The 229,256-nt window shown below is 71.7% G+C and carries 208 protein-coding genes and 3 pseudogenes (2 of these 211 cut by a window edge); 126 read left to right on the top strand and 85 right to left on the bottom strand.

All coding sequences use genetic code 11. From position 1 onward, the window contains the following. The 3 genes from J3486_RS08555 to J3486_RS08545 form a co-directional block, all read right to left on the bottom strand. On the bottom strand, positions 1–1,113 hold the 5' portion of the coding sequence (locus J3486_RS08555; RefSeq protein WP_207819543.1) for an alpha-N-acetylglucosaminidase. The gene continues 1,089 nt to the left of window position 1, outside the view; only the first 1,113 of its 2,202 coding nucleotides appear in the window; the start codon lies at positions 1,111–1,113; its stop codon lies off the left edge, out of view. A gap of 63 nt (positions 1,114–1,176) precedes the next feature. Beyond that, the gene (locus tag J3486_RS08550) at positions 1,177–1,677 is read right to left on the bottom strand and encodes a GNAT family N-acetyltransferase (protein ID WP_207819542.1); all 501 of its coding nucleotides are present in this window, start codon (positions 1,675–1,677) and stop codon (positions 1,177–1,179) included. 22 nt (positions 1,678–1,699) lie between these two features. Continuing rightward, a complete protein-coding gene (locus tag J3486_RS08545; protein ID WP_307804733.1) occupies positions 1,700–2,623 on the bottom strand; it encodes an AraC family transcriptional regulator in 924 nt (307 codons plus the stop codon). 96 nt (positions 2,624–2,719) lie between these two features. On the opposite strand from J3486_RS08545, the gene J3486_RS08540 reads away from it, so the two are divergent. After that, positions 2,720–3,571, top strand: a complete 852-nt coding sequence (locus J3486_RS08540; RefSeq protein WP_207819541.1) for an NAD(P)H-binding protein — start codon at positions 2,720–2,722, stop codon at positions 3,569–3,571. A 19-nt stretch (positions 3,572–3,590) separates the two neighbouring features. Here the strand turns inward: J3486_RS08540 and J3486_RS08535 are convergent, their stop codons facing one another. The 3 genes from J3486_RS08535 to J3486_RS08525 all read right to left on the bottom strand — a co-directional run bounded on the left by J3486_RS08535 (position 3,591) and on the right by J3486_RS08525 (position 5,444). Beyond that, positions 3,591–4,013, bottom strand: a complete 423-nt coding sequence (locus J3486_RS08535) for a thioesterase family protein (protein ID WP_207819540.1) — start codon at positions 4,011–4,013, stop codon at positions 3,591–3,593. Positions 4,014–4,130: 117 nt separating this feature from the next. Further along, positions 4,131–4,760, bottom strand: a complete 630-nt coding sequence (locus J3486_RS08530; protein ID WP_207819539.1) for a hypothetical protein — start codon at positions 4,758–4,760, stop codon at positions 4,131–4,133. A gap of 81 nt (positions 4,761–4,841) precedes the next feature. Beyond that, on the bottom strand, positions 4,842–5,444 hold the full coding sequence (locus J3486_RS08525) for a histidine phosphatase family protein (protein ID WP_207819538.1): 603 nt from the start codon (positions 5,442–5,444) through the stop codon (positions 4,842–4,844). A 270-nt stretch (positions 5,445–5,714) separates the two neighbouring features. Between J3486_RS08525 and J3486_RS08520 the strand changes: the two genes are divergently transcribed. Then, positions 5,715–8,579, top strand: coding sequence for a DEAD/DEAH box helicase (locus J3486_RS08520; RefSeq protein ID WP_207819537.1), 2,865 nt, complete (start codon positions 5,715–5,717; stop codon positions 8,577–8,579). A 217-nt stretch (positions 8,580–8,796) separates the two neighbouring features. Further along, a complete protein-coding gene (locus tag J3486_RS08515; protein ID WP_207819536.1) occupies positions 8,797–10,071 on the top strand; it encodes an SWIM zinc finger family protein in 1,275 nt (424 codons plus the stop codon). Between the two features lie 14 nt (positions 10,072–10,085). Here J3486_RS08515 and J3486_RS08510 read toward each other — a convergent pair whose 3' ends face one another. From J3486_RS08510 to J3486_RS08485, 6 genes are all read right to left on the bottom strand, one after another. Continuing rightward, a complete protein-coding gene (locus J3486_RS08510; protein ID WP_207819535.1) occupies positions 10,086–10,499 on the bottom strand; it encodes a cytidine deaminase in 414 nt (137 codons plus the stop codon). A 97-nt stretch (positions 10,500–10,596) separates the two neighbouring features. Next, positions 10,597–11,139 carry a hypothetical protein gene (locus J3486_RS08505; RefSeq protein ID WP_207819534.1) on the bottom strand — a complete coding sequence of 181 codons (543 nt, stop codon included), beginning with the start codon at positions 11,137–11,139 and terminating at the stop codon, positions 10,597–10,599. 43 nt (positions 11,140–11,182) lie between these two features. Further along, entirely contained in the window at positions 11,183–11,641 is a 459-nt protein-coding gene (locus J3486_RS08500) for a hypothetical protein (protein WP_207819533.1), read from the bottom strand. A gap of 79 nt (positions 11,642–11,720) precedes the next feature. Next, positions 11,721–12,287, bottom strand: coding sequence for a hypothetical protein (locus tag J3486_RS08495; protein WP_207819532.1), 567 nt, complete (start codon positions 12,285–12,287; stop codon positions 11,721–11,723). A gap of 93 nt (positions 12,288–12,380) precedes the next feature. Continuing rightward, entirely contained in the window at positions 12,381–13,025 is a 645-nt protein-coding gene (locus J3486_RS08490; protein WP_207819531.1) for a peptidase, read from the bottom strand. Further along, a complete protein-coding gene (locus tag J3486_RS08485; protein WP_207819530.1) occupies positions 13,022–14,230 on the bottom strand; it encodes a pyridoxal phosphate-dependent aminotransferase in 1,209 nt (402 codons plus the stop codon). Before J3486_RS08485 ends, J3486_RS08490 begins: the two co-directional genes overlap by 4 nt. An 81-nt stretch (positions 14,231–14,311) precedes the next feature. Here J3486_RS08485 and J3486_RS08480 point away from each other — a divergent pair, with 81 nt between their 5' ends. Then, positions 14,312–14,950 carry a winged helix-turn-helix transcriptional regulator gene (locus J3486_RS08480; RefSeq protein WP_207819529.1) on the top strand — a complete coding sequence of 213 codons (639 nt, stop codon included), beginning with the start codon at positions 14,312–14,314 and terminating at the stop codon, positions 14,948–14,950. Positions 14,951–15,132: 182 nt separating this feature from the next. Here J3486_RS08480 and J3486_RS08475 read toward each other — a convergent pair whose 3' ends face one another. The 3 genes from J3486_RS08475 to J3486_RS08465 form a co-directional block, all read right to left on the bottom strand. Beyond that, entirely contained in the window at positions 15,133–15,894 is a 762-nt protein-coding gene (locus J3486_RS08475; RefSeq protein WP_207819528.1) for a hypothetical protein, read from the bottom strand. Continuing rightward, on the bottom strand, positions 15,894–17,159 hold the full coding sequence (locus J3486_RS08470) for a VWA domain-containing protein (RefSeq protein WP_207819527.1): 1,266 nt from the start codon (positions 17,157–17,159) through the stop codon (positions 15,894–15,896). The genes J3486_RS08475 and J3486_RS08470 overlap by 1 nt, the downstream gene beginning before the upstream one ends. Positions 17,160–17,254: 95 nt before the next feature. Continuing rightward, positions 17,255–17,875 carry an FxLYD domain-containing protein gene (locus J3486_RS08465; RefSeq protein WP_207819526.1) on the bottom strand — a complete coding sequence of 207 codons (621 nt, stop codon included), beginning with the start codon at positions 17,873–17,875 and terminating at the stop codon, positions 17,255–17,257. Positions 17,876–18,026: 151 nt separating this feature from the next. Between J3486_RS08465 and J3486_RS08460 the strand changes: the two genes are divergently transcribed. Further along, the gene (locus J3486_RS08460) at positions 18,027–19,466 is read left to right on the top strand and encodes a basic amino acid/polyamine antiporter (RefSeq protein WP_207819525.1); all 1,440 of its coding nucleotides are present in this window, start codon (positions 18,027–18,029) and stop codon (positions 19,464–19,466) included. Between the two features lie 19 nt (positions 19,467–19,485). Continuing rightward, complete coding sequence (locus J3486_RS08455) at positions 19,486–20,751, top strand: arginine deiminase (protein ID WP_207819524.1); 1,266 nt, start codon at positions 19,486–19,488, stop codon at positions 20,749–20,751. Positions 20,752–20,990: 239 nt separating this feature from the next. Here the strand turns inward: J3486_RS08455 and J3486_RS44650 are convergent, their stop codons facing one another. The 4 genes from J3486_RS44650 to J3486_RS08445 all read right to left on the bottom strand — a co-directional run bounded on the left by J3486_RS44650 (position 20,991) and on the right by J3486_RS08445 (position 23,641). Then, the gene (locus tag J3486_RS44650; RefSeq protein ID WP_267878168.1) at positions 20,991–21,122 is read right to left on the bottom strand and encodes a hypothetical protein; all 132 of its coding nucleotides are present in this window, start codon (positions 21,120–21,122) and stop codon (positions 20,991–20,993) included. A gap of 833 nt (positions 21,123–21,955) precedes the next feature. Next, positions 21,956–22,087: a hypothetical protein gene (locus tag J3486_RS44645; protein ID WP_267878167.1), complete on the bottom strand. Its 132-nt coding sequence runs from the start codon at positions 22,085–22,087 to the stop codon at positions 21,956–21,958. A 387-nt stretch (positions 22,088–22,474) separates the two neighbouring features. Further along, positions 22,475–22,687 (bottom strand): hypothetical protein, encoded by a 213-nt coding sequence (locus J3486_RS08450; protein WP_207819523.1) that lies wholly within the window; start codon positions 22,685–22,687, stop codon positions 22,475–22,477. A gap of 6 nt (positions 22,688–22,693) precedes the next feature. After that, the gene (locus tag J3486_RS08445) at positions 22,694–23,641 is read right to left on the bottom strand and encodes a LysR substrate-binding domain-containing protein (RefSeq protein ID WP_207819522.1); all 948 of its coding nucleotides are present in this window, start codon (positions 23,639–23,641) and stop codon (positions 22,694–22,696) included. A gap of 257 nt (positions 23,642–23,898) precedes the next feature. On the opposite strand from J3486_RS08445, the gene J3486_RS08440 reads away from it, so the two are divergent. From J3486_RS08440 to J3486_RS08385, 12 genes are all read left to right on the top strand, one after another. Then, positions 23,899–25,326, top strand: coding sequence for a 2-hydroxymuconic semialdehyde dehydrogenase (locus J3486_RS08440; RefSeq protein WP_207819521.1), 1,428 nt, complete (start codon positions 23,899–23,901; stop codon positions 25,324–25,326). Beyond that, positions 25,323–26,180 carry a 2-keto-4-pentenoate hydratase gene (locus J3486_RS08435; RefSeq protein WP_374194701.1) on the top strand — a complete coding sequence of 286 codons (858 nt, stop codon included), beginning with the start codon at positions 25,323–25,325 and terminating at the stop codon, positions 26,178–26,180. Before J3486_RS08440 ends, J3486_RS08435 begins: the two co-directional genes overlap by 4 nt. Then, on the top strand, positions 26,177–26,956 hold the full coding sequence (locus J3486_RS08430) for a 2-keto-4-pentenoate hydratase (RefSeq protein WP_207819520.1): 780 nt from the start codon (positions 26,177–26,179) through the stop codon (positions 26,954–26,956). The genes J3486_RS08435 and J3486_RS08430 overlap by 4 nt, the downstream gene beginning before the upstream one ends. Continuing rightward, a complete protein-coding gene (locus J3486_RS08425) occupies positions 26,953–27,381 on the top strand; it encodes a RidA family protein (RefSeq protein ID WP_207819519.1) in 429 nt (142 codons plus the stop codon). Before J3486_RS08430 ends, J3486_RS08425 begins: the two co-directional genes overlap by 4 nt. Next, positions 27,378–27,947, top strand: a complete 570-nt coding sequence (locus tag J3486_RS08420) for a 3-hydroxyanthranilate 3,4-dioxygenase (protein ID WP_207819518.1) — start codon at positions 27,378–27,380, stop codon at positions 27,945–27,947. Before J3486_RS08425 ends, J3486_RS08420 begins: the two co-directional genes overlap by 4 nt. Further along, positions 27,944–28,966, top strand: coding sequence for an amidohydrolase family protein (locus J3486_RS08415; protein ID WP_207819517.1), 1,023 nt, complete (start codon positions 27,944–27,946; stop codon positions 28,964–28,966). The genes J3486_RS08420 and J3486_RS08415 overlap by 4 nt, the downstream gene beginning before the upstream one ends. Then, positions 28,963–29,436: a hypothetical protein gene (locus J3486_RS08410; protein ID WP_207819516.1), complete on the top strand. Its 474-nt coding sequence runs from the start codon at positions 28,963–28,965 to the stop codon at positions 29,434–29,436. The genes J3486_RS08415 and J3486_RS08410 overlap by 4 nt, the downstream gene beginning before the upstream one ends. Then, positions 29,430–30,665: a kynureninase gene (gene kynU / locus J3486_RS08405; protein ID WP_207819515.1), complete on the top strand. Its 1,236-nt coding sequence runs from the start codon at positions 29,430–29,432 to the stop codon at positions 30,663–30,665. Before J3486_RS08410 ends, kynU begins: the two co-directional genes overlap by 7 nt. Before the next feature lie 203 nt (positions 30,666–30,868). Continuing rightward, positions 30,869–32,641, top strand: coding sequence for a hypothetical protein (locus tag J3486_RS44640; protein WP_207819514.1), 1,773 nt, complete (start codon positions 30,869–30,871; stop codon positions 32,639–32,641). 145 nt (positions 32,642–32,786) lie between these two features. After that, on the top strand, positions 32,787–34,223 hold the full coding sequence (locus J3486_RS08395; protein ID WP_207819513.1) for an amino acid permease: 1,437 nt from the start codon (positions 32,787–32,789) through the stop codon (positions 34,221–34,223). Positions 34,224–35,256: 1,033 nt separating this feature from the next. Beyond that, entirely contained in the window at positions 35,257–36,174 is a 918-nt protein-coding gene (locus J3486_RS08390; RefSeq protein ID WP_207819512.1) for a helix-turn-helix transcriptional regulator, read from the top strand. Between the two features lie 677 nt (positions 36,175–36,851). After that, positions 36,852–37,658 carry a hypothetical protein gene (locus tag J3486_RS08385; protein ID WP_207819741.1) on the top strand — a complete coding sequence of 269 codons (807 nt, stop codon included), beginning with the start codon at positions 36,852–36,854 and terminating at the stop codon, positions 37,656–37,658. On the opposite strand, the pseudogene J3486_RS08380 reads toward J3486_RS08385, so the two are convergent. After that, positions 37,630–37,943 (bottom strand): annotated as a pseudogene (locus J3486_RS08380) (transposase); the annotation flags it as partial. The gene J3486_RS08385 and the pseudogene J3486_RS08380 sit on opposite strands and share 29 nt — an antisense overlap. A 355-nt stretch (positions 37,944–38,298) precedes the next feature. Between J3486_RS08380 and J3486_RS08375 the strand changes: the two are divergent. Continuing rightward, positions 38,299–39,207: a HipA family kinase gene (locus J3486_RS08375; protein ID WP_207819511.1), complete on the top strand. Its 909-nt coding sequence runs from the start codon at positions 38,299–38,301 to the stop codon at positions 39,205–39,207. 211 nt (positions 39,208–39,418) lie between these two features. Here the strand turns inward: J3486_RS08375 and aceB are convergent, their stop codons facing one another. Beyond that, positions 39,419–41,041, bottom strand: coding sequence for a malate synthase A (gene aceB / locus J3486_RS08370; RefSeq protein ID WP_207819510.1), 1,623 nt, complete (start codon positions 41,039–41,041; stop codon positions 39,419–39,421). Between the two features lie 222 nt (positions 41,042–41,263). After that, entirely contained in the window at positions 41,264–41,875 is a 612-nt protein-coding gene (locus tag J3486_RS08365) for an NTP transferase domain-containing protein (RefSeq protein ID WP_207819509.1), read from the bottom strand. Between the two features lie 195 nt (positions 41,876–42,070). On the opposite strand from J3486_RS08365, the gene J3486_RS08360 reads away from it, so the two are divergent. Continuing rightward, positions 42,071–42,385, top strand: a complete 315-nt coding sequence (locus J3486_RS08360; protein ID WP_207819508.1) for a DUF5955 family protein — start codon at positions 42,071–42,073, stop codon at positions 42,383–42,385. 6 nt (positions 42,386–42,391) lie between these two features. On the opposite strand, the gene J3486_RS08355 is transcribed toward J3486_RS08360, so the two are convergent. Beyond that, a complete protein-coding gene (locus J3486_RS08355; protein ID WP_207819507.1) occupies positions 42,392–43,870 on the bottom strand; it encodes a PLP-dependent aminotransferase family protein in 1,479 nt (492 codons plus the stop codon). Positions 43,871–43,971: 101 nt separating this feature from the next. On the opposite strand from J3486_RS08355, the gene J3486_RS08350 reads away from it, so the two are divergent. Then, positions 43,972–44,451 (top strand): universal stress protein, encoded by a 480-nt coding sequence (locus J3486_RS08350; RefSeq protein ID WP_207819506.1) that lies wholly within the window; start codon positions 43,972–43,974, stop codon positions 44,449–44,451. Positions 44,452–44,536: 85 nt separating this feature from the next. Here J3486_RS08350 and J3486_RS08345 read toward each other — a convergent pair whose 3' ends face one another. Together J3486_RS08345 and J3486_RS08340 are read right to left on the bottom strand one after the other, a co-directional pair. Next, a complete protein-coding gene (locus tag J3486_RS08345) occupies positions 44,537–45,163 on the bottom strand; it encodes a response regulator transcription factor (RefSeq protein ID WP_207819505.1) in 627 nt (208 codons plus the stop codon). Continuing rightward, positions 45,160–46,338, bottom strand: coding sequence for a sensor histidine kinase (locus tag J3486_RS08340; protein WP_207819504.1), 1,179 nt, complete (start codon positions 46,336–46,338; stop codon positions 45,160–45,162). Before J3486_RS08340 ends, J3486_RS08345 begins: the two co-directional genes overlap by 4 nt. A gap of 136 nt (positions 46,339–46,474) precedes the next feature. Here J3486_RS08340 and J3486_RS08335 point away from each other — a divergent pair, with 136 nt between their 5' ends. Together J3486_RS08335 and J3486_RS08330 are read left to right on the top strand one after the other, a co-directional pair. After that, positions 46,475–47,536, top strand: a complete 1,062-nt coding sequence (locus J3486_RS08335; protein WP_207819503.1) for an ABC transporter permease — start codon at positions 46,475–46,477, stop codon at positions 47,534–47,536. Then, positions 47,533–48,213 carry an ABC transporter ATP-binding protein gene (locus J3486_RS08330; RefSeq protein ID WP_207819502.1) on the top strand — a complete coding sequence of 227 codons (681 nt, stop codon included), beginning with the start codon at positions 47,533–47,535 and terminating at the stop codon, positions 48,211–48,213. The genes J3486_RS08335 and J3486_RS08330 overlap by 4 nt, the downstream gene beginning before the upstream one ends. 57 nt (positions 48,214–48,270) lie before the next feature. Here J3486_RS08330 and J3486_RS08325 read toward each other — a convergent pair whose 3' ends face one another. Continuing rightward, positions 48,271–49,065, bottom strand: coding sequence for an IclR family transcriptional regulator (locus tag J3486_RS08325; protein ID WP_207819501.1), 795 nt, complete (start codon positions 49,063–49,065; stop codon positions 48,271–48,273). 217 nt (positions 49,066–49,282) lie between these two features. Here J3486_RS08325 and allB point away from each other — a divergent pair, with 217 nt between their 5' ends. Both allB and alc read left to right on the top strand, forming a co-directional pair. After that, entirely contained in the window at positions 49,283–50,629 is a 1,347-nt protein-coding gene (allB, locus tag J3486_RS08320; protein WP_207819500.1) for an allantoinase AllB, read from the top strand. A gap of 5 nt (positions 50,630–50,634) precedes the next feature. Further along, a complete protein-coding gene (gene alc, locus J3486_RS08315) occupies positions 50,635–51,759 on the top strand; it encodes an allantoicase (RefSeq protein WP_207819499.1) in 1,125 nt (374 codons plus the stop codon). Between the two features lie 57 nt (positions 51,760–51,816). On the opposite strand, the gene J3486_RS08310 is transcribed toward alc, so the two are convergent. Further along, positions 51,817–52,548, bottom strand: a complete 732-nt coding sequence (locus tag J3486_RS08310) for an SDR family oxidoreductase (RefSeq protein WP_207819498.1) — start codon at positions 52,546–52,548, stop codon at positions 51,817–51,819. Positions 52,549–52,690: 142 nt separating this feature from the next. Here J3486_RS08310 and J3486_RS08305 point away from each other — a divergent pair, with 142 nt between their 5' ends. The 4 genes from J3486_RS08305 (at position 52,691) to J3486_RS08290 (ending at position 55,718) form a co-directional block, all read left to right on the top strand. Next, positions 52,691–53,506: an AIM24 family protein gene (locus tag J3486_RS08305; RefSeq protein WP_207819497.1), complete on the top strand. Its 816-nt coding sequence runs from the start codon at positions 52,691–52,693 to the stop codon at positions 53,504–53,506. 89 nt (positions 53,507–53,595) lie between these two features. Further along, the gene (locus J3486_RS08300) at positions 53,596–54,207 is read left to right on the top strand and encodes a dihydrofolate reductase family protein (protein WP_207819496.1); all 612 of its coding nucleotides are present in this window, start codon (positions 53,596–53,598) and stop codon (positions 54,205–54,207) included. Between the two features lie 101 nt (positions 54,208–54,308). Next, positions 54,309–55,214: a DMT family transporter gene (locus J3486_RS08295; RefSeq protein WP_207819495.1), complete on the top strand. Its 906-nt coding sequence runs from the start codon at positions 54,309–54,311 to the stop codon at positions 55,212–55,214. Positions 55,215–55,268: 54 nt separating this feature from the next. Next, complete coding sequence (locus J3486_RS08290; protein ID WP_207819494.1) at positions 55,269–55,718, top strand: ribonuclease; 450 nt, start codon at positions 55,269–55,271, stop codon at positions 55,716–55,718. A 52-nt stretch (positions 55,719–55,770) separates the two neighbouring features. Here the strand turns inward: J3486_RS08290 and J3486_RS08285 are convergent, their stop codons facing one another. Further along, a complete protein-coding gene (locus J3486_RS08285) occupies positions 55,771–55,989 on the bottom strand; it encodes a hypothetical protein (RefSeq protein ID WP_207819493.1) in 219 nt (72 codons plus the stop codon). 210 nt (positions 55,990–56,199) lie between these two features. Between J3486_RS08285 and J3486_RS08280 the strand changes: the two genes are divergently transcribed. The 5 genes from J3486_RS08280 (at position 56,200) to J3486_RS08260 (ending at position 61,173) form a co-directional block, all read left to right on the top strand. Continuing rightward, positions 56,200–57,465 (top strand): histidine kinase, encoded by a 1,266-nt coding sequence (locus J3486_RS08280; RefSeq protein WP_207819720.1) that lies wholly within the window; start codon positions 56,200–56,202, stop codon positions 57,463–57,465. A gap of 35 nt (positions 57,466–57,500) precedes the next feature. Continuing rightward, positions 57,501–58,166 (top strand): response regulator transcription factor, encoded by a 666-nt coding sequence (locus J3486_RS08275; protein ID WP_207819492.1) that lies wholly within the window; start codon positions 57,501–57,503, stop codon positions 58,164–58,166. Between the two features lie 76 nt (positions 58,167–58,242). After that, positions 58,243–59,475: an ROK family transcriptional regulator gene (locus J3486_RS08270; protein ID WP_207819491.1), complete on the top strand. Its 1,233-nt coding sequence runs from the start codon at positions 58,243–58,245 to the stop codon at positions 59,473–59,475. A 65-nt stretch (positions 59,476–59,540) separates the two neighbouring features. Beyond that, positions 59,541–60,722, top strand: a complete 1,182-nt coding sequence (locus tag J3486_RS08265; protein WP_207819490.1) for a cytochrome P450 — start codon at positions 59,541–59,543, stop codon at positions 60,720–60,722. Between the two features lie 19 nt (positions 60,723–60,741). Next, entirely contained in the window at positions 60,742–61,173 is a 432-nt protein-coding gene (locus tag J3486_RS08260) for a PaaI family thioesterase (protein ID WP_207819489.1), read from the top strand. Here the strand turns inward: J3486_RS08260 and J3486_RS08255 are convergent. The 4 genes from J3486_RS08255 to J3486_RS08240 all read right to left on the bottom strand — a co-directional run bounded on the left by J3486_RS08255 (position 61,163) and on the right by J3486_RS08240 (position 66,637). Then, complete coding sequence (locus J3486_RS08255; RefSeq protein ID WP_207819488.1) at positions 61,163–62,212, bottom strand: hypothetical protein; 1,050 nt, start codon at positions 62,210–62,212, stop codon at positions 61,163–61,165. The genes J3486_RS08260 and J3486_RS08255 overlap by 11 nt on opposite strands. A gap of 210 nt (positions 62,213–62,422) precedes the next feature. Further along, entirely contained in the window at positions 62,423–63,430 is a 1,008-nt protein-coding gene (locus J3486_RS08250) for a Gfo/Idh/MocA family oxidoreductase (RefSeq protein WP_207819487.1), read from the bottom strand. Between the two features lie 83 nt (positions 63,431–63,513). Further along, a complete protein-coding gene (locus tag J3486_RS08245) occupies positions 63,514–65,460 on the bottom strand; it encodes a cellulase family glycosylhydrolase (protein ID WP_207819486.1) in 1,947 nt (648 codons plus the stop codon). Positions 65,461–65,617: 157 nt separating this feature from the next. Beyond that, positions 65,618–66,637 carry a LacI family DNA-binding transcriptional regulator gene (locus tag J3486_RS08240; protein ID WP_307804730.1) on the bottom strand — a complete coding sequence of 340 codons (1,020 nt, stop codon included), beginning with the start codon at positions 66,635–66,637 and terminating at the stop codon, positions 65,618–65,620. 282 nt (positions 66,638–66,919) lie between these two features. On the opposite strand from J3486_RS08240, the gene J3486_RS08235 reads away from it, so the two are divergent. The 12 genes from J3486_RS08235 (at position 66,920) to J3486_RS08180 (ending at position 79,602) form a co-directional block, all read left to right on the top strand. Next, the gene (locus tag J3486_RS08235; RefSeq protein WP_207819484.1) at positions 66,920–68,623 is read left to right on the top strand and encodes an ABC transporter substrate-binding protein; all 1,704 of its coding nucleotides are present in this window, start codon (positions 66,920–66,922) and stop codon (positions 68,621–68,623) included. Between the two features lie 12 nt (positions 68,624–68,635). Next, a complete protein-coding gene (locus tag J3486_RS08230) occupies positions 68,636–69,622 on the top strand; it encodes an ABC transporter permease (RefSeq protein ID WP_207819483.1) in 987 nt (328 codons plus the stop codon). After that, the gene (locus J3486_RS08225; RefSeq protein ID WP_207819482.1) at positions 69,619–70,509 is read left to right on the top strand and encodes an ABC transporter permease; all 891 of its coding nucleotides are present in this window, start codon (positions 69,619–69,621) and stop codon (positions 70,507–70,509) included. The genes J3486_RS08230 and J3486_RS08225 overlap by 4 nt, the downstream gene beginning before the upstream one ends. Further along, positions 70,506–71,552, top strand: coding sequence for an ABC transporter ATP-binding protein (locus J3486_RS08220; protein ID WP_207819481.1), 1,047 nt, complete (start codon positions 70,506–70,508; stop codon positions 71,550–71,552). The genes J3486_RS08225 and J3486_RS08220 overlap by 4 nt, the downstream gene beginning before the upstream one ends. Then, on the top strand, positions 71,549–72,559 hold the full coding sequence (locus J3486_RS08215) for an ABC transporter ATP-binding protein (protein WP_207819480.1): 1,011 nt from the start codon (positions 71,549–71,551) through the stop codon (positions 72,557–72,559). Before J3486_RS08220 ends, J3486_RS08215 begins: the two co-directional genes overlap by 4 nt. Before the next feature lie 67 nt (positions 72,560–72,626). Continuing rightward, a complete protein-coding gene (locus J3486_RS08210; protein ID WP_207819479.1) occupies positions 72,627–73,391 on the top strand; it encodes a GntR family transcriptional regulator in 765 nt (254 codons plus the stop codon). A 132-nt stretch (positions 73,392–73,523) separates the two neighbouring features. Then, positions 73,524–74,528 carry a sugar ABC transporter substrate-binding protein gene (locus J3486_RS08205; protein ID WP_207819478.1) on the top strand — a complete coding sequence of 335 codons (1,005 nt, stop codon included), beginning with the start codon at positions 73,524–73,526 and terminating at the stop codon, positions 74,526–74,528. A gap of 149 nt (positions 74,529–74,677) precedes the next feature. Continuing rightward, positions 74,678–75,691, top strand: coding sequence for a sugar ABC transporter substrate-binding protein (locus J3486_RS08200; RefSeq protein WP_207819477.1), 1,014 nt, complete (start codon positions 74,678–74,680; stop codon positions 75,689–75,691). Continuing rightward, on the top strand, positions 75,688–76,731 hold the full coding sequence (locus J3486_RS08195; RefSeq protein ID WP_207819476.1) for an ABC transporter permease: 1,044 nt from the start codon (positions 75,688–75,690) through the stop codon (positions 76,729–76,731). Before J3486_RS08200 ends, J3486_RS08195 begins: the two co-directional genes overlap by 4 nt. Continuing rightward, the gene (locus tag J3486_RS08190; protein WP_207819475.1) at positions 76,728–77,570 is read left to right on the top strand and encodes an ATP-binding cassette domain-containing protein; all 843 of its coding nucleotides are present in this window, start codon (positions 76,728–76,730) and stop codon (positions 77,568–77,570) included. Before J3486_RS08195 ends, J3486_RS08190 begins: the two co-directional genes overlap by 4 nt. A gap of 255 nt (positions 77,571–77,825) precedes the next feature. Then, positions 77,826–78,977, top strand: a complete 1,152-nt coding sequence (locus J3486_RS08185) for an ROK family glucokinase (RefSeq protein WP_207819474.1) — start codon at positions 77,826–77,828, stop codon at positions 78,975–78,977. 40 nt (positions 78,978–79,017) lie between these two features. Next, positions 79,018–79,602, top strand: a complete 585-nt coding sequence (locus J3486_RS08180; RefSeq protein ID WP_207819473.1) for a sugar kinase — start codon at positions 79,018–79,020, stop codon at positions 79,600–79,602. A 15-nt stretch (positions 79,603–79,617) separates the two neighbouring features. Here the strand turns inward: J3486_RS08180 and J3486_RS08175 are convergent, their stop codons facing one another. Beyond that, positions 79,618–80,442, bottom strand: coding sequence for a hypothetical protein (locus J3486_RS08175; protein WP_207819472.1), 825 nt, complete (start codon positions 80,440–80,442; stop codon positions 79,618–79,620). A gap of 77 nt (positions 80,443–80,519) precedes the next feature. Continuing rightward, the gene (locus tag J3486_RS08170; protein WP_207819471.1) at positions 80,520–81,170 is read right to left on the bottom strand and encodes an RNA polymerase sigma factor; all 651 of its coding nucleotides are present in this window, start codon (positions 81,168–81,170) and stop codon (positions 80,520–80,522) included. Between the two features lie 368 nt (positions 81,171–81,538). On the opposite strand from J3486_RS08170, the gene J3486_RS08165 reads away from it, so the two are divergent. Next, positions 81,539–82,570, top strand: a complete 1,032-nt coding sequence (locus J3486_RS08165; RefSeq protein WP_207819470.1) for an NlpC/P60 family protein — start codon at positions 81,539–81,541, stop codon at positions 82,568–82,570. Between the two features lie 310 nt (positions 82,571–82,880). Beyond that, positions 82,881–85,679: a LuxR family transcriptional regulator gene (locus J3486_RS08160; protein WP_207819469.1), complete on the top strand. Its 2,799-nt coding sequence runs from the start codon at positions 82,881–82,883 to the stop codon at positions 85,677–85,679. 65 nt (positions 85,680–85,744) lie between these two features. Here the strand turns inward: J3486_RS08160 and J3486_RS08155 are convergent, their stop codons facing one another. Then, positions 85,745–86,767 carry an LLM class flavin-dependent oxidoreductase gene (locus J3486_RS08155; RefSeq protein WP_207819468.1) on the bottom strand — a complete coding sequence of 341 codons (1,023 nt, stop codon included), beginning with the start codon at positions 86,765–86,767 and terminating at the stop codon, positions 85,745–85,747. A gap of 274 nt (positions 86,768–87,041) precedes the next feature. On the opposite strand from J3486_RS08155, the gene J3486_RS08150 reads away from it, so the two are divergent. Then, positions 87,042–87,863, top strand: a complete 822-nt coding sequence (locus J3486_RS08150; RefSeq protein ID WP_207819467.1) for a LysR family transcriptional regulator — start codon at positions 87,042–87,044, stop codon at positions 87,861–87,863. Positions 87,864–88,016: 153 nt separating this feature from the next. Here J3486_RS08150 and J3486_RS08145 read toward each other — a convergent pair whose 3' ends face one another. The 12 genes from J3486_RS08145 to J3486_RS08090 all read right to left on the bottom strand — a co-directional run bounded on the left by J3486_RS08145 (position 88,017) and on the right by J3486_RS08090 (position 103,011). Beyond that, positions 88,017–88,475, bottom strand: coding sequence for a MarR family winged helix-turn-helix transcriptional regulator (locus tag J3486_RS08145; RefSeq protein WP_207819466.1), 459 nt, complete (start codon positions 88,473–88,475; stop codon positions 88,017–88,019). Positions 88,476–88,545: 70 nt separating this feature from the next. Further along, the gene (locus tag J3486_RS08140; RefSeq protein ID WP_207819465.1) at positions 88,546–89,406 is read right to left on the bottom strand and encodes a TIGR03620 family F420-dependent LLM class oxidoreductase; all 861 of its coding nucleotides are present in this window, start codon (positions 89,404–89,406) and stop codon (positions 88,546–88,548) included. A 194-nt stretch (positions 89,407–89,600) separates the two neighbouring features. After that, complete coding sequence (locus J3486_RS08135; protein ID WP_207819464.1) at positions 89,601–90,047, bottom strand: nuclear transport factor 2 family protein; 447 nt, start codon at positions 90,045–90,047, stop codon at positions 89,601–89,603. 179 nt (positions 90,048–90,226) lie between these two features. Beyond that, a complete protein-coding gene (locus tag J3486_RS08130; RefSeq protein WP_207819463.1) occupies positions 90,227–90,481 on the bottom strand; it encodes an SsgA family sporulation/cell division regulator in 255 nt (84 codons plus the stop codon). A gap of 73 nt (positions 90,482–90,554) precedes the next feature. Continuing rightward, a complete protein-coding gene (locus tag J3486_RS08125) occupies positions 90,555–90,992 on the bottom strand; it encodes a universal stress protein (RefSeq protein ID WP_207819462.1) in 438 nt (145 codons plus the stop codon). A gap of 119 nt (positions 90,993–91,111) precedes the next feature. Beyond that, positions 91,112–93,883: an AAA family ATPase gene (locus J3486_RS08120; protein WP_207819461.1), complete on the bottom strand. Its 2,772-nt coding sequence runs from the start codon at positions 93,881–93,883 to the stop codon at positions 91,112–91,114. Between the two features lie 300 nt (positions 93,884–94,183). After that, positions 94,184–94,594 carry a MarR family winged helix-turn-helix transcriptional regulator gene (locus J3486_RS08115; RefSeq protein ID WP_374194707.1) on the bottom strand — a complete coding sequence of 137 codons (411 nt, stop codon included), beginning with the start codon at positions 94,592–94,594 and terminating at the stop codon, positions 94,184–94,186. A gap of 144 nt (positions 94,595–94,738) precedes the next feature. Further along, positions 94,739–95,947 (bottom strand): MFS transporter, encoded by a 1,209-nt coding sequence (locus tag J3486_RS08110; protein ID WP_229377678.1) that lies wholly within the window; start codon positions 95,945–95,947, stop codon positions 94,739–94,741. A gap of 134 nt (positions 95,948–96,081) precedes the next feature. After that, the gene (locus tag J3486_RS08105) at positions 96,082–96,831 is read right to left on the bottom strand and encodes an SDR family NAD(P)-dependent oxidoreductase (protein ID WP_207819460.1); all 750 of its coding nucleotides are present in this window, start codon (positions 96,829–96,831) and stop codon (positions 96,082–96,084) included. A 232-nt stretch (positions 96,832–97,063) separates the two neighbouring features. After that, positions 97,064–99,883: a LuxR family transcriptional regulator gene (locus tag J3486_RS08100; protein WP_207819459.1), complete on the bottom strand. Its 2,820-nt coding sequence runs from the start codon at positions 99,881–99,883 to the stop codon at positions 97,064–97,066. 629 nt (positions 99,884–100,512) lie between these two features. Further along, on the bottom strand, positions 100,513–101,835 hold the full coding sequence (locus tag J3486_RS08095; protein ID WP_207819458.1) for an epoxide hydrolase family protein: 1,323 nt from the start codon (positions 101,833–101,835) through the stop codon (positions 100,513–100,515). A 207-nt stretch (positions 101,836–102,042) separates the two neighbouring features. After that, entirely contained in the window at positions 102,043–103,011 is a 969-nt protein-coding gene (locus tag J3486_RS08090) for an alpha/beta hydrolase (RefSeq protein WP_207819457.1), read from the bottom strand. Between the two features lie 409 nt (positions 103,012–103,420). On the opposite strand from J3486_RS08090, the gene J3486_RS08085 reads away from it, so the two are divergent. Continuing rightward, on the top strand, positions 103,421–104,638 hold the full coding sequence (locus J3486_RS08085; RefSeq protein ID WP_229377756.1) for an epoxide hydrolase: 1,218 nt from the start codon (positions 103,421–103,423) through the stop codon (positions 104,636–104,638). A 132-nt stretch (positions 104,639–104,770) separates the two neighbouring features. Here J3486_RS08085 and J3486_RS08080 read toward each other — a convergent pair whose 3' ends face one another. Further along, positions 104,771–105,229 carry an SsgA family sporulation/cell division regulator gene (locus tag J3486_RS08080; protein ID WP_207819455.1) on the bottom strand — a complete coding sequence of 153 codons (459 nt, stop codon included), beginning with the start codon at positions 105,227–105,229 and terminating at the stop codon, positions 104,771–104,773. A 184-nt stretch (positions 105,230–105,413) separates the two neighbouring features. On the opposite strand from J3486_RS08080, the gene J3486_RS08075 reads away from it, so the two are divergent. The 4 genes and pseudogenes from J3486_RS08075 to J3486_RS08060 all read left to right on the top strand — a co-directional run bounded on the left by J3486_RS08075 (position 105,414) and on the right by J3486_RS08060 (position 109,214). Continuing rightward, positions 105,414–106,316, top strand: a complete 903-nt coding sequence (locus tag J3486_RS08075; protein WP_207819454.1) for an NADP-dependent oxidoreductase — start codon at positions 105,414–105,416, stop codon at positions 106,314–106,316. Positions 106,317–106,383: 67 nt separating this feature from the next. Next, positions 106,384–106,650, top strand: a pseudogene (locus J3486_RS43945) (GNAT family N-acetyltransferase); the annotation flags it as partial. Between the two features lie 553 nt (positions 106,651–107,203). Then, positions 107,204–108,496, top strand: coding sequence for an alpha/beta fold hydrolase (locus J3486_RS08065; protein ID WP_207819452.1), 1,293 nt, complete (start codon positions 107,204–107,206; stop codon positions 108,494–108,496). An 82-nt stretch (positions 108,497–108,578) separates the two neighbouring features. After that, the gene (locus J3486_RS08060) at positions 108,579–109,214 is read left to right on the top strand and encodes an MBL fold metallo-hydrolase (protein ID WP_207819451.1); all 636 of its coding nucleotides are present in this window, start codon (positions 108,579–108,581) and stop codon (positions 109,212–109,214) included. A 16-nt stretch (positions 109,215–109,230) separates the two neighbouring features. Here the strand turns inward: J3486_RS08060 and J3486_RS08055 are convergent, their stop codons facing one another. Then, the gene (locus J3486_RS08055; RefSeq protein WP_207819450.1) at positions 109,231–109,827 is read right to left on the bottom strand and encodes an isochorismatase family protein; all 597 of its coding nucleotides are present in this window, start codon (positions 109,825–109,827) and stop codon (positions 109,231–109,233) included. A gap of 103 nt (positions 109,828–109,930) precedes the next feature. Between J3486_RS08055 and J3486_RS08050 the strand changes: the two genes are divergently transcribed. Further along, on the top strand, positions 109,931–110,710 hold the full coding sequence (locus J3486_RS08050) for an exodeoxyribonuclease III (protein ID WP_207819449.1): 780 nt from the start codon (positions 109,931–109,933) through the stop codon (positions 110,708–110,710). A 53-nt stretch (positions 110,711–110,763) separates the two neighbouring features. After that, a complete protein-coding gene (locus J3486_RS08045) occupies positions 110,764–111,462 on the top strand; it encodes a class I SAM-dependent methyltransferase (RefSeq protein WP_207819448.1) in 699 nt (232 codons plus the stop codon). Positions 111,463–111,649: 187 nt separating this feature from the next. On the opposite strand, the gene J3486_RS08040 is transcribed toward J3486_RS08045, so the two are convergent. After that, on the bottom strand, positions 111,650–113,473 hold the full coding sequence (locus tag J3486_RS08040) for an SGNH/GDSL hydrolase family protein (protein WP_207819447.1): 1,824 nt from the start codon (positions 113,471–113,473) through the stop codon (positions 111,650–111,652). Between the two features lie 136 nt (positions 113,474–113,609). Between J3486_RS08040 and J3486_RS08035 the strand changes: the two genes are divergently transcribed. The 5 genes from J3486_RS08035 to J3486_RS08015 all read left to right on the top strand — a co-directional run bounded on the left by J3486_RS08035 (position 113,610) and on the right by J3486_RS08015 (position 117,361). Then, the gene (locus J3486_RS08035; protein ID WP_207819446.1) at positions 113,610–114,047 is read left to right on the top strand and encodes a DUF6278 family protein; all 438 of its coding nucleotides are present in this window, start codon (positions 113,610–113,612) and stop codon (positions 114,045–114,047) included. Positions 114,048–114,164: 117 nt separating this feature from the next. After that, on the top strand, positions 114,165–114,908 hold the full coding sequence (locus tag J3486_RS08030; protein ID WP_207819445.1) for an amino acid ABC transporter ATP-binding protein: 744 nt from the start codon (positions 114,165–114,167) through the stop codon (positions 114,906–114,908). Between the two features lie 20 nt (positions 114,909–114,928). Next, entirely contained in the window at positions 114,929–115,840 is a 912-nt protein-coding gene (locus tag J3486_RS08025; protein WP_207819444.1) for a glutamate ABC transporter substrate-binding protein, read from the top strand. Between the two features lie 10 nt (positions 115,841–115,850). Beyond that, positions 115,851–116,495: an amino acid ABC transporter permease gene (locus J3486_RS08020; RefSeq protein WP_207819443.1), complete on the top strand. Its 645-nt coding sequence runs from the start codon at positions 115,851–115,853 to the stop codon at positions 116,493–116,495. Further along, positions 116,492–117,361 (top strand): amino acid ABC transporter permease, encoded by an 870-nt coding sequence (locus tag J3486_RS08015; RefSeq protein WP_207819442.1) that lies wholly within the window; start codon positions 116,492–116,494, stop codon positions 117,359–117,361. The genes J3486_RS08020 and J3486_RS08015 overlap by 4 nt, the downstream gene beginning before the upstream one ends. A gap of 169 nt (positions 117,362–117,530) precedes the next feature. Here the strand turns inward: J3486_RS08015 and J3486_RS08010 are convergent, their stop codons facing one another. Beyond that, positions 117,531–118,301, bottom strand: a complete 771-nt coding sequence (locus J3486_RS08010; RefSeq protein WP_207819441.1) for a hypothetical protein — start codon at positions 118,299–118,301, stop codon at positions 117,531–117,533. A 103-nt stretch (positions 118,302–118,404) separates the two neighbouring features. On the opposite strand from J3486_RS08010, the gene ggt reads away from it, so the two are divergent. Next, positions 118,405–120,201, top strand: coding sequence for a gamma-glutamyltransferase (gene ggt, locus J3486_RS08005; RefSeq protein WP_207819440.1), 1,797 nt, complete (start codon positions 118,405–118,407; stop codon positions 120,199–120,201). A 28-nt stretch (positions 120,202–120,229) separates the two neighbouring features. On the opposite strand, the gene J3486_RS08000 is transcribed toward ggt, so the two are convergent. Both J3486_RS08000 and J3486_RS07995 read right to left on the bottom strand, forming a co-directional pair. Beyond that, entirely contained in the window at positions 120,230–121,039 is an 810-nt protein-coding gene (locus J3486_RS08000; RefSeq protein ID WP_207819439.1) for an ABC transporter permease, read from the bottom strand. Next, complete coding sequence (locus J3486_RS07995; RefSeq protein WP_207819438.1) at positions 121,036–121,947, bottom strand: ABC transporter ATP-binding protein; 912 nt, start codon at positions 121,945–121,947, stop codon at positions 121,036–121,038. The genes J3486_RS08000 and J3486_RS07995 overlap by 4 nt, the downstream gene beginning before the upstream one ends. A gap of 102 nt (positions 121,948–122,049) precedes the next feature. Between J3486_RS07995 and J3486_RS43940 the strand changes: the two genes are divergently transcribed. Next, the gene (locus J3486_RS43940) at positions 122,050–123,195 is read left to right on the top strand and encodes a histidine kinase (RefSeq protein WP_307804727.1); all 1,146 of its coding nucleotides are present in this window, start codon (positions 122,050–122,052) and stop codon (positions 123,193–123,195) included. Further along, positions 123,192–123,866, top strand: coding sequence for a response regulator transcription factor (locus J3486_RS07985; protein ID WP_207819437.1), 675 nt, complete (start codon positions 123,192–123,194; stop codon positions 123,864–123,866). The genes J3486_RS43940 and J3486_RS07985 overlap by 4 nt, the downstream gene beginning before the upstream one ends. A 52-nt stretch (positions 123,867–123,918) precedes the next feature. Here J3486_RS07985 and map read toward each other — a convergent pair whose 3' ends face one another. After that, entirely contained in the window at positions 123,919–124,686 is a 768-nt protein-coding gene (gene map, locus J3486_RS07980) for a type I methionyl aminopeptidase (protein ID WP_207819436.1), read from the bottom strand. A gap of 62 nt (positions 124,687–124,748) precedes the next feature. Between map and J3486_RS07975 the strand changes: the two genes are divergently transcribed. The 19 genes from J3486_RS07975 to J3486_RS07890 all read left to right on the top strand — a co-directional run bounded on the left by J3486_RS07975 (position 124,749) and on the right by J3486_RS07890 (position 146,902). After that, positions 124,749–125,000: a helix-turn-helix domain-containing protein gene (locus tag J3486_RS07975; protein ID WP_207819435.1), complete on the top strand. Its 252-nt coding sequence runs from the start codon at positions 124,749–124,751 to the stop codon at positions 124,998–125,000. Between the two features lie 87 nt (positions 125,001–125,087). Then, positions 125,088–126,452: a hypothetical protein gene (locus tag J3486_RS07970; protein ID WP_207819434.1), complete on the top strand. Its 1,365-nt coding sequence runs from the start codon at positions 125,088–125,090 to the stop codon at positions 126,450–126,452. A gap of 157 nt (positions 126,453–126,609) precedes the next feature. Continuing rightward, positions 126,610–127,452, top strand: a complete 843-nt coding sequence (locus J3486_RS07965; protein ID WP_207819433.1) for a nitrilase-related carbon-nitrogen hydrolase — start codon at positions 126,610–126,612, stop codon at positions 127,450–127,452. A gap of 91 nt (positions 127,453–127,543) precedes the next feature. After that, positions 127,544–128,818 carry an aspartate aminotransferase family protein gene (locus J3486_RS07960; protein WP_207819431.1) on the top strand — a complete coding sequence of 425 codons (1,275 nt, stop codon included), beginning with the start codon at positions 127,544–127,546 and terminating at the stop codon, positions 128,816–128,818. A gap of 144 nt (positions 128,819–128,962) precedes the next feature. Continuing rightward, positions 128,963–130,528: a PucR family transcriptional regulator gene (locus J3486_RS07955; protein WP_207819429.1), complete on the top strand. Its 1,566-nt coding sequence runs from the start codon at positions 128,963–128,965 to the stop codon at positions 130,526–130,528. A 111-nt stretch (positions 130,529–130,639) separates the two neighbouring features. Continuing rightward, a complete protein-coding gene (locus J3486_RS07950) occupies positions 130,640–131,482 on the top strand; it encodes a nitrilase-related carbon-nitrogen hydrolase (protein WP_207819428.1) in 843 nt (280 codons plus the stop codon). Positions 131,483–131,504: 22 nt separating this feature from the next. Beyond that, the gene (hydA, locus tag J3486_RS07945; RefSeq protein WP_207819426.1) at positions 131,505–132,911 is read left to right on the top strand and encodes a dihydropyrimidinase; all 1,407 of its coding nucleotides are present in this window, start codon (positions 131,505–131,507) and stop codon (positions 132,909–132,911) included. Between the two features lie 41 nt (positions 132,912–132,952). Further along, positions 132,953–133,972, top strand: coding sequence for a TIGR03842 family LLM class F420-dependent oxidoreductase (locus tag J3486_RS07940; protein ID WP_207819425.1), 1,020 nt, complete (start codon positions 132,953–132,955; stop codon positions 133,970–133,972). 102 nt (positions 133,973–134,074) lie between these two features. Continuing rightward, positions 134,075–135,580: an NCS1 family nucleobase:cation symporter-1 gene (locus J3486_RS07935; protein WP_207819424.1), complete on the top strand. Its 1,506-nt coding sequence runs from the start codon at positions 134,075–134,077 to the stop codon at positions 135,578–135,580. A 223-nt stretch (positions 135,581–135,803) separates the two neighbouring features. Further along, complete coding sequence (locus J3486_RS45160) at positions 135,804–135,905, top strand: Ms4533A family Cys-rich leader peptide (RefSeq protein ID WP_374194700.1); 102 nt, start codon at positions 135,804–135,806, stop codon at positions 135,903–135,905. A 135-nt stretch (positions 135,906–136,040) separates the two neighbouring features. Continuing rightward, the gene (locus J3486_RS07930) at positions 136,041–137,759 is read left to right on the top strand and encodes an ABC transporter substrate-binding protein (RefSeq protein ID WP_207819423.1); all 1,719 of its coding nucleotides are present in this window, start codon (positions 136,041–136,043) and stop codon (positions 137,757–137,759) included. A gap of 2 nt (positions 137,760–137,761) precedes the next feature. Further along, entirely contained in the window at positions 137,762–138,754 is a 993-nt protein-coding gene (locus J3486_RS07925; protein ID WP_207819422.1) for an ABC transporter permease, read from the top strand. Continuing rightward, on the top strand, positions 138,751–139,740 hold the full coding sequence (locus J3486_RS07920; protein WP_207819421.1) for an ABC transporter permease: 990 nt from the start codon (positions 138,751–138,753) through the stop codon (positions 139,738–139,740). The genes J3486_RS07925 and J3486_RS07920 overlap by 4 nt, the downstream gene beginning before the upstream one ends. Then, positions 139,737–141,332 carry an ABC transporter ATP-binding protein gene (locus J3486_RS07915; protein WP_207819420.1) on the top strand — a complete coding sequence of 532 codons (1,596 nt, stop codon included), beginning with the start codon at positions 139,737–139,739 and terminating at the stop codon, positions 141,330–141,332. The genes J3486_RS07920 and J3486_RS07915 overlap by 4 nt, the downstream gene beginning before the upstream one ends. A 156-nt stretch (positions 141,333–141,488) precedes the next feature. Further along, positions 141,489–142,763: a branched-chain amino acid ABC transporter substrate-binding protein gene (locus tag J3486_RS07910; RefSeq protein ID WP_207819419.1), complete on the top strand. Its 1,275-nt coding sequence runs from the start codon at positions 141,489–141,491 to the stop codon at positions 142,761–142,763. Continuing rightward, positions 142,760–143,722, top strand: a complete 963-nt coding sequence (locus J3486_RS07905) for a branched-chain amino acid ABC transporter permease (RefSeq protein ID WP_207819417.1) — start codon at positions 142,760–142,762, stop codon at positions 143,720–143,722. The genes J3486_RS07910 and J3486_RS07905 overlap by 4 nt, the downstream gene beginning before the upstream one ends. Next, complete coding sequence (locus J3486_RS07900) at positions 143,719–145,407, top strand: branched-chain amino acid ABC transporter permease (protein ID WP_207819415.1); 1,689 nt, start codon at positions 143,719–143,721, stop codon at positions 145,405–145,407. Before J3486_RS07905 ends, J3486_RS07900 begins: the two co-directional genes overlap by 4 nt. Further along, positions 145,404–146,189: an ABC transporter ATP-binding protein gene (locus J3486_RS07895; RefSeq protein WP_207819413.1), complete on the top strand. Its 786-nt coding sequence runs from the start codon at positions 145,404–145,406 to the stop codon at positions 146,187–146,189. Before J3486_RS07900 ends, J3486_RS07895 begins: the two co-directional genes overlap by 4 nt. Continuing rightward, on the top strand, positions 146,186–146,902 hold the full coding sequence (locus J3486_RS07890) for an ABC transporter ATP-binding protein (RefSeq protein WP_207819411.1): 717 nt from the start codon (positions 146,186–146,188) through the stop codon (positions 146,900–146,902). Before J3486_RS07895 ends, J3486_RS07890 begins: the two co-directional genes overlap by 4 nt. 43 nt (positions 146,903–146,945) lie before the next feature. Here J3486_RS07890 and J3486_RS07885 read toward each other — a convergent pair whose 3' ends face one another. From J3486_RS07885 to J3486_RS07865, 5 genes are all read right to left on the bottom strand, one after another. Continuing rightward, on the bottom strand, positions 146,946–147,770 hold the full coding sequence (locus tag J3486_RS07885) for an SAM-dependent methyltransferase (protein ID WP_207819409.1): 825 nt from the start codon (positions 147,768–147,770) through the stop codon (positions 146,946–146,948). Positions 147,771–147,879: 109 nt separating this feature from the next. Then, the gene (locus tag J3486_RS07880; RefSeq protein ID WP_307804725.1) at positions 147,880–151,953 is read right to left on the bottom strand and encodes a bifunctional nitrate reductase/sulfite reductase flavoprotein subunit alpha; all 4,074 of its coding nucleotides are present in this window, start codon (positions 151,951–151,953) and stop codon (positions 147,880–147,882) included. Positions 151,954–152,117: 164 nt separating this feature from the next. Then, positions 152,118–152,777: a hypothetical protein gene (locus tag J3486_RS07875; protein ID WP_207819407.1), complete on the bottom strand. Its 660-nt coding sequence runs from the start codon at positions 152,775–152,777 to the stop codon at positions 152,118–152,120. A gap of 95 nt (positions 152,778–152,872) precedes the next feature. Continuing rightward, on the bottom strand, positions 152,873–153,751 hold the full coding sequence (locus J3486_RS07870; protein ID WP_207819406.1) for a class I SAM-dependent methyltransferase: 879 nt from the start codon (positions 153,749–153,751) through the stop codon (positions 152,873–152,875). Beyond that, on the bottom strand, positions 153,748–154,767 hold the full coding sequence (locus tag J3486_RS07865) for a carboxymuconolactone decarboxylase family protein (protein WP_207819403.1): 1,020 nt from the start codon (positions 154,765–154,767) through the stop codon (positions 153,748–153,750). The genes J3486_RS07870 and J3486_RS07865 overlap by 4 nt, the downstream gene beginning before the upstream one ends. 224 nt (positions 154,768–154,991) lie before the next feature. Between J3486_RS07865 and J3486_RS07860 the strand changes: the two genes are divergently transcribed. The 10 genes from J3486_RS07860 to J3486_RS07815 all read left to right on the top strand — a co-directional run bounded on the left by J3486_RS07860 (position 154,992) and on the right by J3486_RS07815 (position 166,190). After that, positions 154,992–156,197, top strand: coding sequence for a sensor histidine kinase (locus tag J3486_RS07860; RefSeq protein WP_374194699.1), 1,206 nt, complete (start codon positions 154,992–154,994; stop codon positions 156,195–156,197). 152 nt (positions 156,198–156,349) lie between these two features. After that, positions 156,350–157,045, top strand: coding sequence for a response regulator transcription factor (locus J3486_RS07855; RefSeq protein WP_267878175.1), 696 nt, complete (start codon positions 156,350–156,352; stop codon positions 157,043–157,045). 121 nt (positions 157,046–157,166) lie between these two features. Continuing rightward, positions 157,167–157,574: a cold-shock protein gene (locus J3486_RS07850; RefSeq protein WP_207819400.1), complete on the top strand. Its 408-nt coding sequence runs from the start codon at positions 157,167–157,169 to the stop codon at positions 157,572–157,574. Between the two features lie 299 nt (positions 157,575–157,873). Continuing rightward, positions 157,874–159,445 (top strand): ABC transporter substrate-binding protein, encoded by a 1,572-nt coding sequence (locus J3486_RS07845; protein ID WP_307804724.1) that lies wholly within the window; start codon positions 157,874–157,876, stop codon positions 159,443–159,445. Positions 159,446–159,495: 50 nt separating this feature from the next. Next, on the top strand, positions 159,496–160,449 hold the full coding sequence (locus tag J3486_RS07840) for an ABC transporter permease (protein WP_207819396.1): 954 nt from the start codon (positions 159,496–159,498) through the stop codon (positions 160,447–160,449). A gap of 32 nt (positions 160,450–160,481) precedes the next feature. After that, a complete protein-coding gene (locus tag J3486_RS07835; protein ID WP_374194706.1) occupies positions 160,482–161,321 on the top strand; it encodes an ABC transporter permease in 840 nt (279 codons plus the stop codon). Beyond that, the gene (locus J3486_RS07830; RefSeq protein WP_207819394.1) at positions 161,318–162,334 is read left to right on the top strand and encodes an ABC transporter ATP-binding protein; all 1,017 of its coding nucleotides are present in this window, start codon (positions 161,318–161,320) and stop codon (positions 162,332–162,334) included. The genes J3486_RS07835 and J3486_RS07830 overlap by 4 nt, the downstream gene beginning before the upstream one ends. Next, positions 162,331–163,383, top strand: a complete 1,053-nt coding sequence (locus J3486_RS07825; protein ID WP_207819393.1) for an ABC transporter ATP-binding protein — start codon at positions 162,331–162,333, stop codon at positions 163,381–163,383. The genes J3486_RS07830 and J3486_RS07825 overlap by 4 nt, the downstream gene beginning before the upstream one ends. A gap of 19 nt (positions 163,384–163,402) precedes the next feature. Continuing rightward, positions 163,403–165,217: a gamma-glutamyltransferase family protein gene (locus tag J3486_RS07820; protein ID WP_207819392.1), complete on the top strand. Its 1,815-nt coding sequence runs from the start codon at positions 163,403–163,405 to the stop codon at positions 165,215–165,217. A 103-nt stretch (positions 165,218–165,320) separates the two neighbouring features. Next, positions 165,321–166,190 carry an inositol monophosphatase family protein gene (locus J3486_RS07815; protein WP_207819391.1) on the top strand — a complete coding sequence of 290 codons (870 nt, stop codon included), beginning with the start codon at positions 165,321–165,323 and terminating at the stop codon, positions 166,188–166,190. Here the strand turns inward: J3486_RS07815 and J3486_RS07810 are convergent. Then, the gene (locus J3486_RS07810; RefSeq protein ID WP_207819390.1) at positions 166,120–166,773 is read right to left on the bottom strand and encodes a hypothetical protein; all 654 of its coding nucleotides are present in this window, start codon (positions 166,771–166,773) and stop codon (positions 166,120–166,122) included. The two genes, J3486_RS07815 and J3486_RS07810, sit on opposite strands and share 71 nt — an antisense overlap. 98 nt (positions 166,774–166,871) lie before the next feature. Between J3486_RS07810 and J3486_RS07805 the strand changes: the two genes are divergently transcribed. The 5 genes from J3486_RS07805 (at position 166,872) to J3486_RS07785 (ending at position 171,413) form a co-directional block, all read left to right on the top strand. Next, positions 166,872–168,284, top strand: a complete 1,413-nt coding sequence (locus tag J3486_RS07805; protein WP_207819714.1) for an NAD(P)/FAD-dependent oxidoreductase — start codon at positions 166,872–166,874, stop codon at positions 168,282–168,284. Next, positions 168,281–168,808 carry an O-acetyl-ADP-ribose deacetylase gene (locus tag J3486_RS07800; protein WP_207819389.1) on the top strand — a complete coding sequence of 176 codons (528 nt, stop codon included), beginning with the start codon at positions 168,281–168,283 and terminating at the stop codon, positions 168,806–168,808. Before J3486_RS07805 ends, J3486_RS07800 begins: the two co-directional genes overlap by 4 nt. A gap of 126 nt (positions 168,809–168,934) precedes the next feature. Then, positions 168,935–170,401: an AlkA N-terminal domain-containing protein gene (locus J3486_RS07795; RefSeq protein WP_207819713.1), complete on the top strand. Its 1,467-nt coding sequence runs from the start codon at positions 168,935–168,937 to the stop codon at positions 170,399–170,401. Positions 170,402–170,413: 12 nt separating this feature from the next. Further along, on the top strand, positions 170,414–170,908 hold the full coding sequence (locus tag J3486_RS07790; RefSeq protein ID WP_207819388.1) for a methylated-DNA--[protein]-cysteine S-methyltransferase: 495 nt from the start codon (positions 170,414–170,416) through the stop codon (positions 170,906–170,908). A gap of 13 nt (positions 170,909–170,921) precedes the next feature. Beyond that, the gene (locus J3486_RS07785; protein ID WP_207819712.1) at positions 170,922–171,413 is read left to right on the top strand and encodes a nucleotidyltransferase domain-containing protein; all 492 of its coding nucleotides are present in this window, start codon (positions 170,922–170,924) and stop codon (positions 171,411–171,413) included. Here J3486_RS07785 and J3486_RS07780 read toward each other — a convergent pair. The 5 genes from J3486_RS07780 to J3486_RS07760 all read right to left on the bottom strand — a co-directional run bounded on the left by J3486_RS07780 (position 171,404) and on the right by J3486_RS07760 (position 176,051). Continuing rightward, entirely contained in the window at positions 171,404–172,150 is a 747-nt protein-coding gene (locus J3486_RS07780) for a Sir2 family NAD-dependent protein deacetylase (protein ID WP_207819386.1), read from the bottom strand. The two genes, J3486_RS07785 and J3486_RS07780, sit on opposite strands and share 10 nt — an antisense overlap. A 14-nt stretch (positions 172,151–172,164) precedes the next feature. After that, positions 172,165–173,607 carry an MFS transporter gene (locus tag J3486_RS07775; RefSeq protein WP_207819385.1) on the bottom strand — a complete coding sequence of 481 codons (1,443 nt, stop codon included), beginning with the start codon at positions 173,605–173,607 and terminating at the stop codon, positions 172,165–172,167. Further along, the gene (locus J3486_RS07770; RefSeq protein ID WP_207819383.1) at positions 173,604–174,569 is read right to left on the bottom strand and encodes a nucleoside hydrolase; all 966 of its coding nucleotides are present in this window, start codon (positions 174,567–174,569) and stop codon (positions 173,604–173,606) included. Before J3486_RS07770 ends, J3486_RS07775 begins: the two co-directional genes overlap by 4 nt. A gap of 133 nt (positions 174,570–174,702) precedes the next feature. Next, positions 174,703–175,194: an NUDIX hydrolase gene (locus J3486_RS07765; protein ID WP_207819382.1), complete on the bottom strand. Its 492-nt coding sequence runs from the start codon at positions 175,192–175,194 to the stop codon at positions 174,703–174,705. 26 nt (positions 175,195–175,220) lie between these two features. Beyond that, positions 175,221–176,051, bottom strand: a complete 831-nt coding sequence (locus J3486_RS07760) for a helix-turn-helix transcriptional regulator (RefSeq protein ID WP_267878173.1) — start codon at positions 176,049–176,051, stop codon at positions 175,221–175,223. Positions 176,052–176,181: 130 nt separating this feature from the next. On the opposite strand from J3486_RS07760, the gene J3486_RS07755 reads away from it, so the two are divergent. Beyond that, positions 176,182–177,051 (top strand): SDR family NAD(P)-dependent oxidoreductase, encoded by an 870-nt coding sequence (locus tag J3486_RS07755; protein WP_207819380.1) that lies wholly within the window; start codon positions 176,182–176,184, stop codon positions 177,049–177,051. Positions 177,052–177,089: 38 nt separating this feature from the next. On the opposite strand, the gene J3486_RS07750 is transcribed toward J3486_RS07755, so the two are convergent. Then, complete coding sequence (locus tag J3486_RS07750) at positions 177,090–178,166, bottom strand: ADP-ribosylglycohydrolase family protein (RefSeq protein ID WP_207819379.1); 1,077 nt, start codon at positions 178,164–178,166, stop codon at positions 177,090–177,092. Between the two features lie 26 nt (positions 178,167–178,192). After that, positions 178,193–179,896: a BCCT family transporter gene (locus J3486_RS07745; protein ID WP_207819378.1), complete on the bottom strand. Its 1,704-nt coding sequence runs from the start codon at positions 179,894–179,896 to the stop codon at positions 178,193–178,195. Between the two features lie 157 nt (positions 179,897–180,053). On the opposite strand from J3486_RS07745, the gene J3486_RS07740 reads away from it, so the two are divergent. Continuing rightward, a complete protein-coding gene (locus J3486_RS07740) occupies positions 180,054–181,208 on the top strand; it encodes a glycerate kinase (protein ID WP_207819377.1) in 1,155 nt (384 codons plus the stop codon). A gap of 783 nt (positions 181,209–181,991) precedes the next feature. Beyond that, positions 181,992–182,711, top strand: coding sequence for a class I SAM-dependent methyltransferase (locus tag J3486_RS07735; RefSeq protein WP_207819376.1), 720 nt, complete (start codon positions 181,992–181,994; stop codon positions 182,709–182,711). On the opposite strand, the gene J3486_RS07730 is transcribed toward J3486_RS07735, so the two are convergent. Continuing rightward, positions 182,700–183,902 carry a CdaR family transcriptional regulator gene (locus J3486_RS07730; RefSeq protein ID WP_207819374.1) on the bottom strand — a complete coding sequence of 401 codons (1,203 nt, stop codon included), beginning with the start codon at positions 183,900–183,902 and terminating at the stop codon, positions 182,700–182,702. The two genes, J3486_RS07735 and J3486_RS07730, sit on opposite strands and share 12 nt — an antisense overlap. A gap of 238 nt (positions 183,903–184,140) precedes the next feature. Here J3486_RS07730 and J3486_RS07725 point away from each other — a divergent pair, with 238 nt between their 5' ends. From J3486_RS07725 to J3486_RS07700, 6 genes are all read left to right on the top strand, one after another. Then, positions 184,141–184,971, top strand: coding sequence for an ABC transporter ATP-binding protein (locus tag J3486_RS07725; RefSeq protein WP_207819373.1), 831 nt, complete (start codon positions 184,141–184,143; stop codon positions 184,969–184,971). Further along, positions 184,968–185,780: an ABC transporter ATP-binding protein gene (locus J3486_RS07720; RefSeq protein ID WP_207819372.1), complete on the top strand. Its 813-nt coding sequence runs from the start codon at positions 184,968–184,970 to the stop codon at positions 185,778–185,780. Before J3486_RS07725 ends, J3486_RS07720 begins: the two co-directional genes overlap by 4 nt. After that, the gene (locus J3486_RS07715) at positions 185,777–186,667 is read left to right on the top strand and encodes a branched-chain amino acid ABC transporter permease (protein ID WP_207819371.1); all 891 of its coding nucleotides are present in this window, start codon (positions 185,777–185,779) and stop codon (positions 186,665–186,667) included. The genes J3486_RS07720 and J3486_RS07715 overlap by 4 nt, the downstream gene beginning before the upstream one ends. Beyond that, on the top strand, positions 186,660–187,766 hold the full coding sequence (locus J3486_RS07710) for a branched-chain amino acid ABC transporter permease (protein WP_207819370.1): 1,107 nt from the start codon (positions 186,660–186,662) through the stop codon (positions 187,764–187,766). The genes J3486_RS07715 and J3486_RS07710 overlap by 8 nt, the downstream gene beginning before the upstream one ends. Continuing rightward, a complete protein-coding gene (locus tag J3486_RS07705; protein WP_207819369.1) occupies positions 187,763–189,034 on the top strand; it encodes an ABC transporter substrate-binding protein in 1,272 nt (423 codons plus the stop codon). The genes J3486_RS07710 and J3486_RS07705 overlap by 4 nt, the downstream gene beginning before the upstream one ends. 215 nt (positions 189,035–189,249) lie before the next feature. After that, on the top strand, positions 189,250–191,004 hold the full coding sequence (locus J3486_RS07700) for an ABC transporter ATP-binding protein (protein ID WP_207819711.1): 1,755 nt from the start codon (positions 189,250–189,252) through the stop codon (positions 191,002–191,004). 88 nt (positions 191,005–191,092) lie between these two features. Here J3486_RS07700 and pssA read toward each other — a convergent pair whose 3' ends face one another. The 7 genes from pssA to ccrA all read right to left on the bottom strand — a co-directional run bounded on the left by pssA (position 191,093) and on the right by ccrA (position 198,877). Further along, positions 191,093–191,911 (bottom strand): CDP-diacylglycerol--serine O-phosphatidyltransferase, encoded by an 819-nt coding sequence (pssA, locus tag J3486_RS07695; protein ID WP_207819710.1) that lies wholly within the window; start codon positions 191,909–191,911, stop codon positions 191,093–191,095. 22 nt (positions 191,912–191,933) lie between these two features. Continuing rightward, positions 191,934–192,590: a phosphatidylserine decarboxylase gene (locus tag J3486_RS07690; RefSeq protein ID WP_078506431.1), complete on the bottom strand. Its 657-nt coding sequence runs from the start codon at positions 192,588–192,590 to the stop codon at positions 191,934–191,936. Between the two features lie 195 nt (positions 192,591–192,785). Then, entirely contained in the window at positions 192,786–193,991 is a 1,206-nt protein-coding gene (locus tag J3486_RS07685) for an acyl-CoA dehydrogenase family protein (protein ID WP_207819368.1), read from the bottom strand. Positions 193,992–193,993: 2 nt separating this feature from the next. Next, on the bottom strand, positions 193,994–194,503 hold the full coding sequence (locus J3486_RS07680) for a MaoC family dehydratase (RefSeq protein ID WP_207819367.1): 510 nt from the start codon (positions 194,501–194,503) through the stop codon (positions 193,994–193,996). Positions 194,504–194,506: 3 nt separating this feature from the next. Continuing rightward, positions 194,507–195,472, bottom strand: coding sequence for a CoA ester lyase (locus tag J3486_RS07675; RefSeq protein ID WP_207819365.1), 966 nt, complete (start codon positions 195,470–195,472; stop codon positions 194,507–194,509). Continuing rightward, the gene (locus tag J3486_RS07670; RefSeq protein ID WP_207819363.1) at positions 195,469–197,517 is read right to left on the bottom strand and encodes a protein meaA; all 2,049 of its coding nucleotides are present in this window, start codon (positions 197,515–197,517) and stop codon (positions 195,469–195,471) included. The genes J3486_RS07675 and J3486_RS07670 overlap by 4 nt, the downstream gene beginning before the upstream one ends. Before the next feature lie 22 nt (positions 197,518–197,539). Further along, on the bottom strand, positions 197,540–198,877 hold the full coding sequence (gene ccrA / locus J3486_RS07665; RefSeq protein WP_207819361.1) for a crotonyl-CoA carboxylase/reductase: 1,338 nt from the start codon (positions 198,875–198,877) through the stop codon (positions 197,540–197,542). A 563-nt stretch (positions 198,878–199,440) separates the two neighbouring features. On the opposite strand from ccrA, the gene J3486_RS07660 reads away from it, so the two are divergent. Then, positions 199,441–200,076 carry a GNAT family N-acetyltransferase gene (locus J3486_RS07660; protein ID WP_207819360.1) on the top strand — a complete coding sequence of 212 codons (636 nt, stop codon included), beginning with the start codon at positions 199,441–199,443 and terminating at the stop codon, positions 200,074–200,076. A gap of 158 nt (positions 200,077–200,234) precedes the next feature. Here J3486_RS07660 and J3486_RS07655 read toward each other — a convergent pair whose 3' ends face one another. Both J3486_RS07655 and J3486_RS07650 read right to left on the bottom strand, forming a co-directional pair. Continuing rightward, a complete protein-coding gene (locus tag J3486_RS07655) occupies positions 200,235–201,059 on the bottom strand; it encodes a TetR family transcriptional regulator (RefSeq protein ID WP_374194698.1) in 825 nt (274 codons plus the stop codon). A gap of 103 nt (positions 201,060–201,162) precedes the next feature. After that, complete coding sequence (locus J3486_RS07650) at positions 201,163–202,962, bottom strand: 3-hydroxyacyl-CoA dehydrogenase family protein (protein WP_207819357.1); 1,800 nt, start codon at positions 202,960–202,962, stop codon at positions 201,163–201,165. Positions 202,963–203,304: 342 nt separating this feature from the next. Here J3486_RS07650 and J3486_RS07645 point away from each other — a divergent pair, with 342 nt between their 5' ends. Then, on the top strand, positions 203,305–203,877 hold the full coding sequence (locus tag J3486_RS07645) for an adenylosuccinate lyase (protein WP_207819355.1): 573 nt from the start codon (positions 203,305–203,307) through the stop codon (positions 203,875–203,877). A 112-nt stretch (positions 203,878–203,989) separates the two neighbouring features. Here the strand turns inward: J3486_RS07645 and J3486_RS07640 are convergent, their stop codons facing one another. The 3 genes from J3486_RS07640 to J3486_RS07630 all read right to left on the bottom strand — a co-directional run bounded on the left by J3486_RS07640 (position 203,990) and on the right by J3486_RS07630 (position 207,219). After that, positions 203,990–204,391, bottom strand: a complete 402-nt coding sequence (locus J3486_RS07640; RefSeq protein WP_207819354.1) for a RidA family protein — start codon at positions 204,389–204,391, stop codon at positions 203,990–203,992. A 54-nt stretch (positions 204,392–204,445) separates the two neighbouring features. Beyond that, positions 204,446–206,041, bottom strand: a complete 1,596-nt coding sequence (locus tag J3486_RS07635; RefSeq protein WP_207819352.1) for an alpha/beta hydrolase — start codon at positions 206,039–206,041, stop codon at positions 204,446–204,448. 137 nt (positions 206,042–206,178) lie between these two features. Further along, complete coding sequence (locus J3486_RS07630) at positions 206,179–207,219, bottom strand: Rv2578c family radical SAM protein (protein WP_207819350.1); 1,041 nt, start codon at positions 207,217–207,219, stop codon at positions 206,179–206,181. A gap of 146 nt (positions 207,220–207,365) precedes the next feature. Here J3486_RS07630 and J3486_RS07625 point away from each other — a divergent pair, with 146 nt between their 5' ends. The 13 genes from J3486_RS07625 (at position 207,366) to J3486_RS07565 (ending at position 222,985) form a co-directional block, all read left to right on the top strand. Next, on the top strand, positions 207,366–207,809 hold the full coding sequence (locus J3486_RS07625; RefSeq protein ID WP_207819349.1) for an SRPBCC family protein: 444 nt from the start codon (positions 207,366–207,368) through the stop codon (positions 207,807–207,809). A 259-nt stretch (positions 207,810–208,068) separates the two neighbouring features. Continuing rightward, complete coding sequence (locus J3486_RS07620) at positions 208,069–210,474, top strand: MFS transporter (RefSeq protein WP_207819347.1); 2,406 nt, start codon at positions 208,069–208,071, stop codon at positions 210,472–210,474. 92 nt (positions 210,475–210,566) lie between these two features. Further along, a complete protein-coding gene (locus tag J3486_RS07615; RefSeq protein ID WP_207819346.1) occupies positions 210,567–212,966 on the top strand; it encodes a SpoIIE family protein phosphatase in 2,400 nt (799 codons plus the stop codon). Positions 212,967–213,077: 111 nt separating this feature from the next. Next, on the top strand, positions 213,078–213,833 hold the full coding sequence (locus J3486_RS07610; protein WP_207819345.1) for a class I SAM-dependent methyltransferase: 756 nt from the start codon (positions 213,078–213,080) through the stop codon (positions 213,831–213,833). Between the two features lie 46 nt (positions 213,834–213,879). Beyond that, positions 213,880–214,137, top strand: a complete 258-nt coding sequence (locus J3486_RS07605; RefSeq protein WP_207819344.1) for a hypothetical protein — start codon at positions 213,880–213,882, stop codon at positions 214,135–214,137. Between the two features lie 97 nt (positions 214,138–214,234). Further along, the gene (locus J3486_RS07600) at positions 214,235–215,068 is read left to right on the top strand and encodes a M55 family metallopeptidase (protein ID WP_207819343.1); all 834 of its coding nucleotides are present in this window, start codon (positions 214,235–214,237) and stop codon (positions 215,066–215,068) included. Further along, positions 215,061–216,410 (top strand): M20/M25/M40 family metallo-hydrolase, encoded by a 1,350-nt coding sequence (locus tag J3486_RS07595; RefSeq protein ID WP_207819342.1) that lies wholly within the window; start codon positions 215,061–215,063, stop codon positions 216,408–216,410. The genes J3486_RS07600 and J3486_RS07595 overlap by 8 nt, the downstream gene beginning before the upstream one ends. 51 nt (positions 216,411–216,461) lie before the next feature. Continuing rightward, the gene (locus J3486_RS07590) at positions 216,462–218,618 is read left to right on the top strand and encodes an LpqB family beta-propeller domain-containing protein (protein ID WP_207819341.1); all 2,157 of its coding nucleotides are present in this window, start codon (positions 216,462–216,464) and stop codon (positions 218,616–218,618) included. Continuing rightward, entirely contained in the window at positions 218,615–219,544 is a 930-nt protein-coding gene (locus J3486_RS07585) for an LD-carboxypeptidase (protein WP_207819340.1), read from the top strand. Before J3486_RS07590 ends, J3486_RS07585 begins: the two co-directional genes overlap by 4 nt. 450 nt (positions 219,545–219,994) lie before the next feature. Then, positions 219,995–221,713, top strand: coding sequence for a CocE/NonD family hydrolase (locus J3486_RS07580; protein ID WP_229377738.1), 1,719 nt, complete (start codon positions 219,995–219,997; stop codon positions 221,711–221,713). Positions 221,714–221,843: 130 nt separating this feature from the next. Then, on the top strand, positions 221,844–222,086 hold the full coding sequence (locus tag J3486_RS07575) for a LapA family protein (RefSeq protein WP_207819338.1): 243 nt from the start codon (positions 221,844–221,846) through the stop codon (positions 222,084–222,086). Next, complete coding sequence (locus J3486_RS07570; RefSeq protein ID WP_307804723.1) at positions 222,083–222,415, top strand: hypothetical protein; 333 nt, start codon at positions 222,083–222,085, stop codon at positions 222,413–222,415. Before J3486_RS07575 ends, J3486_RS07570 begins: the two co-directional genes overlap by 4 nt. A 21-nt stretch (positions 222,416–222,436) precedes the next feature. Next, positions 222,437–222,985 carry a GNAT family N-acetyltransferase gene (locus tag J3486_RS07565; RefSeq protein WP_207819336.1) on the top strand — a complete coding sequence of 183 codons (549 nt, stop codon included), beginning with the start codon at positions 222,437–222,439 and terminating at the stop codon, positions 222,983–222,985. Here J3486_RS07565 and J3486_RS07560 read toward each other — a convergent pair. Next, positions 222,963–223,304 (bottom strand): DUF6204 family protein, encoded by a 342-nt coding sequence (locus J3486_RS07560; RefSeq protein WP_207819334.1) that lies wholly within the window; start codon positions 223,302–223,304, stop codon positions 222,963–222,965. The genes J3486_RS07565 and J3486_RS07560 overlap by 23 nt on opposite strands. A gap of 68 nt (positions 223,305–223,372) precedes the next feature. On the opposite strand from J3486_RS07560, the pseudogene J3486_RS43935 reads away from it, so the two are divergent. Together J3486_RS43935 and J3486_RS07555 are read left to right on the top strand one after the other, a co-directional pair. Continuing rightward, positions 223,373–223,816, top strand: a pseudogene (locus J3486_RS43935) (arginase family protein); the annotation flags it as partial. Between the two features lie 173 nt (positions 223,817–223,989). Next, complete coding sequence (locus J3486_RS07555) at positions 223,990–225,984, top strand: DUF5107 domain-containing protein (protein ID WP_207819333.1); 1,995 nt, start codon at positions 223,990–223,992, stop codon at positions 225,982–225,984. Between the two features lie 71 nt (positions 225,985–226,055). Here J3486_RS07555 and J3486_RS07550 read toward each other — a convergent pair whose 3' ends face one another. The 3 genes from J3486_RS07550 to J3486_RS07540 all read right to left on the bottom strand — a co-directional run bounded on the left by J3486_RS07550 (position 226,056) and on the right by J3486_RS07540 (position 227,745). Beyond that, positions 226,056–226,787: a GntR family transcriptional regulator gene (locus J3486_RS07550; RefSeq protein ID WP_307804751.1), complete on the bottom strand. Its 732-nt coding sequence runs from the start codon at positions 226,785–226,787 to the stop codon at positions 226,056–226,058. 51 nt (positions 226,788–226,838) lie between these two features. Next, positions 226,839–227,198, bottom strand: a complete 360-nt coding sequence (locus J3486_RS07545) for a VOC family protein (protein WP_207819331.1) — start codon at positions 227,196–227,198, stop codon at positions 226,839–226,841. A gap of 112 nt (positions 227,199–227,310) precedes the next feature. After that, positions 227,311–227,745, bottom strand: a complete 435-nt coding sequence (locus tag J3486_RS07540; RefSeq protein WP_207819330.1) for a carboxymuconolactone decarboxylase family protein — start codon at positions 227,743–227,745, stop codon at positions 227,311–227,313. A 72-nt stretch (positions 227,746–227,817) separates the two neighbouring features. Here J3486_RS07540 and J3486_RS07535 point away from each other — a divergent pair, with 72 nt between their 5' ends. Beyond that, complete coding sequence (locus J3486_RS07535; RefSeq protein ID WP_207819328.1) at positions 227,818–228,147, top strand: phage holin family protein; 330 nt, start codon at positions 227,818–227,820, stop codon at positions 228,145–228,147. Between the two features lie 2 nt (positions 228,148–228,149). Here J3486_RS07535 and J3486_RS07530 read toward each other — a convergent pair whose 3' ends face one another. Continuing rightward, positions 228,150–228,665 (bottom strand): hypothetical protein, encoded by a 516-nt coding sequence (locus J3486_RS07530; protein ID WP_207819326.1) that lies wholly within the window; start codon positions 228,663–228,665, stop codon positions 228,150–228,152. A 113-nt stretch (positions 228,666–228,778) separates the two neighbouring features. Between J3486_RS07530 and J3486_RS07525 the strand changes: the two genes are divergently transcribed. Then, positions 228,779–229,256 carry the beginning of an NAD(P)/FAD-dependent oxidoreductase gene (locus J3486_RS07525; RefSeq protein ID WP_207819324.1) on the top strand. 902 nt of this gene lie beyond the right edge of the window, so the window shows 478 of its 1,380 coding nt (coding positions 1–478); its start codon is at positions 228,779–228,781; its stop codon lies off the right edge, out of view.

Here is a 229,256-nt window from a genome sequence, read left to right as displayed (position 1 = left end):
GCCGTCGACCACCAGCATCCGCGTCCTGTCGACCGCGTTCACGAGCTCCTTCGGCGGGTTGTGCCGCCAGCCCAGGATCACCCAGGTCGCCTCGGGGTGCGCGGTGCGCAGCGCCTTCTCGACACCGCGCGCGGCGTCGCCGACCGGCACGTCCCCCGGCGTGCCGCCCTCGTGCAGCAGATCCATCTTGAACAGGCGGGCGGTGCCGAACATCTCCCGCTGCGTGCGGTAGTACGCGGCCGCCACCCGCGCGAAGTGCGGGCCGCGCGGATCGAGCCAGTCCGGCCGCCGGTACCCGTACCACTCGCCCTGCGCCACGACGTGCGCCCCCGGCTGCCGTGCGGCGAAGCCCGGCGGCACCGTCCCGTAGTAGCCGGGCAGCACCGGCTCCATCCCCAACTCCCGCACCCGGTCGGCGATCCTGCGGCCCAGGCGTGCGCGGGCGGCGAGCAGACGGCCGGAGACCGGGCCGCCCGCCGGGCCCGCCATGTTCTGCAGCAGCCACCACGGCTGATGCGCGGGCAGCGGGATCCACTCCCGCAACTCGGTGTCCCCGTAGCCGAATCCGCGCAGAACCCGGTGGTACAGGGCGTCCGCTCCCACGTACACGAGTACCTCGTTGAAGCCGTGCAGGGCGAGCACGTCCAGCTCCCGCTCCCAGTACGACCAGTCGTGGTACGCCCCGGTGTAACCGTCGCTGGTGTCGTTGAGGACGAAACGGTGCGGGACGTTCGCCCGGCCGGTCAGCGGATGCGCGGGCGCGGGCAGTTCGCGGGGGAGGTGCAGCTGCTCGCCCGCCCAGGAGAGGTCGGCCCGTACGACCTGTTTCAAGTAGGCGCCGAGACCCGTGAGTTGGACCGCGGGGGAGGAGCCCGTGATCCGGACGGCACCCGGCCGCCCCGCCACCCGGTAGGTGTCGCGCGGGCCGGCCGGGGGAGCGAACTCCACCTGCGCGGCGTGCGCGCGGCCGATGAGCCTGCGCGCGGCGGCGCCGGCCGCGGCGGACGGGACCGGCGGCACGTCGTCCTCCCGGTCGTCGGCCCCGGCGGTGCAGGACACCGCGGCCGCCGATCCGGCGAGCGCGGTCAGGAACGTACGGCGGGCCAGCGGCATGAGAAGTGCTTACCCGCCGCGCCGCCGGGAGCCGCCGTGCCGCGCCGCGAAGTCACCGAGGGTTCACCTCGAAAGTCCCCAAGGCTCGCCCGACCGGAGGGACTTGGCGTAGAAGCGGCTCTCCTCGTACTCCCGGAACGGGCCGAACGGTTCGGTCGGGCGGTATCCGCTGGACTCGTAGAGCGTCATCGCCTCGGGCAGCATGATCCCGGTCTCCAGGACCATACGGGTGCGGCCCGCCGCGCGGGCGCTGTCCTCCAGGGCCGCCAGGTTGCCGCGCGCCAGGCCCCGGCCGCGCGCCCGCTCCACCACGAACATCCGCTTCAGCTCGGCGTCGCCGTCCGCGTACCCCGACGCGTCGGGTTCCTGCGCCCGCCAGCCGCCGGAAGCCACCGGCACCCCGGCGTCGTACGCGACGAGGAACAGGCCGCCGGGCGGGTCGAAGTGCGCGGGGTGCAGGTCCGTGAAGTCGTCGTAGCCGAAACGCCTGCGGTACTCGGCCTGCACCTGGTCGCTCAGCAGCGCCGCGTCGGGATGTCCGTAGGACCTGATCCGGAACTCCATGGGGCCGTCGGCGTACGCGGTGTCAGCCCGCTGCCCGGCGGCCGAGGCAGGGCGTGGCCGCCGGCAGCCGCCCGCTGACGAACGCCGTCGGCGCCACACCGAACAGGGAGCGGAACTCGGCCGCCATATGCGACTGGTCGTAGTAGCCGGTGGCCTGCGCGAGGCCCGCCCACGGCACCGGCGCGTCACCGGCGCCGCGCGCGGCCCCCGCCAGCACCTGCCGGGCGCGGTCGATCCGGGCGAAGTGCTTCGGTGACACGCCCACGTCGTCGGTGAACAACTTGCGCAACTGCCGTTCGCTGACAGCGAGTTCACGGGCCACCGTGGCGACCGACGCGGGCAGCGGGCGTCCGGGGCGGGTCGACAGCGCGGCGACGGCGGTCCGCACCAGCGTCTCCCGGGACACCTCGGCCGGGTCGTGCGGCACGAGGACGGGCGGCAGCAGCTCGGTCACCGCGGCGATCGCCTCCTCCTCGCTCAGATCGCCCCCGATCTCGCCGAGCCGACGGGCCAAGCGTGCCGCTTCCGGCCCCGGCAGCTCGGCCAACGGCACCACGCGGCCCACCAGTTCCCGCGCCGATGTGCCGAGCAGCGGGCGCGCCGCCCCCGGCCTGATCCGCAGATCGAGACAGAGCGGAAGAGTCTTGTCCGCGTGGTACGAGGCCCGGGTGCGCGGCCCGATCGCGAGGACGTCGCTGCCGCCCTCCGGGAAGGTGCGCACCGCCAACCGCACGGCGGCGTCCGGCACATGGGCGATCGCGGCCGGTACACCGGGGGTGTACGAGGTGACGCCGATGTCGCTGATCCAGGGGCGCAGCGACATCGGCGGCGCGACGAGTCGGGACGGGAAGCGCGAGGCGCCCGCCGCCGTCCTGATCGCCGTCTGCCGCGCCAGTGCCGTCCGGGTGTCCGCGTCCGGGGCCGCCGTGTTCGTCGCCGTGGTCACCGCACCACCGTAACCAGTGCGGGCGCCGCGCGGGGCGGCGAAAGCGTGCCGGAATTTCCTATCCGACGGACCGGCGCGGGACACACCGTGGAAGACATGATCCTCATCAGCGGTGCCACGGGCACCATCGGCAGTGAAGTCGTCCGTCTCCTCGCCGGGCGCGGTGTCCCCCACCGGGCCCTGACCCGCGACCCGGCCCGCGCCCGGTCCGGGCCGCACACGGAGGTGGTGCGCGGCGACTACGGCGACCCGGAATCCCTCGCCGCCGCCCTGACCGGCGCCGACGCCGTGTTCATGGTCAACACCCCGGGCGCCGCGGGCCCCGGCGTCCACGACCGGGCCCTGTACGACGCGGCCGTGACGGCGGGCGTGCGGCGCGCGGTCAAGCTCTCCGCCATCGGAACGGGTGACCCGGCGAGCGGCACCTTCAGCCAGTGGCACGTCCCCGGCGAACAGGCTTTGCGCGACGGGCCGTTGGAGTGGACGATCCTGCGGCCCACCATGTTCGCCTCGAACTTCCTGTGGTGGGCCGGCGAGGTCAGGGCGGGTCGGCCCGTGCCCGACCAGTACGACGGCGGCGCCCAGGGCGTCGTCGACCCCGCGGACATCGCGGCCGTCGCCGTCGAGGCGCTGCTCGGCGAGGGCCACCAGGGGCGGACGTACACCCCGACGGGACCCGAGGCGCTCTCGGTCCCGCAGATGGCGGTGGCCCTCGGCCGGGTCCTCGGCCGCGACATCGAGGCGGCCGCGCTCAACGAGGCGGACAAGCGCGCGATGCTGGTGTCCTTCGGGATCCCCGAACAGGGCCTCGACGGCATCCTCGAAGGTCTCGCCTACGTCAGGGACGGGCACAACGCCGTGGTCACCGACGACGTCGAGCGGGTCGTCGGACGCCCGCCGCGGACCTTCGAGGAGTGGGCCCGCGACCACAAGGAGGCGTTCGTCTAGGGCTCGGCCGCAGGACGGGCTACAGGCCGAAGGCCGCCGGGTCCGAGGACAGTTCCTCGAAGATCTCCCTCGGGTCCGGCACCAGCTTGCGCGCCGTGAGGTCCAACATGCCGCCCACCGAGGTCAGTTCGGCCGACAGGGTGCCGTCCGCCCTGGTGAGCGCCTGGCGCACCCGGAACGTCTTGCCCTCGCCCCACTCGAAGACGCACTCCACGTCCACCTCGTCACCGGCGCGCAGCTCGCGCAGATAGCGGATGTTCGTCTCCAGGACGACAGGACCCACGCCGCGCCGGATCAGATCGCGCTGCTCGATCCCGCCGTGCCGCAGCAGCGCCCAGCGGGCGTGCTCCGCGTACTGCAGATACACCGCCTGATTGAGGTGCCCCTGCGAGTCGGTCTCGTACCCGCGGACCTCGACCCGGACGGAAAACGGCTCTGCCACGACGTTCCTTTCGACGCGATGAATGACTCCGGCCGGCGCCGACCGAGCGCTTGCTCAGACGGCTCCACGGGGTGCAACAGGGTGGCGCGGCCGGGCATTCCGGTCCGGTCGCGCCGGTCACGTACGTCTCGGCGAGGCCAGCAGCCAGCGGCCGCCGCGCGCCTCGGTGTGCTCACTGACCTGCCAGCCCGCTTCCTCCAGGGCGCTCGCGCAGGCCGCGAGGGCGGCGGGATCGGGGTGCCGGACGGCCACCGCCTCGGGCTGCGGCGTCTCCGCCACCCGGTAGCCGGGCGCCGTGCCGGTCGCCGGTGCGCAACCCGCCGCCTCCAGGGCCAGCGCCGCCGAGTGCGTGAGGCGGCCGCGCTCCCACGCACACGGCCGGTCCGTCGCACCGTCCGGATGGGTCATCCGGCGTATCTCCAGGAGGCCCTGCCAGGCCGTACGCACCTCGCGCGCCCGCGCGGGCGTGGCGACGGCGTCCGGTTCACCGCCGAGGCGCGCCGTGAAGACCCCGCCGGACGACGGGGCGGGGGCGGGCTCCGGCTCGGGCTCCGGGGACCGGGCCGCCTCGCGGATCCGGTGGCCCGCAGGGGTGAGGAAGTGGTCGTGCGGCGGACGCGGGTGCCGGAACGCGAGCCGCAGCGCGACGAGACGCGTGAGCTGCGCGTCGGTGCCGGTGATCCGGCCCGTCTCCGGCTCCGCGGCCTCGATGACGCGCAACTGCGCGGCGGTCGGCGGTCTGGTCATGGCGCACCCCCTCGTCCACGGAGCGCCTGCCGTCGGGCGCTCCGTTCACGATGGTGCCCGACGGGTCTGACAACGGCCGGGTCAGCGGGCCGGGGGCCGCAGGTTCCAGCCCGAGACGACCGGGCGGCCGTGCTCCATGGTCAGCCGGCTCACCGTGCCCGTCGCCAGCAGGAAGTGGGAGCCGCCCGACGGCGGCAGCCCGAGCCGGCGCGCGGTCAGCACCCGCAGGAAGTGGCCGTGCGAGACGAGCACGACGCTGCCCTCGTTGTTGGCGAGCGCCGCGTCCACCTTGGACAGCATCCGGTCCGCCCGCGCCCCCACCTGCTCCGGCGTCTCACCGGGATGCTCCGGCGGGCCGGGCGGCACCCCGTCGTCGAACAGGTACCAGTCGGGCCGGGTGCGCTGGATCTCCAGCGTGGTCACGCCCTCATAGGCTCCGTAGTCCCATTCCAGCAGGTCGGGGTCGACGACGGTCCGGGTGAGGCCCGCCAGCTCGGCGGTCTCGCGGGCCCGCTGCAGCGGACTGACGAAGACGGCGCCCACGTGATAGCTGTTGACGAGCGGCGCGACCCGCCGTGCCTCCTCCCGGCCGTTCTCGGTCAGCGGGATGTCGGTGAGGCCGGTGTGCTGGCCGGTCAGCGCCCAGGCGGTCTCGCCGTGCCGGACAAGGAGCAGGTCACCCAAGGCGTGCGCCCCCGTTCTGTCAGGGTTCGATACGGTCCGTGAACATTGTCGATGGAACCGTACACGCGTACCCCTCGAAGACCGGTGGTCCGGGTCGGTGGATCCCGCGGGTTCACAGGGTCCGCGGAGCCCGTGGGACATGCCGCAGATCATGGATTGTCAGACCCGGCCTTTAAGGTCGTAGACGTCGCAGCGGGCGGCGAAGCCGTGACCGGACACGGTCGATACGGCGGACACAGAACAGCGTCAGGGCAGAGAGGGGTGGTGGGCGTGGTCGTGCCGGAGCTGTCGGGCGCCGTGCTCGGTGCCGCCGCTGTCTTCCTGCCCGCGCCGCTGCCGCGCGAGGGCCGGGTCGCGTTCTGGTCGCCGGACGACACGGTGGGGCTGCCGGGCGCCGACGCGGAGATCAGCGTGGTCCGCCCGCACGGCACCGGAGTGCGCAGCCGCAAGGTCCCCGCGCTCGTGCTGCCCGTCGTCGACGCGCTGCCGCTGCTGGTCCGGGCCCGCCGCACCCGGAGCGCGCACCCCGCCGCCGCGGCCTGGGGCGCGGCCGCCGCGCACGCCCTGCACCTCGTCGCGCGCGGCCGGCTGCTGCCCGGACTCACCGCGTCCGACCACGACGCCTGGCGCGCGGGCCCGCTCGACGAGGACGACGTCGCGCAGATCAGGGCCGTCGCCGCCGCACTGCCGCCCGAAGGATTCGCGGTCCCCGTGGCCGGCCGCAGGCCCGTCCAGGTGCCCGAGCCGCTGGCCCTGGTGCGGGCGTTCCTCGACGCCGTGGCCGACGCGCTGCCGCGCACCCCGGCGGCGGCCCACGCGGCCGGCGCCCCCTTCGCCGCCGCCGCGCCCCAGCACCTCCCGCAGGCCAGGCCCTGGGCGGTGGAGGCGGCCGCCGGGCTCGACGCGGGCGTGAAGATCTCCCTCCGACTCGACCTGTCGAGCCAGGAACTGTTCGACGGGGACGACCCGAACGACCCGGCCGACGAGGGCGAGGCGGGGCCCGGGGCGCGCCGCGCCGGGACCGCCATCGTGCAGGTGCACAGCCTCGCCGACCCCACGCGCGTGGTCGACGCGGCCCACCTGTGGGCCGGTGACGCCGACGACCACTTCGGGCCGCGCGCCCGGATCGACGCCGTCCTCGCGGTGCGCCGCGCCGCTGCTGCCTGGCCGCCGCTCGGGCGGCTCCTGGAGCAGGACGTCCCGGACGTCCTCGCCCTCGCCGAGAGCGAGCTGATCGATCTGCTCGGGCCCGGCGCCGCGCGGCTCGCCAAGGCCGGGGTCACCCTGCACTGGCCGCGCGAGCTGGCCCGCTCGCTCACCGCGACCGCCGTGGTGCGCGCCCAGGCCGCGCCCGGCTCGGCCACCGACGGTACGACGTTCTTCGACGCCGACGAACTGATGGCGTTCAACTGGCAGTTGGCGCTGGACGGCGACCCGCTCACCGAGCGCGAGATGGACCGGCTCGCCGAGTCGCACCGGGCGGTCGTGCGGTTGCGTGACCAGTGGGTGGTCGTCGACCCCGACCTCGTCCGCAAGGCCCGTAAGCGGGAGCTGGGACTGCTCCAGCCCGTCGACGCGCTCGCGGTGGCGCTCACCGGCGAGGCCGAGGTGGACGGCGAGCGGGTCGCGGCCGTGCCCACGGGCCGCCTCGCCGAACTGCGCGACCGGCTCACCCGGGGCATCGACACCGTGGAGCCTCCCGCGGGCCTGCGCGCCACCCTGCGCGACTACCAGCTGCGGGGCCTGGCCTGGCTCGACCTGATGACCTCCCTGGGCCTCGGCGGCTGCCTCGCCGACGACATGGGCCTCGGCAAGACCGTCACCCTCATCGCGCTGCACCTGCGCCGCGACCGGCCGCAGCCCACCCTCGTCGTCTGCCCCGCCTCGCTGCTCGGCAACTGGCAGCGGGAGATCGAGAAGTTCGCCCCCGGGGTGCCCGTGCGCCGCTTCCACGGCAGCGACCGCACCCTCGGTGACGGCACCGGCGGCTTCGTCCTCACCACGTACGGCACCCTGCGCAGCCGCGCCGCCGAGCTCGCCGGGCACGACTGGGGCATGGTCGTCGCCGACGAGGCACAGCACGTCAAGAACCCCAACGCGGCGACGGCCAAGGCCCTGCGCATGATCGAGGCCCCCGCGCGCGTGGCCCTCACGGGCACGCCCGTGGAGAACAATCTGTCCGAGCTGTGGGCGCTGCTCGACTGGACGACGCCGGGGCTGCTCGGCCCGCTCAAGGCGTTCCGGGCGCGGCACGCGCGCGCGGTGGAGGGCGAAGGGCCGCTGGAGAACCCCGAGGCGATCGAGCGGCTCTCGCGGCTCGTGCGCCCCTTCATCCTGCGCCGCAAGAAGTCGGACCCCGGGATCGTGCCCGAGCTGCCGCCGAAGACCGAGTCGGACCATCCCGCGCCGCTCACGCGCGAGCAGGCGTCGCTCTACGAGGCCGTGGTGCGCGAGTCCATGGCCCAGATCGAGGCCGCCGAGGGGATCGGGCGGCGCGGTCTCATCATGAAGCTGCTGACCTCCCTCAAGCAGGTGTGCAACCACCCGGCGCAGTACCTGAAGGAGAGCGAGCAGTCGCGGCCCCGGCTCGTCGGGCGCTCCGGGAAACTCGCGCTGCTCGACGAGCTGTTGGACACGATCCTCGCCGAGGGCGGATCCGGGGGATCGGTGCTCGTCTTCACGCAGTACGTGGCCATGGCGCAGCTCCTCTCCACGCATCTGACCACCCGGGGCATTCCGAGCCAGCTGCTGCACGGCGGGACGCCGGTCGCCGAGCGCGAGCGCATGGTGGACCGGTTCCAGTCCGGGGACGTGCCGGTGTTCCTGCTGTCGTTGAAGGCGGCCGGGACCGGGCTCAACCTCACGCGCGCGGGGCATGTCGTCCACTTCGACCGGTGGTGGAACCCGGCCGTGGAGGAGCAGGCCACCGACCGGGCGTACCGGATCGGGCAGACGCAGCCCGTGCAGGTGCACCGGCTGATCACCGAGGGGACGGTGGAGGACCGGATCGCCGAACTGCTGGCGTCGAAGCGGGCGTTGGCCGATGCGGTGCTCGGGTCCGGAGAGGCGGCGCTCACCGAGCTCACGGACCGGGAGCTGAGTGACCTGGTGTCGTTGCGGAGGGGGTCGGCATGACCGGAGTACGCGGTGTGACCGGGGTTCTCGGTGCGACCGGGGCGTGGGCCGGCGCGGCGCGGCCGTCGGCGGATGCCCGCGGGAGCGCCTGCCCGGCGACGGGGGCGCGGCGGCTTGCCCGAGGCGGGATGGGAAAGCCCCTGGCGGAGGCTTGCCCGAGGCGGCCGTGGCGGGCGGCGGACAGTCCCAGGCGGAGGTGTTGCGGGTGGTGAGGCGGGTGCATGTTCCTGGGCGGGTCGGGGCCGGTGAGCAGGCGCAGGCTCGGCACACCGACCTGCGGCGGACCTTTCCACCGTTGCCGCCGCGCGCGCAGAGCGGCGGCGCCGCTCTGACCTGGTGGGGGAACGCCTGGGTGGACGCGCTGGAGGACACGGCTCTCGACCCGGCGCGGCTCGCGCGGGGACGTACGTACGCGGACCGCGGGCACGTCGACGCGATCACCGTGACGCCGGGGCGCGTGGTCGCGTACGTGCACGGCTCGCGGCCCCGCCCCTACCGGGCCGAGCTGCGCCTGCGCACCCTCTCCGACGAGGCGTGGGACCGTTTCCTCGGCGCCGCCGCGGCCCGCCCCGACCACATGGCCGCACTGCTCGACAAGGACGTGCCGCACGCCCTGGCCGCCGTCGTCGACCTGCTGCCCACGGTCGACGACCTGACGCCCGAGTGCACCTGCCCGGACCGTGCCCACCCCTGCAAGCACGCGGCGGCGCTCTGCTACCTGTCGGCGCGGCTCGTCGACGAGGACCCGTTCGTGCTGTTCCTGCTGCGCGGCCGCGGCGAGCAGGAGCTGCTGACCGAGCTGACCCGGCGCAACGCCGAGCACACGGCCGCCGAGCGGGCGGAGGCGTCGGCCCCCGAGCTCGACACCGTGCCGGCCCGCGATCTGTACACGTCCAGGGCCCGACTCCCGCTGCTGCCCCCGGAGTTCCCGGCCCCGGCGTATCCGGAGCGTCCGCCCTCCTACCCCCAGCATCCGCAGGGGCCCGACCCGCTCGCCCTCGATCTGCTCGCCACCGAGGCGGGCGCCCGCGCGCACACCCTGCTGACCACGGGCCGCGACCCGATCGCCGGCCTGACGCCCTGGCAGGACGCCGTCCGGGTCGCCGCGGGCCACCCCGGCTCCGGGCTGACGGCCGCGACCCGTACGCTCTACGCCGCGCTCGCCCGCGGCACCGGACGCACCCCGTCCGACCTGGCCCGCGCGGTCGCCGCCTGGCGCCAGGGCGGTCTCGAAGGGCTCTCGGTCCTGGAGGAGGAGTGGGACCCGCCCGCCGGCCCGTTCGACCGGGCGCGCCCGGCCCTGCTCGCCTTCGGGTACCCCGAGTTCCGCCCCCGCCGCAACCGCCTGTCCACACCGTCGCTCCAACTCCGGCTCGGCCGCGACGGGTTGTGGTACGGCTACGAGTCCGACCCGGGCCGCGACGACTGGTGGCCCCGCGGCGAGCCGGCCCCCGACCCGGTGTCGGCGCTCGACCGCCTCCTCGGCCGCTGACCGGGCGGCGCGCTCTACCCGGCGTCGAGCTGGTGGTCCGCCCAGACATACGTCTCGGGCAGCAGGTCGGCGACCGGGACGGCGCGCACGTGCTCGTCCCGGCCGACGATGACCTTCAGGCCGGGGAAGTAGTCCAGCAGGACCTGCCGGCAGCGCCCGCACGGCGGCACGACCCCGCGGTCGCGGTCGCCCACGGCGACGATCGTGTCCAGCTCGTAGGCGCCCTGGCCGGCCGCCGCGCCGATGACGACCAGCTCGGCGCAGGGGCCTCCCGTGAAGTGGTAGGCGTTCACCGCGGTGACGATGCGGCCGTCGCGGGCACGGGCCGCGGCCGCCATGGTGTGGTTGTCTCCCCGGCAGTGCGTGCGCGCGACCCGCGCCGCCGCCTCGATGAGCTCGTGATCGACAAGGTGGTGCTGCGTGGTCATCTTCTCTGCCTTCGTCAGGTGCCGGGCCGCGTCGGACGGCGGACGCCGCTCCGGGTGACGAAGACTACGCAGCCGCGGCTCGGCGGCACCGTCCGGGCTACGCGACCGGCAGCCCCTCGGCCCACTCCCGCAACCGCGCGAAGTCCGGTGCGCGCAGCCCGCGTCGCGGATGGACGGTGAGCAACAGCGCGGGCGCGTCGTGGCGTTCGGCGACGTACGCCACGTCGGCTTCGGTCAGCATGTCGTCGACCCAGGCGAAGGGGCGGCCCGCCGCCCACTCCACGAGCGTCCGGGTCTTCCAGTACAGGCCGTCCGGGTCGGCCGCGAAGAGCCGCGGCCACTCGATGACCGGCAGGTCCCGGGGCAGCCCGACGGCCGGGGCGATCATCTCGTTGGCCTCGTGCATCCAGGTCGTCGCCCAGGCCAGTTCGTAGGGCAGCGCCCGCAGCAGCGCCCCGTGCCCGGGGTGCAGCACGACGCGCAGCCCGCGCCGGTGGCTGCGCGAGCCCGGCGTCTGGCGCGCCGTCCAGTTGCTGGGGTGCAGCCGGTGCGCGCGGTAGCCGCGCAGCCGGGCGAACCGGTCGGCGTACGGATTGAGCGGGCCGTCCACGTCGAGCAGCAGCAGCGGCTTGTCCGTCATGGGGGAGAGGTGCCCGCGCGAGACCCTCCCTACGCGCGTCGCGTCAGCGCACCGTCGGGGCCGCCGCCGTCACGAACGCTTCCAGAGCCTGCTTCGCCTGCCGGGAGCGCCGGTCACGGTCCGCCGCGTCGGTGGCCTCGTGCAGACAGTTCACGAACTCGAAGGCCTCCTCGGCGAGTTGGCGCATCCGCCGGTCGTCACAGATGAGCTGAACGCGCGTGAGCGCCGAGCGCGCGGTGATCCGGCCCTCGTACGAGGTGAACCGGGACGCCTCCACGACGGCGTCCGGCGCGTTCTCGTGCGCCCGGAACCAGCGGTCGTTCTGGCTGCGCCGGTAGTCGTGCAGCGCCCCCGCGAACGCGCTGTAGGTGGAGATCCGCTCCTGCCGCAACTGCTCGGCGCGCGCCAGCTCCGCGCTGCGCACGGTCGCCCGCCCCTGGAAGTAGTGCGTGACGACCGACCCGAGCAGGGTGCCGAGCACCGCTATCAGTGCCGCGTCCAACGTGCCGTACTCCTCAACCCGCCCGGGGAAGTGCCGATGTCACCCGCGACGGTCGCCGACCCGCCGCGGGTGCGCCCGGTCAGATCTTGGTGAAGCACCAGGTGTAGTCGGAGCCCCGGTTGGTTCGGTACTCGATGCCGTAGTCGTATTTCGCGTCGCAGGTCTGTCCCGCACCGTACATCTTGTCGCCCGTCTTGTACTCGGCCTCGGAGGAGCCGCAGTCGACGACCGTCGGCACGGGCTTGCCCTTGGGGTCGGCGACCTTGACGCAGTCGCCGATCTCCGGGTTGTGGGTCCTGGCCTCCTCGGCCGCGGCCGACCGGGACGCCTCGGCCTTGGCCTTGCCGCCGTTGGGGTTGGTGTTGTAGTCGTACACCCAGTAGCCCACGCCCGCGAAGATCGCGATGATGACGACGAAGGTGATGACTCCCTGCGCCGCACGGCGGGGCGGCGGGCCGCTCGGCCGGGGAGCCTGCGGCGGCTGCCCGTAAGGCGGCTGCTGTCCGTAGGGAGGCTGCCCATAGGGTGGTTGCTGCTGAGGCTGCTGCTGGTAGCCGTACTGCGGTGGGGCGTACTGCTGCTGCGGCTGGGGCGGGTAGCCGTAGGGCGGCTGGTTCTGGTGGTGCGGCGGAACAGGTGAGGACATGCCTGGGGATCCCCCGTGATCGACTGTGTGGCCGTGCTCAACGCGACGGTTGGCATGTGCAGGCTACCTGGTGGCCCTGTGGCCAACACCACCTCAAGGGGTGCCTGTTGCCGCTTCGGCCGGTACGGCCAGCGACATGCCGCGCCCCGCGAAGAACTCCGCGAACCGCGCCGCCGGCAGATCGGCGGTGCGGCTCGCCGCGTCCGTGCCCGACGGGTTGTGGAAGTGCAGGCCCGCCCCGTCCGCCGTCCGGCCCGTGACCAGGACGAGGTGGCCGCCGCGGCCGGGCGCGGGGTCGTGCGGGCGCCGGATCGCGTAGTGCACGGAGGCGATGACGAGCCGTCCCGCGTCGAGGAGTTCACCGATGCCGGCCACCGTCAGCTCGCGGTGCACGGACGCGTCGACGCCGTGCACCTCACGCACGTACTCCACGGCCGGCGCGTAGACCATGCCGCGGATCTCCCCCTCGGCGTCGACGGTGTACGCGCCGAACTTGACCGCGCCGTCGCGCAGTTCGAAGAGCGAGGGCGCGTCGGGGCCGAGCGCCATGCGCAGACACGTCGCCCCGCACAGATGCCCGCACCAGCGCGCGTAGTCCGCCACCGTCCGCGCGCCCGACTCCCGCCACGCCGGGTCCGCGGCCCGGTCGAACCCGTCGTTCACGATGGGCCCGACGAGGTCCGGCGAGGCGAACTGGGTGTGGCTCGGGTACGGGCAACGGGCACAGGACGAACTCACTGACGGTATCCGCTCAGGAAGCGCCCGATCCGGCTGATCGCGGCGTCGAGATCGTCAGCGTAGGGGAGGGTGAGGATGCGGAAGTGGTCGGGGCGCGGCCAGTTGAAGCCCGTGCCCTGTACCACCTGGATCTTCTCGCGCAGCAGCAGGTCCAGGACGAACTTCTCGTCGTCCACGATCTTGTGCACGTCCGGGTCGAGGCGCGGGAACGCGTACAGCGAGCCCTTCGGCTTGACGCAGCTGACGCCCGGGATCTCGTTGAGCTTCTCCCACGCCTTGTCGCGCTGCTCGCGCAACCGGCCGCCGGGCGCGGTGAGTTCATGGATGGACTGGCGGCCGCCGAGCGCGGCCTGGATGGCGTACTGGGCGGGCGCGTTCGGGCACAGGCGCATGGAGGCGAGCATCGTCAGCCCCTCCAGGTAGTCCTTCGCGTGCTGCTTGGGGCCCGTGACCACCAGCCAGCCGGAGCGGAACCCGGCCACCCTGTACGTCTTCGAAAGCCCGCAGAACGTGAGCACGACCAGGTCGGGGGCGAGGGCCGCGGCGCTGTGGTGAACCGCGTCGTCGTACAGGATCTGGTCGTAGATCTCGTCCGCGAGGACCATCAGGCCGTGCCGGCGGGCGAGGTCGAGGATGCTCTCGACGATCTCCTTCGGATAGACCGCGCCCGTCGGGTTGTTGGGGTTGATGACGACGACCGCCTTGGTGCGGTCGGTGATCTTCGACTCCATGTCGGCGAGGTCCGGGTACCAGTCGGACCGCTCGTCGCACAGGTAGTGCACGGCCTTGCCGCCGGAGAGCGTGGTGACCGCCGTCCACAGGGGGAAGTCCGGTGCGGGGATGAGGACTTCGTCGCCGTCCTCGATCAGCGCCTGCACCGCCATGGAGACCAGCTCGGAGACGCCGTTGCCCAGGTAGACGTCGTCGACGTCGACCTCCAGGCCGAGCGTCTGGTAGCGCTGGGCGACGGCGCGGCGGGCCGACAGGATGCCGCGCGAGTCCGTGTAGCCGTGCGCCTGCGGGAGCATCCGGATCATGTCCTGGACGATCTCCTCGGGCGCTTCGAAGCCGAAGAGCGCGGGGTTGCCGGTGTTCAGGCGCAGGACGCTGTGGCCCGCCTCCTCCAGGGCGTTGGCGTGCTCGATCACCGGGCCGCGGATCTCGTAGCAGACCTCGCTCAGCTTGCTCGACTGCCGGAACTCCATGTGCCATGCCTCCTCGCTGGGTTGCTTGGTTTTACCAAGTGCACGCTTGGAAAGTCCAACGAGTTGCATAGACTGCGAGCCATGCCACGCCGAAGCTACGACCAGTACTGCGCCGCAGCCCGCGCTCTCGACGCCGTCGGGGACCGCTGGACCCTGTTGATCGTGCGCGAACTCCTCGCGGGGGCGCGCCGCTACACGGACCTGCACGCCGATCTGCCGGGCGTCAGCACGGACATGCTGGCCACGCGCCTGAAGGACATGGAGCGGGACGGGATCGCCGTGCGGCGCCGATTGCCCGCGCCGGCCTCCGCGTACGTGTATGAACTCACCCCGCGCGGACGGGAGTTGCTCCCCGTGCTCACGGCGCTGGGGGAGTGGGGGGCGCCGGCGCTGGCCGAGCGGCGGGCCACGGACGCGGTGCGGGCGCACTGGCTGGCGCTGCCGTTGCTGAGGCAGCTGGAGGGCCTCGGCGAACCCGGGGTCGTCGACGTCCGCCTGGACGAGGGGGAGTTCCATGTCCGGGTGGGCTCGCAGGAGGGGCCGGTCTACGGGGACGGGGCGTTCCCGGGCGGGGCCGATGTCCGGCTGACCTTGGACGCCGAGGTGGGCGGGGCCGTCGCCCGGGGAGAGCTCGGGCTGACCGCCGCGGTGCGTGCCGGGCGGGTCGCGCTGGAGGGAACCGGCGCTCTGGCCAAGGGCCTTCTCGCCCTGGAGGGCTGAGCGCGGTTCGGCGGGTGCGGGCCGGTGGTCCGTCCTCGCGCGGTTCCCCGCGCCCCCGAGATGCGCACCTTCGGTGCGGCATCTCATGTTGGAAGGCTGCGCGCAGCGCACGCCTTCGGGGGCGCGGGGGAACCGCGCGAGCGGCCACGGCGGCGCCGCACCCGCTGCTCAACCCGTCACGCCTACGGCGCCGTGGCGGGCCGCCCCGAGCCCCGCGTCAGGGCGTACCCCCCGATGCCGGCCAGAGCCGCGAGCACCGCTCCGGCCCCCGTCCACAGCCACCGGCTCGTCCACCAGCCGGAGGACCAGCCGTCGGCCGGGGCCGCCTTCTCGGCGGAGGCGGTCGTGCCCGGGACCAGCGGAGCGGCCAGCGTGCCGTCGACCGCCGCCGCGCCGCCGATGTCCTTCGAGTGGGCCTCGACCGAGGCCTTCACGGGCTGCCCCAGATCGGCCGAGGCGAGCGAGGTCACCGTGAGCCGGACGTAGTACGTGCCGGGCAGCGGGTCGTTCGCCCACGCCTCCGACCAGGCGCGCACGGTGCGCAGCGTGCAGGCGAGCGTCACGCGGGCCGACTCGGTCCCGGCGCTGCGCGCCTGCATGCCGTACTGGCAGGACTGGCGGCGCCGCAGTCCGTCGAACACGTCGATGCGCCAGGTCTGCGCGCCGTGCCGGGCCTGCGCGTCGGGAAGCTCGACGGTGGCCCGCACGGTCGGGCGCTGACCGGCGTCGGCCGGGAACGACCAGTACAGGTAGTCACCCGTCGACGCACTCGCCGTCGCCTTCTGGTCCTGCTGCATCTGCGCCGCCGTACGGAACGACGTGCCCGCCTCCGTGGGGGCCTGCTGCGCGGTGGAGTCGTCGTCCGCGGCGACCGGCCCGGCCAGGGCGAGCAGCGCGGTGGCGGCGCCCAGCAGGGCGCCCGTCAACAGCCTTGTACGTCGCATCAGTTCGTCCTCCAGACGGCGACACGCCAGCGCGAGAGCCAGCCCCAGATCACACCCGCGAGGAAGCCGAGCACGACCAGAGCGGCCAGCAGCCACCAGCCGTGGCCCAGCCCGAACGCGGCCACGTCCGACGCCTGGTCGGGGCCGTCCACCAGGTCGACCGTCAGCTCGACGGGCAGGCCGGGCGTCGTCTTCACCGATGCGGGCGCGGAGTAGGAGTGGGAGACCTGGAGGCATACCGTCTCGGTCTGCGCCTCGTCGTCGGACTGCTCGGGCTTGGGGTAGCGCAGGCCCGTCGAGATGGCGTCGGTGCGCCCGTCGCCGGACTCCTGGCCGCGGACGATCTCCCGGCCATGCGTGGTGACCGCGCGCAGCAGCACCCCGTAGTCCTGGTTGACGGCCCGGTCGGCCGCGACGCTCACCGAGGCGCGCAGCTCCTGGCCCGGCTCGACGTCGACGCGGTAGAAGCGGTGCTCGCCGAACTTCTCACGGTCCGTGTACAGGCCCGCCTTGAGCTGCGGCGCGTCCGCGCACTGCGCGGCGCCGTTCACGGCCACCGGCGTGACCACCGGGTCGGCCGCCCGGTCGACCAGCTGGCCGACCTTGTCCGAGAGCTGGTCCTTGTGGCGCACGGCGGTGTACGTGCCGCCCGTGGCGTCCGCGATGCAGGACAGCTGCTCGCGGGTCTTGGCGTCGGCGACCAGGCCGAGCGTGTCGATGGTCAGGCCGATGCCCTTGGCGGCGATCTCGCGCGCCACCTCGCACGGGTCGAGCGGCTGACAGGTGTCCTCGCCGTCGCTGATGAGGACGATGCGCTTGGTGCCCTCGCCGGAGGCGAAGTCGTCGGCGGCCTTGAGCAGGGCGGGGCCGATCGGGGTCCAGCCGGTGGGCTGGAGCGTGGCGACGGCCGTCTTCGCGTCGGTGCGGTCCAACGGACCCACGGGGTAGAGCTGTTCGGTGTCCTTGCAGCCCGTCTTGCGGTCGTTGCCCGGGTAGTTGGCCCCGAGCGTCCTTATCCCGAGTTCCACCTCTTCGGGTGTCGCGTCGAGCACCTCGTTGAACGCCTGCTTCGCCGCGGCCATCCGGGAGCCGCCGTCGATGTCACGGGCCCGCATGGATCCGCTGACGTCCAGGACGAGTTCGACCTGCGGCGCGGGTTTCTGGTCGGTCTCGTCGGCGTACGCCCCGGTGGGCGACAGGCCGCCGACGGCGAGGACGGCGAGCAGGGCGCACAGGCCCGCCGCCAGCCGTTGTCTGATGATCATCGGCGGATCTTATGGACCGGAGCGGCCCGGGACCAAAACGGCCCTCGGTCCTGACCGGGCGTCAAGTGGACGCCGGCGCCCTGCCGTCCGCCGTGTCAGTACCGCTGGGCCTTCGCGATCTTCGCGGTGAGGTGCGGCTCCGGCGGCTTCGTGCTGATGGCGAGCGGCTGCGCCTTCTCGCCCGGGTCGAGGTCCTTGGCGCCGACGACCGTGGTCTCCACCACCTTGCCGTCCGAGTCGCTGAAGTCGACCTGGACCGCGTACGAGGCCTTCTGGTCGGTCTTGTTGGTGATGTTGACCACCAGGGCCCGTACGTTGTCGGTCTGCGCCAGGGGCTTTCCGGTCAGGGACACGCTGTCCATGGCGTTGCCCTGCCCGTCCGCCTTGTCGAGTTCGCGCGTGAACTCCTGCCGGTTGCGCTCCACGTCCGCGGAGACCGACGCCTCGAAGTCGTGCGCGCGCTGCGAGGCCGACTCGGCCGCGGCCGACGCCGACTCCTTGACCTCCGCCTTCTTCGACGCGGCGCTGGAGGCCAGCGCCGAGGGCGGCTCGCCGGAGAAGTTCGAGGAGTCCGGGGCGGTGGGCGTCGGGCTCGCGCTCGCGCCCGTGCTGTCGTTGCTCCCGGTGCTGCAGGCCGTGAGCGTCAGCGCGCCCGTTGCCGCGCACACCGCGAGAGCGACGGCCGCGCGGCGGGCGGCGGCCTTGCGTGCGGTCATTGGTCGTTCCCTTCGGCAGGTACGTGATCTGCCCATGCTGCACAGAAGGGGGGATATCCGGCCATTCCATCGAGGCGGCCGCGGCACCTCTCCTCGCAGCCGAGGCAAGAAAAGGTGCATATTGCCGTAAACCATGAGAAGACTGGCCATTATGGAGCAGTCAGCCCAGACCACGCCACGGGCCGCCAAGCTGACCCTGTTCACGCTGACCACCATGGTTGTCGGCTCGATGGTCGGCGCGGGCGTCTTCTCGCTGCCGCGCCGGTTCGCCGCCGAGACCGGGGTCGCGGGGGCGCTCATCGCCTGGGTGGTCGCGGGCGCGGGCATGCTCATGCTGGCGTTCGTCTTCCAGCGCCTGGCCCTGCGCAGGCCCGACCTCGACGCCGGTGTGTACGCGTACGCCAAGGCCGGCTTCGGCGAGTACCTCGGCTTCTTCTCCGCCTTCGGCTACTGGGCCAGCGCCTGCGTCGGCAACGTCACGTACTGGGTGCTGATCATGTCCACCGTGGGCGCGATCGCCCCGGCGCTCGGCGACGGCGACACGTTCCTCGCGATCGTGCTCTCCTCGGCGGGCCTGTGGGCGTTCTTCCTGCTGATCCGGCGCGGGGTCAAGGAGGCCGCGACCATCAACCGGATCGTCACGGTCGCCAAGGTCGTCCCGATCGTCGTCTTCGTCATCCTGGCCCTGTTCTTCTTCAAGCCGCACGTCTTCGCCGAGAACTGGGGCGGCGCCGACTACGCGGGCTCGCTGTTCGACCAGGTCCGCGGCACCATGCTCGCCACCGTCTTCGTCTTCCTCGGCGTCGAGGGCGCCAGCGTCTACTCGCGGCACGCCAAGCGGCGCGAGGACGTCGGCCGGGCCACGATCCTGGGTTTCCTCAGCGTCTTCGCGATCTTCGCCTCGGTCACGATCGTCTCGTACGGGATCATGCCGATGAGCGAGATCGCCGAGCTGCGCCAGCCGTCGATGGCCGGGGTCCTGGAGGAGGCCGTCGGCACCTGGGGCCAGGTCTTCGTCAGCGTCGGCCTGATCGTCTCGGTGCTCGGCGCCTATCTGGCCTGGACCCTGATGGCCGCCGAGGTGCTCTTCGTCGCCGCCAAGGACGAGGACATGCCGCGCTTCCTGGGCCGCGCGACCTCCGAGGACGTGCCGGTGCCCGCGCTGCTGATGACGACGGCGCTCTCCCAGATCGTCCTCGTCATCACGATGTTCTCGGACGACGCCTTCAACTTCGCGCTGGACCTCACCAGTTCCCTGACGCTGATCCCGTTCCTGCTGGCCGCCGGCTTCGCCCTGAAGATCGCGGTGCGGCCCGACGCCCGTACCGTCGGCGGCACCGGCTTCTCCGGCGACCTGGTGGTGGCGGCGCTCGCCACGGTCTACACGGCGTTCCTGCTGTACGCGGCCGGGCTCAAGTTCGTCCTCGTCTCGTTCATCTTCTACGCCCCGGCCACGATCCTCTTCGTGATGGCCCGCCGTGAGCAGGGCAGACGCCTCTTCTCGCCCCGCGAACTGATCATCCTGGCCGTCTCCGTCATCGGCGCCGTGCTCGGTGTCGTCGCCCTGGCGGTCGGCTGGATCAGCCTGTGACTCCCTGGAAAGGCACACCGTGAACGACCTCGACACGACCCCCGCTTCCGCGTCCTACGGCGTCCACTCCGAGGTGGGCCGGCTGCGCAAGGTCCTCGTGTGCGCGCCGGGGCTCGCCCACCGCAGGCTCACCCCGACCAACTCGGACGACCTGCTCTTCGACGACGTGATGTGGGTGGAGAACGCCCAGCGCGACCACGCGGACTTCGTCAACAAACTGACCCAGCGCGGCGTCGAGGTCGTGGAACTGCACGACCTGCTGGCCCAGACGATGGCGATCCCCGGGGCCAGGAGCTGGCTCCTGGACCGCAAGATCGTGGCGAACCAGGTCGGCGTCGGCCTGATCGACGACACCCGCGCGTTCCTGGAGAGCATGGAACCGCGGCAGCTCGCCGAGTACCTGATCGGCGGCCTCGCCACCACCGACCTGCCGGACGACTTCCGCTCGCCGTACGTGGCGCTCGCCCGTGAGTCGACCGGCGTACGCGAGTACTTGATGCCGCCGCTGCCCAACACCCTCTACACCCGCGACACCACGTGCTGGCTCTACGGCGGCCTCACCCTCAACCCGCTGTACTGGCCGGCCCGGCACGACGAGACCCTGTTGATGAAGGCGATCTACCGGTTCCACCCGGACTTCGTCGGCTCGACCGTCTGGTGGGGCGACCCCGAGAAGGAGTGGGCGCAGGCCACCTTCGAGGGCGGCGACATCATGCCCGTCGGCAACGGCGTGGTCCTGATGGGCATGAGCGAGCGCACCTCGCGGCAGGCCATCACCCAGGTGGCCACCGCCCTGTTCGAGCGAGGCGCCGCCGAGCGCGTCATCGTCGCCGGGATGCCCCGGCTGCGCTCGGCGATGCACCTCGACACCGTCTTCACCTTCGCCGACCGCGACGTCGTCACGCTCTACCCGAAGATCATGGACTCGGTGCACACGTTCACGCTGCGGCCCAGCGGCAAGGCGCCCGGCCTGGACATCACCGACGAGGGCTCGACCCCGTTCGTCGACGTCGTGGCCAAGGCGCTCGGCCTCAGCGGGCTCCGGGTCATCGAGACCGGCGGCGACGTCTACGAGTCGGAGCGCCAGCAGTGGGACAGCGGCAACAACGCCGTCGCCCTCGAACCGGGCGTCGTCTTCACCTACGACCGCAACACCCAGACCAACACGCTGCTGCGCAAGGCCGGCATCGAGGTGATCACCATCGTCGGCGCCGAACTGGGCCGCGGGCGGGGCGGCGGCCACTGCATGACCTGCCCCATCGTCCGTGACCCGGTCGACTTCTGACCGGCGCGGGGCGCGCGGTTACCATGGCCCTTTCGTGCCGGAGCAGGAAACAGCAGGTGGCGAGGGGCGGCGGGCTCCCCGGGGAGTCCCGCTGCTCATGGGTGCCTTTCGGCTCTGTACGGCAGTACGGGCGGTCGAACGGTCTCGTTGGCGGGGTGGGCGCGCGGACCACTACGAGGCGGCATAGGCCCGCAACGTGGAAAGGCCGCCCGGTGCGAAACCGGACGGCCTTTCCACGATCACTCCTCCTCGTTCGCCTCCGTGTCGTGCTCCAGCCACTGGGACGGGATGGAGCCGAGGTCGCACTCGTCGATCTCGTCGACAAGCGAACCGAACACAGGCCTAAGGAGTACGCGGAAGAACGTGCGCATGAGGCGTGATCCCTCGCTCGCCCTCGCCTCGCTGACCTAGTTCAGCGGGCTACGGGAGCCGGCCTATTCGGGCCGGCGGAAGCCGTCGAGTGCCCCTGCCGCGCCTGCGGAGCGGCACCGGGGAAGACATGCGGCCGTCCGGCTCACAACGCATGGAGATCATTTCCGCCTCGATCTGTCGAAGGCACCTGCCCGGCGAGGTTCGCGAGCAGCTCCCCGTCCTCATACTCGACGACGTACACGAGCTGACGGGCACGCGCTCGGGGCTTCCGGTTCAGACGGCCGCATGAGAACCCTGTGACGAAGCGCTCGTTCGGCCGCAATGCGATCGACAACTGCATCCACGACCTCAGGCCGGTCCAGCTGGCCAGCGATCAACTCGGGTGACATGGAGCCGGCTTGATTCGGGATGGCGCGCGCCCCGATGGCATTGCGGTATTCCGCTGCTGTGACCTTTGGCTTTCCCTCTGCGGCTGCTGCCTCGACCATCGTTCTGAGGGTGTCCCACCGCTGATGGTCGGGTTTGCCTGACGCTGAGTGGTCGCGGGCTGCCTCCCTGAGCACCGAGTACGAGACCTTGACCTCCCCACATACGCAGTCGCGCATGGACGGGCCGAGCCATTCCGCCAGGACATGCAGTCGCGGGCAAAAGCGCCCGACACCCCGAGGTTGACGACGCGACGTCGGGTACGGCAAAGAGTGCGTTCACGGGCTATGTGATAGCAGCACGTGCGAGCGGCACGCAGGGTAGATCCCCCCCCCAAGGGGTGACGATCGCGTGTGTGTGCCAACAGCAAGGCCGCCCCCGCGTGAACTGCGCACTGAAGGCGGTGTCATGCCGCGGCGAGTCCGCCCGTCGTCCAGGTCCGCCCGCATCCCACGCACCGTGCGACGGGCGGCCGCCCGTACAGGTCGTCGAGTTGGTTGCTGGCCAGGCCGTCGAGCGGGATGCGGTCGGTGGTCATGACGCGCTCCTCAGGGGGCACTGGGAAGTCCTTCGGGTCGTCGAGCGGGGAGGACTGACGATGTTGTCGGGGCTGGTCGAGGCGCAGCGTGATCGTCCGGAGATGCCGGTGTGGGGCGAGGTGATCCTCGTCATGGTGTGGGCGATTGCTGGAGCCTGGGTCCTCTGGCAGCTTCGCAAGCGGCGTCGGCGGGGTGATTGACGGTCCGGTCATGCGGCCCTGCTCCGCTACGACGTCGCAGGGGGAGCAGGGTGTGCCGGTAGCGGGACAGCCAGGTGTCGGCGTCGTTCTATCTCCTTCGGGGCGGGCCCGCCGAATATGGGCGAACTGCGGTACGCCTCCTTCCCGCCCATCCGCCCCCTCGACACCGCGGGCAGCGGCGCCGAACTAGGAACCGTTCCCGGATTTGCTCCTGCCCGTTCGCCGCATCGAGGTACAGGATCTTGACGGGGACCTGCGCCCCACCCACTCCTGCGGGAACAGGCTCTTGCCGGCCTTGCCGTCGCCGACGAGGGTGATCCGCTGGCCGGGGCCCATGAGCTTGCCGGGCAGGAGCTGGATCTCGCCGAGGTCGGTGGCGAAGGAGGTGCCCCGCCGCACCGGGGCTCAGGATTCGCCGACCCCGCGCCCCAACGTCCCGCGCAGCCGCGCCGCCTCCTCGTCCAGGTGACGCAGCAGGGCCTGGAGCGCGGGGGTGCGGGTGCGATGGGCCGCCTCCGTCGTGCCCACCGTGCGTCCTACCGACGGCAGTTCCACCGGTAGTGTCGCCAGACGCTCGTCGTCGCGCAGTACCAGCTCAGGGAGCAGCGCGACCATGTCCGTCTGGAGCAGCAGGGCTCGCATCGTCAGGATCGAGGTGCACTCCACCCGGTCCGCCGGGAGCGCCAGGTCCCGCTCGACGAACAGGACGCCCAACTCCTGGCGCAGCGCCGTCTGTTCGACCGGAAGGATCCAGGGGTACGTCAGTGCCCCGGTCAGGGACGCGGCCGGATCTGCGAGCAGTGGGTGGCCCGCCCGTACCGCGAGCATGATGCGCTCTCTGTAGAGCATCCGCTGGTGCAGTCGCTCGGCCTCTTTGGGCGCGGGGCCGACCCGGCCCACGATCACGTCCAACTCGCCTGCCAACAGGGCCGGGTGGAGCACGTCGAGAGTCCCCTCGCGGACCACCACCGTCAGGCGCGGGCGCTCGGACTTGAGCCGGGCCACCGCGCGCGGCAGCAGCACGTTGGCCCCGGCCAGCAGTGTGCCCACGGTGACCGTGCCCTCGTGGCCCCGGCGCAACCCCTCCAGATGCTCGCCCGCCGAGCGGACTTCGGTGATGACCGCCCGCGCGTGCCCGGCCAGCGCCTCCCCGTACACCGTCGGGCGCATCCCGCGCGGCTCGCGCACGAACAGCGGCAGGTCCGCGATGGCCTCCAACTCCCGCAGCGTGCGCGTGGCGGCGGGCTGCGTCAGGTGCAGCGACTCCGCAGCCCTGGCCACACCGCCGTGCTGGACGATCGCCACCAGCAGTGTCAGGTGCCGGAACTTCAGCCGGCCGTCCAGGAGGTTCACCGCGAGCATCCCTTCCGGTGCGCGGACGCGGACGCCTTCGCCTTCGCCTTCGTTGCGATCGTGTGGATGTCCCGTGAACGGGGTCCGACCGCGCCCCGACCCTGCCATACCCGGATCGCTATGGGAACCACGCCAACCGGCATTGGTTCGGCATGCCCGAGTCGGCGCATGATGCCTGCACGATCCGGGGCTGAAGAACCGAGAACGGAACCGGTGACGGAACCGAACGCCCCGGCCTGGCAAGGGAGGTCTGCAAGGTGAGCACACCTGTGCGGCATTACGTGGGAGGCGACTTCGACGCCTCCGGCGATCCGTTCCCGCTCGTCGACCCGGTTCGCGGGCGCATTGTCGCAGAGATACCCGCGGCCTCCGCCGCACTGGTCGACCGCGCCGTGAACGCGGCCCGGGACGCGCTGCGCGGACCGTGGGGAGCGTGGAGCCCGGCCGACCGATCCCGGGTGCTGCACCGTATCGCCGACGGCATCGAGCGCCGTTTCGAGGAGTTCGTCGCGGCCGAGTGCGCCGACACGGGCAAGCCGCGCGAGCTGGCCGCCACCGTCGACATCCCGCGCGCAGTCGCCAACTTCCGTTTCTACGCGGACCTGTTGGCGGGCCGCGGCGAGCAGTCCTGGCACACCGCATCCCCGGACGGGCGCGGCGCGCTCAACTACACCGTGCACAAGCCGCTCGGCGTGGTCGCCGTCATCTCGCCCTGGAACCTGCCGCTGCTGCTGCTCACGTGGAAGGTCGCGCCCGCCCTCGCCACCGGCAACACGGTCGTCGCCAAGCCCTCCGAGCTGACTCCGAGCACCGCCTGCCTGCTCGCCGAGGTGACCGCCGAAGCGGGGCTGCCCGACGGTGTGTTCAACCTCGTGCACGGCGAGGGCGGCGACGCGGCAGGACAGTGGCTCACCCAGCACCCGGGTGTCGACGCGATCGCCTTCACCGGCGAGTCCGGCACCGGCACCACGATCATGCGCGCCGCCGCGGCCCGCCTGGCCCCCGTCTCCTTCGAACTGGGCGGCAAGAACGCCGGGTTGGTCTTCGCCGACGCCGACCTGGACGAGGCGGTCGCCGGCACGCTCCGCTCGGCCTTCACACACAGTGGCCAGGTCTGCTTGTGCACCGAGCGGTTGTACGTGGAGCGGCGGGTGTTCGACGAGTTCGCAGCCCGGGTGGCGACCGAGGTCCGCGCGCTCGACGGCTACGGGCCGATGATCTCCGCGGCCCACCGCGACAAGGTCCTTGGCTACCTCGCCAAGGCCGCCGTCGACGGCGAGATCCTCGCGGGGGGCGGCGTGCCGCACTTCGGCGACGAACGCGACCAGGGCTTCTTCGTGGAGCCGACCGTGCTGGCCGGGCTGCCCGAGGACCACCCGGCGGTACGGGAGGAGATCTTCGGCCCGGTCGTGCACCTGGCCCCCTTCGACACAGAGGAGGAGGCCCTCGCGCTCGCCAACGCGGGCCCGTACGGCCTGGCCGCCACCGTGTGGACCCGCGACCTCGCCCGCGCCCACCGCGTCGCGCCCGCCTTGGAGGTGGGCATCGCCTGGGTCAACACCTGGAACCTGCGCGACCTGCGCACCCCGTTCGGCGGCGTGAAGGCGTCCGGCATCGGTCGCGAGGGCGGCGACCACTCGCTCGACTTCTTCTCCGAGCCGATGAATGTGTGCGTGAAGCTGTGAGGACGACGACCGCGAACACTCCCGCGACGACGACCGCGAACACCCCCGCCACGGGTGCCGTGGGGACCGCGGCCCAGCGCCTCGACGAGGCCCGCCGCACCGGCGTGCCCTGTCCTCCCGTCCGCGACGTCTTGTCCGCGGGCGACCTCGATGCCGCGTACGCCGTGCAGGCCCTGCTCACCGAGCGCCGCCTGGCCGAGGGCCGTCGCGTCACCGGCTGGAAGATCGGCCTGACCTCGGCCGCCGTACAGGCCCAACTCGGCGTCAAAACACCGGACTTCGGCGTACTTCTCGACGACACCGCGATCCCCGACGGTGCCGATCTGCCCTGGGGCACGGTCCTGCAGCCCAAGGCCGAGGCCGAGGTCGCGCTCGTCCTGGAGCGCGACCTGGAGCACGAGCGGCACACCGTCGCCGATGTCATCCGGGCCACCGCGTTCGCGCTGCCTGCCATCGAGGTCGTCGGCAGCCGCATCCGCGACTGGGACATCACAGCGGTTGACACCATCGCCGACAACGCATCCAGCGGCGCCTACGTCCTCGGCAACCGGCCCGTACCGCTCGGGCGCCTCGACCTGCGCACCGCCGGGATGCTCCTGGAGCGGCGCGGCGAACCCCTCTCCACCGGCACGGGCGCCGCCTGCCTCGGCCACCCGCTGCACGCCGCCGTCTGGCTCGCCGACACGCTCGCGCGTCTCGGGCACCCGCTGCGGGCCGGAGACACCGTGCTGACCGGCGCCCTCGGCCCCATGACCGCCGTCGCCCCCGGTGACGTGCTCGAAGCCCGTATCGAGGGACTCGGCTCGGTCCGCGCGGCCTTCGGCACCGACACGGACCAGGAGCCCGCCCGATGAGCGACACCGCCCTCGGCCTCGACACCATCGCCGAGCGCCTCGACGCCGCCGCCCTCGATGCCCACACCCTGCCCGGCGGCACCACCGGACTGACCGGCACCGAGGACGCGTACGCCGTTCAACGGGCCCTGGTCGCGCGCAGGGTGGCCCGCGGGGAGCGGATCACCGGCTTCAAGCTCGGCTTCACCAGTACCGCCAAGATGCGGCAGATGGGCGTCTCGGACCTGATCCACGGCCGCATCACCGACGCGATGGAGATCGCCGACGGCGGACGGTACGACGCGTCCGGGCTGATCCATCCGCGTGTGGAGCCCGAAGTCGCCTTCCTGCTCGGCGCGGTGCTGCGCCCCGGCGGCGACCCGGCAGCCGCGGTCGCCGCCGTCGCGCCCGCCCTGGAGGTCATCGACTCCCGCTACGACGGCTTCGTGTTCTCGCTGCCCGAGGTCGTCGCGGACAACACCTCCGCGGCCGGGTACGCCGTCGGCCCCTGGAGCACCCCCGTCGACCTGGCCAACCTCGGCGTCCTGCTCGAACTCGACGGCCGCCTCGCGCAGTGCGGGTCCACCGCCGCGATCCTGGGCCACCCGCTGCGCGCCCTGGCCGCCGCCGCCCGGCTCGCCGGGGAGCTGCCCGCGGGGACGGTGGTGCTGGCGGGCGCGGCCACCGCCGCCGTGCCCCTGGCGCCGGGCACCCACGTCCGCGCCACCGTCGCTGGCCTGGGCACCGTGTCCTTCACCACCGAGAAGGCTGCTGCCGACGAGGACGTGACCGCATGATCGTCCCCGGCGCCGCGAAGCCCCGCGGCCGTTTTCCCCACCTGCGCCGCGCGGGCGACCTCGTGTACGTCTCCGGTACCAGTTCCCGCCGGCCCGACGGCACCTTCGCCGGAGCGGACGCCGACCCGATGGGCGTCACCGACCTCGACATCCGCGCCCAGACCCGCGCGGTCGTCGAGAACATCGGCAGCCTCCTCGGAGCCGTCGGTGGCGGACTCGACGATCTGGTGTCCGTCACCACGTACCTCGCGAACATGAACGACTTCGGGGGCTACAACGAGGTCTACGCCGAGTACTTCGACGAGACGGGCCCCGCCCGCACCACCGTCGCCGTCCACCAACTCCCGCACCCCCACCTGCTGATCGAGATCAGCGCAGTCGCCCACCTGCCGATCAGCGGCACGAACCAGGAGCAGCCCGCATGACCATGCCCCCGTTCAACCTCCACGCCTGGATCGAGGAGCACCGCCACCTGCTCAAGCCGCCCGTCGGCAACGTGCAGATCTGGCAGGACGCCGACCTGATGGTGACGATCGTGGGCGGCCCCAACCGGCGCACCGACTTCCACGACGACCCGATCGAGGAGTTCTTCTACCAGCTCAAGGGCGACATGGTGCTGCGCGTCATGGACGAGGACGGCAAGCCGCCGCGCGACGTCCACATCAGCGAGGGCGACGTCTTCCTGCTCCCGCCGCACGTGCGCCACTCGCCGCAGCGCCCCGAGGAGGGCAGCATCGGCATGGTCGTCGAGTTCGCCCGCCCGCAGGGCCAGGTCGACGCCTTCGAGTGGTACTGCATGGACTGCCACCACCTGGTGCACCGCAGCGAGGTGCAACTCACCTCGATCGTCGACGACCTGCCGCCCGTCTTCCAGGCCTTCTACGGTGACGAGTCGGCCCGAACCTGCGAGAACTGCGGCGCCGTGCACCCCGGAAGGGAGTGGCCCGAGGCGCTGCGCCCGCGGACCCGCAGGGACGGGGCCGGCGCATGACGGTCGTCGACACCCACGCGCACGTCTTCCCCGAGATCAGCCGCGCCGAGTCCAGACTCCTGACCGGCGACGACGAGGGCCCCTGGCTGCGCACCGGCGACGGGCCCGACACCGGGATGATGATGGCCGGGGCCCACGAGTACCGGCCGGTGCACCGCACCCTGTGGGACCCGCAGGCCCGCGTCGCCGACCTGGACCGGCTCGGCGTGGACGTGCAGGTGCTCTCCAGCACGCCGCTCATGTTCGGCTACGGCCTGGAGCCGGAGCGGGCCGCCGACTGGTGCCGCATGGTCAACTCCCGCATCCTGCACTACAGTTCCTACGCCCCCGACCGGCTCGCCCCGCTGTGCCAGGTGCCGCTCCAGGACACCGAGGCGGCCTGCGCGATGGTCTCCGAGGCGGTACGCCAGGGCTTTCGCGGCGTGCACATCGGCAACCACCTCGGCGACCGCGACCTCGACCATGGCGCGCTGCTCGAACTCCTCACGCACTGCGCCGCGGAGGACGCCGCCGTCCTGGTCCACCCGTGGGACCTGCCCTCCGGGCCGCGCTACTCCCGCTACATGCTCGGCTGGCTGGCCGGCATGGCCGCCGAGACGCACCTGACGATCCTCGCGCTCATCCTGTCCGGCGCGTTCGAGCGACTGCCCGCCTCGCTGCGGCTTGCGTTCGCGCACGGCGGCGGCAGCTTCCCGTACCTCCTCGGCCGCGCCGACAACGCCTGGCACCGGCGCGACCTGGTGCGCGCCGACAGCCCCGAGCCCCCGTCCGCGTACACCGGGCGCTTCTCGGTGGACTCGGCCGTCTTCGACCCGGGGGCGCTGCGCCTGCTCGTGGACGTGATGGGCGCGGAGCGCGTGCTGCTCGGCTCCGACCACCCCTTCCCGCTCGGCGAGGAGGAGATCGGCAGCCTGGTGCGCGGCAGCGCGCTCACCGACGAAGAGAAGACCGCCGTGCTCGGCGGCAACGCCGTCCGCTTCTTCGGCCTGCAGCACCTCGTGAAGGAGGGCGCCCGATGAAGGCCGCCGTCATCGGTTCCGGCGACATCGGCACCGACCTGCTCATCAGGATCACCCGAGGGTCAGGGGCGGTCACAGCCGCCGCGATGATCGGCATCGACCCCGATTCCGTGGGCCTGGCCCGCGCCCGCCGCCTGCCCGTCCCCACCAGGGCCGTCGGCGCCCAGGGCCTCATCGCCATGGACGGCTTCGCGGACGTCGACGTCGTCTTCGACGCCACCGCCCACCACGCCACCGCCGCCGCCCTCGCCCCGCACGGCAAGACGCTCATCGACCTGACCCCGGCCGCCATCGGCCCCTACGCCGTCCCGCCCGTCAACCTCGACGAGCACCTGGGCGCCAGAGACGTCAACGTGGTCACCTGCGGCGGCCAGAAGGACCTGCTCACCGACATCGCGCTCGGCCTGGGACAGGGCACCGCCCCCGACGGCACCACCCCTTCGTGCAGCGAGGAAGTCCCCGCATGCTGAACCAGCACGCCGCAGCACTCGACGCCCACGACCCGCTCGCGCACGTCCGCGACCGCTTCACCCTGCCCAAGGGCGTCACCTACCTCGACGGCAACTCCCTGGGCGCCCTGCCCACCGCCGTACCCGCCGCGGTCGAGGACGCCGTCCACCGTCAGTGGGGCACCGACCTCATCCGCTCCTGGAACGGCAACGGCTGGTGGGAGGCACCCGTCCGCACCGGCGACGCCGTCGGCCGCCTCGTCGGCGCCGCCCCGGGACAGGTCGTCGCGGGCGACTCCACGAGCGTCCAGCTCTTCAACACGCTCCTCGCCGCCGCCCGGCTGCGCCCCGGCCGCCGCCTGCTGCTCACCGACCCGGACCACTTCCCGACCGACCAGTACATCGCCGACTCCGTCGGTCGCCTCCTCGGCCTGGAGGTCCGCCGCGTCCCCGCCCGCGAGGTCGCCGCCGTCCTGGCCACCGAAGGCGAGCAGGTCGCCGTCGCCGCGTACGCCCCCGTCGACTACCGCACCGGCGAGCTGTACGACATGGCCGCACTGACCGCCGCCGCGCACGCAGCGGGCGCCCTCGCGCACTGGGACCTGTGCCACGCGGCCGGCGCGCTGCCCGTCCAACTCGACGCGATCGAGGCCGACTTCGCGGTGGGCTGCGGCTACAAGTACCTCTCCGGCGGCCCCGGCGCCCCGGCCTTCGCCTACATAGCCCACCGCCACCAGCAGGACTTCGACCACCCGCTCACCGGCTGGCACGGGCACACCGCGCCGTTCTCCATGTCCGGCACCTACACACCCGCGCCCGACATCACCCGCGCCCGCATCGGCACCCCGCCGCTGCTCTCCCTGGTCGCCCTGGAGGCCGCCCTCACCGCGTACGAGGGCGTGGACATGGCCGACGTACGCACCAAGAGCCTGTCCCTGACCCGCTTCTTCCAGAAGTGCGCGGACACGCTCCTGGACGGGCACGGCTTCACCATGGCCACGCCGCGCGAGGACGAGCGCCGCGGCAGCCAGGTCTCCCTGCGCCACCCGGAGGCGTACCCGCTGGTCGCCGCACTCACCGCGCGCGGCGTCATCGGCGACATGCGCGCCCCCGACCTGCTCCGCTTCGGCTTCAACGCGCTGTACCTCACGCACGCCGACGTGCTGCACGCCGTCGAGGAACTGCACGACATCGTCGTGTCGAAGGCGCACCACGCGCCCGAGTTCCAGGCCCGCCCCACGGTCACCTGACGCACCCGGGCTCCCGGTCCGACGGGATCTTCGGCCGGTCCGGGCTCCGCCGGACCGGCGTCCCGTCATACGTCCGCGCGCGGCCGTCCCCTGCGCGCGTACGGCACAGCATCAACTGGCACACCCCGCCTGGCCTTTCCCGCCGCCCGTCCGGAACACCCCGTCGCACGTCCCTCTCCGTCGTCGAGACCCCTAGGACTCCCATGCGATCCCTCCGTACCAAGCGCGCCAGAGCGGCCCTCGCCGCCGCCGTGGTCGCTGCCACCGCCGCGACCCTGCTCGCCCCCGGAAGCTCCGGCGCGACCGCCACCGCCGCCACCGACCCCAACATCCCTGACGTCTGCGAGGACCGCCGGCCCGGGCCCGCAGACCCCGGCGCGTACGGCATGCAGCTCGACGGCACCTTCCGCCACCCCGCGCTCACCCCGGTCGACGAGGAGCACGAGCACTCCTTCCCGGGCCGCAACAAGGACTACGACACCAAGTCCTACATCAAGAACATGAAGGTCGAAGCCGCCTACGAGGGCGCGGACTTCACCCCCGACTACTTCCACACCTGGCAGAACGTCGTCGACTTCGACGGCCGCCGCTACATGTTCCAGTACGACCGCTCCGAGGGCCGTGTCTACGACATCACCGACGTCAAGAAGATCAAGGTCGTCGAGAAGATGACCCGCAACGACGTCGACGGCGACGAGACCAAGGGGAACGCCTCCTGGGCGCCCCACGACTACTGGGGCGCCTCCACCATCCAGTGGAACAAGAAGCTGAACGCCTACGTCATGGTGATGAGCTTCGAGGACAAGCGGCAGATCACCGAGCTGACCGACGATCCCGAGCACGACAAGTTCCACAACCCCGAGGGCGTGAAGAAGCTCCGCGACAAGCCCGGCCTGAAGGGCTTCAAGGTCTTTCGCCTCGACGGTCCGCGCAAGAAGGACTGGAAGCTCCTCGCCACGGTCTCGACCGACTCCACGCAGAAGGACCCGCTGACGTCGGACGTCAACAAGCCCCAGCAGGGCTCCGGGTCGCTGGACGTGCCGTACTGGACCGGCGAGAAATACATGTTCATCGCCACCGCGCCCGACGACACCTACTCCGGCAGCGAGTACCCGACCAACCTGCACTCGGCCGGCTACCAGTCCTGGGACATGTCCGACCCCGCGCACCCCAGGCTCCTCGACACCTGGCACTTGCCAGGACAGCGCACCGGCGAGGACGCGGCGCACCGCGCGAACCCGCGTTGCGGCAACCGCACCAGCTGGATGGGCGCGCGCATGCCGATGTTCATCCCCAAGCCCGTGGAGAAGGGCGGCCGTTACGCCTTCGCCGCGATGGGTGGCTACGGCCTGACCGTGCTCGACATCTCCGACCCGACCGACATGAAGACCGTCAGCCACCTCGACCTGCCGCCGTCCGTGTCCGGCACCGAGGGCGACAACATCGACGTCTCGCAGTACGAGCGGACGGGCCTCATCTACTTCTCGGGCTACCCGCTCACCGAGGACTGCTACGAGCCGTACAAGGACGTCTACCAGATCGACGCCAAGGACCCGAAGAACCCGCGCGTCGTCGGCGTCCTGCCCCGCCCGACCCCGCCCAAGTCCGCATCCTTCAAGGACTTCTGCCAGCGCCGCGGCAGCTTCGGCCCCAAGCGCACCGGCTACTACACCAACCCCGGCAAACACGACGCGGGCGTCCTCGGCTACGGCTTCTACAACGCGGGCGTGCAGTTCTTCGACGTCTCCAAGCCCGCGAAGCCCGAGATCGAGGCGTACTTCGTACCCAAGGCGTACGGCCCCGAGACCCCTGACTACGCGTACGGCAACCAGACCCACGGCGTGTACGTCGAGTGGGACCGAAACATCGCCTGGGCGCTGACCAACCACGGCATCTACGCCCTGTCCGCGCTCAAGGTGCTCGGCAAGCCGCACCTGACCCGCCCCGACAAGCCCTTCCGCAACAGCGAGTTCTAGATCAACAGGTCCTCGCCATCAGTGACTTGACCCGCACAGCACGTCGTGCCCCTCCGTACTTCGGGGGCCTCCCGGGGGCGGCGGACGAGCCGCCCGCGGCCCCCGACTCCCACCGCGCACCACCACACAGAAGGACGTCCCCGCCATGGCCGCACCGGAAAGACCCGCACCCGCGCCCGCCGTTCCGCCCGCCACCGAGCCCGAGGGCCGGGGCCTGGTCCGCTCGCTCACCCACCGCCAGACCACCATGATCGGCCTCGGCTCGGCGCTCGGCACCGGCCTGTTCCTCGGCTCCGGCTCCGCGATAGGCGTCGCGGGCCCCGGCGTGATCATCTCGTACGCGATCGGCGCGGTCCTCGTCGCCGTCATCGCCGTCCTGCTGGGCGAGATGTCCGCCGCCCACCCCGTCCAGGGCTCCTTCGGCGCGATCGCGCACAAGTACCTCGGCTCCTGGGCCGGGTTTGTCACCAGCTGGACCTACTGGTTCAGCGCCGTCGTCGTCATCGGCACAGAAGTCGTCGCCTCCGCGCTTTACATCCGCTGGTGGTGGCCCGGCATCCCGATGGGCGTGGCCATCCTCGCCGTCGCCGCCGTGGTCCTCGCGGTGAACATCATCAACGTCAAGTCCTTCGGCACCACCGAGTTCTGGCTCTCCACCATCAAAGTGACCGCGCTGTGTGCGTTCATCCTGTGCGCCGCCTTCCTGGTCCTCTTCGGCCTGCCCGACACCGAGGCCACCGGATTCGCGCACCTCACCGACGACGGCGGGTTCGTGCCGCACGGCGCCAAGTCCATCTGGATCGCCATGTCCGTCGTGATGTTCGCGTACGCCGGGTTCGAGGTCGTCGCCATCGCCTCCGCGGAGGCCGCCGACCCGCAGCGCACCATCCGTACCGCCATGCGCCAACTCGCCTGGCGCCTCAGCGTGTTCTACGTCCTGTCCATCACCCTGGTGGTGGCCCTCATCCCCTGGAAGCGGCTGGCCTCCGGCGACGGCAGCATCGAGGCGAGCCCGTTCGTCCGCGTCTTCTCCGACATCGGCGTGCCCGCCGCCGCGACCCTGACCAACCTCGTGGTGCTCGTCGCCGCCGTCTCCGCCGCCAACGCCCACCTGTACGGCGCCTCCCGGCTGCTGCACTCCCTCGGCGACGACGGCCTGGCCCCGGCCTCGCTGGCCCGTCTCACCGGACGCGGCGTGCCGGCCGTGGCGCTCGCCGCCTCCACCCTGGGCATCGCGGCCGCCGCGCTGCTCGCCTTCTACGACGTCGGCGGCATCTTCAGCATCCTGATGTCCATCGCCCTGTTCGCGGTGCTCCTCGTCTGGCTGCTGATCCTCGCCTCGTACGTCGCCTTCCGCCGCCACCGCGACGCGCACCCGGAGGAGTTCACGGGCTTCAGCGTCCCCGGCGGCCCCAAGCTCGCCCTGGTGGCCGCGGCAGGCGTGCTCGCCGTCGCCGCGACCGCGATCGAGGTGCCGGACATGCGACAGGCGGCGGGCGTGGGCCTGGCGTTCACCGCCGTGCTCCTGGTGGGGTACGCGGTGGTGGCGTGGCGCCGGAAGGCCGTGGTGGCCGGGCGGTGACTCTCGGAGCACCCCCAGTGCCATCACGAGCCCAGTGTGCTGCCCGCCGACCGACCCCGGCGGGCAGCACGTTCGTGGGTCGAGCGAACCGTCCCCTGGTCGGCGGACTGCCGCGGGCGCGACACCACGTCACGCGCACCTCCGATGCTCCTACAGGTGGACGCGTGAGTGAGATCGAACGGCAGGGCGGCAACGCCAAGAAGCCCGTCCCATGTGAGAACGGGCTCGAAGCGGACGTAAATCATCTACGCCAAATAAGGATCGCGCCGCAAACACGATCCTCGTTGGAGCCGTCCTGGTAAATCCCACGGATCCGCAACCAACTCTCGGTTGTCTCTCGCTCCCTCGATATATTTTCGTCCACTCCAAGACGGATCAAGACACTCATAGACGGCTCAAGACAGCCTTATCTCCTGACTAATTGCCGTCACTGCAGATGGACGCCCTGCGAAGCAATCCCAGGATTGTTGGCCATGAGTCTTACCGGGCTGATCGGGTCAAGTGCGCTCCGGACGGGGCCAGACACCTCAAGACAGTTCTGCTCTGGCCTGTACGCCGAGCTCTCTACGTCACCTCTCGAACGGCGTCAGATCCCTGCAAAGGAAGGGGTTTCTATGTGCTCTACAGGGATTTGGGTGACTACTGAGGGCTATTGCCTTCGCGAGCGTCGATAGAGGAACCTCAGGGTGCGATTGCCAAATGCGTCGTAGGGGCCGCAACCCCTGTTCGAGCCGTCCTGGTGCACGGAGGTCACGTTGCTGAGCAGCTTTGAGTTCGGAGAGGGCTGGGCCATGCGCCCTGGCCCTTTCGACATTTGGGGGTGCGTTCCGACCCCTCGGGTCCCTGAGGGGTTCGGGTTCGCCCGCGCCTGTCGCCTGGTCCTCGGCAGCGTGTGCACGGCCCTGCTGATCGCCTTGTACCTCTTGGGGTACGAGGTCGAGGTCCTTGCCGCTCTGCTTGCGGCAGGACTGGCCGCAGGACTGAGCGAGGCGGAGCACCTCGTTCTCCACCGTCGTCCTCAGGATGGTGAGCGATGAGCCAGGAAGTACGTCTGGCCGGCCGCCTGATCGACGCACGAATCTCGGCGGGTCTGTCCCAGCGTCAGGCCTCCGGGCTGCTGGAGATCAGCCCGACGGTCCTGAGCCGTATCGAGAACGCCTCTCGCTTCCCGGCACTGGCGGAAGTTGGCGCCATGGCGCGCCTCTACGCCAAAGGCATCCACGAAGCCGAGAAGATGTCACGAGAGCTGACGGACATCTGGCGCTCTGCCATGGACAGCCGCGTGCGAGTCGAACCAGCGAAGGTGGTAGTGCCGAGGGCAGAACGCCCAGCCCCGCAAGTGGTCCTGAAGACCGGAGAACGCTCAGCCCCGCAAGTGGTCCTGAAGACCGGAGAACGCTCAGCCCCGCAAGTGGTCCTGAAGGCCGGAGACAGCCCGGCCTCGCAAGTGGTCATGAAGAGCGGGGAAGTCATGCCGCTGAACGTCGCGCTCCGCCCCGAACCTGCTCCACAGATCAGCTCAGTGGGTGACTTCATCCACGGCACCTCGATCGGGCGCGTCAGCAATGAGGCGACGACGGCCTTCAAGGAACTGCGGCAGGCCCACAAGTTCGAGACCAACGAAGCCCCGCAGCCCACGGGCATCTCCACACCGGCCGAGCTGGTGGAGGCGCTCAACGAGGTGCACGTGTGGGCGGGCAGCCCCTCGCTCCGCAAGATGGAGATGGCCGAGGTCAGGCGTGCGAGTTCCACCTCTCTCCCCTCAGGCTCGCTCTACCTCAACAAGAGCTCCGTCAGCGAGATGTTGCGACGACCCAAGCTGCCGACCCTTCCTCGGATGCTGGCCTTCCTCACGGCCTGCGGGATCCGCGACCGGGCCAGGGACGAGTGGAAGTTCACCTGGCAGCGACTGAAGATGCAGGAGCGTCGTGCCGGAGGCCTGAGCGCCTGACACACCTCCTACCAGGAGTGGTACGCGCCGCACCCCTCGCACTCGTAGTACGCGTGCGAGGGGTGTGAAGCACGTTTCGGGTGGGGGCCATGCCTGCCTTGAACGCCTGGTCGACGACCTCCGGTGTGACTTCCGGTTCGGCGCCGTTGTCGTCGAGGTCGACGGGCTTGAGCACCTGGGGCTTGACCATCAGATGGCGGCTCCGTCCTTGACCATGCCGAGCTCCTGACGGAGGGCGGGGATGTCGAGGAAGTCGATGTGCACCTGCGCGCAGGCCCGCCTCAGTGAGCTGGGCGGGCCTCTCTCGGCAGCGTGGTGTTGTGATCGGTGCGGGCGAGGAGGACACGGTGCAGCAAGCCGAAGAATCCCTCGCGCGAAAACTGGCCCAGGGCGACGAGTGGATCCACCGCGAGAAGAAGCCCCCGCCCGTGGAGTGGGTCCTGGACCGCCGCCGGGACAAGCGCACCGTCGTACACCTGTACACCAGGGACTGCTGCCGCGGAAGAGAGCGGCCGGCCTGGCAACGCGCTCGGCTTCCTCGACCGAGCGCGACGCACTGCGTCCCGATCGCTCTGGTTTGTTCCCGGAGATCGAAGCGCGCGGTACTTTCGAGAAGCCTCTGGTCACCGGTAGAGCAGGGGCCCGGCTCTGTTCGATGGCGTGGTGGCGGGGGAGTCATGTCGTCCGAGTACATAGACAGCCGTACGACTGCGGCGACCGGCATTCCGGCAGTCATGCGCAGAGTGGACTACCAAGTCCTGTCGCCTTACGAGGGCGTACGGGGCGATGTGCTCTTCGTCGTGTCCGCTGTGGACAAGTATCCGGGCTCGATGCGGATGCAGCAGATCCGATCCAGCCGTGAACTTGCGGTAGGTATGGCAGGGCGAAAATGGTCGACGATCAACCAGTACCCCATCGAGAGGTTCGGCGAGCGCCCCGAATGGCTCGACCGTGATGATGAGAGCCGTGACGTGGAGGTCCTCTTCCAGGCGTTCGCGTACGAAGCCGCCATCCGAGGTCGATGGGCCACGGACCGGCGCCTCGTAGAAGCCATAGCGAACCAGCTGCGATTCGTCATGCAGGCAGAGATCGTCATCCCACGATTTGGCTCCCCGCCAGAGTCCTGGGTAGACCTACGGACCGTCATAACCCAAGCGACGGGAACCCTGGCAGCGATCGGCACCGGCGGTAACCTCGCCACCATGCTGCTTGTCTGGGCCGGCGGGACCGTGGTGCTGCGCATCATTGACCCGATCGCCAGGGAGGTTGGCAGGGCGACCAGCGAGGGCATGGGCCAGCTCATCCGAAAGGCCTTTGGCCTCCCCTCGCTTCCATCCAGCGATGGCTCCAGCCCCTCCGATGGCAACGCCGGAGCCGCTCCGACACCCGACGGCTCATTTCCTCGCCCCCGTCTCCAGGGGCCCGAGAGGTTCGGGTTTGGAGAGGATGACCCCGACGCCTCTGATGACCCGGGGTCCTCGTGACGCCATCCTCCGAGCGAAAGGTGTTGTCGGCTGAGACGCCGACGAGGAGGGGGAGTCCGTTCGCGTCCGACAGGATGTGCATCTTGGAACCAGGCCGGCGTCGTCGAGCGGGTGCAGCACGGTCTCGTGCAGCCGTCCCCAGGCACCGGCTCTCGACCAGATCGGAAACCGGCGATGGGCGGTCGACTTCGAGATACCGCAGCACGGCGGCAACGCCCGTCAGGCACAGCCGGACACCAGCACGTAGATGATCGTGGCGAACGGCGTCTCATCAGGCGTGTCCTGCGCAACCCGTCTGGAACGAGCCGACTCCATGTCCCCCGCCAAGTCCAAGCGATCAAGGGGAGGCTGTACTTCGCCTTGCCGGAGGGCGGATTCCATGTACTGCGGCACACCTGCGCCTCGCTCATGCTGGAGGCGGGAGAGTCTGTGGTGACCGTGCTCGCCGGCTCGGGCACTCCTCACCGGCGATCACCCTCGGTTACTATGCTCCATTCAACTGCTGGGGAGGCAAGGAGATCTGCAAGCCGGCCGAAACTCCCCAGATTCTCCCCAGGGTTGATGGCAGGTGGTTGGTGCTGGTGTCTCCCTCTGCGATGAACCTTGGATTGCTAGGTCAATGGAGGGACAGGGCGAGGAAATGCTGAGAGAAATCATCGCGACCCGCTATGTGACGGCGCTGCGCACCGGGGGATCGGTGCCGGGCGTCGTCGAGGCCGATGACCTGGGCACCTACGTCCTGAAGTTCACCGGCTCCGCGCAGGGCGTGAAGGCGCTCGTCGCCGAGGTCGTCGTCGGGGAGCTGGCACGCCGTCTCGGCCTGCGCTTTCCCGAGCTGGTGCTCGCCCACTTCGATCCGGCGATCGCCGCCGACGAGCCGCACCAGGAGGTCCAGGACCTGCTGCACGCGAGTGCGGGGCTCAACCTCGGCATGGACTTCCTGCCGGGCGCCGTCGATTTCACCCCCGAGGTCGCCGAGACGTTCCGGGTGGACCCGCTGGAGGCCGGCCGGATCGTCTGGCTGGACGCCTTCACCGTCAACGTCGACCGGACCGTGCACAGCTCCAACCTCATGGTGTGGCCCACCTTCGGCACGGTGCCGCCGCGGCTGTGGCTCATCGACCACGGGGCCGCCCTCGTCTTCCACCACCGCTGGGACGGGGCCGTGCCCGAGAAGGCGTACGACTTCAAGCACCACGCGCTGGGCGGCTACGGGCCCGACACTCGCGCCGCCGACGCCGAACTGGCGCCGAGGGTGACGGAGGAGCTGCTCCGCGACGTCCTCGGCGAGGTGCCGGACGCCTGGCTCACGACGGACTTCCCGACGCCGGACGAGGCGCGGGACGCGTACGTGACGTATCTGCTGGCCCGTGCCCGGTCCTCCGCCGCCTGGCTGCCCACCGACTTCCCGAGCCGGGACGAGCTGGCGGCGGCGGATGCCCGGCGGGCGGCCGCCATGGAGAAGGGGCGGCCCGCATGGTTGAAGCGGGTGCCCGATCTGCACGGGAAGCCCGCGGCGGCGCAGGACTGGTCGGTGCACCTGGGGTGAACGGGGGCACACGGTCCCGTCTGCCTGGTTCGGTTGTGCGCGGTCGTACGGCCGGTGGGGGCTGATCGCGCAGTTCCCCGCGCCCCTGAAGGCTTGCGGCCGAGCCGCTTGCCTTCAGCGATGGAGATCGCGCACGCGGTGCGCATCTCCAGAAGCGCGGGGAACTGCGCGACCGGCCCCCACCGGCCGTCGGGCGTAAGAACGGTGAACGTCAGCCCAGCTGCTCGTAGGCCGGCAGCGTCAGGAAGTCCGCGTAGTCGGCGTCCAGGGAGACCTGGAGGAGCAGGTCGTGGGCCTGCTGCCACTTGCCGGCCGCGAAGGCCTCCTCGCCGATCTCGGCCTTGATGCTCGCCAGCTCCTCGGCGGCGACCTTGCGGGCCAGTTCGGCCGTCACGGTCTCGCCGTTCTCGAAGACCACACCGGCGTTGATCCACTGCCAGATCTGCGAGCGGGAGATCTCCGCGGTGGCCGCGTCCTCCATCAGGTTGAAGATGGCGACGGCGCCGAGGCCGCGCAGCCACGCCTCGATGTAGCGGATACCGACCTGGACGGCGTTGACCAGACCGTCGTAGGTGGGCTTGGCGTCGAGGGAGTCGATGGCGATGAGGTCACCGGCGGCGACGCTCACGTCCTCGCGCAGGCGCTCCTTCTGGTTCGGGGCGGACCCCAGCACCTTGTCGAAGGACTCCATGGCGATCGGCACCAGGTCGGGGTGCGCCACCCACGAGCCGTCGAAGCCGTCGCCGGCCTCGCGGTCCTTGTCGGCGCGGACCTTCTCGAACGCGACCTTGTTGACCTCGGCGTCCTTGCGGGACGGGATGAAGGCCGCCATGCCGCCGATCGCGTGCGCGCCGCGCTTGTGGCAGGTGCGCACGAGCAGCTCGGTGTAGGCGCGCATGAACGGGGCCGTCATCGTCACCAGGTTGCGGTCCGGCAGGACGAACTTGGCGCCGCCGTCACGGAAGTTCTTGACGATGGAGAAGAGGTAGTCCCAGCGGCCGGCGTTCAGGCCCGAGGCGTGGTCGCGCAGCTCGTAGAGGATCTCCTCCATCTCGTACGCGGCCGTGATCGTCTCGATCAGGACCGTGGCGCGGACGGTGCCCTGCGGGATGCCGACGTAGTCCTGCGCGAAGACGAAGATGTCGTTCCAGAGGCGGGCCTCCAGGTACGACTCCGTCTTCGGGAGGTAGAAGTACGGGCCCTTGCCGAGCTCGATGAGGCGCTTGGCGTTGTGGAAGAAGTAGAGGCCGAAGTCGACCAGGGCGCCGGGGACCGGCGTGCCGGACGCGTCGACCAGGTGACGCTCGTTCAGGTGCCAGCCGCGCGGGCGCATCACGACCGTGGCGAGCTCGTCGGCGGACTTGAGCGCGTACGACTTGCCGGTGCGCTCGTCGGTGAAGTCGATCGTGCGGGTGTAGGCGGCGGTCAGGTTCAGCTGGCCACCGATCACGTTCTCCCAGGTCGGGGCCGACGCGTCCTCGAAGTCGGCGAGCCAGACCTTCGCGCCCGAGTTGAGCGCGTTGATCGTCATCTTGCGGTCGGTGGGGCCGGTGATCTCGACCCGGCGGTCGTTCAGCGCGGCCGGGGCCGCGGCGACCTTCCAGGTGTCGTCCTCGCGGATCGAGGCGGTCTCCGGGCGGAAGTCGAGCGTGGAGGTGCGGGCGATCTCGGCGCGGCGCTCGGCGCGGCGGGCGAGGAGCTCGTCACGCCGGGGCGTGAACAGCCGGTGCAGCTCGGCCACGAAGGCGAGGGCCGCGTCGGTGAGCACCTCGTCCTGCCGGGGCAGGGAGGCGGCGTCGACGATGGCCAGCGGGGACGGCGCTGGTGCGGACATGAACTGTCACTTCCTTCAGCGAGCGGGCGCGGGCATCGGCACGGGGTGCCGGGCGCGCCTGGGTACGGCTGCTGGCCCCTCTTCGGGGGACCTGCCCTTCTGATCAGTGGATACTAGTTTCCTCATTGTGGAAGTTCAATGGTTTGTTGATGTCGAGATTCTCTGAGTCGACAGAACGTGGCGCTCGGTGCCACCTCCCTCACGGAAGGTTCACCGGACGGCTCACCGAAGGTGCTGAAGATCGGCTTCCGTGTCGATGTCGTACGCCTCGGCGACGTCACCGCACTCCACGAGCTCCACCTCCGCCCTGTGGTCCTTGAGATACGCGCGTGCCCCGCGGTCACCGCTCGCACTCGCCGCGATCCCGGCCCAGTGGTCGCGCCCGAAGAGCACCGGGTGCCCGCGCTCCCCGTCGTACGCGGCCGCCACCAGGGACGCGGGCGAGCGGTACGCCTCCCGTACGCGCGTCACGGCCGCCTCCCCGATACCGGGCTGGTCGACGAGCAGGACGAGCGCGGCCGCCGCGTCCGTCGCGGACAGCGAGTCGAGCCCGGCCCGCAGCGACGACCCCATGCCGTCCGCCCACTCCGGGTTCTCCACCACCGTGCACCCGTCGAGCACCGCGCGCTCGCGCACGTCGTCGGCCGCCGCGCCGAGTACCACGTGCAGCGGCCCGCATCCCCCGGCCCGCAGGATCCGTACGGCGTACTCCACCAGGGGGCGCCCGTGGTGGGTCAGCAGCGCCTTGGGCCGGCCGCCGAGCCGCCGGCCGCCGCCCGCCGCGAGCAGCAGGCCCGCCACGGCGCCGGTGGATTTCGTCGCGTTCGTCGTCATGGTCCCTGCATACCGCACCGAGAGGTGTGGGGGGACGGTGGAGACCGGCGGCGCGGGTGCGGTTGCCGTACGCAACGGACTGGCGCGAACCGGGCGTGTGGCGTTAACTGGGCGCCCACAAACCCGAGTTGAACGCCTGACCACCGTTCCGCCCGGGGCGCGGAAGGCGCACGACGACGTGCGAGGGGGAGTGCTGTGTTGCGGAGCGTGGAGCAGAGGCTTGTGACGGGCAGCGGCGAGGACCCGAGAGTGGCGGAGCTGCGCACCGCCGTGTCCCGGCTGCGCCGTGAACTGGCCGCCCACCCGGCGGAGTTCCCGGACCGGGCCATCGCCGAGGACGAGCTGGCGGCCCTGGACGCCATGGCGAGCGGCGGGAGGCCCGAGATCCCGCGCCTGCGCCGGTCCCTGCTGCTGGTCGCCGGGGCGATCGGGTCGGTCAGCGCGCTGTCCGAATCGCTGTCCCAAGTGCGCGGCGCCGTCGAGCTGTTCGGCGGTCCGGGCCGGAACTGAGCCGGATCACGCCACCCAGTGCGGCCGCCCCGGCTCGTCGCCCGCCGCGCCGAGCCCACGGGCCCATGTGTCCGCGGACGCGGCGATCCGGCGCACCGCCTCGTCGAGCACCTCCACCGGCTGCGTGTACGGAAAGCGCAGCCGGTGCTCGAACGTGCCCGGGTCCGCGCCGAACCGTGACCCGCCCTCGATCCGCACCCCGTGCCGCAGCGCCGCACGCGACAGCGCGGAGGCGACCGGACGGCCCAGATCCACCCAGAGGGACATCCCGCCGGGCGGCAGCTCCCAGCGCCACTCGGGGAACTCACGGGCCAGCGCCTTCGCCAGATGGTCGCGCTGCGCCCGCAGCACCGGGAGCCGGTGGCGCAGCACCTCGTCCTCGCGGTCGATGAGCCGCCCCGCCACCAGCTGGTCCAGGACCGAGCCCGACATGTCCGCGGTCACCCGCAGCGCCGTCAGCTCGGTGATCAGCTTCGTGCCCGCCCGCACCCAGCCGACCCGCAGCCCGCTCCAGTGCCCCTTGCTCAACGAGCCGACGGTGACGATCTGTTCACCGCCGCCGGGCCCCGCCAGCGAGGCGAACGGCGGCGGGGTCGGCACGTCGAGCCCGATGTCCGCGACCGTCTCGTCGACGACCAGCCAGGTGCCGGTGGCCCGCGCCGCCGCGATCAGCCGCCGGCGCTGCCCGGCCGGCATCAGCCGGCCCGTCGGATTCTGGAAGTCCGGGATCAGATAGGCGAGCCGGGGCGCGGACTGCCGCAGCGTCGCCGCGAACAGCTCGGCGTCCCAGCCCTCGTCCGTCACCGGCACCGGCGCGGTGCGCAGCCCCAGCCGCCGGATCACCGCCAGCGCGTTGGCGTACGACGGGTTCTCCACCGCGATCCGGTCGCCGGGCCGCCCCAGCAGCGTCAGGGTGAGCGCGACCGCCTGCTGGGCGCCGGTCGTCACCAGGATCTGCTCCGGCAGCGTCGGCAGGCCGCGCCGCGTGTACCGCTCGGCGATCGCGGCCCGCAGCTCCGGAAGGCCGTACGGGTGGTAGCCCGGGGTCACCGCGTGCCGGGCCACGTCCGGGGCCGCCGCCGCGTACGCGGCCGTCAGCTCTTCGGTCACCGCGCCCGGCGCCGCGATCGCCAGGTCGAGGACGTCGTCGCCGACGGCCGGGGTCGCGACACTGGTCGGCCGCGCGCCGTCCGGCAGCTCCGTCCAGGTCCCCGCACCGCGCCTGCTGCGCGCGTACCCGCTCTCCCGCAGCAGGTCGTACGCGGCCGTGACGGTGGCCCGGCTCACCCCGAGCGCCGTCGCGAGCCCGCGCTCCGCGGGCAGCCGCGCGTGCAGCGGGATCCGCCCGTCGAGCAGCAGCGTCCGCACGCCCTGCGCGAGCGCGCGATAGCCGGGACGCCGCCCGGCCGTGGTCCCGGTGACCAGCTCGGCGAGCCGCTTGCTGCCGAGGCTGTCCATGCTGCGGACCACCGCTCCCTCTGCCATGCCACATCTCCGATATTGGCCCTGCTGTCCAGGCCAATGAGCGTACAGACTCGGACAGAGGCCGACGAGAAGTGGCCTGGACACGGAGCGGGAGGAACGAGATGTACGACGACGGGCCGAGGGCCGGCCGTGTGGTGGTCGGGGTGAACGGCTCACCAGCGAGCCTCGCCGCGCTGCGCTCCGCGGTGGACCAGGCGCGTCGCACGCACCGCCCCCTCGTCGCCGCGATCGCCTGGCAGCCGCCCGAGGGCGAGGGCCTGTACAGCCGCTGGCCGGACCGTCAGTGGGCCCGCCACTGGTACGGCGAGGCCCGCGCCACGCTGACCGGGGCGTTCGAGGCGGCCCTCGGCGGGCTGCCGTCCGACGTCGACGCGACGCTCCGGGTGGTGCGCGGCAAGCCGGGCCCCGTCCTGGTGGGCCTCACCTCGGGCCCCGACGACCTGCTGGTCGTCGGCGGACACCGCGGCGCCGTCCACCGCCACGTGCGCCGGCACTCCCTGTGCCCGGTCCTCACGGTGCCGGTCCGCAAGGTGAACAAGGCCGAACTGCGGGCGCTGCTGCGGATGACCACGGCCGCGTAGCCCTGGGGCGTCGACTGGGATCTGTCCGGCGGATCAGGTCGCATCCGTGTGGCTCGCGCCCGCGACAAGATCCGCCGGTCACGCCCTAGCGGGGCCTGACCAGCCCCTTGTTGATCGCGGCGGCCACTGCCGCGGTCCGCGAGTCCACGCCCAGCTTCGCGTACACGTGGACCAGATGGGACTTCACGGTGGCCTGGCTCAGGAACAGCGCGCGGGCGATCTCCGCGTTCGACAGGCCGTCCCTGACCAGCTGGAGGACCTCCAGCTCGCGCTTGCTCAGTGACTCCGCGGGGGCCCGCATCCGGTCCATCAGGCGCAGCGCGATGGCCGGGGCGAGTGCCGACTGGCCCGCCGCCGCGGTCCGTACGGCCGCCGCCAGTTCCTCCGGCGGCGCGTCCTTCAGCAGATAGCCGGAGGCGCCCGCCTCCACCGCGGCGAGGATGTCGGCGTCGGTGTCGTACGTCGTGAGGACCAGGACGCGCGGCCCCTGCGGCATCGCCGCGATCCGCGCCGTCGCCTCCGAACCGTGCATCCCCGTGCCGAAGGAGAGGTCCATGAGGACCACGTCCACCGGTTCGGCGGCGGCGAGTTCCACCGCGCGCTGCGCCGACGCGGCCTCGGCGACGATCTCGAAGTCGGGCTCCGCGTCGAGGACGGCCCGCAGACCGGCGCGGACGACGGGGTGGTCGTCGGCGAGCAGCAGACGGATCACGCGGCACCTCCGGCGGGCAGCGGCAGCGTGACCGCGACGGCCGTGCCCTCGCCGGGCGCCGACTCGACCGTGAACGTGCCGCCCAGCGCCCGGACCCGGGCGCGCATCGCGGGCAGCCCGAAGCCGCCGTCCCCCGAGGCCGCGTGGTCGGGGTCGAAGCCGTCGCCGTCGTCCACCACGTCCAGGGCCACCGAGGTCTCCATGAAGCTGAGGGTGATCTCCGCGCGGCGCGCGTGCGCGTGCCGCACCGTGTTGCCGAGCGCCGACTGGGCGATCCGCAGCAGCGCCACCTCGTACGGGGTGGGGAGTTCGAGCGGGGTGCCGCTCGTGGTGAAGCGGGCGGCCACTCCGGGCGCCGTGGTGCACAGCCGTTGCAGCGCCCCGGAGAGCGAGCCGTTCTCCAGGTCCGGCGGGGTCAGCGCGCGCACGAAGCGGCGGGCCTCGGCGAGGTTGTCCTGCGCGGTCGCGCGGGCCTGCTCGATGTGCGCGGCGACGGGGGAGTCCGCGGGCAGATCGCGTCCGGCGGCCCGCAGCAGCAACTGGATCGAGGACAGGCCCTGCGCGAGGGTGTCGTGGATCTCGCGGGCGAGCCGCTCGCGCTCGGCGAGGGTGCCCGCGGTGCGCTCCGCGTCGGCGAGTTCGGCACGCGTCGCGATCAGCTCCTCGATCAGCCGCCGCCGGCTCTCGCTCTCCCGGTACAGCGCCTGGTAGCCGAGCACGGTCGCGACGGCGACGGCGGCGCCGAGCAGCGGCCCTATGAACGCGCCCGCGTTCAGCGGACCGCCGTGACCGAGGTACGAGGCGATCGCGGCGCCCGCCGCGACGGCCACCGCCGGCAGGGCCCACCGCACCGGCAGCAGGTGGACGAGGAGGAAGTACAGCGGGAACGCCAGCCACAGGCCGTCGGGGGAGAGGGCGAGCAGCACCGCCCAGACCGCGCCGAGCGCGGCGAGCCAGCAGGCCGCGCCCGCCCGCGTCGCCCGCACGGCCGGGATCAGCGACCCCGCCGCGTAGACCAGGCCCACCAGGACGGCCACCGTCACCACCGCCGCGACCGGTTCGTCCGTCCGGCCGGTCACGGCACGCAGCACGACCAGCGCGAGCAGCCCCGCCGTGAGCAGGTGCAGGCAGAGGCGCAGGGCGCGCAGGGCGGGGGTGAGCGAACGTGGATCCATACCGTTGACCAGCGTACGGAGGCAATCCCTCGAACCGGTCAACCGAAAGGTTGAATGCGGGCTGCGTCCTTCGATTCGGGTGAAGCGTGCTGTGGCGCGATGCCCGTCGGGGCCCGCGGGCCGCACTGTGGACGGCATGTTCGTCGCATGGAGAGATCTCCGGTTCGCCAAGGGCCGGTTCGTCCTGATGGGGACCGTGATCGTACTGATCACGCTGCTGGTGGGGCTGTTGTCGGGGCTGACCGCCGGGCTCGCGCGGGACAACACGTCCGCGCTGACCGGCCTGCCCGCCGACCACATCGCCTTCGCGCAGCCGGCCGACGGTCAGGCGGTGTCCTTCACCGGCTCGACCGTGACGCCGAAGCAGTGGCGGGAGCTGGCCGGGCGGCCCGGCGTCGACGGCGCCGAGCCGATCGGGATCAGCACCCTGGAGGCGGAGGCGGGCCGGCACACCGCCGCGGTCTCCGCCTTCGGGGTGCGGCCGGACTCGGGGCTCGCGCCCGACACCACCGCGCCCGGCACCGCGGTCCTGTCGCGGAAGGCCGCGACCGAACTGGGCGTGCGGGCGGGGGACCGGCTCACGCTCGGCACGCGGACGCTCACCGTCTCCGCCGTCTCCGGCGACGCCTCCTACAGCCACACTCCCGTCGTCTGGACCGACCTCGGCGACTGGCAGCGCGTCACCCACTCCGACGGCGCCACGATCGTCGCCCTGACCACCGGCCCGGGCGCCGATCTCGCCGCCGCCGACCGGGCCGCCGGCACGGACACCACCACCGTCGACGGCGCCCTCGAAGCCATAGGGTCCTACCAGGCCGAGAACGGCTCCCTGCAGCTGATGCGCGGCTTCCTCTTCGTCATCTCGGCGATGGTCGTCGGGGCCTTCTTCACCGTGTGGACCATTCAACGCAGCGCGGACATCGCCGTGTTGAAGGCGCTGGGCTCGTCGACCGGGTACCTGCTGCGGGACGCGCTCGGGCAGGCCGTGCTGATGCTCGTGGGAGGCACCGCGACGGGCACCGCGCTCGCCGCGCTCATCGGGGCGTTCGTGCCGGACAGCGTGCCGTTCGTGATGGAGCCGCTGACCACCATCGGCCCGGCCGTGGTCATGACCGTCCTCGGCGTCGTCGGCGCCGCCCTGTCCATCCGGCGGATCACCGCCGTCGACCCCCTCACCGCCCTCGGAAGTGCCCGATGACCCTGCTGCTCGACGACATCACGCTGACGTACCCGGACGGCGACGGGCGGCTCACCGCCCTGGACCGGGTGGGTCTTGAGGTTCCCGCCGGGGGCCTGACCGCCGTGGTCGGACCGTCCGGGTCCGGCAAGTCCAGCCTGCTCGCCGTCGCCGCGACGCTGGTCACACCGGACAGCGGGCGGGTGCTGGTCGACGGGGCCGAGGCCACCGGGCTCGGCCGGGCCGACGCCGCCGAGCTGCGGCGCCGTGCCATCGGCATCGTCTTCCAGCAGCCGAATCTGCTGCCGTCGCTCACGGCGGCGGAGCAGCTCCAGGTGATGGCCCATCTCGACGGGCGGCGTCCTCGTGAAGTACGGGAGCGGGTACGGGAGCTGCTCGACGCGGTGGGCCTCTCCGAGCAGGCCCACCGGCGCCCGCACCAGCTCTCCGGCGGGCAGCGGCAGCGGGTCAACATCGCGCGAGCCCTGATGAACGATCCGAAGGTACTGCTGGTCGACGAGCCCACCAGTGCGCTCGATCATGAGCGGGGGGCCGCGGTGCTGGCGTTGCTGGGGCGGCTCACCCGGGTGCGGGGGACGGCGACGGTGCTGGTCACCCATGACCGGGGGCAGCTCGGGGTCGCCGATGAGGTCGTCGAGATGGTGGACGGGTGCCTGACCCAGCGGGTCGTCGGCTGACGGCCGGCGGGGGCGCGACCAGCCCCCGCTCACCCGCACCCGGCCGGCAGCGAACCCCTAAGAAGCCGCGCCCGAGCTGGCCAGCGCCTCCGACAGCTCACGGGCCACCTGCTGAAGCACCGGCACGATCTTCTCCGTCGCCGCTTCCGTGACGCGTCCCGCGGGACCCGAGATGGAGATGGCCGCCGCCGTGGGGGAGTCCGGGACGGAGACCGCGAGGCAGCGCACCCCGATCTCCTGCTCGTTGTCGTCCACCGCGTAGCCGAGCTGCCGGACCTCTTCGAGCGCGTCGAGGAAGCCGTCCGGCGTCGTGATCGTCTTCTCGGTCGCCGCCGGCATCCCGGTCCGCCCGAGCAGCGACCGCACCTCGTCGGCGGGGGTGTGCGCGAGCAGCGCCTTGCCCACACCGGTCGAGTGCGGCAGCACCCGGCGCCCGACCTCGGTGAACATCCGCATCGAGTGCTTCGACGGCACCTGGGCCACGTATACGATCTCGTCCCCGTCGAGCAGCGCCATGTTCGCCGTCTCGCCGGTCTCCTCGACGAGCCGTGCCAGATAGGGGCGCGCCCACGTGCCGAGCAGCCGGGACGCCGACTCGCCGAGCCGGATCAGGCGCGGGCCGAGCGCATAGCGGCGGTTGGGCTGCTGACGTACGTAACCGCAGGCCACCAGGGTGCGCATCAGGCGGTGGATCGTCGGCAGGGGCAGGCCGCTGCTCGCGGAGAGTTCGCTCAGGCCCACCTCGCCACCGGCGTCGGCCATCCGCTCGAGCAGGTCGAAGGCGCGCTCGAGGGACTGGACACCGCCGCTGGGCTTGGCGGGGTCAGTGGTGCTGGCGCTGGACGTCGGCACGGCGCGGTTCCTTTCGAGGACAGGCAGGCAGGAGTGCAGCCTATCCGGCGGTTTCCGGCCCGGTGATCCCTTGACCTCGAAGTTCGTCGGTAGCTACGTTCTGCCTGTCGGAATCATAATTTCACTTTGTGGAAACGTCCAGACCCTTGACGGTTCACGAAGCCGGAGTGAAAACTCCTTCAACAGAACGTTGAAACTCATGTACGGGAGGTCCAGGGTGTCGGACGTCGAAGTCGAACTGGTGCTGCGCTCGACCCGCGTCATCACCCCCGACGGTACGCGGCCCGCGTCGGTCGCCGTCGCCCAGGGGAAGATCACCGCGGTGCTCGCGCACGACGCGGAGGTGCCGGAGGGTGCCCGCCTGGAGGACTTCGGCGACGACGTGCTGCTGCCCGGCATCGTCGACACGCACGTGCACGTGAACGACCCCGGCCGCACCGAGTGGGAGGGCTTCTGGACCGCCACCCGCGCCGCCGCGGCCGGTGGCATCACGACCCTCGTCGACATGCCGCTCAACTCCCTGCCGCCCACCACGACGGTCGAGAACCTGCGGACCAAGAAGGACGTGGCCGCGAGCAAGGCGCACATCGACGTCGGCTTCTGGGGCGGCGCCCTGCCCGACAACGTCAAGGACCTGCGCCCGCTGCACGACGCCGGCGTCTTCGGCTTCAAGTGCTTCCTGTCGCCCTCCGGCGTCGACGAGTTCCCGCACCTGAACGGGGACCAGCTCACCGCCTCGATGGCCGAGATCGCCGGCTTCGGCGGACTGCTCATCGTGCACGCCGAGGACCCGCACGAGCTGGACGTGGCGCCGCACAACTCCGGCCCCAAGTACGACGACTACCTCGCCACCCGCCCCCGGGTCTCCGAGGACGTCGCGATCAAGGGGCTCATCGACACCGCCAAGCGGATCGGCGCCCGCGTCCACATCCTGCACCTGTCGTCCTCCGACGCGCTGCCGCTGATCGCCGCCGCCAAGGCCGAGGGCGTCAAGCTCACCGTCGAGACCTGCCCGCACTACCTCACGCTCACCGCCGAGGAGGTCCCGGACGGGGCGAGCGAGTTCAAGTGCTGCCCGCCCATCCGCGAGGCCGCCAACCAGGACCTGCTGTGGCAGGCGCTCGCCGACGGCACCATCGACTGCATCGTGACCGACCACTCGCCGTCGACCGCCGACCTGAAGACCGACGACTTCGCCACCGCGTGGGGCGGCATCTCCGGCCTCCAGCTGAGCCTGTCGGCCATCTGGACCGCGGCCCGCTCGCGCGGCCACTCCCTGGAGGACGTGGTCCGCTGGATGTCCGAGCGGACCTCCGCCCTCGTCGGCCTCGACGACCGCAAGGGCGCCATCGCCGTCGGCCGTGACGCCGACTTCGCCGTCCTCGCCCCCGAGGAGACCTTCACCGTCGACCCGGCGGAGCTCCAGCACCGCAACCGCGTCACCGCGTACGCGGGCAAGACCCTGCACGGGGTCGTCAGGTCGACCTGGCTGCGCGGCGAACGCATCGTCGCCGACGGCGAGTTCACCGCCCCGCAGGGCACGCTGCTCGAAAGGAACAAGTGACCACCATGTCCGCGCATTCCGGGATACCCAGCTTCACCGGGGACGCCAGCCCCTACGGCGGCGGCGACCCGTACGCCGACTACCGCACCGCGGACTTCCCGTTCACGCAGTACGCCGACCTCGCCGCGCGCCAGCTCGGCGCCGGTGTGATCGCCGCGAACGACGAGTTCTTCGCGCAGCGCGAGAACCTGCTGGTGCCCGAGCGTGCCGAGTTCGACCCCGAGCACTTCGGCCACAAGGGCAAGATCATGGACGGCTGGGAGACCCGCCGTCGCCGCGGCACCGGCGCCGACCATCCGTGGCCCACCGCCGACGACCACGACTGGGCGCTGGTCCGGCTCGGCGCCCCCGGCGTCGTCCGCGGCATCGTCGTCGACACCGCCCACTTCCGCGGCAACTACCCGCAGGCCGTCTCCGTCGAGGCCACGTCCGTGGCGGGCGCGCCCACCCCCGAGGAACTCCTCGCGGACGACGTGAAGTGGGTGACCCTCGTCCCGCGTACGGCAGTCGGCGGCCACGCGGCCAACGGCTTCGCGGTCGACGTCGAGCAGCGCTTCACGCACCTGCGCGTCAACCAGCACCCCGACGGCGGCATCGCCCGCCTGCGCGTGTACGGCGAGGTCGTCCCGGACCCGAAGTGGCTCGCCGTGCTCGGCACCTTCGACGTCGTCGCCCTGGAGAACGGCGGCCGCGCCGAGGACGCCTCGAACCTCTTCTACTCGCCCGCCTCCAACACCATCCAGCCCGGCCGCTCCCGCAAGATGGACGACGGCTGGGAGACCCGGCGCCGCCGCGACAACGGCAACGACTGGATCCGCTACCGGCTCGTCGCCCAGTCCGAGATCCGCGCCCTGGAGATCGACACCGCGTACCTCAAGGGCAACAGCGCCGGCTGGGCGTCCGTCTCGGTCAAGGACGGCGAGAGCGGCGAGTGGACCGAGGTGCTGCCCCGCACCCGTCTGCAGCCCGACACGAATCACCGCTTCGTGCTCGACACCCCGGCCGTCGGCACCCACGCCCGGATCGACATCTACCCGGACGGCGGCATCTCGCGGCTCCGTCTGTTCGGCTCGCTGACCGAGCAGGGCAGCACCGAACTGGCCGCACGCCACGCGGAGTCGGGTGCCTGACCCGCACAGCGACCTGCGGGGCGCACCGGCCCGACAGCACCGGTGCGCCCCGCATGCTCATGCCGCGTGACCGCCGTCCACCGAGAGCTCCGCACCGGTGACGTAGGCGGCCGCGGGCCCCGCCAGATAGGCCACCGAGCGGGCCACCTCGTCCGCCGTGCCGAACCGGCCGAGCGCCGTCATCTCCGCCTGGCCCTGCGCGTACGGGCCGTCCGCCGGGTTCATGTCGGTGTCGATCGGCCCCGGGTGCACGATGTTCGCCGTGATGCCGCGCCCGCCCAGCTCCCGCGCCAGCGCCTTCGTCAGGCCGATCAGGGCCGACTTGCTCATGGCGTAGAGCGTGCCGCCGGGGCCCGGCACGCGCTGGGTCATGCACGTACCGATCGTGATGATCCGGCCGCCGGCCCCGAGCACCTGTGCCGCGGCCTGCGAGGCGAGGAAGACCCCGCGCACGTTCACCGCGAGGACCCGGTCCACATCGGCGAGGGCGAGGGAGTCGAGGGGGCCGAGGAGGCCCACGCCCACGTTGTTCACCAGGACGTCGAGCCGCCCGAGCCGGTCCACGGCGGCAGTCACCGCGCCCGCCGCCTCGGCCGGGTCCGCGGAGTCGGCGCGCACCGCGAGCCCGCGGCGTCCGGTCGCCTCGATCCGCCGCACCACCTCCTCGGCGGCCTCCTTCCCCTGGACGTAGGTGACGGCCACGTCGTAGCCGTCCTCGGCGAGGCGCAGGGCCGTCGCCGCCCCCATGCCGCGGCTGCCGCCGGTCACCAGGGCCACCTTGCTGTTCATGTGCGTCTCCCGTGCAGAGCGGTTGTTGTGGCTTCAAGTACAGCGGCGCACGGCGGCGGGGGCTGGCGGCGAACGGACATCGAGATCCTCGTGCTCCGCCCCCCCCGGAACCTTTCGCTCCGCCTCTCGCGTTGAAGAGGACGTGACACTTCAGCAAGAGATCGTCGGCAATGCGATGCAGATGGCCGTGGTCAACCTCGGACCCGGCCAGACCGTCTATTGCGAGGCGGGAAAGTTCCTGTTCAAGACGGCGAACGTGAGCATGGAGACCCGCCTCTCGGGCCCCTCGCAAGGGCACGCCCAGGGGCAGGGCGGCCAGGGCGGCGGCATGGGCGGCATGCTCCGCCAGGCCATGGGCACCGCCATGCAGGTCGGCCAGCGCGCCCTCGCGGGCGAGTCGCTCGCCTTCCAGTACTTCACGTCGCAGGGCGGCGAGGGCACGGTCGGCTTCGCCGGGGTGCTGCCCGGCGAGATGCGCGCCCTGGAGCTGGACGGCACGCGCGCGTGGTTCGCCGAGAAGGACGCCTTCGTGGCCGCCGAGTCCAGCGTCGAGTTCGGCATCGCCTGGCAGGGCGGGCGGACCGGGCGCAGCGGCGGCGAGGGCTTCGTCCTGGAGAAGTTCACCGGGCGCGGCACGGTGATCATCGCGGGCTCCGGCAACTTCATCGACCTGAACCCGGCGGACTTCGGCGGCCGCATCGAGGTCGACACCGGCTGCATCGTCGCCTTCGAGGAGGGCATCCAGTACGGGGTCCAGCGCATCGGCGGCCTCAACCGCCAGGGGATGATGAACGCGGTCTTCGGCGGCGAGGGCCTGTCCCTGGCGACCCTGGAGGGCAACGGCCGGGTGATCCTGCAGTCCATGACCATCGAGGGCCTCGCCAACGCCCTGCGCAAGGCGCAGGGCGGCGACAAGCAGGGCGCCACCGGCGGCCTCTTCTCCACCCACGCGGGCTGACGGCGCCGCGCGGCCGCCGCGATGAGTTTCCGGTGCGGACGGGGTCTGCACCGGAGACGGACATTCCCGGCCGGCCGCTGGAGGCGGACATGAAGCTCACACTCACCCAGTTCCTCAGCATCGACGGCGTCCATCAGGCGCCCGGCGCCCCGGAGGAGGACACCTCCGGAGGGTTCCCGCACGGCGGGTGGACGGTGCCGTTCGGCGACGAGGACTTCATGGGGTTCGTCACCGAGTCCTTCGCCCGCGCCGACGCGTTCCTGCTGGGGCGCCGCACGTACGACATCTTCGCCGGGTACTGGCCGCGGCGGACGGATCCGGCCGACCCGGTCGCGAGCAAGCTGAACGCGCTGCCGAAGTACGTCGCCAGCAGGACCCTGACCGGCGCGGACTGGGCGGGCACCCGGGTCATCGGCGGCTCCGACCTCGTCAAGGACGTCACCGCGCTCAAGGAACAGCCCGGCCGCGAACTGCAGATCCACGGCAGCGGCGACCTCGCCGCGTACCTGCTGCGCCACGACCTCATCGACACCCTGCACCTGCTGACGTTCCCGGTCGTGCTCGGCACCGGAAAGCGGCTGTTCGCCGAGGGCGCCGTCGCCACCGCGTTCCGCAACGCGGGCACCCGCGTCACGGGCAAGGGCGTCGTGATCACCTCGTACGAGCTCGACGGCCGCCCCACGTACGGCAGTTTCGCGTGACGGGACCTGGTCGCCGTGATCATGCCGCGGGTACGGTGAGCGCCGCCCCCGCGTGAGCCGCCGACGTCTCCGCACGGCCCCGCCCGCACCCGGAGACCTCATTGAGCGGCATCGCCCTGCCCGCACCCCGCCCCCGCGCCTGGCTCGTCGACGTACCCGTCCTCGCGGTCGCCGTCGTCTGGGGCGCCAGCTATCTCGCCGCCAAGGGCGTCACCACCCAGTCGACCGTGCTCGCCGTTCTCGTCCTGCGCTTCGGGATCGTGCTGCCCGCCCTCGTGGCCGCCGGACGGCGGGCGCTGCGCGCGCTGAGTCCCGCCCAGTGGCGCGGCGCCGGGCTGCTCGGCCTGATCCTCAGCGGGATCTTCCTCCTGGAGACGTACGGCGTCGTGCACACCTCGGCGACCAACGCCGGGCTCATCATCAGCCTCACCATGATCTTCACCCCGCTCGCCGAGGCGGCCGTGACGCGGACCCGGCCGTCCCGCGCCTTCCTCGGGGCCGCCGCGACATCCGTGCTCGGCGTCGTGCTCCTGACACAGGGGGGCGGTTTCACGACACCTTCGGCCGGCGATCTGCTCATGCTCCTCGCGGCGCTCGCCCGCACCGTGCACGTGCTCGCCATGTCCCGCATCAAGGCCGTCCAGGGCGCCGACGCGCTGCCCCTGACGACGGTCCAACTCGGCTCCGCCGTCGTCGTGTTCGCGCTGCTGTGCGCGGTGCCGGGGACCGGAGCGGCCCCCTGGGACGCGGCCGCCGCCTTCCGGCCGGCCGACTGGGCGGGCCTGCTGTTCCTGTCCGTCTTCTGCACACTCTTCGCGTTCTTCGTGCAGATGTGGGCCGTGCGCCGTACATCCCCTTCGCGCGTCAGCCTGCTGCTCGGCACCGAGCCCCTTTGGGCGGCCGCGGCCGGGATCGCCCTGGGTGGTGAACGGCTGGGTGTGATGGGCGTGTTGGGGGCGGTTCTGGTGCTGGCCGGAACCGGCTGGGGACGGCGCGCCGGAAGTTAACGCCCGGAAAACAGACAGCAGTTGGGATTGACGCGCGTAGCTCTACGCGCGTCAATGAGGGGCATGAAGACTCCCTCACGCTTCATCAGCGCCGCGGCCGTCGCCGCCGCACTCCTCATCGGCGGCTCCGCCACCGTCACCGCCGAGGCCGCCACGGCCCCGGCCGCCGCGTCCGTCACGTCGGTGTCCCCCCTCGCCGCCGCCGCGTCGTTCGGCGACATCTGTTACTCGGACCTGCCCTCCCAGGCGTACGACACCCTGGACCTGATGGCCTCCGGCGGCCCGTACCCCTACGCGCAGGACGGCACCGTATTCAAGAACGCCGAGGGCCTGCTGCCCGCCAAGGCGTCCGGGTACTACCACGAGTTCACCGTCATCACCCCGGGCTCCAGCACCCGCGGGGCGCGCCGCGTCGTCGCCGGCGGCACTGTCTCCGACCACGTCGAGGACTACTACACGTCGGACCACTACGCGTCCTTCGACCTGATCGACTACTCCTGCTGAACCGGAGCGAAGGGTCCGGCCTGCCTGACAGCTCCGTCAGGTCCGGCAGGTCTCAGGCCTTCTTCTGGGCGTCGGCCGCCGCGAACAGCGCGATGGCGAGCACCACGAGCGCGATGCTGCCGTAGACCTCGCGGCCCGCCAGGAACGGAACCCGTTCGATCAGGCCCCAGCCCAGCCAGCCGGTGAACTCGTGGATCAGGCCGACAGCGCCCTGGATCAGGGCGAACGCGCCGATGACCTCGAGCATCGTCTGCAACTGCTTCTTGTTCATGCACGGAACTCTCGCCCCGCGGACCCCCCACCCACATCGGCCGCGGGGCGAGTCCCGTGCGACCCGTGACTCCGAACGTCCCGCGGAACCGCGACCAAAGTCTCGAAGTGCCACGACTTTGGTCCCCCGGACACCGCGCGGAGCGGTGCGCGGCGCCCCCGGTGCGTAGATTTGTCGACCATGGAGGCACGGGAGACACCGGCGGCACCGATGACACCGGCGACACCGGTCACGGCATCGGCGGACAGCGCGCCGCTCCCGTGGCAGCGCCGGCTGCTGCCCTCGGCTGTCGCCGGCGAGCTCGACCTCGACCCCGACGGCCGGCCGGGACGCCGACGGCGCACCGCCCGGGACTGGATCGTCGACTTCAGCTGCTTCCTGATCGCCGTCTTCCTCGGCCTGATCTTCTCCGAGCAGCTCTGGGACGACCCGCACACCCCGTCCGTCCTCGCCTGGACCGACCAGATCCTCGGCGCGCTGGCCTGCGCGGCGGTCTGGCTGCGCAGGCGCTGGCCGCTCGGCTTCGCCGTGGCGATGCTCCCGGTCGGCTTCCTGTCGAACACCGCGGGCGGCGCCTCGATGATCGCGCTGTTCACGCTCGCCGTGCACCGGCCGTTCCGCAACATCGCCTGGGTCGCGGGCATCAGCATCGCGCTCGTCCCGCTCTTCTACTGGCTGCGGCCCGACCCCGACTCCAGTTGGGGCCTTTCGGTCGCGTTCACCGTGATGATCACGATCGCGGTCGTCGGCTGGGGCATGTTCGTCCGCTCCCGGCGCCAGCTCCTGATGTCCCTGCGGGACCGGGCCCGACGCGCCGAGAACGAGGCGGCCCTGCGCGCCGAGAAGGCCCAGCGCCTGGCCCGCGAGGCCATCGCCCGCGAGATGCACGACGTGCTCGCGCACCGCCTCACCCTGCTGAGCGTGCACGCGGGCGCCCTGGAGTTCCGGCCCGACGCGCCCCGCGACGAGATCGCCCGCGCCGCCGGGGTGATCCGGGAGAGCGCCCACGAGGCGCTCCAGGACCTGCGGGAGATCATCGGCGTGCTGCGCGCCGCCGACCACGGCGAGGAGTCGGGCCGCCCGCAGCCCACCCTCGCCGCGCTCGACGCCCTGGTCGCCGAATCGCGCGAGGCCGGCATGGACGTACGGCTCGACAACCGCGTCCCCGACCCCAAGGGCGTACCGGCCTCCACCGGACGCACCGCCTACCGCATCGCCCAGGAGGGCCTGACCAACGCCCGCAAACACGCGCCCGGCGCCGCGGTCACCGTCACGGTCACCGGCGCCGCGGGCGAGGGCCTCAGCCTCACCGTCCGCAATCCGCCGCCGCCCGGCGAGGTCCCGCACGTGCCCGGCTCCGGACAGGGCCTGATCGGGCTCACGGAACGGGCGACGCTGGCCGGCGGCCGGCTCGACCACGGGCGTGCCGCGGACGGCGGGTTCGCGTTGCGGGCCTGGCTGCCGTGGAGCGGCTGACCGGGCAAGGGCACGAGGTGACTACGGTGGGGCCCATGAACGCGATCCGTTTGCTGCTCGTCGACGACGACCCCCTGGTCCGCTCGGGCCTGACGTTCATGCTGGGCGGGGCGGACGACGTCGAGATCGTCGGGGAGGCGGCCGACGGCCAGGAGGCGCTGACGCTCGCCGCGACGGTCAGGCCCGACGTCGTCCTCATGGACATCCGGATGCCGGTCATGGACGGCCTCGCCGCGACCGAGCGACTACGCGCGCGTGCCGATGCGCCCGAGGTCGTCGTCCTCACCACGTTCCACGCCGACGAGCAGGTGCTGCGGGCGCTGCGCGCGGGCGCCGCCGGTTTCGTGCTCAAGGACGCCTCGCCCGCCGACATCCTCGGCGCCGTGCGCAGCGTCGCGGGCGGCGACCCGGTCCTCTCGCCCGCCGTGACCCGCCAGCTGATGACGCACGCCGCCGCCTCCGAGCGCGACGTGCGCACCGCGGGCGCCCGGCAGCGCCTCGACACCCTGGCCGAGCGGGAGCGCGCCGTCGCCGTCGAGGTGGGCCGCGGCAAGTCCAACGCGGACATCGCCGCGACCCTGTACATGAGTGTCGCCACCGTGAAGACCCACGTCTCACGTGTCATGACCAAGCTCGACCTCAACAACCGTGTACAGATCGCGCTGCTCGTCCACGACGCCGGACTCCTCGACGAAACCTGAGGGCCGGCCGGCCAGGGTAAATTCACACCGTGATCTAAGCGCTGGTTGCTGTTGGGTGAAGGGGCGGGAGCGAGGCATGGCAGGACCACGTCGGCGTACGGTGCGCGATCTGCGCCGCAACAACCGGGCCACCGTACTGGGCAAGCTCTACTTCGAAGGGCCGCTCAGCAGGCAGGAGTTGGGGCCCATGACGGCGCTCAGCTCCGGTTCCATCAGCAATGTCGTCGCGGAGCTGGTCGCCGACGGCCTCGTCGAGGAGGCCGGTTCCGTCGAATCCGACGGCGGGCGCCCGCGCACCCTGCTGCGCGTCGCACCCGGTAGCGGCCACCTGGTGGGCGTGGACGTCGGCGAGACCCGGGTCCTCGTCGAGCTGTTCGACCTCAGTCTCAGCGAACTCGCGCGCGCGGAGGCCCCGCTCCCGGACGGGAAGTACGACGCGCAGGCCGTCGTCCGCATCGTCGCGACCGGCCTGGCGCAGGTGCTCGCCGAGGCCGGGGTGGCCCCCGCCTCGCTCATCGGCGTCGGCATCGGCGTGCCCGGCATCGTCGACGCGTCGGGCCCCGAGGGCGCCGTCGTGCACGGCCAGACCATCGGCTGGGACGCCGTCCCGCTGGAGGCGATGCTGCGCGCCGAGGACCGGCTCCTCGCCGAACTGCCGCTGTTCGTCGACAACGGCGCCAAGACGCTCGGCCGCGCCGAGATGTGGTTCGGCGCGGGCCGCGGCGCCCGCAACGCGGTGATAGCCCTCATAGGCGTCGGCGTCGGCGCCTGTGTGATCGCCGACGGCGTGCCCTACCGGGGCTCGTCGTCCAGTGCGGGGGAGTGGGGGCACACCGTCCTCCAGGTCGGCGGGCGGGAGTGCCGCTGCGGAGCGCGCGGCTGCCTGGAGGCGTACGTCGGCGCGCAGGCGCTGCTCGAACGGTGGCGGGAGGCGGGCGGCAGCTGGGAGTCCCCCGACGAGGAGGGCGCCCTCGCCGAACTCCTCGACGACCCGCTCGCCGCGGGCCTCCTGGACGAGACCGCGGAGTTCCTCGGGGCCGGCATCGCCGACCTGGTCAATCTCTTCAACCCGGAGCGGATCGTCGTCGGCGGCTGGGCGGGCCTGCTGCTCGGCCCGCGCCTGATCGAACCGGTGCGCCGCGCCGCCGCCGCGTACGCCCTGCGCCATCCCTTCGCCCAGACCACCGTCGAACTCGGCCGGCTCGGCACCGACGCGGTCACCGTCGGCGCGGCGACCCTGCCGCTCGCGAAGTTCCTGGAGACGGGCGGCGGCACCCGCCGGGAACCGATCGTCAGCGGCGCGAGTTAGACGGGGAGACAGCAGGCGCGGGGGACGGGATTCGTATCGGCTCGGATCCGGAGGGGCGTGGCGGCATGGCCGAGATCGTCGACCTGGGGGAGTACGCGGACGGAGCGGCGGCGTTCTACGCCGATCCGTACCCGGTGTACGAGAGACTGCGTGCCCGCGGGCCCGTGCACCAGGTGCGCACACCGGGCCCGGGGCCGCGCGAGGAGCTGTGGCTGATCGTCGGCCACGAGGCGGCGCGGGCCGCGTTCACGGACCCGCGCCTGGTGAAGTCCCCGCCCTGGGGGATGGACGACTCGGACATGGGCCACCATCTGCTCTTCGCCGACCCGCCGCAGCACGGCAGGCTGCGCTCCCTGGTCACCCGGGAGTTCACCCCGGGCCGGGTGGCCGCGCTCGCCCCGCGCATCCAGAAGATCACCGACGAACTGCTCGACGCGATGGTGCCGCAGGGCTCCGCCGACCTCGTCGAGGCGCTGGCCTTCCCGCTCCCGTTCGTCGTCATCTGTGAACTGCTCGGCGTCCCCGACCTCGACCGCGAGCGGTTCCGCCGGATGTCGACCCAGGTCGTGGCGCCGACGTCCACGGACGAGGAGGCGGCCGCCTTCGTCGAACTGACGCAGTTCTTCGAGGAGCTGATCGAGGACAAGCGCTGCACGGCCCCCTCCGACGACCTGCTCAGCGCCCTGATCCGCACGACGGCACAGGACGGCGACCGGCTCTCCCGCAGCGAACTGCGCGGCATGGCCTTCCTGTTGCTCATCGCCGGCCACGAGACGACGGTCAACCTGATCGGCAACGGTGTGCGGGCCCTGCTCGCCCACCCCGACCAGCTCGCCGCGCTGCGCGCCGACATGAGCCTGCTCGACGGCGCGGTGGAGGAGATGCTCCGCTACGACGGCCCGGTCGAGACGGCGACGCACCGCTTCGCCGCCGAGCGCATCGAGATGGCCGGCACGGTGATCCCGCAGGGCGCCCCGGTCCTCATCGGGATCGGGAACGCGGACCGCGACCCGGAGCGCTTCCCGGCCCCCGACCGGTTCGACATCCGCCGCGAGCCGCGCGGCCATCTCGCCTTCGGCCACGGCATCCACTACTGCCTGGGCGCTCCGCTGGCCCGCCTCGAAGGCCGGATCGCGCTCGGCTCGCTCCTCGAGCGCTGCCCCGGCCTGGTCCTGGACGGGAAGCCGGACACCTGGCTGCCCGGGATGCTGATGAGAGGGGTTCGTACACTGCGGGTGCGCTGGTAGCGGCGCGTCCCGTACGTCCATGGAGGAACCCACGGTGTCCGCACCCGACTTCGATCTCGGCATGGCTCAGAAGGCCCTGGAGTCACAGCCGTTCAGTCGTCTGCTCCAGGCCCGGATCACGGAGTTCGGCGACGGCGTGGCGACCCTGGAGCTGGACATCCGCCCCGAACTGCACCAGCAGAACGGCTTCGTGCACGGCGGCGTCCTCGCCTACGCGGCGGACAACGCGCTGACGTTCGCGGCGGGTGCCTCGCTCGGCCCCTCCGTCCTGACCTCGGGCTTCTCGATCCAGTACGTGCGCCCCGCCCAGGGGACGACCCTCTCGGCGCGGGCCGAAGTGGTGAACGCGGGGCGGCGTCAGGCCGTGGTCCGGGTGGATCTCTCGGTCCGGGACGAGGCGGGCGCGCAGAAGGTGTGCGCGGTGGCGCAGGGGACGGTCCTCACCGTGTAGGCAGCGGACGCGCCGCCCCGAGCGATGCGGTCGGCGCCGCCTCGCGCCGGCGCAGCGCCCGGGAGGCCGCGACGAGCAGCAGGACCGCCCCGGTGGCGAACACGAGGCTGCCGGGCACGCTCAGGGTGAGCGGCAGGCCCATCTGCGCGCCGTGCTCGAACCCCACCCAGGCGTACGTGAGCAGCGCGCCGCCCGCGAGCGCGAACCGGTGCCGGTCGCCCCAGCCGGGCCGGTGTGCCCAGCGCCCGAGGACCACGACGGCCACGGCGGCGAGCACGCACCAGAAGCCGACCAGCACCCAGGCGGACACGCCTTCGCCGGGCAGGAAGTCGCGGGACCAGTACCCGCTCGACAGAGCGAACGCCGTCAGACCCACGGTGCGGGGCGCGGGCGCGGGAGGGGCGCTGTCGGCGGGGAACGCGGGCCGCCGTCCGGCCAGGAACGCGGCCACGATCAGCGCCACGATCGCGGCTCCCGCCCACGCGAACTGCCCCGCGGACGCCACGAACTTCTCCGACTGCGCCTGGCCGAGCCCCAGCAGGGCCGCGCCCGCGCCGAACACCACCGCCGTCACGGTGAGCCCGAACCCGCCGAGCCACGGCCGGGTACGGTCCCGGTCGAACGCCTCCAGCAGCGCGATCGGGACGCAGATGCTCCAGACGGTGTGCAGGGCGAGGACGTCCTGGATCATCTGGACGCTGGTGCCGAGCAGCGGGACGTACGTCGCCGAGTACGCGGCCCCGATGTCGAAACCGCCGTAGTGCGGGTTCCACAACATCTGGTCGACAGGGCCCTCCTCGACGAGCGCGTACGCGGCCGCCAGCAGGATCATCGTCGGCCGGCCACGCCCGGCCCGCCGGGCGGTCTCGCGGATCAGCAGGGCGCCGCCGCCGTACAGCGGCGCGAACATGACGAGCCCCGGCAGCGCGGTGATCGGCTGATTGCCGAGCAGGAACTCCCCGACGAGCGGAGCCAGCACGAACAGTCCGAACGCGAGCAGGAGCCGGTGCCGGTTCGCCGCGGCGGGGGTGTCGGTCATGCCGTCGACGGTAGGTCCCAGGATGCGGGGGCCGCATCGGCACTTGGTAGCCAGGGCCGCGACTTCGGACGGACCACCGTCCGCCGCCGGGTGCGCCCCCGAAAGGCCGCAGGCCCGTCAGGGCGCGGGGCCGTGTCCGTCAGCGGCTTTGCCACGGGGTGCGATCAGCCCCCGCACCCGCACCGCCGACGAGACCGAACGCCCCCGGACCTACCGCGCCCCGGCGATCTCCTCCAGCCGCACCAGCCGCCGCTCCCGCCGCGACACCTCGCACGCCTCGGCCACCCGCAGCGCGGCCAGGGCCTCCCACCCGTCGCACGGATTGCTCCGCGCTCCGCGCACCACGTCCACGAACGCCTTCAGCTCCGCCTCGTAGGCGGGCGCGAACCGTTCCAGGAAGCCGGGCCACGGCTTGTCCGCGGCGGGCGGCCCCTCCGGCTCCGTCGAGGCGATCGGCGTACGGTCGTCGAGCCCGACCACGACCGTGTCCCGCTCCCCGGAGAGCTCCATGCGCACGTCGTACCCCGCGCCGTTGCACCGCGTCGCCGTGGCCGTCGCCAGCGTCCCGTCGTCCAGGGTCAGCACCACCGCCGCGGTGTCCACGTCCCCGGCCTCCCGGAACATGGCGGGCCCCGCGTCGGATCCCGCCGCGTACACCTCGACGACCTCACGGCCGGTCACCCAGCGCAGTGCGTCGAAGTCGTGCACGAGGCAGTCCCGGTACAGGCCGCCCGACAGCGGCAGATACGCGGCCGGCGGCGGCGCCGGGTCCGAGGTCATGGCGCGTACGGTGTGCAGGCGTCCGAGCCGGCCCGCCCGCACCGCCTCGCGCGCGGCCGTGTACCCGGCGTCGAAGCGCCGCTGGAAGCCGAGCTGGAGCACGGTGCCGGCGGCCTCGACCTCGTGCAGCGCGGCCAGCGTCCCGGGCAGGTCGAGTGCGATCGGCTTCTCGCAGAAGACCGGCAGACCGGCCCGTGCGGCCCGGCCGATCAGCTCCGCGTGCGCCGCGGTCGCGGCCGTGATGACGAGGGCGTCGACGCCCCAGGTGAACAGCTCGTCGACGCTGGGCGCCGCCGTCGCCCCGATCCGGTCGGCGAGCGCGACGGCCCGCTCCGGCTCCGCGTCGGTGACGAGGAGCGAGCCGACCTCCCGGTAACGCTCCAGGACGCCTGCGTGGAAGGTGCCGATACGGCCCGTACCGATGAGTCCGATGCGCATGCACCCAACGTGCCGTGCCACCCAAGTACTGTCAATCCTTTGTCCTGACAAATGCGAGGGTGGGGTGCGGGCGGCCCGGACCGTCACTCCGCGTCGAGGCGCAGCACCACCACCCCGTACGGCGGCAGGGTCACGGCCTGTACGGGCTCGCCGTCCCGCGTCGTCAGCCGCCACCCGTCCGCGACCACCGGCTTCACCGGCAGCTCGGTCGCGCACTGCCCGACCAGCCACACCCACCGGTGCCCGTCCGCGTGCTCGACGAGATCCACCGCGACCCGGGGGTCCGCGACCGTCACCGGCCGGCGCACCCCGGCCCGCGCGGCCAGTGCGTCGTAGAGCGCGCTGGTCGCCTCCGGGTTCACGCGCGGTGTCACGGCCGCCATGTGCTCGACGGGGTACGTGCACAGCACGAGCCGCCCGGATCCGACCGCCCGCTCCACGAGGGCGGGCCGGCCGTGCCCGTCGACGGCGACCACGTCGGCCTCGCCCTCCACCACTTCTACGGGCAGGAAGCACCGACTGTTCACCGTCCCCGCCGCCCGCAGCGAAAGCCGTGCTCCCGCGCCCAGACTCCCGAAGTCCCGCTCGAAGACGAACTCGACCTCGTCGTCCTCGATCGGGTTCACCAGACCGTACGCCAACTGGTTCCGCACGCCGAAGAGTTGGTCCATCCGCGCGTACCACGGACCGCGCTGCTCCGCGTGCGCGCCCGGCGAGTACGACACGTACACCGTCGCCCCGCCCCGCGCCAGCTCCTCCAGCCGGTACCAGGTCGGAGCCAGCAGCTGCTTGACGGACGGCGCCAGATACAGCCGGAAGCCGTCCTCCCACTCCCCGTCGCTCTCACGCACGACCGTCGCCGGGGCGTCCGCGAGCCGCGCCGCGATCCACGCCTGGCGCCCGGTCTCCTGCACGTACGCGCGGTCCTCGGCCCGCGTGAACGGATACGGCGTGTCGAGATACGACGACACGACCAGCGCCGTGTCCGTCGCCGCGCGCGTGCACCGCTCCCACTCCACCTCCTCCAACACCCGTGCGAAGTCCCGGAGTTCGCGCAACTGCGCCTTGGGGTGGCCCTCGGAATCGGTCAGGCCGAAGTACAGCTCGAAGGCGTGGTGCCGGTACGGCGGCTGCTCGCGCACCACCGGATTGTCGTAGTCCGTGTTGTTCCAGGCGATCCAGCCGGTGGCGCCCGCGAGCAGGCTGTTGTGCAGGGCCTGGCGGTAGTACACCGCCGCGTTCTCGTCCGACGCGAACGCCGACGTCAGCCCGAACTCCTCCAGGATCACCGGCCGGTCGAACGTCGACGTCAGCTCGCACACCCAGGCCGCCGCGTGATGCTGGCGGACCACGTCGTCCTCCATGCGGTACACGTGCGGTCCGAGCCAGTCGCACAGCCGCGCCGCGTCCCGCACCGAGAAGCCGTTGTCGTGCCCCGAGTTCTCGATGCCCCACGCGCCGTCGCCGAGCGACACCGGCTGGGTGCCCCCGCCGGCCCGCACCGCGTCCACCACCAACTGCGCCCAGGACCCCACCACGTCACGGGAGGCGTCCGCGGCGCCGTAGATCGGCATCTCGTTGGAGATCAGCCACCCGGCCACCGCCGGATGGTCCTTGAAGCGGCGCGTCATCTCGCGCACGAACCACGCCTGCCGCGCCACCAGCCACACGTCGCCGTACAGATCGCGGTCGCCGCGCCACGCCGGGTCCCAGTTCTCCCCGGACATGTGGCCGACGATGAAGGTGGGCACGGTGGTCATGCCGAGCGCGTGGTGCCGGTCGAGGAAGTCGGCGAACCGGGCGCACAACTCCTCGTCCACCCGGTCGGGTTCGGGCATGAAGTCGGGCCAGTAGAAGAACGACCGGGTCATGTTCAGGCCGTGGTCGCGCAGCACCCGCAGTTCGCCGGCGACGATCCCCGGATCGTACGAGCGCCACATCAGCGGGCCACCGGTGCGGGACCAGAAGTTGGCCCCGAGCCAGGTGACCGGGCGGCCGTCGCGGGACATCCGGGCAGCGGAACGCGGCATCTTCGAACTCTCCCTGGAAATGGGCGACATGGAGGCATGGGGCGAAGAGCGCGGTCCGTTGCGGACGGGCGTGCCGCGTCGTATCCGTCGAGTGAAGCGCTGCACCGGTTTAGCGTCAATACCGCCCGCACCGAAAGGCCGAGATCGATTAACCGGTTTACGGAACCGGGGGCGCCGCCACGCTCCCGCGCATCGTCAGCCGCGGTGCCACGTCCTGGAGGTCGCCGACCTGCTGCCCGCCCGCGGCCTCCCGCAGCCGGCGCGCCGCATGCGCGCCGTACGCGGCGATGTCCCGGCTCAGCGCGGTCAGCGACGGATGCACCAGCTCGCACAGCGCCGAGTCGTCCCAGGCCACCACCGACAGGTCGGCCGGCACCCGCAGCCCGAGCGCCTGCGCCGTGGTCAGGCCCGACACCGCCATCACGTCGTTGTCGTAGAGGATCGCGGTCGGCCGGTGCCGCTCGTCGGACAGCAGCTCCCGGGTCGCCGCCGCGCCGCGCTCGCCGCTGTAGTCGGCCTCCACGATCCGCCCCTCCAGCCCCAACTCCCGTACACAGGTCGCGAACGCGTCGGTGCGGATGATGGTGTGACGCAGCACGGACGGGCCGCTGACCCGGGCGATCCTGCGGTGTCCGAGCTCCGCGAGCCGGCCGACGACGGTGCGCACGGCCACCCCGTCGTCGCTCCACACCGCGGGCAGCCGCCCGGTGCCGACCGGCGCCCCGATCACCACCCCCGGCATCCCGAGCTCCTCCAGGACGGCGACCCGGGCGTCGTCCGCCTTCAGGTCCACCAGGAACACCCCGTCGACCCGGCGCTGCGCCCACCAGGCCCGGTACAGGGCGATCTCGGCGGCCTGGTCCTCGGCCATCGTGAACACCAACGGCGTGGCGTCCTCGATGAGTTCGGCCTGGATGCCGGAGACCAGCTGCATGAAGAACGGCTCCAGGCCGAGCGTGCGCGCGGGCCGGTCGATCACGAGCCCGAACGCCCCCGCCCTGCCGTCCGACAGGGCCCGCGCCGCACTGTTGGGCTGCCAGCCCAGCTCCTCCGCTATCGCGAGGATGCGGCGGCGCGTCGGCGCCGAGACGCCCGGCCGGTCGTTGAGCGCGAAGGACACGGCGGCCTTCGTCACCCCGGCGCGGCGCGCGATGTCCGCCATGGTGGGTCGCTTCACAGGTGGTTCCCTTCCCGGAGGCATGACGGCCTGATGGCCTGCTCGTTCGACGATATTCGATGAATTCCCGGCTAATCCGGTTCAGTTGAGTGTTCGCGAAAAGCGCCGGGAGAATCATGCAAGCGCATTGACAGTCACTTTCGCACGCGTTTACTTTCACGGCGCCGACGGTGTGCGGACCACCGTACCGGCCCTCCTGAGCGAGACCCGAGCCAGACCTGAGTCAGACCTGAGCCAGACCTGTCGCACCAGTGTCGTTACAGCCGGAGCAAGGGACCCGTGATGTCATCTTCCACGCCGCCGCCACCGCCCGAGCCCGCGGGACCCTCCCGCCGCACCGTCCTCGCCTCCGCCGCCGGCATCGTCCTCGCGGCCCCGCTCGCCGCCGCGTGCGGCGGGGCCGACAGCGGCTCCGGCGGGTCGAGCGGCACGCTCGTCGTGAACGCCACGCAGGGTCAACTGGTGCGCAACTTCAACCCGTTCGCCCCGCAGCCGCTGCACCCCACGCACGGGCTGCTGTACGAGCCGCTGTTCCACTTCAACGCCGCGAAGGCGGGCGTGGTGCACGACTGGCTCGGCACCGACTACCGGTGGGGCGACGACGGCAAGCGGCTCACGGTGACCCTGCGCAAGGGCGTGAAGTGGAGCGACGGCAAGCCGTTCACCGCCGAGGACGCCGCGTACACGTTCCAAATAGCCAAGGACAACAAGGAGTTGAACCAGTACGCGTACCCGCTCGACACGATCACGGCGCAGGACGACCACACGCTCGTGCTGACCTTCACCGAGTCCGCGTACACCAAGGAGTACTTCCTCCTCGGCAAGTCCAAGATGCTGCCCAAGCACATCTGGTCGAAGATCCCGGACGCGAAGAAGAAGACCGACATCAACGCGAACCCGGTGGCCACCGGCGCCTGGAAGGTCAAGTTCGTCAAGGGCACGACGATGGAGCTGACCGCCCGCGACGACTACTACTTCGCGGGCCTGCCGCACTTCAGGACCATCCGCTACGTCTCCTTCAGCGGCAACAACGCCTTCCTCGCCTCCGTCGCCAAGGGGAAGATCGACTGGGCGGGCGGCTTCATCCCCGACATCAAGAAGAACTACCTCGACAAGGACCCCAGGTTCGACCTCGTCAACACCCCGATGTCCGTGGCGTTCTTCGTGCCGTGCGCCGCCAGGGGCGTCACCGCCGACGTCAACGTGCGCAAGGCGATCAGCGCCGCCCTCGACCGCGACTTCATGAGCAAGTCCGTCTACGGCGGCTACGCGCCCGCGACCAACCCGATGGCGCTGCTGCTGCCCAACTTCCAGAGCGTCCTCGACCCGTCCCTGAAGGACACGGAGTTCGAGACGGGCGAGGCGGCCGTCGCCAAGTACCTCAAGGCCGCCGGATACGCCAAGAGCGGCGGCGGTTGGGCCAAGGACGGCAGGAAGCTCAGCCTGACCCTCACCCTGGTCTCCGGCTGGACCGACTACGTCAGCGTCGGACAGATGGCCAAGCAGCAGTTGAAGAAGTACGGCATCGAGCTGACGGTGAAGGGCGTCTCGGTCGCCCAGTTCACCAACGCGCAGTCCACCGGACGCTTCGAACTGCTGCTGAGCAACTACGGCTACACGCCCGACCCGCGCGCCTACTACGACCAGCTCCTCAACAGCGCCGTCGCACCCGCCATCGGCGAGACGACGAACGTCGGCAACTACGGCCGCTACCGGAACACCACCATCGACAAGGCCCTCTCCGCCATCGCCGACACCACCGATCCCGCCGAGCAGAAGCCGCACTACTACACGATCCAGCAGGAGTTCGTCCGTGAGATGCCGCTGATCCCGCTCTTCGAGCAGCAGAACGAGATCGAGTTCAACGGCAACCACGTCACCGGCTACCCCACCGAGGAGAACCTGTACGCGGGCGCCGCCATCTGGCTCGACCCGGACAGCGGCTGGGTCGCGGCCCGCATCAAGCCCGCGAAGTCGTCCAAGTAGGGGGCGTACGCCGTGCGTTACCTGTTGCGCAAACTCGGCTTCTACGCGATCGCCGCGTGGATCGCCGTCACCCTCAACTTCGTCCTGCCCCGCCTGATCCCCGGCGACCCGGTGCAGCTGATGATGGCCCGGATGGCGTCGTCGGGACCGGTCACCGAAGGGCAGGAGAAGGCCATCGCCGCGATGCTGGGCCTCGGCCACGGCAACATCGTCCAGCAGTACGGCGACTACCTCTCCTCGCTGTTCCGCCTCGACTTCGGCCTGTCCACCACGTACTACCCCACCAAGGTCAGCGACGTCGTCGAACAGGCCGTGCCGTGGACCATCGTCCTGGTCGGACTCGCGACCCTGATCAGCGTCGCCGTCGGGATCACCCTCGGCACCCTCGCCGGCTGGCGGCGCGGCGGACGCCTCGACGCGCTCGTCCCCTCGGCGACCTTCCTCGCCGCGATCCCGTACTTCTGGGCCGCCCTGATCATGCTCTACCTCTTCACCCAGGTCTGGGCGATGGCCCCCACCAGCGGCGGCTACGACGAGACGTACACCATCGGCTTCAACGCCGACTTCATCGGCTCCGCGATCCAGCACGGGGTGCTGCCCGCCGCCACCATCGTCCTCGCGTCGGCCGGCGGCTGGATGCTCGGGATGCGCAACATGATGGTGTCGACGCTCGCCGAGGACTACGTCGTCGCCGCCGAGGCCAAGGGGCTGCGGCCGCGCACCGTGATGGTCCGCTACGCGGCGCGCAACGCGGTGCTGCCGTCGGTCGCCGGGTTCGCCATCACCCTCGGGTTCATCGTCTCCGGCTCGCTCGTCATGGAGATGGTCTTCTCGTACCCCGGCATGGGCTACACGCTGCTGCAGGCCGTCACCAACAACGACTACCCCCTGATGCAGGCCATCTTCCTCATGATCACCTTCGCGGTCCTCGCGGCGAACTTCCTCGTCGACCTCGTCTACTCGTTCATCGACCCGCGCACCCGGCAGGCCACGTCATGACCGCGCCGACCACCGCCCTCGCGGCCCCGGTCGCCGCGGCTCCCGCCGCCGGGCGGCTGAAGAGCGCGCTGCGCTCGCGGCGGCTGCGCCTCGGCCTCGGCATCCTCGCCCTCCTCGTCCTGACGGCGCTCCTCGGCCCGCTCTTCCTCGGCGACCCCGAAGCGGTCGGCCAGGACCTGGGCCAGGCACCGTCCGGCGCCCACTGGCTGGGCACCACCCAGACCGGGCAGGACGTGTTCACCCAGTTCGTGGTGGCCGCGCGCGGCACGCTGCTGATCGGCGCCGCGGCCGCGCTGATCGCCACCGCCGTGTCCGTGGTCATCGGCATCGGCGGCGGCTTCCTCGGCGGCCTCACCGACGAGGCGCTCTCGTTGCTGAGCAACATCTTCCTGGTCATCCCCGGGCTGCCGCTCGTCATCGTCGTCGCGGCCTACGTCGGCGCGGGCACCGGATCGACGATCCTCGTCATCGCGCTGACCACCTGGGCGGCTTCCGCCCGCGTGCTGCGCGCCCAGACCCTGTCCCTGCGCACCCGCGACTACGTCCTCGCGGCCCGCCTGTACGGGGAGAGCCGGCGCCGCATCGTCCTGGTGGAGATCCTCCCCAACGAACTCGCCATCGTGGTCTCGCAGTTCATCTTCGCCGTGATCTTCGCGGTGCTCACCCAGGCCGCGCTCGCCTTCCTCGGCCTCGACGACCCGTCCAACCTCACCTGGGGCACGATGCTCTACTTCGCGCAGAACGCCGAGGCGCTGGCCGGTGGCTCCTGGTGGTGGTTCATCCCGCCCGGCCTCGCCATCGCCGTGCTCGGCGCCGCGCTCTCCCTGATCAGCTTCGGCCTCGACGAGATCCTCGACCCCCGGCTGCGCGCGCGGAGGAAACCATGAAGGCGACGACGGATGTGATCCTCGCGGCCGAGCACGTGGACGTCGTCTACGACTCCGGCGACGGCCGCCCCACGCACGCCGTGCGCGACGTCTGCCTGGAGCTGCGCCGCGGTGAACTCCTCGGCATCGCGGGGGAGTCGGGGTGCGGCAAGTCCACCCTCGCGTACGCCCTGGCCCGGCTGCTCCAGCCGCCGGGGCGGCTCGCGGGCGGCACGGTACGACTCGACGGCGCCGACCTGTACGCGCTGGACGCCGAGGCCCTGCGCGGGGTGCGCTGGACGCGGCTCGCCATGGTGTTCCAGAGCGCCATGAACGCGCTCAACCCCGTGACGACGGTGGGCCGTCAGTTCGACGACATCTTCCGCGCGCACCGTCCGCAGCTGTCGGGCGCCGAACGCCGTTCCCGGGCAGGGGAGTTGCTGCAGCTCGTCGGCATCGACGCGGGGCGCCTGCGCTCGCACCCGCACGAACTCTCCGGCGGCATGCGCCAGCGCGTCGCCATCGCCATGGCCCTCGCGCTCGACCCCGACGTCGTCATCATGGACGAGCCGACCACCGCCCTCGACGTCGTCGTGCAGCGCGAGATCCTCGACGAGGTCGAGCAGCTGAGGGAGCGGCTCGGCTTCGCCGTCGTCTTCATCACCCACGACCTGAACCTCCTCCTGGAGATCAGCGACCGGCTCGCCGTGATGTACGCGGGCCGCGTCGTCGAGTACGCGGACACCGAGACCATCGCCTCCGGCGGGGCCGTGCACCCCTATACCCGGGGCCTGCTGAGGTCGTTCCCGGCGCTGACGGGGGAGCGGCGGGAGCTGCGCGGGATTCCCGGGCAGCCGCCGGACCTGCGGGTGGCGGAGCCGGGGTGTGCGTTCGCCGACCGGTGCGAGTCCGTTTTCGAGCCCTGCGGGGTGCGGCCCCGGCTGGTCGCGCGCGGGCCGTCCTCGGCGGCCTGCCATCTGCCCGGTGGCGCCCGCGTCGCCGAGCCGCCGTCCCGTGCGGCCGGGCGCGCCCCCGAGGGAACGACCGGAAGGAGCGGAGCATGAAAGCCGGCCCCACCCTCGAAGCCGACCGGCTCACCGTCGACTTCAAGCGCCGCGGCGCACCGCCCCTGCGCGCCGTCGACGCCGTCTCCTTCGCTCTGCACGCCGGGCACACCCTGGCCCTCGTCGGCGAGAGCGGCAGCGGCAAGTCGACCGTGGTGCGCGCCCTGTCGCGGCTCGTGGCGCCCAGCGCGGGCGAGGTGCGGCTCGACGGGGAGGCGCGGGTGCGCGACGCCGCGTACCGGCGCTCCGTACAGATGGTGTTCCAGGACCCCTTCGCCTCCCTCAACCCCGCCCACACCGTCGGCCACCATCTGCGCCGCCCCCTCCTGGTCAGCGGGCGCGCGACCCGCGCGGACGTCGACGCCCGCGTCGAGGAACTGCTCACCTCCGTCAACCTCACCCCGGCCGCCGACATCGCCCGCAAACGCCCCCACGAACTCTCCGGCGGGCAGCGCCAGCGCGTCGCCATCGCACGGGCGCTGGCCCCGGAACCCGAGGTCCTCCTCGCCGACGAACCCGTCTCCATGCTCGACGTCTCCATCCGCCTGGAGATCCTCGGGCTGCTCGACCGGCTGAAGGAGGAGCGCCGGCTCGCCCTGCTCTACGTCACCCACGATCTGGCCACCGCACGCCACTTCGCCGCCGACGTGATGGTCATGTACCGAGGTCAGATCGTGGAGCGCGGCCCCAGCGACGAGGTGATCCTGCGGCCCCGCCACCCGTACACCCAGCTGCTCGCCTCCGCCGCCCCGGGCGCGACCGGCTCGCGCGAGCGCGCCCGGGAGGCCCGCGCCGCCCGGCTCGCCGCGCGTGACGCCCGTACCGCCGAACTGCGCGAGACCACGGCGCACGGCGGCTGCCGGTTCCGGGCCCGCTGCCCGTTCGCCACCGAGCGGTGCGCCCAGGACCCGCCCGCCGTCGCTCTGCAGAGCCCCGGCCACGAGGCGCGCTGCTGGCTGTACGAGGAACCGGTCACCGCGGGCCCGGCGCGCGCGGAGCCCGGCTGATCGTCTTTGTCCGGACAATCTGACTTCCGGACTTCCCGTCAACATCTGCCGCCGCTACGCTCGGCCCGTGGCCAAACCCGTAGCCGACCCCACCGTCCAGCTGGAGCTCGGCGTCGACCGCAGCAGTCCGGTCCCGCTGTACTTCCAGCTGGCCCAGCAGCTGGAGGCGGCGATCGAGCGGGGCGTGCTCACCCCTGGCAGCCTGCTCGGCAACGAGATCGAGCTGGCCGGGCGGCTCGGCCTGTCCCGGCCCACGGTCCGCCAGGCCATCCAGTCCCTGGTCGACAAGGGGCTGCTCGTGCGGCGCCGCGGCGTGGGCACCCAGGTGGTGCACAGCCAGGTCAAGCGCCCCCTGGAGCTGTCCAGCCTCTACGACGACCTGGAGGCGGCCGGCCAGCGCCCCGAGACCCGGGTCCTGGGCAACGCGCTGGTACCCGCCTCCGCCGAGGTGGCGGCCGCGCTCGCGATCGGCGAGGGCGAGCAGGTGCACCGCATCGAGCGGCTGCGCCTGGCCCACGGCGAGCCGGTCGCACACCTTCGCAACCACATCCCCGTCGGCCTGCTCGCGCTCGACGACGCCCGCATGGAGGCCACCGGCCTGTACCGGCTGATGCGGTCCGCGGGGATCACCCTGCACAGCGCCCGGCAGTCCATCGGCGCCCGCGCCGCCACCGCCGTCGAGGGCGAGCGGTTCGGTGAGCCGGAGGGCGCGCCGCTGCTGACCATGCAGCGCACGACCTTCGACGACAAGGGCCGCACGGTCGAGTTCGGCTCGCACACCTACCGGGCCTCGCGCTACTCCTTCGAGTTCCAACTCCTCGTACGTTCCTGAGGAATGGGGACGCGGCAGGGGTGTGACGCGTACGTGGTCCGAATGTTCTGACAAATTCATTGACGCTGATGTGGGAGCCCGCTACAAACACCTCCAGCCGCACCGGGCGGCCGGAGGAGAGGTGGCTCCACCATGCTCACGACGCGTACAGCCCGTACGGCCGCGGCCCTCGTCGCGGTGGTCGCACTCGCTGCGGGATGCAGCGGGTCCGGTGGCAAGAAGTCCGAGAACTCCGAGAGCGGGGCCGGCGGCGGGGGCGGCCAGGCCGTGTCCACGCCGCGCCTGAAGATCGCGATGGTCACGCACTCCGGCGAGGGCGACACCTTCTGGGACATCGTCCGCAGCGGCGCCAAGGCCGCCGCGAAGAAGGACAACGTCACCTTCCTCTACTCCAACGACAAGCAGGCCCAGGGCCAGGCCGAGCTGGTCCAGGCCGCGATCGACAAGAAGGTCGACGGGATCATCGTCACACTCGCGAAGCCGCAGGCCATGGAGCCGGTGCTGGCGAAGGCGAAGGCGGCGGGCATCCCCGTCATCTCGATCAACTCGGGCTCCGAGTTCTCCGCGAAGTTCGGCGCCATCGGTCACATCGGCCAGGAGGAGGGGGTGGCCGGCGAGGCCGTCGGCACCAAGCTGACCGAGGAGGGCCGCAAGAAGGCGCTCTGTGTCATCCACGAGCAGGGCAACGTGTCTCTTGAGCAGCGCTGCGCCGGCGTCAAGAAGACCTTCAAGGGCACGGTCGAGAACCTCAACGTCGACGGCACCAACGCGCCCGACGCGCAGGCGGCCGTCGAGGCCAAGCTCCAGGCCGACCAGTCCATCGACGCGGTCGTCGCGCTCGGCGCCCCGATCGCGGCCCTCACGGTCAAGGCCAAGCAGGACGCGGGCAGCAAGGCGGAGATCGCCACCTTCGACCTGAACGCGGAGGTCGTCAAGCGCCTCAAGGCCAAGGAGGTCTCCTTCGCCGTCGACCAGCAGCCCTATCTCCAGGGGTACGAGGCCGTGGACCTGCTGTGGCTGTACAAGTACAACGCCGACGTCCTCGGCGGCGGCAAGCCCGTCTTCACCGGGCCCGCTCTCGTCACCGAGAAGGACGTGCCGCAGCTGGAGAAGTACACCGCGCGCGGTACCCGGTGAATGGATGCATGATCCCCGTGACCCATACTTGTGCGTTTGGGACCGCAAAGAGGTTCCCAAGGATCGGAAAACGATCCACCGGGACCGGCCGCCCTCGGGCGTGGCCGATCCCGGTGTACGACGCAGCAGACCAAGAAGGGCACGGCCTCGTGGCACGGTTTCGGACCTGGGTGAGCATCGCGGTTGCGGGGGCCCTCGGCCTCGCAGTGACTGGACTGGCCGGATGCAGCAGCACGGGCGGCAAGCGGGCGGAAGACGCAAGGAAGGCCCAGCAGGCCCAGGGCAAGGCCGCCGTGGACACGCCCAACTGGACCTTCTCGATGATCACCCATTCGGGCGATGGCGACACCTTCTGGGACATCGTCCAGAACGGGGCCAAGCAGGCGGCCGTCAAGGACAACATCAACTTCCTCTACTCGCACAGCGACGAGGCCAACCAGCAGGCGCAGCTCGTGGACGCCGCCATCGACAAGAAGGTCGACGGCATCATCGTCACGCTCGCCAAGCCCGACGCGATGAAGGCCGCCGTGGCCCGAGCCGAGAAGGCGGGCATTCCCGTCATCACGGTGAACTCGGGCTCCGCGGAGTCCAAGAAGTTCGGTGCGCTCACGCACATCGGCCAGGACGAGACGATCGCGGGCGAGGCCGTCGGTGACGAGCTGAACAAGCGCGGCAAGAAGAAGGCCCTGTGCGTCCTGCACGAGCAGGGCAACGTCGGCCACGAGCAGCGCTGCGCCGGCGCCAAGTCCACCTTCGACGGCACGATGACGAACCTCTACGTCGACGGCACCAACATGCCCGACGTGCAGTCCTCCATCGAGGCCAAGCTCCAGGCCGATCCGTCCATCGACTCCGTCGTCACGCTGGGCGCGCCGTTCGCGGCCACCGCCGTGAAGGCCAAGCAGGACGCGGGCAGCAAGGCCGAGATCGACACCTTCGACCTGAACGAGAAGGTCGCCCAGGGCCTCCAGGACGACAGCCTCGGCTTCGCCGTCGACCAGCAGCCCTACCTCCAGGGGTACGAGGCCGTGGACCTGCTGTGGCTGTACAAGTACAACGCCAACACGCTCGGCGGCGGGAAGCCGGTCCTCACCGGCCCGCAGATCGTGACCAAGGACCAGGCCGCGAAGCTGGAGGAGTACGCGAAGAGGGGGACGCGATGACAGCCACGGCACCACAGGCCAAGATCGACGAACGACTGCTGAAGACCTCGCCCTGGAAGAAACTCCTTGGCCGGCCCGAGCTGGGCTCGATCGTCGGCGCCGTCGCCGTCTTCATCTTCTTCTCCGTCGCCGCGGACAGCTTCCTGCGGGCGACGAGCCTCGCGACCGTGCTGTACGCGGCCTCGACGCTCGGCATCATGGCGGTGCCGGTGGCGCTGCTCATGATCGGCGGCGAGTTCGACCTGTCGGCGGGTGTCCTCGTGACGTCGTCGGCGCTCGTCTCGTCGATGTTCAGCTACCAGATGACGGCGAACACCTGGGTCGGCGTGGGGGTCTCGCTGCTGGTCACCCTGGCCATCGGCGCCTTCAACGGCATCATGCTGACCCGCACCAGACTGCCCAGCTTCATCATCACGCTGGGCACCTTCCTGATGCTCACGGGCATGAACCTGGGCTTCACGAAGATGATCAGCGGCACGGTCTCCACGAAGTCCATCGCCGACATGGAGGGCTTCTCCAGCGGCAAGGACGTCTTCGCCTCGACGTTCACCATCGGCGGCGTCGACTTCAAGATCACCATCGTCTGGTGGCTGGCCCTGGTCCTCGTCGCCACCTGGATCCTGCTCCGCACCCGCGTCGGCAACTGGATCTTCGCGGTCGGCGGTGACGTGGACGCGGCCCGCGCGGTCGGTGTCCCGGTCAACAAGACCAAGATCGGCCTCTACATGGGCGTCGCGTTCGGCGCCTGGATCTCCGGCCAGCACCTGCTGTTCTCGTACGACGTGGTGCAGTCCGGCGAGGGCGTCGGCAACGAGCTGATCTACATCGTCGCGGCCGTCATCGGCGGCTGTCTGATCACCGGCGGCTACGGCTCCGCGGTCGGCGCCGCCATCGGCGCGCTGATCTTCGGCATGACCAGCAAGGGCATCGTGTTCGCCGAGTGGAACTCGGACTGGTTCAAGTTCTTCCTCGGAGCGATGCTGCTCCTGGCGACCCTGCTCAACCACTGGGTCCGCAAGCGCGCGGAGGCGAGCAAATGACGACACCCGCAGAGGGCACGGCTCCCCTCGTCGAACTCGACGGCGTCAGCAAGTACTACGGCAACATCCGCGCCCTGGAGGACGTCTCGCTCGTCGTGAACGCGGGGGAGATCTCCTGCGTCCTCGGCGACAACGGCGCCGGCAAGTCCACCCTCATCAAGATCATCGCGGGGCTGCACCAGCACGACGGCGGCTCCTTCCGGATCGAGGGCGAGGAGGCGAAGCTCGCCAACCCGCGCGACGCCCTCAACCGCGGCATCGCCACGGTCTACCAGGACCTGGCCGTCGTCCCGCTGATGCCGGTGTGGCGCAACTTCTTCCTCGGCTCGGAGCCGACGAAGGGCACGGGCCCGTTCAAGCGCATGGACGTCGAGTTCATGCGGCGCACGACGTACGAGGAACTGGCGCGCATGGGCATCGACCTGCGCGACGTCGATCAGCCGATCGGCACGCTCTCCGGCGGTGAGCGCCAGTGCGTGGCCATCGCTCGTGCCGTCTACTTCGGCGCGAAGGTCCTCGTCCTGGACGAGCCGACGGCGGCGCTCGGCGTGAAGCAGTCCGGCGTCGTCCTCAAGTACGTGGCCGCCGCGCGGGACGCGGGCCTGGGCGTGGTGTTGATCACCCACAACCCGCACCACGCGTACCTGGTCGGTGACCGGTTCATCCTGCTCAAGCGCGGGGCGATGTTCGGCAGCCACAGCCGTGACGAGATCACCCTGGACGAGCTGACCCGGCAGATGGCCGGTGGCTCGGAACTGGACGACCTCCGCCATGAGCTGGAGCGGGCGCCGGTGCCCACGCATTTGGGCGGGCATCCGGTGGACGGCGCCGAGAAGTAGGCCCCCGCCGGACGCGCCCACGCGCCGCGGGCCTTGGCCTGCCTGGCGTGTGCGGGTCCGGTGGTGGCTGGTCGCGCAGTTCCCCGCGCCCCTGAGCGAGCACAGCTCGCTTCAGGGGCGCGGGGAACTGCGCGACCAGCCACCGGCAAGCGGCACACGCGCACGAAACCGAGCCCTCGCGGCGAACGGGCGCGACCCCGCCGCACACCAAACCCGGCATGCGGCGGAGCCCCGCCGTGAGGCAGAATCGCCGCAATGAGCACCTACCGCGACCTCGCACACCGTGGCAGCGCCCGAGCCACCGTCCTGCGGACGGTCGGCACCCGGGAACGCCGCTCGCACCTGACGGCCCCGCGCGTGCCCACCGTCGGCATCGACATCGGCGGCACGAAGGTGATGGCGGGCGTCGTCGACGCGGACGGCACCATCCTGGAGACGCTGCGCACGGAGACCCCGGACAAGTCGAAGAGCCCGAAGGTCGTCGAGGACACGATCTGCGAGCTCGTGCTCGACCTCTCCGACCGGCACGACGTGCACGCGGTCGGCATCGGCGCGGCCGGCTGGGTCGACGCGGACCGCAACCGCGTCCTGTTCGCCCCGCACCTGTCCTGGCGCAACGAGCCGCTGCGCGACCGCCTGGCCGGCCGCCTCGCGGTCCCGGTCCTGGTCGACAACGACGCGAACACCGCCGCCTGGGCGGAGTGGCGCTTCGGCGCGGGCCGCGGCGAGGACCACCTGGTGATGATCACGCTCGGCACCGGCATCGGCGGCGCGATCCTGGAGGACGGCCAGGTCAAGCGCGGCAAGTACGGGGTCGCGGGCGAGTTCGGCCATATGCAGGTCGTCCCCGGCGGCCACCGCTGCCCGTGCGGCAACCGCGGCTGCTGGGAGCAGTACAGCTCGGGCAACGCCCTGGTCAGGGAGGCCCGCGAGCTCGCGGCGGCCGACTCCCCGGTCGCGTACAACATCATCGAGCGGGTCAAGGGCAACGTCCCGGACATCACGGGCCCCCTCATCACCGAGCTGGCCCGCGAGGGCGACGCCATGTGCGTCGAGCTGCTCCAGGACATCGGCCAGTGGCTCGGCGTCGGCATCGCCAACCTGGCCGCGGCCCTCGACCCGTCCTGCTTCGTGATCGGCGGCGGGGTCAGCGCGGCCGACGACCTGCTCATCGCCCCGGCCCGCGACGCCTTCAAGCGCCAGCTCACCGGCCGCGGCTACCGCCCCGAGGCCCGGATCGCGCGCGCCCAGCTCGGCCCCGAGGCCGGCATGGTCGGCGCCGCGGACCTGGCCCGCCTGGTCGCCCGCCGGTTCCGCCGCGCCAAGCGCCGCCGCGTGGAGCGCTACGAGCGCTACGAGCGGTACGCCCAGGCCCGCGGCACCGTGTCCGGCGCCGAGGACCAGTAGCGCGGTCCCGGAACGCAGAACAGTGACAGGAAAGCGACCCATGACCGTGCCCCGCCAGCCTCCGTCTCCGTACGAGGAGACGCGCCCGCCGGAGGAGCCCCGCGGCCATGTGATCCGCCGCCGCGCCCTCACCCTCCTCATCATCGTCCTGCTCATCGGCATCCCCGCCGGCTACCTGGTCATCTCCGCGAACCAGAGCCGCAACAGCGGCAAGGACAAGGAGGCCAAGTACTCGGCGACGGGCCTGACCATCGGCTGGCCCTCGAAGGTGCAGCGGCGGCTCTACGAGATCCCGATCCCGCACTACTCGCGCAACGTCGCCTACTACGAGACGAACAACTACAAGGTCAGCCGCCTGTACGTGCAGTTCCTCACCAGCAACACCGGGCTCGAGACCTTCCTCAAGGAGGTCGACGAGAACTACACCACCGCCGACCTGAAGAAGGACGACATCACGATCGGCAGCCGCGACCGCAACGTCGCCGGCTGGGACTTCACGGGCCCCGGTCCCTGGTACGGCGTGACCCACAGCCAGGAGGACCCGGCGCCGACCCAGAGCATCGTGGTGAACCGGTCGAACCCGGACCACCCGATGGTCTACGTCGTCTCGACCACGGAACCCTGACCCCGGCCGGTCCCGCTACCTGCTGAACTGCGGGTCCTTCGCCTGGTTGTAGATCTCCTTGCCCGACGCGTCGTAGGCGTGGATGTACGGGTTCGGGCCCGTGTAGCGCGGTCCGACGGGCCCGTCGGGGGAGAGCGCCGACGTGTAGGCGAAGGCGCCGCCCTTCATGAGCACGGGGTACTCCTTCGGCTGGTCGCCGTAGCTCACGGTGACCTTGGCGACGTCGGAGGTGTAGTGCCCGGCGCCCACGTTGAGGTACTTCCCCTCGCCCGCCTTGTCCATGGTGGTCTCGAAGTACGACACGATCCGGCCGGTGCCCCACAGGCGGTTGTTGATGAAGGTGGGCGGGTGGCTGGAGCTGCTGCCCTTGTCCCCCTTCGTCGCGCACTGCACGTACTGGCCCGCGGAGTCGACGGCGACGACCACGCCGTCCGCGTTCTGCGTGGCGAGGGGAGCGCGGACCGCGATCACCGCGTCGTACTTCGACGCGTCGGCCCCCAGACACGACGAGAGGATCCTGGCGACGGTGCCGGGCTCGATGGTGGTCGTCGCACTGCTGGTGATGGTGAACGCCTTCTGCTCGGACGCCGGGTCCGCGGACGCCGATCCCGTGCCGCCCGCGGTGGAACCGGCCGACGCGCTCGGATCCGGCGACGCGGTCGGCGACGGGTTCCCGCCGGGGAGCGCCCGCTCGGTGCCGTGCGACGTCGCCTCGCCCATCCCGCCGAGGACGGCGACGGCCACGACACTCACGGCGGTCACCCCGGTGGCGACGCCCAGCGGCACTCCCCACCTGCGCAGCGGCGACGTCTTGGGGTCTTCCTGCCGGCCGATCTTCATCAGAAGCTCCTCTCGGGTCCGCCGGTGATCCGGCAGATCGCGATCGGAAGGAGCCGCCGGAATGCCCTGACTGTCACTCACCGTGCGACCTCCTTCGCGTTGACGGTGTTCCTCGAGGAACTGAACGGCGCCGCGGTCGCGGTCCCGCCCAGGAGATCGGCCCCCAGCCTGCGCCGCGCCCGGTGCAGCCGGGACTTCACGGTCCCGACCGCCACGTTCAGCGCCACCGCGGCTGCCTGCTGGTCCAGGCCCGACCACACGCAGAGCTCGACGACCTCGCGCTCGTGCCGGGGCAGCCGGGCCAGCGCCCGGTGGATCTCCGACATCCGGCGTTCGTCGTCGACCTGGCCCGCGACCCGGTCCGCGTGGTCGTCCACCGACCGGTCGTGCGAGATGAGCCGGTGCAGCAGCGCCTCGGCCCGTCTCAGCCGTCGTCGGGTGTTCGACAGCAGTCCGTCGGCGATGCCGAGCAGCCACGGCAGGGCCGAGTCGCGGTCGAGCACGGTCTCCGTCCGCCGGCGCCAGGCGTGCAGGAAGACCGTGGACGTGAGGTCCTCGGCCTCCGCCCAGTCGGCCGTGCGCCGGAAGAGGTAGTTGTAGACGGCCTTCGCGTGCCGGTCGAAGATCCGGCCGAACGCCTCCCGGTCTCCGGCGACGGCTCTCGCCCACAGCTCGCGGTCAGAGGTCCCTCCGACCGGTGCGCCGGGTCCGGCGTCGTTCAGTTCCATACCCAGTACGTGTCCGGCACCCGCCCCGAGGTTCCCGACGGCTCCCTTTCGTTTCGACGGACCCGGCCGGGCCCGCTCGCGAGGACGCATGGATCATCCTTATGCAACAGATGCCCCACTTGTCGCCGCCTTCCACCCACTTCACGCCACGCAGCGTCAACTGAGCGATGCCGGGCGTGAGTTGTGTGCAAAGATCGAAGGTGCGACCGAAATTTTTCACGTGGGGCTTTGAATTGGTCACGGGAAGGTCATTATGGTCGGGCCCCGCACCTCCGCTCCGATGGTCACTCGCATGAGGTGAGTGACGGTGGAGGGCGCCGTCCACCCTGCGTTCCGTGGGCGGTTGGAGGATGAAGGAGCCCGATTTCGTGGCGTCCCACCGTCGGCCCAGACAACCGAACCGCACCCGTGTGACCGTGCTCACCGCGACCGCCGCCGCTGCTGTGGCCCTCACCTCGCAGGCCGCCAACGCCGCGCCGAAACCCACGAAGAGCGAGGTCAAGGCCAAGGTCGACAAGCTCTACGAAGAGGCGGAGCGGGCCACCAACCAGTACGACGGCGCGAAGGAGAAGCAGAAGAAGCTCGAGAAGGAGATCGGCGAGATTCAGGACAAGGTCGCCCGCGAGCAGAGCGAGCTCAACGAGCTGCGCACGGGCCTCGGTTCGCTCGCCAGCCAGCAGTACCGCTCGGGTGGCATCGACCCCTCGGTCCAGCTCTTCCTCTCCTCGAACCCGGACGACTATCTCGACAAGGCGTCCACGCTCGACTCGCTCTCCGCGCAGCAACTGGAGTCCCTCAAGAAGGTCCAGGCGAAGCAGCGCACGCTCGCCCAGGAGCGCTCCGAGGCGTCCGAGAAGCTCAAGGACCTCGCCGACACCCGCACCGAACTCGGCAAGAAGAAGCGCGAGATCCAGGGCAAGCTCGGCAAGGCGCAGAAGCTGCTCAACTCGCTGACCGCCGCCGAGCGTCAGCAGCTGGCCGACGCCGATGCGCGCGCCAGCCGCTCCTCCGCCGACCGCGTCGACCTCGGCAACGAGGCGGCCGCCTCCAGGTTCGGCGCCGCGGCCCTGAGCGCCGCCGCCTCCCAGCTGGGCAAGCCGTACGTGCGCGGTGGCACGGGCCCCAACTCCTACGACTGCTCGGGCCTGACCCAGTGGGCGTACAACCAGGCCGGAGTAGGCATCTCCCGGGTCACGTACACGCAGGTCAACGACGGTACGCGCATCGGGATGAGCCAACTCAGGCCCGGCGACCTGGTCTTCTTCAACAACACCGAACACGTCGGCCTGTACGCGGGCAACGGCCAGGTGCTGCACGCCCCGTACCCCGGCGCCGTCGTCCGCTACGAGTCGATGAGCACCATCGGCAGTTTCCAGTTCGGCGTCCGCGTCACCGGCTGACCACCGACGGCCGTCGTCGTATGTCCGGTCGGCGGCGGACTCGTGGCGTCACTGTCGACACGGACACGGCACGGGAATGCGCCTCTCCGGACGAGGGAAACGTGGGCGGGCTGTCAGCAGTGCCTGCTGGTGGGTGCGTGTCCGGGGCGCCTGACCTGCGCAGTTACTCCCACTCGTGCACGTGTTAACGTCGCAGCACACAGGTCGAACGACAGATGCGCCCCGGGCGCGGTGCTGCTTTGTCAACGGGGACGTCCGATCCGCTTCGCGCAGCCCTGCCCGTGCCGCAGCACGAAGGTGAGGGCGTCGGTTGAGCTCCAGGGATCCGCTGCACACGGCGGCCGACGCTCTGATAGGACGCGACCAGGACCTGGAACGCATCTCCGCCTTTCTCGCCCGTCCGTACTCCGGTGGGGCCCTGCTGATGTCCGGGGAACCGGGCGTGGGCAAGACGGTGCTGCTCGACGCCCTCGCCGAGTCCGCGGCCGACATCGGTGCCCGCGTGCTGCGCGTCGCGGGCGTGCAGTTCGAAGCCGACATCAGCTACGCGGCCCTGAACCAGGCTCTCCTTCCGCTCACGGGCACCATCGAGGACCTCGGCAGCACACACCGGGAAGCCCTGCACATCGCCCTCGGCCTCGGTGCCGGGCAGCCTCCCGAACGGCTCGTGGTCTTCAACGCGGCGTTGGCCGCGCTGCGGGCCGCGGCCACCGAGCAGCCGGTTCTCATCGTCGTCGACGACCTGCCCTGGGTGGACCGGGTGAGCGCTGCGGTCTTCGGGTTCATCGCCCGACGGCTTTCCGGTACGCGCATCAGGTTCATCGCGACGATGCGCTCCGGCGCCGGTGGCTTCTTCGAGAGCGGTGGTCTGCCGACCTACGAACTTCCGCCCCTGGACGCCGAGTCGGCCGGCCACCTGGTCGACTCGCGTTTTCCCCGGCTCGGCCGCCAGATACGGCGCCGCGTACTGAACGCGGCCCAGGGCAACCCTCTGGCTCTGCTCGAACTGCCCAACGCCCTTCCGGCGGACCGGCCCGCCGCCCTGGAGGCCGTTCCCACCGTTCTGCCGCTCGGCCAACGCCTGCAGTCCCTCTACGTCTCCCGTATCCGCAACTTGCCGCAGAACACGCAGAATCTCCTGCTGCTGGCCACGCTGGACGGCAGCGGAGACCTGGGCGTGCTGCACGCCTCCGCGCGCGCCATGGAACACGACGCCGGCCTGGAGGACCTGGTCCCCGCCGAACAGGATCAGCTCGTCCACGTGGACCGCGGAACCCGGCACCTGGTCTTCCGGCATCCGCTGATTCGCTCGGCCGTGGTCGAGGCCTCCACCAGCAGCAGCCGTCGGGCGGCCCACAGCGTCCTGGCGCGGGTACTGAGCCACCGGCCCGAATCCCGCGCCTGGCACCTCGGAGAAGCGACGCTCGAACCGGACGAGCAGGTGGCCGCGCTGCTGGAAGAAGCGGCGCACAGCATTGCGGGCCGTGGCGACGCGGTGGCCGCCATCGCATCGCTGACCCGGGCCGCTGACCTCAGCCCGCTGGGTCTGGACCGTGCCCGGAGACTGGCGGAGGCCGCGTACCTCGGGGCCGAGGCGACCGGAGCGCTGCACAGTGCCTCGGAACTGTTGGAGAACGCCCGGCAGGCGGCTCCGGAGCACAGCACCTCGCTCCGTTTCGCCGCCGCCACGGTGCAACTGCTGCTCAACAGCGACGGCGACGTGAGCACCTCCCACCGCATTCTCGTGGGCGCCATCGAGGAGGGCACCCACGGTTACGACGCCGACAACGCCGCGCTCATCGACGCACTGCATCTCCTCTCCCTGCTGTGCATCTACGAGGGAACACAGGAGTTGTGGGGCTGCTTCCGCACCTTCCTGTCGCGGGTGCGACCGGAACCACCGGCCCTGCTCGACGTCCTCGGCCAGTTGTACGCGGACCCCGCCCACGTCGGACCGGCGACGCTGCGCCGCCTCGATCGCATCGTCGGCGACGCGGTGCGGGAGAGCGACCCCGCCCGGATCGTGCGCATCGGAACCGTCGCCGTACCCTCGGATCGCCTCGCCGCGGTCCGTGAACCGTCGCTGCGGGTGCTCCGGCAGGGCCGCACCGGGGGCCCGGCCCGCCGGCACCTGGGCGTGCTGCTGCACCTGGCCCTGGGCGCCTATCATGCGGGCAACTGGAGCGAGGCCGCGGAGCTGTCGGACGAGGGACTCGGGCTGTGCGAGGAGTCGGGATACTCCTTCTTCGCCTGGTACTTCCAGTACAGCAAGGGCCTGGTGGCGGCGTCCCGGGGAGATGTCGACACCGCCCACACGCTGGCCGACCGGATGTACGACTGGGCCGCGCCGCGCGGACTGCGGGCGATCATCGACTATGCCGAGCAGGTTCGTGCGCTGGCCCATCTCGCGGCGGGAGACCACGAGGAGTCCTTCCGGCACGCCGTCACGGTGGGCGCCGCGGGTGAACTCGCGCACTCGCAGGTGGCCTGCCGGCTGTTCTTCGACTTCGTCGAGTCGGCGCTGCGGTGCGACCGCGGACAGGAAGCGGCTGAACACGTGGGCGCAGTGCGCGCGTCGAGCGTCGAAGCACTCTCTCCCCGCCTGGCGCTTTTGGCGCGGGGCGCCGCCGCGCTCGTGGAGCAGGACGACGACACAGCGGCGCGACTGTTCGAGGAGGCCGTGTCCCTGCCGGGCGCTGCCGCCTTTCCTTTCGACAGGGCGCGCGTGCAACTGGCGCAGGGAGAGCGGCTGCGCCGGGCCGGGGCGGCGGCGACCGCGTGCGAAGAGCCGCTGAGTTCCGCGCTGCACACCTTCCAGCGACTCGGAGCCCTGCCATGGAGCACGCGGGCGGAGGACGAGCTTCGTGCCGTCGGTTCGCCCGTTCCCCAGCCGGACGGCGGGGGAACGGCGGATCTCACGCCACGCGAGCGTGAGATCGCGGAACTCGCGGCTTCCGGTCTGTCGAACAAGCAGATCGCCGAGCGGTTCCTCATCTCCCACCGCACCGTCGGTGCCCACCTGTACCAGATCTACCCGAAGCTCGGCATCACCTCACGGGGAGGTCTCCGGGACGCGCTGTCCGCTCAGGACGGTGGCAGGTCCGGCTGACCGGGCACAGGGCAGGCAGCCGGACCGGCCGGGAGAGCGGCCGGACGGTGTGACGGGGCCGGTCGTCAGCGCCAGCCGAGCTCAGGTGCGACGTGCGTGAGGATGCTCTCGATGACGTGGGTGTTGTAGGCGACCCCGAGTTGGTTGGGCACGGTCAGCAGCAGGGTGTCGGCTGCGGCGACCGCCTCGTCCCCGGCGAGCTGTTTCACGAGGACATCGGGCTCGGCCGCGTAGGACCGGCCGAAGATGCTCCGCGTATGGGCGTCGATGTAGCCGATCTGGTCCTCGGAATCGCGGTTCTGGCCGAAGTAGGCGCGGTCGCGGTCGTCGGTCAGCGCGAAGATGCTGCGGCTCACGGACACGCGGGGACGCCGGGTGTGGCCGGCGGCGCGCCAGGCCTCGTGGTACGCCTCGATCTGCTTGCGCTGCTGGACGTGGAGCGGTTCGCCGCTCTCGTCGTCCTTGAGCGTCGAGCTCTGGAGGTTCATGCCCAGCCCGGCGGCCCAGGTGGCGGTGGCGTTCGAGCCGGACCCCCACCAGATCCGGTCGCGCAGTCCGGCGGAGTGGGGCTCGATCCGGAGCTTGCCCGGCGGATTGGCGAACATGGGGTTGGGGTTGGGTTCCGCGATGCCTTCGCCCTTGAGCACGTCGAGCAGTGTCTCGGTGTGCGCGCGGGCCATGTCGGCGTCCGACTGCCCCGGCGCCGGACGGTGGCCGAAGTACTTCCAGCCGTCGATCACCTGCTCCGGGGATCCCCGGCTGAGGCCGAGCTGGAGTCGACCGCCCGAGATCAGGTCGGCCGCGCCCGCGTCCTCGGCCATGTACAGCGGGTTCTCGTAGCGCATGTCGATGACCCCGGTGCCGATCTCGATCCGGCTGGTGCGCGCACCGATGGCGGCGAGCAGCGGGAACGGCGAGGCCTGCTGCCGAGCGAAGTGATGGACCCGGAAGTAGGCACCGTCGGCCCCCAGCTCTTCCGCTGCGACGGCGAGGTCGATCGCCTGGAGCAGGGAGTCGGCCGCGGAGCGTGTCTGAGAGTGCGGGGACGGCGTCCAGTGTCCGAAGGACAGGAACCCGATCTTTTTCATACCGCTTTCAACAATCGGCGGCATGATTCATTCCATGGGGCGGAGCCGACCGCGAGAGGCGGAACGGCGGTGCGCGGGCTCCTTGCGCCGGTCAGTCGGACGACGGATGCGCGGCGCGTGCGCGCTCGTCCACGCTGGATCCGTTGTCCCGAACGTCCCCTCGACGTCGAGCCGGCCGGTCCGCGCGACGCACCGCTCCCGCGGACGGCCGTGTCAGCAGAACCAGCCAAGGCCCGTCCCGTGCGACGGCCGGACCACGGAGGCGGTCTCCATCGTGCACACGCCCGCAGACGGCCGCGCGGCCATGCGCTGCGAACCCTCCCTCGTACCGGGGATGCTGCACACCTTCCTCGTCGTCGCAGGGACCGAGGACCTCGGAGAGGCGGCGAACAGCCTGGGGATCGGCGTGCCCGAACTGGGCAGACAGCTCCAGCGTCTTGAGTACCTGCTCGATGTCACGGTGCTCGAACGGACCGCACAGAAAGTGCGCCTCACACCGGCGGGCGCACTGCTCGTGCCGCATGCCGAACGGGTACTGGAGCAGAACCGAATCCTGCTGCGGGCCGTGCGCTCCGCCGCCGGTGGCGGAACGACGCTGACCGTCGCCGTCTCCCTGCCCGTCGCGCCCGGTGGTCTGATGGACGAGGCAGTGCGCTGCTTCCGGGCGGGCCACGAGAACGTCCGTCTGTCGGTGATCGACCTCGGTGGCCGGGAGGAGTCGGCTGTCCTCGCCGACGGTGGCGCCGACGTCGTCCTCACCACGGCCGAGCCGGCCCCGGACCGGTGCGCGTGCGTGTCCGAGGTGCTGGTCGAAGAGGACACCGACGCGCTCCCTCACCCGGGGCGGCCCTGGGGGCGGCCGAGCGGGTTCTACCGCCTGCTGAGGATCGTCCACCGTGGTGACGACGACTCCCGCGCGGTGACCGGTTTCGTCACCGCCTGCCGGACGGCAGCGCGCGGGCTCGCCGTCGCGCGCCCCGACGTGTGGCGGCTGCCTCCGCAGCCACGGGACGAGCAGGCCCACCTCATCGGCGCGCCGGTCCCGCCACGCGGAGGAGGCCGGAAGAAGACGGCCTCACCCGGCCGGATGCGCTGAGACGAGGCCCGCTGCGCCGACGGACCGACGTCCTCGGAAACCGCTGCCGGACGGTCCCGGCGGAGCGGCGTGACCGGCCCCGTCCGGTGACAGTACGGCGCAGGCCGGGGACGTCCCGGCGAGAAGTACGCCGTCGCGCCGTGCGGTCACCGATCAGATGTCGATCTTGCCGATGACGGTGTCGGTGATCTCGGCGAGGAGGGTGATCTGGCCGGGGGAGAGGTGGTCGAGGAAGAGGCGCCGGACGTCCTCGACGTGCCGGGGCGCGGCGTTCGTGATGGCTTCGCGGCCGGCCGGGGTGACGATGACGTACGCCCCGCGTCCGTCATCGGCGCATTCCTCGCGGTCGGTGAGGCCGCGCTTGGCCATGCGCGCGATGTGATGAGACACCCTGCTCTTCTCCCAGCCGAGCACCTTGGCGAGTTCGAGGATGCGCAGCCGGCCCTTGGGGGTGCGGGTCAGCTCGGCCAGCACGGAGTAGTCGGTCGCGGACAGCCCGAACTCGCTCTGCAGGGTCCGGCCGGCCTGGTTCACCAACAGGTCGTGCATCCGCAGCATGCCACGCCACGCCCGCTCCTCGACCGGGCTGAGCCAGGGGGGTGAATCATTCATCTGTCCACTGTATGAGAAAGATGATGCTTCCACCATCGCCTCGCGCCGCCCCGGCGCCGGGCTCAGCCCGTCAGCGGACCAGCGGGGCGAGTGCCCGCCACTCGGCCAGCGGCAGTCCGCGGTCGGCGCTGATGGCGTGCAGGGCGACGTGTGTGGCCCCGGCGTCGAAGTGGGCCCGGACACGCGTGCCGATGGCGTCCGGATCGCCCCAGGCGACCACGGCGTCGATGAGGCGGTCGCTTCCTCCGTGGGCGAGGTCGTCCTCGGTGAAGCCCTGACGCTTCAGGCTGTTGGCGTAGTGGCCCATCGCGATGAAGGGTGCGAGGAAACCACGGGCGGTGTCCCGGGCGCGCGCCGGATCGCTCTCGACGACGACGGCCTGGTACGGGGCGAGCAGCGGGCCGCGGCCCAGCGTCTGTCGCGCAGTGGCGGTGAACTCCGGCGTGACGAGGAAGGGGTGTGTGCCGGCGCTGCGCCGGCCGGCGAGTTCGGTCAGTTTCGGGCCCATGGCGGCGATCAGGCGCTCGTCGGCCGGTACCGGTTCGGGTGCCTGGTCGAGCCGGTCCAGATAGGTGTTGAGGGCGGCCAGCGGACGGTAGACGCCGCCGGCCTGCCGCGCGGCGGCGGAGTCGCTGACCCCCAGGCCGAGGAGCAGGCGGTGGCCGTGGTCCCGGCGCAGCCGGGCGTGACCCGCGGCCATGTCGTCGGCCGGGTGGCGCCAGATGCTGAGGACGCCGGTGACGACTGCGGCGTTCTCCGTAGCGCGCAGCAGCCGCTCCGCGTCACCGAGGATGTCACCGCCGCCGAGCCCGGGGATCCACAGTGCCCCCCAGCCCTGCTGGTCGAGTTCGGCGGCCGCCTCGTGGATCTCCACGGGGTCGGGGTGCAGCCGCAACTCGGGGCTCCAGATACCTACTCGGCCGATGTTCATGGTCATGTTCCTCTGCCGTTGCGCGGGATGGGGCTGGGATTCGGTGGGCGCCGCCGCCCCGCTCCGCCGACCTGCCGTCCGTTCCCTTCGGCGCGCATCACCCTCACATCAAATGGGTGACGAGTCAACTAAATGGGGAGGGTGATGGCAGGTTTCGGGTCAAGGTTCCAGGGGGCGGCGGCGGGCTGGGACCGCTACTTGCCGGTGGCGGCGTCCAGGTTGTTGAGGATGCCGAGCTGAGCGAACATCACGGTGCCGGACGGGTAGCAGTTGAAGGACTCGATCTTGCCGTCGCGGACCCGGAACACGTCGCAACAGGGGACCTTGACCGTCTTCCCGGTGGGCGCGATGGTGCCCGTCGCCGTCTCCAGCGGGCCGTTGTGGGTGCCGTTCAGGGACAGCTCCACGATGACGATGTCGCCCTGGACGTAGACGTCGTACAGCTCCCGGTGCATGTCGGGGAAGGCCTTCGCGTAGGCCGCCACGGGCTGGGCGACGTCCTTGCCGCGGTAGGTGACGCCTATGGACATGTCCGTGAACGTGCCCTCCTCGGTGAAACAGTCGATCCAGCCGGGGAGGTCCTGGACCTCGGCCACCTGGTAGGCGCTCCGGATGAACTGCTCGTTGGCGTTGTCGGACATGTGAACCCTCGTCTCTTGGCGTGCGAATACCCGGAACGGCGCCATGTGTGACGGCCCGTCGTGACGAGCCTAGAAGCAAGGTATGTGATACGTCAACTTTTATGCCGGGCCTCAGCACCCCGTGCCAACCGCCCGTCTGCGTAAGCCCTGTTCATCTCGGCCGGGGCCGCGAGGTGACGTCACCCCAGCAGGCGCGCCTGCCAGGCGTGCCAGTCGATCAGCTCGCTCTCGCTGCCCGCGGGAACCAACTCGTACGTGGAACACAGCCAGCCCCGTACCTCATGCAGATCTGCCTGGAAGGTCGCGCGGCCGTCGGGTCGGTCGAGTGTGCAGCAGAGGCGCAGTTCGATGCTGATGGCGTACGGATCGTCAACGCTGTAGCGGAAGCTGCAGTCGACCTCGACGGGCTCTTTCCAGAGGAACAGGCGCTGCACAGTCGTGGGCGCGTACCGAAGACCCCCCGGACCGACAGGGACCGGGGGGTCTTTGACGCTTCTCGTCGCGGGGTCAGTCCTGCGACTGCATGCCGTCCGTCGGAGCAAGGAGCACGGCGATGCGGCTGTTGTGAGCGACCGCGTCGCTGACCCGAGGGTTGAGCAGGGCGGCCAGAGAACCACGGTGGTGCGGGCTGACCACCAGCAGATCCGCCCCGAAGTCCTCGGTGGCCGCGGAGATCTCCTGTGCCACCTGTTGGCTCAGGCCGCGCCTCAACTCGCCCTGGGCATCGACCCCCATGCCAAGCAGGACCGCGATGGCGTCGTCCACGACGTTCTGCGCGGTGTCGTCGTCCTCCAGCCGTACCGCGGTGTCTGCGGCGATCATGGTGGTGGCGACGTGCAGCACCCGTACGTGAGCACCGGTCATCCGGGCCAGCTCCCCGGTCAGCCGTACGGCGGGATCGTGAGCCTTACCGGGCTCGACGGCAACCAGGATGCGCTGGAACACGTCGGTCCTCCTTCTCTGGTTCTCTGGTGGTTTTGGTTTCTCCGGGCGGCTCGGCCGTCACACGGGCACCGGAAGCCGATCCGAGAAGGACACACATGTGAGTCTCACACCTACGTGTGTCATCGATGCGCCCGGCCCGCTTCCCGCAGAGCCGGCCCCAGTTCACGGCGCGAGCTGATGCCCAGGCGCGGGAACATCTTGTACAGGTGAGAGGCGACCGTACGAGGGGAGATCCGCAGCTGCTCCGCGATCTCCCGGTTGGACAGGCCGTCGGCCGCGAACCGGGCCACGCGCCACTCATGAGCGGACAGCGAGAACGCCTCGGGCGCCGTGGCGGCCTCGGGCTGTGTGCGCACGCTCTCGCCGATGGCGCGCAGCTCCAGGCGGGCCCGGTGCCACCACGGCACGGCCTGGAGACGGGCGAACTCGTCGTAGGCGTAACGCAATTGGCTGCGCGCCGCCGCCGTCTCGCGGCGCCGCCGCAACCACGAGCCGTAGTCCAGCGCGAAACCGGCGCGGTCGAGAAGCCGGGGGGACGCCATGGCCGACTCGTGGGCCGCACGGAACAGTTCGGGGGCGTCGTCGGCGTCCTGGTGGGCCGCGAGAACGGCCCGGCCGTGCCGTACGAGCAGCATCGCACCGGGGGAGAGGGAACCGACATCGACGCGTTCGGCCTCCGCGACCCACGCGTGGGCCGCTCGCAGGTCCCCTCGGTCCAGCGCGGCCCGCAGCACCTCCACGTACGCGCGCCGCGCGACACCGCTGCGGGCCGGGCCGGCGGCGGACAGCAGCGGCAGCGCCTCCGCCCCGCCGGCGGCCCGGCCTTCGCCCCTGGCCAGCAGGAAGGCGGCGTACTCGACCACCTCCTGGTGGTGCACCGAGCCCTGCGCGCGTGCCCAACGGCCGATGACGTCCATCAGTGCCTCGGCCTCGGCCCGCTTGCCCTGGAACACGCTGATGAGCAGCAGGTGCGACCGCAGGGCGATGCCGTGCCGCGTCAGGCCCTCGTCGTCCGCCTCCTGGATCCACCCCGGCACCGTGTCGGCGAGTTCCGCCCACAGGCCCACCGCCATCAGATGTTCCGCCCGCAGGGCCCGGCAGTGGTGGAGTTCGGCCCGCCCGTTCTCGTCCGCGCGCCGCAGCGCGGCGCTGGCGAGCTGGACGGCCAGCGCCCCGTCCTCGATCCGGCTCGCGGCCTCGGCGAGCCAGACGAGTTCCTGAAGACCGAAGGAGTCCGGTTCCCGGGCCATCGTCTCGGACACGCCCCGCAGCCCCCGCCGGATCGAGGCCAGCCGGCCCATCGGGTCGAGGTGGGCACTGACGGCGAGACCCAGCGCCCCGCCGGTCGCGCCCCGGTCCTCCAGCCAGCGCCACGCCGCGCGAACGGGCTCGGGACGACGGGTCAGCATGCTGACCGTCGCCAGGCGGAAGACCGCCCAGTCGCGCCCGTCGACCCCGAGTACGGGGCCGCTCACCAGGGCGTCGGCCAGCGGCGAGCTGCCGCCGCCGGTGAGGAGGGGGCGGTCGGCACCGCTGTCGAAACCGGCGCAGGCCCGCACCAGCGCGACGGTGCGCGCGAGTGTGGCGTCGCCGTCGGTGTCCACGTCCCCGACCAGGGCAAGCGCCAGGCCCGGCTGTCCGCAACGCGCCGCCGTGGCGGCGGCGGCCGCGAGCCGGCGCGCCCGCTCACCGGGCCGTGTGCAGAGATCCGCCGCCTGCCGCAGCGACCGTACCGCGGAGATCCAGGCGCCCTTCGCCAGAGCCGTCCGGGCCAGCGCGTCCAGCCGGTCGAGCCGGTCGCCGTCGGCGAACGCCTCCTCAAGTGCCCCCGCGGCTCCGCTGGACCGGGCGTCCTCGTAGGCCATCCAGAGGTCCTGCGCCCGTGACCGGGCGGACGCGGACGCCGTGGAGTACGCCAGACAGCGGTGGACACGCGAGGTGAAGCGCGGGCGGTGGTCGCCGGTGACGAGCCCGGCCGCCTCGGCGGGGCCGAGGGCCTCGGGGTACTCCTCGACGTGCTCCGCCAGCCACGCGACGCCGGCCGCCGTCGAGGCGTCGTTGCCGGTGGCGAGGGCGGCGAGCAACGCCCGCGTGTCATCGGGCAGTTCACGAAAGCGCGGACCCAGATCCGCGGTCAGCGCGGGGCCCGCGGGCAGCGGGTCGGGCAGCGCCGCCCGGCCCTCCCGCTGATCCGGGGTCAACGCCTTCGGCAGATCGATGAGGGCGCGGGGGTTGCCCTCCGCGGTGTGCAGCACGGCCGCCCGTACCGAGGGCGTCAGCCGAGGGTGGTGGTCGGTGAGCAGGAGGCGCGCGGAGTCCTCGTCCAGCCCGGCGAGTCGGACGCGGGTCGCCTCCCAGTCCGTGAAGGGCCCCGGCTCATGTCCCGTGCCGGGAGCGTCGGCGTCCGCCGCGCAGACCAGTGCCATCCGGGTGCCCGCCAGCCGGTTGGAGAGGTAGGTGAGCGCCCCAAGGGCGGACTGGTCCATCCATCGGCAGTCGTCCGCCGTCACCAGCAGCGGACGCTGCCGGGCGAGGGACACCAGGCCCTGCCGAAGCGCCGCGTAGGTGAGCAGCCCATTCTGCGGACAGGCGCCGTCGGCGACGGACCACCGCAGCACGGCACGGAGCGCGCCGGGCAGACAGTCGTGCTGGTCGAGAACCGGGCGGGCGAGTGCGGCGAGGGCGGGTGAGGCGGACGCGTGGCCGTCGTCGGCGCCGGACAGGCGCAGGACCCGCCAGCCGGAAGCAGCCGCTCGGTCGGCCGTCCGGCGCAGCAGGGTGGACTTGCCGGTCCCCGCGCGTCCCCGGACGACGACCGCGCGGCCGGCGCCCTCCAGGCTGCCCGCGAGGGCCTTGTCCAGAGCGCGGAGTTCATCGCTGCGACCACGCACATGCGTGGGAGGTGTGCCGTGTGGCGGATTCGGGACCATGGGCGACCTCCGGTGCGTGCGAACCTGGCCCCTCCTGCCGCTGCTCCGGGGACAACGCACGGGTCCCGACGCCGCGGGCGCCGGAATGCCGACCGCACGGGTACGGGCAAGGGGGTCATGTTCAACGTACGGATCGGGAGTTGTGCCCATGTAGGTCGTTTGTCTGCGCATCGAAAGATAGGTCGGATAGGTCGTCAGGCAGGTCAGACAGCTCGGGCAGGTCATGGACGAGCTGCCCCGGCGCCGGTCACGCGGGGTGGGTCACGAGGGGGCGGGGCGTCGCGCGGGTCCCTCGCGCAGCACGTCGGTGATCTCGGCCAGCAGGGCGACCTGGTGGGGCGTGAGGTGGTCGAGGAAGAGCCGGCGCACGTCGTCGACATGATGCGGTGCGGCGGCCTCGATCGCCGCGCAACCGGCCTGTGTCACCCGGACGTGCACTCCGCGTCGGTCGGACGAGCAGCCTTCGCGGTCCACCAGGCCCCGTCGTGCCATGCGCGCCAGATGGTGGGAGACCCGGCTCTTCTCCCAGCCGAGCTCCTCGGCCAGCTCCACGACGCGCAGTCGGAGGCCGGGCGCCCGTGTCAGTTCGGCCAGCACCGCGTAGTCGGCGGCCGACAGGCCGAACCGGCTCTGCAGGGGGCGTCCGGTCCGTGTGACCAGGAGTTCGAACACGCCCAGCATCCCCCGCCACGCCCGCTCTTCCGTTCCGGTGAGCCAGCGGGGCATTTCGGCGGTCATGGCCCCTCCATTAGTTGATGCGTCACATATGTGTTCGTGGGTCCGTTGCCGCGCAGCACGTGTGCCCGGGGTGTTCCGCTACCGGGCCGTCCTGCGGATGCCCGCCGGGACCAGGGCACTCAGCAGCACCGCGACCGCGCCGACGGTGAAGGCGGCGACGGTTCCCCGGTGGTCGGTGAGCAGGCCGCCGACGAACGATCCGACGGCGAGGAAGGTCTGTGACGCGGTGACGAGCAGTGCCAGAGCGGCGTCCGTGGCCTGCGGGTACAGCCGCATCACCCGTGCCTGGGCGATCAGGGGGACGGCACCGAAGGACGCACCCCACACGAGGACGAGGGCGACGACGGCGGCCGCCGAACCCGTGACGGTGAGCAGCAGGACCGCGGTGGCGAGGACGAGGGTGGTGCCGACCGCGATGACGTGCGGGGAACGGCCGACGACGAGACCGACGAAGAAGTTGCCCGCCAGCCCGGCCAGTCCGTAGCCCAGCAGTACGGCGGTGACGGCGTCGGGCCCGAAGTGGGCGTGCTGCTGGAGGTAGGGGGTGATGAAGGTGTACGCGGTGAAGTGCCCGAAGAAGACGAGGGCGGTGGTCAGCAGGGCGAGCGAGACGGCTGGCGTCCGCAGGGCGTTGCCGAGCGTGGCCGGGCGCACCGCCCCGGTGGGCCGCAGGGCGGGCAGGACGAGGGTGAGGAACAGCAGGGCGAGAGCCGCCGCGACGGCGGCGATGACGAAGACGGTGCGCCATCCGGCGAGGTGACCCACGAAGGCGCCGAGCGGGAGACTGATGACGGTCCCCGCCGAGATGCCCGCTGTGATGAGCGAGGCCGCCCGGTCCGCGTCGGCGGAGGGCACGAGCCGGCTGCCGACTCCGGCCCCCATGGCCCAGAAGCCGCCGACACCGAGGCCCAGGAGCAGGCGTGCCGCGATCATGACCACTATGTCGGGCGCCAGCGCGGCCAGGACGTCGGAGACCGTGATCAGGGCGGCCAGGGCGAGCAGCACGTGCCGGCGGTCGAGCCGGCCCGACGCCATCGTCAGGAGCGGCGCGGCGACCGCCGCGGCCAGGCCGGGAACGACGACGAGCAGTCCCGCGGTGCCGGTGTTCACGTCGAGGCTGTCGCCGATGGCGGGCAGCAGGCCGACGGGCAGGAACTCCGAGAGCACCAGGACGAACGACACCGCGGCGACGGAGGCCACGGCCGGCCGGCCGCCCCGGCCGCGCCGCGCACGTGCCGCGGGCGCGCTCTGCGGTGCTGGAACGGTCGGCGTGGGACGCCTGCTCATGACTCTCCTCGTGTGATGGTGTGTGGCCCTCGCCGGGGCCGGATCAGGAGCCACGTGCATGGCCCGAAGAGCCGGCGGGGGGCCGCGGCGGAGTGCCGCGGCCCCGTGCCGTGTGTGCTGCGGTTGGGCGGGTCTCAGATCTGGTTGGCGCCGCCGTCGATGAAGATCTCGGTGCCGGTGATGAAGCTGGACTGGGGGGTGGCGAGGAAGAGGGCGAGGTCGGCGACTTCTTCGGGGCGTCCCATGCGGCCGAGGGGGACGGTGGCGGCGAGGGTGTCGCGCAGCTGCGCGGCTTGCTCGTCGTCGGGGGCGAGGCCGTCGATGCCGGGGGTGTGGATGGGTCCGGGGGCGATGGTGTTGACGCGGATGTTGCGGGAGCGCAGTTCGTTGGCCCAGGTGCGCGAGAGGGCGCGGATGGCGGCCTTGGAGGCGCCGTAGACGCCGAAGGCCTCGTTGCCGACGCTCGCGGCGGTGGAGCCGGTCAGGATGATGGAGGCGTGGTCGGTGAGGTGCGGGAGGGCCTTCTGGACCGTGAAGAGGGTGCCCTTGACGTTGGTGTTGAAGGTGGTGTCGAAGTGTTCCTCGGTGACGTTCTCCAGGGTGGCGAACTCGCCGCCGCCGGCATTGGCGAAGAGGACGTCGACGGAGTGTCCGGCCTGGGCGATGGTGGCGTAGAGCCGGTCGAGGCTGTCCAGGTCGGCGCTGTCGGCCTGTACGGGGGTGACGTTGGCCCCGATCTGCTCGGCGGCCCGGTCCAGGGCCTCCTTGCGGCGTCCGGTGATGTAGACGTGCGCGCCTTCCTGGGCGAAGCGCCGGGCCGCGGCCAGTCCGATTCCGCTGGTGCCGCCGGTGACCACTGCCGTCTTGCCGTCCAGCTGTCCCATGGTGTGCTCCTGAGTGCTCGCGGAGGTGGCGGAGTCCGCTGACCCGCCATCCGTTCCGTTCAACGTTCAATCACCATAGAGCCGAGTAGGTGACGCGTCAACTATATAGATGAGATGTCATCTATGTGGTGCCCTCTACGAGGTGTCATCTATGCGGTGTCGTCGGCCACCTCGCAGCAGGACGTTCGACGTGGCTCGACACGCGCCCACTCCGCGGCGGACGACCGGCGTTCTACCTCCGCAGCAGGGGCGGCAGTTGCTTGCGCGAGCTGGCCCCCGTCTTGACGAAGACCTGGGAGAGATGGCTGGCCACCGTGCGCGGAGTGAGGCCGAGCTGCCAGCCGATCTTCTGGTTCGTGAGGCCGGCCGCCGCCAGCTCGGCCACCTGGGTCTCGCGCGGGGTCAACCCGAACCGCTGCGCCCACACCACGTTCGCGCTGGGCGCGGCGTCTCCCGCGGCGAGGAGCTCGGACGCCGCGCGCCGGTACCAGATGTCCGCCCCGAGGGCGCCGAACAGGTCGCGGGCCTGCTGGAGTTGCTCCCGCGCCGCCGAGACGTGCCGCTGACGCCGCAGCCACTCGCCGAACGCCAGACGTGTCCGCGCCCGCTCGAACCTCAGCTCCTCGCCTCCCGTGAGTGCCTCGGCGAAAGAGGCGCCGGCCTCGGCGGTCTCGCACAGCAGCGCCTGCGACCGCGCCACCAGTTGCCGCAGCGGCTCGCACGGTGACCGTTCGTCGAACCGGTGTGCCCGTTCGACGTACGGCCGGACCTCGTCGCCCTGGCCGGCGGCGACCGCCGCGGCGACCAGGTCGCCCAGGGCCCAGCGCGCGACGAAGGGGTGGGCGCAGTCGCCGCCGTCGTGCCACAGCAGGCGCAACTGCTCGTACGCCTCCTCCGGCCGGCCGTGGGCCAGCGCCATCAGCCCCCGTGCCCATCGGGCGCGCGCGGCCAGCAGGTTCAGCCGGCGGGGCAGAGCGTAGGAGAGGATGCCGTCGGTCAGCCGCCGGTGGCGGTCGTCGTCGCCCTCCCATGCCCGGACCTGGGCGACACCGGCGTCGAGCATCATCCTGGAATAGGACTTCTCGGGGGTTGCGGCCCACTGCCGGCTCCCCTCGGCGAGGTCGAGGACCGCGGTCCGGTCACCGAGGTGCAGATACGCGATCTGGAGCTGCGTCGCCACCGCGAGGGCCGTGCCGTGGTGTCCGCGGGCCAGCGCGTGGCGCAGCGCGGGGGGGCCGATCGCCCTGGCGGCGGCCGGATCGTCGAGCGCGACCGCTGTCGCGACCAGCGCACCGTCCCTGGCGGAGTCGGCCGTCTGCCCCGACGGTGCCGGGAGGCCGCCTTCCCGTGACAGGGCACCCGCGGCGCGGCGCGTCGCCTCGTCCAGCAGTACGCGTCCCGCCGGCGCGTACACAGCGCGGTCGGCCCAGCACAGGGCGGCCACGAGGCCGGCCGACTGTCGGCGCGCCGGGTCGGCGTGCAGCACGGCCGAGAGCAGCGGCTCCACCCTGCGGCTCCAGGCCGGTTCGGCCAGGGCCCCGTAGAGAACCGTCGGCAGGGGCAGGAAGGCCGGCGGCCACTGGGAGTGGAGAGGCGAGAACGACTTGGTGAGCAGGGACAGGGCGTGGCCGGGCACACTGTCCTCCAGGCAGGCGAGGCGCGCCTCCAGCGCCGCGGCGGATGCCGCCTCGTGCGGCTCCGTCGGGAGGGCGCCGATCCGCCGGACGAGGGCGCGGAGCGCATCTGTCTCGGCCCGCACCGACGCCGCGTCCGCCGCCTTGATGAGCCGTCTGATCCGGTCCTTCCGGGCGGGACTGAGATCGGCGGCCGTCTCCAGGACGGCGACGGCCTGCGGAAGATCGTCGGTGACGCCCTCCTCCAGCGCGGCGGCCGTGGCCTCGTCCGGACGGGCGGAGACGGCCGCGCGGTGCAGCGCCCGGCGGTAGGGGTCACCGGTGCGCGACGCGCCCAGGGCCAGGTGCACCCGGCGGCGCTGCGTGAAGGAGGAGGTCCAGTGCACCGCCGACGGCATGAGCGGGTGCCGGAAGCTCAGCCGCCCGTCCTGGACGGTGACCAGGCCGGCGGCCTCGGCCGCCGCCGGTGCGTCGGCGGGGATCCCGGCCGCGCGGGCCACGTCGCGGAGGGCGTCCATCCGGTCCGTACCCGCGTGCACGGCCAGAAGCAGGAAGGTGTGTGCCGCCGGATCCAGGCCGCGCAGCCTCGCGGCGACGGCCTCCTGGAGCCGATCGCCGAGCGGCAGCCGGGGAGCGAGCAGCGCGGCGGGCGACGCGTCCGGCGCGCTGAGGGCGCGGGCGATCTGGGTGATCCCGGCGGGGTTGCCCGCTGCTTCGCGCAGCACCCTGTCGAAGAGCGGCGCCGACAGGAACGGGTGACACCGCCGCAGCAGCCGGCCGGAGGCGTCGGCGTCGAGCGGGCCGGTCGCCAGCCGCGGCGGTTCCGTGAGGCGCGAGTCGTCCGGGGTGGTCGCGATCAGCAGACCGATCCGGCGCCGGGGCAAGCGTCGTACGGCGGCCACCAGCGCCCGCAGGGACTCGGTGTCGAACCACTGGCCGTCGTCGAGGACCAGCAGCAAGGGGGCCTCGATGTTGGCGCACACGGTGGTGAGTGCCGTGAGTGCTGCCCAGTGCGTGAAGCCCGCGAAATCCTCGGCGTTCGGCGTGTGGGTCAGCCGGTCCACGTACTCGTTCAGGCCGGCCGGGACGTGCGGCTGTGTCGCGGTCGCCTCCAACTGCGAGAGGACCAGGGTGAGTCCGGCGCCCCGCAGGCCGGACTCGGCCCTGCGTCCCCTGGCCTCCAGCACCACGAACCCCTCGCGGCGCGCAGCGTGCGCGGTCTCCCGCAGCAGCGCGGACCGTCCCGTGCCGAGATCGCCGGTGACGACGAGGAGTTCGGCGGCGCGGGCGGTCCGGGACAGGAATACGTCGAGGGTCCGCAGTTCCCGCTCGCGGCCGATGAGCGCGCTGCCGGAGAAGTGCGAACGGGCCGCTTCCTCCGGGGCTATCGGCTGTCTGTGAGCATGCGCTGTCCGCACGTGCCGCCTCCTCCTGCTGGGGGGACCGCGCCGGTCGTGCGGCTGGGTCCTGCCATGAGGGCCCGGCCCGCCCGGGGGCGCACGGCCCCCGGGCAGGACGCTGTCTCATCTCCCGCAGTGCTGTGTGGACCGCGTCGTCCACGGGAAGCGAGGTGTGCGCCGGGAACCGAGGCACACGCAGAGGGAGAACAGCTTGAGCCCCCGGTGTGCCGCCAGGCTACACACACCTTGTTCGCATTCTGTACGGGAGGCGCGAACAGGCTATTTCGCCCATCGGCGGCGTGCGGGCCTGCCTCCTGTCCGGAGGTGGAGCGCCCGCCTTTCCGTGCCGTCAGTCAAACGACGGATCGGCCCGGGACCGGCGCACGCCAGCATGGGAGACGCCGGTGAACGGCGGTACCGCGCAGTGGTGGCCGGTTGGAGGAAGACCGGTGGCACTGCGTGGTGCGGCCGCCTCCGCAGGGCCGTTCCCGCCGTCGACGCACGGCGGAAACGATGACACTCGAGGAGGAGCCGGGAAACGTATGGGGGTGCGTGGAGCCTGTTCGCGTACGGCTCCACGCACCCCCACGTTCCCTCCCGGCACGGCCACCACGAACCGATGGAGGTGGCCGCCCTCGCCGCCCGGCTCACTTCACCAGTTGGGCGAACCTTCTGATCTCCTGGGCGAACAGCTGGGGCTGTTCGAACGCCGCGAAGTGGCCGCCGTAAGGGATCTGGTCGTTGAAGTAGACCAGGTCGCTGTAGGCCCGCTCGGCCCAGATCCTGGGGCTCCGCACCAACTCGTGCGGGAACACGCTCAGTCCGACCGGCAGGTCCAGCTTGGTGAGTTGAGCGGAGGCCCCGTAGTTCTGCCAGTACAGGCGGGCGGAGGAGGCTGCCGTGTCGGTCAGCCAGTACAGGGTGATGTTGTCCAGCATGTCGTCCATCGACAGGACGCCGCCCGGCCGGCCGGTGTTGTCCGTCCAGTCGAGGAGCTTCTCGTAGATCCAGGCGGCCTGCCCGGAAGGGGAGTCGGCGAGCGCGTAGCCGATCGTCTGCGGGCGGGTCGACTGCTCCTGGAAGTATCCGGAGAGCTGGCCGGAGAAGGTCTGGATCTGGTCCAGTGCAGCCTGTTCGGCGGCGGTGACGGTGTCGGTCACCGGCGGACTGAACGTGTACTCCGGGAAGTTGAGCTCCACTCCCAGCAGGCCCTTGGGGCGCAGCTTGCCGAGCTGGGTGGTGATGCCGCCGCCCCAGTCGCCGCCCTGGGCGATGTAGCGGGTGTACCCGAGCCGTTCCATCAGGGTCGCCCAGGCCGCCGCGATGCGGGGCGTGGTCCAGCCGGTGGCGTCGGGCCGGTCCGAGAAGCCGAAGCCGGGCACCGAGGGGACGACCACGTGGAAGGCGTCCTGGGCGGTGCCGCCGTGGGCCGTGGGGTCGGTCAGCGGACCGATCGCCTTCACGAACTCCACGAAGGAGCCCGGCCAGCCGTGGGTGAGGATGAGGGGCGTGGCGTTCGCGTGCCGGGAGCGGACGTGCAGGAAGTGGATACCCAGGCCGTCGATCCGTGTGCGGTACTGGCCGAGGGAGTTGATCTGCCGCTCGAAGCGGCGCCAGTCGTACCGGGTGCGCCAGTAGTGGAGCAGGCTGGTCAGTTTGTCGAGCTGGACGCCCTGGGAGTTGTCGGTGACGGTCTCCCGCTCCGGCAGCCGGACGTGGGCCAGCCGCTGGCGCAGGTCCTTCAGCAGGGCCTCCGGGACGTGCAGGTCCAGCGGTGTGATCCGGGAGGTCGCCTCGGGCAGGCGCAGGGGGCCGACGGGGCCGGTGTCGGCGGCAGCGAGTTCCGTACCCAGAACCGTGGGCACGGCCGTGGCCAGGCTGGCGACCGCGGCGGTGCGCAGCAGATTGCGACGGGACGGCCGCAGGCCGGCCCCGTGCGCGGCAGGGCCGGGCGGAAGCGGTGCAAGCATGAAGTCTCTCCAACTCCTGTGGGCGCGCGACCCGGTGGGGCGGGTGAGTGGTGCGCATGGGCTTCTCGTGCGCGTGGACGATGCGTGGTGCGCACGAGGCGGTCGGCGTGGTGCACGCCGCGTGATGCGGGGCGTTCAGGCCCACGGGTGGGCCGGAACGCCGCCAGGTGTACGGCGGTGGCGGGGGTGGGGCCGCCGGGAGGAGGGTCAGCCGGCGGTGAGGGCGTCCTTCAGACTGGCGACGGCGAGAAGGACGGCGTGCTTGGCGGCTTCGGTCCGGTGCAGGGCGTTGACCATGACGAAGTCGTGGACGATGCCGCCGAATCGGGCGTTGGTGGCGGGGACGCCGGCCCGGCGCAGCTTGGCGGCGTACGCCTCGCCCTCGTCGCGCAGGACGTCGGCCTCGGCGGTGATGATGAGGGCCGGAGGAAGTCCGGCCAGCTCGTCGAGGCTCGCGCGCAGCGGGGAGACGATGGGCCGGGCGCGCTCTTCCTCGCTGGTCGTGTACTGGTCCCAGAACCACTTCATGCCGTCGCGGGCGAGGAAGTAGCCCTCGGCGAACTCGTGGTACGAGTCGGTGTCGAAGGCGGCGTCGGTGACCGGGTAGAAGAGGACCTGCTTGACGAAGCGGACGTCGCCGCGTTCCTTGGCGAGCATGGTCAGGGCGGTGGCCATGTTGCCGCCGACGGAGTCGCCCGCGACGGCGACGCGGGTGGCGTCGAGATGGTGCTCGGCGCCGCTTTCGGCCACCCACCGCGCGGCGGCGTAGCTCTGCTCCAGGGCGACGGGGAAGCCGGCCTCCGGGGAGCGGTCGTACTCGGGGAAGACCACGGCGGCGCCGACACCGACGGCCAGGTCGCGCACGAGCCGGTCGTGGGTGTGCGCGTCACCGAAGACCCAGCCCGCGCCGTGGGTGTAGACGATGACGGGCAGCGTGGTGCCGGACGTGCCGGCCGGACGCACGATGCGTATCTTCACGCTGCCGGTCGGGCCGCCCGGGACCTCGGTCCACTCCTCGTCGATCTCGGGCTTGAAGATCTCCTCGTCCTGCACCTGGTCGACCGCCTTGCGGCCTTCCTCCGGCGGGAGTTGGTAGAGGAACGGCGGCTCGGAGGTGGCGTCCACGAAAGCCTGCGCGGCGGGCTCGAGAGCGATGTTGCGGGGATTGCCGGCCATGGAGGGCTCCTTGTCGGTCATGGCGTGGATTAGGACGGGTGCGGCAGGGGATCGGGCTGTCGAGGACCCGGCCGGGGGCGTCCTGGCAGCGTCACCCTAGAAGCAATTTAAGTGACACGTCAACAATTAACCGCCCGTCGGAGATGGTTGACATGTCATCTAAAGGGTTCTTAGGATCGCGGCGTGGACACGGTGATCCTCCTTTGGGGCGGGTGCCTTCGATGAGAGCGAGCCGCCGCGACGCGGGATCGCAGTCCCCTTCCCCATCCCCTTCATGACGTACGGAGAGACCGTGTTCAGAGGATCACACCCCGCCGCATCCCCCGGGGCCACCGCCGAGCAGGTGTCGCAGGCGGGCAGTCGCCGTGGCTTCCTGCGTACGGCCGCGTTCGCGGGCGCGGCGTCCGCCCTGTCGGCCGGCCTGGGGGCCGGCGCTCCACAGGCGCAGGCCGCCACGGTCGCCGGTCTGACGCTGCCGCCGGCGGGCAAGGACATCCAGCGGTTCGACCTCCACGTGCCGCAGAGCGCGCTGAACGATCTGCGGCGCCGGCTGGCCTCGGCGCGGCTGCCCGAGGCTGAGACGGTCGACGACGTCTCGCAGGGCGTGCGGATCGACCGGCTGCGCGGCCTCGTCGCGTACTGGCGGACCCGATACGACTGGCGCGAGCTGGAGGCCCGGCTGAACAGGCTGGGTCAGTACCGCACCGAGATCGACGGTCTGGGCATCCACTTCCTGCACATCCGTTCCCCGCACGCCGATGCGCTGCCGGTGATCCTCAACCACGGCTGGCCCGGCTCCTTCGTCGAGTTCCTGGACGTCATCGGCCCGCTCACCGACCCGACCCGGTACGGCGGCAGCGCCCGTGACGCGTTCCATGTCGTCATCCCGTCCATGCCCGGTCACGGCTTCTCCGACCGGCCGGGCCGGACCGGCTGGGACACCGCGCGCATCGCCGGGGCCTGGGTCGAACTGATGCGGCGGCTGGGGTACCGCCGCTACATCGCCCAGGGCGGGGACTGGGGCGGCTCCGTCACCACCCAGATGGCCAGGCTGCGGCCGTCCGGACTGCTCGGCGTGCACCTGAACCTGCCGGAGTTCATGCTGACCAACACCCCGCTGGGCGACAGCACGCCGGAGGAACAGGCGGCCATCGCCCAGCAGCAGGTCTTCGGCGCGCAGGGTTCCGGCTACTTCCAGGAACAGGGCACGCGCCCGCAGACCGTCGGGTACGGTCTCGCCGATTCGCCCACCGGGCAGGCCGCCTGGATCTACGAGAAGTTCACCGACTGGACGGACAGCGACCACCGCCCCGAGCAGGTGCTGGGTCACGAGCGGATGCTCGACGACATCACCCTGTACTGGCTCACCAACACGGGCGCCTCGTCCGCCCGTCTGTACTGGGAGTTCTACCAGGACACCCACGAGCTGACGGTGCTGGACCTGCCGGTCGGCGTCAGTGTCTTCCCGGCGGAGCTGGTGCGCACCCCGAGGGTGTGGGCGGAGAAGGCGTACAAGAACCTCGTCTATTTCAACGACGACATCGCCGCCGGGGGTCACTTCGCCGCGTTCGAACAGCCCGGAATCTTCACGAAGGAACTGCGGTCCTACGCCCGGCTCGTGCGGTGAGACACGGTCCCGTTCTGGCGACACCTCTCGGGTGCGCCGGGGCTGGACGCCCGCACACATATGGGTCGGGGCGCCCGCACACGTATGAGTGAGGAGCGTCGTACGGCGGTCGGCCCGGCGGCGACCTCCGGGTCAGTTCCCGAGCAGGCTCTCCTCCAGGGCCCGCCAGTCCATCAGGTCGCCCTCGCTGCCCGCGGGCACCAACTCGTACGTGGCATCGAGCCAGCGCCGTACCGGGAGCAGATCCGTCTCGAAGGTCGCATGGCCGGCGGGCCGGTCGAGGCTGAAGTAGAGACGCCGGTCGGCGTCCTGGTGCGCGCCGGAGGGCCACACCCGGAAGTCACCCTCCCCGCTCGGTCGCGTCATGCCCTGGGCCAAAAGGTCCCTGGCCACCGTCCAGGTCACCCTCGCCGCGGAGGCCGGTGCCACGTCGAGGGCCACGGCGAACGGATCGTCCGTGCTGTACCGCAGGACGCACGGCACCGTCGGGGGTGTCAGCCGCGTGAACAAGCGGCGCAGCGAGGTGTGCAGCACGGACCGGCGGACGTCGGCGCCGTTTCCGCGGCCGCCTTCCGGTGTCTGGTCGTTCATCGGGATGCTCTCCCCTTCCGTGGAATGGCCCGCATGGCCACGTTCTCGCTCGCCATGGTGCGGGCCCGCGGACTCCTCAGGCATCCGTCGAACGACTTGCGGGTCGCTTGGGAGGGCGCCGGGTCGCAAAATATATGACGTGTCAACTATCATCGGGAATGCGTCCGAGAGAACTGGAGTCACCATGCCGAACGCCGTGGTCATGACCGGATATGGCACGCCCGATGTGCTGAAGTGGACGGAGGTCGCGCTGCCGGAACCCGGGGACGGAGAGATTCGGATCAAGGTGCGAGCCGCGGGGGTCGGGCCGACCGACCTGGCGATCCGCGCCGGCCACCTGAGGTTCCCCCTGCCGCCGGACCCGGTCCTGGGGTACGAGGTGGCCGGTCTCGTCGACGCGGTCGGGCCCGGTGTGTCGGGAACGCGGGTCGGCGACGCGGTGGCGGCCGTCCTCTTCGACCGCGGCGGATACGCCGAGTACGTGGTGGCGTCGATCTGGACGCACAAGCCGGACGCGGTGTCCTGGGTGGACGCCGCCGCGCTGCCCAGCTCCGTGGAGGCCGCGGCCGGGGTCCTGCGGCAGCTGCGGGTCAAGCGCGCAGAGACACTGCTGGTGCTCGGCGGCGGCGGGTCGGTCGGGGTCATCGCGACGCAGCTGGCGGTGGCCCGCGGCGTGCGGGTCGTCAGCGCGGTGGGAGCGCGCGACGACGGCCTCGCCGCCGGACTCGGTGCCACTCCGGTGAGGTACGGGCCCGGTCTCGTCGAGCGGGTCGAGGCCCTGGGGCCCGTCGACGCCGTCCTCGACGCGGCGGGCAAGGGAGCGCTCGGTGACGCCGTCGCGCTCGCCGGGGGACCCGAGCGGGTCATCACCCTGTCCGACCCCACGGCGGGGGAGTTCGGTGTGACGCTCTCCGGGCCCTCGGCCGACCGCGCCCCCGGCTCCCTGGACGAGGGCATGGCCCTGCTGGCCGAGGGGCGGCTGACGATGAAGCCCCGCAGGCCCCTGCCCATGCGGGACGCTGCCGAGGCCCACCGCCTGCTGGAGAGCGGCGAGGTGCGCGACCGCATCGTCCTCACCCTCGACTGACCACCGCCGCTGTTCAGAAGGCCGCGGCACGTGTCCGCGTACCCGACGACCCACCCGGAGGACCGGCATGACGGCATCGCGGTCGCCCACCGCGCGCATCATCGACAACACGGAGGCGAACCGGTACGAGGCGTTCGTCGACGGCCGGTTGGCCGGATTCGCCCAGTACATCCGCACCAAGGAACTCATCGCCTTCGTGCACACGGAGGTGCACAAGGGGCACGAAGGGCAGGGCATCGGCGGATCACTGGTCCGTTTCTCCCTGGACGAGGCACGGACCGCCGGGTCCGCGGTGCTGCCGGTCTGCCCCTTCTACTCGGCATACGACGGTCGGGAGACGCATCGGCCACCGCATGCGGCAGTCGGTCCTCGAAGGGAGACGGGGGACTGGGCGCCCAGTGTTCGACTCACGCGCCGCCTTTCAGGCGTGCCGACACTGAGGAGATGGGCCAATATCTGGTCGGCGTTCCACCCTCCGTCGTCCGCCTCGCCGAGGTCGGGGACGGCCGCCGCATCGAGCAACCTGTCGTACCACGAAGACGCAGCCCTCTTCAAGGAGTGTGAGTTTTCCGTCCGATCGCATCAAGAAGCCTCCGTCCAGCGCGAAGAGGAACGGCGGTGGCACATCGCGCCGGATGTGGAGGACTTGAGCGGAGCAGCCGCCAGTTGGGATGGCTCGTACGCAGTTGTGGGGGAGGGGTGGTCGTCGGGTGTGGGGACTGTCAGGCGAGCGACCTGCTGAGTCATACTCGCCCAGCGGCGGACTGCTCCCGGCCCGGGGGGCGTGCTTCCTAGGGACTCCAGTGGGCCGGCGCGGTGACGCCGGAACCGGAGCTAGGTCCACCCCGGCGCAGTGACTTCTGGTGACTGATGAGAGGGTCGGGCAGGTGAGTGAGACGCCGATGAACACCCTGCAATACCGCTTTGACGGACCAGAAGACGCTCCCGTCCTGATCCTGGGTCCCTCACTGGGTACCACATGGCACATGTGGGACCGTCAGATCCCCGAGCTGGTCAAGCACTGGCGGGTGTTCCGTTTCGACCTGCCCGGGCACGGGGGCGCCCCTGCGCACCCGGCCGGGTCCGTCGGGGAGCTCGCGGAGCGGTTGCTCGGCACGCTCGACGAGGCCGGGGTGCAGCGCTTCGGGTACGCGGGCTGTTCGCTGGGCGGCGCGATCGGCGCCGAGCTGGCCCTGCGCCACCCCGAGCGGGTGGCGTCGCTGGCGCTGATAGCCGCCTCGCCCCGCTTCGGCACCGCCGACGAGTTCCGCCAGCGCGGCGTCATCGTGCGCAGCAACGGGCTCGACCCCATCGCCCGCACCTCGCCGGAGCGCTGGTTCACGGCCGGGTTCGCCGCCGCGCAGCCCGCCATCACCGACTGGGCCGTGCAGATGGTCCGCACCACCGACCCCGGTTGCTACATCGCCTCCTGCGAGGCCCTCGCCGCCTTCGACATCCGCTCGGAACTGGGCGCGGTCGGCGTCCCCACCCTCGTGCTCGTCGGCTCGGAGGACCAGGTCACCGGGCCCGCCGAGGCCCGCACGCTGGTCGCCGGGATCCCGGACGCCCGGCTCGCCGTCGTCCCCGGCGCCTCGCACCTGGCCCCGGTCGAGCAGCCGGCGGCCGTCACCGACCTGCTCGTACGGCACTTCACCTCGGCCTGGCTGCCCGGCTACGAGACCGGGCCGCACGCCATCCCGGCCGCCCCGGCCAAGCCGGTCCTCGCGCCGCCGCCCCCGCCGGTCGCCCCGGTCGCCGAGATCACGGCCGCGGTCCGGCAGCCGGACGCCGCGGTCCGGCCCGACCCGCACGACATCGGTCTGAAGGTGCGCCGCGAAGTGCTCGGCGACGCCCATGTGGACCGGGCGCTGGCCTCCGCCGACGAGTTCTCCGGGGACTTCCAGGAGTTCCTCACGCGCTACTCCTGGGGCGAGATCTGGGCCCGGCCGGGCCTCGACCGCCGGATGCGCTCCAGCGTGACCCTGACCGCGCTCGTCGCGGGCGGCCACCTCGACGACCTGGCGTTCCACACCCGCGCCGCGCTGCGCAACGGCCTCACCGCCGCCGAGATCAAGGAGATCCTGCTGCAGACGGCGGTCTACTGCGGGATTCCGGCGGCGAACGCCGCGTTCAAGGTGGCGCAGGAGGTCATCCGCGAGGAGACCACGCCGCAGGAGTGAGCCGGCCGGTCCCGCAGACGGGCAGCGGGAGCACCACGCTCCGGTTGCCCGTGTGCGGTGCCGGAGGAGCAGGATGGGACCCATGAAGCTCACGAAGAAGTCCCACGCCTGTGTCCGCCTGGAGAAGGACGGGCGCACGCTCGTCATCGACCCGGGCACGTTCACGGAGGAGGACGCGGCCGTCGGCGCCGACGCGATCCTCGTGACGCACGAACACCTGGACCACTTCAACGAGGACCGGCTGCGCGCGGGCATGGAGGGCAACCCCGGCGCCGAGATCTGGACCCTGAAGTCGGTCGCCGAGCAGCTCTCCGCCGCGTTCCCCGGCCGGGTCCACACCGTCGGGCACGGCGACACCTTCACGGCCGCCGGATTCGACGTCCAGGTCCACGGCGAACTGCACGCCGTCATCCACCCGGACATCCCGCGCATCACGAACGTCGGCTATCTGATCGACGGCGGCACCGTCTTCCACCCCGGCGACGCCCTCACCGTCCCCGACCGGCCGGTCGAGACGCTGATGCTGCCCGTCATGGCGCCCTGGAACAAGATCGCCGAAGTCATCGACTACGTACGTGAGGTCAAGCCGGTGCGCGCGTACGACATCCACGACGCGCTCCTGACCGACCTCGCACGCCCGATCTACGACAACCAGATCGGCGCGCTCGGCGGAACGGAACACCTGCGCCTGGCTCCGGGAGCCTCGGCGCAGGTGTGATCCGCCCGAACGTCCTTCAGCGGCCCAGCAGTTCGATGACCTGCTCGGTGCTGCCCAGCTCGGCGATGCGCGGAAAGATCTTCGTGAAGCTGTGCTCGTGGGCCGCGGCGTCCGTGTCGGTCGTCGCGTCCTCGACGAGCAGCAGGTGGTAGCTCAGCTCGAAGGCGGAGCGGGCCGTGGACTCGACGCCGATCGACGACGAGATGCCGCAGAGCACGATCTGGGTGACGCCGCGGCGGCGCAGCTGCAGATCCAGCTCGGTGCCGGTGAAGGCGCCCCAGTGCCGCTTGGTGATGACGATGTCGTCGCCGAGCGGGCCGAGGTCCTCGGGGAACTCGGCGAAGGCGGCCGGCGGCGCCTGCGTGAGCCCCGGCGCGGCCGACCGGCCGACCGGCAGGTCGCCGCCGTCCGGCGACCAGGCGACGCGGACCCGCACGACCGGCAGGCCCTTGGCGCGGAAGGCGTCGGCGAGCGCCACGGCGTTCTTGAGGACGCCGTCGGAGGGGTGCACGGTCGGCAGGCCGAGGATGCCCTGCTGGAGGTCGATGAGGACGAGGGCGGGCCGCTCGTCCAGGGTCAGGGGGGCGGAAGGGGTGGCAGTGCTGTCGCTCATGGTCGGCAGGCTAACTGTCTAACAGGAAAACTTGCAAGATTGCCTGTCGAGTTCCTCCGGCCGTGCGGGGCCGTTGTCACACCCGCCCGGTAGGTTGTGGGACATGCGCATCGCTACTTGGAACGTGAACTCGATCACCGCGCGCCTCCCGCGCCTCCTGGCCTGGCTGGAGAACAGCGGCACGGACGTGCTGTGCATCCAGGAGACCAAGTGCTCGGCCGAGCAGTTCCCCGCGGACGAGCTGCGGGAGCTGGGCTACGAGTCGGCGGTGAACGCGAACGGCAGGTGGAACGGGGTGGCGCTGCTCTCCCGCGTCGGCCTGGAGGACGTCGTCAGGGGCCTGCCCGGCGACCCCGGCTACGACGGGGCGGAGGAGCCCCGCGCCGTCTCCGCGACCTGCGGCCCGGTCCGCGTCTGGTCGGTGTACGTGCCGAACGGCCGGGAGATCGACCACCCGCACTACGCGTACAAGCTCCAGTGGTTCGAGGCGCTGAAGGCCGCCGTCGCGGGCGACGCCGCGGGCTCCCGCCCCTTCGCCGTCATGGGCGACTACAACGTGGCACCGACGGACGACGACGTCTGGGACCTCGCCGCCTTCGACGGCCTCACGCACGTCACGGAGCCGGAGCGCGCCGCCCTCGCCGCGCTGCGCGAGACGGGCCTGAGCGATGTCGTGCCGCGCCCTCTCAAGTACGACCACCCCTTCACGTACTGGGACTACCGCGCCCTCGGCTTCCCGAAGAACAAGGGCATGCGCATCGACCTGGTCTACGGGAACGCGCCGTTCGCGAAGGCCGTGTCGGACGCGTACGTGGACCGCGAGGAGCGCAAGGGCAAGGGCGCGTCGGACCATGCGCCGGTGGTCGTGGACCTCGACGTCTGAGGCCGTGGCCGGATCGGGGGCGTTGTCAGTGGCGGCGGCTAGCGTCACCGCCCATGACAACGGAAACGACCGACCAGACGACGTACCTGAGCAAGACCCGGCTCGCCTACGACATCGCGGCGGCCTCCTACGCCGAGATCGTGCCCCCGCTCTTCGGTCGCGACCCGTACGGGCACGCGATGCTGAACGCCTTCGCGGAGCTCGTCCGGGACTCAAAGACCGCGGGACCCGTGGCCGACCTCGGCTGCGGGCCCGGTCATGTCACCGCGCACCTGCGCGGCCTTGGCCTGGACGCGTTCGGCGTCGACCTCTCGCCGCAGATGATCGCCCAGGCCCGCGCCGCCCACCCGGACCTCAGGTTCGAGGAGGGCTCGATGACCGCCCTCGACCTGGCCGACGGCTCCCTCGCCGGCGCCGTCGCCTGGTACTCGACGGTGCACACACCGCCGGAGGTGCTGCCGGTGCTGTTCGCCGAGATCCACCGGGTGCTCGCGCCCGGCGGCCGTGCGCTGATCGCCTTCAAGGTCGGTGACCGCATCCGCCACCTCGACCACGGCTACGGCCACGACCTGGACCTCGACGTGTACTGGCGCTCCGCGGACGAGGTGGCGCAGAAGCTGGCGGCGGCCGGGCTGCCCGTCGAGGGGCGCCTGGTGCACGAGCCCGACGACTTCTGGCGGGCGAACGGCCAGGGGCAACAGGGATTCCTCATCGCCCAGAAGCCGAACGCCCGCACGGAGCAGCGGAGTTGAACCCGCCCGTCTAGGGCGTGTGTCGAAAGTCCCGCCTGCCCCGCGACGCCTGGCACGCACTCTCGCCGCACCGGGCGTAAGGCCAAGTACATCCAGTACGAGGCCTTGCGCCCGGCACGCCGAGAGCACGCACCAGACGCCGCGGGGCCCGCCCTTCGGGCGGACGACGGGACTTTCGACACACGCCCTAGGGCTTCAGCAGCCTCAGGTCGACCGCGTCGGCCATCGCCTTGAGGCCCGCGTCGCCCGGATGCAGATGGTCCCCGCTGTCGTAGGCGGGCAGCATCCGGGCGGGGTGCGCCGGATCCCGGACGACGGTGTCGAAGTCGACCAGACCGTCGAAGGGGGAGTCGGGCCCGCGCAGCCAGTCGTTCACCGCCACCCGCTGGGCGTCGACGGAAGCCGGGCAGAGCGCCTCGCCCTCGCACGGCGTGATCGTCGCCCCGATCACCTTCAGGCCCCGCGCGTGCGTCCGCCGGACGATCTCCCGCAGCCCGGCGGTCACCTGCTCCGCCGTGCCGCCCCAGCGCAGGTCGTTGATCCCCTGGAAGACCACGACCGTGCGCGCCGACGTCTGCGCGAGCACGTCCCGGTCCAGCCGGTGCAGCGCGCTCACGCCGCCGGTGTCCGTGGAGATCCCGTCGCCGGTGTACCGGTCCGTGACGATCTTGTTCGCGGAGATCCCCTCGTTCAGCACCCCGTACCGCGGCACGTCCGACTGCCCGAGCAGCCGCCTCGCCAGCACGTTGGGCCACCGGTGATTGGCGTCCTGTGTCGACTTCACGCCATCGGTGATGGAGTCGCCGAGCAGCACCACGGAGCCGGGTCCGCCGCCCACGTCGACCCCGGTCAGCAGCGGCCAGTAAGAGATCGTCGAGGTGTACGCGGTGCCGGCGGCCTCCGCCGCGTGGTCCCCGGGGCCGCTCACGTACGAGCGCTGGAGGGCCTGGCTGTGCACGGGCGCCGCGACCACCGGATCCGGCAGATGGAAACTCACCAGCAGGTTCCCGTCGGCCGGCACGTCGAGGTCGACCGGATCGCTGAACGCCTGGGCGCCTGCCGGGAGTTGGACACCGGACTCGCCCCGGAACGTCAGCGGCACCGGATTGCCGCGCGCCGCGGCCCCCGCCTCCTGCACCGCCACCGACGCGCTCCCGATCCGTACGGGCGTCGAGGCGAAGGTGTTCTCCAGCCGGATCCGCGTCCGCGGCCCGCCCGCGCTCGTGTGCACGACGAGCCGGACCGTGCGGTCGGCCCACGGCCCCACCGCCCGGTACCCGGCGGGGGACGCGGACCAGGTCCCGGTCCAGCCCGAGGTGCGCGGCCGCACGGACACGGCGAAGACATGCAGCGCGGCCGAGGAACCGGATCCCGCCCTCGGCAGCTCCACCGAGGTGATCCGCTGCCCGGCCCGCACCGGCACGCTCACCACGAACAGCCGGGTCTTCTCGGTCAGTTGGCCGTCCGGCGTGTTCCGGTGCGGCAGCGCGACCGACTTGGTGGCGAGCGGACCCGTGCGCCAGTCGGGCGCGGTCAGCGTGTACGAGGACCGGGACCCGTCCGCGTACCGCACGACACCGGCCCCCTCGGCGTCCCCGCCCGTCCCGGCGACCAGGAACGCCAGCGCGTCCCCGCGGCCCGTCACCCGTACCCGCTGTCCGTCGGCCCGTACGTTGTCGGGCCCGGTCGCCGCCGAGCGCGGCCAGGTCAGCCGGGCGCCGTCAACTCCCAAGCCGCGGCCGGGAGTCCAGCCCGCCGCCGCCAGATCCTGCGCGGACAGCGAGCCGCCCGCGCCGTCGAAGTCGGCCTCGCCGGGTGTGGCGTCGTCGCTCACCGCCCGATTGTCGAAGAGCCGCTCCAGCGGGAGCGGCTCGGGTCTGTCCGGTGCGGCCTGGGCCACCGTGCCGGGCGCGAGCCCCGCACAGACGGCCAATAGGACGGCTGTTCCCCAGGTGCGTCGGCGCACGGCCGGCTCCCTCCGTCGGTGTGCGTGCCGTGACAGGTGCGCCATGAACGTAAAGAGGGTGCGGGGGCGCGTCAATGAGGTGCGGGAGAAGTGAGGGAGAACGGCGTGGGAACGGCGGGCCGCCCACCTTGGCCCGCGCGCCTGTGGTGCACGGACGGTGCCGGATGCGACGCTGTTCGGTATGAAGATCCCTTTCGTGGACAATTGGCGCCGGCGGCACGGGACGGCCCCGCTCGTCGCGTTCGGTCCCGGCGGCGAGGACGCCGAGGGCGTCGCCGAACTGCTCTCCGAGTGCGAGCTGTTGCGCGACCAGGCCGAGCGGGCCGGGATCGAACTCGACGACTCCGTGGCCTCGTTGGCGGCCCTGGACCAACTCGTGCCGCGCTGGCGGGAGGACGAGGACGTCCTGCACTGGCTCGGCAACGACGCGGGCCTCTACCTGGGCACGATCATGGTCCGTCATGTCGCGGGCGCCTCCTGGGTGATCTGGCCCAACGGGCAGCCGGTGGTGCGTCTGACGTCCGGCCGGGAGATCGATGTGGTCGAGGCGGGGCACGAGTGGGCGGCGAGCGGCGCCCCCGAGCTGTCCCAGTTCTACGCGGAGGCCGCCGAGTCCTGAAAAGACCACTCAGCCGGAAATACGGTTAATGCCCATAAGAGCGTGTCGTCCATTAAGTCCCATATTGGCGTGGGTAGTTTGCGCGGACCGACACAGCTGAGAGTGGGCAGGACTGCCATGGCCGTCGATCCGTTGATCGAGCTGCGTGACGTGAACAAGTACTACGGGGAGCTGCATGTCCTCCAGGACATCGAGCTCACCGTCGGCAAGGGGGAGGTGGTGGTGGTCATCGGCCCCTCGGGGTCGGGAAAGTCGACCCTCTGCCGGACGATCAACCGCCTGGAGACCATCCAGTCCGGGACGATCCGCCTCGACGGCAAGCCGCTGCCCGAGGAGGGCAAGGCCCTCGCGCAGCTGCGGGCCGAAGTGGGCATGGTCTTCCAGTCGTTCAACCTCTTCGCGCACAAGACCGTGCTGCAGAACGTCTCGCTGGCCCAGGTCAAGGTCCGCAAGCGCAAGAAGGACGAGGCCGACAAGCGCTCCAGGGAACTCCTCGACCGGGTCGGACTCGCCCAGCACGCCGAGAAGTTCCCCGCCCAGCTCTCCGGGGGCCAGCAGCAGCGCGTGGCCATCGCCCGCGCCCTGGCCATGGACCCCAAGGCGCTGCTCTTCGACGAGCCGACCTCGGCCCTCGACCCCGAGATGATCAACGAGGTCCTCGAGGTCATGCAGCAGCTCGCCCGTGACGGCATGACGATGGTCGTCGTCACCCACGAGATGGGCTTCGCGCGCACCGCCGCCGACCGCGTCGTGTTCATGGCGGACGGAAAGATCGTCGAGGACCGCGCCCCCGAGGAGTTCTTCACCAACCCGCAGAGCGAGCGCGCCCGCGACTTCCTCTCCAAGATCCTCAAGCACTGACCGGGGGAGTGCAGCACCACATGATCGCCAAGTCGCTCCGGCTGCTCGCCGCGCTGTTGGTGACGGCCGCCGCCGCCACCGCCTGCGGCAAGGAAGGCAGCCCGCCCACCAAGGGCCCGTCCGCCGCCGAACTCCCCAAGTACCACGTGGCACAAGGGTTCTCGCTGCCGGACTCCAAGACGTGGAGCAGCGCGAAGAAGCGCGGCTACTTCGTCGTCGGTGCCAAGGAGGACCAGCCGTACCTCGGTGAGAAGAACCCCGCCAACGGCGTCTACTCCGGCTTCGACATCGAGATCGCCAAGATGATGTCGGCCTCGCTCGGCCTGGACCCGGCGAAGATCCGGTTCAAGACGATCGCCTCCGCCAACCGCGAGACCGCCCTGCAGAACGGCCAGATCGACTACTACGTCGGCACGTACACCATCAACGACAACCGCAAGAAGCTCGTCGGCTTCGCCGGCCCCTACTTCATGGCCGGCCAGTCGCTGCTCGTGCGCCACGACGAGAACGACATCAACGGCCCGCGGGACCTGGCCGGCCGACGCGTCTGCTCGGCCGCCGGATCGACCCCGTACCAGCGCATCCAGGCCGACTACCCGAAGGCCGACCTCGTCGCGTACGACACGTACTCGATCTGCGTCGACAACCTCCTGACGTACCAGGTCGACGCCGTCACCACCGACGACGCGATCCTGCTCGGCTTCGCCGCCAAGGCGCCCGACGAGCTGAAGCTGGCCGGTAAGCCGTTCTCCGAGGAGCCGTACGGCATCGGCCTGCCGCGCAAGGACAACGCGCTGCGGTTCGCCATGAACGACGCCCTGGAGGCCCGCCAGAAGAACGGGGACTGGAAGAAGGCGTTCGAGGCCACCCTCGGACTGTCCGGCGAGCCCGCCCCGACGCCGCCGCCCATCGACCGCTACCCGGCGAGCTGAGGAGCGTCACGTGAACGTCCTGACCGACAACATCTCGACGTACTGGGAAGGCTTCCTCGGTACCGTCGAACTCACCGTCTACGCCTCGATCCTGGCCCTCGTGCTCGGCTTCGTCATGGCGTCGTTCCGGGTGGCGCCCGTCGGCTCCTTCCGGGTCTTCGGCACGGCCTGGGTCACCGTGCTCCGCAACACGCCGCTGACCCTGCTGTTCTTCGCCGTGCTGCTCGGCCTGCCGCGCTTCGGGCTCGTGCTGCCCTTCCAGCTGTTCGCTGTGCTCGCCCTCGGCTGCTACACCTCGGCGTTCATCTGCGAGGCACTGCGCTCCGGCATCAACACCGTGCCCAAGGGGCAGGGCGAGGCGGCCCGCAGCCTCGGCATGTCCTTCGGCCAGACACTGGCCACGGTGATCCTGCCGCAGGCGTTCCGGTCCGTGATCCCGCCGGTCGGCTCCACGCTCATCGCGCTCGCCAAGAACTCGGCCATCGCGGGCGCGTTCAGCGTCACCGAACTGCTCGGCACGTACAAGACGCTCAGCGAACTCGGCTACAACATCATCTGGACGTTCGTCTGGATCGCGCTCGGCTACCTCATCATCACGCTCGCCATCAGCGCGCTCTTCAATGTCCTGGAAAAGCGCTGGGGAGTCGCCCGATGAAAGCCCTCGACCACTCCGCCACCGCGCTCTACGACATCCCGGGCCCGAAGACCGAGCGCCGTCACAAGATCTACGGCCTCATCTCCACGCTCGCCGTGCTCGGGCTCGTCGGATGGATCCTGTACCTGCTCTTCGACACCGACCAGTTCACGTACACGAAGTGGATGCCCTTCGAGTACAAGGGCATCCAGGAACTGCTGCTGCGCGGGCTCGGCAACACGCTCAAGGCGTTCGCCATCGCTGCCGTGCTCTCGCTCGTGCTCGGCACCCTGCTCGCCGTCGGGCGGCTGTCCGACCACAAGCCGGTGCGCTGGGTGGCCACGCTGTGCGTGGAGTTCTTCCGCGCGATGCCGGTCCTCGTGATGATCTTCTTCATCTACGTGGCCCTGAAGGTGGAGCCGCTGCCCGCGCTGGTCGCCGGGCTGACGCTCTACAACGGCTCCGTGCTCGCCGAGGTCTTCCGCTCCGGCATCAACTCCGTGGAGCGCGGGCAGCGCGAGGCCGCGTACGCGCTCGGCATGCGCAAGACGCAGGTCATGGCGCACGTGCTGGTGCCGCAGGCCGTGCGGGCCATGATGCCCGCCATCATCAGCCAGCTGGTGGTGGCCCTGAAGGACACCTCGCTGGGCTATCTGATCACCTATGAGGAGTTCCTCCACGCCGGGAAGCTGATCGCGTCGAACCTCGACTACGATTTGCCCTTCATCCCCGTGGTGATGGTGATCTCGCCGATCTACATCGGGATGTGCATGTTGCTGTCGTGGTTCGCCCAGTGGGTGGCCAAGCGTCAGCGGCGCAGTCCCAAGACCGAGGCCGCCGATGTCGCGCCGGCCGAACCAGGGACGCTGCTGCCGGGCGTGCAGTAGCCAGAGCATCGGCCGTTCGCGGCCCGGCCGCAGCCGGTGATCACTGCCTGTGTGTGACGGGGAGAAGGTCAGCTGTGTGCCGGACGGAACGTGCCTGCTTGCCGAGGCCGAGCGGGCCCTTGTCGCACTCGTACGCGACGGGGGACCCGCTCTCCTTGGTATCCGGGGCCTACTTGCCCGCGCGGTGCGTGGTGCGGGCCGTCGCGGCGGCAGGCAGCGGTGTCTGCGCCGCCTTGGTGACATCGGCCACGAGTTCGACGACATCCGGGCCGTACGCGCCCGAGTTCACGACCTTCAGCAGCAGCACGAACGAGCCGCCGCCGTACTTGCGGGCCAGGCGCTCGTGGTGCCGGGCGAGGTAGCGGGTCGCCGCCTGGTTGGTGATGGGCAGCTGGCCGCAGAAGAGGAAGACCGGTCTGGCCTCCCGGGACTGGGCGGCCTCCCCGGCGGTCAGCCTGGCCAGGATCACGTACTCGGTTCTGCCCGGCTCCAGGCGGTAGCGCTCGGAGCCGACCTGGAAGGCGCCGCGGTCCGGGCCCGGTTCGGGGTCGGTGTTGACCCGTATCCCGGGCAGCAGGCTCACCATGTGCGCGGCCATCCGGCGGTTCGACGCCGGGCCGCCCACGCAGAACTCCGTACGCTCCCCGAAGCCCTGCTGGGCCGTGTCGTGGGCGACGACCTGGGCGTGGGCGCCGCAGTCCTTGATGAGCGCGGAGAGTTCGAGGAGCGCGAAGACGTCGTGGCGCTTGACCGTCAGCTCGGGGCCGCCTGCGTCCCGGTTGACCACGAGGAGGGATTCGGAGTTGTCGGGGAGCCCGAAGAAGGCCTGCTTGCGGCGGAGCCTGCGCCGCCACAGATGGGTACGGGCGAGCCAGCCCAGCGAGGCGCTGATGCCCGCCGCGATCAGGCCGAGGACGATGTTGCGCACGTCTTCAGTCATGGGGGCGCACTCTAGCCAACCGTGCGACCGGTGTTCGAGGGGGTCCTGACGGGTGGCGGAACTCAAGTTACGCTGCGCGAACCGCTGTTGACCGGAGGTACTGATGAGACGTTCAGTTGGGCGGAATCTCTCGATGTGCGCAGTAGCGGCGAGCATGGTGGCCGTCGGTGCGGCTGCTCCGCCTTCGTCCGCTTCCGTCCCGCAGAAAGTGCCGGTGGCCGTCGGCTACGGCGGCGCCGTGGCGAGCGTCGACGCGGACGCCACGGCCGCCGGTATCGAGGTCCTCAGGAACGGCGGCAACGCGGTGGACGCGGCCGTCGCCACCGCGGCCGCCCTCGGCGTCACCGAGCCGTACTCGTCCGGCGTGGGCGGCGGCGGATACTTCGTCTACTACGACGCGAAGACACGCAAGGTGCACACCATCGACGGCCGGGAGACCGCGCCGCTGACGGCGGGTCCGGACCTGTTCCTGGAGAACGGCAAGCCGCTCGCCTTCACCGATGCCGTCACCAGCGGCCTCAGCGTGGGCACGCCCGGCACCCCCGCCACCTGGCAGTCGGCGCTGGACGCGTGGGGCAGCAAGCGACTCGGCACGGTCCTGAGGCCGGCCGAGCGGATCGCCCGCGACGGGTTCACCGTCGACGACACGTTCCGCTCGCAGACCGCGTCGAACGAGGCGCGCTTCCGCTACTTCCCGGACACGGCGCAGCTGTTCCTGCCGGGCGGGCAGCTGCCCGTCGTCGGATCTACCTTCAAGAACCCCGATCTGGCGCGCACCTACGAGCAGCTGGGGCGCGAGGGGATGGGCGCCATCTACCGCGGCGACATCGGCGACGAGATCGTGCGCACCGCCGACAAGCCGCCGGTGGACCCGGCCTCGGGCTACAACGCCCGCCCCGGCAAGCTGTCCACGAAGGACCTGAAGGCGTACGCCGCCAAGTACCAGGCACCGTCGAAGACCTCGTACCGCGGGCTCGGCGTCTACTCCATCGCGCCGTCCTCCTCGGGCGGCACGACCGTCGGCGAGGCCCTCAACATCCTGGAGAACACGGACCTCTCGAAGGCGTCCGACGTCCAGTACCTGCACCACTACATCGAGGCGAGCCGGATCGCGTTCGCCGACCGCGGCCGCTGGGTCGGCGACCCCGCCTTCGAGGACGTACCGACCCAGCAGCTCCTGTCGCAGAAGTACGCCGACTCCCGGGCCTGCCTCATCAAGGACGACGCCGTGCTCACCAGCCCGGTGACCCCCGGCGACCCGAAGCACCCCGGGCGGTGCGGCAAGGCCGGTGACAAGGCGGCGCCGACCACGTACGAGGGCGAGAACACGACCCACCTCACCACCGCCGACAAGTGGGGCAACGTCGTCTCCTACACCCTCACCATCGAGCAGACCGGCGGCAGCGGCATCACCGTGCCCGGCCGCGGCTTCCTGCTCAACAACGAGCTGACCGACTTCTCCTTCGCACCGGCCAGCCCCGACGTGCACGACCCGAACCTGCCCGGACCGGGCAAGCGGCCGCGCTCGTCCATCGCCCCGACCATCGTGCTCGACCGGCACAACCAGCCGGTCGTCGCCGTCGGTTCGCCCGGTGGCGCCACCATCATCACCACCGTGCTGCAGACCCTCACCAATTTCCTCGACCGCGGGTTGCCGCTCGTCGACGCGATCGCGGCGCCGCGCGCCAGTCAGCGCAACGCCGCGCAGACCGAACTCGAACCCGGGCTCTACGACAGCGCGTTGAGAGGCGGGCTCGAAGCCATCGGGCACTCCTTCAAGCTGAACCCGGAGATCGGGGCCGCCACCGGAGTACAGCGGCTGCCGGGCGGCAAGTGGCTCGCCGCCGCGGAGAAGGTGCGGCGCGGCGGCGGTTCGGCGATGGTCGTCGACCCGAAGTAGCAACCCCCGCCCTGCGCGGGGGAGTTGGTCATACGTCCCTGCGGCGCACGACGACGAGGGCGAGCGCGACGGCCGCGAGGGGCCAGACGGCGAACACCGTCCAGGCTCCCGCGGTCGTCTGGCCCCCGTACGGCTCGGGCCCCCAGCCGTACAGCGTCACCAGACGCTGCCACGCGCTCTGCACCATCACGTGGTCGATGCGCTCGACCCAGGGCCGGGGCGAGTGGAAGAACGTCGGCAGCATCAGCAGCGTGAACGCCGTGCCCACCATCGTCGTCGCGCTGTGCCGCACCAGCACCCCGAGACCGAGCCCGATCAGCGCGCACACCGGGGCGAGCAGCGCCGACGCGGCGACGGCTCGCAGCGACCCCACGTCCCCCAGCGACACCGCGGCGTCGCGGCCGCTCAGGATCGACTGCGAGAGAGCGAACGAGCCGAGCGCGCACACCAGTCCCACCGCCGTCCACAGCAAGGCGGTCACCGCCGCCTTGGCGAGGACGACCTGACGGCGCGCGGGCACCGCCACCGTCGTCGTACGGATCAGTCCGCTGCTGTACTCGCTGACCGCGACGATCGCGCCCACACTGCCCGCGGCCAGCATCAGCGTCAGCCAGCCCGCGGCGGGGAACGCGTCGCCGAGCGACCACACGTGGTCGCGCCGGGCCTGTGCGCTGTAGCGCGGATAGTTCTGGTAGTCGCCGTACGCCGCGAAACCGGCCGCCGTCAGCACGGTCAGGACGACGACGCCCAGGATCCACGGTGTCGAGCGCAGCGACCGGATCTTGATCCACTCCGCGGCGAGCAGATCGGTGAAGCGGACACGTTCGGTCGTGGTCATCGCTCCGCTCCCGCCGGATACTCGACGCGGTCGGCGGTCAGTTCCATGAAGGCCTCCTCCAACGCGGCGCCGCGCGTGGTCAGTTCGTGCAGCACGATGTGGTGCTCCAGGGCGATCGCGCCGATCCGTTCGGCGGCGAGCCCCGTCACCGTCAGGCGTTGCGTCCCGTCGGGCAGCACGTCCGCGCCCGCCGCCGTCAGCAGCGCCGCGAGGTCGGCGGCGCGCGGCGTCCCCACCGCCACGCTGAGCCGGCCGGCCCGCGCCGCGAAGGTGCGCAGCGGTTCGGCGGCGACCAGCCGGCCGCGCCCGATCACGATCAACTCCTCGGCCGTGGACTCCATTTCGGACATGAGGTGACTGGAGAGGAAGACCGTACGGCCCTGTGCCGCGAGCCCTTTGAACAGCCGCCGCAGCCACAGCACCCCTTCCGGGTCCATGCCGTTGAACGGCTCGTCGAAGAGCAGCACCGGCGGATCGCCGAGCAGCGCCGCCGCCACCCCGAGCCGCTGCTTCATACCGAGCGAGAAGCCGCCGATCCGGCGTCCGGCCGCCCCGGCGAGACCGACCTCGGCCAGCACCTCGGCGACCCGCCGCCCCGGCAGCCCGTTCGACCGGGCCAGCGCCGCGAGATGGGCGCGGGCCGTCCGGCCGCCGTGCACCTGCTGCGCGTCGAGCAGCGCGCCGGCGTGCCGCAGTCCGCGCGGGTGCGAGGCGAACGGCACCCCGTTCACCGTGGCCGACCCGGAGGTCGGCGCGTCCAGGCCTAGGATCAGCCGCAGGGTCGAGCTCTTGCCCGCGCCGTTCGGCCCGAGGAATCCGGTGACCACCCCCGGCCGCACCGTGCAGGACAGTCCGTCGACGGCCGTCGTGCGGCCGTATCGTTTGGTGAGTTCGCTGACTTCGATCACGTACGCCACCGTGCCCGGCCCGGGGCGCGGCCCGCATCGGGCCTCGGGATGCATCCCCTGGACCGATGCGGGCCGCGCACCCCTGCTCGTACGCTCACCGGCGTGAACGCAGACAACACGTCCCGCCGCTCGGCAGCCGCCTGGTGGGGACTCGCCCTCTACCCGCTGGCGCTCTCGCTCGCGCTCTTCGGTTCCACGCGGACGGTGCCCGTGGTGCGCGCGCTCGGTGTGGCCCTCGCCGCCGTGCTGCTCGCCGGGGTGGTGCGACGGCTTCCCCTGTTCGGGCTGGTCGTCGTGCTGGCCGGGACGACGCTCTCGATCCCCGCGCAGCCGTCCGGGCCGCCGTGGGAGGGCAGTGGGCGGCAGGTGACCCTGCTGGCGTTCGTCGCGGCCGACGTGGTGCTCGGGTACGTCGTCGCGCAACGGCCGCGCTCGCAGTGGATCACCGGGGTCGTGCTGTGCGCCCTCGTGCAATTCGGCGCCATCGGCGTGTTCGCCGAGACGCAGAACCTGATCGGCGGGGCCACCATCGCCCTGCTCGCGCTCTTCGTCTCCTGCATGATCGGACTGCTCAGCAGCGAGCGCCGCGAACACGCCGCGGCGGTGCGCAGCCAGGCGGTCGCCGACGCGGTGACGGCCGAACGGCTGCGCATCGCAAGGGAGTTGCACGACATGGTCTCCCACAGCATCGGCGTCATCGCGATCCAGTCCGGTGTCGCCGCCCGGGTCATCGAGACACAGCCGGGGGAGGCCCGCAGCGCCCTGGAGGCGATCGAGGCGACCAGCCGCGAGACCCTCTCCGGGCTGCGCCGCACTCTCGTCGCCCTGCGCCGGGCCGCCGAGCCCGGCGACGACGCCCCGCTCGCCCCGCACACCGGCCTCGCCGACCTCGACGGGCTCGCCCGGGACGCCGGCCTCGACGTGTCCGTCACCCGGGAGGGGACGGCGCGCACGCTGCCGCAGGACATCGACCTCGCCGCGTACCGGATCGTGCAGGAGTCGCTGACCAACGTGGTGCGGCACGCGGGCGTCGACGGCTGCCGGGTGCTGGTCGCGTACGACGACGACGCGCTGCGCCTGGAGATCACGGACGACGGCGCGCGGGCGTCGGCTACCGTTCCCGGCATGGGGATCACGGGGATGGCGGAGCGGGTGAGCCTGCTGCGCGGGGAGTTCAGTGCGGGACCACGCCCGGAGGGCGGCTTCCGGGTGGCGGCGCGGATCCCGGTGCCGGAGGCCGGCCGATGACCGTACGCGTCCTCCTCGTCGACGACCAGCCGCTGGTCCGCTCCGGGCTGCGCGTCCTCATCGCCGACACCGACGACCTGGAGGTGGTCGGCGAGGCGGGCGGCGGTGCCGAGGCCGTCGAGCGGGCCGCCGCGCTGCGGCCCGACGTCGTCGTCATGGACATCCGGATGCCCGGCATGGACGGCATCGAGGCGACCCGGCGGATCATGGCGGACGACGGCCCGGCCGCCCACGGCACGAAGGTCCTCGTCCTGACCACCTTCGACGAGGACGACTACGTGTACGGGGCGCTGCGCGCCGGAGCGAGCGGCTTCGCCGTCAAGGACATGCAGCTGGAGGACATCCTCGCGGCCGTGCGCGTCGTCGCCGCGGGGGACGCCCTGATCGCGCCCGGCGTCACCCGCCGGCTGATCGCGGACTTCGTGGGACGGCCGGGGCCCGTCGCGGCCGGCGCGCCCCGGACCGTCGGCGCGATCACGGAGCGCGAGCGGGAGGTGCTCACGCTGATCGGGCTCGGCCGCACCAACCAGGAGATCGCCGACGAGCTCTTCATCAGCATGGCCACGGCCAAGTCCCACGTGGCCCGGCTGCTGACCAAGCTGGACGCCCGCGACCGCGTCCAACTGGTCATCACCGCGTACGAGCGGGGGCTCGTGACGCCTTCGAGGTGAGGGACTTCGAGGTGACGGCCTTCGAGGTGACGGCCTTCGAGGGCCTGCTGGCCTAGAGGGCCGTCAGGATCCGCGGTCCCGCGTCGGTGATCGCCACCGTGTGCTCGGCGTGCGCGGCCCGCGAGCCGTCGTTCGTGCACAGCGTCCAGCCGTCGGCCGCCTCGTGGTAGCCGTCCTTGCCGCCGCCGATCAGCATCGGCTCGATGGCGAGGACCATGCCGTGGCGCAGTGGCAGGCCGCGGCCCGGCCGCCCCTCGTTCGGCACCGACGGGTCCTCGTGCATGTGCCGGCCCACGCCGTGCCCGCCGAAGCCCTCCGGGATGCCGTATCCGGCGGTGCGGCAGACGCGGCCCACGGCGTGCGCGATGTCACCGATGCGGTTGCCGACGACGGCCGCCGCGATGCCCGCGGCCAGCGCCCGCTCGGCGGTCTCGATCAGCCGCAGGTCGTCGGGGCGGGCCCGGCCGACGGTGAAGCTGATCGCGGAGTCGCCGACCCAGCCGTCCAGCGTGGCACCGCAGTCGATCGAGACCAGGTCGCCGTCGCGCAGCCGGTACCCGGTCGGGATGCCGTGCACGATCGCGTCGTTCACGGACGCGCAGATCACCCCGGGGAACGGGGTGGTCGCGAAGGAGGGGCGGTAGCCCAGGAAGGGGGAGCCGGCGCCCGCCGCGCGCAGCACCTCGTGCGCCACCTCGTCGAGCTCCAGCAGGCTCACGCCCACGGCGGCGTGTTCCCGGGCGGCAGTCAGTGCCTGTGCCACGACGCGCCCCGCCTCGCGCATCGCGTCCATCGATGTGTCTGTCTTCAGTTCCACCATGCCAATAACTATACCGGTATTTGAATCCGGTATAGGAATCCTGGTTCGGGTAGACTGTCGGCATGGTCCGAACCCCCTTGACCCCCGAAGAGCGCGAACGCGGCGAGCGTCTCGGTCAGTTGCTGCGTGAGGCGCGGCGCGGGCGCAGCATGACGGAGGTCGCGGCGGGCGCCGGTGTCTCCGTCGAGACACTGCGCAAGATCGAGACGGGGCGCGCGCCGACGCCCGCCTTCTTCACCGTCGCGGCCCTCGCCCGCGAGCTGGGCCTGTCCATGGACGACCTCGTGCTGCGCTGCGCGCTGGTGCCCGCCTGAAAAACGCGCGTAGCCGCCCCGTAACACGCCGGGTGTTTCCTTCCGGAGCGACAGGCTCCAGGGGGCGCGAGGATCGGCGGGGCGCACGTGACGGATACGACGGACGCGGGGCAACTGGCGTTGCCGCTGCGGGAGTTCGCGACCTGCCTGCACGGGCTCGTCGGCCGGCTCGATCAGGGCGCGGGCTGGTGCGGAGTCTTCTGGCAGCGCGATCCCGACGGCATGCGGGCCTGCCTCGAAGGGCGTGAGGTGCCGCCCTGGGACGTCGTCGCGTCGCTGCTCCAGGACCTCGCCGCGCTGCACGGTGCGGAGCACGCCGAGCGCGAGGACGGACGGGCGCGCGCCCTGCACCGCGCCGCGGCCCACGCCTACGACACGTCCCCCGGCGGCCGCGAGGCACTGGTCGAGCGGATCGGCCTCATGGCGCGCGAGCAGCACCACGCCGCCGAACGCGGCCGCGACCTCGGCCACCGCCTCGGCGCGGCCGCCACCCAGGAGGAGGCCGAGGCCGCCCGCCTGGAACTGGCCTGGGCCCGCGACGACCACGAACGGGCGACCGCCCGGATCTCCGAACTCCGCTCCAGACTGGCCGACTTGGACACCTCGCCGAACGCCCGGGCGCAGGCCCGGGATCGGGTGCAGGCCCGGGATCGGGTGCAGGCCCAGGCCCAGGCCCAGGCGCAGGTACGGGCCCCGGCCGCGCCGCAGCAGCGCCCCGAGCCCGGCAAGAAGCAGAAGCGTCGCCCCCGGGGCAGCGCCCGCTTCGCCGGACTGGAGGTCGAGGAGCCGCCCGCCCAGGACACCGCACTCCCCGCACCTGCCGCCGCCCCCGTCCCCGCCCCGGTGGCGGCGGCCACCGGCGCCCGCTTCGCCGGAGCCCGCGAGGAACCCGAAGCGCCCCGCACGCCGCGGCCCGCCGACCCCGGGGCCCGCGAAGAGATCGCCGCGGCGGTCGGGACCCTGCTGCGGCTCCGCGCGGCGTCCCGCAGCGGAGAGGCGCACATCGTGCTCGTGGAGGCCGCGAACGGGCCCGCCGCCCGCCTCCCGCTGCTCGCCGCCGAACTGCACCGGGCCGGACTCGACGCCGACTGGGCCACCCTGCTGTGGGAGGCCGCGTCGCTGCCCCCGGCCCGCCTGGTCGACGCCGCGGACGCGCTCGCCGCGGCGGGCCGCACCGTCGACGGACAGCAGGTGCTGCGCCAGGGCGTGGGTCGCCCGCCCGAGGTGATCGGCGACGCCGTCGCCGGGCTCGACGCCGAGGGGCGCCGCCGTGACGCCCGGCTCCTCCTCGACGCCTATGTGCGCACCCGCACCCCGGAGGAGGCGGCCCACAGCGCGCTCGCCGACCCCGACCGGCTGATCCCTCTGCTCCTGGACGTGGCCGGCACCGTCTCCGAGGACCGGTACCGGGACGTGCTGCACGCGCTGCGGGTCGCGGGGTACGCCGCCTGAGCCGTCCGTGGCGCGCCGTGATGACCCGCTCGGGTGTGAAACATGATCGATCCAGCGGGTTAACGACGATGGTCTTGGCAAGCCTTCCGGGTGGGCTTACGTTCGTCCCTCTACGACCCGGTCTACGGGCGTAGAGGCTCAGGCAAAGGAGCGGCTCATGGCCCACGTCGTACGTGCCGCACTCGTCCAGGCCACCTGGACGGGCGACACCGAATCCATGATCGCCAAGCACGAGGAGCACGCCCGCGAGGCGGCCCGGCAGGGTGCGAAGATCATCGGCTTCCAGGAAGTCTTCAACGCCCCCTACTTCTGCCAGGTCCAGGAGGACGAGCACTACCGCTGGGCCGAACCCGTCCCGGACGGGCCCACCGTGACCCGGATGAGCGAGCTCGCCCGCGCGACCGGCATGGTGATCGTCGTCCCCGTCTTCGAGGTCGAGCAGTCCGGGTTCTACTTCAACACGGCCGCCGTGATCGACGCCGACGGCAGCTATCTCGGCAAGTACCGCAAGCACCACATCCCGCAGGTCAAGGGCTTCTGGGAGAAGTTCTACTTCAAGCCGGGGAACCTGGGCTGGCCGGTCTTCGAGACCGCCGTCGGCCGCGTCGGCGTCTACATCTGCTACGACCGGCACTTCCCGGAGGGCTGGCGGCAGCTGGGGCTCAACGGCGCGCAGCTCGTCTACAACCCGTCGGCGACCTCGCGCGGCCTGTCGGCCCACCTCTGGCAGCTGGAGCAGCCCGCGGCCGCCGTCGCCAACGAGTACTTCGTCGCCGCCATCAACCGCGTCGGCACCGAGGAGTACGGCGACAACGACTTCTACGGCACCTCGTACTTCGTCGACCCGCGCGGGCAGCTCGTCGGGGACGCGGCGAGCGACAAGACCGAGGAACTCGTCGTCAGGGACCTGGACTTCGGCCTCATCGACGAGGTGCGCCGGCAGTGGGCGTTCTACCGGGACCGCCGCCCCGACGCGTACGACGGCCTCGTCCGGCCCTGAGCCGCGCCGTCCCCGCACCGCACCCGCACCGATCCTTCCGCGCACCGAACCTTCCTTTGTGAGCCGCGACCGACGAAGGGATGCCGCACCCGTGAACTCCCCCCTGCACGCCCGCCACACCGCCGTTCTCCCCGACTGGCTGGCCCTGTACTACGCCGACCCGATCGAGCTGACGCACGGCGAGGGCCGCCACGTCTGGGACGCCGACGGCCGTCGGTACCTCGACTTCTTCGGCGGCATCCTCACCACGATGACCGCGCACGCCCTGCCGGAGGTCACGACGGCGGTGAGCGAGCAGGCGTCGCGGATCATCCACTCCTCGACCCTGTACCTCAACCGCCCGATGATCGAACTCGCCGAGCGCGTCGCGAAGTTGTCCGGCATCCCCGACGCCCGCGTCTTCTTCACCACCTCCGGTACCGAGGCCAACGACACGGCGCTGCTCCTCGCCACCGCGTACCGCCGCTCGAACCAGATCCTGGCGATGCGCAACAGCTACCACGGCCGTTCCTTCTCCGCGGTCGGCATCACCGGCAACCAGGGCTGGTCGCCGACCAGCCTGTCCCCGCTCCAGACGCTCTACGTCCACGGGGGCGTCCGCGGCCGCGGCCCGTACGCGGAGCTGTCCGACGCCGAGTTCACCGACGCCTGCGTCGCCGATCTGCGCGACATGCTCGGCCAGACCCGCGGCGACGTGGCGGCGCTGATCGCCGAGCCGATCCAGGGCGTGGGCGGCTTCACCTCGCCGCCCGACGGCCTGTACGCCCGGTTCCGAGAGGTCCTGCGTGAGCGGGGGATCCTGTGGATCTCGGACGAGGTGCAGACCGGCTGGGGCCGCACCGGCGACCACTTCTGGGGCTGGCAGGCCCACGGTCAGTCCGGGCCGCCCGACCTGCTGACCTTCGCCAAGGGGATCGGCAACGGCATGTCGATCGGCGGCGTCGTCGCCCGCGCCGACGTCATGAACTGCCTCGACTCCCACTCCATCTCGACGTTCGGCGGCTCCCCGGTCACCATGGCCGCGGGCCTCGCCAACCTCTCGTACCTCCTGGAGCACGACCTCCAGGGCAACGCCCGCCGGGTCGGCGGCCTCCTCATCGAGCGGCTGCGCGCCATCGCGGCGACCACGCCCGTCGTACGGGAAGTGCGCGGCCGGGGCCTGATGATCGGCGTCGAACTGGACGACCCGGCGCGCACGGTCGCGGGCGCCGTCCTGGAGGCGTGCCGCGAGCAGGGCCTCCTGATCGGCAAGGGCGGCGGCCACGACACGAGCGTCCTCAGGATCGCCCCACCGCTCTCGCTGACGGTGGCGGAGGCGGAGGAGGGCGCGGGGATCCTGGAGAGGGCGCTGAGGACCGCTTCGTAGGGGCAGGACGGATGCGCTCCGTCAGGGGCGCGGGACCGTGTCCATGTGCGGCTGCGCCGCGCGGGCGCGGCCGGCCACGACGAACCGGCACACGGCCGATGAACCACGCGCCCCACGGCGCCACTCCGCACCGAGGGAGGCCCGATGCCGACCACCGCACCCGGCACCGAACACGCCCTGTCCATCCGACAGATACTCGCCCTGGAACGCATCGCGGCAGGCGAACCCGAGGTGGTCGCGGCGGCGCACCACCTCGACCGCCCCGTCCGCTGGGTGCACGTCGCGGAGGCGGCCGACGTCGGCGTCATGCTCAGCGGCGGCGAGATGATCCTCACCACGGGCGTCCTCCTCGCTGGCGACGCCCACACCCGGACCGAGTACATCAAGTCGCTGCACCGCGCGGAGGCCGCCGCGCTCGTCCTCGGTCTGGGCCGCGCGTTCCCGGCCCCGCCGGAGGACATGCGCAGGGCCGCCGAGCGCTACGGCCTGCCCATGGTGGTGCTGCACCGCCCGTTCCCGTTCGCCGAACTCACCGAGGAGGTCCAGTCCCGTCTGGTCCGCCGGAAGTTCGCGGCCGTCAGCCTCTCCGAGGGCATCCGCACCGCGCTCACCGCACTGATCACGGCGGGCGCCCCGCTGCAGGCGCTGCTCGACGAGGTCGCCGCGCACAGCGGCTGCCCGGTGGTCGTCACCAACCTCGCCCACCGGGTCCTCGCCACCGCGGGCGAGCGGTCCGCCGTCGACGACGTCCTGCGCGACTGGGACCGGATCGCCCGGCAGCCAGGGGGAGTCGACGGCGAAGGCTGGCTCCGCGCCGACCTCGGCGGGCGCGGCGAACGCTGGGGCTCCGTCGCACTGTGCGGCTACCGCGGCGACGGCGCCTCGGGCCGCCTCCTCGCCGACCGCGCCGCCGAGGCCCTCGTCCTGCACCGCATGCTCGCCGGCGCCGGGGCCACGAGCTGGGAGGAGCAGTCGGCGCAGTGCCTGCTCGCCGATCTGGTCTCGGGCACCGCACCGGCCCGCCAACTCCTGCCCCGCGCCCGGGCGGCGGGCCTCCCCGTCAACCGCCGCACCTTCGTCCCGCTCGTCGTCCGCGACGGCGACGCCGCCCAACTCGACCTCGTCCTGCGCCTGTTGGGCCTTCCGGCGCTCGTGGCCGAACTCGCCGACGGCGCCACCGCGGTACTGCTCAGCCTCGCCCGCGACCAGGCCGCCGAGCCGCTCGCCGCGCACTTCGCGGCCCGGCTGCGCGCCGAGACCGGCGAACCCTCCGTGGTCGCCGCCGGGCCCGCCTGCACGGCCTGGGACGAGGTGCCGGACGGGCTCCAGGAGGCGCTGCACGTGGCCGACGCGGTCACCGGCTCACCGCCCGACGTGCCGCTGCCGTCCGTGGTCCGGCTCGGCGACGTACGGCTGCGCGGACTGATGCGGCTGCTCCGCGACGACCCGCGCGTACTCTCCTTCGCCGAGAGGGAGTTGGACGGCCTGCTGTACGCCGACGACGCCGACGGGCTGCTCCCGGTGCTGCGCACCTACCTCGCCACCGGCCGCAACAAGTCCCGTACCGCCCAGCTGCACCACATGAGCCGGCCCGCCCTCTACCGCCGCCTCGAAGCCATCGAGTCGCTGCTCGGCATCGACCTCGACGACTTCGAGCAGGCCGCGTCCGTGCACATCGCGCTGCTCGCGCACGACGCACAGGGAGCGTGACACGGTGCAACGCCGTCCGGCCGCGGACGTGACACGGTGCAACTCGGCGCGGGCCGCCGGGATTCCTATCGTCGTGGGCACACCGAGCACCTCGACCGTCCGGAGGTCCAGATGAGCCCCGTGATCCGTGCCGCGATCTTCCAGACCGCATGGACCGGCGACAAGGAATCCATGATCAAGGTGCACGAACAGGCCGTTCGTGACGCCGCCGCCCAGGGCGCCCAGGTCCTGTGCTTCCAGGAGCTGTTCTACGGCCCGTACTTCTGCCAGGTGCAGGACCCGGCCTTCTACGAGTACGCCGAAGCGATTCCGGACGGACCGATCGTCCAGCGCTTCCAGGAGCTGGCCCGCGAGCACAACATCGTCCTCGTCCTGCCCATGTACGAGGAGGAGCAGCCCGGCGTCCTCTACAACACCGCCGCCGTCGTCGACGCCGACGGCAGTTACCTCGGCAAGTACCGCAAGACGCACATCCCGCAGGTGAAGGGGTTCTGGGAGAAGTTCTACTTCCGCCCGGGCAACTCCGGCTGGCCCGTCTTCGACACCGCCGTCGGCAAGATCGGCGTCTACATCTGCTACGACCGGCACTTCCCCGAGGGCTGGCGCGCCCTCGGCCTCGAAGGCGCCCAGATCGTCTTCAACCCGTCGGCCACCAGCCGCGGCCTGAGCCGCTACCTCTGGCAGCTGGAACAGCCGGCCGCCGCCGTCGCCAACGAGTACTTCGTCGGCGCCATCAACCGGGTCGGTGTTGAGGAGTACGGCGACAACGACTTCTACGGCACGTCCTACTTCGTGGACCCCGAGGGCCGGTTCGTCGGCGAGGTCGCCGACGACAAGGCGCCCGAACTCGTCGTCCGCGACCTCGACCTGGCCAAGCTGCGCGAGGTCCGCGACCGCTGGCAGTTCTACCGCGACCGCGCCCCGCAGGCGTACGAGCCCCTCACCCGCCCCTGACCAGCTGCTTCTGGAGGAGAACATGAGCGCCGTCCGTACCGTCGTCCGCGGCGGTCTCGTCGTCACCGCCGCCGACGAGATGCACGCCGACGTCCTCATCGAGGACGGACGCGTCGTGGCCCTCGCGGCCAGTGGCAGCGACACCGCCGCGTCCTGGACGGACGCGCGCACCATCGACGCGTCACACAAGTACGTCATCCCGGGCGGCGTCGACGCGCACACCCACATGGAGATGCCGTTCGGCGGCACGTTCGCCGCGGACACCTTCGAGACGGGCACGCGGGCCGCCGCCTGGGGCGGCACCACTACGATCGTCGACTTCGCGATCCAGAGCGTGGGCCACAGCCTGCGCGAGGGCCTTGACACCTGGCACGCCAAGGCGGACGGCCGGTGCGCCGTCGACTACGGCTTCCACATGATCGTCTCCGACGTGAACGAGGACACGCTGAAGGAGATGGACCTGCTGGTGGGGGAGGGCGTCACCTCCTTCAAGCAGTTCATGGCGTACCCGGGCGTCTTCTACTCGGACGACGGCCAGATCCTGCGCGCCATGCAGCGGGCCGGCGAGAACGGCGGGCTGATCATGATGCACGCCGAGAACGGCATCGCGATCGACGTCCTCGTCGAGCAGGCCCTCGCCCGCGGCGAGACCGACCCCCGCTACCACGGCGAGGTCAGGAAGGCCCTGCTCGAAGCCGAGGCGACGCACCGCGCCATCAAGCTGGCCCAGGTGGCCGGCGCCCCGCTGTACGTCGTCCACGTCTCGGCGCAGGAAGCGGTCGCCGAGCTGGCGCGAGCCCGGGACGAGGGCCTGCCGGTCTTCGGCGAGACCTGCCCGCAGTACCTCTTCCTGTCCACCGACAACCTCGCCGAGCCGGACTTCGAGGGCGCCAAGTACGTGTGCTCGACGCCGCTGCGGCCCAAGGACCACCAGGCGGCGCTCTGGCGCGGCCTGCGCACCAACGACCTCCAGGTCGTCTCCACCGACCACTGCCCGTTCTGCTTCGTCGGGCAGAAGGAACTGGGCCGCGGCGACTTCTCCAAGATCCCGAACGGCATGCCGGGTGTCGAGAACCGGATGGACCTGCTGCACCAGGCGGTCGTCGACGGGCACATCACGCGCCGCCGCTGGATCGAGATCGCCTGCGCCACCCCGGCGCGGATGTTCGGCCTGTACCCGAAGAAGGGCACCATCGCCCCGGGCGCCGACGCGGACATCGTCATCTACGACCCGCACGCCGAGCAGACGGTGAGCGCCGAGACCCACCACATGAACGTCGACTACTCCGCGTACGAGGGCAAGCGCCTGACCGGCCGCGTGGAGTCCGTGCTCTCGCGCGGCGAACTCGTCATCACCGACCGGGAGTTCACCGGGCGCGCCGGACACGGCACGTACACCCCGCGCGGCACCTGTCAGTACCTGAACTGACCCTGAACCGAACCTGATCTGAGCAAGCGAGGGATCGCATCATGGACTTCGGACTCGTCCTGCAGACCGACCCGCCGGCCTCCGGGGTCGTGGAGCTGATGAAGCGGGCGGAGGGCGTCGGCTTCACCCACGGGTGGACGTTCGACTCGTGCGTGCTGTGGCAGGAGCCGTTCGTCATCTACAGCCGGATCCTCGCGGAGACGCAGCGGCTGATCGTCGGCCCGATGGTGACCAACCCGGGCACCCGGACGTGGGAGGTCACCGCCTCCACGTTCGCGACGCTCAACGACATGTACGGCAACCGCACGGTGTGCGGCATCGGCCGCGGCGACTCCGCGATGCGCGTCGCGGGCCGCACACCCAACACGCTCGCCCGGATCAGCGGCGCCATGAAGGTGATCCGCGCGCTGGGCCGCGGCGACGAGGCCGACCTCGGCGGCACCGTCATCAGGTTCCCGTGGGTGCGCGCGGGTGCCGAACTCCCCGTCTGGATGGCCGCGTACGGCCCCAAGGCCCTGAAGATGACCGGGGAGGAGGCCGACGGCTTCATCCTCCAGCTCGCCGATCCGTTCCTCACCGAGTGGATGGTCAAGGCGGTGCGGGACGCGGCCGTCGCCGCGGGCCGCACGGCGCAGGACGTGAAGATCTGCGTCGCCGCTCCCGCGTACGTGACCGACGACGACTCGCCCGAGGCGCTCGCCCACGCCCGTGAGCAGTGCCGCTGGTTCGGCGGCATGGTCGGCAACCACGTCGCCGACCTGGTCTCCAAGTACGGCTCCCACTCCGGGATGGTGCCGGACGAGCTGACCGAGTACATCAAGGCGCGCGAGGGGTACGACTACGCGCACCACGGCCGCTCCGGCAACCCGGACACGGCTTTCGTCCCCGACGAGATCGTCGACCGCTTCTGTCTCATCGGCCCGGTCTCCGCGCACGTCGAAAAGCTGCGCGCGCTGCGGGAGTTGGGCGTGGACCAGTTCGCGATCTACGCGATGCACGACGCGAAGGAGAAGGTCATCGACGTGTACGGGCAGGACGTCATCCCGGCCCTGAACGCATGACAGGAGATTTAAGGACCCCCACAACAGCACGACCCAGCACGGCAGTTCACGGCTTCCGCACGGCCGCAATCCCACGTTCCCCTCCCTAGAACGGACTGCCTCATGACCGACATAGCCCCGCCACCGCCCGCGGTGGATCTGGCCGCCGACGCCTATCCGGCCGGCAGCCGGTACGCCAATGAAGACCTGCGGCCGGTACCGCTCGCCGAGCGGCGCTGGACGACGTACAACTTCGTGGCCCTGTGGATCGGCATGGCCCACTGCATCCCGTCCTGGACCCTCGCCTCCGGCCTGGTGGCGCTCGGCATGGACTGGAAGCAGGCGGTGCTCACCATCGCCCTCGCGAACGTGATCGTGCTGCTGCCGATGCTGCTGACCGGTCACGCGGGGCCGAAGTACGGCATCCCGTTCCCTGTCCTGGCCCGCGCCTCGTTCGGGGTGCGCGGGGCGAATCTGCCGGCCATGGTGCGGGCGGCGGTGGCGTGCTGCTGGTTCGGGATCCAGACCTGGATCGGCGGCCAGGGCATCTTCGTCCTGCTGGGCAAGATCTTCGGAGGCTGGGCCGACGCCGGGACGATCGGCGGCTACCCGTGGACCCTGTGGCTCTGCTTCGTCGTCTTCTGGGTCCTCGAACTCGCCATCATCTACCGGGGCATGGACACCCTGCGCCGCTTCGAGAACTGGGCGGCCCCGTTCGTGCTCGTCGGCGCGGTGGTGCTGCTCGTGTGGATCGCGAACAAGGCGGGCGGGTTCGGGCCGCTGCTGCACGAGCCGTCGAAGGTCGGCTGGGGCGCGGACTTCTGGAAGGTCTTCTTCCCCGGCCTCATGGGCATGATCGGGTTCTGGTCGACGCTGTCTCTGAACATCCCCGACTTCACCCGCTTCGGCAAGGGTCAGAAGGCGCAGATCTGGGGCCAGGCCCTCGGGCTGCCCACCACGATGACCCTGTTCGCGCTGATGTCGGTGCTGGTGACGGCCGGTTCGGAGAAGGTGTATGGCGTCGCGATCTGGGACCCGGTCGCGCTGGCCGGCAAGACGGACAACGTCTTCGGGCTGCTGTTCGCGCTCATCACGGTGTTCGTCGCGACGATCAGCGTCAACATCGCCGCCAACGTGGTGTCGCCCGCCTACGACCTCGCCAACCTCGCCCCGAAGATCATCAATTTCCGCACCGGCGCGATCATCACCGGCGTCATCGGTGTCCTGGTCATGCCCTGGAAGCTGACCTCGACGCCCGAGCTGTACATCTTCACGTGGCTCGGTGTCGTCGGCGGACTGCTCGGCACGGTCGCCGGCATCCTGATCGCGGACTACTGGATCGTGCGGCGCACCGTGCTGCACCTCGCCGACCTGTACGTGGAGGGCGGCCGCTATTGGTACTCGGGCGGCTGGAACTGGCGGGCCGTCGCCGCGTTCGCGGTGGGCGGGGTGCTGGCCGTCGGGGGCTCGTACTCGACGCTCGACGCGAAGGGGAACAAGGCCGGCCCCTTCCCGGTCGACGGCATCATCCCCTTCCTGAAGCCGCTCGCCGACTACGGGTGGGCCGTGGGACTCGGGGCGTCCCTGATCGTCTACCTCGCGCTGATGGCCGGACGGTCCCGGGTGTGATCTGGGCCACTGGCCCCATCGCGCGGTGCGCCGCGCCCTCCCCGGGGCGTGGCGCACCGAGCCGTCGCGACCGGCCTCAAAGCCCCTTGCCGGCTGCCTAGTTGATGCGTGGGCGGATGGGTGGCGGGACGGGAGCAAGGGGTTTCGCGCCTTGTCCGCGACCTGAGAATGCCGTCTCGATCCGTGTTGACTTTCCTGGGTGTGCCGAGTCATATTCCTCGGCATGTCACGGTCACAGAGCCCCTCCACCTTGGAGCAAGCAGCCATTGAGCTTGCTCTCATTGGTGTGACCAGGCTCAGTGTCTCCGACGATCACTGTTGCTGACGCCAGCCCCCGTGCGCAGGCGCAGCATGTTTTCTCCCATGCCGGACGACTGTCTCATCATGCAGTCGTGACCGTTCGTACCGCTGCCTGCGCTCACCCCTCCCCGCACGCAGCACCCCGAAAGGTCATCCTCCGATGCGTCAACCGTCCGTCATATCGCGTCGCCTCGCAGCGGCTCTCGCCGTCACCGCCATAGCCGTGGGCGCCGCCGCGTGCGGGCCCGAGGACAGCAAGGCGGGGAGCGGTGGCGCCGCCAGTGCCCCCAAGAAGGGCGGCACCCTCACCGTCCTCAACAGCTCCCCGCAGGAGGACTTCGACCCCGCGCGGCTGTACACCTCCGGCGGCGGCAACATCCCCTCGCTCGTCTTCCGTACGCTCACCACCCGCAACCGCGAGGACGGCGCCGCGGGCGCCAAGGTCGTTCCCGACCTGGCCACCGATCTGGGCACGCCCAGCAAGAACGCCACTGTGTGGACATACCACCTCAAGGACGGGCTGAAGTACGAGGACGGCTCGGCGATCACCAGCGCCGACATCAAGTACGGCATCGAGAGATCGTTCGCGGCCGAACTCTCCGGCGGCGCACCGTACTTGAGGGACTGGCTGATCGGCGGGGCCGACTACGAAGGCCCGTACAAGGACAAGAAGGGGCTCGACTCGATCGAGACGCCCGACGAGAAGACGATCGTCTTCCACCTGAACAAGCCCGAGGGCGAGTTCCCCTACCTGGCCACGCAGACCCAGACGACCCCGGTGCCGAAGGCCAAGGACACCGGCACCAAGTACGAGCAGCACCCCGTCTCCTCCGGCCCGTACAAGGTCGTCAAGAACGAGGGCGACGGCGAGCACCTCGTCCTGGCCAGGAACACGCACTGGTCGGCGGCCACCGACGCGGAGCGCAAGGCCTACCCCGACAAGATCGACGTCCGGTCCGGGCTCGACTCCGCCGTCATCAACCAGCGGCTGTCCGCCTCGCGCGGCGCCGACGCCGCCGCCGTCACCACCGACACCAACCTCGGCCCCGCCGAACTCGCCAAGGTCAGCGGCGACAAGGACCTCGCCGCCCGGGTCGGCACCGGCCACTTCGGCTACACCAACTACATCGCCTTCAACCCGAAGGTGAAGCCGTTCGACAACCCCAAGGTGCGCCAGGCCATCTCCTACGCCGTCGACCGGACCTCCGTCGTCAACGCGGCCGGCGGTTCGTCGCTCGCCGAGCCCGCCACCACCTTCCTGCCCGACCAGAAGTCCTTCGGGTACACGCCCTACGACCACTTCCCTGCGGGTAAGAACGGCAACGCCGCCAAGGCCAAGGAGCTGCTGAAGGAGGCCGGTTACCCGAAGGGGCTGACCGTCACCCTCACCCACTCCAACGCCAAGGACTTCGCCACCAGCCCCGAGATCGCCACCGCCATCCAGGAGGCGCTCAAGAAGGCCGGCATCACCGTCGAGCTCAAGGGCCTGGAGGACAACGACTACTCCGAGACGGTCCACAACGTGAAGAAGGAGCCCGGCTTCTTCCTCGGCGGCTGGGGAGCGGACTGGCCGTCCGGCGGCCCGTTCTTCGCCCCGATCTTCGACGGCCGCCAGATCGTCAAGAACGGCTACAACTTCAACTCCGCCCAGCTGAACGACTCCTCGGTCAACAAGGAGATCGACGAGATCAACAAGCTGACCGACCTGAAGGCCGCCGCCGCGCGCTGGGGCGCCCTCGACAAGAAGGTCGGGGAGCAGGCGCTGACCGTGCCGCTGTTCCACCCGGTCTACAAGCGTCTGTACGGCTCGGCCGTCAAGAACATCGTCATCAGCGACTGGACCGGTGTGCTCGACGTCTCGCAGGTGTCGGTCAAGTAGCCATGGCCGAAGCCCTGTTGATCGAGAACGCGGAGGCGGGGGCGGACATCGCCCCCGCCTCCGGGGGCCGCCACCCGTTCCGGGAACGGCTGCGCGCCCAACGCTCCGCCCTCGTCGCCGCCGTCATCGTCGGCCTGCTCGTCGTCGTCGCGCTCGCCGCGCCGCTGCTCAGCGCCCTCGAAGGGCAGGACCCGACCACGTACCACCCGGGACTCGTGGACTCCGCCACCGGCGGTGTGCCGCTCGGCTCGTTCGGCGGGATCAGCGGCGCGCACTGGCTCGGCGTCGAACCCCTCACCGGACGCGACCTGTTCGCCCGCGTCGTGTACGGGGCCCGGGTCTCCCTCGGCGTCGCGCTCGGCGCCACCCTGCTCCAGGTCGTCATCGGCACCTGCGTCGGACTCGCCGCCGGACTCGGCAACCGGTACGTCGACCAAGCCCTCAGCCGCATCACCGACGTCGTCGTCGCGCTGCCCATCATGGTTATCGCGCTCGGTGCCCTCGCCGTCGCCCCGGCCGCCTTCCCGCGCCCGGTGCTGATCGCCGTGGTCATCGGGCTCATCGGCTGGTCCGGCATCTCGAAGATCGTGCGGGCCCAGACGCTGTCCCTGAAGTCGCGCGACCACGTCGCCGCGGCCCGGCTCAGCGGCTGGAGCTCCTGGCAGGTCGCCCGGCGCGAGCTGCTGCCCGCGCTCGGCGCGCCCGTCATCACGTACGCCGTCCTGCTCTTCCCGGCGAACATCGTCGTCGAGGCCGCCCTGTCGTTCCTCGGCGTCGGCATCAAGCCGCCCACACCGTCCTGGGGACAGATGCTCAGCGACGCCGACACCTGGTACCAGGCGGCCCCCACCTATCTGCTGATCCCCACCGTGCTGCTCTTCGTCACCGTGCTCGCGCTGACCGTCCTCGGCGAGGGCGTGCGCACCGCGCTCGACCCGCGCGCCGCGTCCCGGCTACGGATCGGCACCGGCCGCAAGAAGGAGGCCGACGCATGACCGGGTTCCTGCTGCGACGCGTCGCGGGAGCCGTCTTCGTGCTCTTCGCGCTGAGCGTCGTCGTGTACGCCGCCTTCTACGTCGCTCCGGGCGACGTCGCCCAGATCGCCTGCGGCCCGCGCTGCTCGCCCGCCCAAGTCGCCCAGGTCAGCGACCAGTTGCACCTCGGTGACCCGCTCTACCTGCAGTACGCCCACTTCGTGCAGGCACTGTTCGCCGGTCGCGACTACTCCACCGGTACCGGCGTGCTGCACTGCCCGGCGCCCTGCCTCGGACTGTCGTACCAGAGCGACCAGCAGGTCACTCAGCTGATCCTCGGCAAGCTCCCGGCCACCGCCTCCCTCGTCGTCGGCGGGGCCGTGCTCTGGGTGCTGCTCGGGGTCGGCACCGGGATCCTGTCGGTGTGGCGGCGCGGCCGGCCGACCGAGCGGATCCTCACCTGGATCACCCTCGCCGGCATGGCGACGCCGGTCTTCGTCATCGGTCTGCTGCTGATCATCGTGCTCGTCACCGCGCTCCAGATCCTGCCGTTCCCCGACTACGTGCCGTTCACCGAGAACCCCGAACAGTGGGCCTGGAACCTGCTGCTGCCCTGGGTCTCGCTCGCCCTGGTCTCGGCGGCGCCGTACGCCCGGATGACCCGCGCCGCCATGCTGGAGACCCTCGCCGAGGACCATGTGCGCACCTTCCGCGCGTACGGGGTCGGCGAGCGGACGCTGGTACGGCGGCACGCGCTGCGCGGCGCCCTCGCGCCCGTGATCGCGCTCGGCGCCCTCGACATCGGCTCCATGTTCGGCGGCGCCGTCCTCACCGAGTCCCTCTTCGGGATCCCGGGGATCTGCCGCGAACTCGTCGACGCCGTCAAGACCGTGGACCTTCCGGTCGTCGTCGGTCTGGTGCTCGTCACCGGATTCTTCGTCGTCCTCGCCAACGCCGTCGCCGATGTCCTCCAGGCGCTGGCCGACCGACGGGTGGTGCTCGCATGAGCCTCGTGGACGTCACCGATCTGTCCATCTCCTTCGGCGACGTACGGGCGGTGGACAAGCTGTCGTTCTCGCTGGAACCCGGCGCCGCGCTCGGCGTCGTCGGCGAGTCCGGCTCCGGCAAGAGCGCGTCCGCGTACGCGCTGCTCGGCCTGCACCGGGGGACCGGCGCCGTCGTCAGCGGATCCGTCCGGGTGGCGGGCGTCGACGTCAACGCCGCCGGCGACGCCGAACTGCGCTCCCTGCGGGGCGGCACGGCCGCGATGGTCTTCCAGGACCCGCTGTCGTCCCTCGACCCGTACTACGCGATCGGCGACCAGATCGCCCAGGTGTACCGGGTCCACCACAAGGTCTCCCGACGGGCCGCCCGCGCCCGCGCCGTCGAGGTCCTGGACCGGGTGCGGATCCCCGACGCGGCCCGGCGGGCCCGCTCCCGGCCGCACGAGTTCTCCGGCGGCATGCGGCAGCGGGCCCTGATCGCGATGGCGCTCGCCTGCGAACCCCGGCTCCTCATCGCCGACGAACCGACGACCGCCCTCGACGTCACCGTGCAGGCCCAGATCCTGGATCTGCTGCACCAGCTGCGGCACGAGACGGGCATGGGCCTGCTCCTCGTCACCCACGACGTGGGCGTGGCCGCCGAGTCGGTCGACGACGTGCTCGTCATGCAGGCGGGCCGGGCGGTCGAGCGGGGGCCCGCGCGGGACGTGCTCGGGGCGCCCCGACAGCCGTACACGAAGACGCTGCTGGCGGCGGTCCCGCGGATCCCCGACGACCCGGGCGACCACGCGGGGGAGCCGCACCGGCAGACACCCGACGACCCACGCGAACCGCTCGTCGAGGCCGTCGGTGTACGCCGGGTCTTCGGCCGCGGCGGCCACGCCCAGGCGGCCGTCGACGGCGTCTCGCTCAGCGTGCACCGCGGTGAGACCGTCGGCGTCGTCGGGGAGAGCGGCAGCGGCAAGACCACCCTCGGCCGCATGCTCGTCGGCCTGCTCGACCCGACCGAGGGCACGGTCACGCGCCGGGCCCGGGTGCAGATGGTCTTCCAGGACCCCGTCTCCTCGCTCAACCCGCGCCGCTCCGTGGGCGAGTCGGTGGCCGATCCGCTGCGGGCGGCCGGGCAGCGCGACGAAGCGGCGATCCGGGCCAGGGTGGCCGAGCTGCTCCGCCGCGTCGGCCTCGACCCGGCCCACTACGACCGCTACCCGCACGAGTTCAGCGGCGGCCAGCGCCAGCGGGTCGGCATCGCCAGGGCCCTGGCGGCCGAGCCGGACCTCATCGTCTGCGACGAGGCCGTCTCGGCGCTCGACGTGACGACCCAGGCCCAGGTCACCTCCCTGCTGGCCGAGTTGCAGGAGGAGCTGGGGCTCTCCCTCGTCTTCATCGCGCACGACCTCGCCGTCGTCCGGCAGGTCAGTGACCGGGTCGCCGTGATGCGCCGGGGACGAATCGTCGAGGAGGGGCCGGTGGAGCAGGTCTACGGCGATCCGCGCGACCCGTACACGAGGGCGCTGCTCGCGGCGGTGCCCGTGCTCGACCCCGCACGGGCCGCGCAGCGGCGTGCGGCACGTGCGGAGCTTGCGGCGGTCTGAGGTGATTCGGCCGTCGCCGACGGCGCGTCACATGACGTACAGGTAAACGGAGTTGTCCGCCGGGACAGCGCTGGTCGGCCGACATGTGCCGAGCGGACAAGAGGCGTGCATGACGGTCCGATCTAGGTTTCAGCCACTGATCCCGGGGAGGACCTCATGCTCGGCTCCACCACGTCCCGCACCACCCGTACCAGGCTCTTTGTGCGGACGGCGCCCTTGATCGCCTGTTCGCTCGCCCTCACCCTCACCGCGTGCGGATCGCGCGACGAGGGCGACGGCGACGACAGTGCGTCGGGCGGCGGCTCGACCACCATCACCATCGGCTACGACTCGCCCCTGTCCAAGGACCTGGCCGCCGTCGGCCTCGGCATGCGCAACTCCGCCGAACTGGCCGTGAAGCAGGCCAACAAGGAGAAGGCGGTGCCCGGCGTCACCTTCAAGCTGCAGCCCAGGGACGACCAGGGCACCCCGAACATCGGCCAGCAGAACGCGGCCGCGTTCGTCTCCGACACCTCCGTCATCGGCGTCGTCGGCGCCTACAACTCCTCGGTCACCGCCGCCATGCAGTCCACCCTGCACGACGCGCGGATGGTCCAGATCTCCGGCGCGAACACCGCCGCCACGCTCACCAAGGGCGCCGACTACACGGCCCACCCCGAGCGGCAGTACGACAACTACTTCCGGACGATCTCGACCGACGACGTCGCCGTGCCCGTCACCGCCTCGTACCTCTACAACGACCTGAAGATCAAGAAGATCGCCACGGTCGACGACAAGAAGACCTACGGCAGCCAGATCGTCGACGACTTCACGACGGCGTACAAGAAGCTCGGCGGCAAGGTCGTCATCCACCAGTCCGTCAACCCGGACGAGTCCGACTACTCCGCCGTCGTCAACAGCGTCAAGTCCTCAGGCGCACAAGGGGTGTTCTACGGCGGCGAGTACCCGCAGGCGGCCGCGCTGAAGAAGCAGCTCGTCGCCGCCGGGTTCGACGGTCCGATGGGCGGTGGCGACGCCGTCAAGGACGACCAGCTGATCGCCCTGGCCGGTGCCAAGGCGGCCGACGGCACCTGCACCCACTCCGACGGCGCCCCCATCGAGAAGATGACCACGTCGAAGTCGTTCGTCTCGGCCTACGAGGCGGCCGGCTACCAGCAGACCTACGGCGTCTTCGGCATCTACACCTACGACGCGACCACCGCGCTGATCAAGGCCGTCGCCGCGGCCGTGAAGGCCGACGGCGGCAAGGTCGGCGACGTCGCCCGGCTGCGCCCGAAGGTCGTCGCGGCCATGGGCAAGGTCTCCTTCGAGGGCGCCACCGGCACCATCGGCTTCAACGAGTACGGCGACAGCACCAACCCGGTCATCAGCATCAACTGCGTCAAGAACGGCAAGTGGGCGGACGGCGTCAAGGTGGTCACCGTCAAGTGAGCACCACCGACCTCTTCCAGCTCCTCACCGACGGACTCGTCCTCGGCGCGATGTACGGCCTCATCGCGGTCGGCTACACGATGGTCTACGGCATCCTCCAGATCATCAACTTCGCCCACGGTGAGATCTTCATGCTCGGCGGGTTCGGCGCCCTCTTCGTGTACGCGTGGGTGCCGGGCCTGCACCAGGTGAACCTCTGGATCGCCCTGCCCGTCCTGCTGATCGCCGCGGTCCTGGTCTCCGTGACCGCGGCGGTCGCCGCCGAGCGGTTCGCCTACCGGCCGCTGCGCGGCGCGCCCCGCCTGGCCCCGCTCATCACCGCCATCGGTCTCTCCCTCTTCCTCCAGCAGGTCGTGTTCAACTTCTTCACCCTGCCGGGCAAGTCCGTCGGCGTCACCGCACCCGTCCCCTTCCCCCAACTCCCGGGCACACCACTCCACTTGGGCGGGGTGACCGTCTCGTACGCGGCGATCCTCACGCTCGTCCTCGCCGCGGCGGCGATGGTCGGGCTGAGCTGGTTCGTCGGCCGCACCCGCACCGGGCGCGCCATGCAGGCCACCGCGCAGGACCCCAGGACCGCCCGGCTCATGGGCATCGACACCGACCGCGTCATCGTCATCGCCTTCGCCCTCGGCGCCGTGCTCGCCGCCGTCGCCTGCCTCACCCAGGGGCTCAGGCTCGGCACCATCTCGTACAACATGGGCTTCATCGCGGGCCTGAAGGGCTTCACCGCGGCCGTGCTCGGCGGCATCGGGCACATCCAGGGCGCCATGCTCGGCGGCGTCGTGCTCGGCGTCGCCGAGTCCCTCGCCTCCGGGCTGCTCCCGCACCTGCCGGCCCTGCACACCTTCGGCGGCTCCGCCTGGAAGGACGTCTGGGCCTTCGTCATCCTCATTCTGGTGCTGCTGATCAGACCACAAGGTCTGCTCGGTGAGCGCCTCGCCACGGACAGGGCGTGATCGCCGTGAAACCGCTCAGGATCCCGGCCGTCCCCGCACGGGCGGCCAGGCCGCTCGTCGTCACCGGTGTCGTCCTCACCCTCGTCTCACCGTTCCTGGCCTGGACGTGGACCAGGCGTTTCCCCGGCAACCTGACCGTCACCGGCTACCCGGGAGGCAGCCAACTCGTCACCCTCGCCACGGGGTTGCTCGCCGCGTACTTCACGGCCGCCGCTCTCGGCGTGCCGCGGCTCGCGCCCCGCGGCGCCGCCCGCGCCCTGCGCGCGGCCTCGCTCGCCGCGCTCACCTCGACCTGGATCACCGTCGGCGCGATCGCCGTCACCCTCGGCGGAGTGGTCAACGTCGAACCCGGCGGCTGGCCGGCGCTCGTCGGCACCGCGCTGCTCGCCGCCGGGGCACACGGCCTGCCGGACGACACCGCGGACGACCCGGCGCCCGACGCCCGGATGCCGCGCGTCCTCGAAGTCGCCCTGATCACCGTGGTGTTCCTCGTCGCCATGTACGTCCTCGCGTACGGCATCACGACCGGCTCGCCCGAGGAGTTCCTCGCGTTCCTGCCCGCGGCGGGGCTCGGCGCCCGCGCCCTGGCGGCGAGCGGACTGGCCGCCCGGCTCAGCCGGATCAACGCCCGCAACCGGGTCGCCGTCTCCGTGGCCGCCCTCGTCGCCGCGCTGGTCTTCCCGTTCACCCAGACCGGCGACCAGTACACGGCCATCGCCGACAACATCCTCGTGTTCGCGGCCGTCGCGCTCGGCCTGAACATCGTCGTCGGCCTGGTCGGGCTCCTCGACCTCGGGTACGTCGCGTTCCTCGGCACCGGGGCGTACACCGCGGCGCTCGTCTCCGGCTCGACGTTCTCCACGCTGCACATGGACCCCTGGCCGTTCTGGGCGACCGCCCTGCTGGGCATGGCGATCTCCCTCGTCGCCGGTCTCGTGATCGGCGCGCCGACGCTGCGGCTGCACGGCGACTACCTCGCCATCGTCACCCTCGGCTTCGGCGAGATCTTCCGGATCACCGTCAACAACCTCGACGGCACCTCGGGTCCCTCCCTGACGAACGGGCCCAACGGCATCAACTCGGTGCCGAACCTGAAGATCCTCGGCTTCGACTTCGGTGCGCCGCACGAGCTGCTCGGGGTCACCTTCGGCCGGTTCGCCAACTACTACCTGCTCCTCCTCGCCGTCATCGCGGTCATCGTGTTCGTGTACGCGCGTGCGGGCGACTCCCGGATCGGGCGGGCCTGGATCGCGCTGCGCGAGGACGAGACGGCGGCCACCGCGATGGGCATCGAGGGTTTCCGCTTCAAACTGCTCGCCTTCGGGCTCGGCGCCTCGCTCGCCGGGCTCGCGGGCACGGTCATGGCGCATCTGCAGACCAACGCCGTCCCCGAGAACTACAAGTTCGCGGACACCGCGCCGCCCAACTCGGCGTTCCTGCTGGCCGCGGTCGTCCTCGGCGGCATGGGCACCGTGTCGGGGCCGCTCGTCGGCGCGGCCCTGCTCTATCTCCTCCCCGCCAAGTTCGCGTTCTTCAGCCAATACCAGATGATGCTGTTCGGTCTCGCCCTGATCCTGATGATGCGCTTCAGGCCCGAGGGGATCGTGCCCGACCGCAAGCACCAGCTGGAGTTCCACGAGCCCGTCGACACCTCCACCACCCAGATTGCGAAGATTCCGGCATGAGCCCAACTCCCTTGCTGGAGGCGCGCGGTGTCACCATGCGGTTCGGCGGCCTCACCGCCGTCGACCAGGTGGACCTCACCGTCGCCGAGGGCGAGATCGTCGGTCTGATCGGCCCCAACGGCGCCGGCAAGACCACCTTCTTCAACTGCCTCACCGGCCTGTACGTCCCCACGGAGGGTGCCGTCCTGTTCGAGGGCGCCCCGCTGCCGCCCCGGCCCGCGAAGGTGACCCGGGCCGGGGTGGCCCGCACCTTCCAGAACATCCGCCTGTTCGCCAACATGTCGGCCCTGGAGAACGTGATCGTGGGCCGCCACACCCGCACCCGCGCCGGGCTGCTCGCCGCGCTCGGACGGGGGCCCCGCTACCGCCGGGAGGAACGCGAATCGCGGGCGCGGGCACGGGAGTTGCTCGACTTCGTCGGCCTCGCCGACCGGGAGCGGCACCTCGCCCGCAACCTCTCCTACGGCGCCCAGCGCCGCCTGGAGATCGCCCGCGCCCTCGCCAGCGACCCCCGGCTGCTGCTCCTCGACGAGCCGACCGCCGGGATGAACCCGCAGGAGACGCGCGAGGCCGAGGAGTTGGTGCACGCCGTGCGGGCGCGCGGCGTCGCCGTCCTCGTCATCGAGCACGACATGCGCTTCATCATGAACCTCTGCGACCGCGTCGCGGTCCTGGTGCAGGGCGCCAAGCTCGTCGAGGGCGCCCCCGGCGACGTACAGGCCGACGAACGCGTCGTCGAGGCGTACCTCGGCGCACCCGACGACGAGGAGACGCCGGTATGAGCGCCCTGCTGGATGTCGACGAACTCCGCGTCGCCTACGGGAAGGTGGAGGCCGTCAAGGGCATCTCCTTCCGCGTCGAGGAGGGGCAGGTGGTCACCCTCATCGGCACCAACGGCGCGGGCAAGACCACCACCCTGCACACCCTCAGCGGTCTGCTCCCCGCGGCGGCGGGCCGGGTCCGGTTCGCCGGGCAGGACCTCGACGGCGTCCCGGCGCACCGGATCGTCGCGCTCGGGCTCGCCCACTCGCCCGAGGGGCGGCACATCTTCCCGCGGCTGACCGTCGAGGAGAACCTGCTGCTGGGGGCGTTTCTGCGCAGGGACGCCGACGGTGTCGCCGATGACACGGAACGCGCGTACACGCTCTTCCCCCGGCTGCGGGAGCGCCGCACCCAGGCGGCGGGCACCCTCTCCGGCGGCGAGCAGCAGATGCTCGCGATGGGCCGGGCGCTGATGTGCCGGCCCAAGCTGCTGATGCTGGACGAGCCCTCCATGGGTCTGTCACCGATCATGATGAAGAAGATCATGGCGACCGTCGCCGAGCTCAAGGCGGGCGGCACCACGATCCTCCTCGTCGAGCAGAACGCCCGCGCGGCCCTCGCCCTCGCCGACCACGCCTACGTCATGGAGACGGGCCGCATCATCCTCTCCGGCAGCGGACGCACCCTGCTCGACGACGACAGCGTGCGCAAGGCGTATCTCGGCGAGGACTGAGTGCGCGGCGCCGGGGTGCCTCACGGCACCCGGGCGCCGGGCCTCAGGGCTTGCGGCCGACCCCGCCGAACATCGCGACCTCGGCCGGCTCGTCGCCGGCCGGGGCCCCGGGGCGCCAGCGGGAGCAGGAGACGACGCCGGGGGAGAGCAGGTCCAGGCCGTCGAAGAAGCGGGTGACCTGGTCGGGGGTGCGCTGGTTCAGCTTCGGCGTGCCGTTCGCGTTCCAGAACGCCACCGCCTCGTCGACGTCCGGCATGTCGGCGCGGGTGATGGTGTGCGAGAGCACCAGGTGACTGCCGGAGGGGAGCGCGTCGAGGAGACGGCGCACCAGGCCGTAGGGGTCCTCGTCGTCGCCGACGAAGATCACCACGCCGAGCAGCATCAACGCCACCGGCTGTGTGAAGTCCAGTGATTTCGCGGCGAGTTCGAGGATGTGGTCGACGTCGCGCAGATCGGCGTCGATGTAGTCGGTGCTGCCCTCCGGGCTGCTGGTGAGCAGCGCCTGGGCGTGCCGCAGCACCATGGGGTCGTTGTCGACGTACACGATCCGTGTCTCGGGGGCGATCCGCTGGGCGACCTCGTGCGTGTTGTCCGCCGTGGGCAGGCCGGTACCGATGTCGAGGAACTGGCGTATGCCGACGTCGGCCGTCAGATGGTGGACCGCGCGGCCCAGGAACGCGCGGTCGGCCTGCGCGTAGTCGACGATGCCCGGGTGCAGTTCACGGATCTGCCGGCCCGCGGCCTCGTCGACGGGGTAGTTGTCCTTGCCGCCGAGCCAGTAGTTCCAGATCCGGGCCGTGTGCGGCCGGCTGGTGTCGATTCGGTCGGTGAGGCTGTCCGCGTGTGCGTCGCCGCTGCTGCTGGTCACTGGGCCGTCCCTCTCCTGCTTCTGGAGCGTCCGTCGGTGGTCGTCCCGCCTCACCCTAACGGCGGATGATCTCAACGGGCTGTGCGGGCAGCCCAGTTGACGCGACCGGTCAGTACACGTCGCGCACGTACCGCTTGTCCGCCGCGAGCTGCTTCACGTACGTCGCAGCCCCCGCCTCGTCCAGGCCGCCGTGCGCCACCGCGATGTCGCGCAGTGCCCGGTCGACGTCCTTCGCCATCCGGGACGCGTCACCGCAGACGTAGAAGCGGGCCCCGTCCTGGAGCCACGACCACACCTGCGGACCGTGCTCGCGCATCCGGTCCTGTACGTAGATCTTCGCGCGCTGGTCGCGGGAGAACGCCGTGTCCAGGCGGGTCAGGGTCCCGTCCGCGACGAGCCCCGCGAGTTCGTCCTCGTAGTAGAAGTCGGTCGCGCGGTGCTGCTCGCCGAAGAAGAGCCAGTTGGGGCCGGTGTGCCCGAGCAGGCGGCGCTGTTCCAGGAAGCCGATGAAAGGGGCCACGCCGGTGCCGGGACCGACCATCACCATCGGGGTCGCGGAGTCGGCGGGGGGCCGGAAGTTCGGGGCCGCCCTGACGTGCACCGGTACCGCCGTGCCCGGTTCGGCGTCGGCGAGGAACGGCGAGCAAACCCCTTGCCGCGGCAGCCCGTTGACGTTCTCGTAGCGGACGACGGAGACGGTGAGCGACACCTGGTGCGGGTCGCTGAGCGGGCTCGACGATATGGAGTACAGGCGCGGCTGGAGCCGCCCCAGCACCTCGGCCCACTCCTGCGCGTCGGCCTTCACGCCGTGCTCGGCGACGACGTCGACGGCCTGCCGGCCCCAGGACCACTTGGCGAGTTCGCCCTTGTTGTCGGGACGCAGGAGTTTTCTCAACTCCCTTGGGTCGCGTGCTCGTTCGGTCACGAAGCGGAGCAGGTCCGGGGTCGTCCGGGTGATGTCCAGGTGGCGGAGCAGGGCCTCTTCGAGGGGGAGCTCCCCGATGCCGTCCAGGGTGACCCCGGCGTGGGCGTCGAGGGCCGTCACCGTGAGCCATTCCGCCACCAGGTCACGGGAGTTGAGCGGTCGGACGGCCAGCGCGTCGCCCGCCTCGTACGTGAACGGCGTCTCGCTCTCCCGGGTGTCGAACGTGAACCGGCGCACGTCCTTGCCCGAACCGGCCCCGCTCAGCGCGCGGTTGCCGGTGAGCCGGGCGACCGCGGGGGCGGGCTTGGCCGACCGGGGCGCGGGGGTCACCGTCGAGGGCGGAGCCGGAACCGATGGTGTCTGCGGGTCGCAGAGCGCCGTGAGCACCTGGTCGAGCCAGGCTCGCGCGGCGTCCTCGTAGTCCGGTTCGCAGTCCGTGCGCGGCGCGAGACGCGAGGCGCCCAGTTCGTCCAGGCGCCGGTCGAGGCGGCGGCCGTGCCCGCAGAAGTCGTCGTACGAGGAGTCGCCGAGGGCGAGCACGGCGTAGCGCCGCCCGTCGAGACGCGGGACGTCGGGCGCCGCCAGCGTCTCCCACAGGCCCGCACCGTTGTCCGGGGCGTCCCCGTCGCCGAACGTGCTGGTGATCAGGAGCAGATCGGCGCCGGCCGGCAGCGCGCCGAGATCGGCCTCGTCCATGCCGACGAGCGAGGCGGCGTGCCCGGCCGCGGTGAGCCGGCGCACGGCGTCCGCCGCGACCTCCTCGGCGTTGCCGGTCTGCGAGGCCCACAGGACCACGACCGGCGGCCGGGAATCCGACAGCGGCGCCTCCTGCGGGGCGCGCGAGTACATCCCGGCGAGCACCCCGTTCACCCACAGCGCGTGCTCGGGGCTGAACGGCGCCGACGGCGGCAGCACCGGCATGCCCGGCGCCCCCGCCGGAATGCCTGCAAGGAAACCCACGAGGTACTGCCGCTCCAGCGCGGAGAGCACCGGCGGCCGGGTGGCCGCGAGTCCGAACGGGTCTGCGGGAACGGCCAGTTGGGGAGCCTGCGCGGGCTCGAGCTCGGACGCGGGCGCCGGTGTCCGGACCGTCACCGTCGTCGACACCTTCGTCAGCGACACCGCGCACACCTTGAACTCGGGCTGGAAGGAGAGCGGATCGACGGCGTCGTTCGTGACCGCGTTGAGGCTCAGATACTCGCCGAACAGGTCGTTCCAGTGGAACGGCGCGAAGCAGCACCCCTGTCGTACGCGGTCGGTGACGACTGCGGGCAGCACGGCACGGCCGCGCCGCGAGGCGACCTCCACCGAGTCCCCGTCCCCGATGCCGAGCCGCTGTGCGTCGAGCGGGTGCAGTTCGACGAACGGCTCCGGGTTCAGCCGGTTGAGCTTCGGCACCTTGGCGGTCTTGGTGAGCGTGTGCCACTGGTGCGGGAGCCGGCCCGTGTTCAGCGTGAACGGGTAGTCGTCGTCCGGCATCTCGGCCGCGGGGACGTGCGGACGGGCATGGAAGACCGCGCGCCCGCTCGCCGTCGGGAAGGTGGGAACTCCCGCCTCGTCGACGTACCGGATCGGGTTGCGGTCGGGTCCGTCGGGCCGCGCGGCCGGCCACTGCACGGGCGTCGCCCGCAGCCGCTCGTAGCTCACCCCGCGCAGGTCCCAGCCCGTCTTCGGGTTCCAGGCCCGCTTGATCTCCTCGAAGATCTCCTCGGCGCTCGTGTACGAGAACCCCTCCTCGTACCCCATCTCCCGCGCCACCGCAGCGATCAGCCGCCAGTCCGCCCGCGCCTCGCCCGGCGGCGCGACGGCCGGTGAGGCCAGCGTCAGATTGCGTTCGCTGTTGACGAGCACGCCCTCGGCCTCGGTCCACAGCGCGCCGGGCAGCACCACATCGGCGTACGCGTTCGTCTCCGTGTCGGCGAACGCGTCCTGGGTGACGACGAGTTCGGCGGCCTCCAGACCCTCGATGACCGTCCTGCGGTTCGCGACGGACGCCACCGGGTTGGTGCAGATGATCCAGCACGCCTTGATCTCGCCGGCGGCCATCTTGCGGAACATCTCGACGGTGCCTCTGCCGACGCCGTCCGCGCGCAGGGTGCCGCGTTCGACCTCCCAGAGGTCCTCGACGAACTCCCGCTCCGCGTCGACGAGCACGGACCGCTGACCGGGCAGCCCCGGCCCCATGTAGCCCATTTCGCGGCCGCCCATCGCGTTGGGCTGCCCGGTCAGGGAGAACGGGCCGCTGCCGGGACGGCAGATCGCGCCCGTCGCCAGGTGCAGATTCACCAGCGCGTTCGTGTTCCAGGTGCCGTGCGTGGACTGGTTGAGCCCCATCGTCCAGCAGCTCGTCCACTCGCCCGCCTCGCCGATCAGCCGCGCTGCCTCCCGGATGTCGTCCTCGGCGAGCCCGGTGAGCGCGGCCACCGCCGCCGGCGGGTAGTCGGCGAGGAGCGGCACCAACTCCGCCCAGCCCTCCGTGTGCTGGGCGATGAACTGCGGGTCCGTGTGCCCGTTCTCGTGCAGGAGGTGCAGGATGCCGTTGAGCAGCGCCAGGTCGGTGCCCGGCGCGATCTGCAGGAACAGGTCGGCTTTCGCGGCCGTCGCGGTGCGCCGCGGGTCGACGACGATCAGCTTCGCGCCGCCCGACCTCACCCGCTCCATCATCCGCAGGAACAGGATCGGGTGGCAGTCGGCCATGTTGGAGCCGATGACCAGGAAGACGTCCGCCCGGTCGAGGTCCTGGTACGAGCCGGGCGGGCCGTCCGCGCCGAGCGACAGCTTGTAGCCGGTGCCCGCACTGGCCATGCACAGCCGGGAGTTGGACTCGATCTGGTTCGTGCGCACGAACCCCTTGGCGAGCTTGTTCGCCAGGTACTGGGCCTCCAGGCCCATCTGCCCTGAGACGTAGAAGGCGACCGCGTCGGGACCGTGCTCGTCGACGATCTCGCGCAGCCGGCGCGCCGTGTGCCGGACCGCGCTGTCCACGGTGGCGGGCTCGGGCTCACCACCGCGCTCGGAACGCACGAGCGCGGTGGTGAGCCGGCCCGGGGCGGACAGCATGGCGGCGGTCGTCGCGCCCTTCGTGCACAGCCGGCCGAAGTTCGCCGGGTGCTCCTTGTCGCCGGACGCCTTGAGGACCGTACGCCGTCCGTCGGGGCCCTGCCCGACGTCGAGGACGAGACCGCAGCCCACGCCGCAGTACGAGCAGACCGTCCGCACCTTCTCCAGGCTGGGGTCCGGCGATTCAGGCGCGGCCACAGGCACTCGCCCCTTCACGATCGTTCCGTGCCGATGTGCTCGGCTGTACTGCGAACGACCGTAGGAAATGCCCGTTACACAGGAGTCTCGCGGCCGGACCGGCGAGGGTTACACCGGGCGCACACCCGGGGCCGGTGCGCGGTGAGAGAGATGTCCCGGCGGGGTCAGTCGGCGGAGCCCAGTGCGGCCACCGCGTCCCCGGCCGCCTGCCGGGCGCCCTTGATCACCGTGTCGTTGGACGGCGCGCCCTTGGACTCGAAGTCGCTGCCGTTGTAGGTGACGGTCACCAGGACGTTGGCCTTGCGGACCGTCACCACGGACTCGCGGGTGTCCTGTTTGTCCTTGGTGGTGAGCGAGCTCGTGACCCGGGCCTCGTCGCCGAGCCCGGCGAGCGGGCTGGCCTTGGAGTCGTCGGCGCCGCCGTCCTTGTACGACTGCTTCGCCAGGGCGTCGGAGTTCTTCACCTCGAAGGAGACGTCGAGCCAGCGGTAGTCGTACCCCTTCAGCGCGCTCCACGAGCAGCCGCGGCGAACCGATTCGTCCGTGGCCGACAGCTCCTTGCCCGCCGTCTTCGCGTCCGGGACGAGCGCCTTCACCGTCTTGGCCGTGACCGTGCCGCACGGCTCGGGCGGCTTCGGGTACGTCTTCGACGCGACGCTCGCGCTGGGGCTCTGCGGCGCCGACGACTGAGGCGCCGCATCGCCCTTGTCCTTCGCGGCGGGCTCGGACATCGGCCCGGTGGACCAGGCCCAGCCGACGCAGGCGAGGACGGCGACGGGAAGGAGCCGGACGGTGAGGGTGACCGGAAGCGGGAGAGAACGCACGGCGTACGTCCCTTACGTCAGGTGGGGTGGGTGGGGGAGGTCAGTGTCACACGACTTCCTGCGCCACCGATACCGCCACTTCTGTCACCTCCGCATCACGCACCGGCATCGTCCCGGCGCAGAGCCGTCACGAGCCACACGCCCGCACGGGTTCGCACCCCGCGCGGGGTCGCGTACGGCCGGAGCGTGTCCTCCAGGAGGGCGCGCGTCGCGGACGGCACGCTCCGCGCGGGCGCCCGCGACAGCAGGAAGTCGACGGCGTCGGCGGGCGAATCACCCCAGTGGGTGTGGATGTCGACGGGGTTGACGGCGATGTCGGTGAACGAGCGGTGCAGCACCGCGTGGACCCGGTACGGCTCGGACAGCGACGCCATCGCGGTGTGCGCGGCCTGTGCGTCGGGGTCCGGGGCGGCAGGGCCCTGCCCGGCGCGGTACGCACTGCCCTCCGCGAGGCGCCGGGCGAACAGGGACAGCGCCGTGACCTCCTCCGAGTCGGGGTCCGGGCGGCGCGGGCAGACGAAGGCGAGCCGGCCGCGCGGGCGCAGCGCCCGCGCCACGTTCGCGAACGCCGTGACATGGTCCTCGAAGAACATCACCCCGCCGCGGCTGATCGCGACGTCGAAGACGCCGGGCGGGAACGGGTGCGCCTGCACGTCGCCCAGCTGGTACGCCGCGTTCGGCACCCCCTCCTGCGCGGTACGCGCGCGTGCCCGGTCCACGAGCGGCGCGGAGATGTCCACGCCGACCGCGTGCCCCGGCGCCGCGAGCAGGGCCGCGGCCCGGGTCGTCGCGCCCGCGCCGCAGCCGATGTCGAGCACCCGGTCGCCGGGCCCGATCGCGGCGGCCGCGAACAGCGCCTCGTCGGCCTCGCCCAGCATCGTGTCGAAGCGCCGGTGGTGGTCGGCCCAGTGCCGGCCGAGCGGACCGTTCCAGGCGTGGGCCTGCCGGTGATTGACGGTGGAGGTGCCGGTCATCGGGTCTCCCGGTCGGAGGTCAGGTCGCTGAGCGAAGCGGGCAGGGCCGACTCGATCCGGTCCACGGCGGCGAACGCCCCGTACGCGATCAGATGGACCAGGCAGTGGTCGGTGTACGGCGGCACCCGCCAGGCGGCGACGTCCTCGTCCGTGATCCGGTACGGCGCGAGCGCGGCGAGCAGGGCCAGGCGCGCGCCCGGCCGGTCGGCGCGGTCCGGCAGCGCGGGCCACACCGTGGGCGGATGCGTGCCGTCCCAGGCCGCGACGGTTTCCAGGACGAGGTCGAGGTCGGCGTCGTCGAGGAGCCTGCCGCCCGTCGTGGCGGCGGTGCGCAGCGCGTCGTAGGCGGCCCCGACCGGGGTGCCTGCCGCCCAGTCGGGGCCGCGGCCCGGGGAGTCGAGCAGGGTCAGGGAGGTGCCGGGGGTGTGCGCGGCCCGGACGACACGGGCGACGCTGCGGCCCGCGAGGGCCCGGACCGACGGCCAGCGCTGGGCGCCGGCGGGCAGCAGGTTCTCGGTCAGCAGGGCGGACACGATCCGGTTGATGAAGTGGAAGGCGAACGCGGTGCCGAGGTGCGAGGGCAGGTCGGCGCGGGCGAACGGTGGCGGGGTGAGCGCGGGCGCGCCGGGGACGCGGGTGACCCGCCCCCACTCCAGCAGCCGCGCCGCCCGCTCGTCGCCCGGCGTCGTGTCACGGGCCACCGCCTCGCCGAGGTCGTGGTCGCCGTGCGCGTGCAGCAGGACGGCGTGCGCGTCCACGCAGAACGGACACCGGTTGGCCTGCGAGACCCCGGCGGCGACCAGCTCGCGGTCGCCGCGCGACCCGCTGCCCGCGATCAGCGACTCGCGCAGCAACGCCCAGGCGGGCGCGAGGAGTTCGGGCGCCGACGACAGGACGATCAGCGTCGAGGGCTTCGGGATGCCGAAGTCGGTGGCGGCCTGCGCGTAGACCGCGGCGGCGGTGCCGGTGGCGGACTTCGGCGCGGGCGGGCTGGTGTACCGGTACGGGCCTGGCATGGGGGCTCCCTGGGTCGGACACGTGGTGGTGCGGACACCGCCCAGAGTCGGCCCCTGCCCCGGTCCGGGGCGTCGTACGGCCGGGCCCAACTGCGCCTACTCCCGGGGGAGTAGAACGGGCGCCGCCGCCGTCCTCGCGACGGAGGCCGTTGTCGGTGGCGGGGGCTAGCCTTCGTGAGAGGGCGGGGGATCGGGAACGTGGCGGCGGGACAGGGGGCACGGACGTGGCGGACGAGGAGAGCGCGGGCGGGGCCGTCGCCCGCTCCTTGCGCACCTACGCGGCCGACGCGGCACTGGCCGTCGTGATCGCGGCCGTGGTGATCCTGGGCGCGGCGCTCGGCGACGGCGCCGCGCCGGTGGACTACGCCCTGATGGCGGGGGCGGCGGCGGCCCTGGCCGGGTACCGGCGGGCGCCGCGTGCCGTTCTGTTCGTCTCGACCGCCCTGACCACGGCGTACGTGCTGCACGCGCACCCCGGTCCGCTGGCCGCGCTGCCGGTGATCGCGGCCGTGCACACCGCGTCCCGCGCGGAACACCGCGGCCTGGGCGGGGCCGTCGCCGGAGCCTTCCTCGCCGTGTTCGTCGTGCGGGACGCGCTCGCCGCCGACGGGGCGGCCGGGCGGGGAATGCTGCTCGCCGGTTGGTTCCTGTGCGCGGTCGTCACCGGTGTCGCCGACAAGAACTGGCGGGCGTATCTGCACCAGACGGAACAGCGCGCCCTGGAGGCCGAGCGCACCCGCGAGGAGGCGGCGCTGCGCCGGGCGGGGGAGGAACGCCTGCGCATCGCGCGGGAGTTGCACGACTCCCTCACCCACAGCATCTCGATCGTCAAGCTGCAGGCCGGAGTGGCGGTGCACCTCGCCCGCAAGCGCGGTGAGGAGATACCGGCCGCGCTGCTCGCCATCCAGGAGGCGAGCGGCGAGGCGATGCGCGAGCTGCGGGCCACGCTCGACGTGCTGCGCACCGACGAGCCCACCGGCACCCCGGCGCTGCTCGCCGAGCGCGCCCGGTCGGCGGGCATCCCTGTCACGCTCACCGTCGGCGGGCGGGAGCGGCCCCTGGCGCCGGCGCTCGACCGCACGGTCTACCGGATCGTCCAGGAGGCGCTGACGAACGTGGCACGGCATGCGGGCGCCGCGACGCCGACCGAGGTGCAACTGACATACGGGGAAGCCGAGTTGACGGTCCGCGTCACCGACGAGGGGGCCGCGGATCCCGACCGGCCGCCCACGGAGGGCACCGGCCTGACCGGCATGCGCGAGCGGGTCGACGCCGTGGGCGGCACCCTGACCGCCGGGCCGCGCGCCGGGGGAGGCTTCGAGATACGGGCGGTGCTGCCGCTGACGGGAGGCCCGGTGGCGGTGCGGGAGGAGTCGCCGTCCGCGCCCCGGACGCCGGTGGCGGACGCGGCGATGGGCGCGGCCCCGTGACCGGCCCGGTGGCCCGCCCCGTGACCGGTCCTGCGAACGGTCCTGCGACCGGTCCCGTGACCGGTTCCGCGACCGGCCCTGCGAGCGGCCCTGCGACCGGTCCCGTGACCGGCCCGGCGACCGGCCCGGCGACCGGTCCCGTGACCGGCCCCCTGGCCCGCCCCGCGATCCGTGTCGTGCTCGTCGACGACCAGGCGCTCATGCGGGCCGGGTTCCGGGCGCTGCTCGACGCCGAGGAAGGCATCGAGGTCGTCGGGGAGGCGGGCGACGCCGCCGCCGGGGTCGCGCTCGTCCGCGACCTGGCGCCGGACGTCGTGCTCATGGACGTGCAGATGCCCGGCGAGAGCGGCATCGAGGCGACCCGGCGGATCGCCGCCGACCCCGTCCTCAACGACGTACGCGTCGTCATGCTCACCAACTACGCCTTCGACGCGTACGTCTTCGAGGCGCTGCGCGCGGGAGCGTCCGGCTTTCTGCTCAAGGACAGCGAGCCGGTGGACCTGCTCGCCGGCATCGTCGTCGTCGCGCGCGGTGACGCCCTCCTGTCGCCGTCCGTCACCCGCCGCCTCATCGGCGAGTTCGTCGCCCGGCCGCCGGACCGGGCGACCGCGCCAGGACTGGAGTGCCTCACCCCGCGCGAGCGCGAGGTCACCGCGCTGGCGGCGCGCGGCCTCACCAACGAGGAGATCGCCGCGCACATGGTGATCAGCCCGTTCACCGCCAAGACGCACGTGAGCCGCGCGATGACGAAGCTCGGCGCCCGCGACCGGGCCCAACTCGTCGTGTTCGCCTACGAGTCGGGACTCGTGACGGCCCGGAGCCAGGAGGCCGGCGGCGCGGGCGCGTAGCGGCCCGGCGCGTCCGCGCCGGGCGGGGCGGGCACGCGCCGTGCGGGCCGGCCGCTAGGATCCGCTGCAAGAGATGCTGAGGACGCGGACGCTGGGTCCGCCGTGGTGGTTGGGGGTCGGCGTGGTAGCTGGTCGTGTGGTGCGCTTCGACGGAGCGCGCGGTTATGGGTTCATCGCGCCGGACGACGGCGGTGAGGACGTCTTCCTGCACGTGAACGACCTCCTCATCCCCGAGTCGTATCTGCGCACGGGGCTGAAGGTCGAGTTCGACATCGAGGAGGGCGACCGCGGCCCGAAGGCGTCCTCGGTGCAGCTGGCCGAGGGTGCGTCCGCGCCGGTGGCGGGCGGCCGGCACGTCGCCGCGGACGGCGAGGACGTGCTCTGCGACGTGCTGCGCGTCGACGAGTACACGAACGAGGTGACGGAGCTGCTGCTGCGCGCCGCTCCCTCCCTCACCGGCGAGCAGATCCTGGCGATCCGCCGCGAGCTGGTACAGAGCGGACGCAAGCACGGCTGGGTGGACGGCTGAGCCGCGACCGCTCCTGAACGGACAGGGCCCGGACCGAGTCGAGCGACTCGGTCCGGGCCCTGTCCGTTCTCGCCGCTCTTCTCCCCTGATGTCGCGGCCAGTTATTCAATCTTCATCGAATGTCGTCCGGCATGCGGACAACCCCCTTGTCCTGCGGACTGTATGCGAAATACGTTCTGCGGTATTCCTTGATCGCCCACAGGTTTCCTGTGACCCCTCATTGGTTCCTGCGGATTTTTCACTGGCGGAGGTATGCCCTCGTGCGCCGAACAGCGTTTGCCTGCACGGCAGTTGCCTTGGTGTTGTCCCTGACGGCGGGCTGCGGCTCCTTGCAGTCCTCGGCCACCGAGGTCGGCGGGGTGCGGATGACCGACGACCGTCCCGTCCGCGACGGCGGCACCCTCACCGTCGCCCTCAACGCCGACCCCGACAAGCTCGACCCGACTCTCGCCCAGACCCTGGTGGGCCGCACCGTCTTCGCCGGCATGTGCGAGAAGCTCTACGACACCGACGCCGACGGCAAGGTCGTGCCCCAACTCGCGACCGCACTGCCGAAGACCACCGACGGCGGCCGCACCGTCACCTTCTCCGTCCGCGAGGACGCGAAGTTCAGCGACGGCACCAAACTGGACGCGGCCGCCGTGGTGACGTCGCTGCTGCGCCACCGCGACCTCGCCGGCTCGGCGCGCGCCACCGAACTCGCGCCGCTCAAGAGCGCCGAGGCGACCGGCCCGTACAGCGTGAAGCTCACCCTCAAGCAGGCGTACGTCCCGCTGACCGCCGTCCTCGCCGACCGCTCGGGCATGGTGATGTCACCGACCGCGCTGAAGAAGTACGGCAAGAACTTCACCAACCACCCCTCCTGCGTGGGCCCGTTCAAGTTCGCCGAACGCGTCGGCGGTGACCGCATCGTCGTCACCAAGGACCCGAACTACTACGACGCCGACGCCGTGCACCTCGACAAGGTGATCTACAAGCCGATCCCCGACGGCGGCGTCCGCCTCGCCAACCTGCGCTCCGGCGACGTCCAGGTCGGCGACCAGATGGTCCCCGTCGACGTGAAGAGCGCCCTCACCGACAACAAGCTCCAGCTCTTCAACTCACCCTCGCTCGGCTACCAGGGCATCGGCCTCAACGTCGGCAACGTCAAGGGCCTCGGTCAGAAGCCCGGCAGGATCGACACCCCGCTCGCGGGCGACGTCCGCGTGCGCGAGGCGTTCGAGCTGGCCATCGACCGCGACCTCATCAACAAGGTCGTCTTCCAGGGCATGTACGAGCCCGCGTGCGGGCCCGTCTCCCCGGCGGCCGCGATCGCGCCCGGCGTGAAGGCGTCCGCCTGCCCCAAGCGCGATGTGGCCAAGGCCAGGCGACTGCTGAAGCAGGCCGGGGTGAAGACACCGGTCCCCGTCGAGCTGAAGACGTCCACCACGCCCGAGTGGAGCCGCATCGGCCAGGTCATCCAGGCCATGGCCAAGGACGCCGGCTTCGCCGTCACCCTGCGGCCCACCGAGTACGCCACGATGCTGGAGGAGACCGACGACGGCCACTACGCGGCCTTCAACAGCGGCTGGTCGGGACGGCTCGACCCGGACGGCAACATCGCCAGCTTCCTGCAGACGCGGGGCGCGATGAACGCCTACGGATACAGCGACAAGAAGGTCGACGCGCTCATCGCCCGCGGCCGCACCGAGTCCGACCCGGCCGAACGCGCAAAGATCTACGGTGAGTTGACCCGCCGGGTCAACGACGCGCACGCGCTCATCTACCTCTACCGCCAGAAGAACTACGTCGTCGCAGGGAAGGACGTCGCGGGCATCCGTGTCTACGGCGACGGCCTGATCCGCGTGAAGAATGCGGGGTACGCCAAGTGACGACCGCTCAGATATCGCTGAAAAAGCCCGGGTTGCTCGCCGGACACCCAATGGCCAAGTACGTCCTGACGCGCGTGCGCCAGTCCGTCATCACCCTCTTCCTCGTCTCCGTCGTGGTCTTCGCCGGGATCCGCGCGCTGCCCGGCGACCCGGCGCTCGCCCTCGCGGGCGAGGAGCGCAGCCCCGAGGCGCTCGCCGCGATCCGCGCCGAGTACGGGCTCGACGACAACATCGTCGTCCAGTACGCGCGGTTCATCGGCCACGCCCTCCAGGGCGACCTCGGCACGTCGTCGCGCACCGGCCTCCCGGTCTCCGACGCCATCGGCCAGGCGCTGCCCGTCACCCTCGAACTCGCCGCGCTCTCCCTGCTGTTGGCGATCGTCCTCGGCATCGGCGCCGGAGTCGTCGCCGCGGTGCGGCGCGGCAGGCCCGCCGAGTGGATCGCCAACGCGCTCGCCCTGCTCGGCCTGTCGATCCCGACGTTCTGGCTCGGCATCGTCCTCGTCCTGGCCTTCGCCATCGCCATCCCGGTCTTCGCCGCCTCCGGGTACGTGCCCTTCGGCACCGACCCCGTCGACAACCTGCGGCGCATGGTGCTGCCCGCGATCGTGCTCGGCTCCGGGCTCGCCGCCGTCGTCATGCGGCAGACCCGCGCCGCGATGCTCGACTCGCTCTCCGCCGACTACGTGCGCACGGCCCGCGCCAAGGGGCTCTCGCGCCGTGAGATCGTCGGCGGGCACGCGCTGCGCAACTCCCTCGTCACCGTGGTGACCGTCCTCGGCCTGCAGCTCGGCCACCTGATCTCCGGCGCCGTCGTCACCGAGCAGATCTTCGTCCTCCCCGGCTTCGGCAAGCTCACCATCGACGCCGTCTTCACCCGTGACTACGCGACCCTCCAGGGCGTCGTCCTCGTCACCTCGTTCGCGTACATCTTCATCAACCTGCTGGTCGACGTGGCGTACTCGGTCATCGACCCGCGCATCCGGCTCGGAGGTGCCCGGTGACCACCCTCGCCCTCCCGACGGTCCGCACCCGGATCGCGGGCAACGCCAAACTGCGCGCCCTGCGCAAGAACAAGCTGGCCATGACCGGCGCCGTCATCGCGGTGGTCTTCGTGCTCGCCGCGCTGTTCGCCCCGCTCGTCGCGCCGTACGACCCGGCGCGGCCCGACTTCGAGAACGTGCTCGCCGCGCCGAGCTGGGCGCACTGGCTGGGCACCGACGACCTCGGCCGCGACCAGCTCTCCCGCGTCGTGTTCGGGGCCAGGGCCTCGATGCAGGTCGGCGTCCTCGCGGTCGTCCTCGCCTTCCTCGTCGGCGTCCCGCTCGGACTGCTCGCCGGGTACTACGGCAAGATCGCGGACAGTGTCGTCTCCCGGATCACCGACACCATGCTCGCCTTCCCGTTCCTGGTGCTCGCCGTCGGCCTCGCCGCAGTCCTCGGCCCCTCGCTCACCAACGCCACGATCGCCATCGGCATCTCGCAGATCCCGGCCGTCATCCGGATCACCCGCGCCGAGACGCTGCGCCTCAAGCACGTCGACTACGTGGCCGCGGCCGTCGCCAACGGCGGCGGGGACGGCACCGTCCTGTTCCGGCACATCCTGCCGAACGCGACGTCCGCCCTCACCGTGCAGGCCACCGTCGGCATCCCCGCCGCCATCATCGGCGAGGCCCTGCTCAGCTTCCTCGGCCTCGGCGTGCAGCCGCCCGAGCCCTCGCTCGGCGTGATGCTCTCCTCCGCCCAGTCCTTCCTCGCGCCCGCGCCCTGGATGGCGGTCTTCCCCGGCCTCGCCGTGGTCGCCGCGACCCTCGCGTTCAACCTGCTCGGCGACGGCCTGCGCGACGTCCTCGACCCCCGTGGAGCGACCCGATGAGCACCACCGCACCCGTCCTGAGCGTGCGCGACCTGTCGGTCACGTTCGGGCACGGCCAGTCCGACACCCGCACCGTGCACGCCGTCGACCACCTCTCCTACGACCTGCACGCCGGTGAAGTGCTCGCCGTGGTGGGCGAGTCGGGCTGCGGGAAGTCCGTCACCTCGATGGCCGTGATGGGCCTGCTGCCGCCCACCGCCCACATCACCGGCTCGATCCGGCTCGGCGAGCGGGAGCTGGCGGGCGCCGACGACAAGGCGTACGGGAAGGTCCGCGGCAAGGACATCGCGATGATCTTCCAGGAGCCGATGACGTCCCTGAACCCGGTGCTCACCATCGGGCGGCAGATCGGCGAGGTGCTCCGCCGCCACCAGGGGCTGAGCAGGAAGGAGGCACGCGCGCGTGCCGTCGAACTCCTCGACCTCGTCGGCATCCCGGCGCCCGCGCAGCGCGTCGACGAATACCCGCACCAGCTCTCCGGTGGCATGCGCCAGCGCGTGATGATCGCCATCGCGGTCGCCTGCGACCCGTCGGTGCTGATCGCCGACGAGCCCACGACCGCGCTCGACGTCACCGTCCAGGCGGGCATCCTGGAGGTGCTCCAGTCGCTGCGCGAGCGGCTCGGCACCGCCATCGTGCTCATCACCCACGACCTCGGTGTCGTCGCCGACATCGCCGACCGGGTGCTCGTCATGTACGCGGGCCGCCCGGTCGAACAGGCCCCGGTGGACGAGCTGTTCGCGGCGCCCCGGCACCCGTACACGCGCGGGCTCCTCTCGGCCGTGCTGCGGCCCGGCACCCCCAAGGAGCGGCTCCCGGAGATCCCCGGCCTCGTCCCGAGCCTCGACGCGCAGCCCGACGCCTGCACCTTCGCGCCGCGCTGCGCCCGCGCCGACGACACCTGCACGTCGGGCCGGCCCGGCTTCAAGGCCGTCACCACCGACGCGGGCGCCGACGCCGCGCACCGCGCCGCCTGCTGGCACCCGCACACCCTCCAGGAGACCGCCTCATGACCAGCGACACCCCGGTTCTCGAACTCGTCGGCCTGGAGCGGCACTTCGCGGGCGCGGGCGGCACCGTGCGCGCCGCCGACGGCGTCACCCTGACCGTCGGCCGCGGCGAGGTCGTCGGCCTCGTCGGCGAGTCCGGCAGCGGCAAGTCGACCGTCGGCCGCTGCGCCGTCCGCCTCGACGACCCCACCGGCGGCACCGTCCGCATCAACGGCACGGACGTCACGACGATGTCGCGGCGCGCCCTGCGGCCCCTGCGCAAGGACTTCCACCTGGTCTTCCAGGATCCGTCGTCCTCGCTCGACCCGCGCATGACGGTCGGCGAGATCATCGCCGAACCGCTGCGGCTGCACGGGATCACCAAGGGCAAAGAGGCCGCCCACGCGCGCGTACAGGAACTTCTCGCGCAAGTGGGGCTGCGCCCCGAGCACGCCGACCGGCACCCGCACGAACTCTCCGGCGGCCAGCGCCAGCGCATCTCCATCGCCCGCGCCCTCTCCGTCGACCCCGACCTCCTGGTCGCCGACGAGCCGACCTCCGCGCTCGACGTGTCCGTGCAGGCCTCGGTACTGAACCTGTTGGCCGACCTGCAGCGCGACCGCGGCTTCGGCTGCCTGTTCATCACGCACGACCTGGCCGCCGTCGAGTACCTGGCCGACCGGATCGCCGTCATGTACCTGGGCCAGATCGTCGAACAGGCGCCCACGCGCGAGCTGTTCGCCGACCCCAAGCACCCCTACACGCAGGCCCTGCTGTCGGCCGCGCCGGTCCCCGACCCGGTCACCCAGCGCACCCGCGAACGCATCGTCCTGTCCGGCGAACTGCCCAGCCCGCTCGCGCCGCCGCCCGGCTGCCGCTTCCACACCCGCTGCCCGCTCGCCGTCGACCGCTGCCGCACGGAGATCCCGGCCCTGCGCACCCTCGACAGCACGGCCGGCGGCCGCGAGGTCTCCTGCCACCTGGTCGCCGACGACGGCACCGCCCCCGACGCGGCGGCCCCGGCAGCAGAGCCCTCTCGTACGATCCCGAACACGCGTACCGCCACCCGCTAGTCGCTACTAGGAGCCCTTCTTGTTCACCACCCGGCCGACCCTCCAGGGCACCTTCGGCATGGTGTCCTCCACGCACTACCTCGCCTCCCAGTCCGCCATGGCGGTCCTGGAGGACGGAGGCAACGCCTACGACGCCGCCGTCGCCGCGGGCTTCGTCCTGCACGTCGTCGAGCCGCACCTGAACGGCCCGGCCGGCGAGGTGCCGATGATCCTCGCCCCGGCCGGCGGCGAGGTGCGCGTGCTGTGCGGCCAGGGCGTCGCCCCGGCCGGTGCCACCGTCGCGCACTACAGGGACGAACTCGGCCTCGACCTCGTACCCGGCACCGGACCGCTCGCCGCCGCCGTGCCCGGCGCGTTCGACGCCTGGATGCTGCTCCTGAAGGACCACGGCACCAAGACCCTCGCCGACGTTCTCAAGTACGCCGTCGGGTACGCGGAGGACGGGCACGCGCCCGTGGAGCGCGTCGGCGAGACCGTCGAGACGGTCCGCGCACTCTTCGAGACCGAGTGGCCGTCGTCAGCCGAGGTCTACCTCGTCGACGGCAAGGCCCCGCAGCCCGGCGAACTCCTGCGCAACCGGCAGCTCGCCGCCACCTGGAAGCGGCTCATAGCGGAGGCCGAGGAGGCGGGCGGCGCCGGCAGCGCCAACCGTGTGGCCCAGATCGAGGAGGCCCGCCGCGTCTGGCGCGAGGGCTTCATCGCCGAGGCACTGGTCCGCCAGGCCCAGCGGCCCACCATGGACACCAGCGGCGAGCGCCACACCGGAACCCTGACGCTCGCCGATCTCGCCGCCTGGGAAGCGACCTACGAGGCCCCGGCCACGTACGACTGGAACGGCTGGACCCTGTGCAAGGCCGGCGGCTGGAGCCAGGGCCCCGCCTTCCTCCAGCAGCTCGCCCTGCTCCCGCCGGAACTGCCCGCCTACGGGTCGGCCGACTACGTGCACCTCCTCGTAGAGGGCTGCAAGCTCGCCATGGCCGACCGGGAGGCCTGGTACGGCGACGCCCAGGACGTCCCCGTCGACGCGCTGCTCTCCGACCCGTACAACGCCGCACGCCGCGCCCTCGTCGACCCGGAGAAGGCCTCGCACGAGCTGCGCCCCGGCAGCCCGCTCGGCGCCGAGCCGCGGCTCAGCGCGCACGCCCACGCGGTCGCGTCCGGCGAGGCCGGCTTCGACGCCATGGGGGTCGCGGGCGCCGGTGAGCCGACCGTGCAGAAGAACGGCGGGACCCGCGGCGACACCTGCCACCTCGACATCGTCGACCGCTGGGGCAACATGGTCGCGGCCACCCCCTCGGGCGGCTGGCTCCAGTCCAACCCCGTCGTGCCCGAGCTCGGCTTCCCGCTCGGTACGCGCCTGCAGATGGCCTGGCTCGACGAGGACCTGCCCAACTCGCTCACCCCCGGCCGCCGCCCCCGTACCACGCTCACCCCGTCCCTCGCCCTGAAGGACGGCGTCCCGGTCATGGCCTTCGGTACGCCCGGCGGCGACCAGCAGGACCAGTGGCAGGTGCACTTCTTCCTCGCCGTCGCGCTGCGCGCCTCGGTCCGGGGCGGGCTCGACCTCCAGGGCGCCATCGACGCCCCGAACTGGCACAACGACTCGTTCCCCGGCTCCTTCTTCCCGCGCGGCATGCGGCCGGGATCGGTGACCGTGGAGTCGCGCATGGACGAGGACGTCGTCGCCGAGCTGCGCCGCCGTGGTCACGAGGTGACCGTGGGTGACGCCTGGTCCGAGGGCCGGTTGTGCGCCGTCGCCCGCGACCCGCGCACCGGCGTCCTGTCGGCGGCGGCGAACCCGCGCGGCATGCAGGGATACGCCGTCGGCCGCTGACCGACCGGCCGCACAAGGGGTGGAACCGCCGATTTCCCTGCGATTCCACCCCTTGTTCACCTGCTCGGTGCGCATTGTCAGTGGGGCGTGGTCTCATGGAGGCATGATCGAAACCACGACAGAGAGCATCGACGACTTTCTGACCAGCAAGGTGACCGACGAGCTCGTCCGCGACGTGGAGCGCATCGTGCGCGCCGCGGCCGCCGCCGAGATCACCCCCCGCTTCCGGCAGCTCGCCGCGCACGAGATCCAGCAGAAGAGCGCCCCGCACGACCTGGTGACCGTCGCCGACCGGCGCGCGGAGGAGTACCTCACGCGCGAGCTGGCCGCCGTGCTGCCCGGCGCGGTCGTCGTCGGCGAGGAGGCCGTCGCCGCCGACCCGACGACGTACGAGGCGATACGCGGCGCGGGCCCGGTCTGGATCGTCGACCCGGTCGACGGCACCCGCCAGTTCGTCCACGGCGACCCCGGCTTCTGCACCCTCGTCGCCCTCACCCTCGACGGCGTCGTGCTGGCCTCCTGGACCTGGGCGCCCGCCCTCGACGAGTTCGCCGTCGCCGTACGCGGCAGGGGAGCGACCCTCAACGGCCGGGCGCTGCACGCCGGTTCGCCCGAGCCGGGCACCGACCTGCGGATCGCCACCTCGCACCCCGACTACACGACCGACGATCAAAAGCGCGCCCTGACGGGCCTGTGGACGGACGGTGTCGCCCCGCGCCCCTGTGGCTCGGCGGGCCTGGAGTACCTGGCCGTCGCGCGCGGCGCGGTCGACGCCGTCGCGTTCAGCTGGGAGCTGGCCTGGGACCACGCGGCAGGACTGCTCCTGGTCGAGGAGGCGGGCGGCGCCCACCTCACGCGCACGGGCGAGCCGTTCCGGATCACCGGGGGCAACGCGCTGCCGTTCACCGCGGCCCGGGACCCGAGGGCCGCGGAGCGGGTGCGGGGGCTGCTGGCGGGGCCGGGCGCAGTCTGATCTGCAGGCCGCAGGGCCCCTGGGCCACGGAGTGGAAGCGCACATCGGTGACCTCGTAGCTGCCGACCGCGCCCACCTGCGGCCATCGGTCGGGCTCCCGGGGCAGGTGCCCCATGTCCACGAAGGCGGGCAGCGGCAGTTCCGGGCCCAGATCGACGAAGAGGCCGGTGATGCCCGGCCCCCACGGCAGTACGGAGACCGTGCCGGTCAGCCGGGTGCCGTTCGGCAGCGGCCCTGTGGGACGGGGCGTGAAGTGCCGGTCGCTGCGGGCCTTCCCCCAGGCCCGCTCGAAGTCGCCCTCGGTGACCTCGGCGCCCCCCTCGGCGGTACGCGCGGTGGGCGCCCCGTACATGTCCTCGTACAGCGCCATGCCCAGGAGCCCGAACCGGCCCGCCAACCAGGACAGTTCGGCCCGTGACGACGCCACCACGGCCGCGCCCCACGGCGCCGGGGCCAGCGGTTCGGGCGGCATCGCGGCCGGCCGCTCCGCGTCGAACACCGCCTCGCGCAGCACCACCCCGGCATCGCCCACTTCGCGCCACGACGTCAGAGACCCTTCGGCGGTCCGGAACCAGTACGTCATCCGCCGCACGCTACCCGGACCCCGGCGTTGTCGGTGCCCCGGCATATCCTGTGCGGGCAGTGGCCATCGGCTGACGAAGGAGTCCGAAGGTGCCGTCGATGCTCGACGCCGTCGTGGTGGGTGCGGGGCCCAACGGGCTGACCGCTGCCGTCGAACTGGCCAGACGGGGCTTCTCCGTGGCCGTGTTCGAGGCCAAGGACACCATCGGCGGCGGCGCCCGCACCGAGGAGCTGACACTGCCCGGCTTCCGCCACGACCCGTGCTCGGCCGCCCACCCGTTGGGCATCAACTCCCCGGCGTTCCGCGCCCTGCCCCTGGAGCGGTACGGCCTGGAGTGGGTGCACGCCGAGCTGCCGATGGCGCACCCGTTCCCCGACGGCAGCGCCGCCGTGCTGTCCCGCTCCGTCGCCGAGACCGCCGCCTCCTTCGGGCCGCGCGACGCGGGCACGTACCGCCGGCTGGTCGAGCCGCTGCTGCCGCACTGGGACACCCTCGTGCGCGACTTCATGTCGCTGCCGCTCAGCGCGCTGCCCCGCGACCCGGTCACCCTCGCCCGGTTCGGCCTCGTCGGCCTGCCACCCTCGACGCTGCTGACCCGCCGCTTCCGCGACGAGAAGGCGCCCGCCCTCATCGCGGGCCTCGTCGCCCACGTCATCGCGCCGCTCGGCGGGTTCGCGACGTCCGCCATCGGCCTCGTCTTCGCGCTCGCCGCCCACGCGCGCGGGTGGCCGATCGCCCGCGGCGGCTCCCAGTCCGTCTCCGACGCGCTCGCCGCGTACCTGAAGGACCTGGGCGGCGCGATCCACACCGACTACGAGGTGAAGCGGCTCGACGACCTGCCGCCCGCCCGCGCGTACGTCTTCGACACCTCGCCCGCCGCCCTCGCCAGGATCGCGGGCCTGGGCCGCTACTACGACCGGTTCCGGTACGGATCGAGCGTCTTCAAGGTCGACTACGCGCTCGACGGTCCCGTGCCGTGGACCGCGAAGGAGGCCCGCGCGGCCGGGACCGTCCAGGTCGGCCCCTACCGCGGCGACATCGACAAGGCCCTGCGCGCCGCCTCGCGCGAGGGCCGGGCGCCCGACGAGCCGTTCCTGATCACCGTGCAGCCCAGCCTCTTCGACCCCACGCGCGCGCCCGCGGGCAAGCACACGTTCTGGGCGTACGGACACGTGCCCAGCGGCTGGGACGGCGATCTGACGGACGCGATCGAGCGTCAACTGGAGCGGTTCGCCCCGGGGTTCAGGGACCTCGTGCTCGCGCGCGCGACCGCAGGGCCGCGCGAGCTGGCCGCGCGCAACGCCAACTACGTGGGCGGTGACATCGCCGCGGGCGCGGCGAGCGGGCTCCAGTTGCTGCTGCGCCCCAAGCTGTCGCTGTCCCCGTACACCACCCCGCACCCCGCCGTCTTCATCTGCTCGTCGGCGTCCCCGCCCGGCCCCGGCGTCCACGGCATGTCGGGGCACAACGCGGCGAAGGCCGTGTGGAAGCGACTGAGGGCGGCGTCATGAGCACGGACAAGGGGCCCCGGCTCGTCCTCGTCCAGGGCGACATCACCGAGCAGCACGTCGACGCCGTCGTGAACGCGGCGAACTCGTCGCTGCTCGGCGGCGGGGGAGTGGACGGCGCCATCCACCGGCGCGGCGGCCCCGAAATCCTCGCCGAGTGCCGGAAGTTGCGGGCCTCCCACTACGGGAAGGGGCTCGCCACCGGGCGCGCGGTCGCCACCACGGCCGGGCTGCTCCCGGCCACGTACGTCATCCACACGGTGGGCCCCCGCTGGTCCGAGACCGAGGACCGCTCCGGGCTGCTCGCGTCCTGCTACCGGGAGTCGCTCAAGGTGGCCGAGGAGCTGCACGCGCGCACCGTGGCGTTCCCGGCGATCTCCACCGGGATCTACGGCTGGCCGCTGGAGGACGGGGCGCGGATCGCCGTCGAGACCGTGCGCGCGGTCCCGCCCGGCGTCGTCGAGGAAGTGCGCTTCGTGGTGTTCGACGAGCGGGCCCGGCAGGCGTTCGCCCGGTTCGTGGACTGAGCGGACCGCCCTGGGGGCAGGCCCGACGTTGATGTCGGATTCCCGCCAGCCACCCCGCTCACCATGCCCGATGCTGGAGGCATGCCCACCGAACAGGCACCAGGCCACCGCACCGGGACCACCGCCATGTACACCGACTTCGAGCGGTGCGTGCGCGCGGTGCAGGCCAAGGACTCGCGGTTCGACGGGGTGTTCTTCACCGCCGTCACCACCACCCGCATCTACTGCCGCCCCGGCTGCCCGGTCGTGCCGCCCAAGCCGCGGAACATGACCTTCTACCCGAGCGCCGCCGCCTGCCAGCAGGCCGGATTCCGCGCCTGCAAGCGGTGCAGGCCCGACACCAGCCCCGGCTCCCCGGAGTGGAACCAGCGCGCCGACCTCACCGCCCGCGCCATGCGGCTCATCGGCGACGGGGTCGTGGACCGCGAGGGCGTCCCCGGACTCGCCCGGCGGCTCGGCTACAGCGAGCGCCAGATCGAACGGCAGCTCCTCGCCGAACTCGGCGCGGGCCCCCTCGCGCTCGCCCGCGCCCAGCGCGCCCAGACCGCCCGGCTGCTCGTCGAGACGACCGGGCTGCCCATGGCCGACATCGCGTTCGCCGCCGGCTTCTCGTCCATCCGCACCTTCAACGACACCGTCCGCGAGGTCTACGCCCTCACCCCCAGCGACCTGCGCACCCGCGCACCCCAGGGGCGGACCAGCACCCCGGGGACGCTCACCCTGCGCCTGCCGTTCCGCAAGCCCCTCAACCCCGACAACCTCTTCGGCCATCTCGCCGCCACCGGCGTGCCGGGTGTCGAGGAGTGGCGCGACGGGGCGTACCGGCGCACCCTGCGGCTGCCGTACGGGCACGGCATCGTGAGCCTGACGCCCGGCGCCGACTTCATCGGCTGCCGGCTCGTCCTCACCGACCAGCGCGACCTCACCGTCGCCATCAGCCGCTGCCGCCGGATGCTGGACCTCGACGCCGACCCGGTCGCGATCGACGACCGGTTGCGCACCGACCCGCTGCTCGCGCCGCTCGTCGACAAGGCGCCCGGCCGCCGGGTGCCGCGCACCGTCGACGAGGCCGAGTTCGCCGTCCGCGCCGTGCTCGGGCAGCAGGTCTCCACGGCCGCGGCCCGCACCCACGCCGCCCGCCTCGTCCTCGCCCACGGCGACCCGGTCGAGGACCCGGAGGGCGGACTCACCCACCTCTTCCCGACCCCGCAGTCCCTCGCCTCGCTCGACCCGGAGTCCCTCGCGCTGCCCGGCAGCCGCCGCACCACGCTCCTCACCCTCGTACGGCGACTGGCCGACGGGGAGCTGACGCTGGGCCCAGAGTCCGACTGGGAGGAGGCCCGTGCCCGGCTCGCGGAACTGCCCGGATTCGGGCCCTGGACCATCGAGGCCATCGCCATGCGCGGTCTCGGCGACCCGGACGCCTTCCTGCCCACCGACCTCGGAATGCGGCGCGCCGCACAGGAGTTGGGCCTGCCCCACACTCCGGCCGCGCTCACCGCGCGGGCCGCGGCCTGGCGCCCCTGGCGGGCGTACGCGACCCAGTACCTGTGGGCCACCGACGCCCATCCGATCAATTTCCTCCCCGCGTAAGGGATCTACGCCATGTCACCCGTCATCGTGCACACCGTCATCGACAGCCCGTACGGCCCGCTCACCCTCGTCGCCACCGACGGCGTCCTCAGCGGCCTCTACATGACAGGACAGCGCCACCGGCCCGCCGAGGAGACCTTCGGCGCCCGTGACGAGCGCCCCTTCGGAGCCGTCATCGACCAGCTGAACACCTATTTCCAGGGCGAGTTGACGGAGTTCGACCTGCCGCTCGACCTGCACGGCACGCCGTTCCAGCGCTCCGTGTGGGCGCAGCTGCGGCGGATCCCGTACGGCGAGACCCGCACCTACGGTGAACTCGCCGAGGCCCTCGGCAAACCGAACGCCTCCCGTGCCGTCGGCCTCGCCAACGGCAAGAACCCCGTCGGCGTCATCGTCCCCTGCCACCGCGTCATCGGCGCGGGCGGCGACCTGACCGGCTACGGCGGCGGCCTCGACCGCAAGCGCAGGCTGCTCGACTTCGAGCGGGGCGCGGCCCTGTTCTCCTAGGCTGGGCTCCGTGATGACGGCGGACGACGTACTCGACGTGCTGGCCCTGCTGCGCCGGGCCGGCGCCGAGGTCTGGATCGGTGGCGGGTGGGGGATCGACGCGCTCGTCGGCGAGCAGACCCGGGAGCACCACGACGTGGATCTGATGCACCGGCAGGAGCAGGAACCCGCCGTCGTGGCCGCCCTCGCGGCGGCCGGGTTCACGGAGAGCCTGGACTGGCGGCCCGTCCGGTTCGCCGTCACCGGCCCCGGCGGACGCGAGATCGATCTGCATCCACTCGTCTTCGCCGCCGACGGCTCGGCCCGTCAGGCGTCTCCCGACCCCGAGCGGCCCTTCGCCTACCCGGCCGCGTGCTTCGTGACCGGCACCATCGCTGGGGCCCCGGTCCCGTGCCTCTCGGTCGAGCAGCAGGTGTCCTTCCACCAGGGGTACGCGCCGCGGGACCGCGACCTGCACGACATGGCGCAACTGCGCCGCGCGTTCGGCATCGCCACTCACTTCTGAGGCGCGGCCAGCTCCCCGAGCAGCCGGGGCAGGGCCGTCCCGATCGGCTCGCGCACGATCTCGTCGGCCATGTCGTCGTACGGCGTCGGCTCCGCGTTCACCACGACGAGCCGGGCGCCGTGCTCGGCCGCGAGACCGGCCAGGCCCGCCGCGGGCTGCACCTGGAGCGAGGAGCCGACCGCGAAGAACACCTCGCACGCCTTGGTGATCGAGACGGCCTCACCGAGCACCATCGGGTCGAGGCGCTCGCCGAACATCACCGTCGTCGACTTGAGGATGCCGCCGCAGATCTCGCACGCAGGATCGTCCTCGCCCGCGTCCACGCGCGCGATGGCCGCCTCCATCGGACCGCGCTCCCCGCACTGCGTGCACAGGAACTGCCGGGCGGAACCGTGCAGTTCGAGCACCTTGCGGGCGGGCACCCCGGCGAGCTGGTGCAGCCCGTCGACGTTCTGCGTGATGACCCGGACCGGGACGCCCGAGCGGTCGAGGTCCGCGATCGCGCGGTGCGCCGCGTTCGGCTCCGCCGTCAGTGTGCGGTTGCGCCGCCGTACCTGCCAGGCACGGCGGCGGATCTCCGGGTCGTTCATGTAGTACTCGTACGTGACGAGCTTCTCGGCGTCGGGATCCTTGCGCCACACCCCGTTCGGCCCGCGGTAGTCGGGGATGCCCGAGTCGGTGCTGATGCCCGCACCGGTGAGGATCGCGACCAGCGGCTTCGAGGAGGACGTCGTCATGACCCGAGCGTAGGTCAGCCGGTGGCCTCGGCGTCCACCGGTTTCGGGATGAGCATCGACGCGAACAGGGCCGCGACGATCAGCACCAGACCGGCGACGACACCCGCGCTGTACCCGCCGACCGACGTGGCACCGGACGGGGCGACGGCGTCCATGGCCGCGTACAGGACCACGAAGCTGAGGCCCGCGCCCAGATTGAAGCAGCCCGCGTTCAGACCCGGCAGGAAGCCCGGGTTCTCGTGCGGGGAGAGCAGGATGCCGAGGCCGTTGAGCATGATGTTGACCGTGCCCGCGTACGTCACACCGAGCAGGATCGACACCGCGAGGAGCAGGCCGCGCGAGTCCGTCTGGAGCGTGATGAGGGCGAGGACCGTGGTGGCCGCGGTGAGGACGAGGCCGATGCGCAGGATCCGGCCGTAGCCGACGCTCGCCGCGAGCCGCCCGGAGAGCGGACCCATGGCGAGCCCCGCCAGCGCGTACGGCGTCAGCGTCCACCAGGTCGCACCCTCGGCGCCGAGCGAGAGCCCGACGGAGGTGTCCTGGGCGAAGCCCGGCAGCAGCCCGTTCATGATCGCGAAGACGCCGGTCATGGTGAGCATCGTCGAGAGCAGGATCGACCAGGTCGCCCGGCGCTTGAGCAGATGCGTGGTGACCAGCGGATGGGCCGAGCGGGTCTCCGCGCGCCAGAACGCCCAGAAGGCGACCGCGGCCACCACGAGCAGGATCGCGGTCAGCGCCCAGTTCGCGTCGGCCAGCTTGCCCGCCTCGTTGAACGCGATCAGCAGCGCGCCGACCGAGACGACGAGCAGGACGACGCCCGGCCAGTCCATCCGCGGCCGCTCGTCGGCCCGCGACTCGGGGGCGAGGAAGTGCACGCACAGGGCCGCGAGGGCGGCGAAGCCCGTCATCACCCAGAAGATCGAGGCGAAGCCGTGGTGCTCGGCGAGCCAGCCGCCCGCGAACGAGTCGACGCCCGCGATACCGCCGTTCACGGCCGTGACGATGCCGAGGAGCACGCCGTACTTCTTCGGGTCCGGGACCTGCACGCGCAGCATGATCAGCGCGAGCGGGATCGTCGGGCCCGAGGCGCCCTGGATGACGCGGCCGACGGCGAGCGTTCCGACGTTCGTGGCGAGCGCGGCGATGACACAGCCGACGGCCATCAGGGCCATCATCCCGGTCAGCACCTTGCGGCGGCCGATGAGGTCGCCCAGGCGCGGCAGGAACAGCGAGAAGAGCGCGGCGGCCGTGAAGAACGCCGTCTGCGTGAAGCTGATCTTCGTGGCCGTGGTGTCCAGCTCGGTCGCCATCGTGGCGAGCGCGGGGCTGAGCATCGAGGCGTTGAGCTGGAAGGCGAAGCTGGCGGCGAGCAGCGCGACCATCAGGGCGCCGACCTTGGCGGTGCCGCTCGTGCGGGCGTCACCGGCCGGGGTGTGGGGGGAGGCGGAGACGTTCATACGGTGGGAGCTCCGGTTTCTCCAGGCTCTCCGATACGGACGAGAGCGTCGACCACGAGATCCCAGAATCGTTCGTGGTCCAGGTCCACCGCGACCTGGGTGTGGCAGTCGGCGGGCGCCGGCGAGCGCAGGTCCGTCACGGTCATCCCGAGCGTGAGCGCGCCGCGCAGTTCGATGTCGACGGGCGCCTTGCGTACGGTCATGACGCCCGGGTCGATGACGTACGCGACCGCGCACGGGTCGTGCACCGGAGGGTGCTCGAAGCCCTGGTTCTCGCGGTAGGCCGCGCGGAAGAAGTCGAGCAGTTCGAGAACGAAGGCGGCCGGCGCGGTGCCGACGGCCCTGATCTTCTCCTCGACGGCGGGGGTCGCGAGGGCCTGGTGGGTGAGGTCGAGGCCGACCATGGTCAGCGGCCACTTCTCGTGGAAGACGATGTGGGCGGCCTCGGGGTCGATCACGATGTTGAACTCGGCGACAGGGCTCCAGTTGCCCTCGTGGTAGCCGCCGCCCATCAGCACGACCTCGCGGACCCGCTCGACGATCCGGGGCTCCTTGCGGGCGGCCAGCGCGATGTTCGTCAGGCCCGCCGTCGGGACGATGGTGATCTCGCCCGGCGCGTGGGACATCACCGTGTCGATGATGAGGTCGACGGCGTGCCGCCGGTCCAGCTCGAAGGCCGGGGCGGGCAGGTCCGGACCGTCCAGGCCGGTCTCGCCGTGGATCTCCGGCGCGGTCTCGATCTCCCGGACCAGGGGCCGCGGGCAGCCGGCCGCGAACGGCACCCCGGTGATCCCGGCGATGGCGGCGACCGACAGGGCGTTGCGCGTCACCTTCTCCAGGGTCTGGTTGCCGACGACGGTGGTCACCGCGACCAGGTCGATGTCCGGGTTGCCGTGCGCGAGCAGCATCGCGACGGCGTCGTCGTGTCCCGGGTCGCAGTCGAGGATGATCTTCCTGGCCAACGCTTCGAGCCCCTTTGCTCCGTTGGGAAAAACTGTCCACGGAAAGCTCACCCCGCGCCACACGAGTTGTCAACGCGCGTAGATATCCAAGATCGAGTGAGTTGTTCTTGTAGGGATCTCCGAAGAGCGTCGCTCAGGCGACCGGCACGCCGTTCTCCAGCTCGGCCGCCCCCGCACCGCTGCGGACCACGTCGAGCGCGGCGCTCACCCGGCGGCCCAGTGCCCCCGGCAGATGGGCGGCCAGCTCGTCGTCGGCCACGAACCGCCAGGACAGCAGCTCCTCCTCCTGCAACCGGATCGCCGCGATCCGCTCGGCCGGGAGCACCCCGCCGTCGTACAGGTACGCCACGAGCGGCGGGCGGCCCGTCCCGATCACCCAGTCCACGGCCAGCAGCCGGCCCGGTTCGATGTCGAGGCCGATCTCCTCCAGGGTCTCGCGGCGTGCGCCCTGCCGCGGGCTCTCGCCGGCGTCCGACTCCACGGTCCCGCCGGGCAGCGCCCAGCCGTCCCGGTAGTTCGGCTCGACCAGCAGGACGCGTCCCTCGCCGTCGCGGAACAGCACGGCGGCACCGGCCAGGACGCGGGGGAGGCTTGCGATGTAGGTGGCGTAGTCAAGGGTGGTCATCGGCCCACTGTAGGACGCGCGGCGGCTCAGCCCGGCCCGGTTCCGGTCAGCTCCCGCAGCCGCCGGTCCGTCGGGCTGCCCGGCGCCGCGAAGTGGCACACCACGCTGAGATGCGGCGCCTCTGCCACGGCGAGCCGTACGTACGTCAACTCCACGTCGCCCAGCGCCTGATGACGGAACCGGCGGACCGACGACCGGAACTCCGTCACGTCGTGGGCGGCCCACAGCCGGGCGAACTCGGCGCTGCTGTCGAGGAGTTCGGTGACCAGCTCGGTGAAGCGCGCACGGCCCGTCTCGTACGCCGCCTGCTGGCGCAGCAGTCCGACCAGCCAGCGGGCCTCCGCGTCCCAATCGGCCAGCGCCGCCCGGACCTCGGGCGCCCGGAACAGCTGCCACACCGTGTTGCGTTCGCGTGCGGGGCGCTCCAGGAGCGGACCGAGCAGCACGGCGTGCGCCCGGTTCCAGGCCAGGATGTCGAAGCAGCGGTCGATGACGAACGCGGGACTCGGATCGAGCCGGTCCAGGAACTCCCGCAGCCCGTCCGGTAGTCCGGCCGCCTGCCCGCGCGACGGTTCGGGCAGCTCCGCGAGCCGGTACAGATGCGCGCGCTCCACCTCGTCGAGCCGCAGCACCGTCGCGAGCGCCGACAGGATCTGCTCCGACACGTTGATGTCGCGGCCCTGCTCCAGCCAGGTGTACCAGGTCAGACTCACCCCGGACAGCAGGGAGACCTCCTCGCGGCGCAGGCCGGGGGTGCGCCGCCGGCCGCTGCTCGGCAGGCCGGTCGACGCGGGGTCGGCGCGCTCGCGCCGGGAGCGCAGGAAGGCGCCGAGTTCCTTGCGGCTGTGCTCGTTCAGGAGATCCCCCGGGGCGTGCGGTGTCCGGTACGGGTGCCGACAGCACTAGGAAGAATGCCACTCTGCCTCGCGGCGGCGGCCGGGCGCAGGGTGAGAAGCACCCCGACCCGCCCACCCCGGAAGGCCCGTCATGCCCGACACCAGCCCCGACACCCGCACCGCGTCCCGCACCGTCCTGATCACCGGCGCCACCGGCGGCGTGGGCCGCCCCCTCGCCCGGCGGCTGCTTCAGGACGGCTGGCGTGTGCACACCGCGTACCGCAGGCCCGCCGACGCCGAGGAACTCGCCGCCGAGGGGTTCCTCCCCGTCGCCCTCGACCTCACCGACGAGGAGTCCGTCACGGCCGCCGCCGACACCGTCGGGCCGCGCCTCGACGCGCTCGTCAACTGCGCCGGCATCGTCGTCCAGGGCCCCCTCGAACTCGTCCCCGGACCCGAACTGCGCCGCCAGCTCGACGTGAACGTCCTCGGCCAGCTCTCCGTCACGCGCGCCGTGCTGCCCGCCCTTCGGGCCTCCGGCGGCGGCCGCATCGTCAACGTCGGAGCCGTCACGTCCCTCGTGTCCGTTCCGTTCGCGGGGCCCGTCGCCGCGTCCAAGGCCGCGTTCGCCTCGCTCAACGACGCCCTGCGCATGGAGCTGCGCCCGCAGGGCGTCACCGTCTCGCTCGTGCTGCCCGGCGCCATGGACACCGAGGTCTTCGCCAAGGCGGACAAGGCGATGGCCGACGTCGGCTGGGTCGGCTCGCCCGGTACCCAGCACCACTACGCCCGCGCCCTGGAGGAGTTCCGCAAGGCGTCCGCCCGTATGAAGCCGGGCCCCGTCGCTCCGGCGGTCGACGCGATCCACAAGGCCCTCACCGCTCGCCGGCCCGCGGCGCGCTACATCACCGGCCGCGACGGCCGCGCCGTCGCCGCCCTGCGCTTCCTGCCGACGGGGCTGCGGGACGGTCTGCTGAGCCGAGCGGTGGGGCTGGGGCCGAAGGCCTTCGCGCCGAAGTAGCCGGGAGGGCGGGCCGGGCGCCGTCGTCCCGGGCGCCCTCAGAGCTCCGTCAACCGCACCGTGCGCTCGGCCAGTTCACTGATCCGTACCCCGTCGAAGCCGAACACCGCGCTGCGTACCCGGTCCTCCAGCGGGTCCGTCCACTGGGCGGGGATCGCCGACGCGCCGCACAACACACCGGCCACCGAACCGGCCGTCGCGCCGTTGGAGTCCGTGTCGAGGCCGCCGCGCACCGTGAGGGTCACGGTGCGAGTGAAGTCGCCGTCCCCGTACAGGAGTCCGGCCGTGATCACCGCGGCGTTCGGGACGGTGTGGATCCAGCCCAGGCCGCCCGTCTCCTCCTCGACCGTGGCGAGCGTGTCCTCCCAGCTCAGGCGCGAGTCGTGGAGCGAGATGGTGCGGCGTACGACCCGGGCGAGACGGCTGCTCGCCGGGATCACCGTGAGCGCCGCGTCGAGGGCAGCCCGCGGGGTCGGCGCGGTGAACGCCGCCGAGACCAGCGCCGCCGCCCACATCGCCCCGTACACCCCGTTGCCGGTGTGCGACAGGACCGCGTCGCGGCGGGCCAGGGAGGCGGCGCGGCGCGGCACCCCCGGGCACGACCAGCCGAAGACGTCCGCGCGGATCAGCGCGCCGATCCACTCCTGGTACGGGTTGTCGTACGTCGCCGTGAGCGGCGGCTTCAGCCCGTTGGCCAGGTTCCGGTACGCGGCGCGCTCCGCCGTGAACGTCTGGAGGTAGGGCAGCCGCAGCAGCCACAGCTCTCCCACCTGTTCCGTCGTGAACGCGAAACCGTGGGTCTCCAGCAGGTGCAGGCCGAGCACCGCGTAGTCCACGTCGTCGTCGCGGCAACTGCCGTGAATGCGGCCCCTGACGCACGCCCGCCACTCGGGGCGCAGCGCCAGCTCCACGTCGTCCGACGGGGGTTCGGGCAGATAGTCGGTCAGCGGCAGGGCCTCGGCCTGCCGCAGATAGCGGTCGATGCGGTCGCGCGTCCACACCTCGCCCTGCTCGACCGGCTTGCCGAGCATGTTGCCGGCGATCCGGCCGAGCCAGCCGCCGAGCACACGGTCGGCGAGGACGCGTTCGGTGAGCTGGGGGCTCGTTGGCGTCATGAATCCGGTCTACCCGTTTCCCGACATCAACTGTCGTCCTGATTGCGGGACTTGGCCGCGCGGCGGTGCAGCCGGTGATGGCGTGCGGCGCCCGGGGCCTGCTCGGTGATCGCGTCCCCGACCATCGTCCGTACCGCGTCCCGCAGCCCGTGCAGCGCGTGCCCGCGAGCCGGGCCCGCCCCCGGGTCCTCGCGCAGCTCCTTCAACAGCGCCCAGCACAGGGCCAGCATCACCACGACGAAGGGCAGGGCGACCAGGATCGTCGCGCTCTGCAGCGAGTCCAGGCCGCCCGCCACGAGCAGCACCGCCGCGACCGCCGCCATCAGCACACCCCACGTCACGACCAGCCAGGTCCGCGGGTGCAGCGCGCCCCGGCTGGTGAGCGAACCCATCACCAGGGACGCCGAGTCGGCGCTCGTGACGAAGTACGTCATCACCAGGATCATCGCCACCCACGACGTGATCGTGCCGAGCGGCAGCGCGTCCAGCATCGCGAACAGCGACGCCTCCGCGCCCTCGTGCACCTTCGCCGCCATGTCGACCTTGCCGGTGAAGTCGAGGCGGATGCCGGTGCCGCCCATCACGCAGAACCAGACCACCGTCGCCCCGCTCGGCACCAGCAGCACCCCGACCAGGAACTCCCGGATCCGGCGGCCGCGCGAGATCCGCGCGATGAACGTGCCCACGAACGGCGCCCAGGACAGCCACCACGCCCAGTAGAAGATCGTCCACGCGCCCAGCCACTCCGGGTCGGTGAACGCGCCCGTGCGCGACGCCATCGGCAGCAGCTCGTGCAGATAGCCGCCGACGCTCGCCGGGATCGCGTCGAGGATGTACACCGTCGGACCCAGCACGAAGACGAACACCATCAGGCAGGCCGCGAGCACGATGTTCAGGGTGCTCAGCCACTTCACGCCCTTGTGCAGCCCGGAGAAGGCGGAGCAGACGAAGGCGGCGCCCAGCGCGACGATGATGACCAGCTGGAGCGTGGTCGTGTTGGCGGCGCCCGTCGTCAGGTTCAGGCCCGTGGCCACCTGGAGCGCGCCCACGCCCAGGCTCGTCGCCGTGCCGAACACGGTCGCGAACACCGCGAGGAGGTCGATGATCCGGCCCGGCCAGCCCTGCGCCCTGCGCTCGCCGATGAGCGGCACGAACACCGAACTCAGCCGGTTGCCGCGGCCCTTGCGGAAGCCGGCGTACGCGAGGGCGAGGCCGGCGATGCCGTAGATCGCCCACGGGGTGAGCGTCCAGTGGAAGAAGGAGTACTCCATCGCCACCAGCGCCGCGCCGCCCGTGCGCGGCTGGGCGCCGCTCGCCGGGGGCGGGTCGAGGTAGTGGGTGAGCGGTTCCCCGACCCCGTAGAACATCAGGCCGATGCCCATGCCCGCGCTGAACATCATCGCGATCCAGGCGAGGTTGGTGAACTCCGGCTCGTCGTCGTCGCGGCCGAGCCTGATCCGGCCGAACCGGCTGACCGCCAGCACCAGGCACAGGACGAGGAAGACATCGGCGGCGACCACGAACAGCCAGGCGAAGTTGTCCAGGACCCAGTTCAGGGCGGTGTCCGAGGCGCGATCGAAGGAGTCCTTGCCGAGTGAGGCCCAGGCGACCACCGCGAGGACCACGACGACGCCGATGCCGACGACGGTGAGGTCGGGGGCGTCCGCGTCACCGCCGGAGTCCTGAGGCGGGGGCTCGGGGGTCGGCTGATCGATCGTTTCCGTGCTCATGACGCCCCACTATGGCCGGTAATAGCCGGATATAAGCGACGGGCGCGCCGTCCCGCCGACCGGACGACCATGGGCAGGGGCCCCCTCCTGCGGTTATGGTCGCAGCGGCGCGACTGCCTTGACGCGAGCAAGGCCCGAACAGCAAGGGGAGAGCAAGGTGGCGGACGCTGCACAGGCCGCGCGGCACGTGTTGATCGCGGCGGACAAGTTCAAGGGCTCGCTCACCGCGGTGCAGGTCGCACAGCGTGTGACGGCAGGTCTTCGCCGGGTGGCGCCGGACGACGTGACCATCGAGGCCGTACCGGTCGCGGACGGCGGCGACGGCACCGTCGCGGCGGCGGTCGCGGCCGGGTTCGAGCGGCGCGAGGCCCGGGTCACCGGGCCCGTCGGCGAGCCGGTCACCGCGGCGTGGGCGCTGCGCGACGGCACGGCCGTGGTCGAGATGGCGGAGGCGTCCGGGCTCCAGTTGCTGCCCGAGGGCGCGTTCGCGCCGCTGACCTCGACGACGTACGGCTCGGGCGAGGTCATCGCGGCAGCGCTCGACGCGGGCGCGCGCTCCATCGTCTTCGGTGTCGGCGGCAGCGCCACGACGGACGGCGGCGCGGGCATGCTGGCCGCGCTCGGCGCCCGGTTCCTGGACGCGGACGGGGCGCCGGTCGGCCCCGGCGGCGGGGCGCTCGCCGCGCTCGCCTGCGCCGACCTCTCCGGGCTCGACCCGCGCCTCGCAGACGTGGAGATCGTCCTCGCCAGCGACGTCGACAACCCGCTGACCGGGCCGAAGGGCGCGCCCGCCGTGTACGGCCCGCAGAAGGGGGCCTCGCCCGAGGACGTCGCCGAACTGGACGCCGCGCTCGGGCACTACGCGAAGGTGCTGTCGCAGTCCATCGGGGCGAAGGCGCTGGAGTACGCCGAGTCGCCCGGAGCGGGTGCCGCCGGCGGTATCGGGTACGGGGCGCTCGTCGGTCTCGGCGCGAGCTTCCGGCCCGGGATCGAGGTCATGCTCGACGTCCTCGGGTTCGCGCCCGCGCTCGCCAGGGCCACGCTGGTGATCACCGGTGAGGGATCGCTCGACGAGCAGACCCTGCACGGCAAGGCCCCGGCCGGGGTCGCCGCCGCGGCGCGCGCCGCGGGGATCGAGGTCGTCGCGGTCTGCGGCCGGCTGGCCCTGGCGCCGGAGGCGCTCGGGCGGGCCGGGATCCGTCGCGCGTACCCCCTTACGGAGATCGAGCCCGATGTGGCGCGCTGCATCGCCGAGGCGGGCCCGATCCTGGAGGACGTGGCAGAGCGGATCGCCGGGGACTTCCTGGTGTGACCCGGCGCGCGGTCTCGCCGTAGCCCCGATGGTTCGAGTGGGCGGGTGCGGCTCTCGTCGTGGCCGGTCGCGCCCACGCGGCGGAGCCGCACAGCGATGCGGCCCCGCGCCCCTGAAGGCATGCGCTGCGCGCAGCCTTCCCGCCGGGCCGCCCCTGAGACGCCGCACCGAAGGCGCGCATCCCAGGGGCGCGGGGCGGTGTCCATCAGCGGCTCCGCCGCGGGGCACGACCAGCCCCCACCGAACCCGCACCCGCCCACACGACCGGGCCCTGCGCGGCGAGTCGGCGCACTCGCACGACTGAACCCTGCGCGGCGAACCCGTACCCGCCCACACGACCGAGCCCTGCGCGGGGAACCCGCACCCGCCCGCACGACCGAGCCCTGCGCGGCGAGTCGGCGCACTCGCACGACCGAATCCTCCGCGGCGAACCCGCGCCCGCCCGCACGACCGGGCCCTGCGCGGCGAGTCGGCGCACTCGCACGACCGAATCCTCCGCGGCGAACCGGCGAACCGGCGAACCGGCGAACCGGCGAACCGGCGAACCGGCGAACCGGCGCACCCGCGCGATCAACCCCCCGCGCCCCCGCCCAGAACGCCCCACCACGCCCCGTCGAAGCCCCTCGCACGCCACTTCCCGCCCCGCTCGACCCCCGCTCCGCCCGAACCGCCCGCACGCGCCGGGCGCCCCCTTCACGGCCCGCGCCGGAACCCCTCTGACCTGCGCGAACAGCACGTCGCACGTAAACTGGAACCTGCTAACAACCAGGCAGGGGAGCCCAGTTGAACCGCACTGTCAGAACCACCGAAGACGTCCTGAACCTCCTCGACCGGATCATCGCCGCCGACGCGCGGCCCGGCGACTGGTGGGACCGCTTCTACGCGGACCGGGACCGCGGCGTCCCGTTCTTCGTCGACAAGCCCGACGAGAACCTCACCGCCCACCTCGACAAGGGCCTGATCCCGGCAGGGGCCCGCGTGCTCGACCTGGGCTGCGGTCCCGGCCGCAACGCCGTGCACCTCGCCGCGCTCGGGCACGATGTCGACGCCGTCGACCTGTCGGCCACCGCCCTCGCCTGGGGCGAGGAGCGCGCGGCCGCCGCGGGGATCGCCGTGCGCTTCCACCGGAACAGCATCTTCGACGTGCGGCTCCCGCACGGCAGCTACGACTTGATCTACGACTCGGGGTGTCTGCACCACCTCCCGCCGCACCGCCGCGTCAGCTATCTGGCCCTGCTCGACCGGCTCCTCGCCCCGGGCGGCCACTTCGGCCTCACCTGCTTCGCGGCGGGCGAGATGGGGTCCGAGCGTCCGGACGCCGACGTCTACGACGCGGGGACCGGACTTGAGGGCGGGCTCGCGTTCACCGACGCCGAACTGCGCCACCTCTTCCAGGATCTCGACCCGGTCGAGATCCGGCCGATGGCCGAACAGGACGCGGACTCCCCGACGTTCGGGAAGGCGTTCCTGCTCACCGCTCTGTTCCGGCGGTCAGCCCACTGACGACGACAGCCGGTACGCGTCCAGCGCCAGCGTCATCTCCATCAGGTCCCGGGGCCGCGACAGCGACCGCGCCGTCAACTGCTCCAGCCTGCGCAGCCGGTTGAAGACCGTGTTGCGGTGACAGTAGAGGCGCCCCGCCGCCCGGCCCGCCGAACCCTCGCAGGCCAGCCACGCCTCCAGCGTCTCCAACAGCACGGCGCGGTCGGCCGGTTCGAGGGTGAGGAGCTCGCCGAAGACCCCGGAGACCAGGCGCTGGGCGAGGTCCGGCTGGCTGACGACCAGGGCCGTCGGCATCCGCTCGTCGAGGCGGACGACACCCGTCGCGTCCGGCGGGCAGGTGCGCAGGGCGAGTTCGGCGAGCCGGCGGGCGTGACCCAGCTCGGCGAGTCCGCGCACCACCGGGCTGAGCCCGCCAGGACCCGGGCACCGCCCGTCGAGCAGGGCCGCCACGTCGTCCAGCGCCCGGCCCGCGCCCAGCGCCACCACCCCCACCTCGCAGTCGGCCCGCATCCGCCACACGAACCGGAAGTCCGGGTCCTGGACCCGCCGGTGGAACGCCTCCCGGGCGTCCCGCCGCTCCACCCGCAGCACCACGACCGCGTACGGGCCGTGCTCGGGCAGATCGAGCCCCGCCGCGGCGCGGGCCGCGAGCCCGGGCGCCGGCCGGCCCTCGAGGAGCGCGTCGAGCAGCGCCTGCATCTGCTCGTCGGTACGGCGGCGCAGCTCCAGCTCCGTCGCCCGGTACGCCTCCGACGCCGCCTCCGCCTGCGCGTCCACCGCCGCCCACACCATCGTCGCCGACCGCATCAGGGCCTTCAGCCGCTCGGGCTCGCCCCCGGCGCTCTCCATCAGCGCGTCCCACACCAGATAGCCCGCGTTGCGGTACGCGTGCACGAGCAGATCCAGCGGCAGGCCCTGGCCCGCCCGGCGCCGGCCGGCCTCCTCCGCGTACGCCAGATCCCGGCGCGGCGCGTCCCGGGGAGCCGTGATCGTCTCGACACCGATCCGCATGGCCTCCTCGGCCTCCCGCCACTGGGCGTCGTACGGCAGGACCCGCGCGTACACGTCCGAGTACGCGAACAGCTGCCGCAGATGCTCGTCGACGAGTTCGGGCACCCGGTCGAGCAGCGTGGTGCACGCCTCCCTGAGCAGCTTCCAGTCCTGTCCTGTGCGATGTTTGCGCCCGCCCATCGTCCCTCCCCAACGGCCCGTAAAGCGACGGCAAAGGACTCGTTCGCTGCTGCGGAGGATGCCATCCGGGAGGCGTCCCCGGCAGGCCCCTGACACGGGGTCTTGTGCGCGCGCACAACGGGGGCGGGCGGGCGCTGGGCCCGCGCAGCGATTCCCCGGCAGTCCGTGGACGGGCCGTCCGCACGGTGCTGTCGTGAGCGCCACCGGTCCCGTACCGGTCCAGGGAAGGGCACACACAGTGACCGATGCGACCGACGCAGAAGAAACCGGGCTCGCCGTCGACGACATATCCGTCGGCTACGGACCCGTACGCGCCCTGCGGGGCGTCAGCGTGCACGTGGAGCAGGGCGCCGTCGTCGCCGTGCTCGGCGGCAACGGAGCGGGCAAGTCCACCCTCCTGCGCGCCGTCTCCCGCACCCTCGGCTTCCACGGCGGAGCCGTGACGTCCGGGGAGGTGAGGTTCGGCGGGCGGCGGATCAGCGGGCTCACCCCCGACCGGATCGTGGCCGCCGGCCTCTGCCAGGTCCCCGAGGGGCGGCAGGTGTTCGCGCGGATGACCGTCGCCGACAACCTGCGCGCGGGCGCCCTCGGCTCGACCGGCTCCCGCGCACGGAAGGCGGCGGCGCTGCGCCGCGTCCACGACCTCTTCCCCGTCCTCGCCGACCGCGCGCACCAGCGCGCCGGCCTGCTCTCCGGCGGCGAACAACAGATGCTCGCGGTCGGCCGCGCGCTCATGGCGGAGCCGAAACTGCTGCTCCTCGACGAGCCGTCGCTGGGCCTCGCCCCGCTCATGGCGGCCCGCATCGCCGACACCGTCACCGAGATCAACGCCCAGGGCGTCTCCGTCCTGCTCGTCGAGCAGAACGCGGCCCTCGCCCTGCGCCTCGCCTCGTACGCCTACGTCATGGAGGTCGGCGAGATCGCCCTGCACGGCCCCGCCGATGAACTGGCCGGCTCCGACGAGGTCCGCCGCCGCTACCTCGGCGTCGTCGACGAGACGGCCGCCGCCGACGCGTCCGGCGGCGCCCGGCAGGCACCGGCACTGACCCGCTGGGGAGGTGCGAAGTGAGCGCCGCCGTATCCGTACTCCCGTTGCGCGTCCGGGACTTGACCGTCCGCTTCGCCGGGCTCACCGCCCTCGACGGCGTCAGCCTCACCGTCGAACCCGGCACCGTGCACGCCGTCATCGGACCCAACGGCGCCGGTAAGTCCACCACCTTCAACGTGCTGTCCGGCGTCTACCGGGCCACCTCCGGCACCGTCCACCTCGGTGACACCGAACTCACCGGCCTGGCCCCGCACCGGATCGCCGCGCTCGGCGTCGCCCGCACCTTCCAGAACCTCGCGCTGCCGCCCCGTACGACGGTCGCCGACAGCCTGCTCCTCGGCCGCCACCGGCTGACCCGTGCCGGGTTCGTCGCCGCCGGACTGCGGCTGCCGTCCGCCGCCCGCGAGGAGCGCGCGCACCGCCGACGGGTCGAGGAGATCGCCGAATTCGTCGGCATCGGCGACCAACTGGCCACGCCCACCGGGGCGTTGTCGTACGGCGCCCAGAAACTCGCCGAGCTCGCCCGCGCCCTGTGCATGGAGCCGAGCGTGCTGCTGCTCGACGAGCCCGTCGCCGGGATGACCGCCGACGAACGCCGCCGCACTGCCGCGGTGATCGCCGGTGTCCGCGACAGCCTCGGCATCTCCATCGTCATGGTCGAGCACGACATGGGCGTCGTCATGCGGCTCGCCGACGAGGTCACCGTCCTCGACTTCGGGCGGCGCATCGCCGGGGGACCGCCGGCCGCCGTGCAGAACGACCCGGCCGTCATCCAGGCGTATCTCGGCACCCCCGACCCGGATGACACGAACGAAGAGGCCACCGCATGAGCACCTTCCTCGAACTCCTCCTCAACGGCGTCTCGATGGGCTCCGTCTACGCCCTCATCGCCCTCGGCTTCGTCGTCATCTTCCGCGCCACCGAGGTCGTGAACTTCGCGCACGCCTCGCTGCTCCTCGCGGGCGGCTACGTCACCGCCTCGCTCCACGACGACATCGGCTTCTGGCCCGCGCTCGGCGTCGGCATCGCCGCCGCCGCGGTCGTCGGCGCGGCCGTCGAGTTCTTCGTCATGCGGCGCTACCGCGGCCACGACCCCAGCGTCCTCGCCATCGTCACCATCGGCGTCGACATCCTGCTCACCACCGAACTCACCCGCCGCCTGGGCACCGACGTGCTCACCATGGGCGACCCGTGGGGCGACGCCGTGCTCACGATCGGCGGCGTCTCCATCGCGCACACCCGCATCGCCGCGTTCGTGACCGCGGCCCTGCTCATCACGGCCTTCCTGCTCACCTTCCGCTACACGTCCTGGGGCGTCGCGATGCGGGCCGCCGCCGAGAAACGCGAGACGGCCGCGCTGATGGGCGTACGCCTGGGACGGGTCTCGCTCGGCGCCTGGGCCGTGGCCGGCGGGCTCGCCGCGGTCGCCGCGCTGTTCCTCACCGTCTTCCCGACGCCCGGCCTCGAACGCGCCACCTCCCTCGCCGCTCTGAAGGCCTTCCCCGCCGCCATCCTCGGCGGACTCGACTCCACGACCGGCGCGCTCGTCGGCGGACTGATCGTCGGCGTCACCGAGTCCCTCGCCACCGGCTACCAGAGCGAACTCGCCTTCATGGGACGCGGGTTGGGCGACCTCGCCCCCTACCTCGTGATGACCGTGATCCTGCTCCTGCGGCCCTCCGGACTCTTCGGCACGAAGGAGCTCGCCCGTGTCTGACACGCTCGCCCCGGCCCGCACCACGCCCGCCCCCACCACCCGTACGTTCCTCACCCGCCGCCGCACCTACGTCACCGGGGTGTTCGCCGTCCTCCTGCTCGCCCTGCCGTTCTACCTCGACCGGTTCTGGCTCCAGGCGGGCCTGTTCGCGATGGCCGCCGCGATCGGCGCCATCGGCCTCAACCTCCTCACCGGCGCCACCGGCCAGCTCTCCATGGGCCACGCCTTCTTCCTCGCCGTCGGCGCCTACGGCTACTGCGTCCTCGCGGGGCAGAAGGGCCAGGCCGTCGACGGACTCGGCCTCCCCGCCTGGCTCGCCGCCGTGCTCGCCGTGCTCCTCGCGGGGATCGCGGGCGGTCTGTTCAGCCCCATCGCGGGACGCCTCCAAGGCGCGTACCTCGGCATCGCCACCCTCGCGCTGATCTTCATCGGGCAGCACGTGCTGTTCAACGCCGAGGACCTCACCGGCGGCGCCAACGGCCGTGACGTCCCCGTCCTGAACCTCTTCGGACTGCCCTTCGACGAGAGCGAACTGACCGTCGCCGGGGTGCCGTTCGGCTCCGCCGAAAAGCTCTGGTACCTCGGACTCGTCCTCACCCTCGTCTGCGGCCTGTTCGCCCGCGGGGTGCTGCGCGGCCGCCCGGGCCGCGCCATGAACGCCATCCGCGACCACCGGATCGCCGCCGGCGTCCTCGGCGTGCCCGTCGCCCGCTACCGGGGAGCCGTCTTCGTGCTCTCGTCCATGTACGCGGGGCTGGCCGGAGTACTGCTCGCCCTCGTCTTCCAGCGCACGGTCCCCGACTACTTCGGCATGACCCTCTCCCTCGAATACCTCGCCATGATCGTCATCGGCGGTCTCGGCTCCGTCGCGGGCGCGGTCGTCGGCGCCGCGTTCGTCTCGCTGCTGCCCCAGATCCTCACCCGCTACAGCGACGCCCTGCCCCTCGTCTCGGCCCCCGGCACCGGCGGCATCGCCCCCGGCGAGGCGGCCCGCTACCTCTACGGCGCCGCCGTCGTGGCAGTGGTCCTCTTCCTGCCCGGCGGCCTCGTGCGGATCGCCGCCCGGCGCACCCGCAACCACCCTCAGGAGGAAGCATGACCGCCCGCATCCGTACCCGAGCGCTCACGGCAGGCGGCGTGGCCGTGCTGCTCGCGCTGACCGCAGCCTGCAGCTCCAAGGCGAAGAGCGACGACGAAGGCGACCGGCAGAGCGCGGGCGGGGTGAAGACCGGCCAGGGCATCTCCGGCAAGACGATCGACCTCGGCGTCCTCACCGACATGACCGGCGTCTACGCCACCCTCGGCAAGAGCGTCACCCAGGCCCAGCAGCTGTACGTGAAGCAGATCAACGCCAAGGGCGGCATCTGCGGCTACAAGCTCCGGCTGACCGTCCGCGACCACGGCTACGACCCGCAGAAGGCCGTCGCCGGCTACACCGAACTGTCGCCGAAGGTGCTCGGCTTCACCCAGTTCATCGGCTCGCCGTTCGTCGCCGCCGTCGAGCAGCGCATCGGCCAGGACAAGGCGCTCGTGCTGCCGCAGGCGTGGTCGGCGAACCTCCTCGGCAACCAGTACGTCCGCGTCATCGGATCGACGTACGACTACGAGACCATCAACGCCGTCGACTTCCTGATGAAGGAGAAGGGCCTGAAGAAGGGCGACAAGCTCGGCCACGTCTACTTCGAGGGCGACTACGGCGAGAACGCCCTCAAGGGCTCGAAGTTCATCGCGGACAAGGCCGGGCTCACCGTCGTCGAGCAGAAGATCAAGCCGACCGACAACGACATGACCGCGCAGGTCGCCGCCCTGAAGAAGGCCGGCGTCAAGGGCATCGTGATCAGCGCGGGCCCCCGCCAGGCCGCCTCTCTCGTCGGTGTCGCCGCCGCGGCCGGGCTCGACGTGCCCGTCATCGGCAACAACTCCGCGTTCGCGCCCCAGCTCCTCGCCACGCAGGCGGGCCCGGCCCTGATGAAGAACTACTGGGTCGCCTCACCCTCGCTGCCCATCGGCGCCGACACCGCGCAGGCCAAGAAGCTGGTCGCCGACTACCGGAAGGCGTACCCGAAGGACTCCCTCGACAACGGGGTCGTGGCCGGCTGGACCGCCGCGTCCGTCTTCGGCGAGGCCCTGAAGAAGGCGTGCGAGAACAAGGACCTGACCCGCGACGGCGTCGACAAGGCGCTGCTCACCCTGACCTCCTTCGACAACGGCTTCGGCGTCGCGCAGAACTTCAGCGACCCCAAGGCCCCGTCCTCCCACGAATCGGTGATCCTGCAGCCCGACAAGAGCGCGGTCGGCGGCATGAAGGTGGTCCGCGAACCCGGCGAGGCACCCGAGGCCAAGTCCTATGCGGAGTCCGCCGGTTGATGCCCTCGGCGCACTCCGGCGGACGCCGGAGGCACCCGTAGAACCCTTCGGCCGAAAGGTTCCGTTCACCCCGAAAACACGTGGACCCGCCCGTTCCCGTCACGGGACACTGCCTAGCCCCCGGCCCACCGTGCCGGGGGCTCGACACGCCCCAACACCCAAGGGACGGGATCGGATTGACCGACTTGCACGAGGCGCCGCCGAGCCGGGGTTCGGTGCTTCTCGCACTGCGCTACTACGGACGCGAACTGCGCCGGGCGCGCTTGCTCGCGGCGCCCGCGCTGCTGCTGCCCGCGCTCGGCAACATCTGCCTCAACTACCTCGCACCCCTCGTCGTCGCCAAGCTGATCGGCGACCTCGCCGACGGCGGCGAGCGCACCTTCGACGCCATGCTCCCCTACGTCCTCGGCTTCGCCGGCGTACTGCTCGCCGCGGAAGTGCTGTGGCGCATCGGCTTCCACTGCATCAACCGGCTCGAATCACGGGCCATCGAGAACCTGTACGTCATCGGCATGGACGAGCTGTACGCGAAGGACGCCACGTTCTTCCACGACAACTTCGCCGGCTCCCTCACCAAGCGCGTCCTGAGCTTCGCCCAGCGCTTCGAGGAGTTCGCGGACGTCCTGATCTTCAACATCATGGCCAGCATGGTGCCGATCATCTTCGGATCGGTGATCCTCTGGCGCTACGAGCCGCTGCTCGTCGTGGTCCTCCTGGCGATGATCGTGATCACCGGGATCTGCGTGCGGCCGCTGATCCGCCGCCGCCAGAAGCTGGTCAACCAGCGCGAGGCGGCGTTCGCCCGGATGTCGGGCCATGTCGCCGACAGCCTGATGAACATGGAGACGGTCCGCGCCTTCGCCGCGGAGGACCGCGAGGCCGCCGAGCACCGGGCGCGGGTCGCGACCGCCCGCCGTCAGCTGCTGAAGTCGTGGGACTACGGCAACCTGCGCGTCGACACCCTCGTCGCCCCGCTGTCCGTGGCCACCAACGCCCTCGGACTGCTCCTCGCCGTCGCCCTCTCCGGCGGCGGGCACAGCGTCGAGGCGATCGTCGTCGCGTTCACGTACTTCACCAACGCGACCCGGATCATGTTCGAGTTCAACCAGATCTACCGCCGTCTCGAAAGCTCCATGACGGAGGCGGCGCAGTTCACGGAGCTGCTGCACGACAAGCCGAAGGTGGTCGACCCGCCCGAGCCCGAGCCGCTCAGGCCCTCGCCCGCCGACGTCCGCTTCGAGCATGTCTCGTACGCGCACGCGGGCGCCCCCGAGCCGCTGTTCACGGGCCTCGACCTGGCCGTGCCCGGCGGCACCCGGATCGGTCTCGTGGGCCGCTCGGGAGGCGGCAAGACCACCCTCACCCGGCTGCTGCTGCGGATGATGGACATCGACGGCGGCCGGATCCTGATCGGCGGCCAGGACATCTCCCGGCTGAGCCAGCGCGACCTGCGGTCCCTGATCGCGTACGTGCCCCAGGACCCGGCCATGTTCCACCGCAGCCTGCGCGAGAACATCGCCTTCGCCCGGCCCGGCGCCACCGACGCCGAGATCCGGCGGGCGGCGGAGGCGGCACATGTCGCGGACTTCGCGGACGCGCTGCCGGACGGCTTCGACACCATGGTCGGGGAGCGCGGCATCAAGCTCTCCGGCGGCCAGCGGCAGCGGGTCGCGCTGGCCCGCGCGATCCTGCGGGACGCCCCGATCCTGCTCCTGGACGAGGCGACGAGCGCGCTCGACTCGGAGAGCGAGCTGCTGGTGCAGGAGGCGCTGTGGCGGCTCATGGAGGGCCGCACGGCCCTCGTCGTCGCCCACCGGCTGAGCACCGTGGCGGGCATGGACCAGCTGATCGTCCTGGACCACGGCCGGATCGTCGAGCAGGGCAGCCACACCGAGCTCCTGGAGGCCTCGGGAACGTACGCCAAGCTCTGGCAGCACCAGTCGGGAGGCTTCTTGCAGGAAGCGGCCTGACGGACGGCCGGGACCAGCCGGCGCACGAAAAGGCGGTGGGCCCGAACCGGATCGGTTCGGGCCCACCGCCCACGCGTTCCCTGCCGGGCTACGGCAGCTGCGCCGCTCGCGCCTCGCGCCGGTTGTCCCGGAAGTTGTTCACCCGGCGAGCCGTGGCGAACAGCGGGATGACCGCGCCGAGGACCAGCTGCAGCGCACAGCCCGTCTGGAGCAGCAGCTGGCCGCCGGGGGCGTCGAACGCCCAGGCCGCCAGCAGACCCATGCTCAGCACGATCCACGACAGCATCGCGACGGCGAGGCGGCCGCGCGGCTTCGGGTACTCGACGCGGCTGACCATCAGCCACGCGGTGCCCAGGATCGCCAGGAGGGTGGCCACGAAGGGCAGCTCCAGGAGCACGATCGAGACGACCGTCAGCGCGCCGAACGGCGACGGCATGCCCTGGAAGGTGCCGTCCTTCACCGTCACGCACGAGAACCGCGCGAGCCGCAGCACCACCGCCAGCAGCACGACGATCGCGCCGACCGCCGCCACTCTCTGGTGGGCGTCGTCGGCGACCATGCCGTACACGAGCACGAAGTACGCGGGCGCCAGGCCGAAGCTGATCAGGTCGGAGAGGTTGTCCAGCTCCGCGCCCATCGGCGACGACCGCAGCTTGCGGGCCACCAGACCGTCGAACAGGTCGAAGATCGCGGCGGCCAGCATCAGGATCACGGCGGTCGCGGCGGAGTGCCGCGCCATGCCGGAGTCGTTGCTGCCCTGGATGTGCGGGATCAGGATGCCGGTGGTCGTGAAGTAGACGGCCATGAAGCCGCACGTCGCGTTACCGAGCGTCAGGGTGTCCGCTATCGACAGGCGCAGTGAGAGCGGCATCTCCTCCGCGTCGTCCGCCGCGTCCGTCTCGGGCACCCAGCCCGCCTGGGTCTCGGGGTCAGTCACGGTCAATGCGAGTCACCCCCGCCGTCGTCTTCTGGCCGACCTCGACGTCGACCTCGACCCCTTCGGGGAGGTAGATGTCGACGCGCGACCCGAAGCGGATGAGCCCGATGCGCTCGCCCTGCTCGACCTTCGTGCCCTGGGGGATGTACGGCACGATGCGGCGGGCGACTGCGCCGGCGATCTGGATCATCTCGATGTCACCGAGCTCGGTGTCGAAGTGCCAGACCACCCGCTCGTTGTTCTCGCTCTCCTTGTTGAAGGCGGGAACGAAACCACCGGGGATGTGCTCGACGGACGTCACGGTGCCCGCGAGGGGAGCGCGGTTCACGTGCACGTTCAGCGGGCTCATGAAGATCGCGACACGGGTACGACCGTCCTTCCACGGCATGATGCTCTGCACCACACCGTCGGCCGGGGAGATGACCCGGCCGGGGGCGATCTCGCGCTCGGGGTCCCGGAAGAACCACAACATGCCGGCCGCCAGAGCGGTGGTCGGGACGGCGAGTGCTGCTGCCTTCTTGGAACGACGCGAGCGCGCCAGGCTCAGTGCGGCCGTGGCGACGGTCGGAAGAAGCCACGGCGATGCTCCGCGCGCAAGGCGACCACCGAGGAAGCCGTCGCGTGGTGCAGAGGTTTGGCTGTGGGGCATGGATGACCTTCGTAGCGGATGAGGCCGCGCTGGTTACGGGGGGACGGCGGCTTTTCCCGGGATGCTATCGGTTGCGAGCCACAACTGGGCAAGCCAGGAAGCGACATCGAGCTGTGAGCTTCGGCCGAAGAGTGCCTACGGGGTGTGATCTTCTTCGCGAAGAAAACACCCCGAAAGCGAACAGTTCGGACAGGCTCAGCCCTGGAAGCGATACTCCTCGAGCAGTCGGCGTCCAATGATCATTTTCTGGATCTCGGCGGTACCTTCGCCGATCAGCAGCATGGGTGCCTCGCGGTAGAGGCGCTCGATCTCGTACTCCTTCGAGAACCCGTAGCCGCCATGAATCCGGAACGCGTCCTCCACGACTTCTTTGCAGTATTCGGAGGCCAGGTACTTGGCCATTCCTGCTTCGAGGTCGTTTCGTTCCCCGGAGTCCTTTTTGCGTGCTGCGTTCACCATCATCGCATGGGCGGCCTCGACCTTGGTAGCCATCTCGGCCAGCTTGAACTGGATCGCCTGGTGCTGGGCGATGGGCTTTCCGAAAGTGTGTCGTTGCTGGGCGTAAGCGACACCCAGCTCAAATGCACGCTGCGCGACGCCGCAACCACGTGCGGCCACATTCACGCGCCCGACTTCGACACCGTCCATCATTTGGTAAAACCCTCGGCCGGTGCTGCCGCCCAGCACACGATTGGCCGGAATACGCAGGTTGTCCATGACGAGTTCGGTCGTGTCGACGCCCTTGTATCCCATCTTGTCGATCTTCCCGGGGATGGTCAGACCGGGACGGACCTCGCCGAATCCCGGCTCCTTCTCCACGAGGAAGGTCGTCATGGACTTGTGCGGGGCAGTGCCTTCGGGATGACCTTCGTCACTTCGCGTGAGAACCGCCACAAGCGTTGACGTGCCGCCGTTGGTCAGCCACATCTTCTGGCCGTTCAGGACGTACTCGTCGCCGTCCCTGACCGCCTTCGACGTGATCGCCGACACATCGGAGCCGAGGCCCGGCTCCGACATCGAGAAGGCGCCGCGCACCTCACCGAGCGCCATCCGCGGAAGGAAGTACTCCTTCTGCTCCTGCGTCCCGTGCTGCTTGAGCATGTACGCCACGATGAAGTGGGTGTTGATGATGCCGGAGACCGACATCCAGCCGCGGGCTATCTCCTCCACGCACAGCGCGTACGTGAGCAGCGACTCGCCCAGACCCCCGTACTCCTCGGGGATCATCAGGCCGAACAGGCCCAGCTCCTTGAGCCCGTCGACGATCGCTTGCGGGTACTCGTCGCGGTGCTCCAGCTCGGTCGCGACGGGAATGATCTCCTTGTCCACGAAGTCCCGGACGGTGGACAGGATCTCCTGCTGCACGTCGTTGAGGCCGTGGGTCTGGGCGAGTCGGCTCATGGTTACTTGCTCTCCCGAAGTTCCGGGCGGCCGGGCTGCTCGCCGCCGCGCTCCTTGATGTACGTCTCGGTGGGCACCATCACCTTGCGGCGGAAGACGCAGACGAGCGTGCCGTCCTGCTTGTAGCCCTTGGTCTCGACGTAGACGATGCCGCGGTCGCTCTTCGACTTCGACGGGGTCTTGTCGAGGACCGTCGTCTCGCCGTAGAGGGTGTCGCCGTGGAAGGTCGGCGCCACGTGACGCAGGGACTCGATCTCCAGGTTGGCGATCGCCTTGCCGGAGACGTCCGGCACGGACATGCCGAGCAGGAGCGAGTAGATGTAGTTCCCGACGACGACGTTCTTCCCGAAATCGGTCGTCTTCTCCGCATAGTTCGTGTCCATGTGGAGCGGGTGGTGGTTCATGGTGAGCAGACAGAAGAGGTGGTCGTCGTACTCGGTGACCGTCTTGCCGGGCCAGTGCTTGTAGACGTCCCCGACGGTGAACTCTTCGTAGGTGCGGCCGAACTGCATGTCTTACGCCTCCGGGGCTTCGAACTTCGACGTGCGCTGCATGCCGGCGGCCCGGCCCTTGCCGGAGATGACGAGCGCCATCTTCCGCGAGGCCTCGTCGATCATCTCGTCGCCGAGCATCGCCGAGCCCTTCTTGCCGCCCGCCTCGGACGTGCAGTACTCGTACGCGTCCAGGATCAGCTCGGCGTGGTCGAAGTCCTCCTGCGAGGGCGAGAAGACCTCGTTGGCCGCGTCGACCTGGCCCGGGTGCAGCACCCACTTGCCGTCGAAGCCGAGCGCCGCGGCGCGGCCGGCGACCTCGCGGAAGCCGTCCACGTTCTTGATCTGCAGGTAGGGGCCGTCGATCGCCTGGAGGTCGTTGGCGCGGGCCGCCATCAGGATCTTCATCAGGATGTAGTGATAGGCGTCGGCGCCGTAGCCGGGCGGCTGCTCGCCGACGACCAGGGACTTCATGTTGATGGAGGCCATGAAGTCGGCCGGGCCGAAGATGATCGTCTCCGTGCGGGGCGAGGCCTCCGCGATCGCGTTGACGTTGTTGAGGCCCTTGGCGTTCTCGATCTGCGCCTCGATGCCGATCTTGCCGACCTCGAAGCCCATCGTCTTCTCGATCTGCGTGAGCAGCAGGTCCAGGGCGACGACCTGGTCGGCCGTCTGGACCTTCGGCAGCATGATGCAGTCGAGGTTCTGTCCGGCGCCCTCGACGACGGTCACGACGTCACGGTAGGTCCACTCGGTCGTCCAGTCGTTGACCCGCACGACGCGCGTCTTGCCCGTCCAGTCGCCCTCGTTGAGGAACTTGACGATGGTGTGCCGGGCCTCCGGCTTGGCGAGCGGCGCGCAGGCGTCCTCCAGGTCGAGGAAGACCTGGTCGGCGGCGAGGCCCTGGGCCTTCTCCAGGAAGCGGGGGTTCGACCCGGGGACCGCGAGGCAGGAGCGGCGCGGCCGAAGGCGGTTGACAGGGCTGGTCATGCGGGGACCTCCAACAGGTCGAGGTTGTTCGCTTTCCGGATCTCGTCGACGATACGGCCGATGATCTCCGTGATGCCGAAGTCCTTGGGGGTGAAGACGGCGGCCACACCCGCCCGCTTCAGGTCCTCGGCATCGGCATTCGGAATGATGCCCCCGACGATCACGGGGATGTCGGTGGCGCCCGCCTCGCGCAGCCGGGTGAGCACGTCCGGCACCAGCTCGGCGTGCGACCCGGACAGGATCGACAGGCCGACGCAGTGCACGTCCTCGGCGAGCGCGGCGGACACGATCTGGTCAGGGGTCAGCCGGATGCCCTGGTAGACCACCTCGAAGCCGGCGTCGCGGGCACGGACCGCGATCTGCTCGGCACCGTTCGAGTGACCGTCCAGGCCCGGCTTGCCGACCAGCAGGCGGAGCTTGCCGCCCAGCTCGTCACCGGTGCGGCGGACCTTCTCGCGGACGAGGGCGAGCGGCGTGCCCTCCTCCGCGGTCACCGCGACCGGCGCCGACGAGACGCCCGTGGGCGCCCGGAACTCGCCGAACACCTCGCGCAGCGCCTCGGACCACTCGCCGGTCGTGACGCCGGCCCGGGCGCACTCCAGGGTGGCCTCCATGAGGTTCTCCGTGCCCGCCGCGGCCTCCTTGAGGCGCTCCAGCGCCTGGCCGGTGGTCGGGTAGTGGAACGGGTCACCCATGCCCTGGCGGTCGGTCGACTCCTGACGCGTCGTGCGCCACTCCTCGATGGCGGAGACCACCCGCGCCTCGACGCCGTGGTCCACCGTCATGATCGCGGTGTCCAGGTCGGCGGTGAGCGGGTTCGGCTCGGTCGTCTCGTAGATGTTGACGCCGACGATCTTCTCCTCGCCGCCCTCGATCCGGGCCCGGCGCTCGGCGTGCGAGGAGACGAGCTGCGACTTGAGGTAGCCCGACTCCACGGCGGCCATCGCGCCGCCCATCTCCTGGATCCGCTCGATCTCGGCCAGCGAGTCGGCGACCAGCTCGTCGACCTTCTTCTCGATGACGTGCGAGCCCGCGAAGATGTCCTCGTACTCCAGCAGGTCGCTCTCGTGGGCGAGAACCTGCTGGATCCGCAGCGACCACTGCTGGTCCCAGGGGCGGGGGAGGCCCAACGCCTCGTTCCAGGCCGGGAGTTGGACGGCGCGGGCGCGCGCGTCCTTCGAGAGGGTCACGGCCAGCATTTCTAGGACGATGCGCTGGACGTTGTTCTCCGGCTGGGCCTCGGTCAGGCCCAGCGAGTTGACCTGAACGCCGTACCGGAAGCGGCGCTGCTTCGCGTTCTCGATGCCGTACCGCTCGCGCGTGATCTGGTCCCAGATCCGCCCGAACGCCCGCATCTTGCACATCTCCTCGATGAAGCGGACTCCCGCGTTCACAAAGAAGGAGATACGGGCCACGACGTCCCCGAACTTCTCGGCGGGGACCTGCCCTGAGTCGCGTACGGCATCGAGAACGGCGATGGCGGTGGACATCGCGTACGCGATCTCCTGGACCGGAGTGGCCCCCGCCTCCTGAAGGTGGTACGAGCAGATGTTGATCGGGTTCCACTTGGGGATGTGGGACACCGTGTAGGCGATCATGTCCGTCGTCAGCCGGAGCGAGGGGCCCGGCGGGAAGACGTGCGTCCCCCGGGACAGGTACTCCTTGACGATGTCGTTCTGCGTCGTGCCCTGGAGCGTGGCGATGTCCACGCCCTGCTCCTCCGCGACGACCTGATAGAGCGCCAGAAGCCACATGGCGGTGGCGTTGATCGTCATCGAGGTGTTCATCTGCTCCAGGGGGATGTCCTGGAACAGCCGCCGCATGTCGCCGAGATGGGACACCGGGACGCCCACGCGGCCGACCTCACCCCGCGCGAGGATGTGGTCCGGGTCGTACCCCGTCTGGGTCGGCAGGTCGAAGGCGACCGACAGACCCGTCTGGCCCTTGGCGAGGTTGCGGCGGTACAGCTCGTTGGACGCCTCCGCCGTGGAATGGCCGGCGTACGTGCGCATGAGCCACGGCCGGTCCTTCTGACGCTCAGTCATGAGATCTGTCTCCCCCGGGAGTTCAGATGTTGCGGAACCGGTTGATGGCGTCGATGTGCTGCGCCCGCTTCTCCGGGTCGCGCACGCCGAGGCCCTCCTCGGGGGCGAGGCAGAGCACGCCGACCTTGCCCTGGTGGGCGTTGCGGTGCACGTCGTGGGCGGCCTGGCCGGTCTCCTCCAGGGAGTAGACCTTCGAGAGCGTCGGGTGGATCTTGCCCTTGGCGATCAGGCGGTTGGCCTCCCACGCCTCGCGGTAGTTGGCGAAGTGCGAGCCGATGATGCGCTTCAGGGACATCCACAGGTAGCGGTTGTCGTACTCGTGCATGTAGCCCGAGGTCGAGGCGCAGGTGGTGATGGTGCCGCCCTTGCGGGTCACGAACACCGAGGCGCCGAAGGTCTCGCGGCCGGGGTGCTCGAAGACGATGTCGATGTCCTCGCCGCCGGTGAGCTCGCGGATGCGCTTGCCGAAGCGCTTCCACTCCTTGGGGTCCTGGGTCTGCTCGTCCTTCCAGAACTTGTAGCCCTCGGCGCTGCGGTCGATGATCGCCTCGGCGCCCATCGAGCGGCAGATGTCCGCCTTCTGCTCGCTGGAGACGACACAGATCGGGTTGGCGCCGCCGGCCAGGGCGAACTGCGTGGCGTACGAGCCGAGTCCGCCGCTCGCGCCCCAGATCAGGACGTTGTCGCCCTGCTTCATGCCGGCGCCGTTCTTCGACACCAGCTGGCGGTACGCGGTGGAGTTCACGAGGCCGGGAGCGGCTGCCTCCTCCCAGCTGAGGTGGTCGGGCTTGGGCATCAGCTGGTTGGACTTGACGAGTGCGATCTCGGCGAGACCGCCGAAGTTCGTCTCGAAGCCCCAGATGCGCTGCTCGGGGTCGAGCATCGTGTCGTTGTGGCCGTCGGAGGACTCCAGCTCGACGCTCAGGCAGTGCGCGACGACCTCGTCGCCGGGCTGCCAGGCGTTGACGCCGGGGCCGGTGCGCAGCACGACGCCCGCGAGGTCGGAGCCGATGATGTGGTACGGCAGGTCGTGGCGCTTGGCCAGCTCGTTGGTGCGGCCGTAGCGCTCCAGGAACCCGAAGGTGGAGAGCGGCTCGAAGATCGAGGTCCACACCGAGTTGTAGTTCACGGAGGACGCCATGACCGCGACGAGTGCCTCGCCGGGGCCCAGCTCCGGCACCGGGACCTCGTCTAGGTGGATCGACTTGCGGGGGTCCTTCTCGCGGGTGGTGAGCCCTTCGAACATCTCCGTCTCGTCCTTGTGCACGGTGATCGCGCGGTACGAGTCGGGGATCGGCAGGGCGGCGAAGTCGGCAGACGTGGCGGTCTGCGACTGAATCGCGTCCAGGATGTCCTTCACGGTGTTGCCTCCGGCGAAGAGCGTTGAGGGAAACGCTGGTCGTGGGTGTGGCTGAGCTATGGCTGCGGTGGTGCTGGTGAGGGTGTGCCGTCGGTTCGGCGGGTGGTGCTGTGGCAGCGCTTGGTGTGGCGCGGAAGGTTGCCTGTGACGCAGGCGTCCGGGCGCACGGGGCACGTCTGTCGTGCTTCGTGGGGACAGCCTGCGTACGGAAGTTCTCTGCACGCCGGCCGCCCGGACTCCTTCAACGTATGGCACACCGTGACAGCTGACAAGGCACTGCGTGCCATTGATTTCGCTCAGATGAAATCTTTACGGTTCAGGCGAGCGATGATCGATCATCCGTGGTCAGGGGCGGGTTCCGGCCGCCTGAAGGGATCGATGATCGATCACGTGGGTCCGGATGCGGATGGGTCGCGGCGACGGAAGGGTGCCTGGCGTGGCACGCAGTGCCATGCGGCTGCGGCGCGGGAAGTGGAGTTCTCCTGACGGGGTCCCATGCGCGACGTAATGTTCTCTACCGGTTGGTGCCTATTACTGGCTGGTGCCTATGACCGGGAGGTTCGATGGTCGACGACATGGTCAGGACCTGGGTGGCGGGCTGGGCGGTGTCGCGGGGGACCCCGCCGCCCGCCGAGCGGCCCTGGGGGTACTACATCGAGGTCGCCGACGACCCCGCCGAAGTCGGGCGCCATGTGCTGCCGGAGGCCTCGCGGGCCGCGGTGCGTGCCGCGGCGGAGGCGGTGACCGTGCCGCGGACCTGGATGAAGATGCCCGCCGAGCCGGACGAGGTCGAGCCCTGGATCACCCCGGGCTGGGAGGTCGCCCGCAGCGAGACCGGGTACTTGATGGCGGTCGATCTGACGGCCACCGGGGCCACCGCCCCCGCGGGGTACACGGCGCACGTGGAGAGGGCGGGCGACGTCGTACGGGTCCGGGTGCGGCACGCCGCGGGCGGGCCGGCGGCCGCGGGGCAGCTGGCGCTCCTCGGGGAGGATGCGGTCGTGGACCGGATCAGGACGCAGGAGGCGCACCGGCGGCGCGGGCTCGGCGCGTTCGTGATGCGCGCGCTCGCCGACCGGGCCGTCGAACTGGGCGCGGTGCGCGGGGTGTTGGGGGCCACGCCGGCCGGCCGGGCGCTCTACCGGGAGCTCGGGTGGCGCCAGCACGCGACGCTGGCGGAGTGTGTGTACCGGGGGTGAGGCGGGCGGAGCCCGGACGTCCCCAACTCCCTTTCAACGGTGGGAAATGCACGGGCGCCGGCGATGAACCGGGCCGGCCGCGCGATTCATCGCCGCGCTCCCGGCCGGCGCGGCGGCTGACCCGGAACCACACACCCGCCCTGGAGCGAAACGCCCCGTCAGCGGTTCCTGAGCGCCTCTTCGATGGTCCGCATGACCTCGGTCAGGGGCGCGTCGGTGCGGGCCACCGTCACCAGCACCTCGCCCGAGTGCGCCACCTGCGCGGCCGGAGCCGCGGGGACGGCCGGCGTGCGGCCCGCGCCGATGCCGGTGCCGAACGTGCGCCGCACGATCGCGAAGGCGTGGTCGAGCTGGGTCTCCAGGTCACCCTGGCCGCCCGCCCGCAGCCAGCGCCGCAGCACGTGGTTGTGGGCGGTCACGACGGCCGACGCGGCGACCTCGGCGAGCAGCGGGTCGTCGTTTCCGTCGTGGTGGGCCTGCTCGTCGAAGTGGCCGAGCAGATAGCGCGTGAACAGCCGCTCGTACCGGGCGACCGAGGCGATCTCGCGCTCGCGCAGCGTGGGCACCTCACGGGTCAGCCGGTAGCGCTCCACCGACACCGACGGCGAGGCCGCGTACATCTTCATGACTTCCTTGATGCCGCGGCAGACCGTGTCCAGCGGGTGCTCAAGCGGCGGCGCCGCGTTCAGCACCGCCTCGGCGCGGACCAGGGTGTCGTCGTGGTCCGGGAAGATCGCCTCTTCCTTGGAGCGGAAGTGCCGGAAGAAGGTGCGCCGGGCGACCCCGGCCGTCGCGGCGATCTCGTCGACCGTCGTCGCCTCGTACCCCTTCGTGGCGAAGAGCTCCATCGCCGCGGCCGCGAGCTCACGGCGCATCTTGAGGCGTTGGGCCGCGGCCCTGCTGCTCGCCGCGCTCTCGGGGGCCTCGGAGGCTGCCTTCGCGGGCGTACGGGAGGTCTGGTCGGCCTGGTGAGCGGGGGTCATGACCCGAACGTACTGCATGTACGTTCCAAGACGCTCCCCGGTTAGCGGGCTGCCCGGCGCCCCGAGCAGCCCGCCCCAGTCGGCTCCGGCCTCCGTGCCCGACTCAGCGCCTGGCATATTCGCGGAAGCCACGGCCCGTCTTGCGGCCGAGGCAGCCCGCGGCCACCAGGTGTTCCAGCAGCGGTGCGGGCGCGAGACCCGGGTCGCGGAACTCGCGGTGCAGCACCTTCTCGATGGCGAGGGAGACGTCCAGGCCCACGACGTCGAGGAGTTCGAACGGGCCCATCGGGTACCCGCCACCGAGCTTCATCGCCGCGTCGATGTCGTCGAGCGACGCGTAGTGCTCCTGCACCATCTTGATCGCGTTGTTCAGGTACGGGAACAGCAAAGCGTTCACGATGAACCCGGCGCGGTCGCCGCAGTCCACCGGGTGCTTGCGGATCTTCAGGGTCAGATCGCGGACGGTGGCGTGCACGTCCTCGGAGGTGAGCACGGTCCGCACCACCTCGACGAGCTTCATCGCCGGGGCCGGATTGAAGAAGTGCATCCCGATGACGTCCTGCGGCCGCGAGGTGGCGCGGGCGCACGCGACGACCGGCAGCGACGACGTCGTGGTCGCCAGGATCGCGCCCGGCTTGCAGACCTTGTCGAACGTCGCGAACAGCTGCTGCTTGATCTCCAGGTCCTCGGCGACGGCCTCCAGGGCGAGGTCGACGTCGGCGAAGGAGTCGTAGGAGCCGGCCGGGGTGATCAGCGCCAGGGTCGACTCCGCGGCCTCGGCCGTCATCCGGCCCTTGTCGACAGAGCGCTTGAGCGACTTGCCGATCCGGGCCTTGGCCGCCTCCGCCTTCTCCTCGCTGCGGGCGGCGAGCACGACCGCGTACCCGGCCTTCGCGAAGACCTCGGCGATCCCCGAGGCCATCGTCCCCGAGCCCGCGACACCGACGGAGCGGATCGTGCGGAACGGGGCGGCGATCGCGTCGGTCAGCGGCGTCAGTGCGTCCCGCACCACGACGGAGCTGCCCGGCGCCTCGTACGTGTAGAAGCCGCGGCCCGCCTTGCGCCCGGTCAGACCGGCCTCGCTGAGCTGCTTGAGGATCGGGGCGGGCGCGTGCAGCCGGTCCCGGGACTCGGCGTACATGGCGTCGAGGACGGTGCGGGCGGTGTCGATGCCGATCAGGTCGAGCAGCGCGAGCGGGCCCATCGGCAGCCCGCAGCCCAGCTTCATCGCGGCGTCGATGTCCTCGCGGGAGGCGTACTTGGCCTCGTACATCGCGGCGGCCTGGTTCAGGTAGCCGAAGAGCAGCCCGTCGGCGACGAAGCCCGGCCGGTCCCCGACGGCCACCGGCTCCTTGCCCAGCTCGATCGCGAGATCGGTGACGGCGGCGACGGCGGCCGGCGCGGTGAGCACGGACGAGACGACCTCGACGAGCTTCATCGCGGGGGCCGGGTTGAAGAAGTGCAGTCCGATCACGCGCTCGGGGCGGGCCGAGTCGGCGGCGAGCCGGGTCACGGACAGCGCGTTGGTGCCCGTCGCGAGGACGGTGTCGGGGCGCACGATCCCGTCCAGCGCCCGGAAGATCTGCTGCTTGAGCTCGTACGACTCCGGGACGACCTCGATCACGAGATCGGCGTCGGCGGCGGCCTGGAGATCGGTGAAGGTGCGGAACCGGGCCAGCAGGTCCGCCCGCTCCTGCTCGGAGAGGTGCTCACGGCGCACCGCACGCGCCGTGGAGGACTCCAGGGAGGCGACGGCCTGCGCGGTGGCGGCCTCGCTGATGTCGATGCCGATGACCTCGCGGCCCGCCCGGGCGAGGACCTCGGCGATGCCGGTGCCCATGGTGCCGAGCCCGACGACGGCGATGGTGGAGATGCGGGGCGTGCGGGACAGGGGAGCGTCCATCCGGGGACTCCAGGAAGATGAGGGTGACGACCGAGGGGCGCACGCGGGAACGCCGGAAGGCGCACGGCGTGCGGAAGGTGAGCGCGTCGATCGCGCGGAACGTGCCGGGCACGCGCTCACGAGGAAGAGAGGGAACCGACCGGCCCTGTCCCAAGCCGTGTCGTACCGAACCGAACGACACTCGCGACGGCTGCGTCACCAGGCCGTCATGAGTGGTACTGCGGGAAGTGTGCCCCGCTCACTTGAGATTAACCGGCGAGTAACGAGCGCGCCAGCCCCGGTCGTTGACGAGTCTGTGTGATCTATGTCGCCGCAGGCCCGACGCGACGTAGCCTCGCTCTCATGGACGAAGAGTCGCGAACGGTGACAGAGCGCATCCGGAAGGAATCCGGCGGCACCCCCGCCTTCGAACAGCTTGCGGCGACGAGCGACCTGGACGAGCTGGCCGCGGTGCTCACGGCGCCCGAACAGCCGTTGTGGGCGCGGGAGTTCGCGGCGTACCGGCTGGGCATGGCGGGGGACCGCCGCGCCTTCGAGTCCCTCGTCCTGCTCCTGAACCACCGTGACCCCGAGCGCTGCGCCGGTGCGGCGCACGCCCTTGCGGCCCTCGGCGACCCGCGCACGGCCCGCGCCGCGGCGGCCCTCGCCACCAACGAACTGCGCGTCGCCTACTCCCTCTACCCCGTCCGGCTGCTCACCCAGCTGCGGGCCCCCGAGTCGGCCCCCGCCCTGATCACCAACCTCCGCCGCCGCCTGGCCCCGCACGACCCGTACCGGAAGGTGGCGCTCGCCTGCGTCGAGGGCCTGGGCAGTCTGGCCGACCCACGGGCGCGCGAGGTACTCAGGGAGGCGGCCACGCACCCGCGGCTCGCCATGGCCGCGGAGGCGGCCCTGGCCCGGCTGCCCCGGGGGTGAGACGGCGGACGTAACGGATCTCGGGACGCGAATCGCCCCCCGCGCACCCGCACTTCGGCGACGGCGTCACCGTCCCCGAGCGCCATCGGCCGGACGGTCGGTCCGTCCGGGGTCACCGCGGCAGTACGGCCCAAGCCTCGACCTCCAGCAGGAACTCGGGGGAGACCAGCGCGGCGACCTGGACCGCCGATGCCGCGGGCAGCCGGGCCGGATCGAGGAACTCGTCGCGCGCCCGGCGCACCTGCGGCATGTGGCCCATGTCCGTGACGAAGTACGTCATCTTCACCACGTCGTCGAAGGTGGCGCCGGCCGCGGTCAGGCACCGCCGCAGATTCTCGAAGACCTGCCGCGCCTGGGCGAACGCGTCGCCCGCGCCGACCGGTTCGCCCTTCTCGTCGAGGGCGAGCTGGCCGGACACGGCGACGAAGCGGCCGCTGCCCACGACCACATGGCTGTAGGCGGCGGCCGGTGCGACTCCGGCGGGTACGGGGATGCGGGTGAGGTGGCTCGTCATGCGTCCATCCTCGCCCGCATCCCGCCGTGCACGCCGCCGGACACCGGCCGTCGCTCAGCCGCGGAACCCGAGCATCCCGTGCAGCGCCGCACCGCCGGACGAGCCCGCGGACGGTGCCGCCTTCGTCGCCATCGGCTTCGGATCGGGCAGCTTCTTGCACACCGCGTCGATCTCGCCGCCGCCGCGCGGCACCTTTCCGGTCGCCAGATACGCGGAGAGGTAGCCGTCCAGACAGGTGTTGCCGCTGAGCGTGATGCCGTGGTTGCCGCCGCCCTGCTCGACGACCAGGCTGGAGCCGCGCAGCAGGTGGTGGACCTTGACGCCGCCCTCGTACGGGGTCGCCGCGTCGTCCGTCGCCTGGAAGAGCAGCACCGGCGGCAGCGCGTCGTTGCCGACGTGCGCCTGCTGGAGCGGCGGGGTCGACCAGTACGCGCACGGCAGGTTGTACCAGGCGTTGTTCCAGGTGGAGAACGGTGCCTTCTCGTTCACCGCCGTGTTGTCCTGGCGCCAGTGGTTCCAGTCGCGCGGCCACCAGGCGTCCCGGCACTGCACGGCGGCGTAGACGCTGTACCCGTTGTCGCCGGAGGCGTCGATCGCGGCGAAGTTCTCGTACGCCTCGACCAGCGGGTCCGCGTCCTTCTTGGTGACGTACGAGGAGAACGCCTCGGCGAGATACGGCCAGTAGCCGTTGTAGTAGCCGCCGGGCAGGAACGTGTCCTCCAGCTCACCCGCGCCCACCTTGCCGCCCGCCGGCTTCTTCGCCAGCGCGTCACGCATCGCGTACCACTCGGCCTCGATCTTCGCCGGGTCCTTGCCCAGCTTGTAGGTCGCGTCGTACTTCGCGACCCAGGCCATGAACGCCTGGTGGCGGGCGTTGAAGGCGTAGTCCTGGCCCAGGTTGTCCCGGTACCAGACACCCTCGGGGTCGACGATCGAGTCGAGGACCAGGCGCCGCACCCGCTGCGGGAAGTACTTCGCGTACACCGCGCCCAGATACGTGCCGTACGAGTAGCCGAAGTAGTTGAGCTTCTTCGCGCCGAGCGCCGCCCGGATCAGGTCCATGTCCTTGACGGTGCTGACCGTGTCGATGAACGGCAGGATGTCGTGGTACTTGTCGTCGCAGGCGTTGGCGAAGGTCACCGCCCGCTTCTTGTTGGCCTTCTCCACCTGTGGCGTGACCGGCGCGCTCGGCGGGCGCACCGGGTCGAAGTAGCCGGGCACGCAGTCGAGCGCAGGCCTGCTCCTGCCGACGCCGCGCGGGTCGAACCCGATGACGTCGTACTGCGCGGCGACCTTCTTCGGCAGGTTCGTCGCGACGAACCCGGCGAGCGTGAGCCCGCTGCCGCCGGGACCGCCCGGGTTCACCAGGAGCGGGCCCTGGGACTTCTTCGCCGTGTGCGGGACCCGTGACAGGGCGAGGGTGATCTGCCGGCCGTGCGGGGCGGCGTGATCGAGAGGCACCTTCAACGACGCGCACTGCAGCGTCGGGTAGTCCTTGGTGCCGCACTTCTTCCAGCTGACGTGCGTGGTGGTGCGCGAGGTCGAACGGGCTGACGCGGCATCGGCGGCGCCCGCCGTCGCCGGCAACGTGATCACCGTTGCGGCGGCCAGGGCCGCGATCCCGCACAGAGCGACTGCGCGTTTCTTCATGGAGCCTCCCAGGGTGGAGGGTTCAGGGCCGCGATTCCGCGGCTCCGGGGCGCATGTTCCCGGAAACCCTGCCTGGAAGAATCCGTTCTGCCGGAACTTGACCCGATTGCACCCGGCCGCCGGAGGAGGCGGAGGTGTCACAGGAGGGAGAGCTGAGTGGGCCCCGGCTCGACGAGCCGGGTCTCCTGCACGGGGACGCGACGCCGCGCCGCCGCCCGGGAGGGCCCGATGCCGAACTCCTCGGCCAGCTCGTGGACCTGCCGTGTCACCCGCCGCTGGTACCACTTGGGGGCGTAGGCCCCGTCCGCGTACAGCCGCTCGTAACGCCGTACGAGATACGGGTGGTGCCGTGCCAGCCAGGCCATGAACCACTCCCGCGCCCCCGGCCGCAGATGCAGCACCAGCGGTGTCACCGAGGTGGCGCCCGCCCGCGCGATCGCCCGCACCGTGGCCCGCAGCTGGTCCGGGTGGTCGCCGAGGAAGGGGATCACCGGCGCCATCAGCACCCCGCACCCGATCCCGGCGTCGGAGAGGGCGCGTACGACATCGAGACGGCGCTCGGGGGCGGGCGTGCCCGGCTCCACGGTCCGCCACAACTCCTGGTCCACGAAGCCCACCGAGACCGAGATCCCGACGTCCGTCACCTCCGCCGCCTGTCGCAGCAGGGGCAGATCGCGCAGGATCAGCGTGCCCTTCGTCAGGATGCTGAACGGGTTCGCGTAGTCGCGCAGCGCTTCGAGGATGCCGGGCATCAGCCGGTAGCGTCCCTCGGCCCGCTGATAGCAGTCGACGTTCGTGCCCATGGCTATGTGCTCGCCGTGCCAGCGGTGCGAGGCGAGGTGGCGGCGCAGCAGCTGCGGCGCGTTCACCTTCACCACGATCTGGCTGTCGAAGCCGAGCCCGGTGTCCAGGTCGAGATAGCTGTGCGTGTTGCGGGCGAAGCAGTACACGCAGGCGTGCGTGCAGCCCCGGTACGGATTGACGGTCCACTCGAACGGCATCCGGGAGGCCCCGGGCACCCGGTTCACGATCGAGCGGGCGCGGATCTCGTGGAAGGTCACGTTTCTGAACTCAGGGGTGTCGACGGTGCGCGACACCACCGCGTCCGCCCCGAACAGGGCGGCGTCCGGGGCGCGCCCGTGGTCGTCCCGGTCGTCGGTGAGGTTCTCCCAGCGCATGACGCCTCCTCGGTAGCACTGACCCCAGAATAGAACACATGTTCCCTTGATCGTGCGAACCCCGATTTTGGCGGGTGGTGCGCGGGGTGGTTGGCTTGGCATCACTCTTGTAGGACCCGGAAGAACCAAGTGCTGGAGGAAGAGTCATGGCGCAGGTCGAGGCCACCACGGAGCGGGTCGTCGCCGCCAAGCCGGACGACGTGTTCGACGCCCTCGCCGACTACAGCGGCACCCGCCAGAAGCTGCTGCCCGAGCACTTCAGCGAGTACGAGGTGCGCGAGGGCGGCGACGGTGAGGGCACCCTCGTCCACTGGAAGCTCCAGGCCACCAGCAAGCGCATCCGTGACTGCCTGCTGGAGGTGACCGAGCCCACCGACGGCGAGCTCGTCGAGAAGGACCGCAACTCGTCGATGGTCACGACGTGGCGGGTCACCCCGGCCGGCGAGGGCCGGTCCCGTGTCGTCGTCTCGACCGTGTGGAACGGCGCGGGCGGCATCGGCGGCTTCTTCGAGAAGACCTTCGCGCCCAAGGGCCTCGGCCGGATCTACGACGTCCTGCTCGCCAATCTCGCCGCCGAGGTCGAGAAGTAGTACGCACCACGCAGCACGCACCACGCAGCACGCGCCACGTCACGGGCGCTGCGTAACACGTAGGTGGCGGTGGGCACTTGGGCACGGCCGGAGTGCTCACCGTTTCGAGTGGTTTTCGTTTCGCGCCGGTTGTACGCCGTAGGGCTCCGACCGGCGCATACGTCCGTCGAGCCCGCCTGAACAGCGATTCGTCGCGCTTGCTCCCAGTTGTCGCGTAATGCGAGAAATGGGCGCGCAAGGGTGACGAGGGGAGCTGCAGGTGGGCACGACGACGCTGGTGACCGAGACGGCCGAGGATCCGGGCGCCGTCCCTCCGCCGCCGGTGGCGGAGCTCCAACCGGCCGGTTCCGTCCCGCAGTTGCCCGACCACGGGCTGAGCCCGAGCCGGATCCGGATGGTCTTCGTCGGGCTGATGCTGGCGCTGCTGCTCGCCGCGCTCGACCAGATGATCGTCGCCACCGCGCTCCCGAAGATCGTCGGTGAGCTGCACGGCCTCGACAAGATGTCCTGGGCGATCACCGCGTATCTGCTGACCTCCACCATCGGCCTGCCGGTCTACGGCAAGCTCGGCGACCTCTTCGGCCGCAAGGGCATCTTCCAGTTCGCCATCGCCGTCTTCGTCGTCGGCTCCGCGCTCGCGGGCCGCGCCCAGACCATGGACCAGCTCATCGCCTTCCGCGCGGTCCAGGGCGTCGGCGCCGGCGGACTCATGATCGGCGTACAGGCGATCATGGGCGACATCGTGCCGCCGCGCGAACGCGGCCGCTACATGGGCCTGATCGGCGCCGCGTTCGGCCTCGCCTCGGTCGCGGGCCCGCTGCTCGGCGGCTACTTCACCGACCATCTCTCCTGGCGCTGGTGCTTCTACATCAACGTCCCCTTCGGCCTGGTCACCCTCGCCGTCACCGCCGTCGTGCTGAAACTCCCGAAGCCGACGAAGCGGGCCCGCCTCGACGTGCTCGGCGCCCTGCTGCTCGCGTCGGCCTCGACCTGCCTGGTGCTGCTGACCAGTTGGGGCGGGACCGAGTACGCGTGGAGCGACCGCGTCATCCTCGGGCTCGGCGCCGGGGCCCTCGTCTCGGTGGTGCTCTTCCTCGTCGCCGAGAAGTACGCGGCCGAACCCCTCATCCCGCTGCGGCTGTTCCGCGACCCGGTCTTCAACCTCAGCGGGTTCATCGGCATGGTCGTCGGCGTCGCGCTCTTCGGCGCGGCCAGCTATCTGCCGACCTTCCTGCAGATGGTCGACGGCGCCAGCGCCACCGAGTCCGGCCTGCTGATGCTCCCCATGATGGGCGGCGTCGTCGGCGCCTCGATCGTCTCGGGCCAGCTCATCAGCCACACCGGCCGCTACAAGATCTACCCGATCCTCGGCAGCGCCCTGTCGACCCTCGGCATGTATCTGCTGTCGCGGATCGGCATCGACACCCCGCGCCTCGAATACAGCGTCTACATGGCCGTGCTCGGCGCCGGCATCGGCCTGATCATGCCGGTCCTCGTGCTCGTCGTGCAGAACTCGGTGCGCCCCTCCGACATGGGCACGGCCACCAGCGCCAACAACTACTTCCGGCAGATCGGCGGCAGCGTCGGCGCCGCGATCTTCGGCACCCTCTTCGCGAACCGGCTCGCCGACGCGCTCGCCGACCGGCTGCCGCGCACCGGCGGCCGGCTGCCGGACCCGGACTCCATCACGCCGCAGCTCGTGCACGCGATGCCACGGGCGCTGCGCACCCCGTACATCGAGGCGTACGCCGACGCGATGCCCCGGATCTTCCTCTACTTGGTGCCGGTCCTCGTCCTGGGCCTGCTCCTCGCCTTCTTCCTCAAGGAGACCCCGCTGTTGTCCAGCACCGCCCCCTCTCCCGAGACCCCCGTCGTCCCCGCCCAGGAGCGCGCCGTGTCGTACGCCGCCGGAATCCCGGTCTGCGGAACCGTGCAGCACCCCGACGGCACCGTCGTGCCGCGGGCCGCCCTCACCCTCATCGACGTCGGCGGCACCCAGATCGGGCGCGGCGCCAGCGGCGAGGACGGACGGTACGCGCTGTCCACGCCGGGCTCCGGCTCGTACGTGCTGATCGCCGCGGCCGGCGGACACCAGCCGCAGGCCGTGACCGTCACCGTCGGCGAGCGGCCCGTCGAGCTCGACGTCGTCCTCGGCGGCGCCGGACGCCTCGCGGGATCGGTCGTCACCGCGGACGGAACTCCCGTGCGGGAAGCCACTGTCACGCTCACGAACGTGCACGGCGAGGTCGTCGCCACGACGCGCAGCGGACGCGAGGGCGGCTACGTCATCACGGAGCTGGTCGCCGGTGAGTACACCCTCGCGGCGAGCGCCCCCGCGTTCCGGCCCGCCGCGCTCCCCGTCACCGTCATGGCCTCGCGCGAGACCCGGCAGGACGTCGAGCTGGCGGGCGGAGCGGTGCTGCGCGGCACGGTGCGGGCCAGCGGCGGGCGCCCGGTGGAGGACGCCCGGGTCACGCTGCTCGACGCGGCCGGCAACGTCGTCGACACGCTGACCACCGGCGCCGACGGCACGTTCCGCTTCGTGGACCTGTCGTCGGGCGAGTACACGGTGATCGCGGCGGGCTACCCGCCGGTGGCAACGGTGTTGCAGGTGGCAGGGGGCGGCCGCACGGAGCGCGACCTCCAGTTGGGCCACGAGGACTAGCGCCCCTTGCGGGGCTCAATTCGTGGTTACCCGGCACCTGTTGACCGGCGGAGCCGTACCGTGGGGAAGAGGCCGAACGGAAGGAGCCGGCGATGCACGGCTCGGGTCAAGCCCCGCAGGGACGCGTGCCGCTGGCTGTCGTCGTCGTCGACCAGGCCGGCACCGTCTCCCACTGGAGCACCGGCGCACGCCGGCTCTTCGGCCCGCCCCGGGAGCAGGCCGTCGGCCGGCCGGTCGCCGACCTGTTGCCGGTCGGCGGCGCGCTGCGGGACGAGCCCGACCCGGCGGCGTACGGCGCGTACGACCGGATCGGCGGCGACCTGGAACGATCGCTGGGCGGCGGGAGCGCCTATCCGGCGGCGGGGCGCGCGCGGCTCGACGGGCGGGACGGCCGCATCGACGTGCTGTGGTGGGCGTACCCGCTGGTCGGGCCAGGACCCGAGCGGCTGCTCGTGCTCGCCGCCGACGCCCGTGCGCTGGCCTCGGCCGACGAGGAGGAGGGCGAGCGCATCGCCCCGGGGTTCGCGCTGCACACCGACTTCCCCGGCGCCGAGGAGCTGGCGCGCCGCCTGCCCGAGATCCTGCCCAGCATGAGCGTGGGGGAGAGCGCCCGGACCGTCTCCCAGGTGCTCGAACTCGGCTATCCCGTGCTGGAGTTCAGCCACCACGACCGGGTCCCGGTCACCGCCGACTGGGGCGTCTCGCGGCGTGCGGAGCGCAAGGCCCGGCGGGCGGAGGCGGCCCGCGCCGCCGCGTCGGGGCTGCCCGCGCCGCGGCAGCCGCTCGACGACCTCGCCGAGGACCTGGAGTACACGGCGGTCCGCGAGCGCCTGGAGTTCCTCAACGAGGTGAGCGGGCGCATCGGCTCCTCCCTCGATCTGTCGCGGACGATCGTCGAGGTCAGCAGGGCCGTCGTACCGCGCTTCACCGACGTCGCCGGGACGTATCTGCGCGAGCAGGTCGTGGCCGGTGAGGGTTTCCCCGACGGCGCGCCGGACGCCACCACCCTGTGGCACCGCGTGGCCCTGGAGCACACCGACGAACCCGGGCGCTGGGACGACGTCGTGCCGGTCGGCGAGTCCATGCCGTTCCCGGTGCACACACCGTTCTTCCAGTGCATGACCAGCGGGGAGCCGGTCCTCGTCCCGTACATCTCGCAGGAGATGGGCGATGCGATCGCCTCGCAGTTCGACAAGCGCGACATCCGGCCGCTGATCACCCACCGCTCGATGCTCGTCGTGCCGCTGAAGGCGCGCAATGTCGTGCTCGGCTTCATGATCCTGCTGCGCCACCAGGAGCGCCCCGTCTTCAACGACATGGACCGCGTCACCGGGGCCGAACTCGCCGCCCGGGCAGGCCTGGTGCTCGACAACGCGCGGATGTACACGTACCAGGAGTCCGTCGCCGAGACGCTCCAGGACAGCATGCTGCCGCACATCGAGCCGCACATGGCGGGCTGCGACATCGCCACCCGCTATCTGCCCGGCACGCTGCTCGGCCGGGTCGGCGGCGACTGGTTCGACTCCGTCAAGCTGCCCGGCGCGCGGACCGCCCTCGTCGTCGGCGACGTGATGGGGCACGGGCTCAACTCGGCGGCGATGATGGGCCAGTTGAGGACCGCCGTGCAGACCATGGCCGGGCTCGACCTGCCGCCCGCCCAACTCCTGCGCAACCTCGACGACTTGGCGCAGCGGCTCGGCGAGCACTACCTCGCCACCTGCCTGTACGCGGTCTACGACCCGATCGCGGGCGAACTGCGGCTGGCCAACGCGGGACACATACCGCCGGTGATCGTGCGCGCCGCCGACGGCCGCAGCGAACTCCTCGAACTGCCCACGGGCGCGCCGATCGGCGTCGGGGGAGTGCCCTTCGAGTCCGTGACGATCCCCGTCGCACCCGGCGACCGCCTCGTCATGTGCACCGACGGCCTGGTCGAGGTGCGCGGCGAGGACATCGGCGTGGGCCTCGCCACGCTCTGCGAGTCCGCCGCCCACCCGGCCGCCTCCATGGACGACGCCTGCGACACCATCATCCGCTCGCTCGCCACCCGCGGCGGCCGCAAGGACGACGTGGCGCTCCTCATGGTCCGCATGAGCGGCATCGAGGGCGGTGACGTCGCCCACTGGGAGCTGGCTCCCGAGCCGCGCGAGGTGCCGCGCGCCCGCGCACTCGTCCGCCGACAGCTCCTGGACTGGGGCATGGTGAGCCTGGAGTACGCAGCCGAGCTGATGGTCGGCGAACTCGTCACGAACGCCGTGCGGCACGCCCGCGGCGGCCCCGTCCAACTGCGCCTGGTGCGCTCGGGCACCCTGCTGTGCGAGGTCGAGGACACCGAGCACACGCTGCCGACGCTGCTCAGCGCGGGCCCCGGCGACGAGTTCGGGCGCGGCCTGCGCGTCGTGGCGCGGCTGGCGCGCGAGTGGGGCACGAGCCGGACGGCGACGGGAAAGACGGTCTGGTTCGAACTGACGGTGCCCCGCGTACGAGGCTGAATCGCACTCCCTGCCGAGCTTCGGTGAACATGGGCGCACGCCGCTTGTGGGGCGCACTCCGGCGCGGTAGACCGATCGGACACGTCGGCCGAGGCACCCCTGGGAGGGCCTGTGAGCGTGACCGAGCGCTACAAGGAAGCATGGGAGAGCTTCTGGCGGGACGCTCCGCAGGAGCCCGGCAGTGTCTTCTGGGACGCCGAGCCCGCTCTCACCGTCGGCCTCCATCTCGCGCTGTTCGAACCGGAGTTGACGGCGGCCGGCCTGCCCTTCGTGGACCTCGGCTGCGGCAACGGCACCCAGACCCGCTTCCTCGCCGGCCGCTGTCGCAAGGTCGTCGGCGTCGACCTGTCCGCGGCCGCCCTCGACCGGGCCCGCGACGCCGACCTCGCCGAACAGGCCGAGTACCGTCAGCTCGACGCCACCGATGCCCGCCAAGTGCGGGCGCTGCACGCGGAGTTGGGGGACGTGAACGTGTATGTGCGCGGGGTGCTGCACCAGAGCGAACCCGCGGACCGGCAGGCCATGGTCGACGAGATCGCCGTGCTGGTGGGGGAGCGGGGACGCGCCTTCGTGGTCGAGCTCTCCGAGCGGGCCCGGCCGATCCTGTTCGACCTCGCCAAGGACCCGGCGGGCCCGCCGCCCAAGCTGGCCCCCGTCCTCACCCACGGGATCGCACCCGCCGAGGTCTCCGACGCGGCCGTGCGCCGGTATGTGGCGGAGGCGGGGCTCATGGTGTTCGCGGCGGGGGAACTGCCGCTGATCACGACCGAGTACGCCTCGGACGGCACCAGGATCGAGCTGCCGTCGCACTGGCTGGTGGTCGGGCACGCGCCGGAGGGGGCGGGGGGCCCGCACGGGGAGGAGTGATCACTCAGCCAAGGCCAGGCCAAGCAAGTGTGGGAAGGCGGTGGCGATGCGCAGGCATCCGGCGGCGTCCCCTCACCTCCTGTACCGCGGGCACCGGGCGACCCGGCACGTCCTGCTCTCCTCCGGTCGGCTCACCGGCCGGGCCCGGCTCACCGACGCCCTGCTGCACCACCTCTGCGCGCCGTACGAGACCGCGCGGCCCGCCGGACTCCGGGTGGGCCGCACCGAGTTCAACGGTGGCCACGACTACGCCTGTTGGCGCGGCGCACTGATCGACGCGCCGGCCCGGATGCTGTCTGACTAGGCAGAACTGCTCCCAACGGGTACGACATTGGTCTACACCCCTGAGAGTTATCCACAGGCCTGGTCGGGCGCGGCCGGATCCGCGTACGGTGCAGGGCATGAAGATCCTCATCAGCGCCGACATGGAGGGCGCCACGGGCGTGACATGGCCCGCCGACGTCCTGCCGGGCACACCGCAGTGGGAGCGCTGCCGGTCCATGTTCACCTCGGACGTGAACGCGGCGGTGCTCGGTTTCTTCGACGGCGGCGCCGACGAGGTGCTCATCAACGAGGCGCACTGGACGATGCGCAATCTGCTCCTTGAGCGTCTCGACGAGCGCGCCGAGATGCTGACGGGCCGCCACAAGTCGCTCTCCATGGTGGAGGGCGTCCAGCACGGCGACGTCGACGGCATCGCGTTCATCGGCTACCACGCGGGCGCGGGCATGGAAGGCGTCCTCGCCCACACCTATCTGGCCAACCAGATCACCGGCGTGTGGGTCAACGACGTCCGCGCGAGCGAGGGGTTGCTGAACGCGCACGTGGTGGCCGAGTACGGCGTCCCCGTCGTGCTCGTGACCGGCGACGACCACGCCTGCGACGACGCGCTCGGGTACGCGCCGGAGGCCCGCAAGGTCGCCGTCAAGGACCACGTCTCGCGGTACGCGGCGGTGTGCCGCACCCCGGCCCGTACCGCCGCCGACATCCGGGCCGCCGCCAAGGACGCCGCCTCCCTGGCGGTGCGCCACGAGCCGGTGCGGGGCGGCCCGTTCACCGTCGAGGTCGAGTTCGACGCCGAGCACCTCGCCATGGCATCGACCGTCGTGCCCGGCGTCGCGCGGACCGGCGAGCGCCGGATCGCCTACACCCACGAAACCATGTACGAGGGCATCCGCACCTTCAAGGCGGTCACCACGATCGCCTCGGCCGCGGTGGAGGAGCAGTATGGCTGAGCAGCAGCTGATGGAGACGACGACCGTGGACCAGCAGGCCCTCGACGAGGTCGTGACCTTCACCTCCGAGCTGATCCGCATCGACACCACCAACCGCGGCGGTGGCGACTGCCAGGAGCGCCCGGCCGCCGAGTACGCGGCCGCCAGGCTCGCCGAGGCGGGCCTGGACCCGGTGATCCTGGAGCGCACCCCGGGCCGGGGCAACGTGGTGGCGAGGATCTCCGGCACCGACCCCTCCGCCGAGGCCCTCCTCGTCCACGGCCACCTGGACGTCGTGCCGGCCGAGGCCGCCGACTGGAGCGTGGACCCGTTCTCCGGCGAGATCCGCGACGGCGTCGTGTGGGGCCGCGGCGCGGTCGACATGAAGAACATGGACGCGATGATCCTCGCGACCGTGCGCCAGTGGGCCCGCGTCGGGTTCCGGCCGCGGCGCGACATCGTCATCGCCTTCACCGCCGACGAGGAGGCGAGCGCGGAGGACGGCTCCGGGTTCCTCGCCGATCAGCACGCCGAGCTGTTCGAGGGCTGTACCGAGGGCATCAGCGAGTCCGGCGCCTTCACCTTCCACGACGGCCGAGGCAAGCAGCTCTACCCGATCGCGGCGGGGGAGCGCGGCACCGGCTGGCTCAAGCTCACCGCGCGCGGCAGGGCGGGCCACGGCTCCAAGGTGAACCGGGACAACGCGGTGGCACGGCTCGCCGCCGCCGTCGCCCGGATCGGCGCGCACGAGTGGCCGCTGCGGCTCACCCCGACCGTGCGCGCGGCCCTCGCCGAGATGGCGGCCGTCTACGGCATCCCCGCCCCGGACTTCGACGCGCCGGGATTCGACGTGGACGCGCTGCTCACCGCGCTCGGCCCGGCCGCCGACCTCGTCGCGGCGACCGTGCGCAACAGCTCCAACCCGACGATGCTGTCCGCCGGTTACAAGATCAACGTGATTCCGGGCGAGGCCGTCGGACACGTCGACGGGCGCTATCTGCCCGGCACCGAGGACGAGTTCAAGGCCACGCTCGACACGCTCACCGGGCCGGACGTCGACTGGGAGTACTACCACCGTGAGGTGGCGCTCCAGGCCCCCGTCGACTCGCCGACCTTCGCGAAGATGAGAGCGGCCGTCGAGGAGTTCGCTCCGGAGGGGCACGTCGTCCCGTACTGCATGTCGGGCGGCACCGACGCCAAGCAGTTCTCCCGGCTCGGCATCACCGGCTACGGCTTCGCCCCGCTCAAGCTCCCCGAGGGCTTCGACTACCAGGCGCTTTTCCACGGCGTGGACGAGCGGGTCCCGGTCGAGGCGCTGCACTTCGGGGTGCGAGTGCTCGACCGGTTCCTGCGCACGGTCTGACGTCTCGACCCCGCACAGGAACCTCCTCACAGGAACACGGACTAGGAAAACATGGCGGACGCGAAGAACATGGGGGCCTCGGAGAACATGGGGGGCGGGGACGACATGGTGCAGACCCAGGCGTACGGCTCCTGGCCGTCGCCGATCGACGCCGCGCTGGCGGCCGCGCACGACGGACAGCCCGAGTACGTCGGCTTCGTCGGCGACGAGGCCTGGTGGACCGAGCCGCGGCCCACCGAGGGCGGCCGCCGGGCCCTGGTGCGGCGCAGGCCCGACGGCACGGAGGAGTCCGTGCTGCCCGAGCCGTGGAACGTGCGCAGCCGCGTCATCGAGTACGGCGGCCGCCCCTGGGCCGCCGCCGACCGGCCCGAGGGACCGCTGCTCGTCTTCGCGCACTTCGCCGACCAGCGTCTGTACGTGTACGAGCCCGCCGCCCCCGAGCGGGCACCGCGCCCGCTCACCCCCGTGTCCGCCGTCGGCGGCGGCCTGCGCTGGGTCGACCCGCAGCTCCACCTGGAGCGCGGCGAAGTCTGGTGCGTCCTGGAGGAGTTCACCGGGGAGGGCCCGAGCCAGGTGCGGCGGGTGATCGCTGCCGTGCCGCTCGACGGATCGGCCGCCGAGGACCGCGGCGCCGTCCGCGAACTGAGCGACGACGCCCACCGGTTCGTCACAGGACCCCGTCTCTCGCCCGACGGGCGGCGCGCCGCGTGGCTCGCCTGGGACCACCCGCGGATGCCGTGGGACGGTACGGAACTGCTGCTCGCGGAGGTCGACGAGGACGGCACGTTCGGCCGGCCGCAGCCCGTCGCGGGCGGGACCGAGGAGTCCGTCTGCCAGGTGGAATGGGCGTCCGACGGCACACTGCTGTTCGCCGGCGACCGCAGCGGCTGGTGGAACCTGTACCGGCTGGACGTGCGCGGCGGGTGGGAGGTCCCGCCCGCCGAGGGCGGGGCGGCGGACGGCACGGACGTCCGGGTGGCCACCGCCCTGTCCGTGCCCACCACCCCGCAGGGCCCCTTCGCCGTGCCGACGCTCGCCGAGCCCCGGCCGCTGTGCCCCCGCGAGGAGGAGTTCGGCGGGCCGCTGTGGAAGATCGGGCTCACCTGGTTCCAGCCCCTCGACGGCGGCCTGATCGCCGTCGTGCACGGCGCGGGCGCCACCTGCCTCGGCATCCTCGACCCGGAGACCGGCGAGGTCGTCGACACCGCAGGGCCCTGGACCGCCTGGTCGGGGACGCTCGCCGTGCACGGCACCCGTGTCGTCGGCGTCGCCGCCAGCCCGCGCACCGGGCACGAGGTCGTCGAGCTGGACACCAGCACCGGACGCACCCGCGTGATCGGCTCCGCGCACACCGACCCCGTCGACCCGGTGTACTACCCCGAGCCGCAGATCCGCACCTTCGAAGGCCCCGAAGGACGGGACATCCACGCCCACATCTACCCGCCGCACCACCCCACCCACCGGGCGCCCGACGACGAACTCCCGCCGTACGTCGTGTGGGCGCACGGCGGCCCCACCAGCCACGTGCCGCTCGTGCTCGACCTGGAGATCGCCTACTTCACCTCGCGCGGCATCGGCGTCGCCGAGGTCAACTACGGCGGCTCGACGGGGTACGGGCGGGAGTACCGCAACCGGCTGCGCGAGCAGTGGGGCGTGGTGGACGTCGAGGACTGCGCGGCCGTCGCCCTCGCCCTCGCCGCCGAGGGCACCGCCGACGGGGCCCGGCTCGCCATCCGCGGCGGCAGCGCGGGCGGCTGGACCAGCGCGGCCTCGCTGACCAGCACCGACGTCTACGCCTGCGGCACCATCATCTATCCGATCCTGGACCTCACCGGCTGGGCCGAGGGCGAGACCCACGACTTCGAGTCCCAGTACCTGGAGTCCCTGGTCGGCCCGCTCGCCGAGGTGCCCGCGCGGTACGCGGAGCGCTCACCGTCCGAGCACGCCGACCGCCTCACCGCCCCCTTCCTGCTGCTCCAGGGGCTCGACGACGTGATCTGCCCGCCCGTCCAGTGCGAGCGGTTCCTGGCCCGCATGGAGAGCGAGGGGCGACGCGTCCCGCACGCGTACATCACCTTCGAGGGGGAGGGGCACGGGTTCCGGCGCGCCGACACCATGATCCGCGCCCTGGAGGCCGAACTCTCCCTGTACGCGCAGGTGTTCGGCCTGCATCCCACCGGCATCCCGGCCCTGGAGCTCGACAAGTGACAGAGTCCCTGATCCGGCCGGAGCGGCTCGCCCCGGGCGCGCGCGTCGCCGTCGTCGCGCCCAGCGGGCCCGTCCCCGAGGAGCGGCTCCAGGCCGGCCTGGACATCCTGCGCGGCTGGGACCTGGAGCCGGTCGTGGCGCCCCATGTGCTGGACGTGCACGGGGAGTTCGGCTACCTGGCGGGGGCCGACGCCGACCGCGCCGCCGACCTCCAGCGGGCCTGGTGCGATCCGGACGTGGCCGCCGTGCTCTGCGCGCGCGGCGGGTACGGCGCCCAGCGGATGGTCGACCTGCTCGACTGGACGGCGATGCGGGCCGCGCGGCCCAAGGTGTTCGTGGGGTACAGCGACATCACCGCGCTGCACGAGGCGTTCGCGGTCCGGCTCGGGGTGAGCACGCTGCACGGGCCGATGGTCGCGGCCGCCGATTTCCTCAAGAACGCGCGTGCGCAGGGGCACTTGAGGGCGACGCTCTTCGAACCGGAGACGGTGCGCACCATCGCCGCGCCGGGCGGCGGCCGCGTTCTCGTGCCCGGCGTCGCCCGTGGGGTCACGCTCGGCGGGTGTCTGTCGCTGCTCGCCGCGGATCTGGGGACGCCGTTCGCGCGGCGCTCCGCGCGGGGCGGGCTGCTGTGCCTGGAGGACGTCGGCGAGGAGACGTACCGCCTCGACCGGTATCTGACGCAACTGCTGCGCGGCGGCTGGTTCGAGGGTGTCGCGGGCGTTCTGCTCGGCTCCTGGGCGGAGTGCGACGACCCCGACCTCGGGGCGCTGCTGGCGGACCGGCTCGGCGGGCTCGGCGTGCCGGTGGTGGACGACTTCGGGTTCGGGCACGGTGAGGGGGCGTTGACCTTGCCGCTCGGAGTGGCCGGTCGACTGGACGCGGGGGCCGGTGTGCTGACCTTGGACGAGCCGGCGTTGAGCTGAGCGCGTCGGTCTCGCGTCTGCCGGGTCGGGGTGTGTCGCCGGGTGCGGGTGGTGTGTGGCCGGTCGCGCAGTTCCCCGCGCCCCCGAAGGCATGCGCTGCGCGCAGCCTTCCCCTGGGGCCGGCGCACGAACGGCGCACCTTCAGGGGCGCGGGGAACTGCGCGACCGGCCCCACGCACCCGCACCCGCACCCGCACCCGCACCCGCACCCGCACCCGCACCCGCACCCGCACCCGCACCCGCACCCGCACCCGCACCCGCACCCGCACTCGCGCTCGCACCCCCTTCACAGAAAAACACCCCGCACGCCCATTGACCCTCAACTGACACGCGTCACACCATGGCTCCGCGCGCAAACTTACTGGTCGGTAAAACGTTGCCGTGGAGGCCGTCACCGTGCACAGATCCCGAGCCGCCGCCCTGCTGACCGCCGCCATCGCCACCGCGGCGATGGCGGCGGGCACCGCACCCGCCCACGCCACGACCCCGACGGACGGTCAGTACACCGTCACGGCGCTGAAGTTCACCGTCGACACAGGGGACCGCACCTGCACGGTGGACGCCGACCTCTACCGCCCGGCCGGGGCCGACGCGCAGCACCCCGCCCCGGCCGTGCTGACCACCAACGGCTTCGGCGGGAACAAGTCCGACAGCACCGGCGCCACCGCCAAGGCCTTCGCCCAGCGCGGATACGTCGGACTCGCCTACTCCGGGCTCGGGTTCGGCAAGTCGGGATGCCTGATCTCCCTCGACGACCCGCGCATCGACGGCAGGGCGGCCTCCGCCCTCGTCGACTTCCTGGCCGGCACGCGCGCCGCCGACGACGGCACCACCGTCGACTACGTGACGACCGACAAGAAGGGCGATCCGCGGGTCGGCATGATCGGCGGGTCCTACGGCGGCGCCATCCAACTGGCGACGGCCTCCGTCGACCACCGCGTCGACGCGCTCGTCCCGATGATCACCTGGAACGACCTCGCCTACTCCCTCGACCCGCAGAACGCCGCCGACCGCTCCGTCCCCGGCGTCTTCAAGTGGCAGTGGACCAACGGGTTCTACCTGATCGGCGAGGGACAGCCGCTGCTGTCGCCGTCCCTCGACCCGTCCCGCATCAACAAGCTGACCTGCCTGCACTTCGTCGACGACGCCTGCGAGACCATCCGCACCCTCAACTCCGGCAGCTACCCCGCCGACAAGACCGCCGCCCTGCTCTCCTACGCGCGCAGCGTCTCCCCGGTCTCGTACCTGAAGACGGTGAAGGCCCCGACCCTGCTGGTCCAGGGGCAGACGGACAGCCTGTTCAATCTGAACGAGTCCACCGCCACCTACGACACCCTGCGCGCTCAGGGCACGACGGCGAAGATGATCTGGCAGTCGTGGGGGCACAGCGGCGGCATCACCGACCCGGCCAGCGGTGAACTCAACCTCTCCCAGGGCAACTTGGAGACCAGCTACACCGGACGCCGGATCCTCGCCTGGTTCGACCGGTATCTGCGGCACCACAAGAGCGTCGACACCGGACCCGCCTTCGCCTACTACCGCGACTGGGTCGGCGACCCCGACGGGACCTACGCCACCGCCTCCGGCGTCCCCGCCCTGACGCGCACGTTCTACCTCTCCGGCGACGGGAAGCTCGTCGACCACCGCAAGAAGGTCGCCCGCGGCAGCCGCGAGTACCGCAACTGGCTCGTGCCCACCAGCCACTCCGAGTCCTCCCTGGCCGGCACCATCGGCCTGCCCGACCCGGCCCCGTACGACATCAAGGGCACCTACCTCGACTGGACCACCGACCCGCTCACCGGGACCACCGACGTGGTCGGCTCCCCGCGGGCCACCCTCAAGGTGATCTCGCCGAAGACCGAGCGCGTGCAGAACTCGGGCGACGCCGCCGACAAGCTCGTCCTGTTCGCCAAGATCTACGACGTCGCGCCCGACGGGTCCAAGACGCTGGTGCACCGGCTGGTCGCCCCGGTCCGGGTGCCCGACGTCACCCGGCCCTTCACCGTCACGCTCCCCGGCATCGTGCACCGCTACGAGAAGGGGCACCGCATCCGGTTCGTGATCGCGGCGAGCGACGACGCGTACGGCGGCAACAAGGGCATCAAGCCCGTCACCGTCACCAGCGCGCCCGGCGACACGGGAACGGTGCGGCTGCCCGTCGTGAAGTAGCGCTCCGTGACGGTCCGTCCCGGTCCGTCACCCGTACGGGCCCTCGGCCGGTGCGAGATCGCCGCCTCCCCGCACATGCTGGGCGGGGAGGCGGCGACGGCCTCCGGGGGTACGACGGAAGGGTCCATCGATGAGTCCGAAGGACACGGCGAGCACCGCGAAGAGCGGGGGCTCCAGTGCGTTCACGCCGGCCAGGATCGCGGTCCTGGCCCTCTTCGTCCTCCTGTTGATCTTCATCTTCGAGAACACCCGGCAGGTGAAGATCCGCCTGCTGATTCCCGAGGTGTCCATGCCGTTGTACGTGGCCCTGCTGCTCACCGCGGCGATCGGCGCCATCTGCGGCGGCTACTTCGTGGCCAGGAGGCGCAAGTGACGGCACGAGCCGTGCGACGACGCGTGATGACCGTGACCGCGGGGGCCGCCCTGGCCCTCACCGTCTCGGCGGGGGCCGCGGTCGCGGCCGACGCCCCGTCGATGCCCGAGCTGCGCGGCCGCGGCCTGATGCACGTCTTCTCGACGGTCGACTACCGCACCAGGGTCGAGGTCAAGGACATCAGCGGTCAGCACCGGCATGTGCTGTGGCCGCTGAGCTGGAAGGTCTGCACCCAGTACCCGGCCGTCGGCCAGGCGATCGGCGACGAGGGTGTGCGCGTCGGCGTCGTCAAGAACGGCGAGACGTGCCCGAAGGCGGCCGCCGGCTGACCCGTCTCGTAGGGTGACCCGATGGTCGACTACGTTGCCGAGGGACCCCGCGTGGGTATCCGCCCGTACCAGCTCTCCGACGCCGACGAGTTCACGGCGCGCTCGCGCGAGAGCCGGGAGCTGCACCGGCCCTGGCTCTTCCCGCCCGACCGCGCCGACGCGTACACGCAGTACGCGGCCCGGCTGATCGAGGACCCGACCAAGCACGGCTTCCTGGTGTGCGAGCGGGACAGTGGCGCCCTCGCCGGATTCATCAACATCAACAACGTGGTGCAGGGCGGCTTCCGCTGCGGCGCCCTCGGCTACGGCGCCTTCGCGCACGCCGCCGGGCGCGGCCTGATGTCCGAGGGGCTCGGCCTCGTGATCCGGTACGCGTTCGGACCCCTCGGACTGCACCGGCTGGAGATCAACGCGCAGCCGAAGAACACCGCGTCGATCGCGCTGGCCCGCCGCGCCGGATTCCGGCTCGAAGGGTTCTCGCCGGACTTCCTCTTCATCGACGGTGCCTGGCGCGATCACGAGCGCTGGGCGCTCACCGCGGAGATGGTCAGCCCCGCGACTTCCGGTTGATCTTCATGGTGTCCATGTCGGTCACCGTCGAGCGCAGCCCGGTGTGCCCGTAGCCGCGCTCCTTCAGATACGCCTCGGCCCGCTCCTCGGCCAGCGCGCCCGCCATCTCGTCACCGTCGTCGGGGTCGGACGCGACGACGTACCGCATCGAGAAGTGCTTGAGCGTGCGGTCGTACGCGAGGGAGCCCTCGGGCCCGAAATGCATGCCCGCGATGCCCTCGTGCTCGGCGACCTCGGCGAGCAGCCGCTGCCGGGTCTCCTCGGCGAGGGCGTCGAAGGTGCCGCGGACGATCACGCGGTAGGTGTGGCTCTCGGCCATGCTGGGGCTCGCTCCTCGTGCGTACTGCCTGTGGAAAGGGTCAGAGTACGTCGAAGAGGAGGGACCGCATACGGAATATCGTCGCCCTCGACGCCCCTTGCGACCTGGGCCTTCGCCCGCCGCCCCCTGGCACCGTGCCCGGCTGCTGCAAGCTGGCCCGCGCGCTGCGCGAGAACGGGATCGTGCGCGGACTCCGCGCCGTCGAGGGCGGAGTCGTCGTCCCGCCCCGCCACGCCCGGGGCGACCGGCACCGCCGCGCTCGCCGCGTACACCGTGAAGCTCGCCGACCGTATCGAACGGCACGTGCGGGCGGGGGAGTTCGCGCTGGTGCTGGGCGGTGGCTGCTCCGTCCAGCTCGGCGCCGCGCTCGCGCTGCGCCGCGCCGGGCGGTACGGTCTCGCCGCCGTAGGGGGTACCTCCCACGCCCTTCAGGCAGTGGGGGAGCGTCCGCCGACTTCCGGCACCCGGGGAACTCGGACCGGGTCGGCGCCGCGGGCGGCGAGGAGCCGGCGGGTTCCGGGTGCCTCTTCTCGATCCCGACGGGACGGCGGGCGCCCTGCTGACCGATCTGATCGTGGCGGCCTTTGCGCAATCCTGACCGGGGAGGCCCCTGGCCAGCTCGCCGATGACCATGTTCCATGGTCATCGGGGCGGGCGGCGCCCCCTGGCGACGGGAGGCTCCCCCATGACCGAGATCCGCCGTGAGGTGCTGACCCTGCCGGGCGCTCCGGTGGGCCCCGCGAACCCGCTGCCGCCGCTGCGGCCCCTCGACGAGGTGCACGAGCTCGACGAGCAGACCCGCAAGGGCCTGCCGCTCGACATGGCCCGTCAGGTCGGCTACCGGCCACTGCGCAGCGTGCTGCCCGAGCGGATCCTCGACGGGTACGGGCGGGCCCGGGAGCCGGTCGACCTCGACGCCCTCGTCATCGAGAACGAACGACTCCGGGTGACCGTGCTGCCCGGCCTCGGCGGCCGGATCGCCTCGCTCTTCCACAAGCCGAGCGAGCGCGAACTCCTGTACCGCAACCCGGTGTTCCAGCCCGCGAACTTCGCGCTGAACGGCGCCTGGTTCTCCGGCGGCATCGAATGGAACATCGGCGCCACCGGCCACACCACCCTGTCCTGCGCGCCCGTGCACGCCGCCCGCGTCCCCGCCCCCGACGGGGGCGAGATGCTGCGCCTGTGGGAGTGGGAGCGGCTGCGCGACCTGCCGTTCCAGGTCGACCTGTGGCTGCCCGAGGAGTCCGACTTCCTGTACGTGGGTGTGCGGATACGCAACCCGCACGAGAAGCCCGCGCCCGTCTACTGGTGGTCGAACATCGCCGTCCCCGAGGACCGGCGGGTGATCGCCCCCGCCGACGAGGCCTGGCACTTCGGGTACGAGCGCACCCTGCGCACCGTGCCGGTGCCCGAGCACGAGGGCGCGGACCGCACCTACCCGCTGGGGAGCACCTTCCCCGCCGACTACTTCTACGAGGTCCCCGACGCGCGGCGCCGCTGGATCGCGGCCCTCGACGACGCCGGGCACGGGCTCGTGCAGACCTCCACCGACCTGCTGCGCGGCCGCAAGCTGTTCGTGTGGGGCAGCGGACCGGGCGGACGGCGCTGGCAGGAGTGGCTGACCGAGCCGGGCACCGGCGGGTACGCGGAGATCCAGGCCGGGCTCGCCCGCACCCAGCTGGAACACGTACGCCTCGAAGCGGAGGGCGAGTTCAGCTGGCTGGAGGCGTACGGGCCGCTCGCCGCATCCGCGGAAACGGTTCACTCGACTCACTCGGCGGGAGCCTGGGCCGCCGTCACCGGCGAGGTCGAGCGCCGCCTCCAGGAAGCCCTGCCACGGGCCGACGTCGACGCCGCGTACGAGGTCTGGCGCCGGGAGTGCGCCGACACCGAACCCGGCGAGCGGCTGGCCGTCGGATCCGGCTGGGGCGCGCTCGAACTGCTACGCACCGGAGGCAAGTTGGCGGGCACACCCTTCGACGAGTCGACGCTCGGCGAGGAGCAGGCGCCTTGGCGCGAACTCCTGGACAGCGGCGCCTTCCCCGAGCCGCGCAGGGTCGGCCCGCCCGGACCGAGCCTCACCGCCCCCGCCTGGCGCGACATGCTGGAGACGGCACCGGCCCGCCCGCTGTCCGAGTACCACCTCGGCGTCGCCCAGTGGCACGCCGGAGACCGGGCGCAAGCCGTGCGCAGCTGGGAGCGGGGCCTCGAACTCGCCCCGTCCGTCTGGCCGTTGCTGCGCTGCCTGGCCGTGGCGGACGCGGCGGACCACCACCCCGAGCGCGCCGCCGACCGGTACGCGGCCGCCTTCGACGACCTGTGCGAGGAGCGCCGGGACGACGGGGAGATCTGGGTCGCCGCCACCGCCGCCCTGGGCCGGGAGGCGATCGCCGCGCTGCTCGCGGTGGGGCGCGTCCAGGCGGCCCGATCGGTGTGGGACCGGCTGCACCCGGCCACCAGGGAACGCGGCAGGTTCCGCCTGATCGAGGCCCAACTTCGCTACGCCGAGGGCGACATGGCGGGGGCGCGGGCCGTGTACGACGCCGGGTTCGAGGTCGCCGACCTGCGCGAGGGCGCCGAGGTCATCAGCGACCTGTGGGCCGCGATCGCGCCGGACGAGCCGCTGCCCGCCCGCCACGACTTCCGGATGCGGCCGCCGGGCCGAGATATCTGTGTCTGAACCCCCGGTTGCGCCCCGACGCCCGCTGCGCCCGCCCTTCGGGCGGACGACAGGGGTTCAGACGCGGGTTCTCAGCGCCAGGACGACGCGGCGGGTCCCGCCGCCTCGTCCTCGTCGCCGAACAGCGACTTGACCGCCACCGCACGGCTGTCCCGCACGTGCAGCAGGGTGCTCGCCGCCGCCGACTCCACGTCGCCCGCGGCGATGTGCCGGAACATGTCCGCGTGCTGGGCCCGCATGTGTGCGGGCTCCGCACGCATGCCGAACAGGAGCTGCAACTGCCCGCTCAGCTGCTCCATCGTGCGCGACAGCAGCGGATTGCCGGCCAGTGCCACGACCTCCTCGTGGAACGCCGTGTGCGCGGCCACCTCGTGGGCCGCCTCGTCGTCGGCGGCCGCCCGCTCGGCCCGCTCCAGACAGGCGCGCAGCGCGTCGAGCCCCGGCGGCCGCGCGGGCGCCGCGTCCGTCACCGCGCGGGCCGCGAGCCGCGACGCCTGCACGGCGAGGGGTTCCCACACCTCGTACAGCTGCCGTACGTCGTCCCGCTCCAGGTTCCGCACCCGGACCCCGCTGTGCGGCAGCAGTTCGAGCAGACCCTCGGCGACCAGCGCCCGCAGCGCCTCACGCACCGGGATCCGGGACATCTCCAGCTCCTGGGCGACTTCGCGCTCCACGAGCCGCGCGCCCATCGGATAGCGGCGGTCGACGATGCGCTGCCGCAGCGCCTCGCGCGCCTGTGCGCTCAGGGACGGCCGTGCCGTCCGTCCCTCGGCCGTGCCGTTGCCGCTCGCCGTCACCTGCACCGTCCTCACCCGTCGCGCTCCGGGTGAGGATACGTCGGACGGGCGGCCCTCTCACTCCGCGGCGGGCGCCTGCCGGTCCACGTACTCGAAGACGGAGCCGTCGGGGTGCAGCGCGATCAGGTTCCGCCCCGCGGGGGTCGGGACCGGGCCCGCCAGGACCTTCGCGCCGGCAGCGGTGAGCAGCGCGTGCGCCTCCTCGACGTCCGGCACGGCGATGGTGGCGGACACCTTGCGCAGCACCTCCAGCTCCGCGGCGGGGCCGCTCATGAGCAGGAAGCAGCCGACGGCGGCCACCGACACCCCGCCGCGCTCGAAGCGCAGCGCTCTGCTGCCCGTGAGGTGCTCGTAGAACGTGACGGAGGACTCCAGGTCCTCGACGCAGATGCGCAGCGTGGTGCCAAGGATCTCCATGACGCGGCCCGTGCCACCTTCCTGACCGGCTCTCTCGGGCTTTCACGATTTCATGATTGCGGCCGCCGCCGCTACCGACTCCCGCTGCCGGATGCCTCCTTGACCGACGCGCTCACTCCTGCCGTACGGGCAGCAGTCCGCGTTCGCCGAAGACCTTCTTGGCGACGAAGGTGGCGTTCAGGGCACGCGGGAAACCGGCGTACCCGGCCGCGTGCAGCAGCGACTCGACGATCTCCTCGGGGGTGAGGCCGACGTTGAGCGCGGTGTGGACGTGCACTTCCAGCTGTGCCTCGCAGCCGCCCAGGGCGGTCAGGATGCCCAGGGTGACGAGCTGGCGGTCGCGCGGCGGCAGCGCGGGGCGGCTGTAGATCTCGCCGAAGCCCCACGCGACGATCTGGTGCGCGAGCTCGGGGTTCACGTCGGCGAGGGAGTCGAGCACCCGGCTGCTGCTGTCGCCGTTGACCCGGTTCAGGGTCTCCAGGCCGCGCTCGAAGCGCTCCTGCCGGGTCAGCGCGGCCGGCTCGGGTTCGGGGGTCTCGGTGCTCACGGGGCCTCTTCCATGGGGGTAGGGGGCGGTTCCGTGCCGTTACGAGGTGCGCGGGCAGGGTACCCGCGCGCCATGGAACGCTTGGATCAACGACTCACCGATGAAGTGACACGGGCCGTCCGTGACGCGGTGCGGGAGGAGATGCGCGGCGCCGTGCACAAGCGGCGCCGGACCGCGGCCCTGTATGCCGGATCGGCCCTTTCGGCCCTGTACGCGGGGGCGGCGGCCGCGGTGGCGCTGGGCCTCGTGCTCGCCCTGGCCATGCCGAGCTGGGGCGCCGCGCTGATCGTCGCGGCGCTGCTGGCCGTGGCGGCGTACGTGCTGCGCGAGGCCGCGAAGCCCCAGGGGCCGCGGCTGCCGCAGGCACCCCCGATGCCGCCCACACCGCCGCCGGGGACCTGACGTCAGGCGGCCCAGCCGGTCGCGTCCAGGACCGTGCGGGCCACCTGCGGCACCGTCCGCGCGTCCGTCGCGATCCGCACCGTGCCCGCCGGGACCCCCGCCTCCAGGCGCCCCGCCATCGTCGCGCTGCGGCGCAGCTGCTGTTCGAGCTCGGAGCCCTGCTCACGGGCCCGGAGCCGGGTCCGTACCGTCGCGTCGGACGCCGTCAGCAGGACCCGGACGATCCGCACCGGACCCGGGGCGAGCGCAGCCGTGAACAGCCCGGCCTCACTCGCCAGCACGCTCGCGGTGTTCGTGTAGACGAGGCGGCGCAGTCCCGCGGAGCGATAGGTGTCCCACAGCGCGGCCAGATTGCGCCCGGCGAAGGACGGGTCCGCGGGGTGGGCCGCGTCCAGGAAGTCGCCCTCGATGTACGCGTGGGCCAGGTCGGCGGCGCGCAGCAGCGCCGCGACTTCCCATCCCACCGAGGACTTCCCGGCGCCGGAGCGGCCGCCGATCAGCAGTACGTCGACCGTCATGGCCGGAGCGTAGGCGGCACGGCCCGTCGCTGTCGCGCACGTTTGGCGGTGCCCGGCACGGGGACGCGACAGGTCCGTCGCACGTGCCTCAGGCGGAGAACCGGAGGAGAACCGTGAGCCGAACGCGCGTCCTGATCGTCGGTGCCGGGTTCGCCGGGTACCGGGCCGCCCGCACCCTGGCCCGGGTGGCCCGGCGATCGGCCGAGGTCACCCTGCTCAACCCCACCGACTACTTCCTCTATCTGCCCCTGCTGCCCCAGGTCGCCGCTGGAACCCTGGAGCCGCGCCGCGTCACCGTCTCGCTGTCGGGGACGCTGCCGCACGCCCGGCTCGTCCTCGGCGAGGCCGACGGCGTCGATCTCGACGCGCGGACCGTCTCGTACGCCGATCCGGAGGGCGGTCGCGGCGTCCTGGAGTACGACCGGCTCGTGCTCGCCGTCGGCAGCGTCAACAAACTGCTGCCGGTGCCCGGGGTCGCCGAGCACGCGCACGGCTTCCGCGGCATGCCCGAGGCGCTCTATCTGCGCGATCACGTGACCCGGCAGATCGAGCTGGCCGCCGCCGAGCGCGACCCGGCCGCCGGCCGGGCCC

The sequence above is a fragment of the Streptomyces sp. VRA16 Mangrove soil genome, from assembly GCF_017377775.1.
Lineage (GTDB): Bacteria > Actinomycetota > Actinomycetes > Streptomycetales > Streptomycetaceae > Streptomyces.
The sequence above is the reverse complement of the archived record's forward strand: the minus strand, read 5'-3'. Positions and strand labels throughout refer to the sequence as shown.

What these genes read in the sequence shown, in the direction of transcription:
- J3486_RS08550 (WP_207819542.1), bottom strand. Translation starts at nt 1,677, where the DNA reads ATGGAGTTCCGGATCAGGTCCTACGGACATCCCGACGCGGCGCTGCTG.
- J3486_RS08540 (WP_207819541.1), top strand. Translation starts at nt 2,720, where the DNA reads ATGATCCTCATCAGCGGTGCCACGGGCACCATCGGCAGTGAAGTCGTC.
- J3486_RS08530 (WP_207819539.1), bottom strand. Translation starts at nt 4,760, where the DNA reads ATGACCAGACCGCCGACCGCCGCGCAGTTGCGCGTCATCGAGGCCGCG.
- J3486_RS08510 (WP_207819535.1), bottom strand. Translation starts at nt 10,499, where the DNA reads ATGACCACGCAGCACCACCTTGTCGATCACGAGCTCATCGAGGCGGCG.
- J3486_RS08505 (WP_207819534.1), bottom strand. Translation starts at nt 11,139, where the DNA reads ATGACGGACAAGCCGCTGCTGCTGCTCGACGTGGACGGCCCGCTCAAT.
- J3486_RS08495 (WP_207819532.1), bottom strand. Translation starts at nt 12,287, where the DNA reads ATGTCCTCACCTGTTCCGCCGCACCACCAGAACCAGCCGCCCTACGGC.
- J3486_RS08485 (WP_207819530.1), bottom strand. Translation starts at nt 14,230, where the DNA reads ATGGAGTTCCGGCAGTCGAGCAAGCTGAGCGAGGTCTGCTACGAGATC.
- J3486_RS08480 (WP_207819529.1), top strand. Translation starts at nt 14,312, where the DNA reads ATGCCACGCCGAAGCTACGACCAGTACTGCGCCGCAGCCCGCGCTCTC.
- J3486_RS08475 (WP_207819528.1), bottom strand. Translation starts at nt 15,894, where the DNA reads ATGCGACGTACAAGGCTGTTGACGGGCGCCCTGCTGGGCGCCGCCACC.
- J3486_RS08470 (WP_207819527.1), bottom strand. Translation starts at nt 17,159, where the DNA reads ATGATCATCAGACAACGGCTGGCGGCGGGCCTGTGCGCCCTGCTCGCC.
- J3486_RS08465 (WP_207819526.1), bottom strand. Translation starts at nt 17,875, where the DNA reads ATGACCGCACGCAAGGCCGCCGCCCGCCGCGCGGCCGTCGCTCTCGCG.
- J3486_RS08460 (WP_207819525.1), top strand. Translation starts at nt 18,027, where the DNA reads ATGGAGCAGTCAGCCCAGACCACGCCACGGGCCGCCAAGCTGACCCTG.
- J3486_RS44650 (WP_267878168.1), bottom strand. Translation starts at nt 21,122, where the DNA reads ATGCGCACGTTCTTCCGCGTACTCCTTAGGCCTGTGTTCGGTTCGCTT.
- J3486_RS44645 (WP_267878167.1), bottom strand. Translation starts at nt 22,087, where the DNA reads ATGACCACCGACCGCATCCCGCTCGACGGCCTGGCCAGCAACCAACTC.
- J3486_RS08430 (WP_207819520.1), top strand. Translation starts at nt 26,177, where the DNA reads ATGAGCGACACCGCCCTCGGCCTCGACACCATCGCCGAGCGCCTCGAC.
- J3486_RS08425 (WP_207819519.1), top strand. Translation starts at nt 26,953, where the DNA reads ATGATCGTCCCCGGCGCCGCGAAGCCCCGCGGCCGTTTTCCCCACCTG.
- J3486_RS08420 (WP_207819518.1), top strand. Translation starts at nt 27,378, where the DNA reads ATGACCATGCCCCCGTTCAACCTCCACGCCTGGATCGAGGAGCACCGC.
- J3486_RS08415 (WP_207819517.1), top strand. Translation starts at nt 27,944, where the DNA reads ATGACGGTCGTCGACACCCACGCGCACGTCTTCCCCGAGATCAGCCGC.
- J3486_RS08410 (WP_207819516.1), top strand. Translation starts at nt 28,963, where the DNA reads ATGAAGGCCGCCGTCATCGGTTCCGGCGACATCGGCACCGACCTGCTC.
- kynU (WP_207819515.1), top strand. Translation starts at nt 29,430, where the DNA reads ATGCTGAACCAGCACGCCGCAGCACTCGACGCCCACGACCCGCTCGCG.
- J3486_RS44640 (WP_207819514.1), top strand. Translation starts at nt 30,869, where the DNA reads ATGCGATCCCTCCGTACCAAGCGCGCCAGAGCGGCCCTCGCCGCCGCC.
- J3486_RS08395 (WP_207819513.1), top strand. Translation starts at nt 32,787, where the DNA reads ATGGCCGCACCGGAAAGACCCGCACCCGCGCCCGCCGTTCCGCCCGCC.
- J3486_RS08390 (WP_207819512.1), top strand. Translation starts at nt 35,257, where the DNA reads ATGAGCCAGGAAGTACGTCTGGCCGGCCGCCTGATCGACGCACGAATC.
- J3486_RS08385 (WP_207819741.1), top strand. Translation starts at nt 36,852, where the DNA reads ATGTCGTCCGAGTACATAGACAGCCGTACGACTGCGGCGACCGGCATT.
- J3486_RS08375 (WP_207819511.1), top strand. Translation starts at nt 38,299, where the DNA reads ATGCTGAGAGAAATCATCGCGACCCGCTATGTGACGGCGCTGCGCACC.
- aceB (WP_207819510.1), bottom strand. Translation starts at nt 41,041, where the DNA reads ATGTCCGCACCAGCGCCGTCCCCGCTGGCCATCGTCGACGCCGCCTCC.
- J3486_RS08365 (WP_207819509.1), bottom strand. Translation starts at nt 41,875, where the DNA reads ATGACGACGAACGCGACGAAATCCACCGGCGCCGTGGCGGGCCTGCTG.
- J3486_RS08355 (WP_207819507.1), bottom strand. Translation starts at nt 43,870, where the DNA reads ATGGCAGAGGGAGCGGTGGTCCGCAGCATGGACAGCCTCGGCAGCAAG.
- J3486_RS08350 (WP_207819506.1), top strand. Translation starts at nt 43,972, where the DNA reads ATGTACGACGACGGGCCGAGGGCCGGCCGTGTGGTGGTCGGGGTGAAC.
- J3486_RS08340 (WP_207819504.1), bottom strand. Translation starts at nt 46,338, where the DNA reads ATGGATCCACGTTCGCTCACCCCCGCCCTGCGCGCCCTGCGCCTCTGC.
- J3486_RS08335 (WP_207819503.1), top strand. Translation starts at nt 46,475, where the DNA reads ATGTTCGTCGCATGGAGAGATCTCCGGTTCGCCAAGGGCCGGTTCGTC.
- J3486_RS08330 (WP_207819502.1), top strand. Translation starts at nt 47,533, where the DNA reads ATGACCCTGCTGCTCGACGACATCACGCTGACGTACCCGGACGGCGAC.
- alc (WP_207819499.1), top strand. Translation starts at nt 50,635, where the DNA reads ATGTCCGCGCATTCCGGGATACCCAGCTTCACCGGGGACGCCAGCCCC.
- J3486_RS08310 (WP_207819498.1), bottom strand. Translation starts at nt 52,548, where the DNA reads ATGAACAGCAAGGTGGCCCTGGTGACCGGCGGCAGCCGCGGCATGGGG.
- J3486_RS08300 (WP_207819496.1), top strand. Translation starts at nt 53,596, where the DNA reads ATGAAGCTCACACTCACCCAGTTCCTCAGCATCGACGGCGTCCATCAG.
- J3486_RS08290 (WP_207819494.1), top strand. Translation starts at nt 55,269, where the DNA reads ATGAGGGGCATGAAGACTCCCTCACGCTTCATCAGCGCCGCGGCCGTC.
- J3486_RS08285 (WP_207819493.1), bottom strand. Translation starts at nt 55,989, where the DNA reads ATGAACAAGAAGCAGTTGCAGACGATGCTCGAGGTCATCGGCGCGTTC.
- J3486_RS08280 (WP_207819720.1), top strand. Translation starts at nt 56,200, where the DNA reads ATGACACCGGCGACACCGGTCACGGCATCGGCGGACAGCGCGCCGCTC.
- J3486_RS08275 (WP_207819492.1), top strand. Translation starts at nt 57,501, where the DNA reads ATGAACGCGATCCGTTTGCTGCTCGTCGACGACGACCCCCTGGTCCGC.
- J3486_RS08270 (WP_207819491.1), top strand. Translation starts at nt 58,243, where the DNA reads ATGGCAGGACCACGTCGGCGTACGGTGCGCGATCTGCGCCGCAACAAC.
- J3486_RS08265 (WP_207819490.1), top strand. Translation starts at nt 59,541, where the DNA reads ATGGCCGAGATCGTCGACCTGGGGGAGTACGCGGACGGAGCGGCGGCG.
- J3486_RS08260 (WP_207819489.1), top strand. Translation starts at nt 60,742, where the DNA reads ATGGAGGAACCCACGGTGTCCGCACCCGACTTCGATCTCGGCATGGCT.
- J3486_RS08255 (WP_207819488.1), bottom strand. Translation starts at nt 62,212, where the DNA reads ATGACCGACACCCCCGCCGCGGCGAACCGGCACCGGCTCCTGCTCGCG.
- J3486_RS08250 (WP_207819487.1), bottom strand. Translation starts at nt 63,430, where the DNA reads ATGCGCATCGGACTCATCGGTACGGGCCGTATCGGCACCTTCCACGCA.
- J3486_RS08245 (WP_207819486.1), bottom strand. Translation starts at nt 65,460, where the DNA reads ATGCCGCGTTCCGCTGCCCGGATGTCCCGCGACGGCCGCCCGGTCACC.
- J3486_RS08235 (WP_207819484.1), top strand. Translation starts at nt 66,920, where the DNA reads ATGTCATCTTCCACGCCGCCGCCACCGCCCGAGCCCGCGGGACCCTCC.
- J3486_RS08225 (WP_207819482.1), top strand. Translation starts at nt 69,619, where the DNA reads ATGACCGCGCCGACCACCGCCCTCGCGGCCCCGGTCGCCGCGGCTCCC.
- J3486_RS08220 (WP_207819481.1), top strand. Translation starts at nt 70,506, where the DNA reads ATGAAGGCGACGACGGATGTGATCCTCGCGGCCGAGCACGTGGACGTC.
- J3486_RS08215 (WP_207819480.1), top strand. Translation starts at nt 71,549, where the DNA reads ATGAAAGCCGGCCCCACCCTCGAAGCCGACCGGCTCACCGTCGACTTC.
- J3486_RS08205 (WP_207819478.1), top strand. Translation starts at nt 73,524, where the DNA reads ATGCTCACGACGCGTACAGCCCGTACGGCCGCGGCCCTCGTCGCGGTG.
- J3486_RS08195 (WP_207819476.1), top strand. Translation starts at nt 75,688, where the DNA reads ATGACAGCCACGGCACCACAGGCCAAGATCGACGAACGACTGCTGAAG.
- J3486_RS08190 (WP_207819475.1), top strand. Translation starts at nt 76,728, where the DNA reads ATGACGACACCCGCAGAGGGCACGGCTCCCCTCGTCGAACTCGACGGC.
- J3486_RS08185 (WP_207819474.1), top strand. Translation starts at nt 77,826, where the DNA reads ATGAGCACCTACCGCGACCTCGCACACCGTGGCAGCGCCCGAGCCACC.
- J3486_RS08180 (WP_207819473.1), top strand. Translation starts at nt 79,018, where the DNA reads ATGACCGTGCCCCGCCAGCCTCCGTCTCCGTACGAGGAGACGCGCCCG.
- J3486_RS08175 (WP_207819472.1), bottom strand. Translation starts at nt 80,442, where the DNA reads ATGAAGATCGGCCGGCAGGAAGACCCCAAGACGTCGCCGCTGCGCAGG.
- J3486_RS08170 (WP_207819471.1), bottom strand. Translation starts at nt 81,170, where the DNA reads ATGGAACTGAACGACGCCGGACCCGGCGCACCGGTCGGAGGGACCTCT.
- J3486_RS08155 (WP_207819468.1), bottom strand. Translation starts at nt 86,767, where the DNA reads ATGAAAAAGATCGGGTTCCTGTCCTTCGGACACTGGACGCCGTCCCCG.
- J3486_RS08145 (WP_207819466.1), bottom strand. Translation starts at nt 88,475, where the DNA reads ATGAATGATTCACCCCCCTGGCTCAGCCCGGTCGAGGAGCGGGCGTGG.
- J3486_RS08140 (WP_207819465.1), bottom strand. Translation starts at nt 89,406, where the DNA reads ATGAACATCGGCCGAGTAGGTATCTGGAGCCCCGAGTTGCGGCTGCAC.
- J3486_RS08135 (WP_207819464.1), bottom strand. Translation starts at nt 90,047, where the DNA reads ATGTCCGACAACGCCAACGAGCAGTTCATCCGGAGCGCCTACCAGGTG.
- J3486_RS08110 (WP_229377678.1), bottom strand. Translation starts at nt 95,947, where the DNA reads ATGAGCAGGCGTCCCACGCCGACCGTTCCAGCACCGCAGAGCGCGCCC.
- J3486_RS08105 (WP_207819460.1), bottom strand. Translation starts at nt 96,831, where the DNA reads ATGGGACAGCTGGACGGCAAGACGGCAGTGGTCACCGGCGGCACCAGC.
- J3486_RS08095 (WP_207819458.1), bottom strand. Translation starts at nt 101,835, where the DNA reads ATGCTTGCACCGCTTCCGCCCGGCCCTGCCGCGCACGGGGCCGGCCTG.
- J3486_RS08090 (WP_207819457.1), bottom strand. Translation starts at nt 103,011, where the DNA reads ATGGCCGGCAATCCCCGCAACATCGCTCTCGAGCCCGCCGCGCAGGCT.
- J3486_RS08080 (WP_207819455.1), bottom strand. Translation starts at nt 105,229, where the DNA reads ATGAACGACCAGACACCGGAAGGCGGCCGCGGAAACGGCGCCGACGTC.
- J3486_RS08075 (WP_207819454.1), top strand. Translation starts at nt 105,414, where the DNA reads ATGCCGAACGCCGTGGTCATGACCGGATATGGCACGCCCGATGTGCTG.
- J3486_RS08060 (WP_207819451.1), top strand. Translation starts at nt 108,579, where the DNA reads ATGAAGCTCACGAAGAAGTCCCACGCCTGTGTCCGCCTGGAGAAGGAC.
- J3486_RS08055 (WP_207819450.1), bottom strand. Translation starts at nt 109,827, where the DNA reads ATGAGCGACAGCACTGCCACCCCTTCCGCCCCCCTGACCCTGGACGAG.
- J3486_RS08050 (WP_207819449.1), top strand. Translation starts at nt 109,931, where the DNA reads ATGCGCATCGCTACTTGGAACGTGAACTCGATCACCGCGCGCCTCCCG.
- J3486_RS08045 (WP_207819448.1), top strand. Translation starts at nt 110,764, where the DNA reads ATGACAACGGAAACGACCGACCAGACGACGTACCTGAGCAAGACCCGG.
- J3486_RS08040 (WP_207819447.1), bottom strand. Translation starts at nt 113,473, where the DNA reads ATGGCGCACCTGTCACGGCACGCACACCGACGGAGGGAGCCGGCCGTG.
- J3486_RS08035 (WP_207819446.1), top strand. Translation starts at nt 113,610, where the DNA reads ATGAAGATCCCTTTCGTGGACAATTGGCGCCGGCGGCACGGGACGGCC.
- J3486_RS08030 (WP_207819445.1), top strand. Translation starts at nt 114,165, where the DNA reads ATGGCCGTCGATCCGTTGATCGAGCTGCGTGACGTGAACAAGTACTAC.
- J3486_RS08025 (WP_207819444.1), top strand. Translation starts at nt 114,929, where the DNA reads ATGATCGCCAAGTCGCTCCGGCTGCTCGCCGCGCTGTTGGTGACGGCC.
- J3486_RS08015 (WP_207819442.1), top strand. Translation starts at nt 116,492, where the DNA reads ATGAAAGCCCTCGACCACTCCGCCACCGCGCTCTACGACATCCCGGGC.
- J3486_RS08010 (WP_207819441.1), bottom strand. Translation starts at nt 118,301, where the DNA reads ATGACTGAAGACGTGCGCAACATCGTCCTCGGCCTGATCGCGGCGGGC.
- ggt (WP_207819440.1), top strand. Translation starts at nt 118,405, where the DNA reads ATGAGACGTTCAGTTGGGCGGAATCTCTCGATGTGCGCAGTAGCGGCG.
- J3486_RS08000 (WP_207819439.1), bottom strand. Translation starts at nt 121,039, where the DNA reads ATGACCACGACCGAACGTGTCCGCTTCACCGATCTGCTCGCCGCGGAG.
- J3486_RS07985 (WP_207819437.1), top strand. Translation starts at nt 123,192, where the DNA reads ATGACCGTACGCGTCCTCCTCGTCGACGACCAGCCGCTGGTCCGCTCC.
- map (WP_207819436.1), bottom strand. Translation starts at nt 124,686, where the DNA reads ATGGTGGAACTGAAGACAGACACATCGATGGACGCGATGCGCGAGGCG.
- J3486_RS07975 (WP_207819435.1), top strand. Translation starts at nt 124,749, where the DNA reads ATGGTCCGAACCCCCTTGACCCCCGAAGAGCGCGAACGCGGCGAGCGT.
- J3486_RS07965 (WP_207819433.1), top strand. Translation starts at nt 126,610, where the DNA reads ATGGCCCACGTCGTACGTGCCGCACTCGTCCAGGCCACCTGGACGGGC.
- J3486_RS07955 (WP_207819429.1), top strand. Translation starts at nt 128,963, where the DNA reads ATGCCGACCACCGCACCCGGCACCGAACACGCCCTGTCCATCCGACAG.
- J3486_RS07950 (WP_207819428.1), top strand. Translation starts at nt 130,640, where the DNA reads ATGAGCCCCGTGATCCGTGCCGCGATCTTCCAGACCGCATGGACCGGC.
- hydA (WP_207819426.1), top strand. Translation starts at nt 131,505, where the DNA reads ATGAGCGCCGTCCGTACCGTCGTCCGCGGCGGTCTCGTCGTCACCGCC.
- J3486_RS07940 (WP_207819425.1), top strand. Translation starts at nt 132,953, where the DNA reads ATGGACTTCGGACTCGTCCTGCAGACCGACCCGCCGGCCTCCGGGGTC.
- J3486_RS07935 (WP_207819424.1), top strand. Translation starts at nt 134,075, where the DNA reads ATGACCGACATAGCCCCGCCACCGCCCGCGGTGGATCTGGCCGCCGAC.
- J3486_RS45160 (WP_374194700.1), top strand. Translation starts at nt 135,804, where the DNA reads ATGTCACGGTCACAGAGCCCCTCCACCTTGGAGCAAGCAGCCATTGAG.
- J3486_RS07930 (WP_207819423.1), top strand. Translation starts at nt 136,041, where the DNA reads ATGCGTCAACCGTCCGTCATATCGCGTCGCCTCGCAGCGGCTCTCGCC.
- J3486_RS07925 (WP_207819422.1), top strand. Translation starts at nt 137,762, where the DNA reads ATGGCCGAAGCCCTGTTGATCGAGAACGCGGAGGCGGGGGCGGACATC.
- J3486_RS07920 (WP_207819421.1), top strand. Translation starts at nt 138,751, where the DNA reads ATGACCGGGTTCCTGCTGCGACGCGTCGCGGGAGCCGTCTTCGTGCTC.
- J3486_RS07915 (WP_207819420.1), top strand. Translation starts at nt 139,737, where the DNA reads ATGAGCCTCGTGGACGTCACCGATCTGTCCATCTCCTTCGGCGACGTA.
- J3486_RS07910 (WP_207819419.1), top strand. Translation starts at nt 141,489, where the DNA reads ATGCTCGGCTCCACCACGTCCCGCACCACCCGTACCAGGCTCTTTGTG.
- J3486_RS07895 (WP_207819413.1), top strand. Translation starts at nt 145,404, where the DNA reads ATGAGCCCAACTCCCTTGCTGGAGGCGCGCGGTGTCACCATGCGGTTC.
- J3486_RS07890 (WP_207819411.1), top strand. Translation starts at nt 146,186, where the DNA reads ATGAGCGCCCTGCTGGATGTCGACGAACTCCGCGTCGCCTACGGGAAG.
- J3486_RS07870 (WP_207819406.1), bottom strand. Translation starts at nt 153,751, where the DNA reads ATGACCGGCACCTCCACCGTCAATCACCGGCAGGCCCACGCCTGGAAC.
- J3486_RS07865 (WP_207819403.1), bottom strand. Translation starts at nt 154,767, where the DNA reads ATGCCAGGCCCGTACCGGTACACCAGCCCGCCCGCGCCGAAGTCCGCC.
- J3486_RS07840 (WP_207819396.1), top strand. Translation starts at nt 159,496, where the DNA reads ATGGCCAAGTACGTCCTGACGCGCGTGCGCCAGTCCGTCATCACCCTC.
- J3486_RS07830 (WP_207819394.1), top strand. Translation starts at nt 161,318, where the DNA reads ATGAGCACCACCGCACCCGTCCTGAGCGTGCGCGACCTGTCGGTCACG.
- J3486_RS07825 (WP_207819393.1), top strand. Translation starts at nt 162,331, where the DNA reads ATGACCAGCGACACCCCGGTTCTCGAACTCGTCGGCCTGGAGCGGCAC.
- J3486_RS07815 (WP_207819391.1), top strand. Translation starts at nt 165,321, where the DNA reads ATGATCGAAACCACGACAGAGAGCATCGACGACTTTCTGACCAGCAAG.
- J3486_RS07810 (WP_207819390.1), bottom strand. Translation starts at nt 166,773, where the DNA reads ATGACGTACTGGTTCCGGACCGCCGAAGGGTCTCTGACGTCGTGGCGC.
- J3486_RS07805 (WP_207819714.1), top strand. Translation starts at nt 166,872, where the DNA reads ATGCTCGACGCCGTCGTGGTGGGTGCGGGGCCCAACGGGCTGACCGCT.
- J3486_RS07800 (WP_207819389.1), top strand. Translation starts at nt 168,281, where the DNA reads ATGAGCACGGACAAGGGGCCCCGGCTCGTCCTCGTCCAGGGCGACATC.
- J3486_RS07795 (WP_207819713.1), top strand. Translation starts at nt 168,935, where the DNA reads ATGTACACCGACTTCGAGCGGTGCGTGCGCGCGGTGCAGGCCAAGGAC.
- J3486_RS07790 (WP_207819388.1), top strand. Translation starts at nt 170,414, where the DNA reads ATGTCACCCGTCATCGTGCACACCGTCATCGACAGCCCGTACGGCCCG.
- J3486_RS07785 (WP_207819712.1), top strand. Translation starts at nt 170,922, where the DNA reads ATGACGGCGGACGACGTACTCGACGTGCTGGCCCTGCTGCGCCGGGCC.
- J3486_RS07780 (WP_207819386.1), bottom strand. Translation starts at nt 172,150, where the DNA reads ATGACGACGTCCTCCTCGAAGCCGCTGGTCGCGATCCTCACCGGTGCG.
- J3486_RS07775 (WP_207819385.1), bottom strand. Translation starts at nt 173,607, where the DNA reads ATGAACGTCTCCGCCTCCCCCCACACCCCGGCCGGTGACGCCCGCACG.
- J3486_RS07765 (WP_207819382.1), bottom strand. Translation starts at nt 175,194, where the DNA reads ATGACCACCCTTGACTACGCCACCTACATCGCAAGCCTCCCCCGCGTC.
- J3486_RS07755 (WP_207819380.1), top strand. Translation starts at nt 176,182, where the DNA reads ATGCCCGACACCAGCCCCGACACCCGCACCGCGTCCCGCACCGTCCTG.
- J3486_RS07750 (WP_207819379.1), bottom strand. Translation starts at nt 178,166, where the DNA reads ATGACGCCAACGAGCCCCCAGCTCACCGAACGCGTCCTCGCCGACCGT.
- J3486_RS07745 (WP_207819378.1), bottom strand. Translation starts at nt 179,896, where the DNA reads ATGAGCACGGAAACGATCGATCAGCCGACCCCCGAGCCCCCGCCTCAG.
- J3486_RS07730 (WP_207819374.1), bottom strand. Translation starts at nt 183,902, where the DNA reads ATGGGCGGGCGCAAACATCGCACAGGACAGGACTGGAAGCTGCTCAGG.
- J3486_RS07715 (WP_207819371.1), top strand. Translation starts at nt 185,777, where the DNA reads ATGAGCACCTTCCTCGAACTCCTCCTCAACGGCGTCTCGATGGGCTCC.
- J3486_RS07705 (WP_207819369.1), top strand. Translation starts at nt 187,763, where the DNA reads ATGACCGCCCGCATCCGTACCCGAGCGCTCACGGCAGGCGGCGTGGCC.
- J3486_RS07690 (WP_078506431.1), bottom strand. Translation starts at nt 192,590, where the DNA reads ATGCCCCACAGCCAAACCTCTGCACCACGCGACGGCTTCCTCGGTGGT.
- J3486_RS07685 (WP_207819368.1), bottom strand. Translation starts at nt 193,991, where the DNA reads ATGAGCCGACTCGCCCAGACCCACGGCCTCAACGACGTGCAGCAGGAG.
- J3486_RS07680 (WP_207819367.1), bottom strand. Translation starts at nt 194,503, where the DNA reads ATGCAGTTCGGCCGCACCTACGAAGAGTTCACCGTCGGGGACGTCTAC.
- J3486_RS07675 (WP_207819365.1), bottom strand. Translation starts at nt 195,472, where the DNA reads ATGACCAGCCCTGTCAACCGCCTTCGGCCGCGCCGCTCCTGCCTCGCG.
- J3486_RS07670 (WP_207819363.1), bottom strand. Translation starts at nt 197,517, where the DNA reads ATGACTGAGCGTCAGAAGGACCGGCCGTGGCTCATGCGCACGTACGCC.
- J3486_RS07660 (WP_207819360.1), top strand. Translation starts at nt 199,441, where the DNA reads ATGGTCGACGACATGGTCAGGACCTGGGTGGCGGGCTGGGCGGTGTCG.
- J3486_RS07655 (WP_374194698.1), bottom strand. Translation starts at nt 201,059, where the DNA reads ATGACCCCCGCTCACCAGGCCGACCAGACCTCCCGTACGCCCGCGAAG.
- J3486_RS07650 (WP_207819357.1), bottom strand. Translation starts at nt 202,962, where the DNA reads ATGGACGCTCCCCTGTCCCGCACGCCCCGCATCTCCACCATCGCCGTC.
- J3486_RS07645 (WP_207819355.1), top strand. Translation starts at nt 203,305, where the DNA reads ATGGACGAAGAGTCGCGAACGGTGACAGAGCGCATCCGGAAGGAATCC.
- J3486_RS07640 (WP_207819354.1), bottom strand. Translation starts at nt 204,391, where the DNA reads ATGACGAGCCACCTCACCCGCATCCCCGTACCCGCCGGAGTCGCACCG.
- J3486_RS07635 (WP_207819352.1), bottom strand. Translation starts at nt 206,041, where the DNA reads ATGAAGAAACGCGCAGTCGCTCTGTGCGGGATCGCGGCCCTGGCCGCC.
- J3486_RS07630 (WP_207819350.1), bottom strand. Translation starts at nt 207,219, where the DNA reads ATGCGCTGGGAGAACCTCACCGACGACCGGGACGACCACGGGCGCGCC.
- J3486_RS07625 (WP_207819349.1), top strand. Translation starts at nt 207,366, where the DNA reads ATGGCGCAGGTCGAGGCCACCACGGAGCGGGTCGTCGCCGCCAAGCCG.
- J3486_RS07615 (WP_207819346.1), top strand. Translation starts at nt 210,567, where the DNA reads ATGCACGGCTCGGGTCAAGCCCCGCAGGGACGCGTGCCGCTGGCTGTC.
- J3486_RS07605 (WP_207819344.1), top strand. Translation starts at nt 213,880, where the DNA reads ATGCGCAGGCATCCGGCGGCGTCCCCTCACCTCCTGTACCGCGGGCAC.
- J3486_RS07600 (WP_207819343.1), top strand. Translation starts at nt 214,235, where the DNA reads ATGAAGATCCTCATCAGCGCCGACATGGAGGGCGCCACGGGCGTGACA.
- J3486_RS07595 (WP_207819342.1), top strand. Translation starts at nt 215,061, where the DNA reads ATGGCTGAGCAGCAGCTGATGGAGACGACGACCGTGGACCAGCAGGCC.
- J3486_RS07590 (WP_207819341.1), top strand. Translation starts at nt 216,462, where the DNA reads ATGGCGGACGCGAAGAACATGGGGGCCTCGGAGAACATGGGGGGCGGG.
- J3486_RS07580 (WP_229377738.1), top strand. Translation starts at nt 219,995, where the DNA reads ATGGCGGCGGGCACCGCACCCGCCCACGCCACGACCCCGACGGACGGT.
- J3486_RS07575 (WP_207819338.1), top strand. Translation starts at nt 221,844, where the DNA reads ATGAGTCCGAAGGACACGGCGAGCACCGCGAAGAGCGGGGGCTCCAGT.
- J3486_RS07565 (WP_207819336.1), top strand. Translation starts at nt 222,437, where the DNA reads ATGGTCGACTACGTTGCCGAGGGACCCCGCGTGGGTATCCGCCCGTAC.
- J3486_RS07560 (WP_207819334.1), bottom strand. Translation starts at nt 223,304, where the DNA reads ATGGCCGAGAGCCACACCTACCGCGTGATCGTCCGCGGCACCTTCGAC.
- J3486_RS07555 (WP_207819333.1), top strand. Translation starts at nt 223,990, where the DNA reads ATGACCGAGATCCGCCGTGAGGTGCTGACCCTGCCGGGCGCTCCGGTG.
- J3486_RS07545 (WP_207819331.1), bottom strand. Translation starts at nt 227,198, where the DNA reads ATGGAGATCCTTGGCACCACGCTGCGCATCTGCGTCGAGGACCTGGAG.
- J3486_RS07535 (WP_207819328.1), top strand. Translation starts at nt 227,818, where the DNA reads ATGGAACGCTTGGATCAACGACTCACCGATGAAGTGACACGGGCCGTC.
- J3486_RS07530 (WP_207819326.1), bottom strand. Translation starts at nt 228,665, where the DNA reads ATGACGGTCGACGTACTGCTGATCGGCGGCCGCTCCGGCGCCGGGAAG.